This is a genomic window from Beggiatoa alba B18LD (assembly GCF_000245015.1).
In the GTDB taxonomy this organism is placed as follows: domain Bacteria; phylum Pseudomonadota; class Gammaproteobacteria; order Beggiatoales; family Beggiatoaceae; genus Beggiatoa; species Beggiatoa alba.
This window is the reverse complement of the sequence record NZ_JH600070.1, coordinates 855294-1044114: the sequence shown is the minus strand read 5'-3', so window position 1 is coordinate 1044114 and position 188821 is coordinate 855294. Positions and strand designations below refer to the sequence as shown.

Sequence of the window (188821 nt, the reverse complement as noted above, 5' to 3'; positions counted from 1 at the left end):
TGTTAATTCTGAAAATTCTGATTCAGACAGTCTTTAATCCTGATTAAGTTACAATAATCCTATTCATCTTATCAATTTTGATTTAAACACTATCGGTTTTTATCCATGACAGTCGATGACTTTATCAATACTTGGCGCAATTCAGAATTAACTGAACGTTCTGGTTCACAACAACATTTTCTCCAGCTTTGCCAGTTGCTCGGCGAAAAAACTCCCGCCGAACTCGACCCCGATGGCGAATTTTTTACCTTTGAAAAAGGCGCGAATAAAACCACAGGGACAAGAGGCTGGGCAGATGTTTGGTTAAAAGGCTGTTTTGCTTGGGAATATAAAGGCAAAGGTAAGGATTTAAGAAAAGCCTTTGTACAGTTACAGCAATATGCGCTTGCTTTAGAAAATCCGCCGTTATTAATCGTTTCTGATATGGAAATGATAGAAATTCATACGAATTTCACAAATACCGTTGCAGAAGTTCATTTAATCGAATTAGCAGATTTACGTGACCCGTCAAAACTCAAACTGTTAAAAACTATTTTTGATAAAGACCGTATCGAATCGGTTTTTAAACCACAACGCACGCGGGATGCGGTTACTTTAGATGTTGCCAGAAAATTCACAGAGTTAGCGCAACGTTTACGCAGTCGAGGACATGACCCGCAACAAGTCGCCCATTTTATTAATCGGCTTGTGTTTTGTATGTTTGCCGAAAATACCGAAATTTTGCCGAATAAAATTTTTACACGGCTTTTAGAGTCTGTTTTAAAAGAAATTCGAAAACAAAACCGCTTTCAATCACGGGTTAGTCAATTGTTTGCCGCCATGCAAACGGGGGATAGTTTTGGTATTGAAGATATTGCTTGGTTTAACGGCGGTTTGTTTGATGATGATAGTGTTTTATCGCTGGAAGAAGCGGATATTAAACAGGTTGTAGAAGTTGCTCGTTATGAATGGAAAGATATAGAGCCTTCCATTTTCGGCACGCTGTTTGAGCGCGGTTTAGACCCTGATAAACGCAGTCAATTAGGGGCGCATTATACTGACCGTGATTCTATTATGCGGATTTTAGAACCCGTGATTTTTACACCTTTAAAGGCTGAGTGGGAACAAATAAAGTTACAAATTCAGTCTTTGTTAGAAAAACAGGGGAAAGGGACTCGTAAAACTAAAAAATCTAAAAATGAGCTTGATGCTGATGGTTTGTATCATGGTTTTTTAGAGCGGTTGAATAATCTGCAAGTGCTTGACCCTGCTTGTGGTTCTGGAAACTTTTTATATTTAGCTTTGTTAGGCTTAAAAGATTTGGAAAATAAAGTATTGATTGATGCGGAAATGATGGGCTTAGAAAGACAATTTCCGCGTGTCAGCCCTAAAAATTTAAATGGGATTGAAATTAATCCTTATGCGGCTGAATTAGCACGGGTTACGGTGTGGATTGGGCAGATTCAGTGGGTGTTAAAGCATGGTTATGATTTGCCGAAAAATCCCGTTTTAGAAAAATTAGATAATATCGAGTGTTGCGATGCTTTATTAACCACAACAGGGATAGAAAAGACTTGGAAAACTGTTGATTTTATTGTGAGTAATCCGCCATTTTTGGGCGATAAAAAAATGATTTCTGTTTTAGGTGAGGAGCATGTCACGCAGTTACGCGATTTATTTCAAGGACGAGTCGCAGGTGGTGCGGATTTAGTCTGTTATTGGTTTGAAAAAGCACGGGCGCAGTTAGCGCAAGGGCGCGTGCAGGCGGTTGGGCTGGTTTCTACAAATTCCATTCGTGGCGGTAGTAATCGTAAAGTCTTGGATAGAATTGTGGAAACAGGGCGAATTTTTCACGCATGGGGTGATGAGCCTTGGGTTAATGAAGGCGCGGCGGTGCGGGTGTCTTTGGTTTGTTTCACTAGCCCAGAAAAACAGCAACTTTACCCCATCACGATGTTAGATAATCAGGTAACATCTGAAATATATAGCGATTTGACCGCGCCGAATACAGCGCAAGCCTTAGATTTAACCAAAGCGAAGCCATTGGCGGAAAATGCAAATACGGCTTTTATCGGTACGCAAAAAAATGGCGCGTTTGATATTACTGGCGATTTAGCCCGCGAGTGGATTAAATCTTCTTTTAATCCCAATGGAAAGCCAAATAGTGACGTTTTGCGCCCTTGGGCGAATGGTATGGATATTGTGCGCCGTTATTCAGACACTTGGATTATTGATTTTGGTGTGAATATGTCTGAAGACGATGCCAGTTTGTATGAAAAACCGTTTGAATATATTTTAAAAAATGTTAAGCCATCGCGTGAAAATTTACGACGAGATGGACATAGAAAATATTGGTGGCGATATGGGGAAACTCGTTCAGGTATGCGCAATGCTATCAAACCGCTATCCCGCTTTATTGCGACAACGATGACCGCAAAATATCGTCTTTTTGTTTGGTTACCAAAAATTCAACTTCCTGAAAATTTAGTAGTTGCCATTGCCCGCGATGATGATACGACTTTCGGCGTTTTACATTCCCGTTTTCATGAACTTTGGAGTTTGCGCTTGTGTACATGGTTAGGCAAAGGCAATGACCCACGTTACACGCCGAGCACAACTTTTGAAACTTTCCCCTTTCCCGAAGGCTTAAGCCCCAACATTCCTGCGAGTGATTACGCCGATAATCCGCACGCACAAGCGATTGCTACAGCGACAAAACGCTTAAATGAACTACGTGACAACTGGCTAAATCCGCCTAATCTGGTGCAACGTGTTCCTGAAATCGTCGCGGGCTATCCTGACCGTATTTTGCCGATAGACGCAGAAGCAGAAAAAGAGTTAAAAAAACGCACTTTAACTAATCTTTACAATCAAAAACCGCAATGGCTTGTTAAAGCACACGACACGTTAGATAAAGCGGTCGCCACTGCTTACGGTTGGGAACACAATTTAAGTGATGATGAAGTATTAGGGCGTTTATTAGCGTTGAATTTAGAAAGGAGTGCGGAATAACACTGTCTGAATCAGAATTTTCAGGATTAAAAGATTGTCTGAATCAGAATTTTCAGAATTAACAGAATTTTCAGAATTAAAAAGACAATAAAATTAAAAGAATAAAAAATTATATTTTTAATTGTTTTTAATTCTGCTAATTCTGGTTCAGACAGTCTTTAGGATTTAAAACACTAAAAACAAAACAATATTAATTTTTTTAATTCTGCTAATTCTGAAAATTCTGAAAATTCTGTGAATTCTGATTCAGACAAAAAAAAGACCTGCTAGGTTTTCAAAACCTAGCAGGTCTGTGGAAACACGTGAAAAGGGTTGACCTTAAAGATTAAAACACTGTCTGAATCAGAATTTTCAGGATTAAAAGATTGTCTGAATCAGAATTTTCAGAATTAACAGAATTTTCAGAATTAAAAAGACAATAAAATTAAAAGAATAAAAAATTATATTTTTAATTGTTTTTAATTCTGCTAATTCTGAAAATTCTGTGAATTCTGATTCAGACAAAAAAAAGACCTGCTAGGTTTTCAAAACCTAGCAGGTCTGTCCTGTCCGCCTTGAAATGATTACGGATTAATCATTACTTGCATCATTTCTTCTTCATTCATCACCGTTGTACCATCCGCTAGTCGGTATCCAAAGACAATGTCGAGTTTACCTGTCGCAACAAAGCGTCCTGTGTAGATAGTTATATCGTGCATTGTTTCTAGGAGGGTGTTTTGTGTGAATGGGATTAGGGTTGTCGGTTCTTTATTCCACAGATGGATAGTGCCTGTTTTATCGAGCATGTAGTATTTGGGTTCAGCATTTTCGTTGTGGGTGTAAGCCGCATAAACAAAAAACTCGGCTGTTTTATCTATGTGTGCGGGGTCTATCCATACTCGCCCTTTAATTTTGACGGGATTGGATAAGTTGAGAGTTGCCGTAGTTGTATGGGCGGTGTTACCAACGCTAATACCGCCTAAAAATTGGCTGTTGGTGGTGGTTGGTTCGCCTATTGCGTCAAAGGCATAGACACGGGGTAATGCTGGTAAGGTAACGGCTGTTTCTATCGTTATGTTGCTTGTTTGTGTCACGCCTTCCCCTAAAACGACACCGCTTAGATGGCTACCTGCTTTAATGGTGACATTGCTAATTTTCGCGGGGGCGTTGGGATTGCCAATAATGCGCCCTGATAAAATCCCGCCTGTCAGTGTGGCATTGTCCGCTAAACGGACATTGTTGATTTCGCCTTGTACCGCGCTGCTGTTGCGAATTGTGCCTGTAAGCAGTCCGCCTTCTAATAGATTGCCTTTAAAGTCGATATCGGTGAGTGTGCCGCGATTGGTCACTTTTCCCGTTAAGATACCGCCTACAATAGTGCCTGTGGGTTTGATATATAAATTACTGAGCCAGCCTTGATTCATTACTGTAGCGGAAATAACCAGATTGCTCATATTGCCTGTTGCGGTGACGGTGAGCGGTTTGGTAATTTCGACATCATTGGCATTACATAAAAGGCTAATTTCTGTCGCAGTGGCGAGGTTACAGTTTGTATTGATGGGGGAAATGGTAATCCGTTGTAGTTCATACGCGCCGATGTCAACTGCATTGCCATCAATACGGGCATTAAGACCTAAATCTGTTTTAGGGTCAGCGATATATTGAGTCAGTAGGACATTATTGCCTTTATCAACGACGGGGCTAGATAAAAGGGGTTTAAAGTCTGCATTTAAAGCAGGGTCGCCCGTTAGGTTGTTTAAGTTTGTTCCATTAATACAGGTGAGTCCGTCTTTTATAAGGCTGTTTTGTGCAGAAACAGTGCCGCCATCTGTTATCGTTCCGCGATGATTGTAACAGTCTCCACCACGGAGGTTGTTAGCAACGATGCTGTTAATCAAGGCGGTGTTACCAATTCCCGTGACTGAGGCATTGATGAAAAGATTACCGCCATAGTATGCGTAGTTGTTAGTGAGTGTTGTATTAATGACGTGAAGTGTTCCTTTACTTTCATGGAACACACCGCCCCCACTCAGTGCTGAATTGTTATAAAAAAGGCTATTGATAATCCAAAAATCTTTTTCACTCAGTCCATAACCAATGCCACCACCGCTAGTTTTTGCGAAATTGCCGTTGAAAATGCTATCAGAAATCGCAACAGAAACACCGTTTTCTTTGTTCAGTCCATTTGCAGAAAGTCCGCCCCCCATGTTATTGGCATTATTACGAATAAACTGACTGCGCGTAATTTTAGCAGTAACGCCAAAACCGTATGTATTTGATAGTCCTATACCCGCCCCGTCGTTGGTGGTTGTGTTATCACTAATTATCGTGTTTTCGATGACTAATCCACCCCCTTCAATGGTAATTCCACCCCCTAAAACGGTATAAACATCAAAAGGGATAACGGCGTTATGGGCTATCTCACTGTCTGTAATATAAAGTTGTTGATTTTTGTTAGAACCAAAATAGAGACCACCGCCACGGGTCGCTGTGTTAGCGTTAATCGTGACTTTTGAGAATATGGCTTGACTATTTAAGAGATAAGCACCAGCACCGCCATATGAAGCGGTATTTCCATTTAACGAGCTGTTTGTTAAGGTAATAGTGCTTGCTACTGCGCTAATCCCGCCACCTGAACCTTGTCCAGTCGTTTTGAACTGTTCGGGGGTCGCAATTGCTTGATTTTTATCTATTGTACTTTGTTCAATCTTAACGATAGAACCATTGGTAGAAATACCCCCCCCATTTTTGGCTATATTATGGATAACGTCTGTATTCGTCAGTGTCAGGGTAGAACTTTGACTATAAATGCCACCTCCTTCCCCTGAGGTATTTTCAGAAATGGTGCTGTCCACAATATTAGCGGTTATTTTGGCAGGGTCGAAGGGTGATGCGTTCACGAGCATCATTATCGCGCCTCCCCAATTCATACTTTGATTTTGTGTCAATAGGCATCTAGTGATTGTCAAGGCTATCGGGGGAGCACTGTTATCGGAGTAGAAAGCTGTAATACCTGCACCATATTCTGCTGTGTTATTACTGATAATACAGTCTTCTAATATTAATTGACCACTTAGCGCAATCCCCGCTCCCAGACTTGTCATTCCGTGCGTAATGTTTAAGCGGGTGATTTTTGCTTTTGTTCCTGCATTGACAAGAAAAACTCGAACAGTATCGCTACCGCTAATAATTGTATTTTCTGCACCATTTCCTATAATCGTCAAACTACCATTGTTATTAATACTTAATGTTGAGGTTAAGGATATTATTCCATTCACCGCAAAAACAATTTCATCGTCTGTTGGATTTGCATTTGCGTCTAAAATAGCTTGACGTAATGAACCTGTGCCACTGTCTTCTAAAGTTGTGACTGTATAAGTAGTTGCTTGTGCTAACGTGCTTAAACATAGCACGATAAGCCCAAGCATAGACTGGTAAAACCAGTGCGAAATAACCGTTTTATGAAAATGCATTATCAAATCTCCATTGTTGATGTTATTAAAAGATTCTTAACTAAATGAATTGAGCTTAAGAATTTCTTTATAAACGGAGGATTGTAGCATTGTTATCTATCAAATTTATAAGGTATTTTAATCTAAAGGATTTACTAGATTTTTAAAATTTATCCTGTCTTTTTATTAGTGGGTATAAACCGCGTTATAGCTAAAGACTTTATTGCAATCTGATAAATTTCAACTAGGCTTAATTTTGCTGAGTTTTTAAGACTCACTTTTTTCTTATTTCTCTTTAATTAGGAGTGTTTATCATGCAACGACTTTTTATCCCCCCAACAAGCAGAAAACTTGTCAAATCCATCGCCATCTACCCGAAAAGTTTACGTTGGAAATCGTTGGCATTTCGAAAGCGACATCATTACTTATTAGAAAAAGACTTTGTATGGATAAGAAATTACTGGATGAAACCCTTGCTTGCATGGTTCAAGGTAAAAATCACTTTAGCTATGGAAAAGATAGCTATGCTATTCGCCTGTTAGAGTATGCAGTTGGAACAGGCAAAAAAATTGCCGACCTCAAACAAACGCCTTATGCGCGTTTACTCAATAAACCTTTTGTAAAACCGCTTTTAGCACAAGCAGGAAACGGTGTTTTATCCCGCGATTTGCTTGCGTTAGCTCAATTTCAGCCACTATATGCCTTTTTATTAACGCTCGGTACATGGGGCGGTGGCTCTCATCGGTGGCAACAAACTTCCCGTAGTGGATATAATCTTGTTTTGCAATTGAATTTTTCAAACCAACATGCAAAACCCTATGAACGTTTAGTACAACCTACCCGCAACGCTGCTTTTAACTACTATTCGCATCCTAGCTTACATCGCGCAACTGCTGAGGGATTATTTCGTGAGACATTGGCGTGGGCAAGAATCGATATTGATTTTGCAACCAATGAAGCTCTCATTGAAGAAATTCAGTCCGATTGGATTAAACGGGCGCATGATATGTTTGAATCCGTATCATGGAGTGAAGAGAAAGCAGGGCGTACACGTCCGCAGAGCATTAAAAGCAGTAAGCAGGATTTGCGCACTTATTTAGAGGATGTTTTAAAACCTTACGAAGAATTATGGGATGAAGCGATGTTGACTGCTGCTATCACTTATATTCGGGATGAGTTGGGGATTAAAACAATTTATTATCATGACTATACAACGGGGTGTCAGTTAAAAAACTGTTCTCCACCTCGTTCTTTATACACCACCTTACCGCGTCGTTTTTGTTTTCAACAAACGGAGAACATGCCGTTATTTTTGCAAAAAGATAAGCATGTGCAAAAAATCATGCGGAAACTGAAAACCCCACAATGGTTTGTTTTAAATTTTTAACCTGAGCAGTGAACTTGAGTTCTGCGAGTTTCTTTTAAACAGGTTATCGTAAACGCACTATAAAACAATATGAAGAACTGGCAGTCCTGTGAGGACTGCCAGTTTTCACTTAGCCGTTGAATTTTAAAAGTATATTCACGGCATTTAAATTAAACAGGCGTTTATTTTTTAATGGGGCGTTGCCAGTGTTCTATTGTGACCTGTTGCGCTCGACTTAAGGTTAGTTTATCGGCGGGGGTGTCGCGGACAACGGTTGAGCCTGCGCCGATGGTCGCGCCTTTAGCAACGCGAACAGGGGCGACAAGTTGCGTGTCTGAGCCAATAAAGGCATTATCTTCAATCACGGTTTTAAATTTATTCACGCCATCATAATTACAGGTAATTGTGCCTGCACCGATATTGACTTGTGCGCCAATTTCACTGTCACCGATATAGCTTAAGTGGTTGATTTTTGAGCCTGTACCAACGGTTGTTTTTTTCACTTCTACAAAGTTGCCAATATGTACTTGCTCCGCTAAAACGGTTTCAGGGCGTAAGCGGGCAAAAGGGCCAATCAGACTCCCAGCACCGATGGCGCATGATTCTAAAACGCAATGTGAGCGAATCTCTACATCGTCAGCAATATCAACATCTTTTAGAACGCAGTGCGCACCAATTTTAACACGATTACCCAGTTTAACCGTGCCTTCAAAAATCACATTGATATCTACGCAGACATCCCGCCCAATGTTGACTTGTCCACGAATATCTAAGCGTGCAGGGTCTCGCACGCTTAAGCCTTGTTGCATTAATTGGGTGACTTGTTGCTGTTGATAGTAGCGTTCTAAGGTCGCTAGTTGTAAACGGTCATTAACGCCTAACACATCATATTCATGTGCGGGTGCATGTGTGGTAATACCGACAGCCTCTTGTACCGCTAAGGCAATAATATCCGTTAGATAATATTCGCCTTGGGCATTGTGGTTGGTGAGTTGTTGCAACCATTTCCGTAATGGGTTGATAGGAATTAACATAATTCCCGTATTGATTTCGCGGATGGCTTTAATTGTCTCGTCTGCGTCTTTTTCTTCAATGATTTTACAGACTTTGCCCGATGTATCACGCACGATGCGCCCATAACCATGGGGGTTGTCGACGGTCATGGTTAAAACGCCAACTTGTTCAGGTGGGGTTTTTTCACATAGGTTTAGTAATGTTTGTGCAGGAATTAAGGGAACATCGCCATATAGCACTAATAGTCTTTGTTGATTTGTTAGATAGGGCAAGACTTGTGCGACGGCATGACCTGTACCAAGTTGTTGCGCTTGTTCTACCCACGTAACAGGAGCTTGTGCAAAGGCAGTTTTTAATTGCGTACCGCCATGACCATAGACTAAATACAATTGTTGCGGTTGTAGCTGGTAAGCGGTTTCTAATACGTGCTGTAACAATGGTTTATCAGCAAGCTGATGTAGCACTTTAGGCAAGTCAGAATACATCCGCTTACCCTGCCCTGCGGCAAGAATCACCAATGCAAGTGAATCGGGAGTTGTCGTCATGAATGGAATGAACTCAATTGATAGAAAAAAGACATAAAAACAGGTAAATCAACGGCTTTATTCTGCATTGCCTTGTCCATAGACACCAACAAAACCTAATTCTTTCAGTTCATTGACTGTCCAGATTTTAGTTTCTTGCGGTTCGCCAAGCACTTTATCTTGTAACCAGACTTGTTGTTGTTGATATAATTCAACTTTGCTGAGTTGGGGATGTGGCGGAATTTTTTCCAATACATCAGGTAATTCAGGGTTATAGATATTACGTAAAAATACGAGTGCAGGTTCTGCATGGGGTAAAACCTGATTAATTTTGTCTAACAAAGCCTGTTCAACGGGGTCATTGTTGGCTTTAACAGACTGTGCTTGTAAATAGGAATGCACTGCTTTTAAAGAATCCTTTTCTGTGAGCAATGCTAATAATTTTTCTAATAAAATTGTGTCCATTTGAGACATAATAACAATACCTACTCCGTTAATTTCCATTTCCTGCAATCATTGCGTTATTTAAATTACACACAATAAGCACTTTATACCATAAGGTTCTCTATATGCGTTTAATCATTGGTAATAAAAAATACTCGGGCTGGTCTTTACGCGCTTGGCTATTTGCGCGTTATTTTAACATTCCCTTTGAAGAAATCCGTTTACCGATTTATACCTCTGCATTTGATGAACAAATTCCAACATATTCCCCTGCTGGTAAAGTACCTGTTTTGCATGACAATGACTGTATTATTTGGGATTCGTTAGCTATTTGTGAATATTTAAACGAGGTTCATTTAGCGGGAAAAGGGCTACCTAGTGATATTTATGCACGCGCACAAGCACGTGCTATCAGTGCTGAGATGCATTCAGGGTTTGCAGAATTGCGCAAAGAACTCCCTTTAAATTGTGCCTATGATAAAGGGGCTGTTAGCATTAATCCGCTTGCAAAACGTGATGTGCAACGTATTTGTGAAATCTGGCGGACATATCGCACATTATATGGGCAACAAGGCAATTTCTTATTTGGTGATTTCAGCCTAGCAGATGCAATGTATGCACCTGTTGCAATTCGGTTTCATATTTATGAAATACCACTTGCGACAACAGAACGAGCTTATTTGAATACCTTGCTTGCATTGCCTGCGATGCAGGAATGGATACAAGCAGGACGTGCCGAAACAGACGTATTGCCTTCAGAAGAGCGGTAAATTGTACGTGATAAAATACGCTTTGCAGGCTTTTAAACCCTGTAAAAGCACTATACAAACACCTTCATTCTTGTTATAGTTATCGCTTTAGTTTGGTCTAATTCAGACCTGTAAAAATCTTACCTTAATAAATGCCGATGTGGTGGAATTGGTAGACACGCCATCTTGAGGTGGTGGTGGCTCATGCTGTGCCGGTTCGAGTCCGGCCATCGGCACCATCCTTAAAATATTCGTTTTATTCTCATCGCTAATCAATCGTTAATTACAGCCTTACTCTGTAACTGTGATAGTATGTAGATTGATTGAGTCAGTAATGCTTTGAGATCACCTATCTCTTCATTTCCAGCATGATTCGTGCTTGTTAGGCATCACACCTTAGCAATTTAAATATTCCCCTTTGCATCGTCTTTCAATTGCGATGATAACAAATCTAAATACGCTCACAAAAAGACCCCTGCTTACAACCGTATTAATTGGACACGCGGTTTTTTTGCTTTTGCTGGTTGTACGTTTTGCAGGTGGATTGCAAGCATTAGAGTTGTATTATTATGATTTCATGTTGTGGACACGAGCAACGATTAATAAAACCGCTGAAAAGCCCGCCGACCCGCGAATTACCATTGTTTGGCTGACGGATGACGATCAGCGTAATTGGGGTTGGCCTATTCCTGATAAACAATTAGCCGACGCATTGAGCATTATCATAGAAGAACAACCTCGTGTTTTAGGTTTAGATATTTATCGTGATTTACCCGTCCCTTATGAAAAAGGGATAGATTATGAACGCTTACAAACACTGTTCAAAGATAATAAAAATATTATTGCGATTAAAAAATATAAAAATGAGCAAGGGGTACATGTTGACCCCCCACCGATTTTACGCAATACAGACCAAGTCGCTTTTAATGACTTACCGATTGATTCTGGCGGGATTGTACGACGAGGATTATTATATCTCGTTGATGAAGCGGGCGAATTACACGAAGCATTCAGTATGAAACTTGCTCGCTATTATCTCGCAAAGCAAGGGATTTATACCGAAGGCGACCCTGATGACCCCAGCGTCTTAATGATTAACGGCACACGCTTAGTGCCGCTCTCTCCTAACTACGGTGGCTATGTTGATGGCGATACGCTTGGCTGGCAGATTATGCTAACGTACCCATTTGCGCTTGCTCAATTTAATAGCATGAGCCTTGCTGATGTTTTAAATCACCAATTTTCCCCCCATTTCTTCACAGACAAAATTGTCATTATTGGGGTACGTGCTGAAGCCACCCCCGACTTTTTATTTCCTGCCTATAGCCGTTTTATTGATGGCGACCAACGTGTCCCTGGTGCATTGATTCATGGCTACATCACCAGCCAACTGTTACAAATGGCACTCCACGAATCGCCCCCCTTGTCTAGCTGGACAGAATGGCAAGAAATTATTTGGATATGGATATGGACAGTTACAGGCTCATTATTTTGCCTGTGGACTTATGGTCATTCAAAAGTAAGCCTATCGCTCATTAGCGGTTCTATCCTGCTAATGCTCATCACCTATATTTGTTTTGTTTACTTTATCTGGGTGTTACTTGTCGCGCCACTTTTAGGCTGGATATTTGGACATTTCACCATGTTCCGCTATCTCTCACAGCGTGAAAAAGAAAACCGCGATATGTTAATGCAAATTTTCTCGAAACATGTTTCAAAAGACGTTGCAGAAGCCATTTGGCGACAACGTGAACACTATCTCAGTGCTGGGCGATTAGTCACCCAACGCTTAACGGCAACTGTTTTATTCACAGACTTACAAAACTTCACCACTGTTTCTGAACGCATGGAACCTCAAGCCCTGATGGACTGGCTAAACCAATATATGGAGGCAATGGTTAAAGTCGTTGAAAAACACGATGGACAAGTCAATAAATTCATTGGTGATGCCATCATGGCAGTATTTGGCGTGCCATTTCCGCGAGAATCAACGGATGAAATCGCCCAAGATGCCATTAACGCCGTCGAATGCGCATTAGAAATGCGTGAAGAAATCGAAACATTAAGAAAAAAATGGCAAGAAGATGGACTGCCTCAAATTCGAATGCGAGTCGGTATTTTTACAGGACCATTGGTTGCGGGAAGTTTAGGTGCGGTTGACCGCCAAGAATATACCGTCATCGGAGATACCGTAAACACCGCCTCTCGCTTGGAAAGCTTTGATAAAAGTATAGATGCAGACAGTGCTTGCCGTATTTTAATTGGCGAATCGACATTAAATTACCTTAATCATCTTTTTGAGACAGAATGCGTTGATGCGGTTCATTTAAAAGGAAAAGAAATGATGATTACTGTCTATCGCGTTATAGGACGTGTTAATTCCTTGTCAATAGAGAAAAGCCAACAAGACAAATTAACAAATGCATCATAAACTACTTATAACGCAATAAAGATCTTTAGGAGAAATTAATTATGTTAGCAAAAAGAATGCTTTTACTGGGTGCTGTTGCCAGCTTAAGCCTAGGTCTGCTGGCAGAACAAGGACAACTCGTGCGCGATGTTGTTGCAGACGAAGCAGTACCAATGTACAAACCCGCTTTAGCCGCAGGCGCACCGACTCGGCGAGTTGGCGGGGGAACACGTGCAGCTAAAATTGCAAATGTCCCTGATAATTTAACATTAGCAGTGATTTCCCCAGCAACCACAGGTTACAGCATTCATACTCAACCTGTCCTGTACTGGTCATTATCCAACACCGTCGATGCCCCATTAGAAATCACCATTGATTATGTTGATCAAAAAATTGCAGGGAACAATTATGAACCCCTGTTACAGACACAACTCGCTAAAGCAGAAGCAGGCATTTATGGCGTAAGTTTAGAAGCGCATAAATTAGCTTTAAAACCCAATGTAGAATATAAATGGTCAGTTTCTATTCCAACTGGCAACCCTGCTAATGATGTTGTTTCTTTTGGAACGCTGATGATTTTAGACAAACCTGCTGATTTAGCAGAAAAGCTAGAAAAAGCCACAGAAAAACAACGCCCTTTAATTTATGCGGCGGCAGGATTTTGGTATGACGCAGTGACTGAGTTTGAAACATTATTGAAAAAATATCCCGATGATGCAGACTTACGGGCGCAACGGAATCGCTTACTAGAAGAAGTTAATTTGAAAGTTGATAAACAAGGCGCGGTTGAAGTTGTTGTGGGTGAAGCACACAAAAGTTAATCATCCAGCCAGTCAATAACGAAAAAAGGGCGAAACAATCGCCCTTTTTATTTTTCTGAATCCCCATCATATCCCGTTCTCATCTTTTTTATTAATTTTTATTTATCCCGATAACGCACATGTATCTTTTGCCTAAATCGTCGTCCTACAGGCTTAAATAAAGCATCTTTATATAACGGTTTTAAGATAGCACTATTAAATTCATAGTGGTGAGAATGGATTAATGTTTCTCGGGTTAGCTCCTCTAAAATCAGACTTTTAAGAAAATCAGATAAATTTAACTGATTATGTCGCAAAAACAGATAGAGTTGTCGCTCTTGCTCCTCACCAAGTTCTATGTGTACATCCATCATTATTCTCCATACAAAATTAACGGAATAGAGATAACATTAACAGAAATAAGCTAAAAATAGCTAGTCATGATAAATAAATATAGTAAACGTACCATTAAAGTGATTTAAATTTAGGACTGCCAGTCCTCCGCATCGTTTTAGAATGCGTTTACTATAATCTATGTCATAAAACTATAGATAGACAATAATGCTATGAAGAACGACGTACCCACGTCAACAGTAAAAAACCACTGCCCGCGATGCCTAATAATCCCCCTAATAACGACATGTTCCACAACAAGAAAGGTTGCAAGGCAAGAATCGCACATCCACCTAATACAAAAATACCACCTGTTTGTAACAAGATTTTTTGCTCATGCTGTTGACTCAGATGCTCACGTAACTGTGAAACTTCCACAATCAAACGCTTCACCTGTTCCTGCTCTGCTTGGCGTTGTACCAGACTTTCATAAATTAACATTGGCATTTCAGGCATTTTTTCAGCCCAAAAAGGCAAATTGCTTTGTATGCCTTTTAAAAAAGCCCGCATTCCCACCCGTTCATCCATCCAACGTTCTAAGTACGGCTTTGCCGTTTTCCATAAATCCAATTCTGGATATAATTCCCGTCCTAAGCCTTCAATATTCAACAAGGTTTTTTGTAATAATACTAATTGTGGTTGCACTTCCATCTGAAAGCGTCGCGCTGTTTGGAATAAACGTAACAGTAATAAACCAAAGGAAATATCTTTTAGCGGACGGTCGAAAATAGGTTCACAAACACTACGAATTGCCCCTTCAAATTCTTCAACCCGCGTGCCCGCAGGCACCCAACCAGAATGAACGTGTAATTCTGCAACCCGTCGATAATCACGGTTAAAAAAAGCTAAAAAATTCGCCGCTAAATAATGCTGATCTTGGTCACTCAACGTCCCCATAATTCCAAAATCGATGGCGATATAATGCGGACGGTTAGGATTAGTCGCATCAACAAAAACATTACCGGGATGCATATCTGCATGAAAAAAATTATCTCTAAAAACCTGCGTAAAAAAGATTTCTACCCCAGTTTCCGCCAAAAATTTAAAATTAACCCCTAATTGGCGCATTGTCTCAATATCACTAATGGGCAAGCCGCGAATGCGCTCCATCACCATCACATTTGTTTGCGTATAAGCCCATTCAATTTCTGGAATATACAATAAGTTAGATTGCTGAAAATTACGGCGTAACTGCGCACAATTCGCTGCTTCTTGCATTAAATCTAATTCGGCATATAAATTCTTCTCAAACTCAACAACAACCTCATGCGGACGCAAACGTCGCCCATCAAGCCAATAACGATTGATTAAATGAGCGATAAGATAAAGTAAGTCGACATCACGTCGAATACCTTTTTCTAAATTCGGTCGTACCACTTTCACCACCACTTCACGACCATTATGCAACCGTGCTGCATGAACTTGGGCGATAGATGCTGCGGCAATTGGTTCTGTATTAAATTCGGCAAAAACCTCAGCGATAGGGCTGTTATAAGCCCGTTCCACAATTGCGCGAGCTTGCGCCCCATTAAAAGGCTTTACCTTATCTTGCAATTGCGCTAACTCTAAGGCGATGTCATTCGGCAATAAATCACGGCGTGTCGATAGAATTTGTCCAAATTTTACAAAAATAGGGCCAAGCTCCTCCATGGCTAAACGCAAACGAGCACCGCGAGTCAAGTTCTTAGTTCGCAACCAAAAACCAGGCGTGAGATACAATAGAATTCGAACAGGGCGCAAAATTTCCGTTGAGAGTAATAACTCATCTAACCCATAACGAACAATAACACGATAGATTTTAATTAAATGAAAAAACTGAAAAAAATAACGCATTGCGTAAATTCAATCTAAGCTAGGGAAGGGGATAAATTTGCGTGCTTAATAAACAGATACGTTGTTCTAAGCGTTCTACATCATCGCGTAATACATCAACAGCATCTAAAAATGCCTGAACTTCTGCATGAGCGGGCAAGGCTTTCAACTCTTCTTGTAAATATTCACTGATATTCGCTTCACCAGTTTGCCACTGAGACTGTGCATAATGCTGGGTTTGCTGAACCACACGCCCCAATTGATGCGCGGGTACATCGCCTATCCACTGAGACAATTTCTCCTCCCAATCGACTTGCAACTGTCTAAAAACCTGCATTAACCCTTGAATAACATCCATATCACCCTGCAAAACAATATCCTCATCACGGCTGACAGTCCCCGCAGGCTGGCGCAATAAGCGCAACAAAGAAAACGGCAAGCCTTGAATAGTTGCATCAGGATTCCCCTGATAATCACTTAAAACCGTAAACCCCGTTACAATCGAAGGCAACAGATAAAGTTGTATATTAAACCCCTGAATATCTAATAAAATAACCTTATCATCCAAATGACCCAGCAATGAAAAATCACGGCTTACCAACTTTAATGCCTGATTTAAAAACGCCTCTGCACCTGTTGCGATAACGGTCTGAATCATCATAACACTCGCCTCATTTAAAATTTATAACCGCAATGAATCGCAACAATTCCCCCTGATAAATTATGATAACGACAACGTTCAAACCCCGCTGTTTGCATCATATTTAATAAGGTTTCTTGATTTGGATGCATACGAATTGATTCTGCCAAATAACGATAACTTTCTGCATCATTTGCAACCAGTTTTCCCATCAATGGCAAGATTTTAAAAGAATATAAATCATAAAATGGCTTTAATGGTTTTAACTGCAATTCGGAAAATTCTAAAATTAAAACCCGCCCACTGGGTTTTAACACCCGTAACATAGAACGCAACGCGGCAGCCTTATCCGTCACATTCCGTAAACCAAAGGCAATCGTAATAATATCAAAGGTATTATCCGCAAAGGGTAAGCACTCCGCATTAACCTGTGCACAATCAACGACAATTCCCTCATCTAATAAACGTTCTCTACCAACCCGCAACATATCCGCATTAATGTCCGCTAATACAACATTCCCTATCCCGCCCGTGATTGCTGCAAATTGCTTGGCTAAATCGCCTGTCCCGCCTGCTAAGTCTAAAACTTTTTGCCCACGCTTCACCGCTGACAACTCAATGGCATAACGTTTCCACAAACGATGAATACCCAATGACATTAAATCATTCATCACATCGTAACGTGTTGCTACTGAAGTAAAGACATCAGCAACACGCTTTGCTTTCTCTTCAATAGGCACTTGAGTAAAGCCAAAATCGGTAGTTTTGCGAGTTGTCATAAAAATTGCCCAATAGAATAATGAATAAAAGGGATTATAGAATTTTTTTAGATGACAAGGCGAATGCTGTATTCGCTTTCTATGATTTAAAAAACCTAAACACACACACAAATTACTAAATAAACTTTGAATTAAATAAAATAGTGATAAAGAGACAGTGTTATCTATTTTGGTCTGAATCGCATACATCCCTACATTGTTTAGCACTACCAAATAAATATAGTAAACGTACCATAAAGTGATTTAAATTTAGGACTGGCAATCCTGTGAGGACTGCCAGTCATCGGCATCGTTTTATAGTACGTTTACTATATGATTGTCTCAACCATAATTAACATCATTTAACAGTGCACTAGCGATACATTGTTATGAACGCAAATAGCACAAAAAACGCTGATTAAGCACTAAAATGATGCAATGCAAAAAACAGATAGTTTAGTGAAAAATTGGGGAATTATTTTTAATAACAATATATTATTTTATCAAATAAAATTGGCATAAGCTTTGTAATAAAAGAAAGTAACTAGATATGTCTTTAAATGATGTGGCTTGATTTTTAAAGGTAGCTCTCCTGTTTCCCTCCCTCGGTTAGAACGCTGTCGCCCCTATTACGCGCCGCGTTCTTTTTTTTGCCTGTAAAAATGATTACACTGCAAAAAATCATTTCAGTGACATCATATTAACAATGTCTCAATCAGTTACCAGCTTACAAGGTGTCGGTAAACAAACCGCCGCACAACTCGCTACATTAGGCATTTCTACCGTTGACGATGTGCTTTTTCATCTTCCCGCTCGTTACGAAGACCGTTCCCGTTTAACCGCGATTAAAGACTTAAATGTTGGCGAACAAGCCTTAGTCGAGGGCATGATTACTGCCGCTGAGGTAAAAATTACCAAGCGACGGACATTAGTCTGTATGTTGACGGATGACACGGGCGGGATAATTTTGCGCTTTTTCCATTTTAGCTACGCCCAACAACAGCAGTTTCAAGTAGGAACGCGGGTGCGATGTTTTGCGGAAGCGCGTCAAGGTTATCATTGTTTAGAATTTATTCACCCCGAATGCCAATTTATCCGCGAGGATAAACCCGCCCCTGAAATTCATGCACAATTAACCCCGATTTATCCCAGCTCAGGCACGTTACACCAGCATTTATTGCGCTCACTTGCCCGTCAGGCTTTGCAAAATCTCGTCTTAATCGACCCCTTTCCGCCCACGATTCAAGCGCAATTTCAATTATTACCCCTTGCCCAAGCCTTACAGACCCTGCACGCCCCCCCCGTTACGGTTTCTACCGCCGATTTACAAGCAGGACAACATCCCGCACAACGTCGGCTGATTATTGAAGAGTTACTTGCGCACTATTTAAGTTTGCGTCGTTTACGACAACAGGCACAAACGTATCAAGCCGTGCCATTGCCCGCAGAGCACGCGCTTAACTCACTATTTTTAAAAAATTTACCGTTTCAATTAACCCATGCACAACAACGGGTCAGTGCAGAAATTGCCCACGATTTACAACAAACACATCCGATGCAACGCTTAATTCAAGGCGATGTCGGTTCGGGTAAGACAGTTGTCGCGGCGTTATCGGCATTGTCTGCAATTGCAGCGGGTTATCAAGTAGCCGTGATGTCGCCCACAGAATTATTAGCAGAACAACATTTTCGTAATTTTAACCAATGGTTAGCTCCATTAAAGATTAATATTACGTGGTTGACGGGTAGCGTTAGCAAGAAGCAACGCGAGCAGGCATTAAATGCCTTAGCGACGGGTGAAAGTGCTTTAGCGATTGGCACACATGCATTATTTCAAGAAGCAGTCACTTTTCAACGACTCGCGCTTGTCATTATCGATGAACAGCATCGTTTTGGCGTAGAACAACGTATGGCATTACGCGATAAAGGAGCGCAAGCGAATTTTCACCCGCATCAGCTAATTATGACAGCAACCCCGATTCCGCGTACGTTAGCGATGACGTTATATGCGGATTTAGATATTTCAGTGATTGATGAATTACCCGCTGGACGTTTACCGATTAAAACAGTCGTCATTCCGAATACTCGACGTGCGGAAATTATTGAACGCATTCGCCAAGTTTGCCAAACAGGTCGACAAGCTTATTGGGTTTGTACCTTAATTGATGAATCTGATGCACTGCAATATCAGGCAGCAGAGGAAACAGCCCGCCAATTAACAGAGAATTTAACCGAGTTACGTATTGGGTTAGTACACGGGCGTTTAAAAGCGAAGGAAAAAGAAGGCATGATGCAGGCTTTTAAACGGGGCGAATTGGATTTATTAGTCGCAACGACGGTAATTGAAGTCGGTGTCGATGTGCCAAATGCCAGTTTAATGATTATTGAAAATGCGGAGCGTTTGGGACTGGCGCAGTTGCATCAATTACGCGGTCGAGTGGGACGTGGTGTGGTCGATAGTCATTGCGTTTTGCTGTATCAAAGCCCTTTATCAGAAATTGCGCGTACTCGTTTGGGGATTTTACGCGATACACAAGACGGCTTTGTTATTGCACAACAAGATTTAAGTTTGCGTGGTTTCGGCGATGTTTTGGGTACACGTCAAACGGGAACAATGCGCTTACGTATTGCCGATTTTCAACGCGATGAGGGATTATTACCCACAGTTGTTGAAATTGCTGAGTTATTATTAAAAGATTATCCTGAAACTATTCAACCGATTATTGAACGGTGGGTGAGGGTGCAGGGGGAGGAGTTGGTGAGTTAATGCAGGTAATTTATTGAAAAATAAAAAATATGATTTTGAGAAATTTCATTTTTTCAAGTAGTCTTTAAAATGAAAAAGCCAACGTTGTTGTTCATCAGTTTCTGGGATTTGAATTTTTCTTGCTTTAGAAATGAGTTGACAAGCGTGTTTGGGTTCAATACCAAAACGAATTAAAATGCTGGCAGTTATCAGTCCAGCTCGACCAATGCCTGCACGGCAATGTACCGCTACTTTTTTACCTTCTTTTAATTGACAAAGTAAATAATCAACCAATGTTTTAGTTTCCAAGAAAGACGGAACGCTTCTATCTACAATAGGAAAAGAAATATATTCAATTTGATAGCGTTCACATAATGTTTTTTCTTTCTGTAACTCAAGCTCATAGATTTCATGAGTGGTTAATAAACACACAACCAGATTAATACCCTGATTATTAAATGCTTGTATCTCATCTTCTAACCATTCATTTGAACGAGGTTTTGGCATAATCGCCAAATTTCCCTCCAAAAAATCCTTAATCCAATAAATATCTGGTAATAACATATTAACCTTAATTTGTCTGAATCAGAATTCACAGAATTTTCAGAATTAGCAGCATTAAAAAGCGTGATTCGCATTAATTTCTTGGTTTAAGGGGGTTAAATTCTGTTAATTCTAATTCAGACAAGATATTGTTTTTTAAAAATATCGCCAAACTCAGGTTAAAGTAACGCTAGTTCGGCGAGTGGCGAAAACCTTTTAGAATTTTTCAACTAAAAAATGTAGGGTGGAATAGCGAAGCGTATTCCACCATACGATTTATAATCTGTTTTTGCTCAGTTTTTGCAGAATTTCAAGGTGGAATACGCTTCGCTATTCCACCCTACAACATTCAAGCTGTTGTCTTTTTAAAAGAAACTCGCCGTACTCAGGTTAAAGTAATTTAAATTTAGGACTGCCAGTCCTTCGTGCCGTTTTATAGTACGTTTACTATAGTTCTCAAGCCATCCCATCAAATGGTTGTACAGTCAGCCATTCCCCACAGTTGACATTGCCTTGTTCAACGGATAGCAAAATAAAGCAGTTGCCTACGCTCATGGAGCTTAAAATACCTGAGCCTTGTTGTCCTGTCGTGGTAACAGTCCATTCTCCATTGCTATCTAGGCTCAGTAAACCGCGTGGAAATTCGGCGCGTCCTGCTTTCTTTTTTAATGCCACTAAGCTACGGGCTTTTATGGTAATCGGCGTTTTTTCAGGCATTCCCATGAGGTATTGTAAGGCGGGCTGAACAAATTGGTAAAAAGTAACCATGACCGCAACGGGATTACCCGGTAAACCGAAGAAAGCGGCGTTTTGTATGCGTCCAAAGGCAAGCGGTCTGCCTGGTTTCATGGCGATTTTCCAGAATTGAATTTGTCCTAAGTTGAGTAGGATGTCTTTCGTAAAATCAGCTTCTCCGACAGAAACACCGCCCGAGGTGATAACGACATCAGCAATGGTAGCTGCGGTGGTGAAGGCGTGTGTTAAGGCTTCTTTATCGTCTTTGATAACACCCATGTCGAGAATTTCTACGCCGAGACGTTGTAACATGCCATATAAGGTGTAGCGGTTGCTGTCGTAGATTTGTCCAAGTTCTAAACTTTCTCCAATTGAGCGTAGTTCATCGCCTGTGGAGAAGAAGGCAACCCGTAAATAGCGTTTAACAGCTATTTCGGCAATACCGAGTGAGGCAAGTAGCCCTAATTCGGAAGGTAAAATTTGTTTGCCAATGTTTAAAACGGTTTGTCCTTGACGAATATCTTCGCCAATATGGCGAACATTTTGCCCCGCTCGTTCACCCGCTAGAAAGTGGATAAGTTCGCCATCACGTTGTACACGTTCTTGTATCAGGATGGTGTCTGTGCCTGTTGGCATGACTGCGCCTGTCATAATCCTTACGCATTGCCCGCGCTCTACTTTGAGTGTGTAGGGTTGTCCTGCCATCGCCGTGCCGACTACGTTGAGGGTTTGTGAGCCTGTTTGGGGCAGGTCTGCGCTGTGGATGGCGTAGCCGTCCATGGCGGAGTTGGTGTAAGCGGGGATGTTGATGGATGAAACGATAGTTTCTGCTAGGACACGTCCTAAGGCTTGACGAATAGGCACTTTTTCGCTGTCTGTAATAGGGGCGAGTTGTGCCTTAATTTGTTGTAAGGCTTGTGCAACACTGAGCATGGATGGTTCTAGCGCGTCCATGCAGCTAGGGGCAGGGGTAAAATTGTCGATAGTCATAGCCTGTGCCTTTTGTGTCCTTGATGAAACTATTGTTATTGTAAAATCAGGTCGTTGTCAGTGGTATCGCCGTTTTACGTAGGAAGTTTTTAAGTTTTTTTGATGATTAATAGAGTTAGGTCGTCAGAAATTTTGGTGTTGCCGATGTGTTGTCTTACGTCTTGCATGATGGCATCGCAAATGTCTGCCACTGATAATGCCCACGATTGGCTAATGATTTGGCATAGGCGTTCTAAGCCATAGGGTTGTTTGTGCTTATTAAAGGCTTCCGTGATACCGTCAGTATAAAGGACGATGCCATCGCCTGATTGGATTTTTATGTCGAGTTGTCCGACAAAGCTACTGATGTCGGGTTCTAGTCCTAGCATAAAGCCTAGATTAATCGTGTCTATGCGTTCGATATTGCCTTCTTTACGCACGACGAGAACTTCTTCATGTTGTCCGCTTAGGTGTAGTGTGCCGTTTTCGTAGTCAATCAGGGATAAGGTCAGGTGTTTGTCTGAGCTCATCCGTTGAATGTTGTCGTAAATTGCGCGGTTTAGGGTATTTAAAAATTCATGTGGGTCGGTAACGTTGTTGACGAGTAGCGTACGCACGGCAGTTTGTACCATAAGCATTAAAACACCACTTTCTAAGCCGTGTCCTGTTACATCGCCGATGCTGATTTTTACATGTCCATTTTGTTGTAGCACGTCGTAGTAATCGCCACCAACTTCGGAAGCAGGTTCCATATAGCCAACAATGTCGAGTTCTGGAATTCTGGTCAGTTCTTGAGTGCGTGGTAAAACCATTTGTTGTAATTTTCGTGTAATGGCTAGCTCATGACTCATCCGTACATTTTCTTTTTCTAAGCGTTGATTTAATTCGGTAATCTCCGCATTTGCCGTTGCAAGGGCTTGAGTCCGTTCTTGCACAATGCCCTCCATCAGCATGAAGTTATTTTCTAACTTATAGGACATGAGGCTTAAGGCGGTTGCGAGTTTGCCGAGTTCATCTTGTCGTAGTGTATCGAGTTGATGTGCAATTTTAAAATTGCCATCTGCAATTTTTTGTGTAACGGTTACAAAGCTTTTTAACGGTGTGCTGACTTGTACACGTAGAACGTAAAAGAGAATAAAAAGTTCGATGAGTAGGGATAATAAACCGAGTAAAAAGATGATAGTGACGGTATGAAAAGCTAATTCAGCGAGTAGGCTTTTTGGGTAGGCAACAACAAAATACCAGCCTGTTCCTGCCAGTTGGGTGACGGCTAAGTATTCATGTTGCGTGGTATTATCAATAATGCGGGTTTTATTATGATTTTTAACTAAATTGAAAATCGTTTGCAGATGTAAATCGCCGTCTGTGGGAATATTAAACGCACCACCTTTGGCTTTAATCGCCTCCATAAACTCAGGATGAGCAATTAAGCGTCCATCTTCACGGAAAAGTAAGTTATACGTACCTGTTAAACGTTCATCAACAATACGTGTAAATAAGTCATTTAAAATAATATCATGCCCTAGCGTTGCAATATGTCGCCCTTGGGCATCGTCGACGGGGGTTTCTAATGACACCATCCATAATTTGGGTACAGGGTCTTCAAAAACACCTGTCCAAACAGGTTTGCGCTCAGGGTTATGTGTTTTATCAGAGATAAAAAAGAATTCTTCTTCTGGGATATTAATCTCGGCGGTGGTGTCTAATCCCCATGCAACGGCTGGCCAATAAATCACTTCTATATTTTCGGGTGCCATGATGTACGTATCCACAAAGCGATTCAGCCATGCGCGTCCATAAGTTTGCGTTAATTCGTAAAATGCCAGTACTCGCCTGCGTATATCCGCGTTAATTTCTACCTGTTTGCCAATAAATACCGTTGGATAAGTTTGTTTATCAAATTGCTCGATGGATTGTCCTTGCAAACGATTACGGGTTGTTCCATCTGCCCATGTTTCAAATAAAGCGTCGAACTCGGCTTTTGGGTCAGTATCGCTAAATTGTTCTAAACGTTGTAATAAGGCTTGTTTTAAGAGCTGATGATTATCTTCAGCAAGTTGAAAAATATGACTTTCACGTTGCCCGCGTTCAATCACATATTTTTCAAGCTGTGAAACAACTTGTGTTTCTAAGCTCGAAATAAAATGCCAATAACTCAGCATGGTTACACAAATAATCACGAGTGCAATCCGTACAGCCATATTAAACATCGTTCGCTGGCTGAGTGAACGTTGTGCAACCCAATCTTTTAGAAAAGACACTTGCATACCCTCTATATTTCTGTTCTGCTATCTATTAACTCGTTAAATTAATTAACTTATAACAATAGTCTGTGGTTTCTTCAATCATGACAGCAGAAGATGATGGTCTGAGCCGAGAAACTGCTATGATAAAACGCTCACTCACTCACTGAAAATAAATTTCATGATGCAATCTGTCGATACTTTAATTTATGCAGGTTGGGTTATTCCTGTAGAGCCTGAAGGCGTGGTGTATGAGCAACATGCAATTGCAATTGATGCGGGCAAAATAGTTGCGATTTTACCCAATATAGAAGCAACCAGTCGTTATTTAGGACGGATTACTCACCGTTTAATGACACATGTTGTCATTCCAGGGTTAATTAATACACACACACATGCAGCCATGACATTACTACGTGGCTTTGCTGACGATTTAGCATTACATGAATGGCTAACAACACGTATTTGGCCAGCAGAAAATGCTTTTATGAGTGCGGATTTTGTTGCAGATGGAACACGTTTAGCCATTGCCGAAATGTTGCGCGGTGGTGTGACCTGCTTTAATGACATGTACTTTTTACCTGAAGTAGCGGGGGGCGTTGTTGATGAATCAGGTATGCGTGCGACACTGGGCTTAATTTTATTAGATTTTCCGACGATTCAAGCCCAAAATCCTGATGAATATTTACAAAAAGGGCGAGCAGTCTATCAACAGTATCAAAATCATCCTTTAATTAAAACTGCAATTGCACCGCACGCACCTTATACCGTTTCTGACGCACCGTTACAGGCAGGTGCTGCAATGGCAGAGGAATTGAATACACCCATTCATATACATGTCCATGAGACTAAAGAGGAAGTCGAGCAAGCGGTTGCAAAGGATAAACAACGTCCATTAGCCCGCTTAGCCAATTTGGGGCTGGTGTCATCGCGTTTATTAGCGGTACATGCAACGCAATTAAATCCAGAAGAAATTCAGCTATTAGCCGAACATCGAGCAACTGTGGTGCATTGTCCTGAGTCTAATATGAAACTGGCAAGCGGTTTTTGCCCTGTACAACAATTATTAAATGCAGGGGTTAATGTTGCATTGGGAACAGACGGCACAGCCAGCAATAATGACTTGGATATGTTGGGCGAAATGCGTACGGCTGCCTTGCTTGCAAAAGTGGTGAGCCAAGATGCGCGTAGTGTTTCCGCAGCGCAGGCGTTGACAATGGCAACCTTAAACGGGGCTAAAGCATTAGGCATTGATGCCGAAACAGGTTCGTTATTGGTTGGTAAATCAGCGGATTTAGTGGCAATTGATATGAATGAGCTTGAAACTCAACCGATTTATAATCCCTTATCACATCTGATTTATGCAACAAGCCGCGATAAAGTAACCGATGTTTGGGTTGCAGGGCGACAATTGTTAAAATCCCGCGCTTTAACATCGCTCAATATCCATGAAGTTCAGGCTAAAACGCATGATTGGTACATGAAAATTGCAGCATTCATGCAACAAGCAGAGTCATAACATAACCTAAATTTAGCGAATTTTATAATATAAAACAGAGACCTGCTAGGTTTTCAAAACCTAGCAAGTCTGTCGGAACACGCGAAAAGGGTTGACCTTTCTTTAATCGACAAGATTAAAACATTATCTGAATCAGAATTTTCAGAATTAACAAAATTAACAGAATTTAAAACCCTAAAACCAAAAAATTAATGCAAATCATGCTTTTTAATTCTGCTAATTCTGGAAATTCTGTGAATTCTGATTCAGACAAAAAAAGACCTGCTAGGTTTTGAAAACCTAGCAGGTCTCTAATATTAAAATAATTATTTTGCAATCATGATGTGTGGGTGAGGTTCATTAATATGCATTCCCGCTTCAACAAGGGTTTTTTCTGCCTCAGTTAATACATCACGTGTGCGCGTAATCAAAAATTCAAGGAAAGTACGGGCAACTAAAGAAAGTTTTTTCTCACTTAAATGCACAATATACCAATAGCGCATTTGTGGAAATCCTTCTACATCTAAGAGTTTAATAATACCAGCCGCTAATTCTAAGGTGAGGGTATGACGTGATAACACTGAAATGCCAAGCCCTGCAATCACGCCTTGTTTAATGGCTTCGCTACTGCCTAATTCCATACCCACTTTTAGCCCAAGTTCAACGCCATCAAAATAACGTTCCATAGCTAAACGAGTGCCAGAACCTAGCTCACGAACTAAAAAAGTTTCTTGGGCAATGCGTGAAAGTGGAATATTTCTTTCGTTGGCAAGTGGATGATTTGCAGGCGCGAGGACAACTAAGGGATTTTCTAAAAACTGATGTGCTTGTACATTTAAATGTTCGGGGACTTGTCCCATAATCACTAAATCGTCTTCATTATTTGCGAGACGTTCTAAGATACTATTGCGGTTTGTGACATTTAAACGAATATTAACATCGGGATATTGGCGTAAAAAGCGACTAAATAGATGGGGGGTAAAATAAGTGGCTGTGGTGACAACCGCTAATTTTAAGCGTCCTTTAATGCTACCTTGTAATTCATTCAGCGACATATCTAACGTTTCTATGCGCGAGAAAATGTCTTGACAGGCGGCATATAATTCGCGTCCTGCATCTGTTAAAAAAATGCGTTTTCCAATTTGTTCAAATAGAGGCATACCAACATGGCTTTCTAATTGCTTTATTTGAATAGAAACGGCTGGCTGAGTTAAACACATTTCTACCGCAGCGCGGGTAAAACTGAGGTGTTCTGCAACCGATTTAAATAACGTGAGTTGGCGTAGTGTCATGTTCATAAAATGACTATCACCATTCCGTGATGCGTGCCACAGTGGCAATGTAGATTGTGTTGTTCATAAATCCTCCTTCCTGATAAGGCAAGCTTTTTTTATGTGTTTTTAATTATACATAAATCTAATTGATGTATCGTATAAAAATTATTAACAATAAGCAAAGCAAAATTAATCGATAACTGAAAGATATTCAAATAGTAAATATGCTTATATAGCAACAGGCTGATAAGTTATTTTTAATAACCATATAATCTCAGTGTTTTTTATTTTTTTATGGATACTTATCCATTTATTGATAAAAAGACCTAAGTGTTTTACATTCATATCTGCATTAAAATATCATTGTTTGATTGATGTGATACCTAAATTCTTTGGCGTAACTCTTTATAAAATTAGTATTTTATTTAAAATTAAACGATTATTGGTGTACTGTCATTAAAGGTTTTAAAATACGTGAAATCATGGTGTATTTGTTGTGTTCCGCTGATTAGTGAAAAATAACAACAGGGTGAGTAAAATATCCTTATTAAATCAGCAACAGATTATCATTTAAAATGATGGTCGTTCTCTTAGATGTAAAACAACTATAATACGTAATACACTAACCCTATTACTTTCATTACTGGATGCTGTTTTTATCAGTCTAAAAAAATGGATAATGCGTGCATGAATGCAGAAGCTCAACACATTGAAACCTCTGAAAAGGGAACATTGCTAATAGTGGATGATACGCCCGCTAATGTTAGCGTGTTGTTCAGTTTTCTGAGTGCTGAGGGATTCAAAGTCTTGGTGGCAAAGGATGGTAAAGGGGGTATTCAACGGGCTGAATACGCTAAACCAGATTTAATATTGTTGGACGTGATGATGCCTGGTATGGATGGTTTTGAAGCCTGTAAAGTCCTGAAGTCACAAAAAAATACTCAAGATATTCCCATTATCTTTATGACTGCCTTAGCTGATACTGTTGATAAGGTCAAAGGGTTTTCCTTAGGGGCATCTGATTATATTACTAAGCCTTTTCAACATGAGGAAGTTTTAGCTCGTGTTAATAATCATTTAAATTTCCGTCGTTTACAGCAACAACTACAAGCAAGAACCAAAGAGTTAGAGCGTCGTAGTATCGAGAATGAACAGGCACGCGCAGCGGCTGAAGCTGCAAATCGGGCAAAAAGTGCTTTTTTAGCCAATATGAGCCATGAATTACGCACGCCTTTAAATGCGATTATTGGCTATACGGATATGTTGCGGGATGATGCGGAAGATATGGGACATCAGGATTTAGTCCCTGATTTAGAAAAGATTCAAACCGCCGCAAGACAGTTATTAGGCTTAGTCAGTGATGTATTAGATATTGCCAAGATTGAAGCTGAAAAAATAGAGGTTAAAGCCTCATGGTTTGATATTGCAAAATTGGTGAATGATGCAGCAACAATTATTCAACCAACGTTAAATGAAAATCAGTTAAGCATTGAATGTGCGTCAGATATTGGCAGTTTATATGCGGATGAAAGCAAAACGCAGCAAATTCTTCTTAATCTATTAAGCAATGCCTCAAAATTTACCCATCAGGGATATATTCGCTTAACAGCAAGTCGTAGTACTGAGTGGATTATATTCACGGTACAAGATTCGGGAATTGGTATTGCTAAAGAGCAGTATGAGCATATTTTCAAACCTTTTACACAGATTGATAGCAGTCCAACCCGCGAATATGGTGGAACAGGATTAGGTTTAACAATCTGTCGTCATTTTTGCACCATGATGAATGGTACGATTGAAGTAGAAAGTGAATTAGGCAAAGGCAGCTTATTCACCGTGCGTTTACCTGTGATATCGAGTTAAAACGCTTCGTTATTCATTCCTGTTTTATTGATTCACCTTAACTTAACCTAAAAGTCATTTTTAATCAAAGTCTTTTATCGAGATTGTCTGTTTATGTCCATTCGAGCCAGTAAAATCCTAGAAACCTTTCCAAATCCAACACCTAGCCGCGATTATACGATTCATATGCGGATGCCTGAGTTTACTTGTTTATGCCCAAAAACAGGACAACCCGATTTTGCTACCTTATTTTTAGAATATGTGCCTGACCAAACTTGTATCGAATTGAAATCTTTAAAAGGTTATATTTGGTCGTATCGTGATGAAGGGGCTTTTCATGAAGCAGTCACGAACCAAATTCTGTCGGATTTGGTGAATGCCTGTCAGCCTCGTTTTATGCGCTTACGTGCAGAGTTTAATGTACGCGGTGGGATTTATACACAGGTTGTGGTTGAACATCGCGCCCCTGATTGGACCCCTCCAACCCCTGTTCATTTGCCATAAAAAACAGTCTTTGGGGTGCACAGCCAAAGCACCCTATTCTGTTTAATCCTGTCCCAAGCGTGTTAATAAATAGCGCAATAAATCAGGCTGTGCCGTTAAATGTTGTTTGAAAAAGTCAACTAACGGCTGGCGTGTTAAACAGTATTGAAACTCTTCTGTTGCGCAACAATCGGTCAATAAGAAAATATCTGTTTCTGCTTCATCGGCTGCTTTAACCCCTGCTAACCAATCTTGTACGCATGATGGTTGCAAGGGGGGCAAGTCGGCAAGTTGCGTTGTGCGTCGAAACTGCATTCCTTGCGTAAACCAATCTATTGTTGCATTCATCCGCGTTTTTTCGTTGACAGCGTGCTGGGTTTAGCGATTGGGCTAGATGCGAGTTTTTTCCCTAATTGTGGACGGCTTGTCGGTTTGCTGGGTTTACTTAATACAGGGCGTGTATTTGTTTTCGTTGCAGTAAATTTTGCGGTAGATGGCGTTGTGGGTTTGTTAGCCCGCCCGCCCGTGACGGCTTGGGGTTGATGCACTGGTTTAGCTGTATTTTTTTGTTGCAAATTGCGTTTTGAAAATCCAGTGTCGTCCGTTTCATCAATACGGGATTCCCACCAATCTTTTTTAGGTCTTGTAGAACGCTTTGCAGGTTCGCGGGTTGCTGTTGACGTTGATAAAGTTTGTTTAGTAAATTTTCCGTTGGGGCGTTGATTCGGTTTGTCTTGTCGAACCGTGTCACGACCTTCTTCAGTTTCTTTTACTGTCTCGGTTAAATTCACTTGACGTAATAATGCTTGGCGAACATTACTTTCTAGCTCCATGAATTGTCCCATGCGCAAACTCGGCGGTAAGGTGACAACGCCGTAACGAATACGCATTAAGCGACTCACGACTAATCCTTGCGCCTCCCATAAACGGCGCACTTCTCGTTTACGTCCTTCTTTTAAAACAACATGATACCAATGGTTTGCACCTTCTCCGCCTGCATCATCCACCCGTTCAAATTTGGCAATTCCATCCTCTAATTGCACACCTGTTACCAGACGTTGCAACATGGCTTCATCTACTTTACCCAACACACGCACCGCATACTCGCGTTCTATTTCCGCAGAAGGATGCATTAAACGGTTTGCCAGTTCGCCATCTGTGGTTAAGAGGAGTAAGCCTGTCGTATTGACATCTAAGCGTCCTACACTAATCCAACGACCTTGTTTAGGCTTTGGTAACTTATCAAAAATTAAAGGGCGGTTTTCGTCATCGTCACGACTGCAAACTTCGCCAACAGGCTTGTTATAAATCAGGATTTGTCGTGGTGGCGGTGCTAACTGTTGCATGCTTAATTTACGGTTGTCGATTTGGATTTCATCTTGCAAGCTAACACGTGCGCCAATGTGAGCCACTTGTTGATTGACTTTAACGCGCCCTTCACGAATCCATGCTTCAATCGCACGACGTGACCCCAAACCCGCACGGGCAAGGACTTTTTGAAGTTTTTCAGTAGTATCAGGATTAAAACGCATGATAGAGCCAGTTATAAAAGGAAGACAACATGGTAATAGTTCAAGGGGGAGAGAACAACTATTCCTAACAATCATTGGATAAAGAATAGAGCTGGTCGTTAAGTCTAACAAGATTATGTTGATTTAACGCTGAAAATTTGCTCAATTTGGTTGGATTGAGACAATCCACGCTGTGAACATAGGTCAATTGAATAAAGCATGTTATAGTTTTCATTCATACTTGATGATGGAGCAATCTCTGATGATTAACCCTATAGTTATTAAAATAATATTCTGCTTTTTTTTGTGTTTTTGCTTTATCTCAAACGCATGGGCGGAAAGTTTTAATGTATTAGCCAGCAGTTGGGCAGATAGTCCTGCAAACTCCCGTAAACTGTATCAACGGGTTGCCCCTTCTCATGAAGCCTTATATTTTCTCTTAATCGTTAAAGCAGAAGACCCGCTTATTGCAAACTTAGAGCGAGATAATAAACTCCCTTTAAAAGCGCGTTGGAGCAGTGAAGGTGAACCACCACTCACTTATATCACAACATTTGATGCCAGTCGGGAAAGACGGATTAATCCCATACAATCTCGTCGTTTAGAGCAACAACAATCACCACCACCTGATGTTTTAGATTTATATCGCCTTTCTACCAATATCACCGCAGACCAAAATATTCGCACTGGTATGTGGCGATTAGACATTTTATATGCGGATGAATCTCCTGTTATTTGTGAACGTAATCAACCATGTCGTTATATGATTCGCACCTCGCTACCTTCTATTAATGCGGTGTGGACAGATATGATTACCGATTCTGAAGACCCCTCAACAGTCTATTCTGATGCTGTTCCTAGTGGTTCATCCCTGTATTTATGGATGAGTATTAAAGGCAGTAATGAGTTTTTAAGAGAATTGTCTAAACCTGCCAAACTTCCCATTCGCCATAAATGGTTTCGTTCCTATCCTGTTGTTGGTTTCCGTTTTGAAACCACTGTCGATGCATTACCAAGCGAACCCGCTCAATTAAATGCTTTAAAAGAACGTTTACAGGCAGAAGTTAAAAGCAGTGATATTTTTGACTTACGTATTTCGAGTGGGCGCGACAGTGTTGCAACTGGGGTATGGCGTGTCGACGTTGTTTTTGCGGATGATAGCCCATTAATGTGTGAACAAAATCCTTGCTCTTATCAAATTTTAGTAAAATAACTTATCAGGGTGAGAACGGTGAATACAGAAACAAAAGAAGAAACACAAGCAGTTGCCGACGCAGTTAAACCACCAGTCGCATCAGAAATGCAGGATACAACCGAGCCTACAAATACAGGCGGTAATTCCCCTGCGACTGTTGCGTCGCCACCGCCTTCTGATTCTGCAACCGTTACCCCAGCAAATCCCGTCATCGATACGACTATTCTACCCGCTAAACCCCCGATTTTAGTTGCAGAAGTAACTTCACATATGGCGCGTTATGTGGACGAAGCTAATTTATTAGTCACTTATGCGGCTAAAAAAGGCTTGAGTTTAGAGGAACAAGTAATTTCAACCATTGTTAATGCCAAACATTGGTTAAAACAAAAGGAATGGACAGCCGAGCGAGAAATTTTATTCTGGCAAGCCTTTAATACTATTGGTACGGCTGTTCGTCCTGTGTCTGTCAGTAGCTTACGCGCTTGTGGTGTTTTTAACGAAGAGGAACGTTCTGAAGAGCTACGCAATAAATTAAAAAAATTCTCTTTGATAAGTAGTGGAACTGCGGATGATTCTCAAGCAAAAAGAACCGTTAAAGCTTATCAAACAGGCAGTTTAGTGATTCTTTTTGTCCTGTTATTCGTGCAAATTTACTGGCTAATGGCTTCTATGCGCGTTAGCCCTGTGATTAAACTATCCACACAGATAGAAACGGTTATTGCTGAGTTAGATAGTATTAAACAACGTGTCCCTAATGAACAATGGTCAAATAACCGTGAAATTAATAACTTAAATGCACAGTTGGACGATTTACGTAATCGCTTGATGGCGAATTATGAAATTTTAAAAAATTCGTCTTCATGGTCAGTCTTTATTTTTAACAATGAAATGGATAACGGCAACAGCACAACGACAAGCACTAGCACAACGAGCAGTAATAACACTGATTTATTAGATAACAGTAGTTTATTCCAACAAACGACCACCCAGAATACTTTATTGTTGAACACAACGGCTATCAATAATTTGCAACAAACGGCAAATACATCAACGATTAGTGCTTATACGCCAGAAACGGCGATGCGGATGGATATTTTATTACAGGAAAGACAATTCATTTTGCGGGCATTGCAAATGTATTTATTACCTGTTTTATATGGACTTTTAGGTGCATCTGCGTATGTATTGCGTGTGCTAACGATAGAAATTCGTGAGCTAATCTATGTAAAAGAATCAAATATTAGCTACCGTTTACGGATTCAACTTGGCGCGTTATCGGGTTTAGCGATTGGCTGGTTTATCGAGCCTGATTTTGCTTCTTTTAGCGCGCTCTCGCCTCTTGCTCTCGCCTTTTTAGCAGGATATAGCGTGGAACTACTCTTTGCGTTAATGGATAAAATTATCATTGCTTTTTCTACGAATCAAAGTTCAAACACAGCCAATAAATAGCTTTGATAACTAATGGTTATGCTGATAGGTAGGACAACTGACCAGCTACCTAATTAACCTGAGTTCAGCGAGGTTTTTTAAAAAGACAAGCATTTGTCTGAATCAGGATTTTCAGGATTAACAGAATTAACAGAATTTAAAACCCTTAAACTAACCTGAGTTCGGCGAGTTTCTTTTAAAAAGACAATAGCTTGTCTGAATCAGGATTCACAGGATTAAAAGATTGTCTGAATCAGAATTTTCAGAATTAAAAAGACAAGAAAATTAAAAGAATAAAAAATTATGTTTTTAATTCTGCTAATTCTGAAAATTCTGTGAATTCTGATTCAGACAAAAAAAGACCTGCGAGGTTTTGAAAACCTAGCAGGTCTCCGTTTTACTTTATAAAACTCGCCGAACTCAGGTTAAATTATGTCCTCTGCCTCCTCCACTGGTATAGACTGGTCAATATTACGAATTTCGCTCATTATCTTTTTTTTTAGCGTTTGCATCAGCATTGCGATAGGAATAAGTAGCTATTGGTATCTAGGCTCTATCACGACGCAATTAGAGAAAGAAAATAAAACATTGGCTGAAACTAAAAAGACCTATGAACAATTAGCAAATACATTAAACCAGTTACAATCTGAGGATTATCAGTTTTTTAACCAACTCACTAGCCGTCGTTTTTATGAAGTGATGCCCCCAAGTTCAAATATAGAAGAGGCACAAATACAATCACTCTTGCTTAATTCTCAACTCAATGAGCATATTCAATCACTCATTAACAATGTGCGGGATATTCAAGGCACAGTTAAAAATACAGATGCAGTCCCTTATACGCCCGCTTTCTTAAAAGAGGCAAAAGAACAAACCCCTGCAAAAAAAGAGACGTTTCTGTTTAAAACCCGTTTTCTACTCAATTTAGAAATCTTACATGAAATAGACTTGCTCAATTTATTAGAACAAATTCATAGCAGTGTTCCCAAAGGTATTTTAAATACAGCCGCCTGCCAATTAACCCGTTTAGGGGAAAATCCACATATTGATTACCCCTTAAAACCCAATTTAAATGTTACCTGTGTGCTGTATTGGTATAACCTTTATATTATTGATAACCGACATTGAGGGATATCATGCGTTATTTTTTCCTCTTTTGCTTCCTATATTTAAGTTATATTACGCCTGCGACGGCGGAAGAATTTCTCCGTTTATTCACCAGCCCTGAAGAACGGCAGGCGTTAGACTTAATCCGTGAATACCCAGAACCCTTTTTGCAACAAAAAATTATCTCTGAAAAGGAAATCGTTACCCCGCCCCCGATGGAAATTACGTTTAATGGCTTTGTAAAACGGCAAAATAATGTCGTTGTTACATGGGTAAATGATGCTGAACTTACAACGGTAGAGCAAACAGGCTTTACCGCAAAAGTCATTGATACAAAAAAATTAAATACCTCTGCCCAATTGCTCATTGTGTTATCGCAACAAGCAACAGAAAAGCAAACGAAAGAAACAAATACGCAACCAGCGACTTTCCGTTTAAAAGTAGGGCAAATTTTAGAAACCCATAAGAATCAAACTATAGAAAGCTATTTGCTTAAAAGTCCTTCCGAGCAAACAGCGCATGATGCTGTTGTGCCTCCTCGCACGCAAACAACACCCAATCATGAAACGCACAGCCCTTAAGCACATCCTCAAGAAACATTCTGTGCAAACAGGCGTTGTCTTATTACTCACTTTATTAATTACTGTCGTGAGTAGCGTTTCTTTTTTTCTCACTCAATTTAATGCCGTGGATACTCGCTTAATTCGTCAGCAACAAACAGAAAAAGCCCTGCAATATGCAAAACAGGCTTTATTAGGTTATGCCGCTCGTTACTATGATTTCAGCCAACCCCCATTCACGAACCCCGATGGACGCGGACGCTTTGGCTTTTTACCTTGTCCAGATACAGGCGTTTCTATAGAAGGGAGAGAAGCGGGCAATTGTGGGATTAAAAATCAAAGTGCCATTGGTAAATTACCTTGGCTAACATTGGCTATTCCACCATTATTTGATGAAAGTAATGAATGTTTATGGTATGCCGTTTCAGGGAGTTATAAAAACTCAAGCGGTGCTCGAACAGATATGTTAAACGATGATAATGCAGGATTTTTTGAGGTAACAACGGCAAGCAGAGCGACAGGTAGTCATCCTGATGAACGTGCTGTTGCAGTTATTATCGCGCCTCATCTGGTGCAAACAGGACAAACAAGACCATCACGAACCGCGACGGAAACCTGTGGCAGTAATTATAATTTTCGCGATTATATAGAATCTGTGGTTGAAAATAGTACAGCTAGCCCGCCCCATACATTTGCAAAAATCAATAATGTCAATGTGGCGTATAAAATTGAAGTATTTAATGAATCAGGAAATGACCAAATAATTTACATTACCCGCAAAGAATTATTTGATTTTATTAATAAACGTAAAGATTTTAAACAACTGATGCATTGCTACACGCAACTGCTCGCGCATTGTGTCGCCATTCCTGCCCGTCAACAAGTTGTCGCTGACCCTGTGGCGAATGATAAACGCCTGTCTTTTGCAGCTTCAGTAGCATTGAGTGATTATGAAAACGATGGAAGTTATGTAGAACTAGCAGATACTTTAGTGGGGCGATTGCCTAACACATTGACGCTACCGCTTGGCAATCCAGCAATCATAAATTTAATAACAGCTTGTTCTATCAGTGACATTATAACCAGCGATTTAGATACTACTTGTCAAAATACAGCCATTGATACCAGCGATTTCACAAAGTTTTCTCGCCTCTGGCAAAACAAAAAAAGCCAATTATTTTATGAAGTTGCTGAAAACTACAAGCGAACAGCCGTTTTACCAATAATCCCTTGTGATGGTTCAAGTAGCTGTGTTGATGGTATTTATATCGCTAAAATCACCTTTGCAGGTAGCCAACTGAGTGGACAAACGCGCACCGCATCGCCATTAGATACAACCGAAACCCGTCACGATATCAATAACTACCTGATTGGCACTGTAGAAACTGCCAGCGATACCAATGATATTAGTTACTGCATTAAAGAAGATTTAACCGTTGAACATTGCACGCCCTAATTTTCCCGTTTATCAAAATCAATTCGCGGGTCAACCAAAATATACGTTAAATCTCCAACTAAATTAAGGAGTAATCCTAATAAAGTAAACATATATAACGAGCCAAACATCACAGGATAATCCCGATTTATCGCCGCCTCATACCCCAATAAACCTAACCCATCTAAAGAAAAAACCATTTCAATCAATAATGAACCTGTAAATAAAATCCCAATAAATGCACTGGGAAAGCCTGCAATCACAATTAACATCGCATTACGGAAAACATGCCCATACAATACCCGCCGTTCAGTTAATCCTTTTGCCCGTGCGGTCATCACATACTGCTTATTAATTTCATCTAAAAACGAATTTTTCGTTAACATCGTTAAACCCGCAAACCCCCCAATGAGCATTGCAAGCACAGGCAGGGTAATATGCCAGAGATAATCTAAAATTTTATCGATAAAACTTAACTCACTCCAATTATCCGAAGTTAAATTTTTCAACGGAAACCAGTCAAAAAACGACCCGCCTGCAAACAAAACGATTAATAACACCGCAAATAAAAAACTTGGAATCGCATAACCAATAATAATCACGCCACTTGTCCATACATCAAATGCACTACCATCACGCACGGCTTTTGCAATGCCTAAAGGAATAGAAATTAAATACACCAATAAAGTTGTCCATAATCCCAATGAAATAGACACGGGCATTTTTTCAATAATTAAACTCACAACAGACTGATCACGATAAAAACTATTGCCAAAATCAAACATGACATAATTATTTAACATCTGAAAAAAACGCACATAGACAGGCTGATCAAAATGATACATACGCTCAATTTCCTGAATCATTTCTGCTGATAAACCCTGAGCACCCCGATATTTACTGTTAGTTGTTTCAGACGTGCTAACCGTCATTGAATTATTTTGCAAGGTATCGCTACGAACACCACCGCCAAAACGTGCCGTTGAACTTTGCAATGTCCCCTCTAATTGGGCGATGGTACGCTCAACAGGTCCCCCAGGAGCGGTTTGGATGATAAAAAAATTAATCACCATAATGCCCAACAAGGTTGGAATAATTAACAATAAACGACGAATGATATAAGCCGTCATAATCCAGTACCCACACAAAAAATATTTATGATGAAACAGAATAAGTTATTGTCTCATAGAGGTGTCTAGTAACTTAATCTATAATGCAACAGGTCTCTTGCTGTATTTTTCTAATAAAAACGAGGTTACAACAATGGCAGAAAAAACGCCCAAACAAAGATATATCGTCGTCATGGACAGCAGTAGCGTTGGCGTGACTAAATCAGTCAATTTAATGGTGAATCAAATTAACCAAAAGATTACTGAGGGTTACATTCCACATGGCAACCTTGTTGCTATCGCGGATGATGAAGGTAATCCGAGTTTTTTCCAACCCATGATTTTACGCGCCCCCACCCCGCCTGCAAGCAAATAACACACCGTTTGGACGTATTACCCTAAAGTGGCAAAGATATTGCCACTTTACCCAGCATTTCACGTTTCACGCACAACAACAGAGTTGCGACTATCATGAGCGTCCCGTCCACGATTCAACAACAAATCAATACCCTACGCCAAGAGCTTAATAAACACAGCTATAACTACTATGTTCTTGATGCTCCCACTATTCCAGATAGTGAATATGACCGCTTAATGCGCGAACTAGAAACTTTAGAAGCCCAATATCCTGAGACCATTACCAGCGACTCCCCCACCCAACGGGTTGGCGGACAAGCCCTAAGCCAATTTGCCGAATTTGTTCATAAACAGCCAATGCTGTCGCTTAACAACGCATTCAGCCAAGAAGAGTTAAACGATTTTGACCGTCGTATTCGTGAAAAATTAAACCTTGATAGCATTGAATATACCGCCGAACCCAAAATTGATGGATTAGCCATCAGCTTACACTATGAAAATGGTATCTTAGTCGCTGCAGCAACCCGTGGCGATGGCACACATGGGGAAGATGTCACCCAAAATATTCGCACGATTAAAATTATTCCTTTGCGCCTACAAGGCGACGACTATCCCGCTATCTTAGAAGTACGGGGAGAAGTCTATATGCCACTAGCCAAATTTAATGCTTACAACCAGCAACAAAAACAAAAAGGCGAACGGGTTTTTGCCAACCCCCGCAATGCTGCTGCTGGCAGTTTACGCCAACTAGACCCCCGCATGACCGCAAGCCGTCCTTTAAGTATGACCTGCTACGGCACAGGTATTATAGAAGGCGGGACACTGCCTGATAAATACAGCGACATTGTCGCCTGCTTAAAACGCTGGGGTTTACCAACATCCGCCTATTTCAAAGTCGTACAAGGTGCACAAGGCTGTTGGGATTATTACGAAGATTTACACAAACAACGGGCAAAAATGCCTTTTGATATTGACGGTGTTGTGTACAAAGTCAATAGCAATAAACAACGGGACATAATGGGCTTTATCTCCCGTGCGCCACGCTGGGCATTAGCCCATAAAATGCCTGCGCAAGAAGTCATGACAGAACTACTTGCCATTGACATACAAGTCGGCAGAACAGGCGCACTCACCCCAGTTGCCCGTCTTGCGCCTGTCTCTGTCGGCGGTGTAACCGTCACCAATGCAACCCTACACAATCAAGATGAAATTGACCGCAAAGATATTCGAGTAGGCGATACCGTCATTATTCGCCGTGCTGGTGATGTTATCCCCGAAATCGTTGCCAGCGTTTTAGAAAAACGTCCCGCAAACAGTCAAGCATTTGTACTACCCACACAATGCCCTGTTTGTGGCTCTGCCGTAGTACGCCTTAAAGAGGAAGCCGTTGCACGCTGCGAAGGCAGTTTGAACTGTCCTGCTCAACGTAAACAAGCAATACAACACTTTGCCTCACGTAAAGCAATGAATATTGAAGGATTAGGTGAAAAACTGATTGAACAACTGGTTGATGCTAACTTAATCCACAACCCCGCCGATTTATATCGACTAACCAGCGACCAATTAGCCAATTTAGAACGCATGGGGAAAAAATCAGCCGATAATGTAATACAAGCCCTAACAAACAGTCGACAGACAACCCTAGCACGTTTTCTATACGCCTTAGGCATTCGTGAAGTTGGAGAAAGCACTGCGCGTACCTTAGCCAACTATTTCGGCGATTTAAACGCGATTCAACAAGCAAGCGAGATTGATTTGCAAAAAGTGCCCGACGTTGGCGAAGTCGTTGCACAACAGATTTACCACTTTTTTCATGAACCGCATAATCAAGCCATTATTCTCAAATTACAACAGGCTGGCGTGCAATGGGCAACAATAAACCCCGTTGCATCAAACGCAACAAGCAATAACGTTACCAATACGACAGCAACGAATGTTAATAGCATTTTTACAGGTAAGTCCGTTGTATTAACAGGCACATTGACACAAATGAGCCGAGAAGATGCCACAGAACGTCTATTACAAATGGGCGCAAAAGTGAGCAGTAGCGTTTCGAAAAAAACAGATTATGTGGTTGCAGGAGAAAATGCAGGCTCTAAATTGGAAAAAGCCCAAACTTTAGGCGTAACCATATTAGATGAATCCCAGTTTTTAACGCACCTCAAATAAAATTACTCATATCTATCGTTAGCGAATTAGCAGACAATGCTATATACATTTTATATAAAATTTATACTGTTAATTCCTAACACTTCCCGCAGACAGGTTTCAAGGGTTTTCAACTTGGAGATTGCGACATGATGACATTTAATACACATCGTTTATATAGGACATATTTAATTACATTAACCCTCATTACCATTTTATTTTTAATAGAGCAATTAATTGTTTACTGGGCAGATTATCATTTTAATCAACCTGAATTAGTCAATATTTCGGGACAACAACGCCTATTAACTGAAAAAATGAATAAAGATGTCTTAGCGATTAAATTTGCTCCAACAATAGAAATACGCGATTTTTATTTAAAAGACTTACGCTTAACCTTAAAAGAATGGTCTGAATCCCACAAAAAATTAAAATACGGCGATGATATTCGCGAATTATTTTCTAGTTTAAATAATGAAGATATTAAGCAATATTTTGAAGAAATTGAAGATACTTACCAAAGCCTATATCAATCTTTTCAACTATTTATCGCTTTATTTAAAAACCATAAAGATAATGCAGCGTTTCCCCCTTTAGCTGAACAACTGATTGTTAAAATCCTAGATTATAGCCCTTTTTTTATCAAAAAAATGTCTGTTATTACAGAAACTTATGTAATAAATCTCACAAGACAATCACGACAATTACACATTTTAAATAGTTTTTTAATGTTCCTAAATATTATTCTCATTATTTGGTTAGCAAGGCATTTAATTTATCCAACATTACAAAAAATTGAACAAACACTCATACAACTCAAATATAGTGAACAATGTTATAAAGAACTGGCTGAATCATTTGAACAATCTGAAAAACATGCCTCCGAATTAGCGATTCGTCAGCGTGTTATCATGGATAACGTGATTAATGGCATTATCACCATTGACGAATCTGGCATTATTCATTCTTTTAATGTTGCTGCGGAAAAAATTTTTGAATACAAAGAAGCAGAAATATTAGGTAAAAATATTAATTGCTTAATGCCCAGTCCTTATGCAGAACAACATGATAACTATATAAAAAATTATCTTAAAACAGGGATTGCTAAAGTTATTGGAACTGGGCGGGAAGTTTTAGGAAAACGCAAAAACGGTTCTCTTTTTTCCCTAAGTTTAGGCGTGAGTGTTGTAGAAATTAATGGCGATAAGTTATTTATTGGAATTTGTGAAGATATTACAGAAGAAAAACGGATTGCCATTGAGTTAAAACAGAGTAAAGAACAGGCAGAACAGGCTAACTTTGCAAAAAGTGCTTTTTTAGCAAATATGAGTCATGAACTCCGCACGCCACTCAACGGCATTTTAGGCTATGCTCACTTATTATTGCGAGATAATACGTTAGGTGAAAAATCTAAAGAAAGTACACGAATTATTGTTCGCAGTGGAGAGCATTTATTAAATTTAATCAATGATGTTTTAGATTTGTCTAAAATTGAAGCTGATAAATTAGAATTAGTTCACAATAATTTAAATTTAATAACTTTTTTGCATGAAACAACGGCTCTATTACAAATGCAAGCCCAACAAAAAGGGCTGATTTTACATCTGTTATTAGAAAATAATTTACCAACCGTTGTTTCTGCTGATGAAAAACGCTTGCGCCAGATTTTATTAAATTTATTAAGCAATGCAATTAAATTCACACAACAAGGCGGTGTTACTTTTAGCGTTTTACCACAAGGGGAAATGGTGCATTTTGAGGTCTGTGATACAGGACGAGGCATTGCACAGCGTGACCTCTCTAATTTATTTAAACCCTTTCAACAAGTCGGTGATTTATTAGCAGAAGCAGAAGGAACAGGGCTAGGGTTAGCCATTAGCGCACGTTTAGTAGAAAAAATGGGTGGAAAATTAAATGTTCGCAGTCAATTAGGGAAAGGTAGCTGTTTCTGGTTTGATATTTCATTACCCGCTATACAGCAAACTCACTATTTAACAACACAATATGAATCCCCTGAGGTCATTGGCATTAAAGGGAATAAACCACTTATTTTAGTTGTCGATAATGTTTTAGAAAATCGTTCATTTTTAGTAACATTATTGTCTGACATTGGTTTTCGTGTGTTAGAAGCTGAAAATGGGAAAATTGCCTTAAATTTATTAGAAATGCAGACACCAGATGCTTTATTAACTGATTTAAGAATGCCCGTAATGTCAGGTATTACTTTAATAAAAGAAGTTCGTAAACAGAAGAAATTTGATCACATGGTTATTGCCATTACTTCGGCAAGTTTATCGGAGTATCAATGCGACTACCTTAATATGGGGTGTCATGCTTTTTTATATAAACCAATTAATATCAATGAACTATTTACAGTTTTACAAGAGCATTTAGGGATTGTTTGGATTTATGCAGAACAGAACATGGTACAAACAATCGGGCATTATGTCTTAGCTACTGAACAAAGCGATGTATTACTGGGTTATATCAAATCAGGAAAAGTGCGTGCATTGCTAACTTATGTAGATCAATTAGTCAATGAACATCCCGAATTAGTGGCTTTTAAAACAGAGGTTAAAGCTCTTGTACAACAATTTGATATGGATAAATTAGACGCATTAGTGCGTGCTCATACACAATATGCTTAAAACTTTAAGTATCATTAATATATGAGTGATTGCCTGCACAATTCCGCTAAACGCGGTAAAATTCTTTTAAACTTAATCATCTTCTATTTTTTTAGATATTCATTATGACGCAACGTAAGATTTTAGTGACCAGTGCCTTACCCTATGCAAACGGTTCTATTCATTTAGGACATTTAGTTGAGTATATTCAAACGGATATCTGGGTACGTTTTCAAAAGTTAATCGGTAATACTTGTTATTACGTCTGTGCGGATGATACACACGGCACAGCGATTATGTTGCGTGCAGAAAAAGAAGGGATTACGCCAGAAGCGTTAATCGAGCGTGTGCGTCAAGAGCATATGCAAGATTTTAGCGATTTTGCCATTGGATTTGATAATTATTACTCAACACATTCACCTGAAAATAAAGAGTTTTCTAACTTAATTTATTGCCGTTTACGCGATGCAGGCTATATTAGTTCAACATCGGTTAAACAGGCTTTTGACCCTGTTAAAAATCTTTTTTTACCAGACCGCTTTATTAAAGGGGAATGCCCACGTTGTGGGGCGAAAGACCAATATGGCGATAATTGCGAAGTCTGTGGCGCGACGTATAACCCAACTGATTTAAAAAATCCTGTTTCTGTCCTTTCAGGGGTTACGCCCATTGAAAAAGAGTCTGAACACTTTTTTATGAATTTGGGACAGTTTGAGGACTTTTTAAAAACATGGACAAGTAGCGGTACATTGCAAGCAGAGACCATGAATAAGTTAAATGAGTGGTTTACTGCGGGCTTGCGTCCTTGGGATATTTCCCGCGACGCGCCTTATTTTGGTTTTGAAATTCCTGAACAGCCGAATAAATACTTTTATGTCTGGCTGGACGCGCCTGTCGGGTATATGGCGAGTTTTAAAAATCTGTGTGAAAAACGTGGATTAGATTTTGAAGAATTTTGGTCAGCAGATAGCCAAACAGAGCTTTATCATTTTATTGGTAAAGATATTCTGTATTTTCACGCGCTTTTCTGGCCTGCAATGTTGCACGGTGCGGGTTTTAGAACCCCTAGCAGTATTTTTGCACATGGATTCTTAACCGTTGATGGACAAAAAATGTCGAAATCGCGGGGGACATTTATCACTGCACGGACTTATTTAAACCATTTAAATCCTGAATGTTTACGCTATTATTTTGCGGCAAAGTTAGGTAGTCGTGTTGATGATATCGATTTAAATTTAGAGGATTTTTTACAGCGCGTCAATGCGGATTTAGTGGGTAAAGTGGTGAATATTGCCAGTCGTTGCGCGGGCTTTATTAACAAACGGTTTGCAGGGCAATTAGCAGATAGTTTACCCGCTCCTGAGTTATATCAAAGTTTTATCGATGCAGGACAGTCGATTGCAGAACAATATGCTAACCGTGAATATCATCGTGCGATTCGTGACATCATGGCATTAGCAGATAAGGCTAATCAGTATATTGATGAGCAAAAACCGTGGGTAATCGCTAAACAAGCAGGCAGTGACGCACAATTGCAACAAGTTTGTACGCAGGGTTTAAACTTATTCCGCGTGCTGTTTAGCTATTTATCGCCTGTCTTGCCAGTCATGGCGAAGAAAGTAGAAGCGTTTTTTAATGTGCCGTTGACATGGCAACCCGCTGCTTTATTAGCAACCACGATTAATCCCTATGAAGCCTTAATCCAACGGATAGAGCCGCAGCAATTAACCGCTATTGTGGAGGCTTCTAAAGAAAACTTGCAGGCAATAACTACCGCAACCCCTGCAAAAACATTAGCAGAACCGATACAAGAAACGATTAACTATGATGATTTTGCCAAAGTTGATTTACGTATTGCCAAAATTGTTAATGCAGAACAGGTTGAAGGCGCGGAAAAGCTTTTAAAGTTGACTTTAGATATTGGTGAAGAAACACCACGCACTGTCTTTGCTGGGATTAAATCCGCCTACAGCCCTGAAGCTTTAATTGGTCGTTTAACCGTTATGGTGGCTAATCTTGCCCCCCGCAAAATGCGTTTTGGTCTGTCTGAGGGCATGGTTTTAGCGGCAGGTGATGGCTCTGGTTTATGGATATTAAGCCCTGATAGTGGTGCGCAGGCAGGAATGCGTGTGAAATAAAATTTTCTAGTGTGCAAGATGAATTGCATCATCAAACTATTAAAAATTGTGTGAATCCGCTCACCTAATTTGATGAGTCCAAATCTTGAAGATTTGGACTTTCTTTGTTTTTAACCCCCTAAAAAATTATGAGTAAACAGATAGAAATTGGTAAAACCCAACGTTGGGTTATTAAAATCGGCAGTGCCTTGTTGACAAATGAAGGGCGTGGCTTAGACACGGTTGCTATAGAAAATTGGGTACAGCAAATTGTGACACTGTGCCGACAGGGAAAAGAAGTGATACTAGTCTCCTCTGGCGCAGTCGCAGAAGGGATGAAGCGTTTAGGATGGGCAGAGCGTCCCGCAACATTGCATGAGTTACAAGCGGCGGCAGCCGTTGGACAAATGGGCGTTGTGCAAACCTATGAAACCTGTTTTAAACATTACGGCATACACACCGCGCAGGTACTCCTCACTCATGATGATGCCGCAAACCGCAAACGTTATTTAAATGCCCGCAGTACGTTAAAAACCTTGATTGATTTAAAAGTCATTTCCGTTATTAATGAAAATGATACGGTTGCTACCGATGAAATTCGTTTTGGCGATAACGATACATTAGGCGGTTTAGTATCGAATTTGGTTGAGGCAGATGTATTAGTCATCATGACCGACCAACAAGGATTATATGAACGTGATCCCCGTTTAGACCCCAATGCGAAACTGATTTCACAAGGTCATGCAGGCGACCCAATCCTAGAAGCGATGGCAGGTAGTACAGGGGGGCGATTAGGACGGGGCGGAATGGCAACTAAATTGCGGGCTGCCCGTGTTGCCGCTCGTTCAGGGACAGCAACATGGATAGTCTCTGGTCGTATTCCTGACGTGTTACTAAAAATTGCAAATGGCAATCATTTAGGCACATTACTTTTACCTGCGAATCCTCCCGTAGAAGCGCGTAAACAATGGCTAGGGGCGCATCAAAAAATGCATGGTGAATTAGTTTTAGATGATGGTGCTGTCAATGTTTTACGAGCTTCTGGCAAGAGTTTATTAGCCGTTGGTGTCAGACAGGTTAAAGGCGATTTTATGCGCGGTGATATGGTTGCGTGTTTTACCTTAACAGGAGAAGAAATTGCCCGTGGTATTGTCAATTATAATGCCGATGAGACCATTAAAATCATGGGACAAACCAGCAATCGTATTGCTGAAATTTTAGGTTATGTCGATGAGCCTGAACTGATTCACCGTGATAATTTAATTCTTCTTTAACTATTTATCCCTTGTTTCCACGTCATGCGTGGAAACAATTCGCTTTTTTCCGCTATGGATATTTTTTATACCGATATTTTTCCAATCCCATTACCTGCAACTCATCGTTTTCCTATGGAAAAATATGCATTGTTGCGACAGCAATTAGTTGATAATTCCATTATTTCCCCCGCTTATTTACAAATTCCTCCAGCTGCAACATTAGAGCAATTAATTTATGCACACACTCCAGACTATATTCAGCGAGTTTTTGCAGGGGAATTAACGGAACAAGAAATAAAAATCATCGGTTTTCCTTGGTCAACAGCCATGGTTGAGCGTTCACGCCGCTCTTGTGGCGCAACAATTCAAGCCTGTTATAGTGCGTTAAAACAAGGGATTGCTGTTAGTTTGGCAGGTGGAACACATCATGCGTATGCTGACCATGGTCAGGGTTATTGCGTATTTAATGATAGTGCAGTAAGTGCGCGTTTATTAAAAATAACAGGCTGGGTAAAGCAGGTTGTTATTATTGATTGTGATGTTCATCAAGGTAATGGTACTGCTCATATTTTAGCCGATGATAACGATTTGTTTACTTTTTCAATTCATGGCGCGAAAAATTTCCCATTTCGCAAAGAAAAAAGCAATTTAGATATAGAATTATCAGACAATACAGGGGATGACGTTTATTTAAAAGCCTTAGAACAGAGGTTAAAAGCTGTTTTTCAACAAATTAACCCTGATTTAGTCATTTATCTCGCGGGTGCAGACCCCTATCAAAATGACCGTTTAGGACGTTTAGCACTGACAAAAGCAGGGTTAGAATCTCGTGATATGCTTATTTTAGAATGGTGTCGACGTTTGCAAATCCCTGTTGCTATTACAATGGCTGGCGGATATGGTAAAAATATACAAGATACCGTAGATATTCATCTGCAAACTGTTAAATTAGCAGTATCTTGGTAACGCCGATGATGGTATTACATTTGACTGGCAGTATTTTTGCTTAAAATAAGTATCTACTAAAATTTAGTAATTTGATTTATAAAATAAAAATAATCTACAAATTAGGTTAATGAGGTTTACCATGGTTACGCTTGTGTTTTTTATTGCGCTTACACAAATACTCTGTTTATTGTTGATTTCGGCTTTTTTACAAGGCTCAAAAAATAAAGATAAACAATGAGTTATGTTTTATATTGGTTTTAAGATTTAGTAAATAAAGTGAGTTATTTTAAAAGTGTGATTTCTACACGACGATTTTTTAAACGACCCGCTTCTGTTTGATTATCTGCAAGTGGTAGTTTTGCCCCATAACCTTTTAAAATCATTCTTTTTTCGGCAATACCACTGGTCATTAATGCAAACTTTACCACTTCTGCACGTTGTTGAGATAACAGCATATTTTGCTCATCTGAACCATACTCATCAGTATGACCTTCAATTAGTACAAAACGGTCTGGATATTGTTGTAATATATCGGCGAATTTCGTCAACTTATGTAATGCGCCAGCCAATAAATCCGCTTTGTCTGCTTCAAAAGAAATATCTGCCAAAACCAGCATATAACTATCTCTAATAATCTCAGGCTCTTCATCTGAGTTAACCATTTGTATTGGCACTGGTTCAAGCAAGGGTTGGCTTTTTACTGCATTAGCTTGTACTTGGTTTTCTATCGTATTGGGTTGAGGCGTTGGCTCTGTTGGTGGCGGTGTGTGTACTGATGGGGTTGGTGTTGGAGCTAAAATGGGAAAATGTTGTTTTACGCTTTCTAAAAGGGTTAAACGCGATTGTTCAATTTGTACAATTTGCTGACTAAGACTCGCCCAAGAGGAATTGGTTTTAGAAGATGCGGGCGTTTGTTCTTCTGTTACTTCTTTTACTACGGGCGTTGCAGCCTGTTGCATCATAATATGCTGAGTTGGCGCATTATCCGCAGATAAATTAAAACTTTGGGAAGTCTCTTCAATCAATGCACGGCGTGTATTTTCAACTTCTAAAATGAGTTGGTTTAATTCTGTCCACAACACGTCTTTTGGGGGTGTTTTTACATTAGCCCGTTTGTTAATACGGGTTTCATAGTCAATCTGTGCTTTCGTTTTTTCTGGGGGAGAAGCAGGCTGTTGGGTTGTTGCAGGTGCGGTTGTTTTATTTGCGGGTTGGGCAAGGGTCGCGGGTTGTACGGGGGGAGTCTCTGGTTTTACCACCGTTTCTGGTTTGGTCATGCCTGTTTCTTGTGAAAAAAATAAGCGTGAAATCCCCCAAGAAACCAAGATACTGATAAATAAAACGAATCCCAGTAGAATGCTGATGCTTGATAGTAGTTTTTTATTGCCAATAATTTCAGTGACAACACGAGCCTTAGGACTTTTAATCGGTGGAGAGGATGGAGACATAAAATACCTTTATCAACAATCGGATATTTTTGCTTAAAAATTAGCATCGGTTTGTTCAATGCGTTTAATCACGCTCATAATTGCCGTTTCACTGGATTGGATATCTGCAACAATTTTTTGTAATTCATTTATATTATTTAGTTTTTCTAAGGATAATAATTTGCTTCCCTCTAATGCTAGCACGTTGACTGCTTGATCATAAACTTGGGCAGAAATATTCATGCTATAGAGTAGAACCTCAATGCGTTTAGAGTAGGTTCTTAATAGTCCAATTAATTCACTTTCTACCCGTTGAAAGTCTGACCAGATAATGCGTTGTGTTTCTAACGCACTGAGTAAATTGCGTGTTCCTTCAATAGAAAATTGTAGTTTTTGTTTTTCTAAAGGGTCTTGAATCTGATTTGCGAAGTTTTGAAAATTGGTAATTTGATCTTGATTTTCACGTTGTCTTTTCAGCAGATTATCAATGCTATTAGCCGTTGTTTTTTCTAATTGCATTAAGAGTTCTATTTGTTGCTGGTGAATTCTAAGAATGTTTTCTCCTGTACTGGCAGCATCGTGATAGGTCTGTGCAATCAGTGCAAGCTGTTCTTTAATTTGTCCTGAAATGCTGTTTAAATCTTGAGCTTGTCCGAGTTGTTCTTGTAGGCGATTTAGGTTCTTCAGGATTTTTATAAACTTTTCATTAATTTCACCAGTTCCTTGGCGCATAATGACATTAGCCGCCGCTAAAACTTGAAATTTTACTTTTTTAAACAGGCTAATAGGTGCAATAGTGACAGTCACTCCATCGGCAACAGTGGCATTATCTGAGCGAAAAAAGACTTTAATATTAGAGCCTAATACGCTGAAACGTTTATCAATAACACCATCAAAACGCTGTTCATTACCCGCACTGTCGGTAATCACGAGGTAGTCGTATTTTTGTTCTGTTATCCCCTGCACACTCACTTCTAATGCTTCAGCATTAGGGATACTGAGCGTTTCCCGTCTATTTTCTTTATTTTTATAGGGTTTATCCGTTTTAAATTGTGTTAGATTTTTATCAGCAGCACTGATAGGGGTAAATGGAGTCGTCAACAGAAGTAAATAGCTGATGAGCGGAAGTGCTGATAAGGTTAGGTAGCGCATAACAGTGGGCTATTTGTGAGAATACGGAGATATTCATTGATATGATTTAAAATCATACTATAAACGCTATTATTTTAAACCAAAAAATCAGGATTACATTGTAATTGGATGAGAGAACAATGATTTATCAGGATAGGTAAATAATATAGGTGCGTATAGGAAAGATACAATGGATAGTTGTATCTTTCCGAATAGCATTTAAGGTAGGTAAAACTTGTGCATTTAGAGCAATGCTATAGTAAACGTATCATAAAGTGATTTAAATTTAGGACTGGCAGTCCTGTGAGGACTGCCAATCCTCGGCATCGTTTTATAGTACGTTTACTATATTGTAACTAAATTACTTTTTAACAAAAGGTTCTGGATGTGGCGTTTTATCAGTAGATGGAGGAAGTATCGGTAACATAAAGCTCGGTTGTTCCCCTGTTAACGTTTTTAAGAATGCGACAATTTTCGCATTTTCTTCGGTTGTAAATTGTTTACCTAATTGTAAACGTCCCATGATATCTACTGCTTCTGTTAAAGTTTTAGCAGCACCGTCATGAAAGTACGGATAGGTTAATTCAACATTACGTAAGGTAGGAACTTTAAAGAAGAATCGGTCGGCATCTTTCCCTGTAACCGCTTTACGACCTTCAGCAGGGTTGTCTGTTTTGTAGGGGGAAACTAAGCCCATTTTTTGGTACATACTACCACCTACTGCAACCCCATTATGACAGGCAACACAACCACTTTCTTTAAATAGTTTATAGCCAGCCTCTTCATCTGCGGTCAATGCTTCTTTTTTCCCTGCTAACCATTGGTCAAAACGGGCGTTAGGTGTTACTAGGGTTTTTTCAAATTCCGCAATGGCTTGAGTGACTTCGTCAATGGTAATTTTTTCTGCACCAAACACTTTTTTGAATTCATCCACGTATTGTGGAATAGAGGCTAAAACATCAACTGCTAATTCATGCGTAAAAGCCATTTCTTTTGGGTTCGCAATAGGGCCACCAGCTTGGGCTTTTAAGTCAGCGGCGCGACCATCCCAAAATTGGGCAATGTTCATGCTAGAGTTAAGCACGGTTGGCGCATTAATAGGTCCTTCTTGCCAATTATGTCCGATAGAGGTTGTTAAATTATCTGTCCCACCCATGCTTAAGTTATGGCAAGAGTTACAGGAAATAAAACCAGATTTGGATAAGCGTGGATCAAAGTATAATTTTTTTCCAAGTTCTGCTTGGGCACTATTGATGTTAGTAGGAACGGTAATGGGTTGAATAGGTTCATTCGCAAATGCGGATGTTGTTAGAACACTGACTGTTAATGTGGCTAAGATTAATCGCTTCAAGTGCATGTATTTTTCCTCTCAACTGGAATTTTAAAGATAGGAGTGTGATGGCATCCTCTTAATACTGATTTCATTCAAGGACGCTTTAGTTTTTAGACTTAGTCTAAATTTTAACTGAAGATGATAACAAAATAAAGTAGATCATTTTTCTTAATAAAAACTTAAATTTTCATGAAAAATCAAATTATCTTAACCTGTCAAGACGTATCCATACCGATACTTACCCGTTTAGTCGCTCGTTTTGGTATGGAATTAGTGTTGTTACAACCTGATGCTGTTATTTTGGGCAGTTATTGGGGGGAGTCAGAGGCGGGCTTGATTAAGAATCGATTATATGTTCGTCTTGACACACCCATTCATTCATTGCTTCATGAGGCGTGTCATTATATTTGTATGGATGAGCAACGACGACAGGTATTACACACGGATGCAGGGGGAGAATATATCGAAGAGGATAGCGTTTGTTATCTACAAATTTTATTAGCGGATTATATCCCCGAAATGGGCAAAGCCCGTATGTGGGCGGATATGGATGCATGGGGTTATACTTTTCGCTTAGGCTCAAGCCAAGCATGGTTTGAAGAAGATGCCACAGAGGCAAAGCAATGGCTTTTAGAACATAATCTTATTAATACAAATAGTTGTCCTACATGGTCTGTTCGCATCTGAGTTTTTACCGATTTTAAACATAAAAAAACGCGACTTCTTGTGAAAGTCGCGTTTTTAATTGCAGTTACTTTACGGATAGCAAAGCAATCGCAATGGTATCTTTAGTGAGCAACCGCCCCTTCTGCACCAATTCCTGTTTGCCAACGGACATCTTGGGCATCAAAGGCAGCACGGTCAATCTTCGCACGTTCGCTGTTATCTAATATAGAAACCAGCCAAATCGTGAAAAATGCCGCAACCATAGAGAATAAAGCAGGATAAGCATAGCCAAAAGGAGCAGAGCCTTTAGGATTACCTAATGCAGCCTCCCAAACGGTAGGTCCTAAGACCACTAAAACCACGGCAACGATTAAGCCAACAAATCCACCAATGGTTGCACCTCTGGTTGTTAAGCCTTTCCAGAAAATGGAGAGGAATAACACAGGGAAGTTAGCACTCGCAGCGACGGTGAATGCTAAATACACCATGAATGCAACGTTTTGCTTCTCAAAGACGATACCCAACCAAATGGCGATAACACCTAGTGCGAGGGTTGTAAATTTAGAAACGCGCATTTCGCTCACTTCATTAGATCTACCTGCAAATAAAACGTTTGCATATAAATCATGAGAAACGGCTGATGCACCTGCTAAGGTTAAACCTGCAACAACCGCGAGAATGGTTGCAAACGCGACCGCAGAGATAAAGCCTAGGAAGATATTGCCACCGACTGCATGTGCAAGGTGTAATGCAGGCATGTTACTACCACCGATTAACGCACCTTTTGCAACATCACCATCTACTAAATAGGCAGGGTTAGTAGAGACGAAGAGAATCGCACCGAAACCAATGATGAAGGTTAAAATGTAGAAGTAACCAATAAAGCCTGTTGCATAAAATACGGATTTTCTAGCTTCTTTTGCATCTGGCACAGTGAAGAAACGCATTAAAATATGTGGTAATCCAGCCGTACCAAACATTAAGCCTAAGCCTAAAGAAATTGCAGAAATAGGGTCACTGACTAACACGCCAGGAGCCAGAATTTTTTCACCTTCTTTATGGACGGAAGCGGCATCTGCAAAGAGTTTATTAAAATCAAAGCCAACTTTTTGTAAGACCATGAAGGCAATGAAGGTTGCACCTGTCAGTAATAAGACTGCTTTAATAATTTGTACCCATGTTGTTGCTAACATGCCACCAAACGTAACGTACATAACCATTAAAATACCAACTAAAATAACGGCTTGATAATGCTCTAAACCAAATAATAATTGAATTAATTGACCAGCACCAACCATTTGCGCAATGAGATACAGAATAACGGTAACGATAGAACCACATGCAGCCATTGTTCTTACAGGTTTTTGTGATAACCGATAGGAAACAACATCCGCAAATGTATATTTACCTAAGTTCCGTAATTGTTCTGCAATTAAAAACAATACAACAGGCCAACCGACTAACCAACCAATGGAGAAGATTAAACCATCAAAGCCTTTAGAATACACCATTGCGGAAATCCCTAAGAAGGATGCCGCAGACATGTAGTCACCAGCAATAGCTAATCCATTTTGAAAACCTGTAATGCCACCACCAGCGGTATAGAAGTCTTTAGCTGTTTTTGTTTTTTGCGCTGCCCAATAAGTAACGCCCAATGTTGCACCCACGAAAACAAAGAACATGACAATTGCTGCAATGTTCAAATCTCGTTTTTCAACTGCACCTAAATCCCCTGCGCCAAATGCAGCCATTGCACCCAGCATCAAGGTTGTAAAAATAGCAAATAGGGTTAAATTGCGCATTACTTAATCTCCTCCTTGATTTCTTTTGTTAATCTGTCAAACATTGAGTTTGCAATAAGTACATAGATGCCTGTGAGTATAAAAGAACTCACAATAACGCCGACACCAATGGGAATACCCCATGTAATCACTTCATCAGGATTAATACGGCTACCTAACCATTCCTTGTTATAAGCAATAATTAGAATGAAACCGTAATAAATGACGCAAACTACCGCTGACAAAAGCCAACCCAAAAAACTGCGAGTTTTAACTAGCTGTTGATATTTTGAGTTGCTTCTTACTTTCTCGACAATGCTCTCTTGCATTAGAGGTCTCCTTTCGTGATAAACAACTGTTTTTTATAAGCTATTTAGGCTTAATTATGATTAGAATTAACGTTTCTAATATATCTGGAAAAGATTTTTTTGGCAATCAGATTTTTGCATAAAAAAAATTAATTTGTAAGCAAACATACCGCTTATTGAGGCTAGGCAAATAATTCAAAAAAATGAATGTCAGAAATGCTTATTTACGGCTTAAATTCTCACTAAATTAGTCGGAAAATAACTTTCATACAACCTTATTAATCACAAGGAAAAACTCAACTTGTTAGGATATTCCTACGCTTCAGTTATATATCGTCGTAAAGTACGAAAATCTAAATATAGATTAATTAAAAAACTATAAAATAACTAATTGACAGAATTATGAAAAAGACACTTTCATTACCTATTGATACGATTTTGCCTGATTTACAAACTGCGTTAGAACATTATCCCGCTGTTGTATTGCAAGCACCTGCAGGAGCGGGAAAAACAACCCGTGTTCCCTTGGTGCTATTACAAGCAACATGGTTAAAACAGCAACGCATTATTTTATTAGAACCGCGCCGTTTAGCCGCACGAGCAGCCGCACAACGTATGGCTGACGAATTAGGAGAAACAATTGGTAAAACAGTTGGATATAGAACCCGTTTTGAAACTCAAATATCTGCACAAACACGTATTGAAGTGGTAACAGAAGGCATTTTAACCCGCCGTTTACAGCGAGACCCTGAATTGTCAGGCGTTGGTTTAGTTATTTTTGACGAGTTTCATGAACGGAGTTTACAGGCAGATACAGGGCTTGCTTTTTGTTTAGAAACGCAACAAGTTTTACGCGAAGATTTAAAACTGTTAGTCATGTCTGCAACCCTAGACGGACAGGCAATTGCGTCACTATTAGGCAATGCCCCAATGATTAGTAGCGCAGGTCGTAGTTATCCCATAAGGTTAAATTATCAGCCTGCCGATAATACACTGTCTATTGCCGACAATATGGCGAATGTGTTACGTAAAATAGTGACAGAAACGACAGGCGATATACTCGCCTTTTTACCTGGTAGTGGAGAAATTCGCCGCGTTCAACACTTATTAAAAGATTCACTAGCAAACACCTGTCACATTTATCCACTGTACGGCGACTTATCACGGGAAGCCCAAGACCTTGCAATCAGCCCCGCCCCACAAGGTCAACGCAAAATTGTACTGGCAACTCCCATTGCAGAAACCAGTTTAACCATTGAAGGTATTACAACTGTTGTCGATAGCGGTTGGCGACGTGCACCCCGCTTTGACCCCAACAGTGGACTGAGTCACCTTGTTCTACAACGCATTTCTAAAGCAGCGGCTGAACAACGCGCAGGACGGGCAGGACGGTTGCAAGCAGGCAACTGCTATCGTTTATGGAGCAAAGAACAACAAGAACGCCTGATTGCCCAAACGCCCGCCGAAATCTTAGAAGCCGATTTAACCCCGCTAGCCTTAGAATTAGCACAATGGGGCGCACATGATGCCCATCGGTTACAATGGCTTAACCCACCACCGACAGCAACACTCACCCAAGCCCGCGAACTCCTCACCGACTTAGATGCCCTAGACACACAAGGACGTTTAACCCCAGTCGGAAAAGCCATGCAAACATGGTCAGCCCATCCCCGTTTAGCCCATTTGCTCTACCGTGCGCAACAATTAGGCTGGGGACAACTGGCTTGTGATATTTGTGCCTTATTAACTGAGCGCGATATTCTACGAGAAACCCGCAACCCAGAATTATCCAGCCGACTACAAGCCCTCGAAACCTACCGACGACAAGGCAAACAAATTGCCCGTGCACAAGGGATTGATATCCACACCTGCCAACAAGTAGAACAACTCGCACAACAATGGCGCAGACAACTACAAGAAACCCCTAAACCCTTAGATGCTGATAGTGCAGGTATTTTACTTGCCTTTGCCTATCCCGACCGTATCGCACAACAACGCCCCAACCAGACCGCCCGCTACCGTCTTGCCAATGGGCGCGGGGCTTACCTACCAGAAGGCACAACTGCTACAGACTATCTTGCTATCGCCCACCTAGACGGCGGACAAGGGAATGATGCAAAAATATTCCTCGCTGAACCGATTAGCCTTTCAGCATTACGACACTATTTTGCAGAACACATTAGAAATATAGAACGGGTTACATGGGATAACACACAAAATTGTGTACTGGCGCAACAAGAACAACGACTAGGCGAACTTTGCCTAAATACTCAACCGATAGCTAATCTCAATGATGAAACACGCATCCCAATCTTAATACAAGGGATTCAACAAACAGGCAGTCGAGCACTTCCCTATACTGACTCCCTCCGCGACTGGCAAACTCGCGTCCTATCCCTTCGCACGTGGATGCCCGAATTAGCACTACCTGATATGAGTGATTCCCAACTACTAGCAAGCCTTGATAACTGGTTAGCCCCTTATTTAACAGGAATGCATCGCTTAAGCCATCTCGAAAAACTTGATTTTTCCCACATCCTGCAACAACAACTCACATGGATACAACAACAACATGTAGAGACCCACGCACCGACTCACCTTACCGTCCCCAGTGGCTCACAGATTCGCTTGCAATACCAAACAGATGGACAAGCCCCCATCCTTGCTGTACGCCTACAAGAACTCTTTGGCTTACAAACTACCCCAACCGTAGCACAAGGACGAATTAAAGTGATGCTACATCTACTTTCCCCAGCACGCCAACCGATACAAGTGACTCAAGACTTAACCAGCTTTTGGGAAAGAACCTATACAGAAGTCAAAAAAGAATTAAAAGGGCGTTATCCCAAACACTACTGGCCAGATGACCCCTATCAAGCCATTGCAACCAGAAGAGTGAGACCCAAAGGAGAATAAAAGTAAAACTTGTATTTATCTGTTTTAAAAGTAAACTGCTCTGTCACTGATTAGACATAAAGATTTTATAAAATCAAGACTTAACCACTTTAAATTTTATTAATCTTTTAGGAGCAGTCCATGAGAATGACCCTATTGCTCACGTTAGGCTTAATCAGCCAAATCGTGCTAGCAGATAACGAAGTGCTATATAACAGTGAAACAGGTGCTGTACATATTCCAAAAATGCAAGTTATTGGTGATACCACAGGCACACTGTTCTCCGTGGATATGCAACACATGACCAATTTAAATTTTGCCGTCACCCAAGTTGCCCCGATAAATGAAACAGCGGCGCGTAATATTCAAGTCGGAGTCCGCCCTTTCTACTTAATTGAAGACATGAGCGACAGCCCCTTAAAAACCAAGCTACAGCAATGCAACGAAACCCCCGCAAAGAAAACCGACTTTTCTATCGGTCATCGCGGGGCTGCGATGCAATTCCCTGAACATACCAAAGAATCCTATATGGCTGCCGCCAGAATGGGCGCGGGTATTATTGAATGTGATGTGACTTTTACTAAAGATAAACAACTGGTTTGTCGCCATTCTCAATGTGATTTACACACCACAACCAACATATTAGCAACCCCTTTAGCCTCAAAATGCACTGTCCCTTTTACGCCTGCAGACGCAACAACAGGTACACCCGCTAACGCCATGTGTTGCACCAGCGACATCACACTAGAAGAATTTAAAACCCTCTGCGGCAAAATGGACGCAAGCAATCCCAAAGCCACGACCATAGCAGAATACTTAGGCGGAACAGCAAACTGGCGTACAGACTTATATGCCACTTGCGGCACCGTCATGACACATGCCGAAAGCATTGAACTCTTTAAAAAATTAGACGTAAAAATGACCCCTGAATTAAAAGGGGCGAGTGTCACCATGCCTTTTGATGGCACTTATACCCAAGCCCAATATGCACAAAAAATGATTGATGAATACAAAACAGCAGGCGTTCCTGCCAGCCATGTTTTTGCGCAATCATTTAATTTAGAAGATATTTTATACTGGATTAAAAACGAACCCGAATTCGGACAACAAGCTGTATTCCTAGACGAATTAGAAACCATGGACGGGCTAGCAGCCTCTACCGCACGCCTACCTGAACTCGTTGCACAAGGCGTGAAAATTGTTGGCCCGCCCACATGGATGCTAGTCACCTTAGATGCTGAAAAAAATATTATTCCCTCTAACTATGCCAAAAAAGCCAAAGAACTCGGCTTAGACATTATCACATGGACATTAGAACGCTCTGGTTTATTAAAAACAGGCGGGGGTTGGTACTACCAATCGATTAATGATACCATCAATAACGACGGCGACATGATGGTATTTTTAGACGTGTTAGCAAAACAAGTCGGCATTCGCGCCATTTTCTCCGACTGGCCTGCAACCGTTACCTACTATGCAAACTGCATGGGGTTATAAACCCAACATCCTAAAAAATCTATAATTATCCCTAAAAAACTGGCAATCCAATTTTTATCTGAGGACTGCCAGTCCTAAAATCCACATCTCACGGTTTTTTTAAACTCACTCCACCCGTGCAACATGTTGCAACTTGATATACATCAATGCCGTTGTCAATGTACGATCCAATGCCGTGTTATTAAATGTCGGTAACTCCAATTTACGCACAATCGTATCAAACCGTAAATCGACATTAATTGGCTGCGATTTACTTTGACGTTTATTGTAATAAATCCCTGATATCTCAATTTGCTCATTTGGCAAAGGAAAGCCAATTAACTGCTCAATATATTGATTTAACAAATTTAAATCAAATTCAAGGTAATAACCAACAACAGGACGTGCGCCAATAAAATAGAGCAACTGACGGACTGCCTCTATCGGCTCAAGTGCCTCAGAATTATCAAGCGTCTCTGCTGACGTTTTAACGAGTAGTGATAATTTCTGACTGCTTAAAACGCGATTTCCCTTGATTAAAACAGCATGAATAACCTGCACTTCCGCTGTTTCTAACGACAAGGTAGATGTTTCACACTCTAAACACACATACTCATCAGCAGGTGCAGTCTCAAATAAAAACGCAAAATTGGGGTCTGACAATGTGTCACGGCTGGGTTTTTTATTAAACATTAGCTTACTAAATTCAATTTAAAGTGATGGGTAATCAGTTTTTTAAACTCATTGACAATTTTAAACGAGTCTTTGAGCAAATCACGTTCCAACTTATTCAATGTATCTGGATCGACATAATTGTCATAAGTTTCACCATTCTTAATGTCGAGCAATTCCGCATGTAAGCGTACCCAACTCATAAAGGCGAAAGCCTCAATTAACTCAACAGCAAATTTAGGCTGTAACACGCCTATTTTTTGCAAAAAACGAATACGCTCAATCGTATTCGTAATCGTCACACGGTTTTCTACCGCCAAACTACGCACACCATGCACAATCGGAAAAATCCCGCCCTTTTTAATATCCAACTGCTTACGATTATGATTTTTCTCAACAATGAAATTTTCAAACCAATTCAAAGGCGTTTCAAATGCCAAGGTGGGGCGGGCAAAATGCGCGTAAAAAATCTTATTATCTTGCAAAAGTTTAAACAAATAATCCTTTGCCATTCGCAATAATTCAGCATCACCCGCCACACAATGGGCATCATAAAAAATTGCCAAATTCATCAACGATTCTTCATTTGGATGGTCTATCCACTCATAAATTTGATTCTGAAAAGCCTTTAACGGTCTGCACCAATAAGGATTATTCACCATAATCTTACCGTTACAAGGTGGATAACCAAACTGCACCAAGGTTTCTGTAAACTCCTGCGTAATAGCCGCTAACGATTCGCAGACATAACCATCACGCAAAATAATCGCATTATCTTGGTCAGTGCGTAAAATTTGCTCCTCGCGTCCTTCACTCCCCATCACTAATAAACAAGAATTCTGAATTAAGTCAGGAGGAGCAATTAAGGCATACAATTTTTGAAAAATACGTCGATTAAGCTCTGTGACTAACTGAGAAATATAACGAATTTTCACCCCTTTATCATAAAGAGACTGAATCATTGTAAAAACCGTGTCGCAAGCCTTTTTCAACTGCTCTTTCGTCGTTGCACGCTCAATCTGAACAGCAATTAAACGTGAATCATTAGAAAAATAACTAAATAAATCTAATTGGTCTAACAACCCTACAATCTTATCATTTTCATAAACTAATATCCGCTTAACAGAATGCTTAGTCATTGTTAAACGAGCATTAAACAAAAAATCATCTACTTGTAAACTAATTAAATTATACGTTGCAAATTGACCTAACTCAGTATCGACAGAAACACGTCCTAAAACGACATGTTTACGAATATCTGTATCGGTAAAAATCCCAACTTCATCACCACGCTGTACTAAAACAGCACTGACTTTGTGGGTTTGCATCTGTTGAACTGCTTCATAAATAGAGGCATCCGCATTCACAAAGACAGGCGGTTGCATGTAAATATCACTAATTTTCGCCAACATAAAAGAAGCCATTTCTTTATTTTGGCGTTGCTCAACAATGTTATTTAAACGAGTCGTTAAATTCTGATGAAATGCATTTTTAAACGCGCTATTACTACCGATTACCGTTAAAAAAGTAGATTTTGGCAAAAGATAGCAAACAACCTCTTGATTAGCAATAAAGTTATGCTTGCTTTCCCCTTCTAATAAACCAATAGTATCGACACAATCCTGTGCTGTATAAAAAGAAATAAGTTCTTCATCATCATTAACTTCATGCACTAACCCTTTTAAAACAATATACAAATAATCAGGCGATTCACCCTGTTTCACAAGATAATCATCTTTCTTGAAATAAGCGATATCAACGGTTTGCATAACCGCCGCCAACTCATCACTGCTTAGTTGGTTAAAAGGTTGAATATGTTCTAATAAAGGGGCTTCTATTGTTGTCATCATCGTTTATGTTTTGGTGGTGTTTGTAACACAAGGAGGAGAATTATAATTATTATAACCCGAGTTGAACGGGTAATATTTAATCATATCATTTTGTTAAAAAAGTGGTGATTAAATAATATTTTAAATAGCTTACTTCACTTAAATACAGATGAAGGATAAACAAATATTCTCGTTCTAATCAAATCAAGCAGAACGAAAAAAATAATGAGATTAACTCATCATTGGATAAATTCTATTTGCCAATCGTCAGCCGCATAGTTAAAAAACTCAATTGCTTGTTTACAAAGGCGGTATATGTATTCTGCACTCAAATTGAGTTCTATATAATAGCCATTTATGAGCTTTTCACTGCGTCGAAAAACATGTTCATGTTTGTTGATAAATCGCGGTAAATTATCTGCTAACTTATCAAACTGCTCACCTTCAGTTTTAGCAATAAAGTTAAAGGTTTGTAGTAAAACATCACGCCATAATTTAACAGGAAACTCTTCCCCTTTAATCAATAAACGAATGGGTTTACTCCCTGTAACCTCATGAGATTTGCGACTAATGGCGGTCGATTTAGCATTGCCAATATACGCCCAAATTGCTAATGCACGTTCTGCAAGCATTTCTGCACGTTGTTTAATCTGTTCTTCATCCCATTTAGCAATATTTGCAAAATAACGATTTAACTCTAAATGGCTGTCTGTTAATAACTTTTTCTTTTCAGTAAATGAGTTGTTGGATAACTCACCGTTATAGGCAGTGAGGGTTAAATTACCCAAATTATGTATATATAGACTATGTGTGTCTTCCCAATTTTCACCGAGTTCTTTTTGCCACGCGCTGCCCTTTATGGTTTGTGGCATGACATGCTCAATCGTTAATCCTTTAGAATCAACAGATTCTTTATGTCCATAACTCGCTTCTAAAGATTCTAAAATTAACTTGCTACGTTCACGCCCTTCAGCAGCACTATAGAAATTAGCCGTTATCAATGCATCTTTGAACTTTCCATCATCGGGATAATCTTTCGTGCATAAAGCGTCAGCAACGCCTTTAACGAAATCATCGGGAGAATTGCGATATGCATCACGATAGACTGCGGGAAAGATTTTATTGAGCGAATTACTGGCAATACCGCAAACAGAGCGACGGATGATGATATTTTCTATCAGGTGCAACACACGACAAAATTCATCTTCACTTAATTTCTTTTGCGCATAGTCATGGTAACAGTTTAATAAAAAAGGATATGCAACGGTTACTTCTATCCGTTTAATGCGTGTAAGAGCCTGTCTTATTTTTGTAACGGGTTCATGTTGCGGATAGAGAATTTTATGATAATAGCGGGCATAACAATCAATTTCTTTTAAACCCTCAATAATATCTTTGCTGTTATCATCAACCCATGTTTTTAATGCCATATAAACGTCGGTTTTTTTCACGTTACTGGCTTTAATGGCGATGAGGTAGTGACGAATATATTCGGTGAGTGCTTCGCCTAATGCATCTTGCATGGGTTGCCAATGCTGTTTAAAAATGGTTTCTTGTTTTTCTATGTCAATCCGCATAAAAAAGTAGTTACGAATTAAATCCGCTTGTGTCAATGGTTTCCCGCGTGCATTGAGACTTTCAAAGACAAGATGTGGGTTTTCATTGGGGTCTAAAACAATGCTTACAACAATGAGCTGATGGCTGATGATTTGGCTAAGTTTTTCTAAATTATCTACAGTCGCCAGCTTTTTCTCGAAAAAGCGGTAACATCTTATAATTTTAGAGTTTTCTAACTCTTCCGTTATCGTTTCACGATCAATCAATGTTTGGAATGCGATGCGATCTTGTTGGGTAGGCTGTAGTCGATAAAAATCGCTATTTTTGGAGAATTTATTAACTAATTGCTGTTCATGAATTTTAGCGGTAAGTTGAGTATCGTTTGTTTTATCACGAATCACTGTTAGTAAAAGAAATAAAGTTGTTAATCGTTGCTGACCATCAATGAGTAAATATTGTGTAATGCCATGAGGAACAACATTAGCGGGAATTGTTACAATTGCCCCTAAAAAATGGGTTTTATGTTTCCCCTCTTCATCGACTTCAAATAAATCAGATAAGTCTTCCCATAAATCTTCCCATTCTTTCTTATCCCAACTATATGTCCGTTGAAAAAGGGGGACGATAAATTGTTGTTCAGCTCTACCAATAATTTGTTGTAAATGGGTTTCGTGTGCTTTCATAAATATTATTTGTTCTTGTTAATAAAGTTTGCCAATAATAACATAAAGATAATTCATCTGTCAGTTCCTAGCATTATAATCATCCAGTCAATCTTGTCCCAATTTCCCCCAGCTTGCCCAACAATGGTGCAATCAAGCCAAGACAAGCCACAATTGTCGGGTTTCTTACAAAATAGAAAATATCAATAATCTGAAAAATATCATATTTTTTCTTGGCATATCCATTGCAGACCGTTACTTTTAAAACACAAGCAAGTCATCATTATGTAAGGGGTTGTTGATATGGCTGAGATTTTAAAACGTAATAAAGCACTCTCGGTCAGTCCTTTAAAAACCAGTCAACCTGTTGGGGCATCACTCGCTTTTTTAGGTTTTCAAAAATCTATGCCGATGATGCACGGATCTCAAGGGTGTACTGCGTTTGGCAAAGTTTTCTTTGTGCGCCATTTTCGTGAACCTGTTCCATTACAAACCACTGCAATGGATCAGGTTAGTTCTATTATGGGTGCTGATGATAGCGTTGTTGAAGGGCTGAAAACGATAGCAGAGAAGAGTAAACCCGCTTTGATTGGCGTGGTAACAACGGGTTTATCAGAAACGCAGGGGACTGATATTCGGCGTACAGTGCGCATGTTTCGTGAGCAGTATCCTGAGTTAAGTCATGTTAAGGTTGTTCCTGTCAATACCCCTGATTTTGTTGGTTGTTTAGAAAGTGGTTTCGCCTTGGCGGTAACGGCAATGATTGAGTATTTAGTGCCAACGGCTGAGGAAGCGAAAACACAGCCTGCTATGCGTCCGCGTCAGGTTACTGTGTTAGTGGGTTCTACGTTAACCCCTGGTGACCTTGAATATTTAGAAGAAACCATTGAGAGCTTTGGTTTACGTCCTGTTTTAATTCCCCATTTAGGTGATTCATTAGATGGTCATGTCAGTGATGGCTATCTGGATTATACGCCGTTGACAATGGGTGGCACGGCTGTTTCTGAGTTTGAAACCTTGGGCATGTCAGCGGCAACGTTAGTGATTGGTCATTCATTGACGAAAGCAGCGGATTTATTGAAGCAAAAAACAGGCGTTCCCGATTATCGTTTTGATAGTTTGATGGGGATTGAAGCGGTTGATCGTTTTTTAACGACTTTGCAAAGTATTTCAGGAACGCCTGTGCCTGCTAAGTATGAGCGTCAGCGGGCGCAGTTACAGGATGCCATGTTAGACACGCATTTTATGTTAGGTCAAGCACGGATTGCGATTGCGGGCGACCCTGATGAAGTCTATGGTTTTAGTCAGTTTTTAGTAGGCATGGGGGCAGAAATTGTAACAGCGGTTGTTTCTAGCCATGTGCATACAGGTATTTTGGAGCAAATTCCAACAACCTCTGTTAAAGTAGGGGATTTAGAAGATTTGGAGAAATCCGCAAAAGAGCAACAGGCACAAATTGTTATTGGTAATTCTCATGCGGTTGAATCTGCACAGCGGTTGGGTGTGCCTATCTTGCGGGCGGGTTTCCCGCAGTATGATTTTGTTGGGGGATATCAGCGGACTTGGATTGGCTATAAAGGTAGCCGTCAGACCTTGTTTGATTTGGCAAATTTGATGTTAAGTCAACATGCGAATCATGAGATTAAACCGTATTATTCCCGTTACGCTCAAAAACAGGAGGCAGCTTATGCTTCTCCAACGACATTTGCGGATAGTCGCTTGCAACACTGAGGAACAAATGATGGACATGAACGCGATTCAAGTCGCTTTTGCGAGTACGGACATGAAAACCGTTAATCAGCATTTTGGTTCTTCAGAATCTTTTGTGATTTATGCAGTCACGACTGAGAAAGCCACTTTAAAAGAAGTCGCGCAGTTTCAAGCTTATGCCCAAGATGGTAATGAAGATAAATTAGCCGAAAAGTTCAAGTTATTAGATGGTTGTGCGGCGGTTTATTGTCAAGCCGTAGGCGGTTCTGCGATTCGCCAATTAACAGCGCAAGGGATTCAGCCTGTTAAAGTGAGCGAAGGCGCGCCGATTCAAGAATTGTTAGAAAGTTTACAAACTGAATTACGCAATGGTCCTACGAATTGGTTGGCAAAAGCGGTGCAAAAACAGCAGAAAAGTTCAGATTCAAGCCGTTTTGATGAGATGGAAGCCGAAGGCTGGAATGAATAGTTATCAGTATTTTTAAGTATCGTTATAGTCTCATATTGATTTTTAATCCCTTTTTAGGAGTGATAACACAATGAGTACAGGCTTAGCCTTAGCAATTGAAGATGACAATCCCTTATTAGCATCCGATTTCTGTGCGGAAATGGTCAAGCAAATGCGGGCGTTAGACACTTATGATATGTATGAAAAGTGGTCAGTTGCGCGAATTTTATCACCGTTGGTTTTAACCAAAGAGCGTAAGGCTGAAATTCCTGTAATTGGTGACCCTGATGATATTACGATGTCTCGTGTCAAAGCTTATTACAATGCAATTGCCAGTTTAATCGAGAAGCAAAGCGAAGGCTTAATGGCTGTTCCTATGATTAATTTAAGCCATGAAGGGTTTGGTCGTGCGATCATTACCATTGGTAAATTAGTCGTTGTCGACAAGACCTTACGGGATGTGCATCGTTTTGGCTTTAAGAGCTTGGAAAATATGCACGAAGAAGCGACAAAAATTGTTGATGCTGCGGTAGAACGGTTGAATAAATACCGTGAAGTTGCTGAGTTATAAACCGTATTAAGGAGTACAGCGGATGAGCGAAGATCAATTAAAAGAATTACAAAAAGAAGTTGCGAAGAAGAAACGCATTGCCAGCGAGTGGGCTTCTCAATTACATGATTTAGTAGAAGACCGTTTACCTGCTGGGTTTGAAGAAATTCCTGGTATTGCCCAATCCACTTATGATGCTTGTAAAGATTGGGCAGAGGCTAACAAAGCGTTAAAAGCTGCGGGTGGTTAGTTGTTTCTTTGTCGTCCTGTTACAAAATTGACTTGCATCAGATGGGATGCAGGTCATGGTTTTGCAACAGTTATTTGTTAATATCAGTGAGAAATTTATTATGGCAAACATCACAGGAATCACCCGTGGCGGTGTAGTTTGGGAACCAGCCTTTATTGTCGGTTTAAATCAAGCCACCTGTATTGGCTGTGGACGCTGTTACAAGGTCTGTCCACGCAAAGTTTTTGAATTAGTTGAGCGTAGCGATGTCCTCGAAGATGAGGATATGGACGAAGATGATGATAATATGATGGTCATGGCGATTGTAGATGAAATGGATTGCATTGGCTGTCAATCCTGTGCGAAAGTCTGTCCTAAAAATTGCCATACCCATGCACCGCAAGGCGTGGCGGCTTAAGTCGTTATACGATTAACCTGCAAGATTGTAGGGGCGAAGTTGTTCGCAATGGGGTTTATGTTTTATCGTGCGAGTGAATTCGCACCTACAGTTGATAATAATTTGATGATGATGAGTGAAGAAGTCGAAAAACGTCTGAAACAAGTCCGTATTTTAGGAGAAGCCATCCGCGCTTCTATGTGTAATGAATTGCACAAAATGGGCTTTAAAGATTCTGATACCCTCGTTGGACGGTTTGATATGGCTCATTTTGAGTTAAGCCGTGACCCGTATGATGGGCAAGAGAGTTTAAAAGGCACGTGGCGGAATGGTAAAGGGCATAGTGTCGGGAGTATTTTATTTTATCCTGATGGCGCATTTTATGCGGAATATGATGTAGTACGCCCGCACCCGTCACAAGAAAAATGGTTTGTTGAAGCGGTTACCGCTTGGGGTCGTGGTGACCAAGTCAAAACGGAAGCACGTTTATTGCCTTCATTAACGGATTAAATATGCACAATCCGCGTGAAATCTATGATCTTTTGCTCGATCAAGTGATGCCCACTTATGTTGAAGAAATTTTAATCGGCTTAACATGGACATTATGTCGTACAAAAGATGCTACTGGTTTAGCCATGAGTCCTGCTGTATTTAGTCGTACACTGGGGTGGGCTGGTAGTTTAGCAGGTAGAAGCACGGTTGATCTTGCCTATTGGATACGTTCATGGAATCCTCATGAAGCGGTCATTGGTATGGCTGCGATTAATGCCGCAATCAATGCTGATGCTGAATCTTTATATGCTCAAGCGCAACGCTTGGAATGCAAAAATACGGCTAATCTTGCCGTTTTTGAACATTTTCTCCCCCGTTTAAAAGATCAAAAAATTGTCGTGGTTGGACGTTATCCTAATTTAAATCGTTATTGTGAAATTCTTGACATGACCGTTTTAGAACGTCAACCAACGGATATTAATGATTATCCTGATACTGCCTGTGAATTTCTCCTCCCCGAAGCAGATTGGGTGTTTTTAACAGCAACCTCTATCCCAAATAAAACCTTCCCTCGTTTAATTGAACTATCCCAAAATGCCCAAGTGGTTTTAATGGGACCGACAGTCCCTTGGCTGCCAGAACTCGCAGACTTTGGCGTTGATTATCTGGCAGGTGTGAAAATAGAAAACCCCACACTCGTCCGACAAACTGTTGCCGAAGGGGGCGGGGTTAGGATTTTTGAAAAAGGTGCAACTTATCACGTGTTAGAACTATAACTAACAGCCTTATCTTCTACTGTTACAATAGGTAACGTAATAGAACTTCGTTGTTGTAAATTTTCTAGCAAGGTTTTAGATAAAAATAAAGGGATAGAAGGCAACTGATGCAACGTTAATTTCATGATGGGAAACGTTGAAAAAACCTTAATCACTTCAATTTTTTGTATTGCCGACCAAGGAATTAGCAACGGTTTATGTCCAATTTTTAAGGGAAATACCACCTTAATTAAAAAACCGTCGTCTGCAACTCCTATCGTTAAACAGTTGTTATACCCCCAAAAAAACCAACGTAACGCCATACTTTGGTATATCCATCGCTGACTTATCATTGGAAGGGGCATTGGTGCTGCGTAATAACGAGCTAATGCAGACCAGCCACTGATATACGCAACCAGCAGTAAAATACCACTCCAAACCAAGAGCAGTAATACACTGCCTGCACCCGCAAGGATTAAGAGAGAATTTATCGATAAGTCATCCATCATCTTACCTATTTAGGTTTCTAGGCACGAATAAAACCGCTATCTCAATATGACATTGATGACACCTTGACAATAGAATAGAAGTTTATTCGCATAAATTGCATAACACACCGTTAGGTATGCTCAGTATGCAACAATAATTCTGTATAACCATTAAAAACAGATAAACTGTAGTGACTTTTAGATTAAACGTATATTATCAGGTCACTGATAAACAGGTCGTTGTCCATAAAATAACGTTTATTTTGCGAGATAAAATAATCCAAAAAACGTTTTTATCAGTGGAAATGTCCCCATAAAAAGACAATGATTTAAAGAACATCTGCATGATATTGGATACTTTTTTAAGCCTAGCTTTATTCAGCCTAATCGGCTAAGTCTCTTAATTTAAAGGCGATAAAATACCATTATAGTGCTACGTTTTAACGACTGTTAAGGAGCTTCTATGTCTTCTTCTTTACCCCCACTGAATGAGTTAAGCGTGCAGATTAATAAACTGCTAGAGCCTTTTGGTATCAGCCAACAGGATTTTATGGCGCAATTTGGCAATTTTTTTGATCCCTTTGGTCTTTTTTCTGAAAAGTCTGAAGCCGTAGCCAAAAATTTGTTGCAATCTGTTGACCCCTTCGGCATCACGCAATCTTATTTAGATGTACAAAGAGCATGGCTTAATCACCCAAAAGAATTATCTGATTGCCTGTTACAACTGAGCAAAGACAGTTGGGCAATACAATTGCAAACATGGGAACGCTTTAGTGGCTTTCTCGTACAAGATTCTATCCCCGTCAATGAATATGATGAACGCTTTCAAGAGCCTGAATGGACAGAAAATCCTTATTTAGACACGATTAAAGAGATTTATTTACTCTACACGCGCTGGATTGAAGACAGTATTTATAAAACGCCCGACCTTCCTGAAAAAACCCGCGATAAAGCAGGGTTTTGGATGCGTCAAGTATTAAATGCAATTTCACCCAGTAATTATTTTTGGACAAATCCCGTTGCTGTTCAGCGGTTTGTTGAAACAGGCGGCGAAAGCCTTTTGAAAGGGCTGAAGAATTTTATTATCGATAGTAAATATAAAACCATCCGCATGGTTGACAATACGGCGTTTACCGTTGGTGGAAACTTAGCCAATACTGTCGGCTCAGTGGTTTATCGCTCTCCCCTGTTTGAATTGATTCAATACAAACCCGTTACCGCTAATGTGCATCAAGTGCCACTACTCATTGTGCCACCATGGATTAACAAGTTTTACGTTTTAGACTTAGGTGAACAAAAAAGCTTTGTGCACTGGTTAGTCGCTCAAGGCTACACGGTTTTTCTGATTAGCTGGAAAAACCCCACCGCAGAAATGCGTCATACATCGTTAGATGATTACATGCTAAAAGGTGTATTAGAAGCCGCCAATATTGCCAAGCAAATCACCAACGCCCCCCATGTTCACGCAGTAGGCTATTGTATAGGCGGAATTATTTTAACGGCATTGATGGCATGGCTAGATGCAGATGATATTCAAGGCGACATCACCAGCCCCATTCAATCATGGAGCTTGTTCACAACCTTAGTTGATTTCAGCAACCCTGGTGAAATTAAGATATTCATCGATGAAGAAACGATTAAATACATTGAAGAATTGATGAGCGAACATGGCTATTTACCAGGTAGCAACTTAGCAGATTCTTTCCGTATGCTACGTTCTAACAGCCTGATATGGCATTACTACGTACATAACTATTTATATGGTGAAGATTTACCCCAGTTTGACGTACTCGCATGGAATATGGACAGCACCCGCTTACCTGAAGCAATGCATTCCTTCTATTTGCGCGAATTCTATTTACATAACAAATTCATGCAACCCAAAGGTATTACCTTAGGTGGTCGTTCTTTAGATGTGCGGAAAATTAGCCAACCTTTATATGCAGTCGGCACTGAACAAGACCATATCGCCCCGTGGAAAGAAACGTTTAAAATCTGCGGATTAGTAAAAAGTCCCGTGCGTTATGTCTTAGCAACATCAGGACATATTCTCGGCATTATTTCCCCACCCGTGAACCCGCCGAAACGCCGTTATTGGGTGGGTGATGCCACAGGACAATCCGATGCAGAGGCATGGGTTGCCGCTACGCCTAAAGTTCCTGGTTCATGGTGGGAAGATTGGGATAAATGGCTAGGACAACATTGTGGCGAGATGGTTGTCGCTCCAAGCGTGGGTAATCAAAACTATCCCGCACTTTGTCCCGCACCGGGTACATATGTGTTAGAAAAATAAACTTGTTTTAATCGACGTAAAAGCAAGGACTGCCAGTCCTTAAAGGACTGGCAGTCCTGAAATAAGTCGCTTTATATTTCTTTACGCCGTCGACTTTTCTTCTTCTCTGTCGCTTTTGCCTCATTCTCTGCTGTCAGCTTTAATAAAGGGCGTAAAAACTGCCCTGTGTAAGAATAGGCTTGTTGAGCAACGCTTTCAGGTGTTCCAACGGCGATGATTTCCCCGCCTTTGTCACCGCCTTCAGGGCCTAAATCAATAATCCAGTCAGCAGTTTTTATCACATCTAAATTGTGCTCAATAATCACAATCGTGTTGCCATGTTCACGTAAACGGTGCAAAACCGTGAGCAATTGCGCGATATCGTGAAAATGCAAGCCCGTTGTCGGTTCATCTAACAAATACAGCGTTTTACCTGTATCCCGCTTCGATAATTCTTTCGCTAACTTTACCCGTTGCGCTTCCCCGCCCGATAGCGTTACCGCATTTTGTCCTAAACGAATATAAGACAAGCCGACATCCATTAATGTCTGTAATTTCCGCGCTAACATCGGCACGGCAGAAAAAAAGTCGAGCGCGTCTTCTACCGTCATATTTAATACATCGTCGATGGTTTTGCCTTTGTAGTGAATATCTAAGGTTTCACGGTTATAACGCTTACCTTTGCAAACATCACAAACGACATAAATATCAGGTAAAAAATGCATTTCTACCTTAATCACACCATCCCCTTGGCAGGCTTCACAGCGTCCCCCTTTGACATTAAAGCTAAAGCGTCCCGCTTGATAACCACGTGAACGCGCTTCTGGCGTTGCCGCGAATAATTCACGAATTGTGGTAAAAATGCCTGTATAAGTCGCTGGATTTGAGCGCGGTGTGCGCCCGATAGGACTCTGGTCGATATCGATGACTTTATCGAGATGTTCTAAACCGCTGATGCTTGCATAAGGTGCGGGTTCTACATTGGCATTATTCAAGCGTTGCGCAGTGAGCGGATATAAAGTGTCATTGATTAAGGTGGATTTTCCTGAACCTGAAACCCCTGTGATACACGTCATCAAACCGAGAGGAATTTCTAAAGTCACATTTTTTAAATTATTGCCCTGTGCACCTGTTAAACGAATAATTTTCTGTTTATCGACTGCTTGTCGTTGTGTTGGTACGGCAATGCTGCGTTGTCCTGATAAATATTGTCCTGTCAAAGACTCGGCAACCTGTGTGACTGCCTGTGGTGTGCCTTGTGCAACGACATAACCACCATGCACACCCGCGCCCGGACCCATGTCGACCACGTGGTCAGCGGCTCGAATCGCATCCTCATCATGTTCGACCACAATCACGGTATTGCCCAAGTCGCGCAAACGTATCAAGGTATCTAATAAACGCTGATTATCCCGCTGATGCAAGCCAATAGAAGGCTCATCAAGGATATACATCACGCCAACCAATCCCGCGCCGATTTGGCTGGCGAGTCGAATCCGTTGCGCTTCACCACCTGATAAAGTATCGGCACTGCGGTCTAGGCTTAAATAATCTAATCCGACATTAATCAAGAATTGCAGGCGTTCAGCAACTTCTTTCAAAATTTTATCGGCAATTTCGCCTTGTTGTCCTGTTAAATGCAGTTGTTGGAAAAAATCTTGTGCGCGATTGATGGGCAGGGTGGTTAATTCGGGGAGGGTTTTTTCTGCGACAAAGACGTTTCGAGCGGCTTCACACAAGCGCGAGCCGTGACACAGTGGACAATCGCGCTTGCTGATATATTTGTGCATGTCTTCACGCACGGTGTTTGAATCAGTTTCACGATAACGACGTTCTAAATTATTCAAAACCCCTTCAAAAGGCTTTTTGCGGGCAAAGGTTGTGCCTTTATCACTTTGATAAATCAAATTAATCTCGGTTTCCCCTGTGCCGTATAAAATCAGTTGGCGTTGTGCGTCAGTTAATTGGGCAAACGGGGTATGAATATCAAATTGATAATGTTCGGCGACGGCTTCAAGCATTTGAAAATAGAAGCCGTTACGATTATCCCAGCCTGCAATCGCGCCTTTTGCAAGGCTTAATTGGGGCTGACTCACGACTTTAGCGGGGTCAAAATATTGTTTTACCCCCAAACCGTCACATTCAGGACATGCCCCGACAGGATTGTTAAAGGAAAATAAGCGCGGTTCTAATTCACTGATACTGTAACCACAGACAGGGCAAGCAAATTTATCGGAAAACAACAACGGTGCTTGTTCTGGTTTATCCAAAAAATGTACTTCTGCCCGTCCGTTACCTAATTTCAAGGCAGTTTCTAATGATTCTGCCAAACGTAAGCGCATATCTTCACGGATTTTAAAGCGGTCGACGACGGCATCAATACTATGTTTTTTATGTAATTCTAGCGTTGGTGGACTGTCTAATTCGATAAGCTCACCGTTGACCCGTGCGCGGATATATCCTTGTGCTTGTAGTTCAGAAAAAATATGCACGTGTTCGCCTTTGCGCTCTTTGATAATCGGCGCAAGTAGCATTAATGCACTGCCTTGAGGTAAGGCTAAAAGCTGGTCGACCATTTGGCTGATGGTTTGCGCACTTAAACTGATGTGATGTGTAGGACAACGCGGGTCGCCTACGCGAGCGAAAAGGAGGCGGAGATAATCATAAATTTCGGTAACAGTGCCAACTGTGGAGCGGGGATTATGGGAGGTAGATTTCTGCTCGATAGAAATCGCGGGGGAAAGTCCTTCGATATGTTCTAGCTCGGGTTTTTCCATCATGGAAAGAAATTGTCGAGCATAAGCAGAGAGTGACTCGACATAACGGCGTTGTCCTTCTGCATAAATGGTGTCAAACGCAAGAGAGGATTTACCAGAGCCTGATAGTCCTGTAATAACAATGAGTTTATCGCGTGGTAATTCGAGCGAGATATTTTTTAAATTGTGGGTGCGTACACCGCGTAAACGAATAGTATCCATGATTTATTAACAGGCATTCAAAAGGAGATGTAGCGATTATAAGCTAAATTTTGTAGGTATGTTTATTTAAACAATGTGAATATAAACAGCATAAAAATTGTTATTTTTTTATGTGTCTTCAATCTAATTTCTTCTTAAATTATCGGCTGATATATATCATTTTTTTCTCAAACTAAGCGAATGTCCCTACGTAAAAACCGAAGTGTCGTTACGTATCCACACGAATTTTCTAATTAATCCTACTTACCTACACTAGAACATAAGGGAGCTATCACTACTCCCAAATAACACACGACTAAAAATATCATTTGCAGGCTAACTGGGATGTCAACATCATGAAAACGAAACAACCTGATATTACACGCACGAAAATTCTGACCGCAGCATTTAAAGAAATTCACCGTTGCGGATTCCAAGCAGCAAGTATCAATAATATTCTTGCGGATACAGGGTTGACAAAAGGCGCGTTATATCATCACTTTCCGAATAAACATGCGTTGGGTTTAGCGGTTCTTGATGAAGTTATCCGTGTGCAATTAGAAAATGATATTTGTGCCCCATTGGAAAACAGCAATAACCCCATAGATACTTTACTGCAAGTTCTCCAGCAGTTGATTGGTAAGTTTGATGAAGAGCAGACAAAGCTAGGTTGTCCGTTTAATAACTTAATGCAGGAAATGAGTCCCTTAGATGAAACTTTCCGCACGCATTTAACCTCAACCTTAACCCGCTTACAACGCACAATTGCGAGCAGTTTGCAACAGGCGAAACAACGCGGGCAGTTAAAAGCGGATATTAATCCTGAATCAGTTGCGTTATTCGTCGTTGCAACTTATACGGGTAGCATCGGAATTGCTAAAAGTTTGCAGTCTGTTAAAACTTTTCAAACCGCTATGCAACAACTCATGGAGTATGTGCGAAGTTTAAAGCTTGTTGTTTCCCAAACTGAAAAATATGGGCAATTATTTAATTATTCTTCACGTGTTTCAGCACCTTATTACTTATAAATAAGTAGATGAGGGGAAAGAGGTTGTTATGCCACTTGTCGATATCGTTCTCCCAGAAAATGCCACCGATAAAACTGCCGCTATTTATGCGGATATCCAAAGCTTATTAGGTCGTATTCCCAATGCCTTGCAGATGTGGAGTGCAAGCCCTGTAATGTTAGAAATGGTCTGGGCAGAAATTAGTTATTTCATGCGTCATCCACGCTTAAGCCCTCAATTACTTGCCACTATTCGCATGTTAGTTTCACAAGAAAATCAGTGTGCTTACTGTATCGGGTTTAACGCAGGCTTATTAATCAGCGTGTTTGGTTTGACCCCTGAACAAGTAACACTGACTAAAAAAGCTCCCTCTCAAGCCCCGTTAGAGGAGAAAGAGAAAGCCTTATTGTTATTTGTCTTAAAATCGGTCAAAACCCCATTACAGGTAAAAGCAGACGATATCCAACCGCTAAAAGCGTTAGGCTGGGAAGAAGTGGATATTTTTGAAGCCGTGACACATGGTGCACGTAACGTCTCCGTTGATATCATTTTCAACACATTCAAATTAGAAAACGATTTTTAAATGTTTGATACTTTACCGATAAGGGCGGCTTAAAAAGCCGCCTTTTTTTATGTCTGTTGACAATACAATGTATTTTCGTGCGAAAAGGGGAAGGCATTTCGACAAGTAAAGGTATAAAATAGACTGTTCCTGACAGCAATTAGCGTACAACGACGTATGACGCGGTGCTACTAAAATACTTGCAAGTCAGCCTGCATGACAACATTAAGAATAATTAAGAAAATATAATATCGTTTTGCAACCAGAGATTGCATGTCGCACGATAAAAATGCGTTGAACAAACCGTTAAAGAAAATACGTACTCAATAAATCAGGAGGAGTCAGACCCCTATGACAATCGCTTATATTTATCATCCCGATTGCTTACTGCATGACATGGGGGAGGGACATCCGGAATGTCCAGCCAGAATTGAAGCCATTGAAGACCAGTTGAAAGCCTCACATCTTTTTGACTTTGTTCGTCATTATGAAGCACCCCTCGCAACCGTGGGGCAATTAGCCCGTGTTCATGATAAAAACTATATTTCTCGAGTGCTTTCTTATTCCAAATTAGAAGCCTATGTGGACTCGGAAAATCCACACGCCTATTTAGACCCTGATACGTTAATTATGCCCAAAACCCCACAAGCCGCATTACGCTCTGCGGGGGCAGCCGTGTTAGCCACTGATTTAGTCATGACAGGGAAAACCAAAGCCGCTTTTTGCTGTGTCCGTCCACCAGGGCATCATGCACTACGTGGCGAATCTATGGGCTTCTGCTTTTTTGGTAATGTCGCTGTTGGCGCAGCCCATGCGATTGCGGAGTATGGCGTACAACGGGTTGCTATCGTTGATTTTGATGTACATCATGGCAATGGAACAGAAGACCTCGTGCAAAATAATCCCAATATTTTATTTTGCTCTACCTTCCAACATCCATTTTATCCTTACTGTGGCACAGAAAACGTACCATCTAATGTCGTTAATGCGCCATTGGCTGCGGGGAGTGATGGGGAAAAGTTCCGAGCAGCGGTAACTGATTACTGGTTGCCTGCATTGCATAAATTTATGCCACAAATTATTTTTATATCCGCAGGGTTTGATGCACATTATGATGATGACATGTCGAGCTTACGGTTAGTTGAACGAGATTATGCTTGGGTCACACAAGAATTATTAAATGTTGCCGATAAATACGGTGAGGGGCGCATTATCTCCGCTTTAGAAGGCGGTTATGAATTACACTCATTAGGACGTAGCGTTACCGCGCATTTACGTGTTTTAATGCGTATGAATTAAAAAGTTTATTGCGGATAACATGGTGTTATGTCATGTTATCCATTTTCATGAACAGTGGTATTATTAAGTCTGCTTTGTACAACTGTTTTCCTGTCGCTAATGATGAATAAAAATCAAATCAAAACGGATTTTCTTCAAAAACTGCAAAATTTTGCTGAAACACTCAAAGAATATGTTTCAACACCTGATAATCAATGAACTGTAATGGGAAAAATTCCCGTTAGGATTAAGAAAATAAAGGAAGTAAAAAATAAACTATACTTAAAAGCTAATCAATCTTTTGCGATGATGAGTAAAGAAACTGCGTACGTCCCCCCTATAAAAATTCAAGGTAAAAAGACAAAATTAGTAGATTTTATTCTTAAAAATATGCCCAATGAATACTCAACTTGGGTTGAGCCTTTTATGGGTTCAGGGGTTGTGGGATTTAATGTAAAACCTACAAAAGCAATTTTTGCAGACAGTAATCCACATATTATTAATTTTTACAATGCTATTAAAAGTAAAGAAATAAACCATTTAATTGTAAAGAGTTTCTTACAAGAACAAGGGAAAATTTTAGCAAAAAAGGGACAGGTGTATTATAACGAAGTTAGGGAAAAATTTAATAAAGAACATCAACCTCTTGATTTTTTATTTCTAAATCGGAGTTGCTTTAATGGCATGATACGTTTTAATCGCCAATTAAAATTTAATGTACCTTATGGACATAAACCTGAAAGATTTGCACAATCCTACGTTACAAGAATCACAAATCAAGTAAAACATATTGCATTTTTGATAGAAAACAATGATTGGAAATTTGTTTGTCAAGATTTCAGAGAAACAATAAAGCTAGCAAAGAATAATGATTTGATTTACTGTGATCCGCCTTACATTGGCAGACATGTAGATTATTACGATAGTTGGGATGAGCAAAACGAACTTGCGTTAGAAAAATCTTTACAAAATAGTAACGCAAAATTTATGGTTTCTACTTGGCATAGCAACCAGTACAGAAAAAACAGCTACTTGGAAAGTCTTTGGAAAAATTATACTATTATAACAACCGCTCATTTTTATCATTTAGGGGGAAAAGAAGAAAATCGCAATGCGATTATGGAAGCCTTAATAATGAACTACGCAGTAGAAACTAAACAGGAATTTAAAAAAACACCTGTTTGTCAGCAACTTGCTTTTAAAATATAAAAAGATTAAAGAGTTACACGAAAAAATATTGATAACTTTCAAGCAAATAATACAGATATGCCCAAGATTTTTACAATGCCACGTTATGCGTTAATTAAACTCAATTGTATAATAGATAAACCTTCGCACATTCTCCTACCATTACAAACATCATTAACCTGTGTTCAGTTGTTTCCATAAATAAACATTACATTCAACTAAAAATCACATAACGGATTCTGTTGAAATCAGGTAAAATTCTACATTTAAAATAGTTGTAGTAGTAATTCACGAGTCCCACGAGATAACGACAGCAATGTAAGGGGCTTAATATTATTTATTCAGGTTCGGTCATGCCCACAGAAATTATTAGCCAATTTTCGCAACTGGCACTTGCACCCGCTATTCTTAAAGCAATCGATGATATTGGATACGAAACGCCTTCCCCAATTCAAGCTGAAAGCATTCCACCCTTGCTTGCAGGTCGTGATTTACTGGGACAAGCGCAAACAGGCACAGGTAAAACTGCCGCCTTTGCCTTGCCATTGTTAAGCCGTTTAGATCTCGAATTAACAACCCCTCAGATTTTAGTGTTGACACCTACCCGTGAATTAGCCATTCAAGTTGCAGAAGCCATGCAAAAATACGCACGGCATTTGCCCAACTTTCATGTGTTGCCCATCTATGGCGGGCAAGATATGGGGTTACAACTACGCCAATTAAAACGCGGTGTTCATGTTGTTGTTGGTACACCAGGGCGAGTTTTAGACCATTTAGGACGTGGGACATTACGTTTAGACCAAATTGCAACTTTAGTGCTAGACGAAGCCGACGAAATGTTGCGTATGGGTTTTATTGATGATGTAGAAGAAATTCTGAACCACACTCCCAGCGAACGCCAAGTTGCCTTATTTTCTGCAACGATGCCCGATGCCATTCGCCAAGTGGCTCGTCGTCACTTAAAAGACCCTGTTGAAATTAGAATTCAGGCGAAAACTGTTACTGTTGCGAGTATTACTCAACGTTATTGGCAAGTGTCTGGTGTGCATAAACTCGATGCTTTAACTCGAATTTTAGAAGTAGAAGACTTTGATGCTATTATCATTTTTGTGCGCACCAAAACGGCAACGGCGGAATTAGCAGAAAAATTAGAAGCCCGAGGTTACGCCAGCGCGCCGTTAAATGGCGATATGAATCAATCTTTACGGGAAAAAACGGTTGAACGCTTAAAAAATGGTGCGTTAGACATCGTTATCGCTACCGATGTAGCAGCCCGTGGCTTAAACGTGGAACGGATTACCCACGTTATTAACTATGATATTCCCACTGATACAGAGGCTTATGTTCATCGGATAGGGCGAACAGGGCGTGCAGGACGTAAAGGCGAAGCGATTTTATTCGTTTCTCCACGCGAACAACGGATGTTACGCGATATTGAACGCGCAACTCGTCAACCAATTACACCGATGCAATTGCCTAGTCATGAAGATATTACAGACAAACGGATTAGTCAGTTTAAACAAGCAATTACTGATGCACTCGCTGCCGAAGAATTAGGCTTTTTTGAAGATATTATTAACAGTTACCAACAAGAACATGACATAGGTTTAAACGAAATCGCTTCCGCCTTAGCGTTTTTATTCCAACGGGAACGTCCTTTGTTATTGCCTAAAGTTGAAGAAAAGCATAGTCGCGAAAAAGAAACCATTGCAGACGATAGCAGTCGTCGTACTCGTGCACCACGTAATAGTCGCCAAAAAGAAGAGCGTGACCCCCGTGAAGCACGCGAATCCCGCGAGCCTCGCGAACCGCGTGAGCGTAAACCCCGCCAAGAATCGTCTAATGAAGACATGGTGCGTTATCGCATTGAAGTTGGACGGACACATGGGGCGCAACCTAAACACATCGTAGGTGCAATTGCTAACGAGGCAGGTTTAGAAAGTCATCATATTGGACAAATCAAGCTTTATGATACCTATAGTACGGTTGATTTACCTGAAGGTATGCCAAAAGATGTGTTTCAGCATTTGCAAAAAGTGTGGGTTTGTGGTCAGCAATTACGGTTAGTGCTGGATACTGGTACGCCCGCGCCAGTCCCTGCTAGCAAAGGCAAAAGTGGTGGTGAACGGGCTAGTAGCAGTAAACCACGCACGGCAAAAACTAGCACCACGACTGAAAAAACACGTGTTAAGTCTTCAGGGTCTTCAGGACATGAAACGCTACGGATTAAACGGACGAAAAAAGCGGATTAATTTAATCGGCGTTTGTTAGTTCATTAAAAATAAAGACCTGCTAAGTCTTGAAAACTTAGCAGGTCTTTTTATTGTTTAATTCAGTGAAACGAATTAACCTGAGTTCGGCGAGTTTCTTTTAAAAAGACAACAGCTTGTCTGAATCAGAATTTTCAGAATTAAAAAGACAAGAAAATTAAAAGAATAAAAAATTATGTTTTTAATTGTTTTTAATTCTGCTAATTCTGAAAATTCTGTGAATTCTGATTCAGACAAATAAAGACCTGCTAAGTTTTGAAAACTTAGCAGGTCTTTTTATTGTTTAATTCAGTGAAACGAATTAGAAATTCGGTTTTTCTGCGCTGGAATTGTAGCGTTCAATCCCTTCGGTAATTTCGCGGTGGGCTTCTTCAATGGCTGCCCAACAGTCTAATTTTACCCATTTGTTGGGTTCTAAATCTTTGTAATGTTCAAAGAAGTGGGCAATTTGGTCGAGCATGTTTTGTGGAACATCTTTCAGGTCTAATATGCTCCGATATTGGGTGCTTAATTTGTCAGCGGGAACAGCTAGCACTTTGGCATCTTGTCCAGATTCGTCCGTCATGCGTAATAAGGCGACAGGACGGCAGCGAATGACAGAACCGCTGATTAAAGGCACGGGGGTGATGACTAACACGTCAACAGGGTCGCCATCGCCTGCGAGAGTATGGGGAATATAGCCATAGTTGCAGGGGTAGTGCATGGCGGCACTCATGAAACGGTCGACAAACATCGCGCCTGTTTCTTTATCCACTTCGTATTTAACGGGGTCGCTATGGGCGGGAATTTCAATAATGACATTGACATCACTGGGGGGATTTTTGCCTGATGTGACTCTGTCTAAGTTCATTTTTTCGTCCTAAGTGGTTGAGTAATATGTCTATATATTTGGTAGAAGTAACCTAAGTCACTTCTACGCAAGGGTAAAAATGTCTATTTTACTGTTTTGCAGTGACTAATAGAAATTCAAGTAAGGCTTTTTGTGCATGTAAACGATTGCCCGCTTGTTCCCAAACAACGCTTTGTTTGCCGTCAATCACTTCTGCGCTGACTTCTTCGCCCCGATGGGCGGGTAGGCAGTGCATAAAGACGGCATCAGGCGTAGCTAAACGCATTAATGCGGTATCTACTTGATAATCTTTAAAGGCTTTGGCACGTTTTTCTTGTTCTTGCTCTTGCCCCATGCTTGCCCAGACATCGGTTGAAATAAGACTTGCGCCTTTAATCGCTGCACTTGCGTCGTCGGTAAAGATAACGTGGTCTTTGGCTTGTGCCATGATGTTGGGGTCTGGCTCATAGCCTTTTGGGGAGGCAATGGCTAATTCAAAATCGAATTGCATGGCAGCGTGAATATAGCTGTGACACATATTATTGCCATCGCCTATCCATGCTACCCTGCGCCCTGCAATGCTGCCATGTGTTTCTACAAAGGTTTGAATATCCGCTAATAATTGGCAAGGGTGATATAAATCTGTTAATGCATTAATCACGGGAACACGTGAATAAGCGGCAAATCGTTCTACATTTTCATGTGCAAATGTGCGAATCATAATGCAGTCAACCATATAGGATAAGACACGCGCAGTATCTTCTATCGGCTCTCCTCGTCCAAGTTGGGTATCACGGGGGGAAAGAAAAATTGAGCTACCCCCAAATTGGGCCATTGCGGTTTCAAAGGAAACGCGGGTACGGGTAGAGGATTTTTCAAAAACCATCGCTAGTACACGATTTTTTAGTGGTTCGTAAATCGTTCCCGCTTGTTGCATGGCTTTTAATTCAATCGCACGTGCAATTAAGCGGTTTAGTTCATCTTTAGAGAGGTCGAGGAGGGTCAAAAAATGACGGACGGGCATGTCTGACTCCTGTAGGTTAGGGGGTGGCTGTCACGGAGAGAAATTCGAGTACAAGGTTTGAAACCTTTTGTACAATTTCGTCCGCTTGTTCATTGGTTAGAATAAACGGGGGAAGTAAGCGAATTACCCGCATGGCAGTGACGTTGATAAGAATGCCTTGTTCTAAGGCTTTTGCCACTAAGGGGGCGCAAGGTTCTGTAAGTTCTACTCCTATCATTAGCCCTTTATGGCGGATGGTGATAACTCCCTCTACTGCGTGCAAGGCTTTGTGTAGTCCTTGATGTATCCGTTCACCTAATTCATTAACACGATTTAATAGGTGTTGGTTTTCTATCGTTTCTAAAACAGCTAAAGCGGTACGGCAAGCAAGGGGATTGCCGCCGAACGTTGTGCCGTGAGTGCCAGCGGTGAAGATGTTGGCAACTTTGCCCCGTGCTAAACAAGCACCAATGGGCATACCATTACCTAATGCTTTTGCAAGAGTGACAACATCGGGGAGTACATTTTCATGTTGGCAGGCTAACCAGCGTCCTGTACGTCCTATGCCTGTTTGAATTTCGTCAAGCATTAATAACCAATCATGTTGGTCGCAAATAGCGCGGAGCTTTTGTAAATAACCCGTTTCGGGAATACAAACGCCCCCCTCACCTTGTGCGGGTTCTACCAGAATGGCAACAATATTCGGGTTTTGGGTTGCAATTTGTTGAACAGCGTCGACATTGTTGTAAGGGACACGGATAAAGCCTTGCACTAATGGATCAAATCCTGCTTGTGCTTTTAAATTCCCTGTAGCAGTCAATGCTGCAAGGGTACGACCATGAAACGCATTTTCCATCACGATAATGGTAGGGACATCGATGCCTTTTTGATGCCCGTATAAACGCGAGATTTTAATCGCTGCTTCGTTTGCTTCTGCGCCTGAATTGCAAAAGAAGGCAGTTTCCATCCCTGTCAAACGGATAAGCGTATCGGCGAGCGTTTGTTGATGAGCGATGCCATACAAGTTTGATGTATGTAGCAGTGTATGTGCTTGTTCACAAATCGCTTGAGCAATAGCAGGGTGAGCGTGTCCTAAACTGCATACTGCAATACCCGACACTGCGTCTAAATAACGCTTGCCGTGTGTATCCCAAAGCCATGCACCTTCGCCTTTTGTGAAAGTAACGGGTAAACGCGCGTAATTGGGCATTAAAGTCGTTGACATGTCAGTATCCCCAAAATGAAAAAGCAGCCCTATAGGCTGCCTACGAAAAGAATGAATTCTAACGATAAAGTAATGAATAGGCAATGAGTTAGTCAGGAAAAATCAGTTTTTTTGTTACTGAAAAAATAATTTATCTAACTACTGTTACATACAGTAGTATGGCAAAGATTTTTTTCTTACAAAGATTGATGCCCAACTTGGGTTATTGAGTTGCTGAATAATAAGTGATAATTTACTCAAAAAAAGTCTGCTAACTCATGGATAGATTTAAAAAATTGCTTGTCTCTTATAAAAATGAAAAATGTGTTATCTTTCTAATATCAATCACCCACAGGAACGCTCATTATGAAAAATATGCTTTCTTTTAGCCCGTTAAAACTCATCACGGTTATTACTATTCTCACCTTTCTCAATGCTTGCGATGCGATTAAAAGCTCTTCACTTATGGCAGCAGGAAACGCCGATAAATCCAATATTGTTCCGCCCCAACGTTCTGGCTTAAATTCTATGAGCGCAGGCGGTTTAACCATGTTAGGTCTGCAAGGGGTACAAACCGAGCGCGGGATGATGTATAGCATTGATGCTGTTTTATTTGATTTTGACAAAGCATCTTTAAATGCTAGCGCACAAGCAACCGTTGACCAATTAGCAGGAATTATTCAACAAAATGCAGGTAGATATATTGCAGTAGAAGGACATACCGATAATGTTGGCAGTAAAAGTTATAACCAAGATTTATCCGAACGTCGCGCTGAATCTGTCGCGCAAGCTTTAGTGAGTAGGGGCGTGGATTATGGGCGGTTACAGGTTAAGGGATTTGGGGAAAATCGTCCTGTTGTGAGTAATAAATCTGCCAGTGGACGGCAAAAAAACCGTCGAGTAGAAGTGACCATTTTAAATTAATACTCTCCATTGCCCCCCTTAGACCACAGGGGGCGCAATTCACCGTTGACACTATATATCAATAATGCCCTCCTCTCTCAAAATTCTTTTTGTCAGTTCTGAAGTATATCCCCTTGTTAAAACAGGCGGTCTTGCGGATGTCAGTCACGCACTTCCCAAAGCCCTACAACAATTAGGGGTAGATGTTCGCGTCTTACTCCCTGCTTATCCTGCCGTGTTAGATAAATTAACCCTCACTTGTGTCTATGAGCGCGTTAATTTACTACACAGTTTGCCCCCTGTTCGTATTTTAACGGGCATGATGCCTGACCAAAGTTTCCCTGTATATGTACTAGACTGTCCACAACTTTATCAACGAATGGGCGGTTTATATCAAGATGCATATGGGCAGGATTGGCAAGACAATCCCCTACGTTTTGGCGCGTTGGCAAAACTAGCCGCCTTCTTTGGACAACATTATTTTGACTTTAAACCCGATATTATTCACTGTAACGACTGGCAAACAGGGCTAACCCCTGCTTATTTGGCGTACAGTGCAAACCCCGTTCATGTGCGAGTGATTCAAAGCCTGCATAATATGGCGTATCAAGGTGTATTTGACCCTGCGGTGATGAGTTTTTTAGAACTGCCGAATATCAGCTTTAACATGCACGGATTAGAATATTACGGCGCGTTATCCTTCTTAAAAGCAGGAATTTATTACAGTCATTGGCTCACAACCGTGAGTCCAAACTATGCAAAAGAAATACAAACGCCACAATTTGGCTATGGTCTTGCGGGCTTACTCTACGAACGTCGCCAACAACTACGAGGCATTTTAAATGGTATTGATACAGATGACTGGAACGCCAGCACCGACACCTATTTACCGTTTCACTACTCCCGCCAAGACTTGACAGGTAAGCAACAAAATAAACAGGCACTATGCCAACGTTTAGGCTTAATGCACCCCGAAAAACCCCTAATAGCCATGATTACCCGTTTAACCTATCAAAAAGGCTTAGACTTAGTCATTCCTGCCATTGCAGACATCCTCGCAGAAGGTGCGCAACTCGCAATCCTTGGTAGCGGCGATAAAGACCTAGAAAACCACTTAAAACACCTTGCAACCCGCTATCAAGGCACGTTAAGCGTTACCATTGGCTACGATGAAACCCTTGCACATCAACTGGAAGCAGGTGCAGATATCTTCCTCATGCCTTCCCGTTTTGAACCCTGTGGATTAAACCAACTATACAGTATGCGCTACGGTACAATTCCCCTTGTTCGTCGCACGGGCGGATTAGCCGATACCGTTGTCGACACAACGCCCGCAAATTTAGATAAAGGAATTGCGACAGGCTTTATTTTTGACGCAGAAGACCATCATGCTATTCTACACAGCATACAACGTGCGCTATTAACCTTCCGCGACAAAGCGACATGGCGACAATTACAAGAAAATGGCATGAATTACGATTGCAGTTGGCAACAAAGCGCGAAACAATACATTCAGTTATATAAACAAGTATTATCTTAAATAACTGCGCATTTTTAGTGCTAAACCCATAAATGTTGACTAAAATCGTGCACTATATCCATATTCAACATTACTCAAATCACGATAAAAAATTTACAAAACAAGTTATTAACTATCACTCTTTCATCATGGCATCAGTCTTGCCGATGACAAGCGCGGTTGATACCCATCACCGCATCCCACTCGCTACAAGGAGTCAAGTAATGAAAAAAAACGTTTTACAGACCTTTAGCAAAACCGCACTACTCAGCCTCACCGCAGGCGCAACCCTCCTCGCCAGTCAATTCGTACTCGCTGCTGACACCATCAAAGTCGGCATTCTGCACTCCCTATCAGGCACAATGGCAATCAGTGAAACCTCTTTAAAAGACATGGCACTGATGACGATTGAAGAAATCAACAAAAAAGGGGGAGTTTTAGGCAAACAAATAGAACCCATTGTTGTCGACCCCGCTTCAGACTGGCCCCTATTTGCAGAAAAAGCCCGTGAACTGATTCAAAAAGAAAAAGTTGCCGTCGTCTTTGGATGCTGGACATCCGTCTCTCGTAAATCCGTTCTACCTGTTTTTGAAGAACTCAACGGCTTACTATTCTATCCCGTCCAATATGAAGGCGAAGAATCCTCTTATAACGTCTTCTACACTGGGGCTGCTCCCAATCAACAAGCTATTCCCGCCGTTGAATACCTGATGAGTGCTGATGGTGGTGGGGCAAAACGCTTCGTATTACTCGGCACTGACTACGTCTATCCCCGCACGACTAACAAAATTCTCCGCGCCTTCCTCAATCAAAAAGGCATCACCGATGCCAATATCATGGAAGAATACACCCCCTTTGGTCACAGCGACTACCAAACCATTGTTGCCAAAATTAAAACCTTCGCGACAGGCAACCCCACCGCCGTGATTTCCACCATTAACGGCGACTCTAACGTACCGTTTTACAAAGAATTAGGTAATCAAGGCTTAAAAGCTGAAGATATTCCTGTCATAGCCTTCTCAGTTGGAGAAGAAGAACTCCGTGGCATCGATACAAAACCCCTCGTTGGACACCTTGCTGCATGGAACTACTTCATGTCCTTAGAGACCCCCCAAAACAAAGCATTTATTGCTAAATGGCAAGCCTACGTCAAAGAGAAAAAATTGTCCAACGCAGACAGTCGTGTCACCAATGACCCCATGGAAGCCACTTATATTGGGATAAACATGTGGAAACAAGCCGTAGAACAAGCAGGTACAACCGATATAAATGCGGTACGCCAAGCTCTAGGCTATCAAAAATTCATGTCACCTTCTGGCTTTGAAGTAAAATTAGACGCGAAAAATCACCACCTACATAAACCTGTTTTTATTGGTGAAATTACCGAAAAAGGTCAATTTAATATTGTATGGAAAACAGAAGATGCAATTCGTGCTGATGCATGGAGTCCTTACATTCCCGACAGTGCGAAGAAAACTGCTGATTGGACATATCCTTGGGTATGTGGCAACTGCGTAGAACCGCGTTTTAAATAACCCAAGTTCAGCGAATTTTCACAGAGACCTGCTAGGTTTTAAAAACCTAGCAGGTTTTTTTTGTCTGAATCAGAATTCACAGAATTTTCAGAATTAAAAAGCGTCATTTGCATTCATTTTTTGGTTTTATAGTAACCGTACCATAAAGTAATTTAAATCTAGGACTGGCAGTCCTTCATGTCGTTTTATAATAACCTGAGTTCGGCGAGTTTTATAAAATAAAACAGAGACCTGCTAGACTTTCAAAACCTAGCAGGTCTGTTGGAACACGCGAAAAGGTTTGACGGACTGGCAGAGATTATTCTCTTGTTTTTCATCAAGATTAACCAGACAAGATTACAACATTGTCTGAATCAGGATTTTCAGAATTAACAGAATTAGCGGAATTTAAAACCCTTAAACCAAAAAGTAAGATGAATCATGCTTTTTAATTCTGCTAATTCTGAAAATTTTGTGAATTCTGATTCAGACAAGCCGTTGTTTCTTTAACAGAAACTCGCCGAACTCAGGTTAATACGTTTCCTATATCCCCCGCCCGCGCAAAAACCGCTTTGCCATCTGCAACTGTTGCTGAAATTGTTCCCGATTATTTGTCGGTGGCAAATTTTGAAATAACTGCACGGCGGCAAAATTTCCCTGTAATCCATGATATATCAAACGCAGTTGTACTGATGTATGTGGTAAACGTAAATAACGGCAGTAACGTGAAAAATCGAGAAATGATGGCGATGATAATGGGTAATGATGGCTTATCAGCTCACTGTCAAAAAAACGACGGCTTACCAGTAAACAGGCACAAGGTAAGGCATTGATTTGTTGCTGTTGTTCTATAGATAATGTTTCTCTTTTTAAATCATCTAAATAAAGCAGTGTGGGAACAGTGACATGAGACGGCAAAGTGCTCAGTTGCGTTATGATGACATAGCCTTGCTGTTGTAATTGCCAAATCAGTCGTTGCGCGATGGTGGTCTTGCCCGCACCTGTCGTGCCTGTCAGCCACACATGATGCTGTTGTTGCAATAAATCCATTAATTCTCGTAAGGCTTGCCGTCGTCCGATTAAAAACGGTAGCACAGGCGTAGTAACCGTTTGCACGCTTAAAGAAATCGCGCTTGTTGTTGGTGCAAGCAGTGGACGCAATGGGTTTTGACTGTATAAAGTCGGCAAACTCCATTGTCCACAGCTGGGGTCAGCAATTGGTTTGCAATGCGCATTGCTCCATGTTTCGCTGGACGTTAATAAAGGTTGCGCCATCGCTATCCGTGCTTTTTGCACAGCCATATCGACTCGAGCAACTTGTAATAGGCAAGAACAGAATACTTGTAAAAAGATATGGCTAGCGCGGTCTAGCACTTTATCCCGCATTCCTATAACGTGGGGAATAAATGGGTGTAATGTTGCAGCAAGGCTTGCTGAATGACAGGTTGCAAGCACTAAACATTCAATCGTTGCATTTTTTAGCACATCAAGCAGTTGTTGCGCGGGTACAATTTCAATTGCATCAGGATTTTCAATGTCTTTACGTGCGGTAAGCGTATTAGCTTCAAATAAAAACTGTGTGTCTGCTGTTTCAGTTAAAATGGCGTGACCGCTTAAAATCACGAGATGCCAAGGTTGGGCTAATAGTTGGGCTAATGTGCTAAACCGTCCATCGTCTGGCAATTGTAACTGCACAATCCCTTGTTGAATAAACGGCTGTAAAACGGTATATATGCGCTGCTGTTCCGTTTCCACTTCTAAACTACTTTGTACATCTTTTTCCAATTGAATTGTAAAGAGTAAAATTCGTAAAGGCAGGGGATGTTTAGGCGGAATTTGTGTGCTAACCCACTGATGATATAACGTATAATCAGGATGTTGCGCAACAAATCCCAAACGTGGATGATGCAATAATTCCCAATATAATGATGGGTAAGCCTGTGTATTTAAACCAATGATTTGCTGGTTTGGCGTATGATTTGCTAAAAGAAGCGGGCGACTTATTTGCCAAAGATATTCGCCCATTGTTTGCAAGCGTTCAGTCGTGACGGCTTGCTGTTGAAATGCCTGATGTAACAACGCCGTTGTTACAGCTAAGGTTTGCGGGGTTACAACATCCATGTGTTATCATCATCTATAGTGAATTAAGTGATAAATAACATTAAGAATACGCTATTACCTATTGCTAATCTTAAAAAAATACTCGCTTCTTATTTAAAAATATGTTTGAATAAAACAGTCTATGCAAGACTGTTTATCCACGTCTGGGGGACTATATGAAAGGATACTTAATTGTAGCGTTTCTCGCTACCGTAGTTGTATTATCAGGCTGTGGCAGAAGACCCATACCTTTAGCAACATCTTATCCCTTAACAACTCAACAAAAAATGCAAGCAGCGCATCATTGGGATGTTTTAGCGGACGATGTGGCAGCGCGTCTAAAAGCTACACTGGAAGCAGGATTTGGTTCACCAGAACAATTTCCTGATATTTACATTCCAGAGCCTGACAAAAAACGTTCACAATTCAGCCAAACGTTTTACCATTTGTTGACAACGCAATTAGTACGTCGTGGCGTGTCTGTCATCACCAACCGTGCTAGAGCATCACAAGGCTCAGGGTCTGGTTATGTGGATACTATTGCTTATGATAGTAATGTCATGGTGATAGATTATGATATTCAAGTGATTCAGCATAATGATAGAAGGTTGAGCTACCCACCACCTGGTATTTATACCGCACTAACAGGGGGCGTGTGGTTAGTTGCACAAGCTATCGATTCATGGGATAAAGCCGCACTTGCTGTCTTCCCTGTGTCTGTTGCGATGGATCTCAACTCAGCGGCTGATATGTACTTACCAGGAGAAACCAATACAGAAGTGGTTATTACCCTCACGGCAACCCGTGGTTCACAACACTTCTTTGCAGATACAGGTATTTACTATATCAATACGGGTGATTCTGAGCAATACGATGATAAAATGGGTAAAACAATGCGGGTGGTGAATGAATGATGAATAAGACAATTCGCTTCTTTTGCACAACAGCATTATGTACTGCGTTACTAGCAGGGTGCTCTTCTCAGCCTAAAAAAGAAGAAATTCCTGATGTTAATTTAGTAGAAGCTAGTTATGTCGTTGCAGATGCGTTATTACTCAATGCAGATAAAATTCATCTTAATCGCACTAAACCCTTATTAGTTGCTAGTTTTGTGAATGTAGATGATGTGCAACAATCTTCTACATTAGGACGGATTATTGCGGAACAAGTAGGTTCACGCATTTCCCAAAACGGCATGAAAGTCGTAGAAGTTAAACTGCGTAGTGATAGTATTTTCGTCAAGGGTAATCAATACCCCAATGAAGGAGAGTTTTTACTCTCTCGTGAATTGAAAGATTTAAGCTCTGAACATGATGCGATTGCGGTTGTGGTAGGCACGTATGCAGAAAGCAAAAGTCGGGTTTATATTACTGCAAAGATGTTAAATACAAACGACAACAGTATTCTTGCCTCTTTTGACTACAGTTTACCTATCGGGGCAGATGTAAAACAAATGTTACGGGCAGACAAACGTCGGCGTTAAATATTCTGTTTTACAAACCGCAACCGACCTGTTGCGGTCTTATTGTGACCTAAAAAAACCTGATCACACGGCGGCGTGTATCAGGTTTTTTTATATCGAAATACTTATTTTTATTCGTATATAACCTGAGTTCGGCGAGTTTCTTTTAAAAAGACAACAGCTTGTCTGAATCAGGATTCACAGAATTAACAGAATTTAAAACCCTTAAACCAAAAAATTAAGGTGAATCATGCTTTTTAATTCTGAAAATTCTGATTCAGACAAAAAAAGACCTGCTAGGTTTTTAAAACCTAGCAGGTCTCTGTTTTATTTTATAAAACTCGCCGAACTCGGGTTATTTTTATTCGTATATAACCTGAGTTCAGCGAGTTTCTTTTAAAAAGACAACAGCTTGTCTGAATCAGGATTCACAGAATTAACAGAATTTAAAACCCTTAAACCAAAAAATTAAGGTGAATCATGCTTTTTAATTCTGAAAATTCTGATTCAGACAAAAAAAGACCTGCTAGGTTTTTAAAACCTAGCAGGTCTCTGTTTTATTTTATAAAATTCGCCAAACTCAGGTTATAATAAGGCGAAAACCTTTATTTACTGCTTTTTACCCAAACGAGTAATTAAACTAGACGTATCCCAACGCTGTCCGCCTTTTTCCTGCACATCTGCATAAAATTGGTCAACCAATGCCGTGATGGGTAAAGTTGCGCCATTACGGCGAGCTTCTGCTAAACAAAGTCCTAAATCTTTACGCATCCAATCAACCGCGAATCCAAAATTGAATGAGCGGTCAACCATGGTTTTGCCTCTATTTTCCATTTGCCATGATTGAGCTGCGCCTTTAGAAATCACATCCAAGACCAGTTTCACATCTAAACCCGCTTGCTCACCGAAATGAATCGCTTCAGATAATCCTTGCAATAATCCCCCAATACAAATTTGATTCACCATTTTGGTTAATTGCCCCATGCCAGACGTTCCCATTAAAGTGACGGCTTTTGCATAGGCTGTAATCACAGGTTGTACTTGTGCAAATACATCGGCATCACCACCGACCATGATGGTTAATATCCCTTTTTCAGCCCCAACTTGCCCCCCTGAAACAGGCGCATCTAAAAAATAACAATTTTGTTGCTGGGCTAAATTCGCCAGTTCTCGCGCAACTTCTGCGGAGGTGGTGGAGTGGTCGATAAAGACAGCATGAGGAGCTAGGGCTTGAAATGCGCCTTGTTCCCCAATGGTGACAGCCCGTAAATCGTTATCGTTACCCACGCAGGAAAAGACAATATCGGCATTACGTGCTACCTCAGCGGGGGTTATCGCAATTTTTCCCTGATATTGCGCTTGCCATTTTTCGGCTTTTGCAATAGTTCGGTTATAAACAGTCACTTGATAACCTTGTTGAGCTAAATGTCCTGCCATTGGATAACCCATTGTCCCTAAACCAATAAATCCAATTTTGCTATTTTTATCGTACATATACATTCCTTTATCTATCCTCTGCTATGAGGACGAACCAGATTAAGGGTATTATCAAAAATATACCTGATTGTGGCGATTTCGCTTAAACAAGGTGTGTATTATGCACACAATTGAGTTTGAGCGGAAAAATCATCCGTGAAGATGGCAGAAAGTGATTTAGGGTAGCGTAAAGATAAATTAAATGGTATTAAAAATACTATGTTAGGATAGGTCTATTACAAAAAGAAGGGATGAAAGTTTTTCACACTTATTGTTGCCTTCCAAATACAATAATAATGCATTAAAAATGTGTAATGATGCAAAACAGATAAGGTAAGATGCAACATTGTTAGCGGTTAAAATTATATTATGTTTATTAAAATTTTTATTATTAGATGTTTAGCGTGTTATCAATATTTCATTTTGCGATAACAAAATATCACACTGTTGGTAGGATATTGTCGACAACACAATGACAATGTGATCACGGATTCATAGACCTAAATTAAGTGACCATTAATTTCATGATACGTGTTTCTGCTGTAATGATTGGTAAGGTAGATACCTTACTGCTAGTGTTGCTAACGCTAGCATATCCTGTTTACTGTCCTGCTGCTGATTATGCTGCGCAGGCTAAAAATTTGTCACGTGCGGTTGAATATGTCACATGGGGCGGGGACGGGGAACTGTTATTTTGCGTGGTGGGACGCAATCCGTTTGGCGAAGCACTGAATAAAACATTGGCAGGCAAGAAATTAAGAGGTCGTACTGTACAACTCCGTTATGATGGCGGAACTGGTGGATGTGATTTAGTTTACAGTACGGCAAAAAACATTATTACGAAAGCAAAAAATGTTCTTACTGTGAGTGATGCGGATGGCTTTGCAGAAGAGGGTGGTATTATTCAATTAATGGGTAATGGTGATATTCACTCTATTAATGAAAAAGCTGCTAAAGCCGCTGGTTTAAAAATCAGTGCTGATTTATTAGAAACCGCAAAAAAAAAGGTCATTAGATAAGGTCTTTCTCGCAGTCTTCCTCTTGCCTGTTTAGTTTGTGGATGAACGAGATTGGACTTATCATAGGAAATGAATTTTATGTTTAATAAATTTAGTGAATTATCCATCCGTTATAAACTCACGTTGATTATGTTACTGAGTAGTAGCATCGTACTTTTATTTTCTAGTACGGCTTTTATGGTAAATGATTTAATTTCTATTCAACGGACAATGGAAAATGAATTAGAAGTTCAAACGAATATGACCGCCGTGAGTATTTCTTTTCGGGTACATTTCGATGATGCAGAGCAAACCAATAATTTATTAAATGCCTTGTCTGAAAATAAAAATATTGTTTTAGCACATGTTTATAAAAATGAAGAGACAGGACATGTATTATTTGCCAGTTATCAGCGTGCAGATTTACTATCTGTAAAACCTATTGCGCCTTATACAGAACATCAATTAGTCAGTTCAACACGGTTTTTACAGTTTTCTGTCCCGATTTATTCGCCCAATCAAACTTATTTAGGCGATTTAGTGTTATTAACTGACCGACAAGCGTTTTATGATCGCATTAAAATTTATACCAGTATTGCATTGATTATTATCGTTGTTTCTGCTTTTGTCGCGTTTTTACTCTCTTCTCGTTTACAACATATCATTACTGCGCCCATTCTACGATTAGCGCACATGACACAGCGTGTGTCTATCGAGAAAAATTACGCGCTACGGATAGACCCTTTTCCCAGTAAAGATGAAATCACAACTTTATTCAGCGGTTTTAATGACATGCTCGGGGCTATTCAGGAGCGGGATAAAAAGCTCGCACAGCATAATGAGCATTTAGAGCGTACCGTTACAAATCGCACAGCTGAGTTAAAAAAGCTCAATTTAAAGCTGACTTATCAGGCTTATCACGACGCGCTGACTAATTTACCTAACCGCGCTTTATTTATTAAACGGGCAGAACAAGCTATCAATCATGCAGAGCAAAATAATGAAATTTTAGCGATGTTATTCATTGACCTTGACCGCTTTAAGTTCATTAATGACACCTTAGGACATGCAGCAGGCGACCGTTTGCTACAAGAGGTTTCAAAGCGATTATTAGCATGTACCCGTTTGCCAGAGGATACCGTCGCACGTTTAGGGGGCGATGAATTCACGCTATTATTGAGGGATATCAAAGAACCGAGTAACGCGGCGATTGTTGCAGAATATATCATTAAGTCGCTGACTAGCCCTTTATGCTTTCATGAGCAAGAGTTATATATCACGCCAAGTATTGGTATCAGTATTTTTCCAAAAGATGGGCGCGATGTTGGCACTTTAATGAAAAATGCCGATGCAGGTATGTACATGGCAAAGCGTCAGGGACGCAATAATTATCGCTTTTATGTACATAGTGCAAATGCCGCTTCTGCCGCCCGCTTGAACATGGAAAATAAATTGCGCCAAGCCTTAGAGTTTGAAGAATTTGAGGTTTGGTATCAACCGCGCTTTGATATTCGTAAAGGCGTGATTGTGGGTGCTGAGGCATTAGTCCGTTGGCGTAGTCCTGAATTTAGCCTCGTTCCACCTGCGCAATTTATTCCTTTAGCTGAAGATACGGGGCTGATTATTCCCATTGGGGAATGGGTATTGCGTACCGCTTGCCAAGAAAACCAACGTTGGCAACGTCCCAATCATGCACCGCTTCATGTTTCAGTGAATTTATCCGCCCGTCAATTTATTCAAGAAGACTTATTAATTACGATTGAACGAATTATTAATGAGTTAAATATGGATCCGCGTCGCTTGGAATTAGAGCTGACAGAAAGTTTAATCATGCCAAACGCAGAAGATACGCTAGAAACACTCAAATCTTTAAAACGCTTAGGTATGCAACTATCAGTAGATGATTTCGGAACAGGTTACTCTTCATTGAGTTATTTAAAACGCTTTCCGATTGATACCTTAAAGATAGACCAGTCATTTATCCGCGATTTAAATCATGATAGTGATGACAGTGCATTAGTAACCGCAATTATTGCAATGGCGCAAAAGTTACGTTTAAGCGTGGTTGCTGAAGGGGTGGAAACTCGAGAACAACTAGCATTATTAAGTAGTTATGAGTGTGATTATGCACAGGGCTATTTATGTGGTAAACCCATGCCCGCCGCAGAATTTCGGCAGTTTTTAGAAAAACCGTTAGATTTAAAAGTATTATTAGCGGAAAAATAAGCACAAAAGCCATGTTAATTCATAACATGGCTTGCTTATGCAGATTAAGATTTATATCCGCCCATACCTATCGTATTAAATCCACAATCGACATAGGTAATTTCGCCTGTTACCCCTGAGGCTAAATCAGAACAGAGGAAAGCAGCGACATTGCCGACTTCTTCAATGGTTACATTACGACGTAACGGCGCATTTTCCTGTACGTAATCTAACATGCTACGGAAATCAGCAATGCCTGCTGCCGCTAATGTACGAATAGGTCCTGCAGAAATGCCATTCACGCGAATACCTTCCGCGCCCAAGCTATAGGCTAAATAGCGGACATTGGCTTCTAAACTGGCTTTTGCTAACCCCATAACATTGTAATTAGGCATAGCACGTTCTGCGCCTAAATAGCTGAGTGTCATAATAGACGCATTACGCCCTTGCATCATTTTCCGTCCTGCCATTGCCAGTGCAGAAAGGCTGTAGGAGCTGACATCATGGGCAATACGGAAACCTTCACGAGTGGCGTTATCTAAATAACTCCCTTTAAGTTCTTCAGCAGGTGCAAAAGCCACAGAATGGACAATAATATCCAAGCCGTCCCATGTTTTCGCTAGATTATCAAAGACGCTTGTAATTTGTGCATCATCTTGTACATCGCAAGGAAAAACGAGGGATGAACCACATTCTCCTGCCATTTTGATGACCCGTTCTTGCAGTTTTTCGCCTTGATAAGTAAAGGCTAATTCTGCACCTTCGCGTAACATGGCTTGAGAAATTCCCCATGCAATTGAACGAGTGCTTGCTAATCCAACGATTAATGCACGTTTACCTGCTAAAAATCCCATGCTGTGATTCTCCAAGTCTTGGTTTTATGAAAATTGTGTATTGTAACTGATTTTGTTATGTTGCTTAGAATCTGCTCAGTGCTGATTTAAAGGGCTTAATGCCTCAGTTTATTCTATTTAACCATTTGTTTTATTAAAACTTGTTTTTCCCTGTTATGCTTCCAATCTCTCGTCCCGCCAAACAACTTTTGCAAATTCTCTACATTGGTGCAAACCCGATACAAGCAAGGTCAGTGATGCATTATTTACAGCAAATAGGGCATCATGTGACATGGATAAAAGAAGCAAAACAGGGATTATTATGTTTACAAAATGAACATTATGATTTGTTGATTTTTGACTATCATTTACACCCTTTTGACGGCTTACAGTTTTTACGCTTATTAGCAGAACAACGGCGACGTATCGCCAGTATTTTATTAGTAAAAGCGGGACATGAATTAGTCGTGATGGAAGCGATTAAACTTGGTGTTGGCGATTATGTCATGCGCGATAAAAAGGGACATTATATTAAATTATTGCCCGTCATTATCGAACGCTTATTTGCTGTACGACAACAAGCAATTTCACGGCAGAGTGCGGAAAGAGCCTTGCGAGAAGAGCGGGATTTTATTAAAGCAATTTATCAAACCGCAAGCAGCCTTCTTGTTGTCATCGATAGAGAAGGACGGGTTTTCAGTTTTAATCAGGCTTGTGAACAATTAACAGGTTATCACTTTGAAGAAGTCAAAGGCTTATCTATTTTTGATTTATTTTTACTCCCTGAAGACAGTCCCCATCTACAACATATCTTAAGCAAGCTCACGCCACAACAATGTCCTTTACAATACGAAAGCTATTGGGTTGATAAAAAAGGTAAACGCCATTTAATTGCATGGTCTAACAGCGTTATTCTTGACGAACACCAGTTAGTTAAATATATCGTCAGCAATGGCATTGATATTACAGAACAACGGCGAGTTGAAGAAGAATTGCGCCATAGCGAATCTTGCTACCGCACGATTGTCGAATCACAATCTGAATTAGTCTGTCGTATTACGCCCGATACCCATCTGACTTTTGTTAATAATGCCTATTGCCAACACTTTGGCAAATCTCGAGCAGAACTATTACAACGCTCTTTTCTCCATGTTCTCCCCTTAGACAATCGCCAATATTACCTAGAATTACACCGCACACATGTTAAAGAACCGCGTGTGCTTACCTATGAACAACCTAATATCGACCATACAGGACAAGTCTGTTGGTTTGAATGGACCGATTCGCCCATTTTTGACGAATACGGCAATTTAATAGAATTCCAACTGGTTGGACGCGATATTACCCTGCGTAAACAAATGGAAGAACAATTGCGTAAAAGCGAGGCACGTTTAGCCGAAGCACAACGCATTGCCCACGTAGGACATCGTGATTGGGATTTAATCAGCAATACCGAAGAATGGTCGGATGAAGTTTACCGCATCTCTGGGCTGACTCGTGAAGAATACCCTATTATCAATCGTGGGATTTTACACGCACTGATTCACCCTGATGACCGCGAAATTTACTACTTTTCGCTACAAGATACCCTAGAACAAAATAAACCTTATCATACAGAATACCGCATTATCCGCTGGTCAGATGGTCATGTTCGTTATTTACACTGCATAGGCGAATTAATTCATGATAATCAAGGCAAGCCGACCCGCATTCTAGGCACAGTTCAAGACATCACAGAACACAAACAAATTGAACAAGCCTTGCGTCAAAGTGAAGCACATTTAAGAACACTTATTTCAGCCTCACCAATTGGACTCGCCCTGATTAGCCTGACAGGTGATTTTATTGAAGTAAATCCCGCTTATGCCCACGCGCTTGGGTACGAACCTGAAGAAATTGAAGGCAAAATTACTCTATGGGATATTACCCCGCCACAATTTCACCCATTAGAACACGAACGGATTGATAGCCTAAAGAAAACGCGGAGCTTCCGCCCCTATGAAAAAGAACTACGCCATAAAGCAGGGCATTTAGTCCCTGTACGTCTGCATAGCCTACTGATTGAACGCGGTGGACATAATTATATTTGGAGTAGCGTCACAGACATCACGGAACAAAAACAAACGGAAGCCGCCCTACGTGAAGCCAAACACGTCGCCGAAGTGGCAAACTCCGCAAAAACAACGTTTTTAGCCAACATGAGCCATGAACTGCGTACCCCACTGAATGCCATTCTGGGCTATGCACAAATACTCTACCGAGATATCAACCTCAATCCACAACACCGTGAACGCATTGGTATTATTCAACGGGCAGGAGATTATCTTCTCACATTAATCAACGACATTTTAGATATTGCCAAAATTGAAGCCAACCGTTTGGAATTACATCCTAGCGAATTGGACTTATCACAATTTCTAAGTGACCTAGTACACCTCTTTCAAACCCGCGCAGAGCAAAAAGGCGTTGAATTCAACTATAAAACCTATGGTATTTTACCCAAAATTGTTTATGCCGATGCAAAACGCCTGCGCCAAATACTCATTAATCTCTTAAGCAATGCGGTTAAATTTACCAACCGTGGAAGCGTTACTTTTACAGTCGAATATCGTCAAGACTCACAATTTTGCTTTCATATAGAAGATACAGGCATTGGCATTGCCACAGAATCATTAGAAAAAATCTTTCTACCATTTGAACAACTTGGAAAACCGCGCTACCGAGAACAAGGAACAGGTTTAGGATTAGCGATTACCAAAAAGCTAGTAGAAATGATGGCGGGACAAATTACCGTCAGTAGCCAATATAAACGAGGAACACACTTTTTTATCCGCCTAGACTTACCCCCCATTATTCAAACACAACGACACCATAACCTCGAAATGCCGCGTATTAGTCGCTATCACTTTCCCGCGTATGCCAATCATCCCACATCCTGTAAAATTCTTATTGCGGACGATAGCCACGACAGCCGCCACATTCTTAGAAGCCTACTCAGCCCCTTAGGATTTGACATTATCGAAGCAACGGATGGACAAGAAGCCTTTGAACAAGCTTTAAAATATCACCCAGATGTACTTTTAACCGATATTGTTATGCCTAAACTCGATGGGTTATCACTCACTCGAAAAATTAGACAATATCCTGAACTAAAAGATATTATTATCATCGCCATTTCCGCCAGTGTGTTTGAAACAGACCGAGTTCTTTGCATTGAAGCAGGCTGTCAAAACTTTATCGCAAAACCCATTCCCGCTGATTTACTCCTCAATACCTTACAAGAATATCTCAATTTTATCTGGGTTTATGACATTCCCCTACCTGAACAGCACAACTCCATTAAACCGACACAAACTGCTGTACTGTATCCCCTACATCCTAATCAGCATCAACTAGATACTTTTTACGATTTAGCCTTACAAGGTGATATGCAAGGTATTATTGACTATGGGCAGGAATTAGTCGCAAAAGAACCTGCTTTACAAAACTTTATCGACATGCTGATAAAATTGGCAAAACAGCTACAAGAAAAAGAATTATGTGAATTATTAAAATCTTATATAAAAACTGTTTCCTAACTTAACCTGAGTTCTTCGAGTTTATTTTAAAAAAGACAACAGCTTGTCTGAAGCAGGATTCACAGGATTTTCAGGATTAAAAAGCATCATTCACCTGACTTTTTGTTTTGAGGGTTTTAAATTCTGCTAATTCTGTTAATTCTGAAAATCCTGATTCAGACAATATTTTAATCTTGTCTGGTGAATCTGATTCGCGTGTTCCGATTTTTTCATCCTTCCTTATCGCTATTTTTTTGAAAAAACGAAAAAAAATTATAGTTTACCCTAAATAACTCAATATAATCTCCTTTAAATTCGTTATAAAGCAATTCTTTTGAATTCTTTTATCGCGCTAAATGTGCTAGCCTTAAAAAAAACGTTAAAAATTTAACTTGCTGATAATCTCATCCACCTTTAGACCAATGGAGTGGTTATATGGGATTGCTAACACATTTAGAAAAACCCTCGGTAGCGACAAATACAATCAGTGATGGACAAGTAACTTGTACTTATCACGATATTCCACTGATTTTTGAAAAGTTAGAACATTTTTTTAAAAAACATAAAATTACCCCAGAAACAGGAATTGCTATAGAGTTTTCAAATGAAACTTTTAGTGTTTTGACGCTGTTATATCTGATTCGTCAAGGCTATTGTTTTTTTATTTATCCGCCTCACCCCCATCGCCCCGCGCCGCCCGCATTTTGCCGTTATCATTTACACATTCAAAATACCCGCGATACCACACAAGACAGCCCACCAGAACAGTTTCTCACCCTATCGCCAAATCCTCACGCGACCACAACCACCGCACCACTTGAGCAAGAACGCCTGTATTTACGAACATCAGGCAGTATGGGGATGGCAAAAATTGTCGAATATCACCACAAGGCTTTACTCGCCAATGCTGAACAATGTGTTGACCGTTTCCAACTCACCGCAACAGACAATGTTTTTTTACCTGTCCCTATTTTTCATATGTACGGCTTAGGGGCAGGGTTACTACCTGCTTTATCGGCAAATGCTAATATTGCACTACAAGATAAAACGAATATTTTTCGCTACTTAGCTGTTGATAAACAATTCAAACCAAACAGTGTGTTTTTAACCCCCACACTCTGCCAATTATTAGTTAAAGGTTGTCAAACCCCACGCCATTACCGTCTTATTGTCAGTGCGGGCGATAAAATGCCAAAAACCTTATTTACAGCGGTTGAAGAAAAATTTGGCTTATTAGTTAATTTATACGGCAGTACTGAGATGGGCGCGGTGGCAACATCATGGCTCAGTGACCCCTTAGAAAAACGGGCAAGCGGTTATTTACGTCCATTACCATCAATAACGGCATCTGTGCCTGAACCTGCTACACATTCCCCCCCTTCTGAAAACTCCACAACGGGCGAATTGCATTTGCAATATAGCTATGGTTTTAATCGTTATGTGGACGAATACGCACAGGGATTGAGTAATGCAGAACAGGGACAGCGGGGATTTAAAACAGGAGATTTAGCCAGTTTTTATCCTGATGATTATCTCGTCATTTGGGGACGTTGCGACCATAGCATTAATCGACGTGGCTATCTCGTTATTTTTGCCGAAATTGAGAAAGCTATAGAAAGCCTAACAGGCATAGAAAAAGCGGTGATTGTGCCGATTGAACAAGAAAATGCACAAGGTCAAGGAATTTGTGCCTATTGCACCTTAGCGGCGGAGAACACGTTTACCCCTCAACAGATTCGTGACTCTTGTTTCACTATTTTACCGAATTATGCAGTACCCGATGAAATCAACATTCTAACAACAATGCCCCTGTTACCCAGTGGAAAAGTTGACAGACAAGCGTTAATGCAACAAAGCAAACTTGCTGTTATATCCCCTTAAAATACAAAAAATCAAGGTGTTTGGTATGGAAAACGAAAAAATTATTGAACAATTACAAGATATTATTGCGAATCGTTTGGATGTTAATTTACGCTTAGAAGAGCTAGACGCTCAAGTCTCCTTGTTTGAAGGGGGGTTGGGCTTGGATTCTATTGCGATTATGGAATTTATCAGCCTGATTGAAGAAAACTTCGCTATTAAATTCAGCGAAGATGAACTGAACATGGATTACTTTCAAAACTTAAACAGCGTTGCGCAATTCGTTTCGACCAAACTCGCTCATTAATCTCTCTATCAACGTTGTTATTACGCTGATTATTCTGTTTAAAAAGGTATTGTTATGATTAATACTCGCAAAGAAAATCCGTACTGGGAGCCGTCACGTAAAGGCTTTATCACTAACTATCCGAATTTCCTCCACTGGAAAAAATTGGATGTGGATGAGATGCAAACGGATAGACCGTTAAATCTCTACGTGCATAGCCCTTTCTGTGCGCAACGGTGCTCTTATTGCTACTACCGCACCATTACAAACAGCCGTAAATCTGAGATTGATAGATATGTCGATGCCTTATGCAAGGAAATCACGCTGGCAAACCAACAATTTGGTTTAGGTAAACGTCCTGTGAACTCCGTCTATTTTGGCGGTGGCACACCGACCTTGTTAGCGGGTGATAATCTAAAGCAAATCACCGATACGTTACGGCAACATTTCAATTTAGATAACGCCGAATTTACCGTTGAGGGTGAACCCGTCACCTTAACGGAGAAAAAAGCCGATGTTTTAAAAGAATTAGGCGTTAACCGTATCAGTTTGGGCGTGCAATCCCTCTCCGATGACATTATTAAACTCTCTAACCGCCAAGATACAGAAGCAAAAGTCTTGCGTGCAATTGAATTCGCTAAAAGTACCAACGCTGTTGTTAATATTGACTTAATGAGCGGTTTAGCGGGCGAAAAACCCGATACATGGGAATACAGCGTTAATCGTGCGTTAGAAACAGGTGTGCATAGCATTACCGTCTATAAAATGGAGTTGTACACCAATACGCAATATTTTATTGAAGTGCGGAATGAATCCTTACAACTGCCTTCAGATGACCAAGAATTAGACTTTATGCAGTATGCGCTAAATAAATTTGATGAAGCCCAATATCGCCCTTGGAGTTTCTTCACGTTTACCAAAGAAGGGCGTTATACCCACGTACACGCGCCGAGCATTTGGCGGGGAGATGATTGCTATGCCTTTGGTACGTCAGCCTTTGGACGATTAGGCACTTGGGTTTATCAAAACAGTAATGATGCTGATAAATACATCAGTATGGTAGAAGCGGGGGAATTGCCGATTAATCGTGGGCATTACCTCACATGTTTAGACCAAATGATTCGCGATGTCGTTCTTGGGATGAAACTAATACACCTCGATTTAACCGCTTTCCAAAAGAAACACGGCTTTAAACTCAGTAGTTTATGCGGTGCAGAACTGAATAAATTGCAGGAAGACGGTTATATCACGCTGTCCGATACAGAAGTTGTTTTAACACCGAAGGGCATTCTACACGGTGATTATGTGGGTAAAAGTCTTGGTAAACGTTTAGCGGATATGTACTAATAGCAATAGAAACAAATAGATAATAACCGATTAATATCATGGTTAATCGGTTTTATCCGTTTTCTATGAAGCTACAAAAGCGTATAAAAACCTTGTGCGTTAACAACGTGCTTTTTTATTTCATGCTGACATCGTGTGCTAAAAATATGCTTATCTCTCATACACATAAATTTATTTTTTTCCATGTTGCTAAAGCAGCAGGCATTAGTATTCGTGAAGCGTTAAAAGACCATACAGAAGAGCCAGAACACTTTAAAATTCATCGTCCTGCGAAACACTTAAATGGTCAACTTAATCCCCTTTATACCATGTGGGAAACGATGCTATTGCACGCAAAAGCAAGTGATGCACAAAAAATATTACCCGCAGAACAATTCCAACAATTTTATAAATTTGCCTTTGTGCGTAATCCATGGGATTGGCAAGTTTCTATGTATCACTTTTTACTCAAAGAAACGACAAATCCACGTTATGAATTAGTGAAATCTTTTCCTCATTTCGACGCTTATTTAGACTGGGTGATTCATACAAAAAACCCTTTTCCTAAAGGCGCAACTAAATTGCAAAAAACCGTACTGGCGGATGAACATGGAAAGTTATTAGTTGATTTTGTTGGACGTTATGAAAATTTAAGCCAAGATTTCCAATCTATCTGTCAACACATTGGGCTAGATATTCCCGCCTTACCCCATTTAAATCAGAGTAATCGCACCGATTACCGCCATTATTACACCCCTAAAACGCGCCAACTGGTTGCTGAACATTTCGCGGAAGATATAGAACTCTTCGGTTATCAATTTGATGGTACTTATAGCCCACTGTCATGCCATGACGCATTACTGATGCACGGATAAGTCAGGGTTGAAAAGAGATGAAACAGGATGAACGCAGATAATTGGCAAGACCCTGAGCGGTATTTACCCTCTGCACACACAGCAATCACCTTGCAAGAAGGACATTTAGTGCTTGATGCGTTAAGTGCCTTTCAACGTATCTTATTAATCACGGATGGAACATTAACCGAACTGTTAGAGGCTTACTTACAAGAGCCGATTCACGTCGTCAAACTCGCAGAAACCTTACAAGCAAGCCCACAAGCTATTCCTGCCCTAGAGATTCAGCAGGGACAAGGTATTATTCAACGCGATATTTTATTACAAGGGAAACACAGCGGAAAAAATTGGCTTTATGCAGAATCGATTATTGTCCCTGACCGTTTAAGCCCTGAATTTCGTGAGCAGTTATTAACCAGTCAAGTACCTATTGGTAAATTATGGCTTGCCCATCGTTTAGAAACATTTAAGGAAAAACTGAGTTTTTGCACAGAACCCGCCCAACAACGGGCTCATCACTTTGCATTAGAAAACGACGATATTTTATTTTCTCGCACATATCGCGTTTTTTCTCAAGGCAAAGCCATTATGTTAATTACTGAAAAATTCCCGCAAGCCTTTTATCGTTAAAATAATCGTTACACCGATTTTTATATTTATTATTCATATCAATATCCTCTTGAATTCATGCAATTATTGATATGAACTCAAGAGGAAAAACATCTTAATACACGCGCTTAAAAAACCGTTTTTTCATCACTCAAACTGTCGTCGCAATAGAAAACGCCCACGCAGAAAAAACTCCACCTAATGACCCAAAGACAACCATCATACTAAAGAAAAAATGTTTTAATTTAGGGGCTTTTAATAACAAACTTAATGCACCCATAACTAAACATAATTGTAAAAACAGGGTTGCAGCGTCAAATTTATCACCCGCCAAGTTTAAAACCCGAGACTGAGTTTCCCACTGTTTCGCGCCGATGACTTGCCCTAGCTTCCCGTCAACCTCTTGTACCCAATTTGCCTCACCCACAGCACTAGAGCCTTTGAGAATTTCTTGTTTCTCTTTTTTATACCGTTCGATATCTACGTTTAACGTCTCTGTTGTTTTACGAACAGCCTCAACATGAGTCGGCGCAATTGCACCCGATTCAACCAACATGAGCAATAAATCTCGCCGTCCTTCTACCATATCCTCTTTGATGCCTTTGCCGCTATACCATTGATAAGCAGAAACCATTTCGCTATGCGCTAACAACTCATCAGTGCCAAAACGGTCAGCCCCAACATCATTAATTGCTAATAATGCCGCGAAAAACGTCAGCACAATGCCGATACGTTTTTCAAATTTATCAGATTCATCGACTTCTGGTAATTCTATATCCATGATATTCCTTGTAATTAGTCAATCTGAGTTAAGGATAAAATTAAGATGTAAAAATCTCCTGTTTCAACCGACTTATCAGGAAACTTTCTTTATTTTCGCCGAACTCAGGATTGTTTAGGGGTAATCAACTCATTATAGTAACCGTACCATAAAGTGATTTAAATCTAGGACTGGCAGTCCTCACAGGACTGCCAGTCCTTCGCATCGTTTTATAGTGCGTTTACTATATGAAAAAACATGCAACTTGTTTTGTGCATTGCACAGCGTGCCTATTCATTGTGTCGATAAATACGCAATGACTCAATTCCCTATGCAAAATAAAAACCCTGTTAAGCAAGACCGCCTTAACAGGGTTCGACAATGTACGATTGATACGTGATTAAAGAATAGTAATCAGACTAAGCGGATAACGGACACCATTGAGGTAATCATCGACAGCTCGTAAAACCATAGGGCTACGTAATGGTTGTTCTTGCAACTCTTCACGACTCATCCATACCGTGCGAATGATTTCTTTATCTAAGGGCAAATCAGGTGAATAGTTATGATGCTGACCACAGAAAACAATACGTACATAAGTTGTATCATTGACGGGATTAGTATATTGATAAATTCCAATAATTTCCGTAGGCGTAAAATGCCACGCAGTTTCTTCTAATGTTTCACGTGCAACTGCATCGAGTAAACTTTCAGATTTATCTAAATGCCCCGCAGGTTGATTAAAAACGGCTATGCCTTTGACATCTTCTTCAACCAGTAAAAAACGTCCTTCCGATTCAATCACTGCTGCAACCGTGACATGTGGCAACCAAAATGCCTGTTCTTCTTGTTGTTGTTCCAATTGTGCATAGAGTTTTTCTACTAAAAAAACAGTATCGACGGCGGTTTCAGTGGACTGTAAAAATTCAACGCCAATATCATATTGGTCTTCGTCCACATAGCGACACCACACAACTTTCCCATAAATTTTTAATAAATCGCTAGAAAAATCATAAGGTAAAGGAAAGCTGATGGTCACTGTTTTACCATCTTCCCAAGGGCTTTCAGATTTAAAAGCAAGCCCTCCTGAACTGACATTGCTTAAAAATTGTAAATTAGTTAACGATTCATCGATAAGCGATACCGTGATGGGAATTGCTGCCGAATGCCGTAAATATCTTCTATGCTCCATAGTCATTGCCGTCCTCTCCATTTATTAAGATGGTTTAACTTGCTATTTTATGCTGAAAGTAGGGTAAAACCAAATGGTATGAATAGTTTACATACTATACTGGATGAGTATCTGCTAGCATTGCAAGTTGTTTTGCATATTCGACGATTCGTCCACGTTGAGCCAGCTTTGCCAACCAATCAGCCCGAATTGCATCTTCACCATAAAAAGCTCCTGATAATTGTCCATAAATCGCGCCCGTTGTATCCGCATCATCACCTAAATTAACCGCTTTTAACACGCCATCCGTATAATTATCTGTGTGATAAAACGCCCATAAAGCGGCTTCTAATGCGTTCACTACAAATCCTGTACCACGGATATAGGTTTGCAAATCAAATTTGCTCCAATGCGCGATTACCTCAGGTGGTGGCGGATTTTTATGCTGATAACTTCCGCAGGCAATTGCCTCAATTTCGGGGCATAACGGATGCTCGTCCCAATAATGGGGAATAGGACTATAGCGAGGGCTTAATAATCGTTGTTTCGCCTCTCCACGTAATGCGCCGACTAATAAGCCTGCAAAAAAACGGCAGGCATCGACAGCGATACGCGATGCATGTGTTGTACGCGAACTTGCCGCTGCATATTCAATTGCGAGTGCAGGGCTGTTCGCATAAAACAATGAAATGGGTGCAAGACGCATTAAAGAGCCATTACCCGCAGCAAACACACCATCAATACCACAATAAGGCTCGCGTGTTTTTTCGAAGGTTTGTAAGGCTTGTAAAACCGTATTACCAATATCAAAACATTGTGTCGTACTGCTTAAATATCCTTGGCGATACCACAGCAAATAACGTTCCATTTGGTCAACAGGGTCAAAGGCTTGAGTTGTAATTAAACTATCCGCCAAACACAACGCCATAGATGTGTCATCCGTCCATTGTCCTGCTTCCAACTCAAAAACGCCACCGCCTAACATATCCGTTATAGGCGTAAAATGATAAGGCGTTTGAAACTCTACGCTAGTTCCCAGCGCATCCCCAACAGCAAGCCCTAATAAACAGCCTGTATAACGTTTTAAACAGGTATTATCCATACTTGACGCAATTTACTTTGTGGCTAAAGGTAAGGTGAAATAAAAGCGACTGCCTTCCCCTTGTCGACTTGTCACTCCTGCATGACCACCTAATTTATCGGTAATTCGTCGCACAATTGATAAACCCAAGCCGTGCCCTTCATTTCGTTGCCTATCTCGTTCTAATCGAGAAAATTGGCGAAATAATTTCGCGGTTTCTTCAGGAGACATCCCATGCCCGTTATCTTGTACCCAAAACTCGACAAAATTCCCTTCAAGCAAGGTCGCGCCAATTTCTAACACAGGCGGTTGTCCGCCATATTTCAACCCATTCGTGAGATAATTCATCCAAATTTCTTCAATCCAATCGGCATACCCTAAAACTAAGGGGAACTGTTCAGGCATGAGTAAACGCCCATGAAATTGCGCAATCATGGGGGCTAGTCGATTCTCAACAGATTTAAGCACATCATGCATATTAATGATATTCCGCTGTATATTCTGCTTTTCGACCGTTGCTAACAATAAGAGAGAGTGAATAATCTCGACGGATTTCTTAGAGGATTTAATAATAATTTCAAACGATTTGTTCAAAATCTCTCGACGAGGGTCTGTTTCGGCAATATCTTCAATTTCCTCAAGTCCTAACTCTGCAAAGCCGATGATTGCATTAATCGGATTTTTTAAATCATGCGCGACGGTATGCGCAAATGCCTCTAACTCGCTGTTTTTTTCTATTAAGTTACGATTAGCTTCTTCAGCCTTAACTTCTAACTTAATGATATTATATGATAATATGTAGTTTATCCCCAGCGCGCCCAAAATACACAACAACATAATCATCAATAAATTTAAAACCGCTTCGGTTGTAATTTGGTCATAACGTGCAGTTGATAAACCAATGGTCAAATTACCCACAATCACATCATGTTCATAGCCAGACATGGATAATTTATATTTACTTGTTTTTTTAATTGGATAAGTTGCTTCTACAAATCCTGATGGTTCTGCTGTATTACCCGCTTTCCCCAATTCATTACCAGATGTATCTGTAATAACAATATGATGTAAGCGTTTAGTCTGTACTAACTCCTCTAAATAACTATTAATCTTATTTTGTATATTGAGCACAACTAATGCTTGTAAAACATTATCCTGTGCAACACTTTCTGCTAAATAATCGACGGAATTTTGCGCTTCCGTCGTTAAAATCCGCGAAAAATACAAAATAGAAAATAAGGTTGTTGAACTTGCTGTTACAAAGGCTATCACTAAAAAAGCCAATGACAGCTTATATTTTATACTCATACCAGTCTCCCCAAAATATTTTTATATTCATACTATTACATTCTTTTTAAACAGTTTTTAGTAAGTTTTATAACAATGTTTAACATGAATGTTATTTGTGACTACCCTGTCTTTATTTTAAGAGAAACTTTTTAATAATTGTCATTTTCTCCCGCTTGTTTTTTTAAATTCAGGCGATATAAAAATTAAACAATTGTAATTTATTCACAAAGTGGGAGGTATCGCGATGAAAGAAGCGTTGTCTGTTTATAGTCCTGAAGAAATCGGGCAAAAACTAGCCGCAGAATTGCCTCATTGGTATTACGAAGAAGGATGGATACGTCGTAAGTATAAAACCAGTGGTTGGAAAGGGACTTTAATGCTGGTTAATACCATTGGACATCTGGCAGAGGTCGCATGGCATCATCCTGATTTAACCGTGTCTTATGCATTTGTTATTGTAAAATTGATGACACATTCAGCCAAAGGCATTACAGATAAAGACTTTTTACTGGCAAAACAAATAGAATCTGTCGTATTGTGGCGACCAACAGATGGCATTTTAGAAGGAACACCTGATGACCCCCGCTTTAAATACATCAAATATGAAACGGATTCATAACAGATAATCAGGGTAAAACAGAAGGGGTAGAAAAAATAAAAGGTCGATGCCTTGTAAGCATCGACCTTTATTTTATTAATGTCGTATCCCTGACTTTATAAATTAGGGAGCAACTTTCAACACTTGACCAATTTTGATGGTATAAGGTGATTTGATACTATTCCAACGCGCAATTTCGGTAACGGTGCGACCATAACGTTTAGCAATGTTATAAACAGTGTCACCCTTCACAACGGTATGGGTTTCAGTGGTTACTTCAACAGGCGCAGGTGTTTCAACCACTGGAGGCATAGGCTCGGGTGCTGGTGCTGGAGCAGGTGTTTCAACCACAGGGGCAGGTACTTCAGTTTTAGGCGCGGAGGGAGGAACATCTGCTTCTTTGGTAGAAGAACAACCACCTAAGAAGGCTAAGGAAAGTCCACAAACAACAATGAGACTTTTCACTTGATTTTCTAATAACATAGTGTATATCCCCATGATTTATAAAGCTGGATAGCAAGCTCAGAAAGAAAAAAGACCAACAATTTTTTTATGTGCGACAGTTAAGCAAGTACTTGCATACATTACGACATAAATTGTGCAAAAATGATACAACTTCTTACCACAACTCGCTAGGTATGCAATAAAATATTTTCTATTCTATCTTACATAGTGACGTTGTTTAACTATATATTCAATGACTGTTTGTATAAAATACAATTTTAGGAAAAACGGTCGTTTTTCTTAAAAAAACCAAAGACGATACCATTTGGTCTTTTTACTTAATTGCCCAAGAGGAGCTGAAAATGGATTTAAAAACAATCAGTGATGCTTTAGATAATTTAGTGACTTTAAAAATTCGCACGATTGTCGGAACTTATACAGACATGGATGGACGAATTACGGCAGATGAACATGCCCGTTCTATCGTCTCACAAATTGACCTGCTAGGCGGCGATATTACAACAATAATGCATGACGATTTTCTGATTGCCCCTTTAAATGAAGTGATGCAATTTCACGGTCAGCGTGAATTAAAAGGGCAAGATATTATTCAAGGTAATATCCGTGCATTAAAAGAATTAGTGAGCCTCATTGCCACACTTGCTCACCAACAAAATGAAACACCCAGTTTAAACGCATCCAATAACTCAGCAACTAATAGCGATGCCGCTGTTGGTTAATCTGCCGATTTAGGAAGAGACTTCATTACATGGCGGATAAATTTTCTTTTAAAACGCTTGCGCAAAACGTTTTAACCTTAGAAATCAATACTATCATCAACACCAGTATGATAGGGTGTAAACTGCCTAATTCACGGCGTGAGGCATTGTGGGAAATTGCAGCAGATTATAATCGTGCGATGCGTGAATTAGGTTATCTCCCTGTTGCCGAATTCCATCAATGGGATGGTGCGGGCATTATGTCCTTTTTAGAATTACGTGAACGCGCAAAACTGGCGGGACAACTCATAGAGCAAGAATTAGCACTATCAAAAAATAAGCCGATAGAGCTGATTCAACCGTTGAAAGAGAACTTAACTATTTTTACACGGATAAAAATCCAATCTGAACAAATTGTTTCTATGTTTATTAGCCTCGCCCATCAAGCGGGTGAACACATGGATTTAGATGCAATTAAAGCTCTAGCGAAGAATGACCCCGATTTTCGTGAAAAGACAAAAATATGGAATAACGATTTAGAACGACAACGAATGCAAGATGCAGAATTAGCTGATTTAGATATAAGCCCTTCTCAACTCAGCTTTATCCGTAAAATTTGGGAAATTGGAACAGAACGTATTGTTTTACAAACTGTCATTCAAGTAGAAGGTGATATTACAACCCGAATTTCTGAATATCTCCTGCAACATCCAAATCCTACTATTTTAAAATTGCACAATGAATCCATTCTGACCGCTGTGCAATTCTGGTCGAACCTCGTTAAAACCGTTGGAGAATTTGCAAGCGGTTTAATCAGTAAAGTTATCCGATGAATAACCGTCGTTTACTGGATATTTTTCACGAATTTGCCACCAATAGCACGGTGACAATAGAAACAGACTTAAAAGAAACAGGTCAGCAAGGGCAAGTGTATGCAAGTCAATTTCGTACTATCATCCACCTTGATGGCGATGTCTTATGCATTGTGCCATCGCCAGATTTATATCCTAACGACAAAGAATGGTTAAGCCTGATAGATAAGTATGCAGATAAACACAGCTTTGAAGTCAACCAACTACTGCAACAATTAAAACACTATCAGGATTTCAGCAAAAACTTTATTGCAATTTTAGGATACCTACTCGGTAGCGTAACATGGCTCAGTGTTTGGGTAATGCACTATCAAACCCTGTTACGCTGGCTATTTCCCTTTATCTACCAAAAATATCAATTACACCCATTCCTGATTGGTTTTTACCTTGGTTTTGCCTCCATCCTCATCATTTTTAGCTTTGTTTTCATGTTATGGCTGGGTAAAACCCTGATTCGTCTGGCGCGCGTTTTATTAATTCGATATATCTCGCGTAAACTGAGCACCTTTATTCATTTTGATTAGTCACGCTCATGATAAAAAATTACTATCAAATTCTAAAAGTTCCCCGCGATGCGAGTCCAGACCAAATTAAACGCGCCGCACAAAGTAAAGCCGCCGAAATTACAGAAGCTTACAATATATTAAAAGACCCAAAACAGCGGGATTTACATGATGCAACATTAGACGAGTTTGATAGACGTGTCCGCTTTATCAAACAAAGAAATCATTTAATTTACGCACTGATTCCCCTGATTGGCTATTTTCTCATGGCAGTTTTTATCTATTACGTGCCTTTAGAATTACTACACCATATTGCAGAAACCAGTGTTAAAGAAGGAACAACGATTAATTTAATCGATAAAATGACCGCTATTTTAGAAAGCTATATCCCTTTTATTGCAGTGCTTTTAGTTGCAATTGGGGGATTAGTTGCCATTTGGCGATTTATTTGGATTCGTGGAGAAGACCCACTCCCATAAATGCCAATACAGACCTATAAAAACGATATTTAATTGCGCACTTATATTCAGTGCGCTTTAATCACCACTAAACTAATGCTGTCGCTGTCATTAACGCCCGCACTTTCGCTAAATCATCAACCGTATCTACTCCTATACCAATAAATCCCTGCGTTTGCGTAACCACAATTTTTCCACCTTGGAATAAAACCCGCAATTGCTCTAATGCCTCTGCTTGTTCTAAAGCACACACAGGAAAAGTTGTATATTGCTGTAAATATCCCATGCGATACGCATAAATTCCAATATGACGGAAATAAGCCTCTGTCTCAGATAAGGGCGTATTGGGTATTGTCGTTCCTGTAAAGCCATCACGCCAAAAAGGGATTGGAGCGCGACTAAAGTACAAGGCAAAATGCTGGGCATCCATGACAACTTTTACATGATTTGGATTAAACACGCTTTGCCAATCTTGAATAGCTTCGCACGCTGTCGCCATGTCTGCTTGTGGTTGATTTTCTAAGGTTTCTGCCACCTGACGGATTAAATGAGCGGGTAATAATGGTTCATCACCTTGAACGTTTACCAGAATTTCATCCACAGCTAACCCCATTAACCGCGCCGCTTCCGCAACACGGTCAGTGCCAGACTGATGCGTGGTTGCCGTCATATAAACTTCTGCACCAAACGCCCGACAGACTTCTGCAATCCGTGCGTCATCCGTCGCAATCACAACACGTTTAGCTCCACTTTTTTTTGCATTTTGATAAACATGCCAAATCATGGGTTGTCCTGCAATGTCGGCTAATGCTTTCGCAGGTAAACGACTAGAGGCATAACGGGCAGGGATAATGACAGAAAAAGACATATAAACCACGCTCTATAATGAGAAGTTACGGAGAAAGGCGCACGATTTGCCAAGTTGTATCTGGCAATTGTGAGTATTTAAAACGGTCATGCAAACGGCTTGGGCGTTGTTGCCAAAACTCTATCCGATAAGGTTTCACACGATATCCGCCCCAATGTGGGGGACGCGGTGGGTCTTTATCTTGATAAAGCGCGTTTAATTCATCCACACGATTATCTAACCATTCCCGATTTGGAATCTCTTGGCTTTGTTTTGATGCCCACGCACCGATGCGACTTAAGCGGGGGCGTGAATGATAATAGGCATCAGACTCTTCTTCTGAAACCTTTTCCACCATTCCCATGATATTGACTTGTCTATCTAAATTAGACCAATAGAACAGTAATGTTGCGCGTGGATTATCTTCTAATTGTTGCGCTTTAGGGCTTTCATAATTGGTAAAAAAGACAAAGCCTTGCTCATCAAATCCCTTAAGCAAAATCGTGCGCGCATAAGGCACGGCATCTTTACCCGCAGTGACAACGGTCATGGCATTGGGATTGTTAGGATGAGCTTTTTCTGCATCTTTGAACCACAAATCAAACTGAACAAAAGGATTGGGGTTCATATCACTTTTGCGTAAACCAGCAGTGGTATCCATATAAAATTATTACCTTTTAAGTAAAAATCCTAGTTTATTTAGATAGATAAAATACTTACAAAACAATAAGTTATCTTAATTAAGTATTTCTTTAATTTTTCATATAGTTAAATGACAGGATTTTATTACAAAACTGTATAAAAAAGCTTTTTAGAATTTTAATAAATCCCTTCTCATTTTAGGTACAGTGTTTGCTTTTTTTCGTAAAAAACTATGTAAAACACATACTGTCTATTATGCAGATAATGTATGAAAGTTTATATATGGCAATAAAATAACTAATTGATAAATATCAATTTAAAATTTATTTGCTTTTCATGCAAAGTCTATTTTCAGAACGTTATCAACGGCTAATTACTCGCTTGTGAACTCATGATTCTTATGAAATAAGGCGATTTTATTAAACTTTATCGTGTGGAGGTATTATTCATAATTATTTAATAAATATTGTTATTTTATAATGACTTACTTTGATTTGTTGTATTTTATTTTGAACAAATACGCGATATGGTGTTTTTTTCATCAGAAAGTAACATCAGCAGATTTAGAGTAAAACAATAAAATAATCTCTTGTTATTTGGAGAGTAAAATTGAGGTTATTGAGGTTATCGATGTTAAAAGCAGTCAGCACTTATTTTTTAATAATATCTTGTTTATTTGGCTTTTTAAATGTTAGCCATGCAACAGAGAACGCGATAAACACCGCAGGGAAGAGGATTTTTTATGTCGATTCGTATCATGAAGGATACGAATGGAGTGATAGCATCGTTCATACTGTTCGAGATGTCTTGCAGGACAAAGCTCCACAAGTTGAACTGCAAGTGTTTTATATGGATAGCAAGCGGGGCAAACCTAACGAAGCGACATTACAAGCAACGGCGTTAAAAGCACGTGATGCAATTACGCAATTTCATCCAGATGTCTTAATTGCCTGTGATGATAATGCCGTGAAATATTTGGTTAAACCTTATTATAAGGATGTTGATTTACCCGTTCTTTTTTGTGGGGTGAATTGGGACGCGGGTATTTATGAATTACCTTATCACAATGCAACAGGTATGTTAGAAATTTCATTGTTAGATGAACTGACTAAACATTTAGCACAGTATGCGAAAGGTAATCGCATTGGATATTTAGCAGAGTCTCAAGATTCCCCTAAAAATGTACAATACGCTAAAAAGCTATTTGATATCAATTATGAACAAGTCGTTTTAGCGAAGAATATCGATGAATGGAAAGCGGCCTTTTTAGCGTTGCAGGATAAAGTTGACATGTTGATTTTAGGTAACTTCAGCGCGGTGGAAGGCTTAGATAAACAGGCGTTATTAACTTTCATTTTAACGCATCAAAAAATTCCAACGGGTACGGAAGTACCATGGATAGCGGATTACAGCTTGCTAGCGTTTGCAAAATTGCCAGAAGAACAAGGGGAATGGGTAGCAAACACCGCATTGGATATTTTACAGGGACAGAAAATCGACTCGATCCCTATCACGCGGAATAGTAAGGGCAGGTTATATATCAATTTAAAAATCGGTAATCAATTACGCATTGCCTTTGCTCCTGCATTATTAAAAACAGCAACGCTAATTAAATAGCAACCCTGTTTAACGCGACATTAGTCATAAAATATTTGGTAGTGCTAAACAAGTCAGGGTTTAAATGTATAAAATCTAATTCAGACAAAAGCGTTAGAATTAACGAGAAAAATTATACTGGTTTAACACTACCAAAATATCTATAAGGAGGATAAATGTTAGCTCTTTCAATAAAAAACATTGTTACGATTGCTTGTTTATGCGTTTGGGTCAGCGTGAGCGTTGCAGCAGAAACAGGCGTGAGTATCACGGGTAAAAAGGTGTTTTATGTCGATTCCTATCATGTTGGTTATGAATGGAGTGATGGCATTATGCAAGGTATTCAACAGGTTTTAAAGGCTGAAGGTTCTGAGATTATCTTGCAAACATTTTATATGGATACAAAGCGCGGTGAGCCTGATGATGCCGCGATTCAAGCAATTGCTTTACGAGTACGTGAGGAAATTACAAAGTTTAATCCTGATGTCTTAATTGCTTGTGATGATAGTGCCGTTAAGTTTTTAATTAAGCCTTATTATAAAGACGCTGATTTACCAGTTGTTTTTTGCGGTATTAATTGGGATGCGGGCATTTACGGCTTACCGTATAAAAACACCACGGGCATGATAGAAATCTCTTTGATTAATGAAATTATTGCGCATATTAGCAAATACGCACGTGGCAGCAAAATTGGTTATTTAGCAGGGATTAATAACTCCCCTAAAAATATCGAGTATGCAAAAAAATTGTTTAATATCAATTATGACAAAGTGTACATCGTCAGTAGTGTTGATGAATGGAAAGCATATTTTAGACGGCTACAAGATGAAGTTGATATGGTTATTTTTGGAAATTTCAGCAATCTTGAAGGGATAAACAAGGATGATATTTTAAAATTTGTTTTGGAAAATCAAAAAATTCCAACGGGCACAGATTTACCTTGGCATTCTGAACACACGTTGATTACTTTTGCTAAATCACCAGAAGAACAAGGACAATGGGCAACACAAACTGCCTTAGACATTTTAAAAGGTAAGAATCCGAGTGATATTCCTATTATGCATAATGCAAAAGGAAAATTGTACATTAACCTGAAGTTAGGGAATCAATTACGCATTGCATTTGCGCCAGCTTTATTAAAGATGGCAACTATTATCAAATAGAACATTATCATCTATTTGGTTTTTACAGGATTTTTTATGAGAAATATATTTTTTTCCAATTTTTGTAAAAATGCACTGCATACGCAATCAAAAATTATTTTGTTTGCATTTTTACTCCTATTGGGTTTTGGTACGCCTTTATTTTTAGCAGGCTACCTAACAATTAATACAGTGACTTACTCCATGAGTAAAGCACTATTTTTTAAAGAAATGGATTCCATCTATAACAAAGTGCAAGATGCACATAAAGTTTTAAAAGAGGCGGGGGTTAGTGAATTAGATTTTTACGTAACCTCTTCAAAAGAACATTTATTAGATGAGCTTGCAAAACATTATAAGGATAATCAGGGTAAATTAACGATTTATGATGTATCTACTAAAAAACCAATTTTAGGTGATGGTAGATTAATCTTAAATGAAGCAGATTATAATACGATTCTCAAAGAGAAACAGGGAGTTATTCAGCATACTGTTAACTATATACCCAGTTATACATTTTATACTTTCTTTACTATCGTCCCTGAATGGCAATGGATAGTAATGCTTTCTATTCCTGAACATGTTTTGTTTGTTGAGCGTGATTATTATCTAAAAGTAACTTTTATCACGATTATTGTAACACTCTTTCTGATGTTGTTTATTTCTTACGTCTTTTCTCGCCGTATTAGCCAAAAATTGCAGAATACGCTCAAGAGTCTTGATAGCGTGGAACGTGGGGATTTAACGGCTCGCATTGAAAAAGTAGATAACGATGAATTTGGCGTTATTCAGCAAGGTATTAATCACATGCTGGATCGAATTGCTCAAGTCAATGCTGACTTAAAAGTCAGTCAAGAGCGTTTTAACCTTGCGATGAAAGGCACAAGCGACGGTTTATGGGATTTGGATTTGCATACAGGAGCAGTATTTTATTCGCCTCGTTGGAAAGCGATGTTAGGTCATGGTGAAGACGAAATTGGCAATACCATGAGTGAGTTTCAACGCTTAATACATCCAGATGATTTGGATGAAATTATGCAAAAAGTGGCGGATTATCTTGCGAAAAAAATTCCTACTTATGAAGCAACAATCCGCTTACGTCATAAAGATGGGCATTATATTTGGGTTTTAACGCGCGGCATTGCTTTATGGGATGAAACAGGTAGCGCGTATCGATTTATTGGAACACACGTTGATTTAACAGCACAAAAGCAGGCTGAAGAAAAATTGCGTGAGCAACAGGAATTTTTAAAAGTTGTTATTGACAATATTCCCCAGTATTTATATTGGAAAGATAAGTCAGGACACTATTTAGGTTGCAATCAACATTTTGCCGAAAAAGCAGGCTTTCAATCTGCAACAGATTTAATTGGCTTGGATGATTCAACAATGCCATGGCGCGATCAAGCACATCAGCTTATTTTGCGAGAACAAGAAGCAATGGATAATGATAGGATTTTGAAGTATGTCGATACCTACCGCCAAATTCCATCAGGCGTATTGGGATATTTCGATATCAATCATATTCCCTTGCATGATGCAAATAATCAAGTATTTGGTTTGCTTGGTATGGCTGAGGATATTACTGAACGGAAATTAGCTGAAATTCAGTTAAGCGAAGCAAAAGAAGCGGCAGAATTGGCAAATCGGGCAAAAAGCACTTTCTTAGCCAATATGAGCCATGAATTGCGTACCCCGTTAAATGGAATTTTAGGCTATGCCCAAATTTTAGGGCGTGACCGCCGTTTGATGGATGACCAAATAGAAGGTATTCGGATTATCCAACGGAGCGGTGAATATCTACTCACGTTAATCAATGATATTTTAGACTTATCAAAGATTGAAGCGGATCGCGTTGAGTTGTATTTAGTTGATTTTCATTTACCGAGCTTTATCAGTGATATTGTGGAATTATTTGAAGTTCGTGCGCATCAAAAAGGCATTAGCTTTGTGTATGAACCCTTAACCCCTTTACCGCAGGGCATTCGTGGCGATGAAAAACGCTTGCGCCAAATTATCATTAATTTATTGGGCAATGCGGTGAAATTTACCCGTTATGGGGGGGTTACGCTTAAAGTGAGCTATAACCTTGATACGAAAAAAATGCTATTTCGTATTGAAGATACAGGCACAGGGATTGATAACGATTCGTTAGAAAAAATCTTTTTACCTTTCCATCAAGTTGGAGATATTGCGAATAAAGCGGAAGGAACAGGTTTAGGCTTATCCATTACTAAACGTCTTGTAGAAATGATGGGCGGGACTTTAGAGGTTGAAAGCACCTTTGGTAAAGGCAGTGCATTTACCGTTACCCTTGTATTACCCACAAGTGAGCTAGTGAAACCTAAAGAAATTATCCAACCAATGATTGTCGGCTATGAAGGCATTGCCCGTAAGATATTAGTGATAGACGATAGAGAAGAAAATCGTTCCGTTTTACGGACTTTATTAACATCGCTCGGTTTTATTGTTTTAGAAGGGTGCAATGGTCGAGAGGGGCTAGAACAATTAGCGTTGCAAATGCCTGATATTGTATTGACAGATTTAGTGATGCCTGTGATGGATGGCTTTGAATTTGCGCGTCAAGTGCGTAACCATCTGCATCTGCATCGATTACCCATCATTGCAGTATCTGCCAGCGTGTTTGAACATGAACAACAAGCGAGTTTAGAACATGGTTGTAATGCGTTCTTACCAAAACCAATTAAGGCAGATGATTTATTTAACTGTTTACAACAACATTTAAATCTAATATGGATTTATGAACGTGCCTGTGCAGATGAAGCTACACCAATAGCAGCAACCCTTGACGCCGAAGATAATCAGGCAGGTATAGATACAACGATGACGATAGATTTATCGGCAATAGATGCTAACAATTTACATGAGCTTGTACGACAAGGGGATATTCAGGGGATTATTGACTACGCAAATCTATTGATAGTTCAAAACCCGCATTTAAAACATTTTATGGAGCAAATTAAACGCGCGGCGAAAGACTTTGAAGATGAGGAAATCCTCACATTAATTAAGCCTTATTTACAATCTACGGATTTATGTACTGAAGAAGAAACATAGACAGCATTATCGGGATGGTGTTATATAACCTGAGTTCGGCGAGTTTCTTTTAAAAAGACAACAGCTTGTCTGAATCAGGATTAAAAGATTGTCTGAATCAGAATTTTCAGAATTAAAAAGACAAGAAAATTAAAAGAATAAAAAATTATGTTTTTAATTGTTTTTAATTCTGCTAATTCTGAAAATTCTGTGAATTCTGATTCAGACAAAAAAAGACCTGCTAAGTTTTAAAAACCTAGCAGGTCGCTGTTTTGTTTTATAAAACTCGCCGAACTCAAGTTATTTAACGAATTTTTAACGTTGCTAAACCAATTAAGACTAAAACAACGGTAATAATCCAAAAACGCACAATAACACGCGGTTCTGGCCAGCCTTTTAATTCAAAATGATGATGTAACGGTGCCATGCGGAAAATACGCCGCCCTGTTAATTTATAGGAGGCGACTTGTAGAATCACGGAAATGGTCTCGACAACAAAAACACCGCCCATGATAAAGAGGACTAATTCTTGACGCACAACAACCGCAATCACGCCTAACGCTGCGCCTAACGCAAGTGCACCCACATCGCCCATAAAAACTTGTGCAGGATAGGCATTAAACCATAAAAATCCTAAGCCTGCACCAACCATTGCCCCACAGAAAACAACCACTTCGCCCACGCCTGCAATGTAGGGAATACCGAGATATGTCGCAAATTTAAAATGTCCTGTCACATAGGCAAAAATTCCAAGCGCACCAACAACAAGCACCGTCGGCATAATGGCTAAACCATCCAAACCATCGGTTAAATTAACCGCATTGCTAGTGCCCACAATGACAAAATAAGTCAGTAAAACAAAACTGATTGCAGATAGTGGAATGGTGAAGTCTTTGAAAAAAGGGACAAATAAAGTTGTTTCAGCAGGCGTATGTGCGGTTAAAAAAATAACAATGGCTGCACAAAAACCGACCACCGATTGCATTAGATATTTTTCTTTTGCACTCAATCCTTTAGAATTCTTTTTAATGACTTTACGGTAGTCATCAATCCAACCAATACAGCCGAATAACAGCGTTACGATTAAAACTATCCATGTAAATCGGTTAGTTAAATCTGCCCATAATAGTGTACTAGAAGCAATTGCGACGAGAATCAAAACGCCACCCATTGTCGGTGTGCCTGATTTACTAAAATGTGATTTGGGACCATCATCGCGGACACTTTGCCCAATTTGATAACGGGTTAAGTGTTGAATCATGTTAGGGCCAACGAGTAACGCGACCAATAAAGCCGTTAACGCGCTTAAAATGGCGCGTAAGGTGAGATACTGAAACACGTTAAAAGGACTGTAATAATGTGCGAGTATCTCGCTAATCCAGAGCAGCATAGTTTGGTTATTCTCCTTGTGTGAGTGCTTGGACAACTTTTTCCATTTGCATACTGCGTGAACCCTTGATTAATAAGGTTATATTCGCGCTAACTTCGGTTGACAATGCCTGAATCATTGCGGTCTGATTATCCCAGTGACTCGCGCCTTGCCCAAATGCTTGAACGGCAAAACGGCTCATGTCTCCTACCGCCCATAAGCGTTCTATGCCTAATTCTTTTGCTAATTCCCCCAGTTGTTGGTGAAAAGTCGCGCTTTGTGTCCCTAATTCTTTCATGTCACCCATGACTAGCCAACGAGGTTGAGCGTATTGACTTAATACGGCTAATGCTGCCTTAAAAGATTGTGGGTTTGCATTATACGTGTCATCAATCACTGTGCATCCTTTCTGCCCTTGATAGCGTTGTAAACGCCCTTTGACAGCGGACATATTATTTAAGCCTTGTTGGATATGTGATAGTGCACAACCACTTGCTAAAGCACAGGCACTGGCGGCAAGTGCATTCATGACATTGTGTTGTCCTGCAAGGGGTAGAAAAATGGGAACGTCACCGAGTGGGGTAATGAGGGTAAATTGAGCATGGTCAACCGCGAGTGTGAGTTCTTGAGCGGTAATAGTTGCAGATTTTTGTAAACCGAAGGTGATTATTTTACGCTGACCTGCCAGTTCTTGCCATAAACCGCTATAAAAATCGTCGTGGTTAATAATGGCTATGCCGTTATTGGGCAGGTGTTCGAAAATTTCGCCTTTTGTCCGTGCAACCCCTTCTACACTTTTAAAGCCATCTAAATGGGCAGGTGCACAGAGGGTAACAGCGGCAATCGTGGGTTTTGCTAATTCACATAAATAGGCGATATCGCCGCGTTTACTCGCACCCATTTCTAACACGATAAAATCGTGTTTATCGTTTAAGGTAAATAGGGTAAGCGGTAATCCAATTTCATTGTTTAGATTCCCTTGTGTTGCTAATACGTTTCCCCGTCGCGCCAAAATTTGGCGGGTCATTTCTTTAACGGTGGTTTTGCCGTTACTGCCAGTTATTGCGATGACAGGTTGATTAAACTGTTCTCGCCAATAACGTGCAAGTTGCCCTGCTGCTTGCCATGTATGAGTCACACGAATTTGGGGTAAATCTATGCCCGTATTGACTTGTTCTACTAATGCAGCAACTCCGCCTTGCGACTGAATTTGTGGTAAAAAATCATGTCCATCAAATTGTTGTCCCTTTAAAGCGAGATAAAGCCCTCCTGTTAAAGGGTTACGGGTATCGGTATAACATCCTGTAATTGTGACATTCGCACCGATAAGTTGTCCTTGGAGAACGCGGGCGATTTCTTCTGATGATAACTGAATCATGGTCTGTAAGCAGTCATAAAGTAAAGGTGAGATAAAGAAGCGTTAATACAAAAGAAGTGTTTTTCCCGCCAATGAACCTTGGGGCAGGTAATCATAACAATATTTTAAGTGTGTCCAAATACAGCACAATTCGCTTAGATGAATAAAATTGTTATGACAATAGGTTTCATGCCTATTTATTTGTAGTGGCAAAGATGAATTATCTTTTTAAAAAATAAATAAATTTTTATTAAAAAACATTTCTAGCGTAATATAAACTTATTGGTTTTACATGACTTTTTTATGAGGGGAGAATAAACCCGCATTTTTTACAAAAATTACTATAAAATAGCTACCTTTTTTTATTCTGCGGAACACACGCTTATAACACCTTATGTCTAAATCTAAACCTGTACAGGCTCGTCAAGTTGCATTAACAGTTTTACTTGCTGTTATTCATCAACGTCATTCACTTTCTGAGAGTTTAGATAAGCACTTGCCCCATCTTATGGATGGACGCGAACGTGGATTAGCACAAGCGATTTGCTATGGGGTCATGCGTTATTTACCACAGTTACAATGTATTTTGCAGCAATTATTAAGCAAAGGCTTAAAAGAAAAAGATATTGATATAGAAATTATTTTATTCATTGGTTTATATCAATTATTGTTCATGCGTGTTCCTGCTCACGCGGCAACAACAGCAAGTGTTGAGTTAACCCGTTTTGTCCATAAAGCATGGGCAACAGGGCTAGTTAATGCGGTATTACGGGCTTGTTTGCGCCAACAAACGGCATTATTAGAAATTGTAGAACAAGCACCTGTGAGTCGTTTTGCACATCCTGCATGGTGGTTAGAGAAATTTCAGCAAGACTGGGCAGACAATTGGCAAGCCATCGCACAGGCAAATAATCAACATCCACCACTCACTTTACGGGTTAACGAACGTAAAACCCAGCGTGCTGATTATTTAGCGTTATTACAAACACACGGTATTCAAGCAACCCCCGTTCCCTTCACACAAACAGGCATTTTTTTAGAAAATGCGCTGGATGTACAGCAACTGCCTTATTTTCAGCAAGGATGGATTTCGGTACAAGATGGAGCGGCACAATTAGCAGCCCCCTTACTCGATGTACAGACAGGGATGCGAGTTTTAGACGCATGTGCAGCACCGGGTGGAAAAACGGCACATTTGTTGGAGTGTAGCAACCCGTGTGAGTTGGTTGCTATCGATAATCAAATGGCGCGTGTTGACACAATGCGTCAAGGGTTACAGCGTTTAGAGTTAGTCGCAACAGTGCTATGTGCTGATGCGGGTGAGCCTGCGACATGGTGGGATGGGCAATTATTTGACCGTATATTGCTTGATGTTCCTTGTTCTGCCAGTGGGGTGATTCGTCGCCATCCAGATATTAAACATTTACGTCAGGCTAACGACATTTCGGCATTACTGGCACAACAGGCGCGTTTATTAACGGTTATTTGGTCTTTATTAAAACCAAATGGGAAATTATTGTATGCAACTTGTTCAGTTTTTTCTCAGGAAAATCATTTACAATTGCAACATTTTTTGCAGTCTCATCCTGACGCACTTGCCGTTCCGCTAAAGGCTGAATGGGGACATGCTTTGCCTGTGGGTCGACAGATTTTATCGGGCGAATTTAATTTTGATGGTTTTTATTATGCCTGCCTTGTTAAACAAGATATTTCAGTTATGCGTACCTAAATGTAGCATTTGGGGATTATCTAAATCCTATTATCTTGCTTTTATACGACAAATGTTATGGTTATTAAGTGCCGCTTGCGTACTATTCAGCGTTTCAGCACATGCAGAATTTTTCATTAAGCACGCAAATACTTTTTTAAAAAATGACGTTTATCATCTAAATGCACAATTAAATAATAAATTAACGCCAGAAGTGATTGAAGCGTTAAATAGTGGCGTAGCGATTACGTTAGAATTAGCGATAGATGTGCGACGGGTGCGCTCTTTTTGGTGGGACAATCAAATTGCAAGTTTACGTCAACGTTACCAACTGCGTTACTATCCACTGAATCAGCAGTATGTTGTGTTGTATTTAAATACAGGCATTCAAGAAACTTTTTTAACCTTAAATGCAGCGTTAAGCTCATTAGGAAATTTAAAAGATTTTCCCTTGTTAGATAAAACCCTGATACAAGAAGAAAACCATTATCAAGTTTATTTACAACTTCGCTTAGACATTGAAGCCTTACCCGCCCCTTTACGTCCGATTGCCTATTTTTCTTCGGGATGGCTACTTGATAGTGAGTGGTTTATATGCGATTTAACGCCATAACTTTAAAAACATGGATAAATATTGGAACTGCCGTTATTTTGTTATCTGCCTTGTTATTATCAATGCTGATGACCTCCGACGCGCTACAAAGTTCAACCCGCTTTGACCGTCTTTATACGTTATTATTAGTCGGTAATATTATTGCAATTGTTGCGCTGATTGCTTTAACTCTTTTAAATGTGGGGCAATTAATCCGTCAAGTTCGTAAGCAACGCACAGGCGCACGCCTAACTGTTCGTTTATTTATCTTATTGGTTTTTCTCTCAGTAACACCTGTTTCTATTGTTTACTACTTCGCTTTACAATTTATTAATCAACGTTTAGATAGCTGGTTTAATGTTAGTATTGAACAAGCACTGTCAAATTCATTAAATTTAAGCCAAGCCGCCATTGATGCCCGTCGTCGGGAAGCATTACGTCAAACAGAAGCCATTGCAGAAGCCCTCAGTTTATCCGATGAAACCCAAGCAATCCCACTCGCTTTAGATGAATTACGCGCCCGCAGTGGGGCTTCAGAAATTATGTTATTAACCACAAATGGGCGTTTAATCGCTTCTAATGTGGCTGATACAGGGCAATTATTGCCAACGCAACAACCCAATGACAGCTTATTACTCTATCTAAAACAAGCGCAAAGCTACATCGGTCTTGAACCAACCTCATCACAAGGTTGGACAATTCGAGTAATTGTAAAAATTATGCAAGGCAATGAAGTCTTGTTATTACAAACCTTATTCCCTGTTGCACAGAATATCAAAGAGTTAGCTAGCACCGTACAAGCGACTTATGCAGACTATCAAGAACGCGCCTATTTACACGACCCGTTAAAAATTAGCTTTACCCTTGTTTTATCCTTACTCCTCTTAATCACCATCTTTGGTGCAATTTGGGTGTCCTACTTTATTGCACGACGTTTTGTGACCCCCTTAATCGATTTAGCGGAAGGCACACAAGCGGTTGCACGGGGTAATTACGATAAACAACTGCCCGTTAATCAACTCAACGAATTAGGATTTCTGGTGCAATCCTTTAACGATATGACACGACGCATTGCCTTAGCACAAGAGGCAGTAAAACGGAGTCAAGAAACCACCGATGTACAAAAAATTTACTTAGAAACCGTACTCGGGCGATTATCATCTGGCGTTATATCCCTAGACAATCAATTACATTTGCGAACAACAAACGCGGCAGCTGAACATATTCTTGGTATTCCACTGACTGAATTATTAGGGCAATCTTTATGGGAACTCCAAGAAGCTAACCCACCGCTACAAGCAATCTACATCTTAGTTCAAAAATATCAGAATGATAAAGATGTCTCTGATTGGCGTGAAGAAATGACTTTTTTCGGAACGGGCGGGCGTAAAATTCTCATGTGCCGTGGTACACGCTTAAAACCAGCCTACGAAAATCTGCCCTTAGAAGGAGGTTATGTTCTACTCTTTGACGATATTACTAATTTACTTCAAGCTCAACGCGAAGCGGCTTGGAGCGAAGTTGCACGTCGTCTAGCCCATGAAATTAAAAACCCATTAACCCCCATTCAACTCTCCGCAGAACGATTACGACAAAAATATCTACGCGAAGATAAACCTGATAAACAACTAGAAACCTTAGACCGCATGACCCACACTATCATCCAGCAAGTCGAAGCGATGAAAGAAATGGTTAATGCATTTTCAGACTATGCCCGCACGCCACAAATGAAATGGCAACGGATTAACTTAAATAATCTGATACAAGAAGTCTTAGACCTTTACCAAAGTGAAAAAATCCATTTAACCTTTTTATTAGATGAAGACCTACCCATTATTGAAGCAGATAGAGGACGACTACGACAGGTTTTACACAACCTGATAAAAAACGCCATTGAAGCCAGTCCTGTAGATGCACAAGTGTTAGTACAAACCCGTTACTTATCAGACCCACAGCTAAACTGTGTAGAATTACGCATACAAGATGAAGGGCCTGGTGTACCCGCACAACTATTAGACCAAATATTTGAACCTTATGTCAGCACTAAGCCCAAAGGAACAGGCTTAGGACTCGCGATTGTGAAAAAAATCATTGATGAACATAACGGCATGGTTTGGATTGAAAACACACAAGGGGCTTGTGTCATCATACGCCTCCCGATTATAAATCTCAGCCGTTCAGAAACAACTGCTACATCCCACGTAGAATCCTTATGAATACAACCGCACACATTCTTGTTGTTGACGACGAACCCGATATTCGCAACCTTATGAAAGAAATCCTTGAGGATGAAGGCTTTCTAGTGAGTGTTGCCGAAAATGCAGACACTGCCCGCCAACTACGGCGCGAAATTCAACCCGACTTAATCCTATTAGACATCTGGATGCCCGACACAGATGGCGTAAGCCTTCTCAAAGAATGGCATGACAGCGGACTGATGGACACCCCCGTCATCATGATGTCAGGACATGGCTCAGTAGAAACTGCCGTCGAAGCCACCCGACTCGGCGCATATGACTACATAGAAAAACCCGTTTCCATCTCTAAGCTCCTCATTACCATGAAACGCGCCTTAGAAATGGCAATTCTCCGCCGTGAAAACTACGGACTGCGTAAACACGCCCTCACCGTCTCAGAGCCAATCGGCAATAGCGAAATCATGAGCGCGTTACGAGAACAAGTAAAACGGATTAATCAACATGATACCGCCGTCCTTATCACAGGCGAACCAGGTAGCGGTCGCACCCTCTTTGCCCGCTATATTCACCAAAACAGCCGACGACAATCAGCCCCCTTTGTCAATGTTCGCGTTGCAGGAATGCACCCAGAAAACCAAGCCTTAGAACTATTCGGCAACCAAAACAGCAGCACCCCCTCCCGCCTAGAACAAGCCAACGGTGGTACACTCTTTATTAAAGATGTTGTCGACCTAGATGTTGCGGTACAAGCTCGCCTACTCAACTGCCTAGAAAGTCAATTCTTTTTCCGCAACGGTGGCGCAGAACCAGTACCAATTGATGTCCGTGTGATTGCCGCGACTGACTACGACCTTGACGAAGCCATCAACAACGGACACCTACGCGAAGACCTTTACTACTACCTAAATATCGTCCCTTTACGCATTCCGCCATTACGCGACCACTACGAAGATGTTCCCCAACTCCTAGATTTCTACACCAATCTATTTGTCAATCAAGAAAATCTACCCTATCGTCGCTTTACCGTCGCTGCCCAAAATCGCCTACGCCACTACAATTGGCCGGGTAACGTCCGCGAATTAAAAAACCTCGTGCAACGCCTGCTGATTCTTGGCAATGGCATGACTATCGAACTCAACGAAGTAGAACCTATTCTCAGCAGTCACCAACGTCAAAACAACAACAGCAGTAATAACAACCAATCCATGTACGACCTCCCCCTGCGTGAAGCGCGTGAACAATTCGAACGGGCTTACCTAGAACACCAACTCCAAGAAGTCGGTGGCAATGTCAGCAAAGTTGCTAGCCGCGTTGGACTAGAAAGAACCCACCTGTATCGTAAACTCCGCGCGCTAGACATAGACCCCAAACAAACTAAAAAATAAACAATACTAAATAACCCCATTGCCACAAAACAAAAACTATGAAAATCATTATTCTTGGGGCAGGACAAGTCGGCACTTCACTGGCGAACAACCTATCTGTCGAAGCCAATGACATTACCGTTGTTGACCAAAACGCAAGCCTTTTGCAAAACCTACAAGACCATTTAGACCTACGCACCGTACACGGACACGCCGCCCACCCCAGCGTTCTACTCAAAGCAGGTGCAGAAGATGCCGACATGCTCATTGCTGTTACCAATAGCGATGAAACCAACATGATAGCCTGTCAAATCGCCCACACCCTCTTTCACACCCCCACCAAAATTGCCCGTGTACGCGAAGCAGACTACATCAAACACAAAGACCTATTTGCCCCTGGTGCATTAGCCGTTGATGTACGCATTAGCCCAGAACAACTGGTAACACATTACATTCAACGCCTGATTGATTACCCTGACGCGCTCCAAGTCCTAGATTTCTCTGCGGGTAAAGTCCAACTGGTTGCTGTTAAAGCCTTCTATGGTGGTCCTTTAGTTGGGCAAGCCATTCGAGTATTAGAAGACTACATGCCCGATGTAGAAGCACGCATTGCCGCGATTTTCCGACGGGGTCGCGCCATACTTCCTGAAGGCGACACCATCATTGAAGCAGATGACGAAGTTTTTTTCTTAGCCGCAACCAAACACATTCGTAGCGTTATGGGCTGTTTACGCGAACTAGACCGACCCAGCAAACGCATCATGATTGCAGGCGGGGGCAACATCGGCACACGACTGGCAGCCGCCCTAGAAACCCGTTATCAAGTCAAGCTCATAGAACGCAACGCCACCCGCACCGAAGAAATATCCGAACTCCTGAATAATACGATAGTGCTACACGGTGAAGCGGCGGATGAAGACCTACTCCGTCAAGAAAATATCAGCGAAACCGACATTTTCTGCGCCGTGACCAATGACGACCAAATTAACATCCTTTCCGCCATGCTCGCCAAAAGCATGGGGGCACGCAAAGTAATGGCACTTATCAACCGTGCTGCCTATGTTGACCTTGTACAAAGTAGCACAATAGATATTGCAATCTCCCCACAACAAGCCACTATCGGCACACTACTTGCCCATGTCCGCCGTGGCGATGTTGTCGTTGTCCACTCTCTCCGACGCGGTGCTGCTGAAGCCATTGAAGCCATTGCCCACGGTGACGCAAAAGCCTCAAAAGTCGTTGGCAGACGTATAGACCAAATAAAACTCCCCCCCGGCACAACGATTGGCGCAATTGTTCGTGGTGAACAAGTCATCATGGCACATCATGACACTGTTATAGAAGCAGAAGACCATGTCATCTTATTTTTAATGGACAAAAAACGGATTGATGCTGTAGAACGATTGTTTCAGGTAGGTATTACCTTTTTATAAATCTATCAAACCTGAGTTCGGCAATATTTATAAAATAAAACAAAGACCTGCTAGGTTTTCAAAACCTAGCAGGTCTGTCGGAACACGCGAAAAGGGTTGACCAGACAAGATTAAAACATTGTCTGAATCAGGATTTTCAGAATTAACAGGATTAGCAGGATTTAAAACCCTCAAACCCAAAAGTCAGGTGAATCACGCTTTTTAATCCTGCTAATCCTGATTCAGACAAGTTAATGAAAATAAACCCGTATTTTGCGGATATAAGGTTCAGCTTCAGCTAAGTCGTCGAACTGTTGTGCTAAATGTTGCGCGTCTTGAATATCTTTTGCGACATGAAAGGGCAAATATACATCAACGTTTATGCGGTTAGATAAATAATGCAAGGTCATTTGTTGGATGGCTTTAGAACATTCAATCGATTGCCAACAGTGTTGTAAACGGTCAATAACTTCTTGGCGTAGGGGTAAATGAATATCGGGATGGCGAACAAAATCGTTTTCTGCATCAATATGTACAGTGACATCCGTAACTTCAGCAATGTTATCCATTAATTTTTGACGCACGACTTCCCCAATTTGATGCCCTTCTGACACGCTAATCATTGGATTAACAAGCACATGGACATCAATCAATGCATTTGCGCCCATTTGGCGTGTTCGTAATTCATGCAGGGTACGTACACCATCGACAGTTTTAATCATTGCCTTGATTTGTGCTAATTTACTTTTTTCTAAGCCCGTATCGACCAGTTCTTCAATGCCTCCCCATCCCAATAACCAACCAATATGCATAATCATGATGCTTACCCCAATTGCAGCCAGTGCATCCGCTGCATTCAGGTGAAAAAATAAACTGCCTAAAATACCAATGAAAACAATAACAGATGAAATTGCATCACTCCGATGATGCCAAGCATTTGCCAGTAACATTTTAGAATTAACTTTTTTTGCAATATAAACAGTGTAGTGATACAAGCCTTCTTTGCTTAGAATCGTGATGAGTGCAATTCCTAATGTCAGCGTATTTGGTTGCAATAATAATTGAGGGCTGAGTAAACGGCGTAATCCATCTGCAAAAATGCCAATGCCTACAAGGATTAATAACATGCCAATGATAACCGTTGCTAATGTTTCAAAACGAGCATGTCCATAAGGATGTTTTTCATCCGCAGCTTGTCCGCTGTATTTCGCTGCAACTAAGACAACAAAGTCGCTGAGTAAATCGGAAAGCGTGTGCAATCCATCTGCAATCAATGCTTGAGAATGTCCCACCCAACCAATAAATAGTTGTAGTAGGGTTAAGCATAAATTACAGCCAACACCAACCCATGTAACACGGCGAATTGCTTGATAACGTGGGTCATCAGTAGGTGTATTTATCGTCATAGATACGTTGTGAAACTTGCATGAGGTGAATTGTTTAAGGCTTACATGTCAGTGTAACGTGATAAATTTAAGTCATTATGACGTGCATTAACTTAAACTAATCCGTAAAGCGGCAGCCGTTGCAAATGGTGAGAGGGTTAGGGCTAATGAGAGTAATGCGCCTAAAAAATAAAGTTGTCCCGCAACGGGTAAACCACTGCTAGCCGCATTCACCGCACTTGCCGCAAAAATGAGTACAGGAATAAATAACGGTAATACCAGTAATGACAGTAATAATCCGCCACGCCGTAAACCTACCGTGAGCGCAACCCCAATGCCCCCGACAAGGCTTAAAATAGGTGTGCCGAGTAAAAGCGTTAATAATAAAATACTTATCGCTTCTGCTGGTAAAAACATGAATATTCCCAGTAAAGGCGAGACTAACAGTAATGGCAATCCTGTCACTAGCCAATGTGCTAAGGTTTTCGCAAGAACGAGCAACGGTAAGGGATGCGCACACAAGGCAATTTGTTCTAAACTGCCATCGTCAAAATCTGAACGAAATAAATTATCTAAAGAAAGCATTGCCGCCAGTAATGCAGCAACCCAAATTACCCCAGGTGCAATTTGTTGCAACATTTTCGGGTCAGGTGAGACTCCTAGCGGAAATAGACTGACAACGATAAGAAAAAATAACAGTGGGTTAATTAACTCCGCTCGATGCCGATAAGCCAGCATTAAATCACGTTTTAATAGCACACGAAAAACAGTTAGTTCACTAGACATTGGATATAAAAAGGCAGGTTTTTAAAGGAAATTTAGAGCCAGTTGCCCATAGAATCGGTCATGACGATTTTTATCCATGGATTGACTTGGTTTTGTTGTGTGGTGAAAGAGGCTTGCCAGCGATTAATTGCCGCTAATAAATCCACAGGGCGTACAGGTTTCGCAATATAATCATTCATCCCAGCCGCTAAACATTTTTCGCGATCACCTCGTAGCGCGTGCGCAGTCATTGCAACGATATAAGGGCGTTGGGTTGCTGGCCATGCTTCATGAATGCGTCGTGTTGCTTCAATACCATCCATTTCAGGCATTTGAATATCCATAAAGACAATATCATAAACGTGACGATTAACGGCTTCTATCGCTTCTTGCCCATCATTAGCTAAATCTACCTCATAGCCCATACTGTTAAACAACAAGGCGGCCACTCTACGACTGGTTTCATTGTCTTCTACCACTAAAATTCGCAAAGGAGGGGGTGTTTCTATATGTATGTTCTGTATTTCTTGATTCACTTGCGGCGGTAATGCCAAGTTAATAGTAAAATAGAAGCTAGAGCCTTGATTAACTTGACTTTCAACCCAGATAGTCCCACCCATCAATTGACATAATTGTTGACAGATTGCTAAACCTAAACCAGTTCCACCATAACGGCGCGTGACGGACGCATCTAGCTGGCTAAAAGATTTAAATAAACTGTCTAACTGTTCGATAGGAATTCCAACCCCTGTATCTTTGACCGTACAGAATAATTCAATTTTTTCTGCACTGATGATATGTCGGGTAATTGTCAGGATAATATCGCCTTTTTCTGTAAATTTGACGGCATTATCTAACAAATGATTTAACACTTGCTGAAAGCGAATCATATCGCCAACAACAGTCGTCGGGACATTGCGGTCTAACATAAGGGTTAATTGAATTCCTTTTGTTAACGCTTTTGGCGCAATTCGACGTAAGGTTTTTTCAACCACAGGACGTAATTCGAAGACTTCTTCCTCTAATGTTAATTGTCCAGTGTCTATTTTAGAAAAATCGAGAATATTATCGATTAACTGTAGGAATTCTTGACTACTCCGTTGAATAGTTTCTATTAATTCTGATTGGGTTTCACTTAAAGTCGTTTTATGCAATAAATGTGTTGCACCAACAACGGCATTTAAAGGAGTACGGATTTCATGGCTAATATTGGTTAAAAAATTCGTTTTTGCTTGATTAGCGGCTTCGGCTGTTTCTGTCACCCAATTAAACTGTTTTTGTAAATTTTGCAGATAACGCCCAATTAAAATACTTAAAATCAATAACAGCACTAATACAGCAAAGACAGCCCCATAACTTACCCAGAAAAACCATTGAGCATGGCTATATTGACGATTAACAGTATCGATATTTTGTTTACCAATACTCATTAATTGCATTAATAATGCTTGTAATTGTGTTTCTAATGGAAAAATATTTTCTGATAAAAATCGTTGATTATCAAAAGGTAAATCAGTGAGTAGTGTGTCTAAGAATTGACGATATTGAATAATAACTCGCTCATTCAGCGTAATTGCCTCTTCTAATATTTTTGCTTGTTCACTTGAAGATGTAAATAAACTGCTTAATTGTTGTTGCTTATCTAAGATATTTTCTTGTTTTTGCTTAAGTTCATGGTAAAGCGTTTGTCGAATAATAGGACCTGTTAATAAGGCTATTTTTTGTAAGTGAATTAAACGAAGATGTGTATTGTGAACTAAGTCATATAAAATTTCTTGTTGTAATACATACTGAAAAATGCTTTGTTGTGAATCCTCCTTAATTTTTTGTAACATAAAAATGCTACCTACAACTAGCAACAAACATAAAATAAGTATGCTTAATATAGTTTTTTGCGTGAGAGTTAGATTTATGCTTGGATTTTGTGAAGGATTTGTTTTTAACATAGCGATTATTAGGCAGAAGGACACATAATGCGATAAATTTGTTGTAAAGAAGATTTACCTTTTAATTGTACAGGAGCGAGTGGGTCTATTGGATAGGTAAATGATATTTCTTTAATCATTTGATAGACACTCGCTGACAAAATAATTTCTCCACGTTCTGCTAAATTGACTAAACGTGAGGCAACATTCACAGTATCTCCAATAACTGTATAATTCATATAGTTAGGCGAGCCTACATTGCCGACAATCACTTCTCCCTTATTAACACCTATTCCTAAACCAACATCTACTTGATACTCCGTTTGCCAAGTCTGTCGTAAGGTGATAAATGCGAATTGCATATCAATTGCGGCTTGAATTGCGCGTAAAGCGGCATCCTCTTGGGGAAATGGCACACCAAAACCAATAAGTAAACAATCCCCTGCCATGTTGAAAATCGTACCATCATACTGATAGCCAATTTCTGTCAACATCGTAAAAAACTCATTCAATAAATCAACCACTTCAACAGGTTGTAAAAACTCTGACATGGTTGTAAAACCCCGTAAATCAGCAAACATAATGACCCCATTTAGCCGATTTTTTTGATTGGCTAAGACAATTTCAGCTTTTTGAGGGGTAGCTAAAATTTCATCGACTAATTTTGGGGAAACATAGCGTTTAAAAACATTTTTTAATTGAGACTTTTGTGCTTCTTCTAATTGTTGGCGAACACATTGATAACGCAATAGGGAGCGAATCCGCGCAATTAATTCTTCACGGTTAATCGGTTTAGAAATGAACTCATCCGCGCCTGCCTGAATCCCTTTAATGCGCTCCGTGCGTCCTTCTAACGCAGTGAGTAAAACAACGGGGGTTAAAATGCTTTCATGACGGGCTTTAATCTGACGACAGACTTCAAAGCCGTCCATTTCAGGCATCATGACATCAGATAAAACAAGATTGGGGACTTGATTAATAACCAGTTCTAAGGCTTCTTGTCCTGTGCTGGCGACTAGAACGTTATAACCCTCTTCGCGCAAGTAAGCACTAACTAATAGGGAATCATAGGGTTGGTCATCAACTACGAGAATTTTAACATTGGCGGGAATGGGATTTACAATCGTAAATCCCTCATTTTCTTCTTTAACAGTCGCTAGTAATGACTTTTTTTTTAATTCTGTCGTGATAGAAGGGTGTTTAATTTGATTTAACGCATTTTTAACTTGTTGATATTCTTCTGTTAGTAATGAGAATATCTGCGATAAACTATTAATTTTGTAATTTCTAGCAGATTGTTCTAATTGCTGACTTAATAGGCTTAATCGTGATAAACCAATATTGACACTATTTACTTTGAAAGTATGATTTAACTTAATGATTTTCCCAGTATCTTGTTGCAAGACAGCTTGTTGCAAGGCTTGCATTGCTTGTTCTGATTCTTGCAGATAGCTGCTTATAAATTCGTTAAATAGTACAGCATCCTCTTCGCCTGTAATCGTTAATAGTGCTTCTTTAACATTTTTAATCAGTTGTTCAACCGTTGTAGGAACTTCTTCGGATACTCTTACAACATCATCAACTGTTTGTAAGTTATTGACATTAGCAGAAGGAGTTATGGGCAAAAAAAAACGTTCTAGTACAAGTTTAACCTGTTGATATTCAGCTACTAGATTTGCCACTTTTTCGCTAAGAGCTTGTGTTTCTGCTTGGCGGGCATGTGCTTCGATTTGACGACACCATTCAGAAAGCTCGATAGCCCCTAAACTGGCACTGCTGGATTTTAAACTATGACTTGCACGTTCAACGATATTTAAATCTTGTTTTTCTGGATAAGTTTGAATATTTTCAACAAGTAGCTGACTATCACGTAAATAGGTTTCAACCAACTCTAACAGTAACGCACGTTCATCGCCTACTAATTGGGTTAAAGACTCATGAATTTGATTTTCTAAACTTTCTAAGTCCGTGACTGCTACCGTTGTTGAACTGGCAACTGCGTTTGTGTTTTCCTCAGACAATGTAGGTAAAGTGCTGGGTTCAAGTCCTAACAATCTTTCTAAGGCTTGTTTAACATAAGCAAATTCACGAATAACCCGTTGCGTTTTTACAACGATGTCCGTGCTATCTCCTTGACGAGATTGATGTTCTACTTCTTTACAATGTTCGGCAAGCTCTGTTGCCCCTAAACTGGCACTGCTGGATTTTAAACTATGCGTTACTTGGGCTAATAGTGGTAAATCAATAGCGTGAGGATTTGCAATTGCGGTAATCAACTGTGCAATTAAACCCTCACTCCCCTCTAAATAAGTCGTCATGAGTTCCTGCGCTAATTCAGGTTCATCATCACCGATTAAAGCAGATAACGCTGCCTGCAATTGCTCTGTCAGCACGATTAATTGAGTATTATCAGTCATTATTGTTGATGTCGTTATCGTATTTTGAATATCTACATGTGGTAGTGCTTGTTCTGGTTGTGCCACTACCGTAGTAACGGTTGGTAATGTTTCAGTTTGTGGCTTACCTGTCAATCCACTTTCTATTTTTTTCAATCGTGATGGGCAATGCCACAAAGCAGTCATTAATTCCTCACGGCGCACAGGTTTTGTAATGTAATCATCCATGCCTGCAGCTAAACATTTTTCCCGATATCCCTGCAAAGCATGGGCGGTCATTGCAATAATGTAAGGATTATGGGTTGTAAAATACTGCCAACGTTCACGAATCTGTTGTGTTGCCTCAAATCCGTCCATTTCTGGCATCTGTACATCCATTAAAATAACATCATACATTTGTCTGGCAACAGCTTCTACCGCTTCTTTACCATTGCTGGCAATATCTGCTGAATACCCTAAACGATGTAAGAGGTGTATTGCAACTTTTTGATTTGTTAAATTATCCTCTGCCAATAAAATCCGTAATGGATGTTTTTTCGCCATATTTTGATCAGTGACTGTGATGTGATTGACTTCATCGGCACTGACGGCTTTAGGATTAAAGATTGATTTTACAACAGTTAGTAAATGTTTTGCTTTAACAGGTTTGGTTAAATAGGCAGAGAATAGATGTGGGCTAATATCTGCATGGTGTCGCCCTAAAGAGGTCAACATAATAATGGGTAACGTTTCTATGCTGTATAATTTACGGATTTCGTACGCCAGTGTAATACCATCCATTTCAGGCATTTGCATATCTAGGATTAATAAGTCAAATTTTGTAGGTTGTGCTAAACGTGCAAGTGCTTCTTTGCCTGAAAAAGCCTCTTCAACCACCATTCCCCATTGTTGTGCTTGCAGTTTTAAAATCCGCAAATTCGTGGCATTGTCGTCAATAATCAGCAAGCGTTTACCTTCTAACTCAACGGAAACGTCGCTAACATTTTGTATATTTGGATTTTCTCCGACTTGTGCTGTAATGGTAAAGTGAAATGTTGAGCCTTTGCCTAATTCGCTGTCTATCCAAATCCGCCCTTTCATCAATTCGCATAAGTGTTTAGAAATTGCTAATCCTAACCCAGAGCCACCATATTTACGGGTCATGGAGGCATCAACTTGACTAAATGATTGAAAAAGCCGGTTAATTCTATCTGGTGGAATACCAATGCCTGTATCTTTCACGGCAAAATATAATTCGATTTGTTTTTCTTCTAATAGGGGTTGTGCGGAAATCATCACAACGACTTCCCCTTTTTCTGTGAATTTCACGGCGTTTGTCAATAAATTCACTAAAATCTGTCGTAATCGTGTAACGTCGCCACATAAATATTCAGGAACACGTTGCATTTCATGATCAAAGAACGCAGTTAATTCTAAATTCTTTTCTGCTGCTCGTGGTGCGACTAAATCTAATGCAGACTCGACACATTCCCGTAAATCAAATAAATTTTCTTCTAACTCTAATTTTCCTGCATCGATTTTAGAAAAATCAAGAATATCATTAATTAAGCATAATAATGTATCGCTACTTGTCCGTATGGTTTCTACAAAATCACGTTGTTGTTGGTTTAAATGGGTTTCGCGCAACAATCCAGCCATACCAATCACGGCGTTCATTGGGGTACGAATTTCGTGGCTCATATTGGCTAAAAATTCGCTTTTTGTTTGGCTTGCGGCTTCTGCGGCTTCTTTGGCTTCCTGCAAATCTTGTATGGTTTTTTCTAAGGCTTGATTTGTGAAGGATAGTTCAGCCGTGCGTAACGATACTTGTTCTTCTAAATGTTCACGGTGTTTTGCCAGCATTTGGTCGCGTTTTTGAATTTGCGACAACATGTTATTAAAACCTTTAACCAGTAATCCTAATTCATCATTGCCATAAGAACGCGCTCTAATTCCATAATCTCCTTGTTTTCCAATCAGTCGCGCAGTTTCCACGAGGTGTAATATAGGGCGGGAAATCAGTGGTTGTAAAAACATGGAAACCCCAAACGCAAGCGCAATGCAAACTAGTAAAATAGCTAGAATAATAAATACATATTCGCTCAGTAAACTATTAATTCGCCCTAAATCAGATTGAATATACACAGAACCAATCGGTTTATTTTTAAAAATAATTTGTTCAAAAATATCTAAATGATCTGATTGAAATCGATAGTGTGGGTCTTCGCGTGGTGGTGGCGTAAATGAAATAGATTCATCACGTTGATATACTGCAAATACAGAGCCTTGTTCATCATAAATAACGGCTGCGGTGACATTGGGTTCAAAGCTAAGAGAGGCAAGCGATTCTTTTGCTGCTTCTGGTGCAAGAAAGGTTAAGGGCGCGGTGCTATTTGCGCCTAATACTTTGGCTAAAACGGTGTAATCACGAATCATTGCTGCTCGTAAAGAATTCACTTCGTTTACGGCAAAGAATGTTGAGGCAACGAGTAAGGCGACGATGTTTGTTAACATCGTGATAAATATTAATTTATAACGGATGGAGAAGTTAGCAAATGCTCTCATGCTCTAATCCTGTACAGGACGAACGATTTTAGACAGTCTCAATAAATTAGCATCCGCTTTTATGCCTACTTGCTCTAATTTATTGGGATTAATGGCTAATCGGATTTTATTATCAACGGTAAATAGTTCTATCATGCCACCTTCTAAAGCAAAATTAGGAATATCACTCACCGTTAAAACAGCGTATGAACTTAATCTATTGAGTAAATTTTTTAATTGGTATTGTGCAGATTGACTAATAAATACAATATGACAGTTAGATAAGTCATTTATATCAGATAAGCGAACCGCAATAATTTTTCTACCTTTTGCATTTTGATTTTCTAAGACGTTATCAAGGATTAATTCAAAAGGGTCTAAACCGAAAATACAGATTCGAAAGGCCTGTTGATTGCTTGTAAATGCTGAACTAGGCCATGTCACAAAATTAGCAAAATTATATAAAAAAGCGGCTTTTACTTGATATTCTGCGGCAACAGGCGGATTTGCGAATGTCGCAGCAGAAAAATGGCATCCGAGTAACAGGAGTAAAAACCGTAGTTGGAATGATAACTTTGAAACCACGACATTTCTCAGTAGGAGTAGGAGCTGACATGTTACTAGTTATTCTCACCACAGGCTCATGCAGGGGTGAGTCTATTCTGAACACTGCCCAAAACTTGCTATATTTTGCCTTACTTCGTCAAAAATACGGTAAGAATATATCAATAGTGTTGCTACATCTGGAATCAGCAAGTTAATTCGGTGTGTTATACGTATTGTATAACATTTGATGGCAGGTCATTAGCTATACCTTAAGCAAAATTTAGGCATATGCCAAGACCTTAGGGGATAATTGCTTGTAGGCGGTTATGAAGATTTCTAATTAAGTTTATCGCTTCTTCCCCTCGTTCTGCTTGATAAGCCAATTCAGCAGCTTGAAAAGTTGCTAATTGATTAGTATTTAAATGAGACTGATTATTGCGCACGGTTTCTAATAAAATGTGGGCTTGTTCTAAGTAAAATTGGTTTAAATAATCACGTCCTTCACGAAAAAATATTTCAACTAATGACAGTGATTCTTCAATTGAACCTTCTTCAGCACTGCTTTTTGCCTTTTGTAAAATAATAGCGATATACGCAGGCTGTAAGCCTAAATTAACCAACCGCTCCCACATTTCTCCCGCTCTGTCTAATGCGATGGTAACATTATGTGCGCCAACCGCTTGCTCTTTTGCTCGTACGGCTGCATAGCGTGCTTGTCCCATATGCCCTTGTTCTAAGTTTTGTTCGGCTTCTAATAAACTTTCCTTTGCTGCCTCAAGTTTTGAGGTTGCATAACGTTCTGCTTGCACATCTTCAGCGGCTTTTAACGCTTGGCGAGCATCGCTCATTTCTTGAATAGGGACACTCGCACAACCACCTATAGTCAACAATAAGCACAATACAGTACCAAAGGACTGCGGTACAGTTCGCATGAATGAACTCCACTGGTTAGGAAAGAAGAATATAATAATTTATTCCCTGTTTATTTGAAAATTTAGCTTAATAAGCTGATATTTTCAGGGAAAATGCTAAATAACTAATTAAAAATATTGAAAAGAAGTTAAAGATAACTATAAGTGTTTTTTGGCTAAAATTATTACCAGTGTATAATTGACTGTCAAGAAAACTACGCATTAAATGAAAAAAGCGCGAAATTGCCCTGAAATGTAAAATATCTTCTTTTCAAAAGTTGGGGAATATACGACAGCCATATGTGATATATGCCACGCTGTTGGTTTTTTGCTACGATACCAGCAATTTGCAATTTCATCTTTTCATCTCATTTATTAACCCAGATAAACAAGTAAAATTTATGATGTTAGAAATTCTCGTTTTGTATTACAGTCGTCATGGACATGTGGCACAAATGGCACAAAAGATTGCACGTGGCATTGAATCTGTTGACAATTGCCAAGCAAAATTACGCACCGTCCCCCCTGTTTCCCCCGTGTGTGACGCGACAGAGCCTGCTATTCCTGATAAAGGTGCGCCTTACGTTACGTTAGAAGATTTACAAAACTGTGATGGTTTGGCGTTAGGCAGTCCTTGCCATTTTGGCAATATGGCAGCCCCCGTGAAATATTTTCTTGATCAAACCAGCCGTTTATGGTTGGCTGGCTCATTGGTTGGTAAACCAGCTTGTGTTTTTACAGCGTCTAGTAGTTTGCATGGCGGGCAAGAAACCACTTTATTGTCTATGTTGCCTCCCTTGTTGCACCACGGCATGTTAATTGTGGGAATCCCTTATACAGAAACTGATTTGAGCAATACGCGCAGTGGTGGAACACCTTACGGGGCGAGTCATTTTGCGGGGGGAAATTCGCAGGCAATATTAAGCGATGAAGAACAGCGTTTATGTCGTGCATTAGGAAAACGCTTAGCGGAAACAGCGAAACGTTTAAAACAATCCTTATAAAATAATTGCTAATAATTTTATGGAAATTAGTTTATTCAACAGCCTATTACTGATTAGCATGGCGTTATTTGCGGGTGCGTTAAACAGTATTGCAGGTGGCGGCACATTCTTTACATTCCCTGTCCTGCTTGCGATAGGTGTACCCCCAATTACCGCAAATGCAAGTAATACCGTTGCACTTTGCCCTGCAAGCATTGCGGGAGCTTGGGCATATCGTCAAGAATTGCGCCCCTTAAAAAATCGGTTACTCTCATTAAGTCTTATAGCATTCATTGGCGGGGGTTTGGGCGGGATATTACTGTTATATATTGAAGAACGTCTCTTTACCTATTTGATTCCTTACCTTATTTTACTTGCAACTTTACTATTTGCATTCAGTGATCAGATAAAAAAATATGTTCGTCACACACAAACACATCAACCCGCAAGTTTACAACGGCGTGTATTAGAGACACTCGTAAAATTGTTTACTGCCATCTATGGCGGTTTTTTTGGTGCGGGTTTAGGGATTATGCTTTTAGGGGCGTTAGCGATTAGCCATCAGGAAGAGTTGCATACCCTGAATGCCTTAAAAAATATTCTTTCTGCCATCATCTATAGCGTTGCAGTCATTACCTTTACGCTTGCAGGCGCAGTGAGTTGGTCACATACCCTGATAATGATGTTAGGCACAATTGTTGGGGGATATTTTGGGGTAAGCCTTGCCCGTTGTTTACCACCACACCAGCTTAAACGCTTCATTGTCACCGTAGGTACAGGATTAACGCTTTACTACTTTATCCGCTCAATGCAATGATGAAAAGACTAACATTGCTATCTTGCAAGATTTAGAGTCAACACGCATGGTTATTACACAACACATATCCACGCCCGAGATAATGGAAGCATGGGGAAAACAGATAGCTTTACACTGTCCTAACCGTTTACATATCCATCTCATTGGCGAACTGGGTGCGGGTAAAACAACATTAATGCGTGGTTTTATCACCGCATTAGGACATCAAGGTATCGTCAAAAGTCCTACTTATACCCTTGTTGAACCCTATCATTTACCTGAACATCAAGTTTATCACTTTGATTTATACCGTTTAGCAGACCCTGAAGAACTAGAATTTATGGGAATACATGACTACCTTGCAGAAACCGCTATTTGCGTTTTTGAATGGGCAGAGCGTGGCGGTGACGTGCTAGGGATACCCGACTTGGTCATAGAATTGCATTATCAGACCATAAGTAGCCGTCAATTGAAAATAACGGCAAAAACGCCCTTAGGAATGAAGGTTATAGCTATGTTGATGCCATAAAAATAAAGCAACAGGCTATAACGCTATGTTAACCATTTTATCAATGGATAATGCATCATCATTCAGTAAAACGAGTAAAACCCATTACAATAACGGTTTCACTCTCTACATTTATCACTTGAGGTTTTTATGAAACTGACAAAAATTGTCACAGTAACACTAATTTCTGCATTTATTCTGTCTGGATGCGGTGCTAGCACACAAACCAAAAATGTTGGTGTCGGGGCAGGGGTTGGTGCAGTTGCTGGAGGCGTACTTGGCGGTGTGATTGGACACCAATCAGGAAATAAGAAAGAAGGCGCGATTATCGGTGCAGTTGCAGGAACAATGCTAGGCGCGTTTATTGGGCAACGCATGAGTCAACAAACAGAAGAACTGGAAAAAGTGCCTGGTGTTGAAAACGTCAATTATGACCAAGAACAACAAAAAATCGAAGCCCGCATGAAAATCCTATTTGATTGGGATAAATCTGAGATTAAACCCAGCGAAGCCATCAAATTGGACGAGTTAGCCCAAGTGTTTTCTAAATATCCTGAAAACGTCGTGAGTATTGAAGGTCATACCGATAGCGATGGCACTGACGAATATAATAAAGCTCTCTCTGACCGTCGCGCTTCTTCCGTAGAATTATACCTACGTAGAAAAAATCTCGGTATTTCTAGCTTAAGCTCAGTTGGTTACGGTGAATCAATGCCGATTGCCTCTAATTCAACCGCCGCAGGTAAAGCACAAAATCGTCGCGTAGAAATCAAAATTACGGTTGACCAAAACCGTGCGGCACAATTACAACAGCAATCTCAAGGGCAAGGCACACAACAACTGAAATAATTCTGCCACTGTCCCATCAAGAAAATTAAAAACCCGTTACAACAAATATTGTAACGGGTTTTTATTTAACCTGAGTTTTGCCAGATTTAAAAACTATAGTAAAGTTAGCGTAATACTTCACCTGCATTTAAAATGGTGATTTCAACGCGACGATTTTGTTGGCGACCTGTTGCAGTGTCATTGCTGGCGACAGGGCGAGTTTTACCAAAACCACGAGCTAAAATCCGATTAGAGGCAACCCCGCGTTGTATGAGGGCAAAACGGACAGAATCCGCACGGCGTTCAGATAAGGTTAAGTTGTATTGGTCACTACCGACGCTGTCTGTGTGTCCTTCAACTAATATATTTCTGTCTGTATTTTGTTGTAAAAATACAGCAATTTTGTCGATATTGCTTAAACCACCTGCCATTAATTCCGCTTTGTTGGTTTCAAATAGCACATCGCCTAAGGTTAATACTAAGCCTTTATCGGTTTGTTTACCTTGTAATTCAGATAATTGTGCTTGTAATGCCTTGGTTCTTTCCATTTCAGCTTCTAAGCGTTTTTTAGCGGCTTCGGCTTCTTGGGCTTTCGCTTCGGCGGCTAAACGGGCTTTTTCGGCTTCTTTTTCGCGGGAGGAGATAACAACGTCACTCTTCGCGCCTGATAGTTTGTCGACTTCAGCTTTTGCAACTTTTGCTTCGCCAAGGGCTAAAGCAATTTCAGATTGGCGTTTTGCTAAGTATGCCAGTTGCTTCATATCGGTTGCATTGTCGGCACTCTCTGCTTTTTGTAGTGCTTTTTCAGCATCATACAATTCTAATTGTGCTAATTTTGCAACATCGCTGTTACCTTTTGCTTGCATGTAGGCACTACGGGCATCCGCAAGAATGCTGTCTTTTTCTGCAACGCCACCACAACCCGCAAGGGCTAACATCACCGCACCAACAAGGGGTTTTACCAATAGCGTAGAACGATTGATTTTTAGCATGAGTATTCTCCTAATCTGCTCAGACCATTAGCGCGTTGCGCGGTCAACTTCACGTTTTAAGGTATCAATGCTTTTTTGCATTTCTACCGCAGCTTTACGGGAAGATGCGGCTTCTGCTTTCGCTTCGGCTAATTTGGCATCCATCAGGGCTTGATCGGCTAAGCGTTCCGCAACGTCATATTCTTTTTGTTGAACAGCGGCTTTTGCTTGCTCTAATTTGTCTTGTGCTTGACGCAGTTCGACGTAGTCCCGTGCATCTTTGGTTTGCGCATTGAGAATAAATGCTTCTGTTGTCGCCATTTTCTCTGTTGGGGGTTGTTTTGAGGAGCAACCCGCAAACAGGATAAAACTGCCAAGTAGTATTGGCGTACCTACCCAATGACGTAATTTTTTTGTTGTCATCGTGTGATTCCTTAATGATTCTGGTTAATGAAACAAGAATAAATGGAGATTATAAAAACATGAGGTCTGATGTACTTCACATTGTAACAATATCAATCCGACGTTGGGATAAATTTTATTAATAAGCATGTAATAAGCATGAGAGCTAACGGATATTTCTTGCCTTTTTGCTGATTTATAGTGTTTTGAAAAATGCGATACTATTTTTTAAATCAGTGGCTTGATTTTGCATTTCTGCGCTCGCAGTCGTGGCTTCTTCTACTAATACCGCATTTTGTTGAGTCATTTCATCCATTTGGGCGATGGCTTTATTGATTTGTTGAATTCCTGATGCTTGTTCTAAACAGGCGGCAGAGATTTCAGCAACAATATTGTTTACATGGCTCACTGAAATAACAATGCGTTCTAGCATCTTGCCCGATTCATTAACACGTGTTGTGCCCTCTTCTATTTGTTGCACACTTTGTTGTATCAATTGTTTAATTTCTTTCGCTGCAATTGCGCTACGTTGGGCTAGGTTGCGCACTTCGGTGGCGACAACGGCAAATCCGCGCCCATGTTCGCCCGCACGTGCGGCTTCTACAGCAGCATTGAGGGCAAGTAAATTAGTTTGAAAGGCAATTTCGTCAATAACGCTAATAATATCAGAAATTTGTTTACTACTTTGATTAATTTGCTGCATGGTTTTGATGGCTGTTTGCATCACAGCACCGCCTTGTTGAGCGGCGTTTTGGGCTTCTGTAGCAAGTAGTTTGGCACGTTGTGCATTTTCGGCGTTTTGTTGAATAGTGCCTGTAATTTCTTCAATGCTGGCGGCAGTTTCTTCTAGGGCAGCGGCTTGTTGTTCAGTGCGTTGGCTTAAGTTTTGATTGCCTGCGGAGATGGTTTGACTGGCAGCACTGACGGTATCTGCTGATTGTTGAATTTGATACATAACTTGAATCAGTTGTTGAATCGTGGCATTTACATCGGTTTTTAATAATTGTAAATCGCCTGCATAGTCACGTTGTATCTGTTGAGTTAAATCTCCTTGAGCAACGGCTGAAAAGACACGTATTAATTCGCTAATCATTTGCTGATTATAGTGCAAGGCTTGATTTAAAGTTTCACCAATATTGCGGAAAAATCCATTTTTATCAGTTAATTGTATGCGTTTATCAAATTGTCCTGTAGAAGCTGCTGATACAACCGTTTTTAATTCTTCCTCCATCATTACTTCTGTTGTTCGGTCACGCCATTCTAAAACCCAACCAAGTTTTTCACCTGATTTATTAATCACAATATTAATATTGAGCGAAGCTGTCATCGAACCTATGCGTATATCTTGGGCATATCCCTGAGTCATATTAGCGAGAATTTGCCGTTGTTTCGTTGGATTCTTATGATAGATATCAATTAATTGTCCAACTACAGCATTTGCATTAAAACTAGGTAAAAATTGTTTTAGTGTCGTTTCATTTTGTTTAAAAAAGCGTTGTGCTGCATTATTCACGTAGATAATTCGATAATTATTATCTGCAATTAAAACCCCTGTAGAAACATTATCTAACGCTTCATTAATCCGTAGAGCTTCATCAGCAATATGTTTGTCTTCTACTATTTTCTGATGCAATTGAGTTTGCATGATTTTAAAGGCTTGCAAGAGTTGTCCTGTTTCATCCGTGCTTTTTGGTTCAATCTCGTTATCTAAACGTCCTACTGCGATGGCTTGAGAAATCTTTACGGCTTTATGTAACGGGGTTGCGATTTCGTTGGCTAACCAGTAGATAAGTAAAAGAGCCAGTAACAAGGTTGTGATACCGACAATGGCAGAAACAACGTAGAGGCGTATCAGTGGTTTAAAAAGTTCTGACATAGGAATATTAATGCTAACAACCCAAGTTATTTGGGTTTGACCAATATGAATTTCTGCGCCGTAACTTAATATCATTTCTTGCAAAAGTTTAGAAAAACGATAGAGCATAAAAGCTTTATTTTTTAAAACTGCTTGTATATACACCTCGCTAAAAGTGACTTCGCGAATGGGTTTGCCAAAATTTTCCCCGTTTTTACTGGCAACAACAATTCCAGCACTAGAATAAACAGTAACATAAGCTGTATTAGACCCTTCAACGGTTAGTTCCTGCACCGTATCTTGCAAACTTTGTAAGGGTACAAAGACACCAATTACACCGATAAAAACTTGATTTTGATTAAAAAGAGGAACAGATAACGCCGTGATAAATTCTGATTGTTTCGTGATGGGATTCGTGTAGAGATAAGGTTCTGTAATAAACTCATGTCGTTTATTCTTGGGCACACTATAAAACTCAGCGGTTTCTAAAGGTTGTTCTAGTGTGAGTGAGCGCATAACTAATTCATTTTTTTCATTTCTTAACCAGTACGGCAGAAAACGCCCTGTTGCACTATTCCCTAATACGTTACTAAATGGCTTATCGTTACCATCAAATGCATTAGGCTCAAACGCGGCATAAATACCCACTAACTCAGCCTCACTTTGTAAGGTATTTTTTAATAAAGCATTAACCTGCTCACGATTAATACCTGTCTGTCCTTGTTGTAAAGTTTCTATTAACCGTGCTAAAACTCGTATTTGATTAAGATTTTTTTCAAGTTGTACTTGCATCAAGGTTGCGTAATGGTAAGCTGTTTCACGTGCAATAACGGCGGTTTGTTCCTCAGATAATTGCTGAACTTGATAACCTGAGATTAAGGAAATGCCGCCCAAACTCGCCCCAATGAGTAAAACAACAAAAAAGATTAGCTTTGTACTAATTGTTAGATTTCTAAACCATTTCATCATAGCATTCATCTCTTAACGGTTGTTGCTCATAGTATTTTCTATGCTGGATAGCATGAGGCATCAAAGATAAAAACCCTTGTACGTTATTTAAGCCATAAACAATTGTTAATCACAACATCAAACTTTGCTTTTTAACCTGAGTTTGGCGAATTTCTTTTGTCTGAATCAGGATTAGCAGGATTGAAAAGCATGGTTCACGTTAGTTTTTTGGTTTAAGGGTTTTAAATTCTGTTAATCCTGAAAATCCTGATTCAGACAAGCTGTTGTCTTTTTTAAAAGAAACTCGCAGAACTCAGGTTATAGTACGTTTACTATATATTTTTTATCGAATAAAAAAGGGGATAATGCAAATGCTGCAATACCCCCTGTATTTATACCCCCAAGAGAATTTAAGCGTTTCTTTGATTCACTGCTTCTTGAATTTTCGCAATAAACGCTTTTACTTGTGTATGTTTCATCTTCATCGTTGCCTTATTCACGACTAAGCGCGAACTAATATCAGCAATGTGTTCTAGTGGTTCTAAGCCATTCGCCCGCAAGGTATTCCCCGTATCAACCACATCCACAATTCTATCCGCTAAACCAACTAAGGGCGCAAGTTCCATAGAACCATACAGTTTAATGACTTCTACCTGTTCGCCCCGCTCTGCATAATAACGTTGTGTACAGTTAATATACTTCGTCGCAATGCGTAACCGTTTATGGTGTGGAATTGTATTTGCGAAGCCTGCAACCATCAGACGACAACGCGCAATTTGTAAATCTACAGGTTCGTACAATTCTTCTCCGCCGTATTCCATCAACACATCTTTACCCGCAACGCCAATATCAGCCGCGCCATATTCGACATAAGTCGGCACATCGGTTGCGCGAATAATCACTAACTGCACATCAGATTGATTAGTATCTAAAATCAATTTACGTGAGGTGTCAGGGTCATCAACGGGAATAATGCCCGCATGGGCTAATAACGGTAATGTTTCCTTAAAAATCCGCCCTTTCGATAAAGCAATTTTTAACATAATCAGTTATCTCGACACTCGGCGAATACTTGCACCCAATTGCGTGAGTTTTTCCTCAATCCGTTCATAGCCTCGGTCGATGTGATAAATTCTATCGACCAATGTTTCACCATCCGCGACTAAACCCGCCAGTACAAGACTTGCCGATGCGCGTAAATCAGTCGCCATCACGGGTGCTGCGGTCAGTTGCTCCGTTCCTGTGATAATCGCGGTATTACCTTCAATCACAATTTTCGCGCCTAAACGTTGCAGTTCAGAAACGTGCATAAAGCGATTTTCAAAAATCGTTTCGGTTAAAGTGCTAACGCCATCAGCAACAGCGTTTAACGCCATGAATTGCGCTTGCATGTCCGTTGGGAAAGCGGGATAGGGTGCGGTGTGAATGCTCACCGCTTTAGGGCGACGACCTTGCATATCTAATTCTATCCAGTTGTCGCCTGTCGTAATCGTTGCCCCTGCTTCACGGAGTTTAATTAAAACCGCGTCGAGTAATTTAGCAGAAGTGTCTTTTAACTTAACTTTTCCGCCCGTCATTGCTGCCGCGACTAAATATGTACCTGTTTCAATACGGTCAGGTAAAACGGTGTAAGTCGTGCCGTGTAAGCGTTCTTTGCCCACAATCCGAATGGTGTCAGTGCCTGCGCCCTCAATGTCTGCCCCCATTTGAATTAAGCATTTGGCTAAATCCACTACTTCAGGTTCACGCGCCGCATTTTCGATAATGGTTTCGCCCTCTGCGAGCGTTGCCGCCATCATTAAATTTTCAGTGCCTGTAACCGTGACTAAATCGAGATATAACGTCGCACCTTTTAAGCGTTTGGCTTTGGCTATCACATAACCGCCATCGACACGCACATCTGCGCCCATCGCTTCCAGCCCTGCAATGTGTAAATTCACAGGACGCGCACCTATCGCACAGCCACCCGGTAAAGAGACGGTTGCCTCTCCAAAACGTGCAACTAAAGGCCCTAGCACTAAAATCGATGCCCGCATGGTTTTGACTAACTCATACGGTGCGGTATAGGTATGCACACGGCGACTATTGATGTCGATGTGCATTTTTTCATCTAAAACTAGTTCAACCCCCATGCGACCAAGTAGGCTCATCATGGTAGTAATATCTTGTAAATGTGGAACATTACTTAAATGAACAGTGTCTTCAGTCAGCAATGTTGCGGCAAGAATGGGTAAAGCCGCGTTTTTCGCACCAGAAATGCGGATTTCACCATTTAAGGGATTACCGCCAGCAATCAATAATTTATCCATTTATGCAACTTGTTAGGCTAATTGTGATTTCTTTGCTTTTTCCCAAGATTCTGGGGTGTAGGTTTTTAATGCTAACGCATGGATAGCATTCATTTTAATGGCATCATCTAACAGGGCATAAACGGCTTGATGTTGTTTTACCATTGATAAATTAGTAAACGCTTCGCTCACGACAATTGCTTCAAAGTGGCTACCGTCTTCGCTATGTACTTCAACGATAGCATTTGGTAAGCCGTCTTCAATCATTTCTTTAACTTGCATGGGTAACATAAAAATCTCCATGAACAGGATGGATAGTTGATAAAAAATCTTATATTGGTTGAATAATCGCTTGTTTTTTCAACATTAAGCGTTTTTCAGTCTGTTGGCGAAAATAGCGTTTAATGATAAAAATGAGACGCAAAACAAACGCTAAGATAAAAGCATAAAACAAGAATAGAAACATTTGTTTTAAATAGTATTGCTGTTTGTCTGTAAATTGTTCGTTACTGCGCACGGTAAAAAATTGGGTTATTTGGGTTAAAACCTGAGCAAATGGCGTTTCTTCAGTTGTGACTTCACTGGGGGGCGTTGCTGGTTTAAATGGGGCTGGTGTATATGGTTTTAATGCAACGACTTCTTTTTTTACAGCAACTGTTGTTTTATCTGTTTCTGCGGCTGATGGGGTAGTAATGGGTGCAGGCGTTGCGCTGGTCGCAACAGGGGCAACTACTTCATTATTTATAGGTTTTTCCACACTGTTTTCTACGGGAGTAGCACTCACAGCGGGCATTATTTCTGTCGTACTGGGTGCAGGTGCGACAGTTTCGTTATTTGCAGGTTTTTCCGCGCTGGTTTCTTTGGTTTCTGTTGGTGTTGTGCTGGCTTCTGGAGCTGTTTCTGTGGTGCTAGGTGCAGGCGTAGCGGTTTCAACAGGTGCGACAGTTTCAGTATTTGCAGATGTTTCCGCAGTATTTATCACTGCCTCACACGGTAGCGTCGCACGTCCTGAGAGATGGTCATCCCACGCTAAAATTTGTTGCCCAATTTGTTGAATAGCAGAAATACGGTCGATTTGTTGCAAGGTTGCTTCATCAGGAACATTCACGCTTGACCCTAATTTAATAGAAAAAACATTGCAAGGATAAATAAATACATCAGGGTTAGTCTGTAATAAGCCTAAAAGAATTTGTTGACGTGTAACAGTCGCATCAGTTCGCATTTGTCCTGCAACTTGCCATAAATCAGCGGTGCTATTTATTTGATAACTTGATGTCGCATAAAGAGAATTTATCAGGATAAGAGAAAAGAGAAAAGAAACAAGTTGTAATTTTTTCATCTGGTTGCCTACCTATCCTATTCATGTGAGAAATTAACAACATCATAGACGACGAGCGATATCTTGCAAGCCTTTTTGTTTATCCCCTTATACACGCAAAAGTCGGCAAAAAAATGGCAAAAAAATAGGTAAAACTTGTCAGCGTGTCTAAGATAAATCAAACTAAAATGAATCCTGCCCGCATTTCGTCAGCACTAGAAACATGATTTTAAAAAACGTATTACGCGCTACTTCGCCAAAAACAACAATTTTCAACGCGGATTTATAAAACCACCATGTCCAAGCCCGATATTCAAACCTTTGTCGATGCCATTCGGCAACATTTAAGTTATTCCCTCGGTGTGCAACCAACGCAAGCATCACTGCATGATTTATTCATGGCGGTTGGATTAGCAACGCGCAATTTTATGTTAGATAAAATGTTTTTAACAGAACAGCGTTATGCACAGCAGGAAGCGAAACGGCTGTATTATCTGTCAATGGAGTTCTTAGTTGGGCGGTCACTGGCAAATAATTTATATAATTTGGGGCTTTATGATATTTGTCGCCAAGCCGTGCAAGCGTTTAATGTGGACTTTGATGAATTATTAGAAGTAGAACTCGATGCCGCTTTAGGTAACGGCGGGCTTGGACGGCTTGCGGCGTGTTTTCTCGATTCCTTAGCCACGTTAGACATGCCAGGTTATGGTTATGGAATTAATTACGAATACGGCTTGTTTAAACAAGATATTATTGCTGGTAAGCAGGTTGAAAAGCCTGACCATTGGCTAATTCGTGATACACCGTGGTTAATTGAACGACAAGATTATGCCTGTTTTATCCCCTTATATGGGCGTGTGGTGCAAACCCGTGACCGTGCGGGGAAAATGTTGCCAACATGGGTCGATTGGAAGGTTTTAATTGGCGTACCGCATGATATGCCAATTGTTGGGTATAGCGGTAATACTGTGAATTATCTGCGTTTATACTCAGCAATGTCTTCTGATGAATTCGATATGAATTTATTCAATGCAGGGGATTACATCAAAGCCGTTGAGCAAAAAATCTCTTCAGAAAATATCTCGAAAGTGCTTTACCCCTCCGACCAAGTGCGTGTCGGTAAAGAATTACGCTTAATTCAAGAATATTTCTTTATCGCTTGCGCAATTCGTGATGTTATCCGCATTCACCGCGAAAAATATCATCGTTTAGACAATTTAGCCGATAAAGTTGCCTTTCAACTCAATGATACCCACCCCGCGCTTGCCATTGCTGAATTAATGCGCACATTAACTGATGAGTATGATTTTAGTTGGAAAAAAGCGTGGGAAATGACGGTGAGCATGTGCGGTTATACCAATCATACCTTATTGCCAGAAGCCTTAGAAAAATGGTCAGTTGCCTTGCTCGAACACGTTTTACCGCGTCATTTGCAAATTATCTACGAAATCAATCACCGCTTTTTGCAACAAGTCGCACTACAATATCCCAGTGATGTCGGACGTTTACAACGCATGTCGATTATTGAAGAGGGCGATGATAAGCAAGTCCGTATGGCAAATTTAGCGATTATCGGTAGCCATTCTATTAACGGTGTCGCAGCGATTCATTCCGATTTAGTAAAAAAGAATTTAGTCCCCGATTTTTACGAATATTTCCCTGAACGTTTTAATAATAAAACCAATGGCGTGACTCCACGCCGTTGGCTACTCAATGCCAATCCCGCACTTGCAGAATTAATTACACAAACGATAGGCACGCAATGGACAACAGACTTATCACAATTACGCGATTTAGAAGCTTTTTGTGAAGATAGCGAATTTCAAGCCGCTTTTTTACACATTAAACGGACAAATAAGCAACGCTTGGCAACGTTAATCGCCGAAGAAATCCGCGTGATTCTCAATCCAGACGCTTTATTTGATATTCAAATCAAGCGATTGCATGAATATAAACGCCAGTTATTAAACGCCATGCACATCATTCACCAATACTTATCTATTGTTGAAGATGGTGTCGTCTTACCACATCCCAAAGTTTATATTTTTGCAGGAAAAGCCGCACCGGGTTATTTTATGGCAAAGTTAATTATTAATTTAATCAACAACCTTGCTGAAGTAATTAACCACGACCCGCGTGTTAGAGGCATGTTAAACGTGATTTTTATGCGTGACTATAAAGTGTCATTGGCTGAAAAAATTATTCCTGCTGCGGATTTAAGTGAACAAATTTCAACCGCTGGGATGGAAGCCTCAGGCACAGGCAATATGAAGTTTGCCATGAATGGCGCGTTAACTATCGGTACGCTAGACGGCGCAAATGTGGAAATTCGGGAAGAAGTGGGTGCGGAAAATATTTATATTTTCGGTCTAAAAGTCGATGATATTGCCAGAATGCAACGGCTAGGCTCTTATAAATCATGGGATTATTATCACCATAATCCCATGATTCGTCGCGTCATGGATGCGATTAACACTGACCGTTTTTGTCCGCGTGAAAGTGGTTTGTTTAAACCTATTTTTGACACCATTATGTTTAATGACCGCTATTATCATCTTGCTGATTTAGATAGCTATATTCAAACACAAGCGCAAGTTCTGACCGATTTCGGCAGTAAACCACATTGGGCAAAGAAAGCTATTTTAAATGTGGCACGTATGGGGAAATTTTCCAGTGACCGCACTATTAATGAATATGCCCGCGAAATCTGGGGGATTCAATCGATTGAATAAATGGTTTGCATCAAGATTCACTGAATTTTCAGGATTAAGTAGGATTAAACTGCTAAACGGTAAAAATCCTGATTCAAACCATTAAAATCCATTTTTGACTTTATTAAACACTGATTAGATTAAAAAACTATGTTTACAGGCATTATACAAACCGTCGGCAAAATTGCCCAAATCGAGAAAACAGGCGTGGATGCACGTTTTTACATCAATACAGGGGCGTTACCGCTGGCGGATGTCAATATTGGCGATAGCATCGCCGTGAATGGGGTTTGCTTAACCGCTGTGACCTTAATGCCTGATGGTTTTTGGGCGGATGTATCGGGCGAAACCCTTTCGCGCACGACATTAGGCAATTTACATACGGGTAGCCCTGTTAATTTAGAAAAAGCCTTAACCCCGCAAACGCCATTAGGGGGGCATATTGTCGCAGGACATGTGGACGGTGTCGGCACAGTCAGCCAATGCTATAACGACGGGCGGTCATTGCGGATTCATATCCAAGCCCCTGCGGAATTGGCGAAATATATCGCTGAAAAAGGCTCTATTTGCTTAGATGGTATTAGTTTAACCGTGAATCGGGTGATAGGTGCAGAATTTACGGTGAACATCGTCCCGCATACTGCACAGATGACAACGTGGAAATATTTACAGGTTGGTCAAGCCGTGAATTTAGAGGTTGATGTCATTGCGCGTTATTTAGAACGCTTAATGCTCGGTCAAAAAGCGGCAGACCCTGAAGCAAGTGGAATTAGTGAAAATTTTCTGCGTGAACATGGGTTTATGTCTTAATTTGTTGTCATGATGAATGTTTAAACTAACCTGAGTTCGGCGAGATTTATAAAACAGAGACCTACTAGGTTTTGAAAACCTAGTAGGTCTGTCGGGGCACACGAAAAGGATTCATCAGACAAGAGTAAAACATGTATCTTTTTTAAAAATCTCGCCATACTTGGGTTCTTGTAATGAAAAATATGCAATGTTTTTTGTCTGCACTTAAGGGGTAAAACCAATGACGATGATTACTAATTTTTCTCAGCTCGATTTAAGCAGACGTTATAGTTATGCGGATTATTTAACGTGGAAATTTGATGATGCGGTGGAGTTAATCAAGGGACATATTATGTTAATGTCGCCCGCGCCGAATTTAAAACATCAGCGGATTTCCCGTGAACTTTCTCAGAAAATCAATCAGTTTTTGTACAAACAAAAGTGTGAGCTATTTGTTGCCCCTTTTGATGTCAAACTGTATGACAGTCGAAAATCGCAGTTGTCTGACCGTGAAGTTTACAGCGTTGTACAGCCTGATTTATGTGTGATTTGTGACCCTGAGAAGTTGACAGAACAGGGGTGTAATGGTGCGCCTGATTGGATTATCGAGATTTTATCTAAGGGTAATTCAAAAAAGGAAATGCGTTTAAAGTATGAATTGTATGAAGAAAGTGGCGTAACTGAGTATTGGCTTGTGTATCCCTATGAGCAAGCTGTTTATCAATTCGTATTAAATCCTGAGACGGCAAAATATCAATTAGTTGCGATGTATGCCGAGGATGAAATTGCAACGCCAACGCTTTTTCCTGAATTAAAAATTGAGTTAGGTGATATTTTTGTGGAGTAAAAACAGCGGATAATTGATTGCTCACCATCATTAATTTTTTAATGCGTTTAAACAATAAAAAACCTGCTAGGTTTTGAAAATCTAGCAGGTTTTTTTATTTAAAAAACTTGGATTATGCTTGTTGTCTTAGGGCTTCAATACGATCATCAATGCTAGGATGGCTAGAGAATAATTGTTGAATGAGACCAACAGATTGGCTGCTGTGTATGCCAAATGCGCTCATTTGTGCGGGCATTTCGCCTGTATGTGCTTGTTGTAAGCGTTGTAAGGCGTGAATCATTTTGTTTGCCCCTTCTAAACGGGCTGCCCCTGCATCTGCGCGGAATTCGCGTAGCCGTGAGAACCACATGACGATAGGCATCGCAAGGATACCAAAGACAATTTCAGCGATAATGCTGGTAATAAAGTAGCCTAAACCAGGCCCAGAACTTTCTTCGTCTTCACCACGAAATAGTCCATCAACAAAGTGTCCAACTAGACGGGCTAAGAGAATGACGAAGGTGTTAACCACGCCTTGTACGAGGGTTAAGGCAACCATGTCTCCGTTAGCAACGTGGCTGACTTCGTGTGCTAAAACTGCTTCTACTTCATCACGGTTCATGCCATTGAGTAATCCTGTACTCACCGCAACTAGCGCGTTATTCCGATTCATTCCTGTTGCAAAAGCGTTCATGTCAGGTGAATCGTATATAGCAACTTCAGGCATTCCAATACCCGATTTTTGTGCTTGACGTTGTACGGTTTCGATTAACCATTGTTCTGTACTGTTCCTAGGGCTTTCAATGACTTCAGCCCCCATCATGGTTTTTGCACTCCATTTTGATATGGCGAGGGAGATAAACGCACCCCCCATCCCAAAGATAAAGGCAAAAATGATAAGTCCTGATAAAGTTGTTTGATTTGCGCCAAAAATGGAGGCGACAATACTGAGCAGGACAACAACGGCAATGTTGGTAATTATCAGTAAGATGGTACTTTTCATGGTCTGACTCACTCCTTAAACCGAATGTAAAAACAGGGTTATACAGCAAATAAATGACGTGATGTTGTCACTTAGCTAGGTATTTTCTAGTCTGACATATTATGGCTAGTGGTAGGATTTATCAAGTGTGTTTCAAGGGGACATGGGTGAGAATATTGTTTGATAAATACCTGAAAATCTATTTAGGGGATGTGTCTAACGATGGAGGAGGAGGGGGTTCAGTTGCAATCGTGTTAGCTTGGTATGTCGTTTCTGGGTGCAGTTTTTCGTCTGTTTTGGGTGGGAGTAGGGCTTCTAATTGTGTTTGTTCTATTTTTACGCCTGTATTGAGGTAGGCATATAAGTCGTGTGCAAAGCCATCGAGTTCGTTAAAAAGGCTTCTATTGCCACGAATCAGTGCGTTGTAGCCTAAAACAGCAGGAATTGCCACCGCTAACCCGATAGCCGTCATAATTAAGGCTTCGCCAACGGGGGCGGCAACGGTTTCTAAACTGGCATTTCCTTGTGCACTGATGGACATCAACGCGCCATAAATGCCAATGACTGTTCCTAGTAGTCCGACAAAAGGTGCGGTACTGCTGATGCTGGCTAAGATGCTTAAGCCTGCGTTGAGTTTTTCATGTTCTGCATTCATTACGCGACGCATTGCCCGTGTAATAAATTCGCTTTGGCTGCAAATCGTGCCTGAACGTTGGGTGACAAATTCTGCATGATGGGCTGCGGCAATCACGCCTTGAAGTGCAAGCCGCGAAAAGGGGTCTTTGGCTTTATGGGTTGCTAACCATTGAATTAATTCTTCTAATGTAATGACGTTGTTAAAAAAATGTTGAAAACGATGCACTTGGATATAGGTAAACCAGAGTTTTAATAATTTCGTGATGATGAGATACCACGATAAAATTGACATAAGGACGAGTAAGCCCAAGATACTTAATGCAATTTGATTGTCTGCAATATGTTGTAAAAACTCATTAAATCCAAAGTGAGGCATTTGTTTGTCCTTTTAGCGTAGTTCCCATTTAATTGGAATCGTAATCCATTCTTCAATATTTTTACCCGCCCGTTTTGCAGGAATATAACGCCAACGCATCACTGCCTCATAGGCGGCTTGGTCAAGACGGTTAAAATAACTACTTTGTTTAATCTCAGCTTTTTCTGCATAGCCTGATGTATTGACGAGTACATGGACTAATACCGTGCCTTGTTCATTATTTTTTCGTGATAAGGGGGGATAAATGGGTTTAGGATTATGTAAGGACTCGGCTTGATAATCTGCGGTTACATAACTACTGTCGCTGTCACTTTCTGGGAGTGCATCGGTTTTATATTTTGCCCATAGACTTAGCCCTGTTGGCATTACAGGTGAAGAATTGACAGCTGGATGATTTTCCGTCGTCACTTTGTCAACGGTATTCATCAATTTTGCCGCTTTAGATGAATCTGTTTTAGAATGTTCTGTTGTGGTTACAGCTTGTTTAACAGGGTTAGTGGCAAGCTTTTGTACGGATTTAATAGGCGTTTTTACCACAGGTTTCTGTGTTGATACTGTTCTATCTGCATTGACGATGGATTTTTCTTTTACTGATACTGATGATTTTGGCGATGTAACCAGTGGTTTTGTTACATGAATAGCAGATATTGGCTGAATTGTTGATAACAGTGAAGGGTCTGACAACGGTTGAGGTTGTTCTATTGCTGTAGAGACGGCTGATAAAACAGTGGGGGTTGTTGGTATGGATGATGATGTGCTTGTTTGATTTACAGTTACTGTTTTAACAGGATGAATCAAGTGGACATTAAACACTTTTTCCTGTTTATGAGGTGTGATAACAATCGGTGTAGTAGTTGTTTGAAAATTCCCCAAAAACTGCCAAATCGCCCAGCCATGAACAGCAATAAGAATGAGCAAGACAGTGAGCTTATTCAGTGCCTTTAGAATAAACATAAGCCTTTCACACGGTTGATTTTATAAAGAAACAAGGGCAGGATAATACAATAAATGACACTGTCCAGTATAACGGATAGCTGGGAAAGGTAAACCTATTTGCGCTAAGAAAAAAGGAGGGGACAAATAAAATCTACTTTGTACCCCTCCGAAAAGATTCAGGAGCTATACCACTCGTTAAATACTTATTCAAGAAACTTGCCAAGTCTTTACTTCCCATTAAATACATCATTTTTTATCCTGTTATACAACAGACAAACTCATTGTACTTCTACAAAATTAGCCCTTATGCTGCCAAAAATTTATAATACAGTCTCTTAGTTATTTGTCATTTACGCTTTAAATTAAGAATGTGCGTTTTTTTATAAACAAGCCAATGGTGAGGTGTGTGTGAATATTTTATCGCTCAATCTAGTCTTAGTGATTCCACTTATTGGCGCACTATTACTGGCTATCATGGGACATAAACGCGGTGCGGGTTGGCTTAATATATTCATTGCCAGTGCTAATTTTCTCGCTTCTCTTTGGCTTGTTATAGATATTCTACAAGTTGGCAGTTTTGTAACAGAGAATCAATTTTTCTTTGTCGATGCTTTTAATATTTATCTAGTGACCCTAACAACCTTTGTCGGGATGAATACCGCAATTTTTTCCCGTCCTTACATGCGTTACGAAGTGCAAAAAGGGCGTATTACCCCGTTACGGATGCGCTTGTATCACACCATGTATCAAGCCTTTATTTTTGCTATGTTACTCGCATTGACAACAAATAATTTGGGCTTACTGTGGGTTGCGATGGAAGCTGCTACATTGTCGACCGTGTTACTAGTTAGTTTGTACCGCACCCCAGAATCAATTGAAGCAGCTTGGAAATACTTTATTCTCTGCGGCGTTGGTATTGCACAAGCCTTATTTGGGACAGTCTTACTTTACTTTGCCGCTGAAAAAGTCGTTGTTGACCATCACGATGCACTTTCATGGACAGTCCTACAAGGCTATGCCTCACAACTAGAACCAACGGTTTTAAGCATTGCCTTTGTTTTTTTACTCGTTGGTTATGGCACAAAAGTTGGGCTAGTTCCCCTACATAACTGGTTGCCCGATGCCCATTCAGAAGGCCCTACGCCGATGTCCGCTGTTTTATCAGGCTTATTACTCAATGTGGCGTTATACGCATTAGTCCGCATTAAAATCATTGTGGATGGTTCGTTAAAAACAGATATGGCGAGTCATTTAATGATGGGATTTGGCTTACTCTCTTTTCTGGTTGCTGCATTTTTCCTGCATAGACAACGAGATATTAAGCGACTGTACAGTTACTCATCGATTGAACATATGGGGCTGATGACCTTTGCCTTTGGCTTGGGTACACCACTTGCCACGTTTGGCGCGTTGTTACATATGACAGTACACGCACTAACCAAATCAGCAATATTCATTACCGTAGGACACGCCACCCACATTGCTGGGTCGCAACAATTAGACAAAATACGTGGACTAATGCGTACACAACCCAGTCTTGCATGGGCTTTACTGTTAGGAACAGCCGCCATTGCAGGCTTCCCTCCTTTTGGGGTTTTTGTCAGTGAATTCATACTCATTAGTGCAACACTAAAAGACTATCCATGGCTTACGCCTTTTTTAGCTATCGGCTTAGGTGTTGCGTTTGCGGGCTTATTTAAACATGTTCAACCCATGATTTATGGAGAAGCACCTGCAAAACAAATTGCCGTTCATGCCAATATGCTCCCTGTTTTATTACAACTAGGGCTAGTCTTATGGTTAGGGTTAGCAATTCCCTATTTTCTCGCGCAATGGTTTGAACAATCAGTTGTGCTGATTACAGGGCAGGCTTTATGGAGTTATTTGTAACCTGAGTTCGGCGAGATTCTTTTAAAAAGACAACAGCTTGTCTGAATCAGGATTTTCAGAATTCACAGGATTTAAACCCCTTAAACCAAGAAATTAATGCGAATCACGCTTTTTAATTCTGCTAATTCTGAAAATTCTGTGAATTCTGATTCAGACAAAAAAAGACCTGCTAGGTTTTGAAAACCTAGCAGGTCTGTCGGAACACGCGAAATTAAGAAGACATAAAAAAACCTACAAACACTTTACGTTGCTTGTAGGTTTCTGTACCCATTAACAATAAATCACTTAATTTTTAATCGTTACTGGATAAGTTTCAATCGCTTCTTTAAACGTTTTTTCGGTTAAATCAACAAACTGACCTTTCACATCTAACATTAATTCAACAGTGACACGGTAGTTATGAAATAAACGGCTACTAAAACTCTCAATCAAGCCAGATTGTGCGACAACAATACTTTCTACATCTTTCGCTGCACCAAAAGATTTTAACTGTTGGCTACCAGCTTCTGTATAAATACCAAGCAATTCAATTTGCTGTTGTGTTAAGTGGACAACCAAATCATGATTAATGGCGGCGAATTTCTTTGCAGTTGCAAACGCTTTGTTGCTTAGTTCAGACCATTTCTGAATTTGTTCTTGCATTTCAATCACCTTGTATGAATAAGAAGCTAGCAAAATAAATACGATTGACTAACCGTGTGTTTACCTTACTTCACTAACTTAAGAATAGGATTAAACCCTGCAACATCCTTGGTATTTTGTTCTGCGAGAGAAACTAATTGCGTTTTAACACCCACCATCATTTCCATCGTAGTACGGAAGTTTTCCAGCACTTTCCGATTAAACTCTTCAAACGCGGTTGATTGCGCACTTAAAACATCTTGAAAATTTTTTGCTTGGCTGATGGCTTCCATATATTTAGTGCCACTTTCCATATAAAGACTAATTAAATTCATTTGTTGCTGTGCTAAACCAGTGAACAAATTACGGTTGATTTCTGCAAACTGTTGAAAAGAATCGATCGTGTTTTTATTCAATCCTGACCATTGTTGTAGATTTTCTGACATGAAATTCACCTCGCAAAAATAAATAAGATTTAGACAGGTTTAGACGGAGAAGGACGTTTTTTTGCCGTGGATTTTGCGGCGTGGCTTCGTGCTTTTGGAGAAACTACTTTTTTAACAGGGCTTGCCACCGCTGCGGGAGTTTCTGGTTTTTCATCAACCAATAAAGAGGTTTGGGTTGCAGTCTCTGCTTGTGCAACAGAGGTTTCTACCACAGTTTTTACTGTTTCAACGATAGTTTTTTCTACTGCGGGAGTATCTGTTTTTTCATCAATCAATAAAGAAGTTTGGGTTACAGTCTCTGCTTGTGCAACAGGCGTTTCTACCACGGTTTCAACTGTTTCAACAATAGTTTTTTCTACTGCGGTGACAGTTTCTACAATAGGAGCTACTACATTAGCTGTTGCGGTTGTTATCACGTCCGCTGTTTTTTGCACGGTTTCTGCTGATTTCTCCACTGCTTTATCAGCAACCGTTAAAACTGCCTTAATCTTTTCTTCCGTTAACTGACTGGATTGTCTATAACTTTGTTCGGCTAACTTGGTAAAGTCCACTTGTAAGTCAACAATCATTTTTAAAATGGACTGATAGTGGTTTAAAAGGCTTTGATTGACCTCGTTTAACACTGCAAACTGTTTTGTAAAAACATGCGAAAAATCTTTAACTTCGCTAAAAGCACGCAGCTGTTTTGCACCACTTTCCATATATAACCCAACCATATCTAATTGCTTTTGAGTCAGGTTTTTAAAAAAAGTATTTTGTAAGTCTGCAAATTGTTGGACTGACAAAAATGCATTTTTGTTAAGTTCAGACCAGTTTTTGAACTGCATAGGCATGGATAAAAAAACCTCTTAAAGAATAAACGACTTAGCTCACCAGTAAATTTCTATATCATAAAGCCTTTACGGCATTATCCATGCGGGGAGAAAGGGGTATTATTTATGACATAAGAATTTACAAATAACCATAAAAAATCTTTATTTTGTGCAATAAACTGTTTGAAATGATAAATCTTAACTTTTTGTGCATTGCAACAAGCGATTAATTCAAACAGTAATCAATAAAAATTAGATTGTCAAGATTTTTATGATGGCTAACGCTGTAACGCCTTTAGATATCATCAGATTTACCGTTATTAGATTTCTGAATAGTATAAGATGTTTATATTGCAGTGCTATTGCGTTATTAGCAGGATGTGACGCAGTGAAGAGTTAAATAACCTGAGTTCGGCGAATTTCTTTTAAAAAGACAACAGTTTGTCTGAATCAGAATTTTCAGAATTAACAGAATTTTCAGAATTAAAAAGACAAGAAAATTAAAAGAATAAAAAATTATGTTTTTAATTGTTTTTAATTCTGCTAATTCTGAAAATTCTGTGAATTCTGATTCAGACAAAAAAAGACCTGCGAGGTTTTGAAAACCTAGCAGGTCTCTGTTTTACTTTATAAAACTCGCCGAACTCAGGTTAAATAAGGTAGATGGGTGCTATAAATAACGTATTAAGCACCCACTGCGTTATTTATTCTTGCCGAGTGCCACCGCGTGCGGTGTTCTTAACTGTTGGTTCTTCAGGCTCTGTGGGTGCAGAACCCAGTAAATAATAATCCATAACTTTTTTGGCAATGGGTGCCGCAGTACCGCTACCGCTTCCACCGTTTTCTATAATCACCGCAACGGCAATGCGGGGGTCTTCTACAGGGGCAAAGGCAACAAAAAGTGCATGGTCGTGAAAGCGTTTTTCTAAGCGTTTCGCGTCGTAACGTTCATCTTGTTTAATCCCCACAACTTGCGCTGTGCCCGTTTTCCCTGCAAAGCGATAGGCAGAGCCTAAACCAACTTTACGGGCTGTACCACGGTTGCCATGCACGACATCAACCATGCCTGCAATCCCTAATTGCCAATATTCGTCATATTTTAAGGTAATTGCATTTTTAGGTTCGGCACGGACTAAGACACTTTCATTGGTATTAGTGTCGTCAACCGTAAAGACAACTCGAGGTTGGCGGATTTGTCCATGCATACTTAAGGTTGCTGTTGCAACAGCCAATTGTATCGGGGTTGCCAGCATAAAGCCTTGTCCGATACCTGCAATCAGTGTTTCCCCTGGAAACCAAACGCTTTTTCGTACATCACGTTTCCATTCTCGTGAAGGCATTAAGCCACTGAGTTCCCCATCAATATCAATGCCTGTTGGTTTGCCAAACCCGAAGCGGGTCATAAAGTTGTGTAGGCGGTCTATGCCTAAGTCATTGGCAAGGGAGTAAAAATAAACGTCGCAGGATTGCTCAACGGCTTGGCGGAAATTCACAAAGCCATGTCCGCTTTTTTTCCAATCGCGGTAACGGTGTGAATAATCAGGCAAACTAAACCAACCTGGACACCATGTGCGACTGTTTTCCGCGCGTAATCCATATTCTAAACCAGCTAATCCGACAAAGGCTTTCACGGTAGAACCAGGGGGATATTGTCCACGCAAGACCCGATTAAATAAGGGACGTTCTGGTGCGTATAACAGTGCATGATAGGTTTTAGTATCAATGCCATTCACAAATAGATTGGGGTCAAAATTGGGCATACTGGCAAGGGCTAAAATAGCCCCTTTATCAGGTTCTATTGCAACAATTGCCCCACGCTCGTTAGCAAGCACTTGTTCTGCATAAGTTTGTAATTTGATATCTATATTGAGATATAAATTTTTACCCGGTATTGGGGGGGTGCGCTCTAACACGCGAACAACGCGCCCTGTTACATTAGTTTCTACTTGTTGAAAACCAACTTTTCCATGTAATTCTGTTTCATAGGTTTTTTCTACCCCTGTTTTACCGATGTAATCACTACCGCTGTAATTAGATTGGTCGATATTTTGTAATTCTTGTTCGCTAATACGTCCAACATAGCCAATCACATGTGAACCTGTGTTGCCTAAAGGATAGTAACGACTTAGATTTGCTGTAATATCAATTCCTTGAAAGCGGTGGCGTTGTACGGAAAATTTCGCAACTTCTAATTCGGTTAAGCGAAAACGAAGAGGGATGGAATCAAAACGCCGTTTTAATTTTAATTGTCGTTTAAAGCGTTCTATATCAGAGGGTTCTATCCGCACAACTTGCCCAAGACGTTGTAACATTTCATCTAAATCCCCTTCTACTTGTTCAGGCACAACTTCAAGGGTGTAAGAGGTGCGATTTTCTGCCAGCACAACGCCGTTACGGTCATAAATTAAGCCACGGGTGGGCGGTAATGGCAGAATTTTTAAGCGATTTTTTTCAGACAGTGTGGTATAGCGTTCATGATTAATGACTTGCAAAAATACCAAGCGCGTGACGATGAGAGATAAACCGACCATCATGCACAGCCATGCGACGATGAGACGGCTTTTAAAAAGGCGATTTTCTCGAACAATGTCTTTTAAAATAAATGGGGTTGGATGGGGAGAGGACATGTTTTAGGCAATAGGCGGGGACGGTGAAAGGGAGTCGTTGCTGATGTGCTCTCTGAGTAGTAGGCGTGTACATCGGCAAAAAGTCATAACCATGAATCTGTTTTATCGAGTGATAGGTTGAGTATCGAGGTTAAATTCTACAATAAACTGTGAACCCTGATTAAGCGTACTTTGACACCAAACTTGCCCTTGCTGGGCTTCTGTCAGTTTTTTAACGATAAATAGCCCTAAGCCTGAAGAGTGTTCATTGCCTGTTGGTTTAGGCGTAAGACGGGTGAACTTTCCGAACAATTTTTGTTGATCTTCTTTACTAAGCCCCGGCCCTTCATCGGCAACGGTGCAGCGTACTTTGTCACTATGACTGCTTAAACAAATGGTCACTTGTTTATGGTGTAGGGAATATTTAACGGCGTTGGAGATGAGGTTTTCTAAAATTTGATGTACACGGATTTCATCCGCATAAATCAGATAGTTAGGTTTATCAGTAATACATTTAATCTGAATATTTTTTTCTTCTGCACGGCGTTTATATTGCATAATCAGGGCGTTGACAAGGGGGAGTAAATCCATTTTTCTAAAAGCAAAGGGCATTGCACCTGATTCAATACGGTTGACATCAATTAAATCTTTAACCAGATTCAGCATTTGTAGAGAGCTATGCCGAATTAATCGCGCGAATTTTACAACATCATTTTTGGGTAAACGGTCATAATCAGTTTCTATTTCTTCGGCATATACTTTGATATTAGAAAGTGGATTTTTAATATCATGGGCGGTAATACTTAAAAATTCATTTTTTTCTTGGTTAAGTTGTATTAGTTGGGCGTTTTTTTCTCGCAATTCACCCACTCGAGCCTGCACCATTAACTCTAAATTCTGTCTGTATCCTTCTAACGTCATGATATTATTGTAAGCCCGCAAGCAGCTGGTAATTAAAGCAAATAATTTCTGTGCGGTTAATTCTGTTTTATTCGCATAATAATTAATTTCATATTTGCTGATGACTTCTTTTTCTGGCGCATACCCTGGTTGACCTGTGCGTAAAATAATTTGTGCAAAATGGTTACGGCAGGTTTCGCGGACATATTCTACAAAGATAAGTCCAGCGTCTGGGGTTTCCATCACGACATCTAATAAAATAATTGCAATATCAGAATGTTGAGACAATATTGCTTGTGCTTCTATACCTGAGTAAGCACTTAAAATTGTTAGTGATTTGTTTTGAAAAGTAAATTTATCTAAGACAAGTCGTGTGATTTGATGCATATATTGATCATCATCCACAACTAATAATTTCCATGTTTCAGTTTGTTGCTTTTCGTGTTGCTCATCATCAGCAAACAAAATTGCTTCATCGGTTTTTAGACTAGAAGAGTTTGAACTCATAATGCTTAATAACCTTAATTATTTAATAAATACAGTTTATTATAATTTCTTTACTTTATATCAGCTTAGTTTATCTCTGTGGTGATGAATTGTATAGAAAGATAATCAAGTATCAGGGATGATTGCACAATAATAAAGTCTATGCTTGATTAACTTCACCATTGGGAAATAAGACGTTGTTATTTACGTTTTTTTGCGATTATTTCACGTTATTTCATGATGACAACAGGATATTTTTGTCATGATAAAATCAATTTTGTCTTTTAATGGGTTATTGGTGTCGGGCGAATTGTATTGGGTGATAATGGCACGCCTTGTGTGGGTAATACCGTAAAACTGCTACTGTTTTCAACGTCATTAATCACTAATTGGCAAGCCGTTTGTAAAGAAAGCGAGGCATTTAAATAATGACTGGGTAATAGGGCAATATCGCCAAGCAATTGCGTTTCTGGGGCACGAATTTGAATAGTGCCATCAATGCCTAATGCGGAAGAGGCATCAAGCAGGCTGTCACTGGAAGCGATAAAATTACCCGCAATAATTTGAATATTCCCCCCATGCCCTGCAAAAGCGTTAGCACGAAGTGTGCCCTGATTTAAAATCATAAAATGTGGAGAGTGTCGTAAACCAATATTTAAATTTCCGCCTTGGTCGGTGGATTTTGTGCCCGTCGCTTCTGCGGTTATTTGACTGTTTAGTAAGTAAAGCGATTGATTAATCTCTAAATAAATATTACCGCCACCCGCTGTACGTGCTTCAGTTGTAATCACGCTGTTGTCCGTGAGTTGTAAAACATCTGCGCGAATTTGAATATTGCCTGCATTACCTGTGCTCGTACTTTGTACACTGATTTTACTATTTTTTTCTAAATTGATTGTGTGGGCTGTTACTGCAATTTCGCCCCCATGTCCTGTGCCACTGCTAGGCGCGATAATATCGCCCCCCTTGCTCAATAAAATACGTTCTGCCTGTATGACAATGCTACCTGCTTGTCCTGTTGAGCCGACAAAGGTTGCAGACTGAATTCGTCCACCTTGCAGGATTTGCAAATAAGGGCTATTGATTTCTATCGCCCCCCCATTTCCTCTGTTTAATACCCCTGATTGTCCTGCGCTACTACTGATTAAACTGAGTTTATCGCCTGTTTCTGTCTGTATCAGCACAAAATCACTTGCATTAATGCGTATCGTTCCCCCCTGTCCTGCGCTCAAGGTACTGCTATCGATAAAACTGCCTTGATTAATCACTAATTCAGCGACTTCTACTTGAATCGTCCCAGCTACGCCATCTGCCTGTTCACCCAAAGCAACGCTGATACCACTTTGATTGTCTAGTTGTAATGTGTTAGCGTGAATCTGAATAATGCCACTACCGCCCGTTCCTCGCGCAAGACTGAGAATAGCACCTTGCTCATTTAACTGAATCAGAGGCGCGTCGATCAGTAAATTACCCGCTGACCCTGTCGATGTGCTTTCACTGCTGGCAGAAATCCCACTTTGTTGTTGAATATCAATAAATTCACTTGCAGTAATTTCAATATTACCACTGTTGCCATCGCCTGCTGTCACAGAACCTATACCTGCACCATTGTGTAGCTGTACACGCTCGGCTTGAATCACAATATTACCCGCTTGTCCGCTACTGTTGCGCTGTAAACGTGCCCGAACAATCGTATCAGGGTCAACTAAGGTTAAATCCGCGCTCGTCAACTGAATATCGCCTCCTCGCCCGCCCGTGCCGAACTTATCCGCTGTTATCCGCGATTGTTGGCTGAGTTGCATAGACTCATCCGCAATAATAGAAACACCGCTTGCTTGCGTACCATTTCCATACGTATCCGCGAATAAATAAGCATTACTTGCGATAAATTGCCCTGCACGAATATAAATTTGTCCACTTTGCGTACCACTGACATCAACATCCCCCAACCCTACGCCGTTGCTCAACGTTGGGCGAATTTGTCCTGTTGAGCGCGTTATTTGCACCGTTCCCCAATGCTCAACACGCTCCTGTGCATTAATACCCAGCCCCACAGTACCCACAGCCTTTGTCGCAATGAATACCAACTGCCCCCCCGTTGCAAACAAAGTACTATTATTTAAAAAAATATCACCACCAACTAAACCTAAAGTTTTCCCTGCACGCACGGATAATAAGCCATTATCAACGGTAATGGGCGCGGGCGTTGCCGAAAGAAAGCCAAAAGCCAGCGGAGAGGCAGTGGTTAAACGACTATTTTGGGAAAGGTGGGTAAAAAAGACTTGTTGGTCAGTAAATTGTAGATAATCCGCCGTACTGATATAAAAACTATTGGGAACGTTTAGAACGGCATGTTCTCCAAAAATTACCCCAGCAGGGTTTAAAAAGTAAAAACTTGCATTTGCCATATTAGTTGTAATACGCCCATCAATGACAGAAGCATTACCGCCAGTCACACGACTAATAACTTGCTGAATATCTGCTGACCCTAAAAAAACGGCTGTTTCATGAGGTTGCAAATTAAACTGGGAAAAGCTATGAAATAAATTTGTACCCTGTTGTTGTCCTAAAACAGCGGAAATTTGATAATTTGGTGCATTTAATCCAGTTTGCTGCCCTAAACTACCGTCGACAATCACTTCTGCAACACTGCTGATTGTCCAAAAAAACAAACTGTATAAGAGAATCAGACGGAATCTGGAAGGCGAGTGCATTCTATATATCTCCGTTCTATATTATTTTTAAACAGTATTGCAAAAAAATAGGGTTTTTAGCCAGATTTATAAAAAAAGCGATTACGGTACAATACTGGCTCTTTGTTCCCCGCTAGAAAGTTTAAAATTTATGTCTTCCACTGCATCATTTCCCCAAATTTCCCACACAAACTCACGAGAAGTACAACTAGATTTCTTCCGTGGTTTAGCACTTTGTATTATTTTTATTGCGCATATTCCTGATAATTGGTTAGCAAACTACACCTATGGGCGTTTTGGTTTTAGCGACTCTGCGGAACTGTTTATTTTTGTCTCTGGTTATACGGCAGCCCGCGCATTTGGGCGAACATTTACCCAACTGGGTTTTTGGGTGGGCACAATACGTGTTTTGCACCGCTGTTGGCAGTTATACATCGCCCATCTTGCCCTGTTTTTCTTACTCGCTGCCATTTGTGCAGCGGGCAATAAATTACACTACATTGATTATATTGGACGTTTAAATTTATATTTTTTCTTTGAACGGACACCAGAAGCAATTGTCGGCTTATTTTCTTTAAGCTACGTTCCTAATTACTTTGATATTTTACCCATGTATATTGTGATTTTAGCGTGTGTTCCATTAATGATGTTATTAGCACGCTTACATTTAATATTAGTCCCTGTAATGTGTTTAAGTATTTATTTAGGGATGTGGTGGTTTAACTGGGCATTACCCGCAGAAATTGATAGCGATAGACCTTGGTTTTTTAACCCATTTGGCTGGCAATTATTATTTTTTACAGGATTTTTACTAGGTGCAGGCTGGATGCAAGCACCGCGTTCAAGTCATGTTTTAGCCTTAATCTGCCTCTTATTTATTCTATTAAGCATTCCTTTAAGTAATTTTCCTATTTACTCTCAATCTATTTGGCTCAACAACTTGCGTTTAAATATAGACCCCTTAGTCATTAAAACAAATTTTGGTATTTTGCGCTGGATACACTTTTTAGCCTTAGCAGGATTAACTCAATATTTATTACTGTATTGGCAATCATTTTTTCACACTCGTTTTGCTCAATACACGGCAAAAATTGGACAACAAGGATTAGCCTTATTTCTATGCAGTATGATTTTGTCCTATGTTGCAGGCATGATAATGGATTACACAGGACGGCATATATTAGATACCATATTGATTAATATGTTTGGTTTGTACTGCTTATGGATATTGGCTTATATGATAGGCTGGTTTAAAACAGTGCCTTGGAAAAATAAAACGGTGATGTGTTTAAATTAACCTGATAAAGAAAGACTAGGCTATTAGCGACCTTAAGAAATCCCCAAACTTTTGAACATCACCCATTAATTAAGGTAATATGACGACTTTACCCAACAGACTAAGATTTGAATAACCATGATTAGTGTCATCGAACTACGCCAAAAATTTCTAAATTATTTTGCCTCTAAAGGACACACCATTGTTTCTAGTAGCCCTTTAGTGCCCGGTAATGACCCCACTTTATTATTTACAAACGCGGGCATGGTGCAGTTTAAAGATACGTTCTTAGGCTTAGAAAAACGTGATTATAAAAGAGCGGTTACTTGTCAACGTTGCGTCCGCGCAGGAGGCAAGCATAACGATTTAGAAAATGTCGGTTATACCGCTCGGCATCATACGTTTTTTGAAATGTTGGGCAATTTCAGTTTTGGCGACTATTTTAAGCGGGAAGCAATTCAATTCGCTTGGGAATTTTTAACCAAAGAATTAGGCTTACCGCCTGAAAAATTGTGGGTGACGGTTTATGAAGAGGATAGGGAAGCGGAAGACATTTGGTTAAAAGAAATGAAAATCGACCCAACGCGATTTTCTCGTTGTGGCAAACATTCCAACTTTTGGATGATGGGCGATACAGGTCCGTGTGGTCCTTGTAGCGAAATTTTCTACGACCACGGCGAAGGCATTTTCGGAGGCCCTCCTGGTAGTCCTGATGAAGATGGCGACCGTTATATCGAAATTTGGAACTTGGTGTTTATGCAGTTTAACCGCGACACTAATGGTACTTTAACCCCTTTACCGCATCCCTCTGTTGATACTGGCATGGGCTTGGAACGCTTGGCAGCAGTTCTGCAACATGTTCATTCTAATTATGAAATTGATTTATTCCAAGCCTTATTAAAAGCAGTTGGCGAAATTACTAACCGTAGCGACTACAGCAATAGCTCGTTGCGTGTGATTGCCGACCATATTCGCGCTTGTGCCTTTTTAATTGTTGATGGGGTTATTCCTTCTAACGAAGGGCGGGGCTATGTGTTACGGCGGATTATTCGCCGTGCTGTGCGTCATGGTTATAAATTGGGATTACATGAGCCCTTTTTCTATCGCCTAGTCGCTGCTTTAGATAAAGAAATGGGTGCAGCTTATCCCGAATTACGTCAAGCAACGGATTTAGTCAGCCGTTTATTAAAACAAGAAGAAGAACGTTTTGCCGAAACCTTAAGTCATGGCATGGTTTTGCTGAATGAAGCCATGCAACACTTGAAAGGTAGCACGGTCATTGCGGGTGAGGTGGTTTTTAAACTTTATGATACTTATGGCTTTCCGACCGATTTAACAGCGGACATTGCCCGCGAGCATCAGTTAAGTATTGATGCGGAAGGCTTTGAGCGATGTATGAATGAGCAACGCACCCGCGCCCGTGAAGCCGGACATTTTAAAGTGGATTTGTCCAATGTTGCTTTAACCGCTGATTGTCAAAGCACGTTTACAGGTTATGAAGCTGTTGCGGGAGAAGGCACGATTACCGCGCTATTTCTCGATGGGCATGAAGTTGAACAGCTCAACGCAGGGCAAACAGGACAAATTATTTTAGACCAAACGCCGTTTTATGCTGAATCAGGTGGGCAAGCGGGTGATAAAGGTCAATTAAGCAATGTGAATGCCTTATTTACCGTGAGCGATACGCAAAAAATCGGACATGCTAATGCTCACATTGGTAAATTGACACAAGGTACGCTCCGTAAAGGCGATAAATTACAAGCACAAATTGATGTCGTCGCTCGCCAAGCAACAGCGCGTCATCATTCTGCAACCCATTTATTACACGCAGCTTTGCGTCAAGTGTTAGGCGAGCATGTGAAGCAAAAAGGCTCATCGGTTGATGCAGAACGTTTGCGTTTTGACTTTTCGCATTATGAAGCCATTACTCCCGAACAATTAGCCCAGATTGAACGCATTGTTAATGAAAAAATACTGAATAACAGCGTTGTACAAACAAAAGTCATGAATTTAGACGATGCGGTTAAAAGTGGTGCGATGGCGTTATTTGGCGAGAAGTATGAGGATGACGTGCGCGTGCTGTCTATGGCGGATAATTTCTCCGTAGAACTGTGTGGCGGGACACATGTGCAACGGGTGGGCGATATTGGTTTATTTAAAATTCTGTCAGAATCAGGCGTTGCGGCAGGTGTGCGACGGATTGAAGCGATTGCAGGCACGCAGACACTGGCATGGGTTAGCGAGACTGAACAACATTTAAATCATGTTTTAAGCACGTTAAAAACCAGCCGTGATGGATTAGATAACCGCTTACAGCAATTACTCGAGCAAATTCGTAACAGCGAAAAAGAGTTGTCACGTTTACAAAGTAAACTTGCGAGCAGTCAAGGCGATGATTTAGCAGGAAAAGCCATTGATATTAATGGCGTTCACGTTTTAGCGCAACGTTTAGATAATGTTGATGTGAAGCAGTTACGCGAGACTTTAGACCAGCTTAAAAATAAATTAGCTTCAGCGGTTATCGTGTTAGCTGCTGTAAAAGAGGATAAAGTATCTTTAGTTGCGGGGGTGACTGCGGATGTGATGGGCAAGGTCAAAGCAGGCGATTTAGTCAATCATGTTGCGCAACAAGTTGGCGGAAAAGGGGGCGGTCGTCCTGATATGGCGCAAGCGGGTGGCAGTGACCCTAAACCCTTACCCCAAGCCTTAAGCAGTGTCGCTGAGTGGGTGAAAGAACGATTGTAATTTAAATTAACTAACTGTCTTTATTAAAAAGACTTTGCAACCTAATTAAGGGGGTAAGGTCTTTTTTTGTCTGAATCAGAATTCACAGAATTAGCAGGATTAAAAAGCGTGATTCACCTGACTTTTTGGTTGGTTTGAGGATTTTAAATCCTGCTAATCCTGCTAATCCTGAAAATCCTGATTCAGACAATGTTTTAATTCTGCCAGTCCTTCAAACCTTTTCGCGTGTTCCGACAAACCTGCTAAGTTTTGAAAACATAGCAACTCTTTGTTTTTTATAAAATTCCCCAAGCTCAAGTTGATTAACTCTGTCAGTCCTTCAAGGGCTGGCAGAGCTTTTCATACGCTTAAATTAATTCTGCTTTTGCCAAACAGCGAAATATTCCAGTTGGTTTTCATCGCCTGTGTGGGTGTACACAGGGATAGCTTGTATATCCAGAATTTCCAAGGTTTGGCGTAAACAATGTTCAAAACTCAGGCTATCCCAAACTTGCACGTTTTCACGTCGACGACGCACATGCGCAAGATGTTCTGCTAGCTCTTCCTCGCGCCGTGTATTGTTAAAGACATCCGCATGAATATGTTTGAAAAAGTCTAAATATTGTGTATCTGTCACTGCGCACACATTCTCTTGATATGCCTGTAATAAGTGGCTAAATGGGGTTAACTCTCTGTTTTTATCAGAGCCATACCGTTTATCAGGCACAGCTAGCACCGCGTAACCACCTGTTTTTAAAACGCGGAAAATTCCCCGTAAGGCTTTAATCGGGTTTGCGGTATCTTCTAAAACTCCCGCACAAATCACGAAATCAAACGATTGACGCGGGAACATGCCTAAGCCGTCTTTATCTAAATCTAAAACATAATCAACCGTGACCAACTCAGCGGGGTTTAACTCAGAGAATATTTGTTGCGCTTGTTCTCGACTAATCGCATCGGCATACACTAATTCACACGTATCAGGCAATAAGGCGGGTAAGTGTAATGCGCCAATCTCTAAGCCTTGCCCATGCAGTAACTGATAACCCGCGTTACGGTGAATAAGGCTTGCTATCGGTAGCCGTTGTGGCGGTTTATGCCCTTTATATTGTGTGAGCGTGTTTAAGCTCTCTAACTCGGCTGTTAATAGCGCGTCTAATGTTGGTGGCGGGGGCAGAATAAATAAGTCTTCGCTAGGTTGTGGCGTTGCTACTGTTGTTGCTACAGGATTGTCGCTAGTTTCTGTTATTAATACGCTTTGTTTAACATAGGATTTATCACGGCTATGTAAAATTGTTGGTAAGAGTCCCGACACGCGCGGCGGCCATGCAAGGGCAAAATCTTCTGTCACTACCGTTAAATTAGGATTATAAGCGGGGTCATTGGGTGGCTCACCTAAATAACTATAAGCCCAGCGTTGTTTCATATAATCCATTTCGCTTTGGAAACGTTGGATTTTTTCAGGGGTGTCTTCTTTTCCTCGGCTAATCGATTCGTGGTGATACAATTCTGCGTAGGGTGTCCACACATTCCACAAGCCTAATTTTTCGCGCACCCGCAAGCAGAAATCCACATCATTAAAGGCAATACGTAGATTTTTTGCGTCTAAACCGCCAACAGCGAAATAGACTTCTTTGCGCATAATCATGCACGCGCCTGTTACGGCAGAAAAGTTTTGTTGTAAAACGGCTCGCCCAAAATAACCCGCGTCATTTTTCGGGAAATATTTATGCGAATGTCCTGCAACCCCACCCAGCGCGACGATAACCCCGCCATGTTGTAAGGTATTGTTAGGATACCATAAACGCGCACCAACAATGCCGACCTCAGGACGGAGTGCGTGCCCGACCATTTCGCCCAACCAATCGGGAGAAATTACTTCTAAATCATTATTTAATAGCCCAATTAATGAACCATTGGCATATTCTGCGGCTAAATTGTTAATTGCGGAATAATTAAACGGTTTAGGATAACGAATAATCCGCGCTTTGCCACTGTCCGCAAGGGCTTGTAAATAATCTAGGGTGTCCGCGTCGTTGCTGTTGTTATCGACGATAATGATTTCATAAGCAGGATAAGCGGTTTTTTCTAAAATGCTATCAATGCAGACTTTTAGCACATTTAAGCCGTTGAAGGTCGGAATTAATAAGCTCACCAAGGGTAATTTTTCAGGTAAGCCATATTTAACCCGATTCGCGCCTTTTAATTCAGGGGCATCGATAACAGTTGCGTTAATCCCTTGTCCGTCTAAATAGGCTTGGATGGCTTTTTGTGCGGCAATTTGTGCATAGGGTTTTTCATCACTGCTAACGGCGGTACTGCCTGCAATCGCTCGCCAATGGTATAACACATGCGGAATATGGCGAATTTGTTCCGTTTTGAGTAATGGCAGTAAACGCAGGACTAAGTCGTAATCTTGCGCACCATCGTAGCCTGTGCGTAATCCGCCAACTTGTTGAATTAGGCTCGCACGATAGACGGCTAAGTGATTGACGAAGTTGTAGCAAAGAAATAAATCAGGATTCCAATCGGGTTTAAAATGCACGTCGTAGCGGTCATTTTCTTCATTAATTTTATCCTCGTCGGAATACCAGAGCATTGCCTCGGGATTTTCTAAAATATCCTTTGCGACCCAAAATAAGGCATGTTTGGCTAATTGGTCATCGTGGTCGATAAAGCCAATAAATTCACCCGTCGCAAGGGCTAACGCGCTGTTGCTGGCGGCGGCAATGTGTCCGTTTTTTTCCCGATAAACAACTTTGATTCGTGCATCTTTTGCGGCATATTCTGCCAAAATTTCCCGCACATGGGATTTTGGCGAAGCATCATCAGCAATACATAATTCCCAATGCGGATAAATTTGTTGAATGACGGATTCTATCGCCTCCCGTAAAAACGCTTCAGGCGTGTTATAAGTCGGCATAATGATGGAAATTAACGGCGGATTAATCCACTGTGCAACAAATTGTTTCGCTTGCTCTTCCAGTGTTGGGGTTAATTCATCATAAGTGGAAAACCAACGCGCATAATCTCTTGGATTGTGCACGGTTTCTTGAAAATTTAAGCCTGCTTGCTGGGTTTGAAACCGTGACCGCCAGTCGGCTATCTCAGTTAAAACTCGTTGAATACTGTCTTTTGCCGTTAAGCCTTGTTTTTTCAGCATTAAAGCTAAAATTGCTTGGGTTGCAGTGTTGCCAATTTTCCACGTTAATGACTCAAAAGTGGCTTGAATATTAACGCCGAGTGAATTAACCCAATGATTTAACCGTTCGACATGATGGGCTTGACGACGGGTATTTGCAGTTAATTCGCCAATGGTTTGGTCTTGTTGTTTATAACGATTTTGTAGGGCATTGTAATCGGCTTGTAGCGCGTCAAACTGCTGTTTAACCTGCATTAATTGGCTTTGGTAGTTATCATGCAAGTGATGAATTTTTTCGGCTAACTGATTTAATTCAAGATGATGTTGTTCTTTGAGGGAATCATACTGATAGTGTGCGGTTTGTTGTTGCGCTTGTAACCGTTGAATAAACTCAACTTGCTGTTGAATATATTGTTCTTTTTCCGCTAAATGTTGCTTTAATTGTGGTAAAACCATTGCTTGTTGTTGTGCAACTTGTTTTAACTGATTTAATTCTTGCGTTAATGCCTGCACGCTGTCTTGACTGTCTTGTAAACTGGCGACATGTTTGGCAATGGTTTTTTGCTGTTCTAATGCGTGTTCTTCGGCAATTGCTTGCTGATTTTCATAACGTTGTAACGCTTCAACCGCACCTTGTGACAAACTTGGCACAGATTTCACAAAAATTGAATTGTCTTCAAACCATTGAATTAATTGCCATTGACAATAATTGACATAACCGCGTTGTAGCGTGCTATCGCCTTGTTGACGATACAATTGCGGGTCGATAAAGGCTAAGATTTCGCGCTCGGCGGGTAAATGCAAGCCATGAATGCCTAAAGCAGTTAATTGTTCGTATAAATGCAAGGTGCTAGCGATAGGCTCACGCATTAATTGTTCATAAGAAATAATAATGCGCGGATGTCCTTGTGTCGCTTGCAGGGCGTGCAAAGTATATTTTTCCCATAGTGCTAACCCTGCGGGAATGCTGATGCCGTCGCGTTTGTGTAATGATTGCGCGACTTGGATAGGACTGCGATGGACGAAGAGAAAGACAGGAACTTCTAATAAAGGCAACCACACAGGCAAGGTAATAGATAAACGCGGGTCTTTAATCATCCAAGGGCGATAACCATCTAAACCGCTGATAATATCCTGCACGTCGGGTTTAAACCGTGTTATCAATTCGGGGGTAATTTGCTCGGCGGAAAATGTACTGATTCTATCCCACGCCAAGCCCATCGCTTGCATTATTTCTTCATTAGTATGTACGACATCCCAACGTTCCCAATAACCTTTGGGATTATCTTCTGTGGCGGTTAAAGCCGCTTTAGTTGGTGAACTGCCCCGCTCTGGCGCGAAATACGCCCCCATCATATTGAGCAACCGCGCAACGCTAGACGTTCCCGCGCGGTGCATTCCTAAAACAATCAGTTGCACGAGTAATAACTCCCTAAATCGATAACAATAAAATACCGTGCATTGTACGGGAAAGCAGTTAGTGTGGGTATGCTAACCTGAGTTCTGCGAGTTTCTGTTAAAAAGACAAGCGTTTGTCTGAATCTTGTCTGGTGAATCCTTTTCGCGTGTTCCGACAGACCTGCTAGGTTTTGAAAACCTAGCAGGTCTTTTTTTGTCTGAACCAGAATTCACAGAATTTTCAGAATTAGCAGAATTAAAAACAATTAAAAACAATTAAAAACATAATTTTTTATTCTTTTAATTTTCTTGTCTTTTTAATTCTGAAAATTCTGTTAATTCTGAAAATCCTGATTCAGACAATGTTTTAAAATCGTTTGGGTGATTCGTTCCATCGGGGCGCGTAAACGTTCTACATCATGGACGATATAGCCCGCAGTCACATCTTGGCTTTGTTTATGATTTAACAAGCGTTTTACTGCATAACTAGAGATTTCTAGGCTTTCCGCAAGTGTCGCAAAAGTACGGCGTAAATCGTGGCAAGTGAAATTAATACCTGACTTTTCTGTAATTAATTTTAATTGTTGGCGTAATTCAATGAATGGCTTTTGTGTCGCAGGATTGGGAAAAACCCAAATACTGTTTGTGAGTTGTTGGCGACGTTGTAACAGACTGTAGAGATATTCGCTTAATGGCAGGGTATGCGGTTGTGCGTTTTTTGTTTCTGTAATCGTCATGGTTTTTTCTTGTAAATCAATGGATGACCATTGCAGTGTTGCAGCTTCTTGTTTGCGTAGCCCTGTGAGGAGTAAAAGCTGAAAATAGTCGCGTAATGTTGTGTTTTCTAACTGTTCGACGGCTTGCCACCATGCAATGAGCTGATGATTTTTAATAAATCGTTGGCGACGCGGAATGACTTTCCATTGACGTTTATCATGCAACACATTAACAGGATTCACATTCATTAACTCCTCATGGCTGGCAATGGCAAAGTTGAAGAGTGTTCGCAATAATCTAAAACTTAAATTAGCGTAAGCGTCGCCATGTGCTTGGCAAATATGTTGATAATGTTCTGCAATGTTTGTGCGGTTAATCTCGGTAATTTGTTTGTGATGCCATGTTGCAAAGACCCGTTCGAAACACTTTTGATATAAATAACACGTTTTAGGCTTTAAAGTCCGTGTATTCATAAAGTCTTTAAAAACCGCGTGTAAAGTGATTGTTTTGCGCCGTTCTAAGGCTTTTTGTTGGTTGGGATTAATGCCAACCGCAATGTCAGCCAGTAATTTTTTAGCAATCACCCGTGCTTGTTCCGCCGTAAAAACGGTTTGTTTTCCGATAGTGACTCGACAGGCTTTACCGCAAATACTGTTTTCGACAATATAGGTTTTTGAGCCTTTGGTGACTCGTAGCCCAAAGCCTTTTAATTCTGTGTCGCGGTAAAAAACTTGTCCTGTTTCGGGATAAGGTAATTTTTCAACACTGGTTTTTGTGAGTTTTAGCGCGTTATTGGCGGACATAGCAGATAAATAGATAGCGTGTAACGGAAGTAATAAGCCTAGATTATAGGCATTTGTATCAAGTCTATAAAATGTTTAGCGTCTATCACATCCTTTTCATTTGGTCAGTAGATGACTTTCAGTCATAATTGACAACAATTTTTACTGTTCAGGCTGTCACTGCTTATGCACTACTGTTTCACCTTTGTTTGTCAACAAGGCGAGCTAGAAATCAAGGCATTACTGCTTGCCATTTCCTTAAAAACCTTTCTCCGCTGTAATTATGAACTGGTTGCTACAGTGCCAACGCCTGCGACAGATTGGGGTACGCCTCAACCGTCAACACTGGAATTATTAAAAAGTCTAGGCGTGCGTGTTGTTCCCATCACAAATTGGGTCGATACGCAATACCCCATTGGCAATAAAATCGCTTGTTTAGGCATAGAAACCAGTGCGGAAAAAATCTTTTTTCTCGATAGTGATATTTTATGTTATCAAGAATTTACACCCGCTTATGATTGGTTGCGTCCTGTTTTACATGCAAAACCCGTCGATTTAGGTGCGTTTACGACAGAACCTAAATTTTGGACATCTGTTTATGAACTATTTAACTTACCTGTACCAGCGCGTTATGTTTTTAGTAGCGTCAGTCAAGAATTGCTACACCCTTATTTTAATGCGGGTTTTTTAGGCATTCCGAACCAATCCCAATTTGCGCAAACATGGGCGGATAGTTGTCGGCGGATTTTACAAAGTGGCATTATTGCAGAACGTCCCCGCTGGTTAGACCAGTTAGCCCTACCTGTGACATTGGCAAGATTGGGTATGGATTTCAGTTGTTTAGATGAACGCTTTAATTATCCCGCACATTTAAAGCCGTTTCATCCGCAAGCGGTTTTATGTCATTATCACAAACCCAGCGTTTTACGGCGTGAACCTGCATTAAATCAGGTTGTTAATCGGCTTGTGCGGGCATATCCTGCTTTACAGCAACAAATGGCAAACTTGCCTGAATGGGACATTTTAAGTAAGCCTTATCAGGTTGAGAAAAAAACGCATTGGTTTAGCCGTTCACCACCATTACAACCCAGTGCGCAACAAGCCCGCCCAGAAGCCTTTATTACAGGGCTTCCACGTAGTGGCACGAGTTATTTATGTCGCTTACTGCATAAAGTAGAAAATTGTGTGGTGATTAATGAACCGACACAAATTTTTCAACCTTTACAGCAACCTTTCCCGCCTTATCAAATTGCTTTGTATTATCAAGAAGTACGGCGCGATATTTTGAACGGGCAAGCGATAGAAAATAAAATCAAAGATGGGGAAGTGATTGAAGATACAGCTATCATTGATACACGCGAAACTTATTTGCCTAGCGTGTATCGTCCTGATTTTGTCCTGTTTACTAAAAATACACTGGCGTATTTAGCCCGTATGCAACAATTGCGAACCGTGATGCCACACGCGCCTATTATCGTTTGCGTGCGTCATCCTATTGATACCATTGCTTCGTGGAAAGGTACATTTAACCATTTAAAACAAGCCAGTGTAGAAACTTTTCCTGTGGGACATTATCAAGATAGTGCATTAGCAGGGTGGCAACGGCAACGCTTGCAACGAATTGCAGACACAGTGGATGTTGCTTTAAAACGGGTTTTGCTTTGGTGTTATTTAGCAGAAACGATTTTAAGCGTACAAACGGATGTGCATTTAGTCCGTTATGAGCAGTTAGTCTTAAATCCCGTGGATAGCCTAAGAACGATTTTTCAGAAAATCCCACAAGCCCCTACGTTACATTTACCCGCGAGTATTCAACCCTCTGAAATTCGCCATAAACGTACAACCTTAGACGCGCATGATTTGCAATTGATTGATGATTTATGTAGCGAATACCTGCACGCATTCGGTTATAACAAAGGGGGCAATTAATGCTGATTTCCGTGCACATCCCTAAAACCGCAGGCACAAGTTTAGGCAATGCGTTAACCCAAACAGTTGGCGATAAACTCTTGTTAGATTATGCCGATAAGCCCTTATCCGATGATTGGCAACATCGCTATATGCGTCTGCGTCGTCGCTTACAACTGCGTTTTCAACCCCAAACGGTTTTAAATACTTATCAAGCGGTACATGGACATTTTATTGCGGATAAATATGCTTTTTTAGGTGAAACTGCGCAATTTTGTACCTTTTTTCGTGAACCTATCGCCCGTTTAGTTTCGCATTATTGGCATTGGCAACGTCATCCCGATTTGCAAAATAGCATGTGTCGACAGTTGATAAGTCAACAGCTTTCTATTACCGCTTTTGCCAATTTGCCCAAGCAACGTCAATTTTATGCCCTGTTCTGTGGCAAGATTCCATTAAATCAATTTCATTTTGTGGGTTTAACAGAAGCTTATGCCGACAGTATCGCGCTTTTTAACAAACTGTTTAATCTGAATTTACCCGTTTTAATGGAAAATGAAGGGCAAGGACAGGATTATGCGCAATGGCTAAAAGAGCAAGGGGCTTATATTGACATTCAGGCAATTCAACAAGAAAATCAACGCCATTATTCCACCGCGTGCCGTCGTTTTGAACAACTTTGCACGCTCCATTTCAACCGTCAAGAATACTGAACGGTCAGCCTTTTTCTAATTAACACATGACTGTAAATACTACTTTAATCCCACTTTGTGTCGACCTTGACGATACACTGATTAAAACCGATATGCTGTATGAAGGGTTTATTAAGCTGTTAAAGAAAAAACCTTTCTTATTACTTCTATTGCCTTTTTGGCTATTCAAGGGTAAAGCCTATTTAAAAACCAAATTAAATGAACATGTTGACTTTGATGTCACTTGTTTACCGTATCATGAAGAATTCATCGAGTATTTAAAAAATGAACGGCAAACAGGTAGGCAACTGTTATTAGTCACTGCCTCACATGAATCCATCGCGCAAAAAATTGCTGACCATTTAGGCATTTTTAATGCGGTGCTGGCGACGAATGCGACCCGTAATTTAAAAGGCATGGCAAAAGCGCAATTTTTACATGACTATTTTGCAGGACAACCCTTTGCCTACGCGGGCGATAGTCGCGCCGATTTAGCTGTTTGGCAACATGCGCAAGCAGGCGTGCTAGTCAATACATCCCGCAGTGTGACGCAACAAGCCAAGCAATTAACGCAAATTATCGCTGAATTTCCCCGCAAAACACGCTGGGTTAAAGCGATTCCTGCCGCGTTACGGATGCATCAATGGGTGAAAAATACTTTAATTTTCATTCCATTGTTAGCGTCGCAACAAATTTTAAACTTACCACTGTTAGAAAATGCCATTTTCGCATTTTTTGCCTTTAGCTTTGCCGCTTCCAGTGCTTATATTCTCAATGATTTATTAGACTTAGAGGCTGACCGCCATCATCACCGTAAACGCAAACGTCCCTTTGCATCGGGCGCAATCCCGATACAAATTGGTTTATTGCTATTTCCTGCTTGCTTACTCGTTAGTTTATTACTGTCGCTCGCGTTACCGCCGAAGTTTTGGGCCGTATTGGGGATTTATTACGTTTTAACCCTTGCTTACTCGTTTGTCTTAAAAAGCATGGTTTTAATCGATGTTTTTTGTCTTGCTACGCTCTACACCTTACGGGTGATTGCAGGCTCTGCCGCGATGACAGACTCTGTGGTTTCACACTGGTTACTGGCATTTTCTCTATTTATTTTCCTCTGTTTAGCGGTGGTAAAACGTCATTCCGAAATGTTGGTATTACGGCGGAATAATCAAACCAGTGCGAAAGGGCGGGGCTATGTGGCGGATGATTTAGAAATTTTAGCCTCGATAGGCGTATCAAGTGGCTTTATCTCCGTGTTAGTCTTGGCGTTATATGTTCACAACATCCGTGATATGTACAGCTCACCCGATTTATTATGGTTTGTTTGCGTGATTTTATTGTATTGGATTAGCCGCGTTTGGCTGATTTCGCACCGTGGCGGTATGCACGATGACCCGATAGTTTTCGCCCTGCGTGACCGTGTCAGCCATATTGTTGCGCTGATGATTTTTATCATTGTTTTACTAGCAAAATTTCTCTAACCGAACACATCACAATGACAACTTATCAATCATGGGGACGCTATCCCAGCACAGAACAAACCATTTTCCCTGTGCAATGGGCAAGCGATAACATTCCAGTGCTTGCACGTAAACCTGTACTTGCCTATGGCAAAGGGCGCAGTTATGGCGATGTGTGCTTGAATGACAAAGGCATTTTATTAGACACCCGTTATTTAAATCACTTTATCCAGTTTGACCGCACAACGGGCATATTACGTTGTGAATCAGGCGTTTCTTTACAAGAAATTTTACAATTTATCGTACCAATGGGCTGGTTTTTACCCGTCACACCAGGAACGCAATTTGTCACGCTAGGCGGGGCAATCGCAAACGATGTGCATGGTAAAAATCACCATATTGCGGGGACTTTTGGCTGTCATGTGCGACAATTTGAATTATTACGCTCTGATGGACAACGCTTATTATGTTCTAAAACTAATAATTCCGACTGGTTTGGCGCGACAATTGGCGGTTTAGGCTTAACAGGTTTAATCACGTGGGCAGAAATTCAACTCATTCCAATGAATAACCCCTTTATTCAAATGGAAAGTATTAAATTTCATAGTATTGAGGAGTTTCTTGCCTTATCCAAAGCTTCAGAAAAAGATTATATTTATACCGTTGCATGGTTAGACTGTTTACAAGAAAAACGCAGTCGGGGGCTATTTATGCAAGGCAATCACGCCCCACCCTTATTTGACCAAGAACCCGCCCCGAAAAAACTGTCGAAATGGCTTTCTGTCCCGTTAGACATGCCTAATTTTGTTTTAAATCATGCCAGCGTTAAAGCCTTTAATTTCCTGTATTTTAACAAGCAAGTGCCCGAAGTGACTCGTGGTGTTAGCCATTATTTACCCTTCTTTTACCCCTTAGACAGCGTACAACGTTGGAATCGGATTTATGGCAAACGGGGATTTTTCCAATATCAATGCGTGGTTTCAGAAAATGACCCGCATGTAATTAAAAGTATTTTGGCAGAAATTGCTAAAAGTGGGGAAGGCTCGTTCCTCTCCGTGATTAAAATCTTTGGCAAAATTCCGTCCGCTGGCTTACTCTCGTTTCCCCGCGCAGGTATCACGCTTGCCTTAGATTTTGCCAATAAAGGCGATGCGACACATAAACTATTTGCGCGTTTAGATGCCATTGTGCGCGAAGATGGGGGACGTTTATACCCTGCAAAAGATGCCCGTATGGCTGGCAGTGATTTCAAGCATTTCTATCCTGAATGGGAAAGATTTCAAACTTTTATAGACCCTCATTTTTCCTCTAGTTTCTGGCGTAGAGTCACCCAACGACCAGCGAAAAACGGATAATATTTTATGAAACGTATTTTAATTCTTGGCGCAACATCGATGATTGCGCAATCGCTCGCCAAACGCTTCGCACAACGTGGGGAGCATTTATTTTTAGTCGGACGTGATGCGCAAAAATTGCAGGTAATTCAAGCAGATTTAAAAACCCGTGGTGCGTCTAGCAGTGATTTTTTAGCCGTCGATTTAAGTGATATAACGCAACATAAAACGGTGTTAAGCACCGCAGAAAAAGCGTTACAACAAATTGATATTGTCGTGATTGCTTATGGAACATTAGGCGACCAACAAGCCGCAGAACAAGATTTTAAAGTAGCAGAAAAAGAGTTCATCACGAATTTCTTAAGCGTTGCCTCTTTACTAACTGACTTAGGCAATTATTTTGAAAAACGTAAACAAGGCAGTATCGTTGTTATTTCCTCCATTGCAGGCGATAGAGGGCGACAAAGCAATTATGTGTATGGGTCTGCAAAAGGAGCATTAAGTCTGTTTTTACAAGGTTTACGCAATCGCTTATTTAAATCAGGCGTGCAAGTCCTCACCGTTAAACCGGGTTTTGTCGATACACCAATGACCGCCTCAATTAAAAAGAACTTCTTATTCGCAAGCCCTGATAAAGTGGCACAAGATATTGATAACGCGATTACAAAAGGAAAAAAAGTGCTTTATACGCCTTGGTTCTGGCAAGGGATTATGTTGATTATTAAATCAATTCCCGAAGCAATTTTTGTCAAAATGAAATTGTGATTTGTGCGCGTTGGATAAAATAACTCGAGTTCTGCAAGATTTATAAAATAAAACAGAGACCTGCTAGGTTTTAAAAACCTAGCAGGTCTGTCGGAACACGCGAAAAGGGTTGAAGGACTGGCAGAGATTACTCTCCTGTTTTTCATCAAGATTCATCAGAAGAGATTAAAACATTGTCTGAATCAGGATTTTCAGGATTAACAGGATTTAAAACCCTTAAACCAAAAAGTTAAGGTCAGGTGAATCACGCTTTTTAATCCTGCTAATCCTGAAAATCCTGTGAATCCTGATTCAGACAAAAGCCTTTTTTGTCAAAATTAAGCGGGCTGTTTAAAATGATTGGAATGTTGTATCAACATCGCTAATTTTTGCTTTGCTGACCCGTTTGCTAATACCTCTCTTGCTTTTGCAATGCCTTGCATAATATCACTTGCCATACCTGATACGTACAATGTCGCGCCTGCGTTGAGAAGCACTACATCACGAGCAGGACTGGTTTGATTGTCTAAAACGCGATTAACTAGGGTTAAACTTTCCGCGACAGAATTTACTTGAATCGTACTTAATGGCGCAGTTTGAATGCCAAATAATTCAGGTTCTATGGTATAGCTGCGAATATTGCCATCTTTTAACTCAGCAACATACGTCGGTGCGGCAACGCTGATTTCGTCTAAACCATCCGCAGAATGCACCACTAACACATGGCGACTGCCTAAGCGTTTTAATACCTCGGCAACAGGTTCTAACCAATCGCGGCTATAAACGCCCAACAACTGATTTGGGGCTTTAGCAGGGTTAGTCATTGGACCTAATAAATTAAAAATCGTTCGCACTGCCATTTCACGACGGGGCACAATGGCATGTTTCATGGCGGTATGATGTTGAGGGGCGAACATAAAACCCACGCCGATTTTTTCCACACAATCCGCAATTTGCTCAGGGGTTAAATCTAATTTTACCCCTAATGCCTCTAAAATATCCGCACTGCCTGAACGGCTAGACACAGAACGATTGCCATGTTTAGCCACATGTGCGCCCGCTGCCGCAACCACAAAGGCACTGGTTGTCGAAATATTAAACGTACTCTGCCCATCGCCCCCTGTGCCAACAATATCAACAAGATTAGGTACATCAACCTTGACAGGGATAGCAAGGTCGCGCATCACCTGCGTTGCGGCTGTAATTTCCTCGACGGTTTCCCCTTTCATGCGCAGTCCTATTAAAAAACCGCCAATTTGCGCAGGGGTTGCTTGTCCTGTCATGATTTCTGTCATTACGGATAACATCTCCTCACGACTTAAATCTTGTTTTTCAATAATGGCTTTTAATGCCGTTTTTATATCCATATTTTTTTACTCTATATGATGCGGTTATCTCAGTCACTTAACATTATAACCCTCATCAAAAGGCTCGCAATTGTGACTGATGCCCATTAAAAAACTTATGCTATGATGAATTGCACAATTTAATTTCTCATTTTACTTTCTTTGCCACCACAAGAAGGATACTTGCCATGTTGCCACAAATTAAAAAAATCCTTTATCCTGCTGATTTAGGCGAACAATCTCGTATCGTGTTACGTTACGCCATCAGCATGGCACAAAAATACGGCGCGACTATTCGTATTGTTCACGTGTTAGAACCCTTAGGCACTGTCGGTGCTGCTTTATTAGAAACTTATATTCCCCGCGATATGGCGGAAAAAATGCACACAGACGCAATTAACGAAGTCCGCACTAAAATGCAACAACGTTTAGAAGCCTTTTGTGCTGAAGAATTGCACACCACCTCCGCAGAAAGCCACCTGATTGATAGTATTCAAGTATTAGACGGCTCTGTTGCACAGACCATTGTCGACGAAGCGAAAAAAATAGAAGCCGACATGATTATCATGGGTACACATAACTATACAATGTTGGGCGAATTCTTCATTGGCTCAGTTGCGCGTCGTGTGACCCAAATTGCTCAAATTCCCGTTTTAGTCGTTCCCATGCACATTAATAAAACCTTCGAATCCTAAAAATAGCTGTCGCGTCATCTGCTATCTATCTAGCTATTATCATCAAAGGAGAAACCAACATGTTGCCCAATGTAAGAAAAATTCTATATGCAACTGACATGGGCGAAAACGCTGACATCGTCTTTCGCTATGCAATCAGTCTCACCCATCGCTATAACGCTCACCTCACACTTGTCCACGTGACCGAACAGCTTGGTACATTTGGCGAAGCCCTATTTGAAGCACATTTCCCCGAAGAAAAAGCCAAACAAATGCACACGGAAGCGGTGGAAAAAGTACAAAAAAAAATGCAAAGTGAATTAGAAGCGTTTTGCATCAATGAATTGAAGAACTCTGAAGTTACCCAACATTTAGTAGAAAGTATCACCGTTATTGAAGGTCATAGCCCCGCACAAGCCATTGTCGACTACGCCAAAACACAAGAGATAGACATGATAGTGATGGGAACACGGGAACATACTGCATTAGGAGAGCTATTTATTGGTTCTGTTGCGCGACGTGTCACTCAATTATCAGCAATTCCAGTTCTCATCGTTCCCATTCAATCAAATACATCAAATGAGGAAAGCTAATGCGCATTCACTATTTGCAACATGTCCCGTTTGAAGGTCTCGCCAGTATTGCAACATGGATAGAAAACAATGGTCATACAGTGAGTGCAACGCGGTTTTTTCATGATGAACCATTGCCCGACCTATCACAATTCGATTGTTTAATTGTCTTAGGCGGGCCGATGAATGTGTATGAAGTAGAACAATTTGCTTGGTTGACCCGCGAAAAAGCTTTTATTCATCAAGCGATTCAAATGAATAAAAAAGTATTGGGCATTTGCTTAGGGGCGCAATTGATTGCGGACGTATTAGGCGCGAGCGTTACACGCAATCCACAAAAAGAAATTGGTTGGTTTCCGATTGAGTTAGTAAACCCAAGCATTAGCACAGCGATTTTAGGCGAAGCAACAAGCGATTTCCCTGTTTTTCATTGGCATGGTGATACCTTTGCGTTACCTGAACATGCGACACTTTTAGCGAAAAGCATCGCATGTCAACACCAAGCCTTTTTATACAATAACCGCGTCATTGGTTTACAGTTTCACCTAGAGTCCACGCCTGCCAGTGTGCAAGACATTGTCGCTAATTGTCGAGCTGAACTGATTGCCGACACTTATGTACAAACTGAAGCGGATTTATTAGCAACGACTACTTATTTTTCTGCAATTCAGTCCCGTGCATGGCAAGTTTTGGATTATTTAGCAAAACTTTAAACCGCTAATCTGAATCTAAAATATGAACCGCAGAGTATTTGAAGAGCTTTGGCAACAATTACGGACTAAAAAACCGCAAGCAACCGATTTTTTAGAAGGCATTAATATTAAAAATCTTCGTGGCATCAAAGATTTAACTATTAACTTTACCTTTCCTGTTACCGTCATCGCGGGTGCAAATGCTTCTGGTAAATCAACTTTATTATTTGCCTGTGCTTGTGCTTATCATGTGGAAGGAGCAGGCATTAAAGATTATGTTCCTACTACCCTATTTCCCAATTTAAAAACCAAGCAAGTCAACACGCCTTATGATAAGGAGTTAGAAACTGCATTTGAATTTTATTACATCGCTAATAGAGAACGCCTGTCGATGCGGTGGGCAAAGGGAAAAAGCTGGAATCGTAGCTATATGGGCAAAAAAGGGGGAGCGCAACCTAAGCGACAATTGTATTTACGCACGCTTGCCAATTTAACCAGCCCTAGTGAAGTGCGAAGCGTTCTCCAACTCACGAAAACAGAAGTAGAGACAAATCAAGTTACCGCAGATTTATTAGCCTTTGCACAACATGTTTTACCGATGCGCTATCAAACGGTTCAAATGTTATCTAAAGGGGATAAAGACTTACTGTTTGCTACACGGGAAGAAACAAACACACAATATTCTGAATTCCATATGTCCGCAGGTGAACGCGCTGTATTACGAATTTCGAAAGATATTTCCCGTTTAAAAAATGCGTTGATTCTTATTGATGAATTAGAA

144 protein-coding genes, 1 tRNA gene and 1 pseudogene (1 of these 146 running past the window's edge) are annotated in these 188821 nt (G+C 40.4%); 82 read left to right on the top strand and 64 right to left on the bottom strand.

The window, feature by feature from the left end; translation table 11 throughout:
• The first annotated feature begins 105 nt into the window (after positions 1-105).
• The gene (locus tag BEGALDRAFT_RS04170; protein WP_002683970.1) at positions 106-2991 is read left to right on the top strand and encodes a class I SAM-dependent DNA methyltransferase; all 2886 of its coding nucleotides are present in this window, start codon (positions 106-108) and stop codon (positions 2989-2991) included.
• Positions 2992-3554: 563 nt separating this feature from the next.
• Here BEGALDRAFT_RS04170 and BEGALDRAFT_RS04165 read toward each other — a convergent pair.
• Entirely contained in the window at positions 3555-6443 is a 2889-nt protein-coding gene (locus tag BEGALDRAFT_RS04165) for a beta strand repeat-containing protein (protein ID WP_002683969.1), read from the bottom strand.
• A 424-nt stretch (positions 6444-6867) separates the two neighbouring features.
• On the opposite strand from BEGALDRAFT_RS04165, the gene BEGALDRAFT_RS04160 reads away from it, so the two are divergent.
• Entirely contained in the window at positions 6868-7809 is a 942-nt protein-coding gene (locus BEGALDRAFT_RS04160) for a hypothetical protein (RefSeq protein ID WP_002683968.1), read from the top strand.
• Positions 7810-7970: 161 nt separating this feature from the next.
• Here BEGALDRAFT_RS04160 and glmU read toward each other — a convergent pair whose 3' ends face one another.
• A complete protein-coding gene (gene glmU / locus BEGALDRAFT_RS04155; protein WP_002683967.1) occupies positions 7971-9347 on the bottom strand; it encodes a bifunctional UDP-N-acetylglucosamine diphosphorylase/glucosamine-1-phosphate N-acetyltransferase GlmU in 1377 nt (458 codons plus the stop codon).
• 57 nt (positions 9348-9404) lie between these two features.
• Complete coding sequence (locus BEGALDRAFT_RS04150; RefSeq protein WP_157237545.1) at positions 9405-9800, bottom strand: hypothetical protein; 396 nt, start codon at positions 9798-9800, stop codon at positions 9405-9407.
• Between the two features lie 95 nt (positions 9801-9895).
• On the opposite strand from BEGALDRAFT_RS04150, the gene BEGALDRAFT_RS04145 reads away from it, so the two are divergent.
• From BEGALDRAFT_RS04145 to BEGALDRAFT_RS04130, 4 genes are all read left to right on the top strand, one after another.
• On the top strand, positions 9896-10540 hold the full coding sequence (locus BEGALDRAFT_RS04145; protein WP_002683963.1) for a glutathione S-transferase family protein: 645 nt from the start codon (positions 9896-9898) through the stop codon (positions 10538-10540).
• A gap of 133 nt (positions 10541-10673) precedes the next feature.
• Positions 10674-10758: transfer RNA gene (locus BEGALDRAFT_RS04140), tRNA-Leu, on the top strand.
• A gap of 200 nt (positions 10759-10958) precedes the next feature.
• A complete protein-coding gene (locus tag BEGALDRAFT_RS04135) occupies positions 10959-12950 on the top strand; it encodes a CHASE2 domain-containing protein (protein ID WP_002683961.1) in 1992 nt (663 codons plus the stop codon).
• A 41-nt stretch (positions 12951-12991) separates the two neighbouring features.
• Positions 12992-13750, top strand: a complete 759-nt coding sequence (locus BEGALDRAFT_RS04130) for a DUF928 domain-containing protein (protein ID WP_002683959.1) — start codon at positions 12992-12994, stop codon at positions 13748-13750.
• Positions 13751-13848: 98 nt separating this feature from the next.
• Here BEGALDRAFT_RS04130 and BEGALDRAFT_RS04125 read toward each other — a convergent pair whose 3' ends face one another.
• From BEGALDRAFT_RS04125 to ubiE, 4 genes are all read right to left on the bottom strand, one after another.
• The gene (locus BEGALDRAFT_RS04125) at positions 13849-14103 is read right to left on the bottom strand and encodes a hypothetical protein (protein ID WP_157237544.1); all 255 of its coding nucleotides are present in this window, start codon (positions 14101-14103) and stop codon (positions 13849-13851) included.
• A gap of 190 nt (positions 14104-14293) precedes the next feature.
• Complete coding sequence (ubiB, locus tag BEGALDRAFT_RS04120; protein WP_002683956.1) at positions 14294-15955, bottom strand: ubiquinone biosynthesis regulatory protein kinase UbiB; 1662 nt, start codon at positions 15953-15955, stop codon at positions 14294-14296.
• A gap of 19 nt (positions 15956-15974) precedes the next feature.
• Positions 15975-16595: a ubiquinone biosynthesis accessory factor UbiJ gene (locus BEGALDRAFT_RS17885; protein WP_002683955.1), complete on the bottom strand. Its 621-nt coding sequence runs from the start codon at positions 16593-16595 to the stop codon at positions 15975-15977.
• A 14-nt stretch (positions 16596-16609) separates the two neighbouring features.
• Entirely contained in the window at positions 16610-17353 is a 744-nt protein-coding gene (gene ubiE, locus BEGALDRAFT_RS04110) for a bifunctional demethylmenaquinone methyltransferase/2-methoxy-6-polyprenyl-1,4-benzoquinol methylase UbiE (RefSeq protein WP_002683954.1), read from the bottom strand.
• A 673-nt stretch (positions 17354-18026) separates the two neighbouring features.
• Between ubiE and recG the strand changes: the two genes are divergently transcribed.
• Complete coding sequence (gene recG / locus BEGALDRAFT_RS04105) at positions 18027-20099, top strand: ATP-dependent DNA helicase RecG (protein ID WP_269719558.1); 2073 nt, start codon at positions 18027-18029, stop codon at positions 20097-20099.
• A gap of 45 nt (positions 20100-20144) precedes the next feature.
• Here the strand turns inward: recG and BEGALDRAFT_RS04100 are convergent, their stop codons facing one another.
• From BEGALDRAFT_RS04100 to BEGALDRAFT_RS17880, 3 genes are all read right to left on the bottom strand, one after another.
• Positions 20145-20642 (bottom strand): protein-tyrosine phosphatase family protein, encoded by a 498-nt coding sequence (locus BEGALDRAFT_RS04100; protein ID WP_002683950.1) that lies wholly within the window; start codon positions 20640-20642, stop codon positions 20145-20147.
• A 435-nt stretch (positions 20643-21077) separates the two neighbouring features.
• Entirely contained in the window at positions 21078-22346 is a 1269-nt protein-coding gene (gene moeA, locus BEGALDRAFT_RS04095; RefSeq protein ID WP_002683939.1) for a molybdopterin molybdotransferase MoeA, read from the bottom strand.
• A gap of 89 nt (positions 22347-22435) precedes the next feature.
• Entirely contained in the window at positions 22436-24586 is a 2151-nt protein-coding gene (locus BEGALDRAFT_RS17880) for a SpoIIE family protein phosphatase (RefSeq protein ID WP_002683938.1), read from the bottom strand.
• Positions 24587-24749: 163 nt separating this feature from the next.
• Between BEGALDRAFT_RS17880 and BEGALDRAFT_RS04085 the strand changes: the two genes are divergently transcribed.
• On the top strand, positions 24750-26087 hold the full coding sequence (locus tag BEGALDRAFT_RS04085; RefSeq protein WP_002683937.1) for a TRZ/ATZ family hydrolase: 1338 nt from the start codon (positions 24750-24752) through the stop codon (positions 26085-26087).
• Positions 26088-26392: 305 nt separating this feature from the next.
• Here BEGALDRAFT_RS04085 and BEGALDRAFT_RS04080 read toward each other — a convergent pair whose 3' ends face one another.
• On the bottom strand, positions 26393-27364 hold the full coding sequence (locus BEGALDRAFT_RS04080) for a LysR family transcriptional regulator (RefSeq protein WP_002683934.1): 972 nt from the start codon (positions 27362-27364) through the stop codon (positions 26393-26395).
• Between the two features lie 663 nt (positions 27365-28027).
• Here BEGALDRAFT_RS04080 and BEGALDRAFT_RS04075 point away from each other — a divergent pair.
• The gene (locus BEGALDRAFT_RS04075) at positions 28028-29203 is read left to right on the top strand and encodes an ATP-binding response regulator (RefSeq protein WP_002683932.1); all 1176 of its coding nucleotides are present in this window, start codon (positions 28028-28030) and stop codon (positions 29201-29203) included.
• A gap of 93 nt (positions 29204-29296) precedes the next feature.
• The gene (queF, locus tag BEGALDRAFT_RS04070; protein ID WP_002683931.1) at positions 29297-29686 is read left to right on the top strand and encodes a preQ(1) synthase; all 390 of its coding nucleotides are present in this window, start codon (positions 29297-29299) and stop codon (positions 29684-29686) included.
• A gap of 42 nt (positions 29687-29728) precedes the next feature.
• On the opposite strand, the gene BEGALDRAFT_RS04065 is transcribed toward queF, so the two are convergent.
• Positions 29729-30013: a hypothetical protein gene (locus BEGALDRAFT_RS04065; RefSeq protein WP_002683930.1), complete on the bottom strand. Its 285-nt coding sequence runs from the start codon at positions 30011-30013 to the stop codon at positions 29729-29731.
• Positions 30010-31197: a 23S rRNA pseudouridine(2605) synthase RluB gene (gene rluB, locus BEGALDRAFT_RS17875; protein WP_002683929.1), complete on the bottom strand. Its 1188-nt coding sequence runs from the start codon at positions 31195-31197 to the stop codon at positions 30010-30012. Before rluB ends, BEGALDRAFT_RS04065 begins: the two co-directional genes overlap by 4 nt.
• Before the next feature lie 241 nt (positions 31198-31438).
• Here rluB and BEGALDRAFT_RS04055 point away from each other — a divergent pair, with 241 nt between their 5' ends.
• From BEGALDRAFT_RS04055 to BEGALDRAFT_RS04035, 5 genes are all read left to right on the top strand, one after another.
• A complete protein-coding gene (locus BEGALDRAFT_RS04055; RefSeq protein ID WP_002683928.1) occupies positions 31439-32389 on the top strand; it encodes a hypothetical protein in 951 nt (316 codons plus the stop codon).
• Between the two features lie 18 nt (positions 32390-32407).
• Complete coding sequence (locus BEGALDRAFT_RS17870; protein ID WP_002683924.1) at positions 32408-33820, top strand: hypothetical protein; 1413 nt, start codon at positions 32408-32410, stop codon at positions 33818-33820.
• Between the two features lie 411 nt (positions 33821-34231).
• Entirely contained in the window at positions 34232-34927 is a 696-nt protein-coding gene (locus BEGALDRAFT_RS04045) for a hypothetical protein (protein ID WP_002683923.1), read from the top strand.
• Between the two features lie 8 nt (positions 34928-34935).
• Complete coding sequence (locus tag BEGALDRAFT_RS04040) at positions 34936-35487, top strand: hypothetical protein (protein ID WP_002683922.1); 552 nt, start codon at positions 34936-34938, stop codon at positions 35485-35487.
• Positions 35426-36922: a hypothetical protein gene (locus BEGALDRAFT_RS04035; RefSeq protein ID WP_002683921.1), complete on the top strand. Its 1497-nt coding sequence runs from the start codon at positions 35426-35428 to the stop codon at positions 36920-36922. The genes BEGALDRAFT_RS04040 and BEGALDRAFT_RS04035 overlap by 62 nt, the downstream gene beginning before the upstream one ends.
• On the opposite strand, the gene BEGALDRAFT_RS04030 is transcribed toward BEGALDRAFT_RS04035, so the two are convergent.
• A complete protein-coding gene (locus BEGALDRAFT_RS04030) occupies positions 36919-38031 on the bottom strand; it encodes a microcin C ABC transporter permease YejB (RefSeq protein WP_002683920.1) in 1113 nt (370 codons plus the stop codon). The genes BEGALDRAFT_RS04035 and BEGALDRAFT_RS04030 overlap by 4 nt on opposite strands.
• Positions 38032-38164: 133 nt before the next feature.
• Here BEGALDRAFT_RS04030 and BEGALDRAFT_RS04025 point away from each other — a divergent pair, with 133 nt between their 5' ends.
• From BEGALDRAFT_RS04025 to BEGALDRAFT_RS04000, 6 genes are all read left to right on the top strand, one after another.
• A complete protein-coding gene (locus BEGALDRAFT_RS04025) occupies positions 38165-38386 on the top strand; it encodes a hypothetical protein (protein ID WP_002683919.1) in 222 nt (73 codons plus the stop codon).
• A gap of 95 nt (positions 38387-38481) precedes the next feature.
• A complete protein-coding gene (gene ligA / locus BEGALDRAFT_RS04020; protein ID WP_002683917.1) occupies positions 38482-40536 on the top strand; it encodes an NAD-dependent DNA ligase LigA in 2055 nt (684 codons plus the stop codon).
• Positions 40537-40664: 128 nt separating this feature from the next.
• Entirely contained in the window at positions 40665-43163 is a 2499-nt protein-coding gene (locus BEGALDRAFT_RS17865) for an ATP-binding protein (RefSeq protein WP_002683916.1), read from the top strand.
• Positions 43164-43267: 104 nt separating this feature from the next.
• Positions 43268-45280, top strand: coding sequence for a methionine--tRNA ligase (gene metG, locus BEGALDRAFT_RS04010; protein ID WP_002683915.1), 2013 nt, complete (start codon positions 43268-43270; stop codon positions 45278-45280).
• 128 nt (positions 45281-45408) lie between these two features.
• Positions 45409-46533: a glutamate 5-kinase gene (gene proB, locus BEGALDRAFT_RS04005; RefSeq protein ID WP_002683914.1), complete on the top strand. Its 1125-nt coding sequence runs from the start codon at positions 45409-45411 to the stop codon at positions 46531-46533.
• A gap of 24 nt (positions 46534-46557) precedes the next feature.
• Positions 46558-47481 (top strand): histone deacetylase family protein, encoded by a 924-nt coding sequence (locus BEGALDRAFT_RS04000; RefSeq protein ID WP_002683913.1) that lies wholly within the window; start codon positions 46558-46560, stop codon positions 47479-47481.
• A 263-nt stretch (positions 47482-47744) separates the two neighbouring features.
• On the opposite strand, the gene BEGALDRAFT_RS17860 is transcribed toward BEGALDRAFT_RS04000, so the two are convergent.
• From BEGALDRAFT_RS17860 to BEGALDRAFT_RS03985, 3 genes are all read right to left on the bottom strand, one after another.
• The gene (locus tag BEGALDRAFT_RS17860; protein ID WP_002683911.1) at positions 47745-48911 is read right to left on the bottom strand and encodes an OmpA family protein; all 1167 of its coding nucleotides are present in this window, start codon (positions 48909-48911) and stop codon (positions 47745-47747) included.
• Positions 48912-48944: 33 nt separating this feature from the next.
• Positions 48945-50042: a hypothetical protein gene (locus tag BEGALDRAFT_RS03990; protein ID WP_002683910.1), complete on the bottom strand. Its 1098-nt coding sequence runs from the start codon at positions 50040-50042 to the stop codon at positions 48945-48947.
• Positions 50043-50382: 340 nt separating this feature from the next.
• Positions 50383-51378, bottom strand: coding sequence for a cytochrome-c peroxidase (locus tag BEGALDRAFT_RS03985; protein ID WP_002683908.1), 996 nt, complete (start codon positions 51376-51378; stop codon positions 50383-50385).
• Between the two features lie 165 nt (positions 51379-51543).
• Between BEGALDRAFT_RS03985 and BEGALDRAFT_RS03980 the strand changes: the two genes are divergently transcribed.
• Positions 51544-52041 carry a hypothetical protein gene (locus tag BEGALDRAFT_RS03980; protein WP_002683898.1) on the top strand — a complete coding sequence of 166 codons (498 nt, stop codon included), beginning with the start codon at positions 51544-51546 and terminating at the stop codon, positions 52039-52041.
• A 101-nt stretch (positions 52042-52142) separates the two neighbouring features.
• Here the strand turns inward: BEGALDRAFT_RS03980 and BEGALDRAFT_RS03975 are convergent, their stop codons facing one another.
• Both BEGALDRAFT_RS03975 and BEGALDRAFT_RS03970 read right to left on the bottom strand, forming a co-directional pair.
• Positions 52143-53822: a cation acetate symporter gene (locus tag BEGALDRAFT_RS03975; protein ID WP_002683896.1), complete on the bottom strand. Its 1680-nt coding sequence runs from the start codon at positions 53820-53822 to the stop codon at positions 52143-52145.
• Positions 53822-54130 (bottom strand): DUF485 domain-containing protein, encoded by a 309-nt coding sequence (locus BEGALDRAFT_RS03970; protein ID WP_002683894.1) that lies wholly within the window; start codon positions 54128-54130, stop codon positions 53822-53824. Before BEGALDRAFT_RS03970 ends, BEGALDRAFT_RS03975 begins: the two co-directional genes overlap by 1 nt.
• A gap of 381 nt (positions 54131-54511) precedes the next feature.
• On the opposite strand from BEGALDRAFT_RS03970, the gene hrpB reads away from it, so the two are divergent.
• Positions 54512-57025, top strand: a complete 2514-nt coding sequence (hrpB, locus tag BEGALDRAFT_RS03965; protein ID WP_002683892.1) for an ATP-dependent helicase HrpB — start codon at positions 54512-54514, stop codon at positions 57023-57025.
• A gap of 120 nt (positions 57026-57145) precedes the next feature.
• On the top strand, positions 57146-58501 hold the full coding sequence (locus tag BEGALDRAFT_RS03960; protein ID WP_002683891.1) for a glycerophosphodiester phosphodiesterase family protein: 1356 nt from the start codon (positions 57146-57148) through the stop codon (positions 58499-58501).
• Positions 58502-58606: 105 nt separating this feature from the next.
• Here the strand turns inward: BEGALDRAFT_RS03960 and BEGALDRAFT_RS03955 are convergent, their stop codons facing one another.
• From BEGALDRAFT_RS03955 to BEGALDRAFT_RS03945, 3 genes are all read right to left on the bottom strand, one after another.
• Positions 58607-59173 (bottom strand): 3'-5' exonuclease family protein, encoded by a 567-nt coding sequence (locus tag BEGALDRAFT_RS03955; protein ID WP_002683885.1) that lies wholly within the window; start codon positions 59171-59173, stop codon positions 58607-58609.
• Positions 59173-61002, bottom strand: a complete 1830-nt coding sequence (locus BEGALDRAFT_RS03950; RefSeq protein ID WP_002683884.1) for a putative nucleotidyltransferase substrate binding domain-containing protein — start codon at positions 61000-61002, stop codon at positions 59173-59175. The genes BEGALDRAFT_RS03955 and BEGALDRAFT_RS03950 overlap by 1 nt, the downstream gene beginning before the upstream one ends.
• A 218-nt stretch (positions 61003-61220) precedes the next feature.
• Complete coding sequence (locus BEGALDRAFT_RS03945) at positions 61221-63221, bottom strand: DUF262 domain-containing protein (protein WP_002683883.1); 2001 nt, start codon at positions 63219-63221, stop codon at positions 61221-61223.
• A gap of 282 nt (positions 63222-63503) precedes the next feature.
• On the opposite strand from BEGALDRAFT_RS03945, the gene nifN reads away from it, so the two are divergent.
• The 7 genes from nifN to BEGALDRAFT_RS03910 all read left to right on the top strand — a co-directional run bounded on the left by nifN (position 63504) and on the right by BEGALDRAFT_RS03910 (position 67802).
• Positions 63504-64931, top strand: a complete 1428-nt coding sequence (gene nifN, locus BEGALDRAFT_RS03940; protein WP_002683882.1) for a nitrogenase iron-molybdenum cofactor biosynthesis protein NifN — start codon at positions 63504-63506, stop codon at positions 64929-64931.
• Entirely contained in the window at positions 64888-65379 is a 492-nt protein-coding gene (locus BEGALDRAFT_RS03935; protein ID WP_002683881.1) for a NifB/NifX family molybdenum-iron cluster-binding protein, read from the top strand. The genes nifN and BEGALDRAFT_RS03935 overlap by 44 nt, the downstream gene beginning before the upstream one ends.
• A gap of 70 nt (positions 65380-65449) precedes the next feature.
• Entirely contained in the window at positions 65450-65929 is a 480-nt protein-coding gene (locus tag BEGALDRAFT_RS03930) for a NifX-associated nitrogen fixation protein (RefSeq protein WP_002683880.1), read from the top strand.
• A 22-nt stretch (positions 65930-65951) separates the two neighbouring features.
• Positions 65952-66158: a CCE_0567 family metalloprotein gene (locus tag BEGALDRAFT_RS03925; protein ID WP_002683871.1), complete on the top strand. Its 207-nt coding sequence runs from the start codon at positions 65952-65954 to the stop codon at positions 66156-66158.
• 100 nt (positions 66159-66258) lie between these two features.
• Complete coding sequence (gene fdxB / locus BEGALDRAFT_RS03920) at positions 66259-66555, top strand: ferredoxin III, nif-specific (RefSeq protein ID WP_198284608.1); 297 nt, start codon at positions 66259-66261, stop codon at positions 66553-66555.
• Positions 66556-66603: 48 nt separating this feature from the next.
• Entirely contained in the window at positions 66604-67044 is a 441-nt protein-coding gene (locus BEGALDRAFT_RS03915) for a hypothetical protein (protein WP_002683869.1), read from the top strand.
• 2 nt (positions 67045-67046) lie between these two features.
• Positions 67047-67802 carry a DUF364 domain-containing protein gene (locus BEGALDRAFT_RS03910; protein ID WP_002683868.1) on the top strand — a complete coding sequence of 252 codons (756 nt, stop codon included), beginning with the start codon at positions 67047-67049 and terminating at the stop codon, positions 67800-67802.
• Here BEGALDRAFT_RS03910 and BEGALDRAFT_RS03905 read toward each other — a convergent pair.
• Entirely contained in the window at positions 67784-68290 is a 507-nt protein-coding gene (locus BEGALDRAFT_RS03905; protein WP_157237543.1) for a hypothetical protein, read from the bottom strand. The genes BEGALDRAFT_RS03910 and BEGALDRAFT_RS03905 overlap by 19 nt on opposite strands.
• Before the next feature lie 442 nt (positions 68291-68732).
• Here BEGALDRAFT_RS03905 and BEGALDRAFT_RS03900 point away from each other — a divergent pair, with 442 nt between their 5' ends.
• Positions 68733-70562: a PHA/PHB synthase family protein gene (locus BEGALDRAFT_RS03900; RefSeq protein WP_002683854.1), complete on the top strand. Its 1830-nt coding sequence runs from the start codon at positions 68733-68735 to the stop codon at positions 70560-70562.
• A gap of 71 nt (positions 70563-70633) precedes the next feature.
• On the opposite strand, the gene uvrA is transcribed toward BEGALDRAFT_RS03900, so the two are convergent.
• Positions 70634-73519: an excinuclease ABC subunit UvrA gene (gene uvrA, locus BEGALDRAFT_RS03895; protein WP_002683852.1), complete on the bottom strand. Its 2886-nt coding sequence runs from the start codon at positions 73517-73519 to the stop codon at positions 70634-70636.
• A gap of 335 nt (positions 73520-73854) precedes the next feature.
• Between uvrA and BEGALDRAFT_RS03890 the strand changes: the two genes are divergently transcribed.
• The 5 genes from BEGALDRAFT_RS03890 to BEGALDRAFT_RS03870 all read left to right on the top strand — a co-directional run bounded on the left by BEGALDRAFT_RS03890 (position 73855) and on the right by BEGALDRAFT_RS03870 (position 79785).
• Positions 73855-74526 carry a TetR/AcrR family transcriptional regulator gene (locus tag BEGALDRAFT_RS03890; RefSeq protein ID WP_002683845.1) on the top strand — a complete coding sequence of 224 codons (672 nt, stop codon included), beginning with the start codon at positions 73855-73857 and terminating at the stop codon, positions 74524-74526.
• A 28-nt stretch (positions 74527-74554) separates the two neighbouring features.
• Complete coding sequence (locus BEGALDRAFT_RS03885) at positions 74555-75088, top strand: carboxymuconolactone decarboxylase family protein (protein ID WP_002683844.1); 534 nt, start codon at positions 74555-74557, stop codon at positions 75086-75088.
• Between the two features lie 330 nt (positions 75089-75418).
• A complete protein-coding gene (locus BEGALDRAFT_RS03880) occupies positions 75419-76366 on the top strand; it encodes a histone deacetylase family protein (protein WP_002683843.1) in 948 nt (315 codons plus the stop codon).
• A 204-nt stretch (positions 76367-76570) separates the two neighbouring features.
• A complete protein-coding gene (locus BEGALDRAFT_RS03875; RefSeq protein WP_002683842.1) occupies positions 76571-77554 on the top strand; it encodes a DNA adenine methylase in 984 nt (327 codons plus the stop codon).
• Between the two features lie 332 nt (positions 77555-77886).
• Positions 77887-79785 (top strand): DEAD/DEAH box helicase, encoded by a 1899-nt coding sequence (locus BEGALDRAFT_RS03870; RefSeq protein ID WP_002683841.1) that lies wholly within the window; start codon positions 77887-77889, stop codon positions 79783-79785.
• A 319-nt stretch (positions 79786-80104) separates the two neighbouring features.
• On the opposite strand, the gene ppa is transcribed toward BEGALDRAFT_RS03870, so the two are convergent.
• From ppa to BEGALDRAFT_RS03855, 3 genes are all read right to left on the bottom strand, one after another.
• Positions 80105-80653 (bottom strand): inorganic diphosphatase, encoded by a 549-nt coding sequence (gene ppa / locus BEGALDRAFT_RS03865; RefSeq protein WP_002683840.1) that lies wholly within the window; start codon positions 80651-80653, stop codon positions 80105-80107.
• A gap of 88 nt (positions 80654-80741) precedes the next feature.
• Entirely contained in the window at positions 80742-81656 is a 915-nt protein-coding gene (argF, locus tag BEGALDRAFT_RS03860) for an ornithine carbamoyltransferase (protein WP_002683839.1), read from the bottom strand.
• A 16-nt stretch (positions 81657-81672) separates the two neighbouring features.
• Entirely contained in the window at positions 81673-82860 is a 1188-nt protein-coding gene (locus BEGALDRAFT_RS03855) for an aspartate aminotransferase family protein (protein ID WP_002683835.1), read from the bottom strand.
• Positions 82861-83205: 345 nt separating this feature from the next.
• Between BEGALDRAFT_RS03855 and BEGALDRAFT_RS03850 the strand changes: the two genes are divergently transcribed.
• From BEGALDRAFT_RS03850 to urtA, 3 genes are all read left to right on the top strand, one after another.
• Positions 83206-83763, top strand: coding sequence for an OmpA family protein (locus BEGALDRAFT_RS03850; RefSeq protein ID WP_002683833.1), 558 nt, complete (start codon positions 83206-83208; stop codon positions 83761-83763).
• Between the two features lie 64 nt (positions 83764-83827).
• Entirely contained in the window at positions 83828-85282 is a 1455-nt protein-coding gene (gene glgA / locus BEGALDRAFT_RS03845) for a glycogen synthase GlgA (protein ID WP_002683831.1), read from the top strand.
• 47 nt (positions 85283-85329) lie between these two features.
• Positions 85330-86796: an urea ABC transporter substrate-binding protein gene (gene urtA, locus BEGALDRAFT_RS03840; RefSeq protein ID WP_232281967.1), complete on the top strand. Its 1467-nt coding sequence runs from the start codon at positions 85330-85332 to the stop codon at positions 86794-86796.
• 522 nt (positions 86797-87318) lie between these two features.
• Here urtA and BEGALDRAFT_RS03835 read toward each other — a convergent pair.
• Positions 87319-88896, bottom strand: coding sequence for a CHAT domain-containing protein (locus BEGALDRAFT_RS03835; RefSeq protein WP_002683828.1), 1578 nt, complete (start codon positions 88894-88896; stop codon positions 87319-87321).
• 155 nt (positions 88897-89051) lie between these two features.
• Here BEGALDRAFT_RS03835 and BEGALDRAFT_RS03830 point away from each other — a divergent pair, with 155 nt between their 5' ends.
• Positions 89052-89789 (top strand): hypothetical protein, encoded by a 738-nt coding sequence (locus tag BEGALDRAFT_RS03830; RefSeq protein ID WP_002683825.1) that lies wholly within the window; start codon positions 89052-89054, stop codon positions 89787-89789.
• A complete protein-coding gene (locus tag BEGALDRAFT_RS03825) occupies positions 89786-90358 on the top strand; it encodes a FlgO family outer membrane protein (protein ID WP_002683824.1) in 573 nt (190 codons plus the stop codon). Before BEGALDRAFT_RS03830 ends, BEGALDRAFT_RS03825 begins: the two co-directional genes overlap by 4 nt.
• Positions 90359-90946: 588 nt before the next feature.
• Here the strand turns inward: BEGALDRAFT_RS03825 and BEGALDRAFT_RS03820 are convergent.
• Positions 90947-91831, bottom strand: coding sequence for an NAD(P)-dependent oxidoreductase (locus tag BEGALDRAFT_RS03820; protein WP_002683821.1), 885 nt, complete (start codon positions 91829-91831; stop codon positions 90947-90949).
• Positions 91832-92337: 506 nt separating this feature from the next.
• Between BEGALDRAFT_RS03820 and BEGALDRAFT_RS17855 the strand changes: the two genes are divergently transcribed.
• Together BEGALDRAFT_RS17855 and BEGALDRAFT_RS03810 are read left to right on the top strand one after the other, a co-directional pair.
• Positions 92338-92832: a YfiR family protein gene (locus BEGALDRAFT_RS17855; RefSeq protein ID WP_050978403.1), complete on the top strand. Its 495-nt coding sequence runs from the start codon at positions 92338-92340 to the stop codon at positions 92830-92832.
• A 78-nt stretch (positions 92833-92910) separates the two neighbouring features.
• Positions 92911-95037, top strand: a complete 2127-nt coding sequence (locus tag BEGALDRAFT_RS03810; RefSeq protein WP_002683816.1) for an EAL domain-containing protein — start codon at positions 92911-92913, stop codon at positions 95035-95037.
• Between the two features lie 44 nt (positions 95038-95081).
• Here the strand turns inward: BEGALDRAFT_RS03810 and BEGALDRAFT_RS03805 are convergent, their stop codons facing one another.
• A complete protein-coding gene (locus BEGALDRAFT_RS03805) occupies positions 95082-95870 on the bottom strand; it encodes an enoyl-ACP reductase FabI (protein ID WP_002683814.1) in 789 nt (262 codons plus the stop codon).
• Between the two features lie 155 nt (positions 95871-96025).
• Here BEGALDRAFT_RS03805 and BEGALDRAFT_RS17850 point away from each other — a divergent pair, with 155 nt between their 5' ends.
• The 6 genes from BEGALDRAFT_RS17850 to BEGALDRAFT_RS03775 all read left to right on the top strand — a co-directional run bounded on the left by BEGALDRAFT_RS17850 (position 96026) and on the right by BEGALDRAFT_RS03775 (position 104362).
• Positions 96026-99427 (top strand): PAS domain S-box protein, encoded by a 3402-nt coding sequence (locus tag BEGALDRAFT_RS17850; protein ID WP_002683812.1) that lies wholly within the window; start codon positions 96026-96028, stop codon positions 99425-99427.
• A 414-nt stretch (positions 99428-99841) separates the two neighbouring features.
• On the top strand, positions 99842-101287 hold the full coding sequence (locus tag BEGALDRAFT_RS03795) for a class I adenylate-forming enzyme family protein (RefSeq protein WP_002683811.1): 1446 nt from the start codon (positions 99842-99844) through the stop codon (positions 101285-101287).
• A gap of 25 nt (positions 101288-101312) precedes the next feature.
• Entirely contained in the window at positions 101313-101573 is a 261-nt protein-coding gene (locus BEGALDRAFT_RS03790; protein ID WP_002683809.1) for an acyl carrier protein, read from the top strand.
• Positions 101574-101627: 54 nt separating this feature from the next.
• Positions 101628-102899 (top strand): coproporphyrinogen-III oxidase family protein, encoded by a 1272-nt coding sequence (locus BEGALDRAFT_RS03785; protein ID WP_002683807.1) that lies wholly within the window; start codon positions 101628-101630, stop codon positions 102897-102899.
• A gap of 122 nt (positions 102900-103021) precedes the next feature.
• Complete coding sequence (locus BEGALDRAFT_RS03780; RefSeq protein WP_198284607.1) at positions 103022-103753, top strand: sulfotransferase family 2 domain-containing protein; 732 nt, start codon at positions 103022-103024, stop codon at positions 103751-103753.
• A gap of 27 nt (positions 103754-103780) precedes the next feature.
• A complete protein-coding gene (locus BEGALDRAFT_RS03775) occupies positions 103781-104362 on the top strand; it encodes a chorismate--pyruvate lyase family protein (protein ID WP_002683800.1) in 582 nt (193 codons plus the stop codon).
• A 130-nt stretch (positions 104363-104492) separates the two neighbouring features.
• Here BEGALDRAFT_RS03775 and BEGALDRAFT_RS03770 read toward each other — a convergent pair whose 3' ends face one another.
• From BEGALDRAFT_RS03770 to BEGALDRAFT_RS17845, 4 genes are all read right to left on the bottom strand, one after another.
• The gene (locus tag BEGALDRAFT_RS03770) at positions 104493-105122 is read right to left on the bottom strand and encodes a DUF4337 family protein (RefSeq protein ID WP_002683798.1); all 630 of its coding nucleotides are present in this window, start codon (positions 105120-105122) and stop codon (positions 104493-104495) included.
• A 379-nt stretch (positions 105123-105501) separates the two neighbouring features.
• Entirely contained in the window at positions 105502-106293 is a 792-nt protein-coding gene (locus BEGALDRAFT_RS18665; protein WP_232281966.1) for an NUDIX domain-containing protein, read from the bottom strand.
• 94 nt (positions 106294-106387) lie between these two features.
• A complete protein-coding gene (locus tag BEGALDRAFT_RS03760) occupies positions 106388-107374 on the bottom strand; it encodes an ADP-ribosylglycohydrolase family protein (protein WP_002683795.1) in 987 nt (328 codons plus the stop codon).
• 12 nt (positions 107375-107386) lie between these two features.
• Complete coding sequence (locus tag BEGALDRAFT_RS17845) at positions 107387-108661, bottom strand: sensor histidine kinase (RefSeq protein WP_002683793.1); 1275 nt, start codon at positions 108659-108661, stop codon at positions 107387-107389.
• A gap of 226 nt (positions 108662-108887) precedes the next feature.
• On the opposite strand from BEGALDRAFT_RS17845, the gene BEGALDRAFT_RS03750 reads away from it, so the two are divergent.
• Positions 108888-109262, top strand: coding sequence for a 4a-hydroxytetrahydrobiopterin dehydratase (locus tag BEGALDRAFT_RS03750; RefSeq protein WP_002683792.1), 375 nt, complete (start codon positions 108888-108890; stop codon positions 109260-109262).
• Positions 109263-109364: 102 nt separating this feature from the next.
• On the opposite strand, the gene BEGALDRAFT_RS03745 is transcribed toward BEGALDRAFT_RS03750, so the two are convergent.
• Positions 109365-109724, bottom strand: a complete 360-nt coding sequence (locus BEGALDRAFT_RS03745; protein ID WP_002683787.1) for a LysM peptidoglycan-binding domain-containing protein — start codon at positions 109722-109724, stop codon at positions 109365-109367.
• A 323-nt stretch (positions 109725-110047) separates the two neighbouring features.
• Between BEGALDRAFT_RS03745 and BEGALDRAFT_RS03740 the strand changes: the two genes are divergently transcribed.
• Genes BEGALDRAFT_RS03740 through BEGALDRAFT_RS03725 form a run of 4 tightly spaced genes read left to right on the top strand, consistent with a single transcriptional unit; the run spans position 110048 to position 112258 of the window.
• A complete protein-coding gene (locus BEGALDRAFT_RS03740) occupies positions 110048-110425 on the top strand; it encodes a hypothetical protein (protein WP_040294862.1) in 378 nt (125 codons plus the stop codon).
• A 29-nt stretch (positions 110426-110454) separates the two neighbouring features.
• Positions 110455-111237: a hypothetical protein gene (locus BEGALDRAFT_RS03735; RefSeq protein ID WP_002683785.1), complete on the top strand. Its 783-nt coding sequence runs from the start codon at positions 110455-110457 to the stop codon at positions 111235-111237.
• Positions 111234-111800, top strand: coding sequence for a hypothetical protein (locus BEGALDRAFT_RS03730; RefSeq protein WP_002683783.1), 567 nt, complete (start codon positions 111234-111236; stop codon positions 111798-111800). Before BEGALDRAFT_RS03735 ends, BEGALDRAFT_RS03730 begins: the two co-directional genes overlap by 4 nt.
• 8 nt (positions 111801-111808) lie before the next feature.
• Positions 111809-112258, top strand: coding sequence for a J domain-containing protein (locus BEGALDRAFT_RS03725; RefSeq protein WP_002683782.1), 450 nt, complete (start codon positions 111809-111811; stop codon positions 112256-112258).
• Positions 112259-112325: 67 nt separating this feature from the next.
• Here the strand turns inward: BEGALDRAFT_RS03725 and kdsB are convergent, their stop codons facing one another.
• Both kdsB and pdxH read right to left on the bottom strand, forming a co-directional pair.
• Positions 112326-113105 carry a 3-deoxy-manno-octulosonate cytidylyltransferase gene (gene kdsB, locus BEGALDRAFT_RS03720; RefSeq protein WP_002683779.1) on the bottom strand — a complete coding sequence of 260 codons (780 nt, stop codon included), beginning with the start codon at positions 113103-113105 and terminating at the stop codon, positions 112326-112328.
• A 25-nt stretch (positions 113106-113130) separates the two neighbouring features.
• Complete coding sequence (pdxH, locus tag BEGALDRAFT_RS03715) at positions 113131-113745, bottom strand: pyridoxamine 5'-phosphate oxidase (RefSeq protein ID WP_002683778.1); 615 nt, start codon at positions 113743-113745, stop codon at positions 113131-113133.
• Between the two features lie 611 nt (positions 113746-114356).
• On the opposite strand from pdxH, the gene BEGALDRAFT_RS03710 reads away from it, so the two are divergent.
• The 3 genes from BEGALDRAFT_RS03710 to BEGALDRAFT_RS17840 all read left to right on the top strand — a co-directional run bounded on the left by BEGALDRAFT_RS03710 (position 114357) and on the right by BEGALDRAFT_RS17840 (position 119542).
• Positions 114357-115343 carry an ABC transporter substrate-binding protein gene (locus BEGALDRAFT_RS03710; RefSeq protein WP_002683776.1) on the top strand — a complete coding sequence of 329 codons (987 nt, stop codon included), beginning with the start codon at positions 114357-114359 and terminating at the stop codon, positions 115341-115343.
• A gap of 155 nt (positions 115344-115498) precedes the next feature.
• Positions 115499-116485, top strand: coding sequence for an ABC transporter substrate-binding protein (locus BEGALDRAFT_RS03705; protein ID WP_002683774.1), 987 nt, complete (start codon positions 115499-115501; stop codon positions 116483-116485).
• Positions 116486-116521: 36 nt separating this feature from the next.
• The gene (locus BEGALDRAFT_RS17840) at positions 116522-119542 is read left to right on the top strand and encodes an ATP-binding protein (protein WP_002683773.1); all 3021 of its coding nucleotides are present in this window, start codon (positions 116522-116524) and stop codon (positions 119540-119542) included.
• Positions 119543-119825: 283 nt separating this feature from the next.
• Here the strand turns inward: BEGALDRAFT_RS17840 and mraY are convergent, their stop codons facing one another.
• The gene (mraY, locus tag BEGALDRAFT_RS03695; protein ID WP_002683771.1) at positions 119826-120911 is read right to left on the bottom strand and encodes a phospho-N-acetylmuramoyl-pentapeptide-transferase; all 1086 of its coding nucleotides are present in this window, start codon (positions 120909-120911) and stop codon (positions 119826-119828) included.
• Between the two features lie 7 nt (positions 120912-120918).
• Positions 120919-122268, bottom strand: a complete 1350-nt coding sequence (locus BEGALDRAFT_RS03690; protein ID WP_002683769.1) for a UDP-N-acetylmuramoyl-tripeptide--D-alanyl-D-alanine ligase — start codon at positions 122266-122268, stop codon at positions 120919-120921.
• 373 nt (positions 122269-122641) lie between these two features.
• Between BEGALDRAFT_RS03690 and rsmB the strand changes: the two genes are divergently transcribed.
• The 5 genes and pseudogenes from rsmB to trkA all read left to right on the top strand — a co-directional run.
• Positions 122642-123976: a 16S rRNA (cytosine(967)-C(5))-methyltransferase RsmB gene (gene rsmB, locus BEGALDRAFT_RS03685; RefSeq protein ID WP_002683767.1), complete on the top strand. Its 1335-nt coding sequence runs from the start codon at positions 122642-122644 to the stop codon at positions 123974-123976.
• Positions 123933-124568: a DUF4390 domain-containing protein gene (locus tag BEGALDRAFT_RS03680; RefSeq protein WP_157237542.1), complete on the top strand. Its 636-nt coding sequence runs from the start codon at positions 123933-123935 to the stop codon at positions 124566-124568. Before rsmB ends, BEGALDRAFT_RS03680 begins: the two co-directional genes overlap by 44 nt.
• Positions 124550-126763, top strand: a complete 2214-nt coding sequence (locus BEGALDRAFT_RS03675) for a sensor histidine kinase (RefSeq protein WP_002683762.1) — start codon at positions 124550-124552, stop codon at positions 126761-126763. The genes BEGALDRAFT_RS03680 and BEGALDRAFT_RS03675 overlap by 19 nt, the downstream gene beginning before the upstream one ends.
• Positions 126760-128130 carry a sigma-54-dependent transcriptional regulator gene (locus tag BEGALDRAFT_RS03670; RefSeq protein ID WP_002683760.1) on the top strand — a complete coding sequence of 457 codons (1371 nt, stop codon included), beginning with the start codon at positions 126760-126762 and terminating at the stop codon, positions 128128-128130. The genes BEGALDRAFT_RS03675 and BEGALDRAFT_RS03670 overlap by 4 nt, the downstream gene beginning before the upstream one ends.
• Positions 128131-128165: 35 nt before the next feature.
• Positions 128166-129542 (top strand): annotated as a pseudogene (gene trkA, locus BEGALDRAFT_RS03665) (Trk system potassium transporter TrkA); the annotation flags it as partial.
• 230 nt (positions 129543-129772) lie between these two features.
• On the opposite strand, the gene BEGALDRAFT_RS03660 reads toward trkA, so the two are convergent.
• From BEGALDRAFT_RS03660 to BEGALDRAFT_RS17825, 6 genes are all read right to left on the bottom strand, one after another.
• Positions 129773-130927: a cation diffusion facilitator family transporter gene (locus BEGALDRAFT_RS03660; RefSeq protein ID WP_002683756.1), complete on the bottom strand. Its 1155-nt coding sequence runs from the start codon at positions 130925-130927 to the stop codon at positions 129773-129775.
• An 87-nt stretch (positions 130928-131014) separates the two neighbouring features.
• A complete protein-coding gene (gene ccmB / locus BEGALDRAFT_RS03655; protein ID WP_002683755.1) occupies positions 131015-131692 on the bottom strand; it encodes a heme exporter protein CcmB in 678 nt (225 codons plus the stop codon).
• A 32-nt stretch (positions 131693-131724) separates the two neighbouring features.
• Positions 131725-133506: an ATP-binding protein gene (locus BEGALDRAFT_RS17835; protein WP_002683754.1), complete on the bottom strand. Its 1782-nt coding sequence runs from the start codon at positions 133504-133506 to the stop codon at positions 131725-131727.
• Between the two features lie 119 nt (positions 133507-133625).
• On the bottom strand, positions 133626-138536 hold the full coding sequence (locus tag BEGALDRAFT_RS17830) for a response regulator (RefSeq protein WP_002683752.1): 4911 nt from the start codon (positions 138534-138536) through the stop codon (positions 133626-133628).
• Between the two features lie 3 nt (positions 138537-138539).
• A complete protein-coding gene (locus tag BEGALDRAFT_RS03640; RefSeq protein ID WP_002683751.1) occupies positions 138540-139100 on the bottom strand; it encodes a YfiR family protein in 561 nt (186 codons plus the stop codon).
• A gap of 260 nt (positions 139101-139360) precedes the next feature.
• On the bottom strand, positions 139361-139993 hold the full coding sequence (locus BEGALDRAFT_RS17825) for a DUF4398 domain-containing protein (RefSeq protein ID WP_002683746.1): 633 nt from the start codon (positions 139991-139993) through the stop codon (positions 139361-139363).
• 383 nt (positions 139994-140376) lie between these two features.
• Between BEGALDRAFT_RS17825 and wrbA the strand changes: the two genes are divergently transcribed.
• The 4 genes from wrbA (at position 140377) to BEGALDRAFT_RS03615 (ending at position 143108) form a co-directional block, all read left to right on the top strand.
• The gene (wrbA, locus tag BEGALDRAFT_RS03630) at positions 140377-140976 is read left to right on the top strand and encodes an NAD(P)H:quinone oxidoreductase (RefSeq protein WP_040295191.1); all 600 of its coding nucleotides are present in this window, start codon (positions 140377-140379) and stop codon (positions 140974-140976) included.
• Positions 140977-140995: 19 nt separating this feature from the next.
• Entirely contained in the window at positions 140996-141772 is a 777-nt protein-coding gene (locus tag BEGALDRAFT_RS03625) for a sulfite exporter TauE/SafE family protein (protein WP_002683743.1), read from the top strand.
• Between the two features lie 46 nt (positions 141773-141818).
• Positions 141819-142280, top strand: a complete 462-nt coding sequence (tsaE, locus tag BEGALDRAFT_RS03620; protein ID WP_002683741.1) for a tRNA (adenosine(37)-N6)-threonylcarbamoyltransferase complex ATPase subunit type 1 TsaE — start codon at positions 141819-141821, stop codon at positions 142278-142280.
• 129 nt (positions 142281-142409) lie between these two features.
• A complete protein-coding gene (locus tag BEGALDRAFT_RS03615) occupies positions 142410-143108 on the top strand; it encodes an OmpA family protein (RefSeq protein ID WP_002683738.1) in 699 nt (232 codons plus the stop codon).
• Positions 143109-143212: 104 nt separating this feature from the next.
• Here the strand turns inward: BEGALDRAFT_RS03615 and BEGALDRAFT_RS03610 are convergent, their stop codons facing one another.
• The 7 genes from BEGALDRAFT_RS03610 to BEGALDRAFT_RS03580 all read right to left on the bottom strand — a co-directional run bounded on the left by BEGALDRAFT_RS03610 (position 143213) and on the right by BEGALDRAFT_RS03580 (position 150890).
• Positions 143213-144079, bottom strand: a complete 867-nt coding sequence (locus tag BEGALDRAFT_RS03610; protein WP_002683737.1) for an OmpA family protein — start codon at positions 144077-144079, stop codon at positions 143213-143215.
• Between the two features lie 27 nt (positions 144080-144106).
• Positions 144107-144481 (bottom strand): DUF4398 domain-containing protein, encoded by a 375-nt coding sequence (locus tag BEGALDRAFT_RS03605; protein WP_002683735.1) that lies wholly within the window; start codon positions 144479-144481, stop codon positions 144107-144109.
• Positions 144482-144656: 175 nt separating this feature from the next.
• Positions 144657-147284, bottom strand: coding sequence for a methyl-accepting chemotaxis protein (locus tag BEGALDRAFT_RS03600; protein ID WP_002683733.1), 2628 nt, complete (start codon positions 147282-147284; stop codon positions 144657-144659).
• Positions 147285-147673: 389 nt separating this feature from the next.
• Positions 147674-148306 carry an ATP phosphoribosyltransferase gene (gene hisG, locus BEGALDRAFT_RS03595; RefSeq protein WP_002683731.1) on the bottom strand — a complete coding sequence of 211 codons (633 nt, stop codon included), beginning with the start codon at positions 148304-148306 and terminating at the stop codon, positions 147674-147676.
• Positions 148307-148312: 6 nt separating this feature from the next.
• Positions 148313-149572, bottom strand: a complete 1260-nt coding sequence (murA, locus tag BEGALDRAFT_RS03590) for a UDP-N-acetylglucosamine 1-carboxyvinyltransferase (RefSeq protein ID WP_002683730.1) — start codon at positions 149570-149572, stop codon at positions 148313-148315.
• Positions 149573-149584: 12 nt separating this feature from the next.
• Complete coding sequence (locus tag BEGALDRAFT_RS03585) at positions 149585-149842, bottom strand: BolA family protein (protein WP_002683728.1); 258 nt, start codon at positions 149840-149842, stop codon at positions 149585-149587.
• Positions 149843-149882: 40 nt separating this feature from the next.
• Positions 149883-150890 carry a type IV pilus assembly protein FimV gene (locus BEGALDRAFT_RS03580; protein WP_002683726.1) on the bottom strand — a complete coding sequence of 336 codons (1008 nt, stop codon included), beginning with the start codon at positions 150888-150890 and terminating at the stop codon, positions 149883-149885.
• 275 nt (positions 150891-151165) lie between these two features.
• Between BEGALDRAFT_RS03580 and BEGALDRAFT_RS03575 the strand changes: the two genes are divergently transcribed.
• The 3 genes from BEGALDRAFT_RS03575 (at position 151166) to BEGALDRAFT_RS03565 (ending at position 155216) form a co-directional block, all read left to right on the top strand.
• Positions 151166-153601, top strand: coding sequence for a glycogen/starch/alpha-glucan phosphorylase (locus BEGALDRAFT_RS03575; RefSeq protein ID WP_002683725.1), 2436 nt, complete (start codon positions 151166-151168; stop codon positions 153599-153601).
• 129 nt (positions 153602-153730) lie between these two features.
• Entirely contained in the window at positions 153731-154390 is a 660-nt protein-coding gene (locus tag BEGALDRAFT_RS03570) for a riboflavin synthase (protein ID WP_002683722.1), read from the top strand.
• 220 nt (positions 154391-154610) lie between these two features.
• Positions 154611-155216, top strand: coding sequence for a Uma2 family endonuclease (locus BEGALDRAFT_RS03565; protein ID WP_002683721.1), 606 nt, complete (start codon positions 154611-154613; stop codon positions 155214-155216).
• 112 nt (positions 155217-155328) lie between these two features.
• Here BEGALDRAFT_RS03565 and htpX read toward each other — a convergent pair whose 3' ends face one another.
• The 3 genes from htpX to BEGALDRAFT_RS17820 form a co-directional block, all read right to left on the bottom strand.
• Positions 155329-156198: a protease HtpX gene (gene htpX / locus BEGALDRAFT_RS03560; protein WP_002683719.1), complete on the bottom strand. Its 870-nt coding sequence runs from the start codon at positions 156196-156198 to the stop codon at positions 155329-155331.
• Between the two features lie 178 nt (positions 156199-156376).
• Complete coding sequence (locus BEGALDRAFT_RS03555) at positions 156377-157189, bottom strand: MotA/TolQ/ExbB proton channel family protein (RefSeq protein ID WP_002683717.1); 813 nt, start codon at positions 157187-157189, stop codon at positions 156377-156379.
• Positions 157190-157201: 12 nt separating this feature from the next.
• Complete coding sequence (locus BEGALDRAFT_RS17820) at positions 157202-158143, bottom strand: energy transducer TonB (protein WP_002683715.1); 942 nt, start codon at positions 158141-158143, stop codon at positions 157202-157204.
• 390 nt (positions 158144-158533) lie between these two features.
• On the opposite strand from BEGALDRAFT_RS17820, the gene BEGALDRAFT_RS03545 reads away from it, so the two are divergent.
• Positions 158534-160015: a hydrogenase 4 subunit F gene (locus tag BEGALDRAFT_RS03545; RefSeq protein ID WP_002683713.1), complete on the top strand. Its 1482-nt coding sequence runs from the start codon at positions 158534-158536 to the stop codon at positions 160013-160015.
• Between the two features lie 285 nt (positions 160016-160300).
• On the opposite strand, the gene BEGALDRAFT_RS03540 is transcribed toward BEGALDRAFT_RS03545, so the two are convergent.
• From BEGALDRAFT_RS03540 to BEGALDRAFT_RS03515, 6 genes are all read right to left on the bottom strand, one after another.
• Complete coding sequence (locus tag BEGALDRAFT_RS03540; RefSeq protein ID WP_002683711.1) at positions 160301-160657, bottom strand: phasin family protein; 357 nt, start codon at positions 160655-160657, stop codon at positions 160301-160303.
• A gap of 65 nt (positions 160658-160722) precedes the next feature.
• A complete protein-coding gene (locus tag BEGALDRAFT_RS03535; RefSeq protein ID WP_002683709.1) occupies positions 160723-161082 on the bottom strand; it encodes a phasin family protein in 360 nt (119 codons plus the stop codon).
• A 29-nt stretch (positions 161083-161111) separates the two neighbouring features.
• Positions 161112-161915 carry a phasin family protein gene (locus BEGALDRAFT_RS03530; protein ID WP_002683707.1) on the bottom strand — a complete coding sequence of 268 codons (804 nt, stop codon included), beginning with the start codon at positions 161913-161915 and terminating at the stop codon, positions 161112-161114.
• A 683-nt stretch (positions 161916-162598) separates the two neighbouring features.
• Positions 162599-164521, bottom strand: coding sequence for a penicillin-binding protein 2 (mrdA, locus tag BEGALDRAFT_RS03525; RefSeq protein WP_002683706.1), 1923 nt, complete (start codon positions 164519-164521; stop codon positions 162599-162601).
• Between the two features lie 102 nt (positions 164522-164623).
• Positions 164624-165907, bottom strand: coding sequence for an ATP-binding response regulator (locus BEGALDRAFT_RS03520; protein WP_002683705.1), 1284 nt, complete (start codon positions 165905-165907; stop codon positions 164624-164626).
• A gap of 263 nt (positions 165908-166170) precedes the next feature.
• Positions 166171-168600 carry a two-partner secretion domain-containing protein gene (locus BEGALDRAFT_RS03515; RefSeq protein ID WP_002683704.1) on the bottom strand — a complete coding sequence of 810 codons (2430 nt, stop codon included), beginning with the start codon at positions 168598-168600 and terminating at the stop codon, positions 166171-166173.
• 130 nt (positions 168601-168730) lie between these two features.
• Between BEGALDRAFT_RS03515 and BEGALDRAFT_RS03510 the strand changes: the two genes are divergently transcribed.
• Both BEGALDRAFT_RS03510 and alaS read left to right on the top strand, forming a co-directional pair.
• Positions 168731-169876 carry an OpgC family protein gene (locus BEGALDRAFT_RS03510; RefSeq protein WP_002683703.1) on the top strand — a complete coding sequence of 382 codons (1146 nt, stop codon included), beginning with the start codon at positions 168731-168733 and terminating at the stop codon, positions 169874-169876.
• Positions 169877-169993: 117 nt separating this feature from the next.
• Positions 169994-172600 (top strand): alanine--tRNA ligase, encoded by a 2607-nt coding sequence (gene alaS / locus BEGALDRAFT_RS03505; protein WP_002683702.1) that lies wholly within the window; start codon positions 169994-169996, stop codon positions 172598-172600.
• A 352-nt stretch (positions 172601-172952) separates the two neighbouring features.
• Here the strand turns inward: alaS and BEGALDRAFT_RS17815 are convergent, their stop codons facing one another.
• Both BEGALDRAFT_RS17815 and BEGALDRAFT_RS03495 read right to left on the bottom strand, forming a co-directional pair.
• Entirely contained in the window at positions 172953-177140 is a 4188-nt protein-coding gene (locus BEGALDRAFT_RS17815; protein ID WP_002683701.1) for a glycosyltransferase, read from the bottom strand.
• Positions 177141-177454: 314 nt separating this feature from the next.
• On the bottom strand, positions 177455-178639 hold the full coding sequence (locus BEGALDRAFT_RS03495; protein ID WP_002683700.1) for a tyrosine-type recombinase/integrase: 1185 nt from the start codon (positions 178637-178639) through the stop codon (positions 177455-177457).
• 165 nt (positions 178640-178804) lie between these two features.
• Between BEGALDRAFT_RS03495 and BEGALDRAFT_RS17810 the strand changes: the two genes are divergently transcribed.
• Genes BEGALDRAFT_RS17810 through BEGALDRAFT_RS03470 form a run of 5 tightly spaced genes read left to right on the top strand, consistent with a single transcriptional unit; the run spans position 178805 to position 184777 of the window.
• Positions 178805-180547 carry a sulfotransferase family protein gene (locus BEGALDRAFT_RS17810; protein WP_002683699.1) on the top strand — a complete coding sequence of 581 codons (1743 nt, stop codon included), beginning with the start codon at positions 178805-178807 and terminating at the stop codon, positions 180545-180547.
• A complete protein-coding gene (locus tag BEGALDRAFT_RS03485) occupies positions 180547-181239 on the top strand; it encodes a sulfotransferase family 2 domain-containing protein (RefSeq protein ID WP_002683694.1) in 693 nt (230 codons plus the stop codon). The genes BEGALDRAFT_RS17810 and BEGALDRAFT_RS03485 overlap by 1 nt, the downstream gene beginning before the upstream one ends.
• A 26-nt stretch (positions 181240-181265) precedes the next feature.
• Positions 181266-182699: a UbiA family prenyltransferase gene (locus BEGALDRAFT_RS03480; protein WP_002683691.1), complete on the top strand. Its 1434-nt coding sequence runs from the start codon at positions 181266-181268 to the stop codon at positions 182697-182699.
• Between the two features lie 14 nt (positions 182700-182713).
• Positions 182714-184033 carry an FAD-binding oxidoreductase gene (locus BEGALDRAFT_RS03475; RefSeq protein ID WP_002683688.1) on the top strand — a complete coding sequence of 440 codons (1320 nt, stop codon included), beginning with the start codon at positions 182714-182716 and terminating at the stop codon, positions 184031-184033.
• 6 nt (positions 184034-184039) lie between these two features.
• The gene (locus tag BEGALDRAFT_RS03470) at positions 184040-184777 is read left to right on the top strand and encodes an SDR family oxidoreductase (RefSeq protein ID WP_002683687.1); all 738 of its coding nucleotides are present in this window, start codon (positions 184040-184042) and stop codon (positions 184775-184777) included.
• Between the two features lie 317 nt (positions 184778-185094).
• On the opposite strand, the gene trpD is transcribed toward BEGALDRAFT_RS03470, so the two are convergent.
• Positions 185095-186123: an anthranilate phosphoribosyltransferase gene (gene trpD / locus BEGALDRAFT_RS03465; protein WP_002683686.1), complete on the bottom strand. Its 1029-nt coding sequence runs from the start codon at positions 186121-186123 to the stop codon at positions 185095-185097.
• A gap of 167 nt (positions 186124-186290) precedes the next feature.
• Between trpD and BEGALDRAFT_RS03460 the strand changes: the two genes are divergently transcribed.
• The 4 genes in view from BEGALDRAFT_RS03460 to BEGALDRAFT_RS03445 are tightly spaced (at most 59 nt apart) and all read left to right on the top strand, a layout consistent with a single transcriptional unit that may run on beyond the window.
• The gene (locus BEGALDRAFT_RS03460; RefSeq protein ID WP_002683685.1) at positions 186291-186797 is read left to right on the top strand and encodes a universal stress protein; all 507 of its coding nucleotides are present in this window, start codon (positions 186291-186293) and stop codon (positions 186795-186797) included.
• Between the two features lie 59 nt (positions 186798-186856).
• The gene (locus tag BEGALDRAFT_RS03455) at positions 186857-187369 is read left to right on the top strand and encodes a universal stress protein (protein WP_002683684.1); all 513 of its coding nucleotides are present in this window, start codon (positions 186857-186859) and stop codon (positions 187367-187369) included.
• Entirely contained in the window at positions 187369-188061 is a 693-nt protein-coding gene (locus BEGALDRAFT_RS03450) for a type 1 glutamine amidotransferase (protein ID WP_002683677.1), read from the top strand. Before BEGALDRAFT_RS03455 ends, BEGALDRAFT_RS03450 begins: the two co-directional genes overlap by 1 nt.
• Positions 188062-188083: 22 nt before the next feature.
• A protein-coding gene (locus BEGALDRAFT_RS03445) for an AAA family ATPase (protein WP_002683675.1) crosses the window boundary here: on the top strand, positions 188084-188821 show its start. The gene runs 819 nt beyond the window's last position; 738 of the gene's 1557 nt are visible here — the first part of the coding sequence; the start codon lies at positions 188084-188086; its stop codon lies beyond the right edge, outside the window.

What these genes read in the sequence shown, in the direction of transcription:
- BEGALDRAFT_RS04170 (WP_002683970.1), top strand. Translation starts at nt 106, where the DNA reads ATGACAGTCGATGACTTTATCAATACTTGGCGCAATTCAGAATTAACT.
- BEGALDRAFT_RS04165 (WP_002683969.1), bottom strand. Translation starts at nt 6,443, where the DNA reads ATGCATTTTCATAAAACGGTTATTTCGCACTGGTTTTACCAGTCTATG.
- BEGALDRAFT_RS04160 (WP_002683968.1), top strand. Translation starts at nt 6,868, where the DNA reads ATGGATAAGAAATTACTGGATGAAACCCTTGCTTGCATGGTTCAAGGT.
- glmU (WP_002683967.1), bottom strand. Translation starts at nt 9,347, where the DNA reads ATGACGACAACTCCCGATTCACTTGCATTGGTGATTCTTGCCGCAGGG.
- BEGALDRAFT_RS04150 (WP_157237545.1), bottom strand. Translation starts at nt 9,800, where the DNA reads ATGTCTCAAATGGACACAATTTTATTAGAAAAATTATTAGCATTGCTC.
- BEGALDRAFT_RS04145 (WP_002683963.1), top strand. Translation starts at nt 9,896, where the DNA reads ATGCGTTTAATCATTGGTAATAAAAAATACTCGGGCTGGTCTTTACGC.
- BEGALDRAFT_RS04135 (WP_002683961.1), top strand. Translation starts at nt 10,959, where the DNA reads ATGATAACAAATCTAAATACGCTCACAAAAAGACCCCTGCTTACAACC.
- BEGALDRAFT_RS04130 (WP_002683959.1), top strand. Translation starts at nt 12,992, where the DNA reads ATGTTAGCAAAAAGAATGCTTTTACTGGGTGCTGTTGCCAGCTTAAGC.
- BEGALDRAFT_RS04125 (WP_157237544.1), bottom strand. Translation starts at nt 14,103, where the DNA reads ATGATGGATGTACACATAGAACTTGGTGAGGAGCAAGAGCGACAACTC.
- ubiB (WP_002683956.1), bottom strand. Translation starts at nt 15,955, where the DNA reads ATGCGTTATTTTTTTCAGTTTTTTCATTTAATTAAAATCTATCGTGTT.
- BEGALDRAFT_RS17885 (WP_002683955.1), bottom strand. Translation starts at nt 16,595, where the DNA reads ATGATGATTCAGACCGTTATCGCAACAGGTGCAGAGGCGTTTTTAAAT.
- ubiE (WP_002683954.1), bottom strand. Translation starts at nt 17,353, where the DNA reads ATGACAACTCGCAAAACTACCGATTTTGGCTTTACTCAAGTGCCTATT.
- BEGALDRAFT_RS04100 (WP_002683950.1), bottom strand. Translation starts at nt 20,642, where the DNA reads ATGTTATTACCAGATATTTATTGGATTAAGGATTTTTTGGAGGGAAAT.
- moeA (WP_002683939.1), bottom strand. Translation starts at nt 22,346, where the DNA reads ATGACTATCGACAATTTTACCCCTGCCCCTAGCTGCATGGACGCGCTA.
- BEGALDRAFT_RS04085 (WP_002683937.1), top strand. Translation starts at nt 24,750, where the DNA reads ATGATGCAATCTGTCGATACTTTAATTTATGCAGGTTGGGTTATTCCT.
- BEGALDRAFT_RS04080 (WP_002683934.1), bottom strand. Translation starts at nt 27,364, where the DNA reads ATGAACATGACACTACGCCAACTCACGTTATTTAAATCGGTTGCAGAA.
- BEGALDRAFT_RS04075 (WP_002683932.1), top strand. Translation starts at nt 28,028, where the DNA reads ATGAATGCAGAAGCTCAACACATTGAAACCTCTGAAAAGGGAACATTG.
- queF (WP_002683931.1), top strand. Translation starts at nt 29,297, where the DNA reads ATGTCCATTCGAGCCAGTAAAATCCTAGAAACCTTTCCAAATCCAACA.
- BEGALDRAFT_RS04065 (WP_002683930.1), bottom strand. Translation starts at nt 30,013, where the DNA reads ATGAATGCAACAATAGATTGGTTTACGCAAGGAATGCAGTTTCGACGC.
- rluB (WP_002683929.1), bottom strand. Translation starts at nt 31,197, where the DNA reads ATGCGTTTTAATCCTGATACTACTGAAAAACTTCAAAAAGTCCTTGCC.
- BEGALDRAFT_RS04055 (WP_002683928.1), top strand. Translation starts at nt 31,439, where the DNA reads ATGATTAACCCTATAGTTATTAAAATAATATTCTGCTTTTTTTTGTGT.
- BEGALDRAFT_RS04045 (WP_002683923.1), top strand. Translation starts at nt 34,232, where the DNA reads ATGTCCTCTGCCTCCTCCACTGGTATAGACTGGTCAATATTACGAATT.
- BEGALDRAFT_RS04040 (WP_002683922.1), top strand. Translation starts at nt 34,936, where the DNA reads ATGCGTTATTTTTTCCTCTTTTGCTTCCTATATTTAAGTTATATTACG.
- BEGALDRAFT_RS04035 (WP_002683921.1), top strand. Translation starts at nt 35,426, where the DNA reads ATGATGCTGTTGTGCCTCCTCGCACGCAAACAACACCCAATCATGAAA.
- BEGALDRAFT_RS04030 (WP_002683920.1), bottom strand. Translation starts at nt 38,031, where the DNA reads ATGACGGCTTATATCATTCGTCGTTTATTGTTAATTATTCCAACCTTG.
- BEGALDRAFT_RS04025 (WP_002683919.1), top strand. Translation starts at nt 38,165, where the DNA reads ATGGCAGAAAAAACGCCCAAACAAAGATATATCGTCGTCATGGACAGC.
- ligA (WP_002683917.1), top strand. Translation starts at nt 38,482, where the DNA reads ATGAGCGTCCCGTCCACGATTCAACAACAAATCAATACCCTACGCCAA.
- BEGALDRAFT_RS17865 (WP_002683916.1), top strand. Translation starts at nt 40,665, where the DNA reads ATGATGACATTTAATACACATCGTTTATATAGGACATATTTAATTACA.
- metG (WP_002683915.1), top strand. Translation starts at nt 43,268, where the DNA reads ATGACGCAACGTAAGATTTTAGTGACCAGTGCCTTACCCTATGCAAAC.
- proB (WP_002683914.1), top strand. Translation starts at nt 45,409, where the DNA reads ATGAGTAAACAGATAGAAATTGGTAAAACCCAACGTTGGGTTATTAAA.
- BEGALDRAFT_RS04000 (WP_002683913.1), top strand. Translation starts at nt 46,558, where the DNA reads ATGCGTGGAAACAATTCGCTTTTTTCCGCTATGGATATTTTTTATACC.
- BEGALDRAFT_RS17860 (WP_002683911.1), bottom strand. Translation starts at nt 48,911, where the DNA reads ATGTCTCCATCCTCTCCACCGATTAAAAGTCCTAAGGCTCGTGTTGTC.
- BEGALDRAFT_RS03990 (WP_002683910.1), bottom strand. Translation starts at nt 50,042, where the DNA reads ATGCGCTACCTAACCTTATCAGCACTTCCGCTCATCAGCTATTTACTT.
- BEGALDRAFT_RS03985 (WP_002683908.1), bottom strand. Translation starts at nt 51,378, where the DNA reads ATGCACTTGAAGCGATTAATCTTAGCCACATTAACAGTCAGTGTTCTA.
- BEGALDRAFT_RS03980 (WP_002683898.1), top strand. Translation starts at nt 51,544, where the DNA reads ATGAAAAATCAAATTATCTTAACCTGTCAAGACGTATCCATACCGATA.
- BEGALDRAFT_RS03975 (WP_002683896.1), bottom strand. Translation starts at nt 53,822, where the DNA reads ATGCGCAATTTAACCCTATTTGCTATTTTTACAACCTTGATGCTGGGT.
- BEGALDRAFT_RS03970 (WP_002683894.1), bottom strand. Translation starts at nt 54,130, where the DNA reads ATGCAAGAGAGCATTGTCGAGAAAGTAAGAAGCAACTCAAAATATCAA.
- hrpB (WP_002683892.1), top strand. Translation starts at nt 54,512, where the DNA reads ATGAAAAAGACACTTTCATTACCTATTGATACGATTTTGCCTGATTTA.
- BEGALDRAFT_RS03960 (WP_002683891.1), top strand. Translation starts at nt 57,146, where the DNA reads ATGAGAATGACCCTATTGCTCACGTTAGGCTTAATCAGCCAAATCGTG.
- BEGALDRAFT_RS03955 (WP_002683885.1), bottom strand. Translation starts at nt 59,173, where the DNA reads ATGTTTAATAAAAAACCCAGCCGTGACACATTGTCAGACCCCAATTTT.
- BEGALDRAFT_RS03950 (WP_002683884.1), bottom strand. Translation starts at nt 61,002, where the DNA reads ATGATGACAACAATAGAAGCCCCTTTATTAGAACATATTCAACCTTTT.
- BEGALDRAFT_RS03945 (WP_002683883.1), bottom strand. Translation starts at nt 63,221, where the DNA reads ATGAAAGCACACGAAACCCATTTACAACAAATTATTGGTAGAGCTGAA.
- nifN (WP_002683882.1), top strand. Translation starts at nt 63,504, where the DNA reads ATGGCTGAGATTTTAAAACGTAATAAAGCACTCTCGGTCAGTCCTTTA.
- BEGALDRAFT_RS03935 (WP_002683881.1), top strand. Translation starts at nt 64,888, where the DNA reads ATGCTTCTCCAACGACATTTGCGGATAGTCGCTTGCAACACTGAGGAA.
- BEGALDRAFT_RS03930 (WP_002683880.1), top strand. Translation starts at nt 65,450, where the DNA reads ATGAGTACAGGCTTAGCCTTAGCAATTGAAGATGACAATCCCTTATTA.
- BEGALDRAFT_RS03925 (WP_002683871.1), top strand. Translation starts at nt 65,952, where the DNA reads ATGAGCGAAGATCAATTAAAAGAATTACAAAAAGAAGTTGCGAAGAAG.
- fdxB (WP_198284608.1), top strand. Translation starts at nt 66,259, where the DNA reads ATGGCAAACATCACAGGAATCACCCGTGGCGGTGTAGTTTGGGAACCA.
- BEGALDRAFT_RS03915 (WP_002683869.1), top strand. Translation starts at nt 66,604, where the DNA reads ATGGGGTTTATGTTTTATCGTGCGAGTGAATTCGCACCTACAGTTGAT.
- BEGALDRAFT_RS03910 (WP_002683868.1), top strand. Translation starts at nt 67,047, where the DNA reads ATGCACAATCCGCGTGAAATCTATGATCTTTTGCTCGATCAAGTGATG.
- BEGALDRAFT_RS03905 (WP_157237543.1), bottom strand. Translation starts at nt 68,290, where the DNA reads ATGATGGATGACTTATCGATAAATTCTCTCTTAATCCTTGCGGGTGCA.
- BEGALDRAFT_RS03900 (WP_002683854.1), top strand. Translation starts at nt 68,733, where the DNA reads ATGTCTTCTTCTTTACCCCCACTGAATGAGTTAAGCGTGCAGATTAAT.
- uvrA (WP_002683852.1), bottom strand. Translation starts at nt 73,519, where the DNA reads ATGGATACTATTCGTTTACGCGGTGTACGCACCCACAATTTAAAAAAT.
- BEGALDRAFT_RS03890 (WP_002683845.1), top strand. Translation starts at nt 73,855, where the DNA reads ATGAAAACGAAACAACCTGATATTACACGCACGAAAATTCTGACCGCA.
- BEGALDRAFT_RS03885 (WP_002683844.1), top strand. Translation starts at nt 74,555, where the DNA reads ATGCCACTTGTCGATATCGTTCTCCCAGAAAATGCCACCGATAAAACT.
- BEGALDRAFT_RS03880 (WP_002683843.1), top strand. Translation starts at nt 75,419, where the DNA reads ATGACAATCGCTTATATTTATCATCCCGATTGCTTACTGCATGACATG.
- BEGALDRAFT_RS03875 (WP_002683842.1), top strand. Translation starts at nt 76,571, where the DNA reads ATGGGAAAAATTCCCGTTAGGATTAAGAAAATAAAGGAAGTAAAAAAT.
- BEGALDRAFT_RS03870 (WP_002683841.1), top strand. Translation starts at nt 77,887, where the DNA reads ATGCCCACAGAAATTATTAGCCAATTTTCGCAACTGGCACTTGCACCC.
- ppa (WP_002683840.1), bottom strand. Translation starts at nt 80,653, where the DNA reads ATGAACTTAGACAGAGTCACATCAGGCAAAAATCCCCCCAGTGATGTC.
- argF (WP_002683839.1), bottom strand. Translation starts at nt 81,656, where the DNA reads ATGCCCGTCCGTCATTTTTTGACCCTCCTCGACCTCTCTAAAGATGAA.
- BEGALDRAFT_RS03855 (WP_002683835.1), bottom strand. Translation starts at nt 82,860, where the DNA reads ATGTCAACGACTTTAATGCCCAATTACGCGCGTTTACCCGTTACTTTC.
- BEGALDRAFT_RS03850 (WP_002683833.1), top strand. Translation starts at nt 83,206, where the DNA reads ATGAAAAATATGCTTTCTTTTAGCCCGTTAAAACTCATCACGGTTATT.
- glgA (WP_002683831.1), top strand. Translation starts at nt 83,828, where the DNA reads ATGCCCTCCTCTCTCAAAATTCTTTTTGTCAGTTCTGAAGTATATCCC.
- BEGALDRAFT_RS03835 (WP_002683828.1), bottom strand. Translation starts at nt 88,896, where the DNA reads ATGGATGTTGTAACCCCGCAAACCTTAGCTGTAACAACGGCGTTGTTA.
- BEGALDRAFT_RS03830 (WP_002683825.1), top strand. Translation starts at nt 89,052, where the DNA reads ATGAAAGGATACTTAATTGTAGCGTTTCTCGCTACCGTAGTTGTATTA.
- BEGALDRAFT_RS03825 (WP_002683824.1), top strand. Translation starts at nt 89,786, where the DNA reads ATGATGAATAAGACAATTCGCTTCTTTTGCACAACAGCATTATGTACT.
- BEGALDRAFT_RS03820 (WP_002683821.1), bottom strand. Translation starts at nt 91,831, where the DNA reads ATGTACGATAAAAATAGCAAAATTGGATTTATTGGTTTAGGGACAATG.
- BEGALDRAFT_RS17855 (WP_050978403.1), top strand. Translation starts at nt 92,338, where the DNA reads ATGATACGTGTTTCTGCTGTAATGATTGGTAAGGTAGATACCTTACTG.
- BEGALDRAFT_RS03810 (WP_002683816.1), top strand. Translation starts at nt 92,911, where the DNA reads ATGTTTAATAAATTTAGTGAATTATCCATCCGTTATAAACTCACGTTG.
- BEGALDRAFT_RS03805 (WP_002683814.1), bottom strand. Translation starts at nt 95,870, where the DNA reads ATGGGATTTTTAGCAGGTAAACGTGCATTAATCGTTGGATTAGCAAGC.
- BEGALDRAFT_RS17850 (WP_002683812.1), top strand. Translation starts at nt 96,026, where the DNA reads ATGCTTCCAATCTCTCGTCCCGCCAAACAACTTTTGCAAATTCTCTAC.
- BEGALDRAFT_RS03795 (WP_002683811.1), top strand. Translation starts at nt 99,842, where the DNA reads ATGGGATTGCTAACACATTTAGAAAAACCCTCGGTAGCGACAAATACA.
- BEGALDRAFT_RS03790 (WP_002683809.1), top strand. Translation starts at nt 101,313, where the DNA reads ATGGAAAACGAAAAAATTATTGAACAATTACAAGATATTATTGCGAAT.
- BEGALDRAFT_RS03785 (WP_002683807.1), top strand. Translation starts at nt 101,628, where the DNA reads ATGATTAATACTCGCAAAGAAAATCCGTACTGGGAGCCGTCACGTAAA.
- BEGALDRAFT_RS03780 (WP_198284607.1), top strand. Translation starts at nt 103,022, where the DNA reads ATGCTGACATCGTGTGCTAAAAATATGCTTATCTCTCATACACATAAA.
- BEGALDRAFT_RS03775 (WP_002683800.1), top strand. Translation starts at nt 103,781, where the DNA reads ATGAACGCAGATAATTGGCAAGACCCTGAGCGGTATTTACCCTCTGCA.
- BEGALDRAFT_RS03770 (WP_002683798.1), bottom strand. Translation starts at nt 105,122, where the DNA reads ATGGATATAGAATTACCAGAAGTCGATGAATCTGATAAATTTGAAAAA.
- BEGALDRAFT_RS18665 (WP_232281966.1), bottom strand. Translation starts at nt 106,293, where the DNA reads ATGGAGCATAGAAGATATTTACGGCATTCGGCAGCAATTCCCATCACG.
- BEGALDRAFT_RS03760 (WP_002683795.1), bottom strand. Translation starts at nt 107,374, where the DNA reads ATGGATAATACCTGTTTAAAACGTTATACAGGCTGTTTATTAGGGCTT.
- BEGALDRAFT_RS17845 (WP_002683793.1), bottom strand. Translation starts at nt 108,661, where the DNA reads ATGAGTATAAAATATAAGCTGTCATTGGCTTTTTTAGTGATAGCCTTT.
- BEGALDRAFT_RS03750 (WP_002683792.1), top strand. Translation starts at nt 108,888, where the DNA reads ATGAAAGAAGCGTTGTCTGTTTATAGTCCTGAAGAAATCGGGCAAAAA.
- BEGALDRAFT_RS03745 (WP_002683787.1), bottom strand. Translation starts at nt 109,724, where the DNA reads ATGTTATTAGAAAATCAAGTGAAAAGTCTCATTGTTGTTTGTGGACTT.
- BEGALDRAFT_RS03740 (WP_040294862.1), top strand. Translation starts at nt 110,048, where the DNA reads ATGGATTTAAAAACAATCAGTGATGCTTTAGATAATTTAGTGACTTTA.
- BEGALDRAFT_RS03735 (WP_002683785.1), top strand. Translation starts at nt 110,455, where the DNA reads ATGGCGGATAAATTTTCTTTTAAAACGCTTGCGCAAAACGTTTTAACC.
- BEGALDRAFT_RS03730 (WP_002683783.1), top strand. Translation starts at nt 111,234, where the DNA reads ATGAATAACCGTCGTTTACTGGATATTTTTCACGAATTTGCCACCAAT.
- BEGALDRAFT_RS03725 (WP_002683782.1), top strand. Translation starts at nt 111,809, where the DNA reads ATGATAAAAAATTACTATCAAATTCTAAAAGTTCCCCGCGATGCGAGT.
- kdsB (WP_002683779.1), bottom strand. Translation starts at nt 113,105, where the DNA reads ATGTCTTTTTCTGTCATTATCCCTGCCCGTTATGCCTCTAGTCGTTTA.
- pdxH (WP_002683778.1), bottom strand. Translation starts at nt 113,745, where the DNA reads ATGGATACCACTGCTGGTTTACGCAAAAGTGATATGAACCCCAATCCT.
- BEGALDRAFT_RS03710 (WP_002683776.1), top strand. Translation starts at nt 114,357, where the DNA reads ATGTTAAAAGCAGTCAGCACTTATTTTTTAATAATATCTTGTTTATTT.
- BEGALDRAFT_RS03705 (WP_002683774.1), top strand. Translation starts at nt 115,499, where the DNA reads ATGTTAGCTCTTTCAATAAAAAACATTGTTACGATTGCTTGTTTATGC.
- BEGALDRAFT_RS17840 (WP_002683773.1), top strand. Translation starts at nt 116,522, where the DNA reads ATGAGAAATATATTTTTTTCCAATTTTTGTAAAAATGCACTGCATACG.
- mraY (WP_002683771.1), bottom strand. Translation starts at nt 120,911, where the DNA reads ATGCTGCTCTGGATTAGCGAGATACTCGCACATTATTACAGTCCTTTT.
- BEGALDRAFT_RS03690 (WP_002683769.1), bottom strand. Translation starts at nt 122,268, where the DNA reads ATGATTCAGTTATCATCAGAAGAAATCGCCCGCGTTCTCCAAGGACAA.
- rsmB (WP_002683767.1), top strand. Translation starts at nt 122,642, where the DNA reads ATGTCTAAATCTAAACCTGTACAGGCTCGTCAAGTTGCATTAACAGTT.
- BEGALDRAFT_RS03680 (WP_157237542.1), top strand. Translation starts at nt 123,933, where the DNA reads ATGCCTGCCTTGTTAAACAAGATATTTCAGTTATGCGTACCTAAATGT.
- BEGALDRAFT_RS03675 (WP_002683762.1), top strand. Translation starts at nt 124,550, where the DNA reads ATGCGATTTAACGCCATAACTTTAAAAACATGGATAAATATTGGAACT.
- BEGALDRAFT_RS03670 (WP_002683760.1), top strand. Translation starts at nt 126,760, where the DNA reads ATGAATACAACCGCACACATTCTTGTTGTTGACGACGAACCCGATATT.
- BEGALDRAFT_RS03660 (WP_002683756.1), bottom strand. Translation starts at nt 130,927, where the DNA reads ATGACGATAAATACACCTACTGATGACCCACGTTATCAAGCAATTCGC.
- ccmB (WP_002683755.1), bottom strand. Translation starts at nt 131,692, where the DNA reads ATGTCTAGTGAACTAACTGTTTTTCGTGTGCTATTAAAACGTGATTTA.
- BEGALDRAFT_RS17835 (WP_002683754.1), bottom strand. Translation starts at nt 133,506, where the DNA reads ATGTTACAAAAAATTAAGGAGGATTCACAACAAAGCATTTTTCAGTAT.
- BEGALDRAFT_RS17830 (WP_002683752.1), bottom strand. Translation starts at nt 138,536, where the DNA reads ATGAGAGCATTTGCTAACTTCTCCATCCGTTATAAATTAATATTTATC.
- BEGALDRAFT_RS17825 (WP_002683746.1), bottom strand. Translation starts at nt 139,993, where the DNA reads ATGCGAACTGTACCGCAGTCCTTTGGTACTGTATTGTGCTTATTGTTG.
- wrbA (WP_040295191.1), top strand. Translation starts at nt 140,377, where the DNA reads ATGTTAGAAATTCTCGTTTTGTATTACAGTCGTCATGGACATGTGGCA.
- BEGALDRAFT_RS03625 (WP_002683743.1), top strand. Translation starts at nt 140,996, where the DNA reads ATGGAAATTAGTTTATTCAACAGCCTATTACTGATTAGCATGGCGTTA.
- tsaE (WP_002683741.1), top strand. Translation starts at nt 141,819, where the DNA reads ATGGTTATTACACAACACATATCCACGCCCGAGATAATGGAAGCATGG.
- BEGALDRAFT_RS03615 (WP_002683738.1), top strand. Translation starts at nt 142,410, where the DNA reads ATGAAACTGACAAAAATTGTCACAGTAACACTAATTTCTGCATTTATT.
- BEGALDRAFT_RS03610 (WP_002683737.1), bottom strand. Translation starts at nt 144,079, where the DNA reads ATGCTAAAAATCAATCGTTCTACGCTATTGGTAAAACCCCTTGTTGGT.
- BEGALDRAFT_RS03605 (WP_002683735.1), bottom strand. Translation starts at nt 144,481, where the DNA reads ATGACAACAAAAAAATTACGTCATTGGGTAGGTACGCCAATACTACTT.
- BEGALDRAFT_RS03600 (WP_002683733.1), bottom strand. Translation starts at nt 147,284, where the DNA reads ATGATGAAATGGTTTAGAAATCTAACAATTAGTACAAAGCTAATCTTT.
- hisG (WP_002683731.1), bottom strand. Translation starts at nt 148,306, where the DNA reads ATGTTAAAAATTGCTTTATCGAAAGGGCGGATTTTTAAGGAAACATTA.
- murA (WP_002683730.1), bottom strand. Translation starts at nt 149,572, where the DNA reads ATGGATAAATTATTGATTGCTGGCGGTAATCCCTTAAATGGTGAAATC.
- BEGALDRAFT_RS03585 (WP_002683728.1), bottom strand. Translation starts at nt 149,842, where the DNA reads ATGTTACCCATGCAAGTTAAAGAAATGATTGAAGACGGCTTACCAAAT.
- BEGALDRAFT_RS03580 (WP_002683726.1), bottom strand. Translation starts at nt 150,890, where the DNA reads ATGAAAAAATTACAACTTGTTTCTTTTCTCTTTTCTCTTATCCTGATA.
- BEGALDRAFT_RS03575 (WP_002683725.1), top strand. Translation starts at nt 151,166, where the DNA reads ATGTCCAAGCCCGATATTCAAACCTTTGTCGATGCCATTCGGCAACAT.
- BEGALDRAFT_RS03570 (WP_002683722.1), top strand. Translation starts at nt 153,731, where the DNA reads ATGTTTACAGGCATTATACAAACCGTCGGCAAAATTGCCCAAATCGAG.
- BEGALDRAFT_RS03565 (WP_002683721.1), top strand. Translation starts at nt 154,611, where the DNA reads ATGACGATGATTACTAATTTTTCTCAGCTCGATTTAAGCAGACGTTAT.
- htpX (WP_002683719.1), bottom strand. Translation starts at nt 156,198, where the DNA reads ATGAAAAGTACCATCTTACTGATAATTACCAACATTGCCGTTGTTGTC.
- BEGALDRAFT_RS03555 (WP_002683717.1), bottom strand. Translation starts at nt 157,189, where the DNA reads ATGCCTCACTTTGGATTTAATGAGTTTTTACAACATATTGCAGACAAT.
- BEGALDRAFT_RS17820 (WP_002683715.1), bottom strand. Translation starts at nt 158,143, where the DNA reads ATGTTTATTCTAAAGGCACTGAATAAGCTCACTGTCTTGCTCATTCTT.
- BEGALDRAFT_RS03540 (WP_002683711.1), bottom strand. Translation starts at nt 160,657, where the DNA reads ATGCAAGAACAAATTCAGAAATGGTCTGAACTAAGCAACAAAGCGTTT.
- BEGALDRAFT_RS03535 (WP_002683709.1), bottom strand. Translation starts at nt 161,082, where the DNA reads ATGTCAGAAAATCTACAACAATGGTCAGGATTGAATAAAAACACGATC.
- BEGALDRAFT_RS03530 (WP_002683707.1), bottom strand. Translation starts at nt 161,915, where the DNA reads ATGCCTATGCAGTTCAAAAACTGGTCTGAACTTAACAAAAATGCATTT.
- mrdA (WP_002683706.1), bottom strand. Translation starts at nt 164,521, where the DNA reads ATGTCCTCTCCCCATCCAACCCCATTTATTTTAAAAGACATTGTTCGA.
- BEGALDRAFT_RS03520 (WP_002683705.1), bottom strand. Translation starts at nt 165,907, where the DNA reads ATGAGTTCAAACTCTTCTAGTCTAAAAACCGATGAAGCAATTTTGTTT.
- BEGALDRAFT_RS03515 (WP_002683704.1), bottom strand. Translation starts at nt 168,600, where the DNA reads ATGCACTCGCCTTCCAGATTCCGTCTGATTCTCTTATACAGTTTGTTT.
- BEGALDRAFT_RS03510 (WP_002683703.1), top strand. Translation starts at nt 168,731, where the DNA reads ATGTCTTCCACTGCATCATTTCCCCAAATTTCCCACACAAACTCACGA.
- alaS (WP_002683702.1), top strand. Translation starts at nt 169,994, where the DNA reads ATGATTAGTGTCATCGAACTACGCCAAAAATTTCTAAATTATTTTGCC.
- BEGALDRAFT_RS03495 (WP_002683700.1), bottom strand. Translation starts at nt 178,639, where the DNA reads ATGTCCGCCAATAACGCGCTAAAACTCACAAAAACCAGTGTTGAAAAA.
- BEGALDRAFT_RS17810 (WP_002683699.1), top strand. Translation starts at nt 178,805, where the DNA reads ATGCACTACTGTTTCACCTTTGTTTGTCAACAAGGCGAGCTAGAAATC.
- BEGALDRAFT_RS03485 (WP_002683694.1), top strand. Translation starts at nt 180,547, where the DNA reads ATGCTGATTTCCGTGCACATCCCTAAAACCGCAGGCACAAGTTTAGGC.
- BEGALDRAFT_RS03480 (WP_002683691.1), top strand. Translation starts at nt 181,266, where the DNA reads ATGACTGTAAATACTACTTTAATCCCACTTTGTGTCGACCTTGACGAT.
- BEGALDRAFT_RS03475 (WP_002683688.1), top strand. Translation starts at nt 182,714, where the DNA reads ATGACAACTTATCAATCATGGGGACGCTATCCCAGCACAGAACAAACC.
- BEGALDRAFT_RS03470 (WP_002683687.1), top strand. Translation starts at nt 184,040, where the DNA reads ATGAAACGTATTTTAATTCTTGGCGCAACATCGATGATTGCGCAATCG.
- trpD (WP_002683686.1), bottom strand. Translation starts at nt 186,123, where the DNA reads ATGGATATAAAAACGGCATTAAAAGCCATTATTGAAAAACAAGATTTA.
- BEGALDRAFT_RS03460 (WP_002683685.1), top strand. Translation starts at nt 186,291, where the DNA reads ATGTTGCCACAAATTAAAAAAATCCTTTATCCTGCTGATTTAGGCGAA.
- BEGALDRAFT_RS03455 (WP_002683684.1), top strand. Translation starts at nt 186,857, where the DNA reads ATGTTGCCCAATGTAAGAAAAATTCTATATGCAACTGACATGGGCGAA.
- BEGALDRAFT_RS03450 (WP_002683677.1), top strand. Translation starts at nt 187,369, where the DNA reads ATGCGCATTCACTATTTGCAACATGTCCCGTTTGAAGGTCTCGCCAGT.